The organism is Pseudomonas sp. KCJK9016, assembly GCF_046231795.1.
Taxonomy (GTDB): domain Bacteria; phylum Pseudomonadota; class Gammaproteobacteria; order Pseudomonadales; family Pseudomonadaceae; genus Aquipseudomonas; species Aquipseudomonas bananamidigenes.
Window position 1 is genome coordinate 57,255 of sequence record NZ_JBJJMM010000010.1, and the last position, 165,317, is coordinate 222,571.

The window sequence follows — 165,317 nt, forward strand, 5'->3', positions numbered from 1 at the left end:
GGTGATTCGCAAGGTGTGACCCTGACCGGCATCGAGAAGGTCATCGGTTCGGCGTTCAGCGATACCTTCACGACTGAGGCATCGTTGTATGCCACCTATGAAGGCGGCGCTGGAGATGACGTCTATTACGTCAATGGCGGTGGTGTGACCATCATCGAACAGGCTGGCGGCGGCAACGACGAGGTGCGGGTCAGCTGGAAGGATCACACCCTGGCGGCCAATATCGAGCGTCTGACATACGTCGGTACCGGCTCGTTTACCGGCACCGGCAACGATAGCGATAACATCATCACGGGCGGTGCAGGCAACGACATCCTCAAGGGCGGTGGTGGCGCCGATCAGTTCTTCGGTGGCGCAGGCATGGACACCGTGTCCTATGACGACAGCACCGTAGGTGTGACGCTCAATCTGAAGACCGGGATCAATAGCGGAATCGCTGCGGGCGACGTATACAACAGCATCGAAGCGATTACCGGCTCGAAGTACAACGATACGTTCTTTGCTGACAGCCGTGTGTTTGCCTTTGACGGTGGCGCAGGGTTCGACACGGTCGATTACTCGGCGTCAGCCGAAGCCGTCAATGTCGAGATTCGTCCGGGCACCAGCCCGGCGGGTGTCGGTGGTGATGCGCAGGGCGATACCCTGACCAACATTGAAAAGGTTGTCGGTTCGGCCTTCAACGACACCTTCACTGCAGCGGCTATCAGCTACGCGACCTTCGAGGGCGGCGCCGGTGATGACATCTACTATGTCAATGGTGGCGGCGTAACGATCATCGAACAGGAAGGTGGCGGCAACGACGAGATTCGCGTCAGCTGGAACACCCACACGATGGCCGCGAACGTCGAGCGCATGACCTACACCGGGACGGCTGCGTTCACCGGTTATGGCAACGCCAGCGACAACATCATCACGGGTGGCATCGGCAATGACGTGCTGTATGGCGGTGGCGGTGCCGATCAGTTCATCGGCGGTGCGGGCATGGACACAGTGTCCTATGACGACAGCACAACGGGCGTCAGCATCAACCTGAAAACCGGTGTCAACACCGGGATTGCGACGGGTGACACCTACAACAGCATCGAGGCAATGACCGGCTCGAAATACAACGATGTCTTCGTTGGCAGCTCTGCGGCGCTCGCCTTCAACGGCGGTCTCGGCCTGGACATGGTCAGCTATGAGTCATCGGACAGCGCCGTCACCATCGACCTGAAAACCAACGCCAACGCCGGCGATGCAGCGGGCGATACCTTCGCCGGGATCGAGATCTTCCAGGGCACTCGTTTCGCTGACACGTTCCTGGGTTCCACCGCCAACGACAACTTTGTGGGTGGAGCCGGTGCCGACGTGTTCGACGGTCGTGAAGGCATTGACACGGTCTGGTACGCCAACAACGCCACCGCCGTGAATATCAACCTGCAGACCGGTGTCAGCCAGGGTGGCGATGCCGAAGGCGATGTCTTCATCAATATCGAGAGTCTGATCGGGACAAACTTCAATGACACGTTGATCGGCAATGCTGCCGCCAATGGTCTGGAGGGCGGTCTGGGCAACGACGTCATTTATGGCGGGGATGGCAACGATGTCATCTATGGCAGCCTGTACACCCCGCTCGGACCGTTCGCCGTGAATGTTGCAGCGGGTGGGCCGCAGGCTGACCTGCTGTATGGCGGCAACGGCGACGACATCATCGTTGGCGCACCCGATGACCGGGGCACCCAGGCCTTTGGTGAAGCCGGCAATGACACCATTACCGTGGCATATGGCATGGCCGACGGTGGTGAGGGCAACGATCTGCTGACCGGGATTGGCGCCGGATACTCGCTGTTCGGTGGAGCGGGTGCCGACAAACTGGTTCTGCAGGGTGGTCCGGGTTCGGCGTTCGGCGGCGAGGATAATGACACCTACACCGTCAATACCTCGAAACTGGTCACCATTCAGGACACTGGCACCAGTTCCGGTGACAAGTTGATCCTGTCGAACATCAGCGCTCAGCAACTGCTGCTTGACCGGGTCGGCAATGACCTGTTCCTGCATCAGTACAGCGTCTTCGAAGGCCAGACTCCGGAAGACGGCGTGCGGCTGAAGGACTGGTTCGCCGGCTCCAACACAATTGAATATATCCAGACGTCTGACGGCAAGTTCATCAACCTGCCAACCGGCAATGACGGGTTCGCCATGTTCGGTTGATAGCAGGACAGACGCCTCCCTGATGGTTTGGTGGGGGGATCGATGATCGAGAACAGGCGACCCCGGGTCGCCTGTTTTTGTTTCATTTCCAAGACGCGTATGGACTGCGGTTTTGCATCCACCGGGGCTGTTGATGACAGATTGGTCCTGCAGGGTGGTGGCATGGCATTCGGCGGGGGCAGTGATGCATTTGCCCTGATTGGCTGGTGCTCCTCAGACACTATGGTCGGCAATGGAAACAGATGAGTCCGGCAACGGCTCATCTATTGTTTACGCCCGCACAATCCGCCGACGCAACGCCTGCGGAGCTGGCGCGTTTCCTGCAAGTCCCCCCTCAAATCGCCATAAAACGAGCGCTTGCGGTCATTGCACCTGCGCCCGGACCGGCAGAAAGGTTTAGCCAGACGGCCGCAAAGCTTGGAAAGCCGCGCGCAGCCCTGTGACGAACGAGAGGGGAGACCATGAAGGCAGTTATTTTGGCGGGTGGCCTGGGCACGCGCATCAGTGAAGAGTCGCACCTCAAGCCGAAGCCGATGATCGAGATCGGTGGCAAGCCAATTCTCTGGCACATCATGAAACAGTATTCCGCCCACGGAATTCACGATTTCGTGATCTGCCTCGGCTACAAGGGCTACGCGATCAAGGACTTCTTCGCCAACTACTTCCTGCACACCTCCGACGTGACCTTCGACATGCGTGAAAACCGCATGGATGTTCACCAGAACTACAGCGAACCATGGCGCGTGACGCTGGTGGACACGGGTGAGGAAACCATGACTGGCGGCCGTCTGCGCCGGGTGTCGCGCTATGTGGAAGACGAAAAAGCGTTCTGCTTCACCTACGGCGACGGCGTTTCGGATCTGAATATCAGTGCGCTGGTCGACTTTCATCTGACTCACGGCAAACTGGCTACAGTGACTGCAGTGCAGCCGCCGGGCCGCTATGGTGCTCTGGATCGCGACGGTGACCGGGTACTCGGGTTCACCGAAAAACCGCGGGGTGACGGTGGCTGGATCAACGGTGGTTTCTTCGTGCTGTCACCGAAAGTCCTGCCGCTGATCGAAGGTGATTCGACCTCGTGGGAATCCGGCCCGCTGGACGGTCTGGCCGAGCGCGGTGAGCTGTTGGCCTACCAGCACGAAGGTTTCTGGCAGCCAATGGACACTCTGCGTGACAAGAATCATCTCGAAGCGCTGTGGCAGAGCGGGGAGGCCCCATGGAAGCAATGGGCCTGAGTCCTGAATTCTGGCGCGGCAAGCGGGTTCTGGTCACCGGACACACCGGTTTCAAGGGCAGCTGGCTGACCCTGTGGCTGCAAAGCCTCGGCGCGCAAGTCAGCGGTTTTTCCCTGGATCCTTCGACCGAGCCGAGCCTGTTCGAACTGGCGCGGGTGCACGAAGGCATCAACGATCAGCGCGGCGATCTGCGTGACCTCGGCGCCTTGCTCGAGATCATCGCCGACACCGAGCCGGAGATCGTCCTGCACCTGGCGGCCCAGCCGCTGGTGCGCGAAGGCTATCGCGATCCGCTCGGCACTTATTCCAGCAACGTCATGGGCACCCTCAACCTGCTCGAAGCGATTCGTCAGGTCGGTTGCGTGCGCGCCTGTGTGCTGGTGACCACCGACAAGGTCTACGCCAACAAAGAGTGGCTGTGGCCGTACCGCGAAGACGAAGCCCTCGGTGGCCACGACCCTTACAGCAGCAGCAAGGCGTGCTGCGAGTTGCTGGCGCAGTCTTATGCGGCATCCTTTTTTCCGGCGGACAAGTACGCTGAACACGGCCTGGCGCTGGCCACCGCTCGCGCCGGCAACGTGCTGGGCGGCGGCGATTTCGCCCCTGAACGGCTGATTCCCGATGTACTGAAAGCCTGGTCCGCAGACGAGCCGGTGACCCTGCGCTACCCGCAAGCCGTTCGCCCGTGGCAGCACGCGCTGGAGCCGCTGGCCGGCTATTTGCAACTGGCCGCCGGCCTCTATGAAGATGGCCCGGAATACGCCGGGGCGTGGAACTTCGGCCCGGGCGAAGCGGACATGTGCAGCGTCGGCGAAGTGGTCGAACTGCTTGCCAACCGCTGGCCACAGGCCCGTGGTCTGCGCATCGAACCGAGCGAACTGCACGAAGCCGGCCTGCTGCGCCTGGACAGCAGCCGCGCCCGTCAGGTGCTGGGCTGGCAACCGCGCTGGACGTTGCAGCAATGCCTGACCCAGACCCTCGACTGGCATCTGGCGTGGCAGAACGGTGACGACATGCGCACCGTGACCCTCGGTCAATTGAACCTGTACCGGGGCGCGCTGTGAGTGAATTTTCCTTGCAAGCCTTGCCGCTGGCCGGGCTGTTCAATGTGCGGCACAAGCGCTTCGAAGATCAGCGCGGGCACTTCGCCCGGCTGTTCTGCGAGGGCAGCCTGAAGGCGTTTGGCAGTGAATTTCACATCCGCCAGATCAACCACTCCTGCACCCGCGAGAAGGGCAGCGTGCGCGGTCTGCATTACCAGAACGCCAACGCGCCGGAAGCCAAGCTGATCACCTGCCTGCGCGGTGAAGTGTGGGACGTGGCGGTGGACCTGCGCCCGGATTCCAAAACCTTTCTGCACTGGCACGCCGAGCACCTGAAGGCCGGCGACGGTCGCAGCCTGTTGATCCCGGCCGGCTTCGCCCACGGTTTCCAGACCCTCACCGACGACGCCGAACTGCTTTACCTGCACAGCGCCGATTATGCGCCGGAGCACGAGGGCGGATTGTCGGTAAACGATCCACGACTGGCCATCGCCTGGCCGTTGCCTGTCAATAATTTGTCAGCGCGTGATTCCAGCCATCCCGCGCTCGATCAACACTTTGCTGGAGTGCGTCTATGAACTGCCGTGGGTGCGCCGCACCGCTGAGCCTGCCGCTGATCGACCTCGGCACCTCGCCACCGTCCAACGCCTACGTGCATGCCGATCGGCTGGAGCAGGCCGAGCAATGGGTGCCGCTGAAGGTCGCCGTGTGCCAGCAATGCTGGCTGGTGCAGACCGAGGATTACACCTCTGCCGACAGCCTGTTCGACGCGGAATACGCCTACTTCAGCTCGTTCTCCAGCACCTGGCTGGCCCACGCCGAGCGTTATGTGGCCGAGATGACCGAGCGCTTCGGCCTGACCGCTGACAGCCGGGTTGTCGAGGTCGCCGCCAACGACGGCTACCTGCTGCAATACGTGGCCGCTCGCGGCATCCCGTGTCTGGGCGTGGAACCGACCCGCAGTACCGCGCAGGCGGCACGGGAAAAAGGCCTGGAAATTCGTGAGCTGTTCTTCGGCCGCGACACCGCCGCACAGCTGAAAAGCGAAGGCTGGTCCGCCGACCTGATGGCCGCCAACAACGTGCTGGCCCATGTGCCGGACATCAATGACTTCCTCGGTGGTTTCGCCACGCTGCTCAAGCCGACCGGCGTCGCCACTTTCGAATTCCCGCAATTGCTGACGCTGATGGCCGGCGCGCAGTTCGACACGCTGTACCACGAACACTATTCCTACCTGTCCCTGACCGCCGTGCAGACCCTGTGCGAGCGCAATGGTCTGGAGGTATTCGACGTCAGCCAGTTGACCACCCACGGCGGATCGCTGCGGGTGTTCGTCCAGCGCAAGGATGGCGAACGTCGTCAGGTGCAGCCAGCGGTGCAACAGCAGTTGCAGGCCGAATTCGATGCCGGCGTGAAAACCGCCGGGTACTACGCGACGCTGGCGCCGGCCGCCGAACGCATCAAGCATGACCTGCTGCGCTTCCTGTTGCAGGCCAAGGCCGATGGCAAGCGCGTAGTCGGTTACGGCGCTGCCGCCAAGGGCAATACCTTGCTCAACTACGCCGGGGTCAAACCGGACCTGCTGGCCTGGGTCGCCGATGCCAACCCGCACAAGCAGGGCAAATGTCTGCCGGGCAGTCGGATCCCGATCGTGGCGCCCGAGCGCATTGCGCAAGAGCGGCCTGACTACATCCTGGTTCTGCCGTGGAATCTGCTGAGCGAAGTGACGCAGCAGTTGTCGTCGGCCAAAGCATGGGGCGCACGCTTTGTCGTCGCCGTTCCGGAGTTGATCATTCAATGAGCAGAATTCACTACACCAAACCGAGTGTCGGCGAACTCGAAGCGCAATATGCCCTGGACGCCGTGCAGAACGGCTGGGGCGCGCGTTGCTACGAATACCTGACCCGTTTCGAGCACGGTTTCGCCGAGCATCTGGGGTCGACCTACGCGATCGCTACTTCCAGTTGCACCGGCGCCCTGCACATGGGCATGGCGGCACTGGGTGTCGGTGCCGGCGATGAAGTGATCCTGGCCAATACCAACTGGATCGCTTCGGCGGCACCGATCACCTACTTGGGTGCGACCCCGGTCTTTGTCGATGTTCTTGCCGATAGCTGGTGCCTGGATCCACAACAGGTCAGAAACGCGATCAGCCCGCGCACCAAAGCCATTCTGGCGGTTCACCTCTACGGCAATCTTTGCGACATGGATGCCTTGCTGGCTATCGGCAAGGAGTTCGGCATTCCGGTGATCGAGGACGCGGCCGAAGCCATCGGTTCGCAATGGCGTGGCAAGGCAGCGGGCTCGATGGGGGCGTTCGGCGCTTTTTCGTTCCATGGCACCAAGACCATGACCACCGGTGAAGGCGGGATGTTCGTCACCTCGGACAAGGCCTTGTATGAGCGCGTGCTGACCCTGTCCAATCATGGCCGTGTAGCGGGTTGCACCAAGCAGTTCTGGCCGGAATTCGTCGGTTTCAAATACAAGATGAGCAACCTGCAGGCGGCGGTCGGCTGCGCGCAGGTCGAGCGGATCGAAGAGTTGATTGCGCGCAAGAGGGCGATCTTTGCCAACTATGCGCAGGCGCTGGAAGGCGTGCCGGGCGTGTCGCTCAATCCCGAGCCGGCCCACGGGCGCAATGGCTACTGGATGCCAACCGTGGTGTTCGATGCCGATACCGGTATCCATCGCGAGCAACTGATCGCGGCGTTCCAGGCCGCCGACATCGATGCCCGAGTGTTTTTCTGGCCGCTGTCGACGCTGCCGATGTTCAGCGAATACGTGGTCGACACTCCGCTGTCTTTCGCATTGCCTGAACGCGCCTTCAACTTGCCGAGTTATCACGAAATGACTGATGCCGATCAGCACCGTGTGGTGCAAGTGGTGCTCGACTTGCTGGCCAGCAGGAACGCGCCGTGAAGATGTACCTGCTGGGGGCCGCCAACCCGGAAGCGGTGCGCATGCTGCATGCCGTCAAGCGCAGTACGCCGAATGTCGAATTCGCTTTTCTGGACAACGATCCACGCAAGCACGGCACGCTGTTTTATGGCGTGCCGGTCGTCGGTGGTTCGGAGCGGGTCGCCGAACTCAATGGTCCGGACGTACGTTTCGTCAACCTGATCACTGGCAGTACCCGACTGCGTTACGAGACAACCTGCCAACTGGTCGATGCCGGTGCCCGACTGGGCCAGTTCATTCATCCCGGCATCGACTTGAGCATGATTCGCATGGGGCTGGGCAGTTATCTGCAGGAAGGCGTGCTTTTGCAGGCCGAAGTCGAACTTGGCGACAACACCAGCATCAGCGCCGGCAGCGTGGTGGGACATGAAGGACGGATCGGGCATTCGGTGTTCATGGCGCCCGGAGTGTGTATCGCCGGTTGCGTGGAGATCGGCGACGGTACGTTCATCGGCACCAACGCGACGATCCTGCCGCGCTTGCGTATCGGCCGCTGGGTCATGATCGGTGCCGGTGCGGTAGTGACCAGGGATGTTCCCGATTTTTCGGTCGTGGTGGGTAATCCCGCCAGGATCATCAAGACCAACACAGTGCCTTACCCCGACGCCAGGGTGTTCAGGTAAGCCGTTTCCCGAATTTTTGGAGAGTTGCAATGAATCCGCACGAGCAGTTTCGCGAAGAAGTGAAAGCCAATATCGAAGGCCTGCAGAAAGACAAGGCACTGCAAACCGAGTCGCTGGACTGGGTCGGCACTACCGCAAAACACAAGTACACCTACAACTTCAGCTGGATGGGGCGGCCGATCATTCAGTTCCCGCAGGACATGGTCGCGATGCAGGAAATCATCTGGAACCTGCGTCCGGACGTGATCGTTGAAACCGGTATCGCCCACGGCGGTTCGCTGGTGTTCTACGCGTCGATCCTTGAACTGATCGGTCATGGTGAAGTATTGGGCGTCGACATCGACATTCGCCAGCACAACCGTGAAGCCATCGAGGCGCATCCTATGTTCAAACGCATCAGCATGATCCAGGGTTCAAGCATCGATCAGGCGATCGTCGACCAGGTACGCGAGCGCGTGCAGGGCAAGAAGGTGCTGGTGGTGCTGGATTCAAACCATACCCACGAGCATGTCCTCGAGGAGTTGCGCCTCTATGCACCGCTGGTGTCGGTGGGCAGCTACTGCGTGGTCATGGATACCGTGGTTGAAGACATGCCGGAAGACGCCTTTCCGGATCGTCCGTGGGGCAAGGGTGACAACCCGAAAACCGCCGTGTGGGCCTACCTGGAAGAGAGTCGCGATTTCGAGATCGACCAGGCCATTCACAGCAAGCTGCTGATCACAGTCGCGCCGGATGGATATCTGCGCCGCGTACGTTAATCGACAAACAACGTAGAGTTTTCGGCGACTCGCCGCTTGTGGGGAAAATATGCAAGGCAAGAACAGTTCTGAACACGGTGTGGCACTCAACCAACAGTTGACCGTTGTGCTGATCTCTCACGAACGTCCGGCGTTTTTGCGCAGGGCCGTGCGTTTCTACAGCACGCTGCCGTGCCGGATCTTGGTGCTGGACTCATCCGCCGAGGCATTGCCAGGTGTGGCCGGGCAATTTGCCAACGTGGATTATCAGCACCTGCCGCAGTTTGGCTATTGGGGCATTCGCGCCAAGCTGGCCTACGGTGTTCAGCAGTTGCAGACGCCGTACATGGTGTTCGCCGCAGACGATGACTTCCTGGTGCACGATGCCTTGCATGAAGCCGTTGCCTTCATGCATGCCAACCCCGACTACAGCCTGTGCCACGGCTACAGCATGATGTACCTGACGCTGGCCAACGGCGTCAGCTACTACCGGCGTGACAAGAAAGTCTGCGAAGACTACGCGTCCGATCATGCCCAGGATCGTCTGTTGGATTACATGTCGCAGTACCTCCCGCCGTTCTATGCCGTGCAGCGCACGCAGGTGCTGCGCGACTGGTATGACGCGATGCCGGAAGACACGATCTTCCAGTGGCAGGAAGTCGGTCACACCTACTACATGCTGGCGAGGGGCAAGGCACGCATTCTGCCGATCCCTTATGTCGTGCGTGAAATCAACTATCAGCACTCCGATCACAACACCGAAATCTTCCACTCATTGGCGTACACGGACGCCAAGTCGGTGTCCGAGCGCGAAGCCTTCGCCACTTTCCTTGCCAGCCTGCCTACCCAGGTCGAGCATCGGGACCCGCAGCAGGGCAAACAGTTTGTCCTGGAGAGTTTCGAAGCTCTGGCCGACAGCCTGCGTACCGGCCGGGCATTGACCGCCGAGCTGATTATCGAGTCGGCCTGGACGGATATCGAAGCCGGCCCGCAGCGTCGTTTCGGGCCGCGTCAGTACGTTGAAATGCCGTTCTACAACCAGGCGTTTTTCGATCAACTGACCCAGTTCGAGTTTCTGCTGCACGCCATGCCGGCCGGGCGCATTCAGTTGCAGGGGCTGGAGGGCATCTGGGCCCGTCAGGAGAACCTGATGCAAGCCCGCAACAACGACACCCCGGAGAGCGTGCTGGATCGTCTGTGGCAAGCTCACGACAGCAACGTGTTCAACCGCACCGTGATCAAACGCCTGATCGCTCAACTGCAATTGCTGGGCGAGGATGAGGACGCCAAAAAACTGAGCGACTGGATCGCTCGACTCGAAGCGGTTTCCCTGGAAGGCAATCAGGCTGCATTCAGCAAGATGCGCACCGGCCGCTTGCTCAAATGGCTCGATGCCCGTCAGCCCGACAGCGAGCAGGGTCAAGCGATTGCCCGTCACCTGGCAGCGAACGGCGGCGGCCCGCAGTTCGGCATTTTCCTGCTCGACCTGGACAACGACATCGACAAGTTGCAGGTCACCCTGGACAGCTTGCTCGAAGGTCACAGCAAAGCGTTCAGAGTGGTGGTGTTCACGACCGGTGAGCCACCGGCGGCAACCACCGCGCAGAACACGCTGCACTTTGTGCGGGTCACCCAGAGCAACTTCGTCGACAAGCTGAATCTGAGCGTGCGCCAATCGCCTTGCGACTGGTTGCTGTTGGCCGAGGCGGGCGACGAGTTCACGGCAGGCGGTCTGTTGCGTGCCGGGCTGGAGCTGATGTCCGCAGATGAATGCCGTGCGGTGGCCACCGACGAAATCCAGCGCACTGCCGAAGGCGCATTGATCGATGCCTTCCGTCCGGGCTTCAACCTTGACCTGTTGCAAAGCCTGCCGGCGCAGATGGCGCGGCACTGGCTGATCCGTCGTGACGTATTGATCGAGGCCGGAGGCTACCAGGCCGATTTCAGCAAGGCGCTGGAGTTCGATCTGCTGCTGCGCATCATTGAACAGGGCGGTCTCAATGGTTTGGCGCACCTCGATGAACCTTTGCTGATTTCCCGGGCAGTGGAACCGGAAGAAAACGCCGACGAGCGTCAGGCACTGCTGCGTCATCTGGGCAATCGCGGCTACAAGGCCAAGATCACCTCCGCGCAGCCGGGCACCTATCAGGTCGACTACCGTCACACCGAGCAACCGCTGGTATCGGTCATCCTGCCGGCCAGTGATGATCTGCCGTCCCTGCAACGTTGCCTGCAAGGTGTTTTGCTCAGAACGCGTTACACCCGTTATGAAGTGTTGATCGCGGCCAATCCGAACCTCTCGGCTGACGTCAATGACTGGCTGGGAACCCTGCGCAACGCCAAGGTCCGCGTGCTGCGCGCCGATCAGGTCCTGGGCGACGTGGCTCTGTGCAATGCTGCCAGCCAGGAGGCGCAGGGCGAGTTCCTGGTGCTGATGGCGGCCGATGGTGAAGTGGTCAACCCGAACTGGATCGAGCAGTTGCTCAATCATGCCCTGCGGCCGGAGGTCGGTATCGTCGGTGCGAAACTGGTCGACCGTGACGGCAAGATCTCCCAGGCGGGTCTGATTCTCGGCTTGAATGGCGGCGCAGGTTCTGCCTTTGTCGGTGAGAAACACGACGCCAACGGTTACATGCATCGCCTGGCGGTGGAGCAGAACTACTCGGCGGTATCGGGCGTCTGCCTGATGGTGCGCAAGGAACTGTTCGATGCGCTGGGTGGCCTGGATGAACAGGCATTCGCCGACGGTTACAGCGATGTCGATCTGTGCCTGAAGGCGGGCCAGGCCGGTTTCCTCACCGTCTGGACGCCGCTGGTCCAGGTGATTCATTCCGGTCAACAGGCGCAGTCGCCGCAAGCGCTTCAGGCATTGCGTGAAAAATGGTCTGGCGCGTTCGCGGGCGATTCGGCTTACAACGCCAACCTGAGCCTGACTGGCAAAGGTTTTGTCCTGGACGAAAGCGCTTCGCTGAACTGGGCGCAGTTGATCGCCTAAGTCGGCAGGGAACGGGACTCAAGACATGTTCAACGGCAAATCGATTTTCATCTCCGGTGGTACAGGCTCGTTCGGGCGCAAATTTATTGCGCGCCTGCTCGAGCAATACCAGCCCAAACGCGTGGTGGTGTTCTCCCGGGATGAGCTCAAACAGTACGAAATGCAGCAGACGTTCAACGCGCCGTGCATGCGTTACTTCCTCGGCGATGTGCGCGACGCCGAGCGTCTGCGCCAGGCCATGCGCGGCATCGATTACGTGGTGCATGCGGCGGCGTTGAAGCAGGTGCCGGCGGCGGAGTACAACCCCACCGAGTGCATCCGCACCAACGTCAATGGCGCGGAGAACATCATCGCCGCCGCCATCGACAACGGCGTGAAGAAAGTCGTCGCGCTGTCCACCGACAAGGCCGCGAGCCCGATCAACCTGTACGGCGCCACCAAGTTGCTGTCGGACAAATTGTTCGTCGCGGCCAACAACATTGCCGGTGAGCAACAGACGCGGTTTGCCGTGGTGCGCTACGGCAACGTGGCCGGCTCGCGTGGTTCGGTGGTGCCGTTCTTCAGCCAGCTGATCGCCGATGGCGCGAAAGAACTGCCGATCACCGACGAGCGCATGACCCGTTTCTGGATCACCCTTGATCACGGCGTGCAATTCGTCCTCGACAGTTTTGCGCGGATGCACGGCGGTGAAGTGTTCGTGCCGAAGATCCCGTCGATCCGCATTGTCGATCTGGCCCGAGGCATGGCCGGGCATCTGCCGCACAAGAACGTCGGCATCCGTCCGGGGGAAAAGCTGCACGAACTGATGGTGCCGCTGGACGATGCGCGGATGACTCTGGAGTTCGATGATCACTACACGATTCAGCCTTCGATCCGTTTCACCAGCGTCGATGTCGATTTTGCCGTCGACAGACTCGGCGAGCAGGGGCGACCGGTGGGCGAGCACTTTGAGTATCGCTCCGACACCAATCCGCATTTCCTCTCGGTCGGGCAGATCGCCGACCTGCACGCGAAGCTGTCGATATGATTCCGTATGGTCGGCAAAGCCTCGATCAGGCGGATATCGACGCGGTCGTCGAGGTGTTGCAGTCCGACTGGTTGACCCAGGGGCCGACCATCGAGCGCTTCGAACAGGCGATGGCCGAGCGTTGCCAGGCGGATTTCGCGGTCGCGGTGTGCAACGCCACCGCTGCGTTGCACATTGCCTGCCTGGCGGCGGGGCTCGGTCCGGGCGACCGTTTGTGGACCACGCCGAACACCTTTTTAGCGTCGGCCAACTGCGGCCGTTACTGCGGCGCCGACGTTGACTTCGTCGACATCGATCCGCTGACCTGGAACCTTGATGCCGAGGTTCTGGCTAGCAAGCTCGATGCTGCTGAAAGCGACGGCACGCTGCCCAAAGTGCTGGTGGCCGTGGCGTTCTCCGGGCAGAGCTGCGACATGCGGCGCATTGCCGAACTGGCCGAGCGCTACAACTTCACCGTGATCGAAGATGCCTCCCACGCGGTCGGCGCCAGTTATGCCGGGCGTCCTGTGGGCTGTGGCGAGTTTGCGGCGATGACGGTGTTCAGTTTCCACCCGGTGAAGATCGTCACCAGCGGCGAAGGCGGTATGGTGCTGACCAATCGCCCGGAGCTGGCCGAGCATCTGCAACGCCTGCGCAGCCACGGCATGACCCGCGATCCGCAGCAAATGACAGAACCCAGCCACGGCCCGTGGTACTACCAGCAGGTCGAGCTGGGCTTCAACTACCGGATCACCGATCTGCAGGCCGCGCTGGGTCTGTCACAGTTGAGCAAACTGGACGAATTCATCGCCCGTCGCCGCGAGTTGGCCGCACGTTATGACCGCCTCCTGGCGTACTTGCCGGTCACCCTGCCGGGGATCCAGCCGGACGCAGAATCGGCCTGGCATCTTTATGTGGTGCGCTTGCAGACCGAGCGCATCAGCCTCAGCCACCGTCAGGTGTTCGAAGGTTTGCGTGCGGCCGGGGTCGGTGTGAATCTGCATTACATTCCGGTGCATCTGCAGCCTTACTATCGTGAACAGGGTTTTGCCGAGGGAGACTTTCCCGAGGCCGAGCGTTATTACGCCGAAGCGATCAGCCTGCCGCTGTTTCCGCTGCTGAGTGATCAGCAGCAGGATTACGTGGTCGAGCAACTGCGTCGGTTGACTGAATGAGTGCCGCTGTCGCGGAGGATGGAAAACGGCAATGCGTGATCTGAGCGAACAGGAACACTTCTGGCAGGGCGAATTCGGCAATCAGTACGTCGAACGCAACATCGGACAACCGTTGGTAGCGTCCAATCTGGCGTTGTTCGCCAAGGCCCTGACACGGGCCGGGCGGATCGACAGCCTGCTGGAACTGGGCACCAACGCCGGCAACAACTTGCAGGCGTTGCGACAGCTGTTGCCGCACTGCGAACTGTCTGGCGTCGAGATCAACGCCAGCGCCTGCGCTCAGGCGCGCGCGCTGGATATCGCAACAATCTGGCACGGCTCGCTGTTCGATTTCCCCCGCGAACGAACCTTCGACCTGACCCTGAGCAAAGGCGTGCTGATCCATCTGGCGCCGGAGCTGTTGGCGACGGCGTATGCGCAGTTGTATGAGTTGAGCTCGCGCTACATCCTGATCGCCGAGTACTACAATCCCTCGCCGGTGGAAGTGTCCTATCGCGGCAACAGCGGCAAGCTGTTCAAGCGTGATTTCGCCGGGGAAATGCTCGATCGCTATCCGGATCTGCAACTGCTGGACTACGGTTTCGGTTATCACCGCGATCCGCAGTTTCCGGTGGACGACATCACCTGGTTCCTGCTGGAAAAACGTCCTTGAACAACGTCGCAATCATCCCGGCCCGCGGGGGCAGCAAACGCATCCCGCGCAAGAATCTCAAGCCGTTCGACGGTGTGCCGATGATTGTCCGTTCGATCCGCACAGCGCTGGATTCGGGGTTGTTCGAGCAAGTGGTGGTCAGCACCGACGACGAAGAGATCGCCGCGCTGGCGCAGGCTCACGGTGCTCACGTGCCGTTCATGCGTCCGGCGGAGCTGGCCGATGATTTCACCGGCACGGCGGCAGTGATCGTGCATGCCTTGCAGCAACTGCCGGCCTTCGATTACGCCTGCTGTGTGTACGCCACCGCGCCGTTGTTGCAGGCGCGGTTTCTGCGTCAGGGCTTTGAGTTGCTGGCGCAGCATCCGGACAAGTCCTTTGCTTTTTCGGTCACCGATTTCGGTTTTCCGGTGCAGCGTGCCTTGAGCCTTGACGGGCAGGGCGCGTTGATGGCGCTGTACCCCGAATTTCGCGATACCCGTTCGCAGGATCTGCCACCTGCCTTTCAGGATGCCGGCCAGTTCTATTGGGGCCGCAGCCAGGCGTGGCTGGGTGGCGAGATTCTGTATTCACCGGCCAGCCTGCCGGTGATCCTGCCCCGGTATCTGGTGCAGGACATCGACACCGCAGAAGACTGGAAACGCGCCGAATACCTTTACGCGGCACTCAAGGCTGGTGGAGAGCTGCAATGAGAGTGCTGATTCGCGCCGACGCCTCGCCGACCATCGGCAGTGGCCATATCGCCCGCTGTCTGACGCTGGCGCGAGTGCTGCGCACGCAGGGCAGCCATGTCGCGTTTGCCTGTCGCCGGTTGCCCGGTAATCGGCTGGAGGCGTTGCAGGCCGAGGGCTTCGAGACCTTTGCGCTGCCTGATCGCTATATCGACGAAGATCCACAGCAGGCCATCGAGTCGATGTTGCCGTGGCAGGCGGATATCGATGCACTGGCGACGCAGCTGGGCGGACAGCCCGCATTCGACTGGATCATCGCCGACCATTACGGCCTCGATCACCACTGGCAGACCGCTGCGCGCCGTTTCGGCTTGCGGATCGCCGCTGTGGATGATCTCGCGACCCGTCGCTACAGCGTGGATCTGCTGCTCAATCAGAATCTCTCCGGGCTCAGCGAAAACTATCAACCGCTGCTGCCGGCCGGTTGCCGGACCTTGCTTGGGCCGCGATTCGCCATGCTGCGCGAAGAGTTCAGTGGCCCGGCCATCAAGATCAAGCCCGTGGCGCAGCGGGTGCTGGTGAACTTCGGTGGTTTCGATGCCGCCCGGCAGACCCATCACGCGATGCTGGCGCTGGCGGATTTTTCCGGGCTGGAAGTGGACTTCGTCGCCGGTGCCGACAACCCGGCCTGGGCCGAGATGCAGGCACTGGCCGAGAATCGGCCGAACTGGCGGCTGCACAGTTTCGTCAGTGACTTTCATCGGCGCATGACCGAAGCCGACCTTTTCATCGGCGCCGGCGGTGGCACCAGTTGGGAGCGGGCAGCGCTGGGCCTGCCGACGATTTGCATCGCCGTGTCGAATAACCAGCAGAACAACGGCGAAGTCATGGCAGCGGCCGGTGCCCATGTCTTCATGGGCGCCCGCGAGCAGGTCAGCATCGCACAACTACGTGATGCCATCGGGTTTGTCGTCGACAATTTCTACCTGCGCCAAAGCCTGGCCGAGCGCTCGCGCCAATTGGTCGACGGACGCGGTGCGCTGCGGGTGGCGGCGGCATTGGCCGGCGCAGTACTCAGGCTGCGCAAGGCAACGCCGGACGATGCGCAGTTGCTGTTCGACGGGCGCAATGCCGAGGCGGTACGTCGCTGGTCTCTGGAGAGTGGCGTGATCGGGTGGTCGCAGCATCTGAACTGGCTCGACGCGAGTTTGCGCAATCCTCAACGCTTGCTGTTGATCGCCGAGGCCGATGACGGCCCGGTCGGGGTATTGCGCTACGATCTGCGCGGCTTCGACGCTGAAGTTTCGCTGTATGTGCTGGAGGGGCGTTTCGGTCTCGGCTGGGGCAGGGCGCTGCTGGCGCGGGGCGAGGCGTTCGTCACTGCACACTGGCCGCAGCTGACTGCGATCACCGCGCAGGTCTTGCCGGCCAATCAGGCCTCGCTCAATGTATTTCGTGACGCAGGCTTCACCCAAAATGCCTGCGCGTTCACCAGGGAATTGAAGGAACCCCGCTCATGAACAGTTTCAGGATTGGCGACCGCCTTGTCGGTGCCGATGCACCACCGTTCATCATTGCCGAAATGAGCGGCAACCATAACCAGTCGCTGGACGTCGCCCTGCAGATTGTCGAAGCGGCGGCCAGGTCCGGTGCCCACGCCTTGAAGCTGCAAACCTACACCGCCGACACCATGACTCTGGATCTTTCGGAAGGTGAATTTTTCATCAAGGATCCGCACAGCCTGTGGGCCGGAACGTCGCTTTACGATCTCTACGAAAAGGCCCACACCCCGTGGGAATGGCACGCGCCGATCTTCGCCCGGGCCAAGGAATTGGGCATGCTCGCGTTTTCGACGCCGTTCGATGACAGCGCCGTGGACTTTCTTGAAAGCCTCGATGTCCCGGCCTACAAGATCGCCAGTTTCGAAAACACCGATCTGCCGCTGATTCGTCGTGTCGCGGCCACCGGCAAACCGCTGATCATTTCCACCGGCATGGCCAGCATCGCCGAACTCGACGAAACCGTGAACGCCGCCCGTGAGGCCGGGTGCAAGGATCTGGTGTTGCTCAAATGCACCAGCACCTACCCGGCGACGCCGCTCAACAGCAATGTGCGCACTATCCCGCATTTGCGTGAATTGTTCGGTTGTCAGGTCGGTCTGTCGGATCATTCGATGGGTGTCGGCGTGTCGGTAGCGGCCGTGGCACTGGGTGCGACGGTGGTGGAAAAACACTTTACCCTCGACCGCGCGGCGGGCGGCGTGGATGCCAGTTTCTCCCTGGAGCCTGCGGAGCTGGCCAGCCTGGTGGTCGAAACCGAGCGTGCCTGGCAGGCCATGGGCCAGGTGCATTACGGCGTGACCGAAGCCGAGCAGAAATCTCTGGTCTACCGCCGGTCCCTTTATGTCACGGCCGATATGGCGGCCGGAGAGCCTTTCACAGCGGCCAACCTGCGCGCCATTCGTCCCGGTCTCGGCCTGCCGCCCAAGCATGCCGATGCTGTCCTTGGCCGCCGCGCGCGGTCACCGATCAAGCGTGGTACGCCGCTGGACTGGTCGCTGGTCGAATAACCCGATCAGCACCGATTCGGCAAAATAGCGTGACCTGCGAGTCATAACGCGCATCTTCACTGTATTGTATTGACCGGGGAGATGGCGCCTGGCCCGTTATCGGTTTCAGTGACAGCCCTTTGCGCTCCCCGTGGCTGCCCGTTGTGGCGGCCGTTTTCTGTTTGTCGGCGCCCCTCGAATCCTTGCGAGCGGTGGTATTGGGCTGTTTTTTATTGGGAAGCCGTAATGATTGGCATAAAAAGCATTGCGAGCTACGTTCCTGTAGCCGGCGTGGACAATTACGCACAAGGTGCAAAATTCGAGAAGGATGAAGAATTCATCCTCGGCAAGATCGGTTCGGCCTTCCTGCCACGTAAAGACGCAGAACAGGAAACCTCCGATCTGTGCGTTGAAGCGGCCAATGCGCTGTTTGCCAGCAACCCTGAACTGAAACGTGAATCCATCGACGCGCTGATCGTCGTCACCCAGAACGGTGACGAAGAAGGCCTGCCGCACACCGCAGCCATCGTCCAGGACAAGCTGGGTCTGCCGACCCATGTCGCGGCGTTCGATATTTCCCTGGGCTGCTCCGGCTACGTTTATGGCATCTACGCGATCAAGGGTTTCATGGAAGCCGCCGGCTTGAAGAACGGTCTGCTGATCACCGCCGACCCGTATTCGAAAATCGTCGACCCGCAAGACCGCAACACCACGATGCTGTTCGGCGACGCTGCCACCGCAACCTGGATGGGCGAAGATCCGGTCTGGGCGCTGGGCAAAGCCAAGTTCGGCACTGACGGTTCCGGTGCACCGCATCTGAAAGTCACCGATGGTGTGTTCTTCATGAACGGTCGTCAGGTGTTCAACTTTGCCCTGTTGAAAGTCCCGGCGCACTTGCATGAATTGCTCGACGATTCCGGCCTCAGCGCCGATGACATCGATGCGTTCTGTATTCACCAGGGCAGTGCCGCGATCGTCGATGCCGTTGCGCGGCGTTTCGAAGGCGAGCCGGAGAAATTCATCAAGGACATGGTCGAGACCGGCAACACCGTGTCGTCGAGCATTCCGCTGCTGCTGGAAAAGCACGCGCTGGACTCGAGCTGGAACCGGGTGGCACTCAGCGGTTTCGGTGTGGGACTGTCGTGGGGCTCGGCGATTATCTATCGTCCTTGAATCCATCGAAAACGACAGATACAAAAATAGCGTTCCAGGGTTAACCTTGAACGCTATTTTTTTGCCTGAAGGGAGCGCGAGGCGCCATGAGCGAGTTTTTCCAGGGCAACGCTGAAGTCATCCAGAGGCGCTGGCCGGCGCTGTTCGCGCGATTGCAGAGCGAAGACAGTTCGGCAATCGAGGCCGGACTGACAGAAGGCCTGGGGACGACACTGAGCATCAACGGCATCCAGCTCACCAGCCGTCATGATCGCGTCCACGAAGCCCGGGTTCAGGCCGAGAGCCTGCCGACGGACAAGGCGCAACTGCATGTCTATGGCACCGGCCTCGGGGATCTGCCTTCCGTGCTGCTGGAGCGCAACGGGCTCGAGCGACTCTACGTGCACATCCTCAACGGCGCGCTGTTTGCTTTGGTGCTGCAACTGCTCGATCAACGTCAATGGCTGCAGGACACTCGAGTCGAACTGCTGTACGCCGGCGACCTGCCGGACATCTGTACGCCGTTCTTTGCCTTGCCCGCCGAAATGCTGCTGGCCGACGACTTCAACGCGAAGATTCGTGATCGGCTGGTCAGCGAAGTGCACCTGAGTTTCAACAATCGGGAGTTCGATCCGCAGTTGCCGTTCATTCAGCAGCGTTTGCGTGACTGTTTGCCCGTGCTGCTCGCCGACGATGATGTGGCGCAATTGTTCGGCACCTGCGCCGGACGGGACATCTATGTGATCGGTACCGGGCCGACCCTCGAGCAGCATTTCGAGCGTCTGGCTGCGATTCGCCAGAAAAGCGATCGTCCGCTGTTCATCTGTGTCGACACCGCCTATCGGCCGCTGCGCGAGCACGGCATCGTGCCGGATTTCGTGGTGAGCATCGACCAGCGCATCAGCTTTCGGCATCTGCCTTGCGAGGCGTCCGACGGCATTGCGCTGGTGTACTTGCCCATGAGCGATCCCGACGTTTTACGGGCATGGAAGGGCAAGCGCTACGGCGGTTATTCGCTCAGTCCGGTCTATGCGGCGCTGCGTGTGCAATATCCTCGGGCACTGCTGCATGTCGGCGGCAGTGTGATTCACCCGGCAGTGGATCTGGCGGTGAAGATGGGCGCTGCGCGGATCACCCTGTTCGGTGCCGACTTCGCGTTCCCGATGAACAAGACCCATGCCGGCTGGAATGATGGCGACCTGGGACCTTCGGTGAACCAGGCGCGGCACTGGGTGCTGGATGGCTTCGGCCGGCGCGTCAGTACGCAGCTCAATTTCCGCGGTTATCTGTGCGTGCTGGAGCGTTACATCGCCAGCCGGCCGCAGGTGGAGTTCTTCAACAGCAGTCGTTCGGGCGCCTTGATTGCCGGTACGCGTTTCAATCAGGAGTTTGTGCAATGAGCGCACTGCAAGGCTGTGTCGATGAATGCCGGCGTTGCGCCGTGCTGTTCCGGCTGGGGCGTGATGTGGAGGCGGCGCTGGACATGGTGGAGGTGTTTGAAGGAGTACAGCATTTGCTGGTGCCTGCAGCCGCGGATGCAAAGCAAGCCTGGACGCATTTGCTCACGCAGATGCTCGATTGCCAGGAACGCCAGGACTGGCTGGGTCTTGCCGATTTCATGGAGTACGAATTGATCCATCTGCTGGAAAGTTCTTCGGCATAAGGAATCACCGACAGCGCTGGCTCGCAGGTTTGCGCCGCGGACAGTTTTATGACGTCATTTTTTCGTGGGTAAAACGCGGCTAAGTCTTTGTTTTCTAGGGAGTGGCAGGGTGATGGCAAAAATTTTCAAAAAAGCCCTCAAGCAACCTGCAATCCCGACGATAACTATTACGAAGGTTCTCTAGGCCATACCCGGCGGTTGCCAGGGCCGGAAGCCGCAGTACCCAACCAACGAGGAATTCGTCATGGCTTTAACTGTAAACACCAACACCACGTCGCTGAACGTTCAGAAAAACCTGAACCGCGCTTCCGACGCTCTGTCGACTTCGATGCAGCGCCTGTCTTCCGGCCTGAAAATCAACAGCGCCAAAGACGACGCCGCTGGCCTGCAGATCGCTACCCGCATGTCTTCGCAGATCCGTGGTAACACCCAGGCCATCCAGAACGCCAACGACGGTATCTCCGTTGCCCAGACCGCTGAAGGCGCTCTGCAAGCTTCGACCGACATCCTGCAGCGTATGCGTGAACTGGCTGTTAAAGCACGTAACGGTACCAACGGCACTGCTGACCAGACCGCAACCAACGCTGAATTCGCTCAGATGTCTGACGAAATCACCCGTATCTCGGCTGCTACCAACCTGAACGGCAAAAACCTGCTGGACGGTTCGGCTGGTACTGTAACTCTGCAAGTTGGCGCCAACACTGGCTCCGCCAACCACATCGACCTGGTACTGAGCGGCAAGTTCGACGCCGTCAGCCTGTCGGTAGGTAGCGGTACTGTTGTTCTGACCGGTGCTACTTCGGCTGCCGCCGCTTCGAACATCGACAACGCGATCACCGCGATCGACGCTGCAATTGCGAACATCAACGCCACTCGCGCCGCTCTGGGTGCTTCGCAAAACCGTCTGACCAGCACCATCCAGAACTTGCAGAACATCACCGAGAACACCACTGCTGCACAAGGTCGCGTACAAGATACCGACTTCGCCGCAGAGACTGCGAACCTGACCAAGCAGCAAACCCTGCAACAGGCTTCGACCTCTGTTCTGGCTCAAGCCAACCAACTGCCTTCCGCTGTACTGAAGCTGCTTCAGTAATTTCGGAATGAGTTTTGGCGGGGGAGTGCGCTTGCGTGCTCTCTCGCCTTTTCACGTTAAGAGGTGATGGGCATGGACATGAGCGTAAAGCTTAACGTGTCTTATCCGGCTCCCAAGCAGGCCAGTCCGGTTGCCGACAAGCCGTCGGAGACCAAGCCTTCGACCGTTGAAACTGTTTCCGAGGCGAAAAAAAGCCAGGAGACGGATGAAAACAAGTTGAAGCTGGCGGTGCAGGAGATCGAGAAGTTTGTTCAATCGATCAAGCGCAACCTGGAGTTTTCGATCGATGAGCATTCTGGCAAGGTCATCGTCAAAGTGATCGCCAGCGAGACGGGTGAGGTCGTAAGACAGATTCCTTCCGCTGAGGCACTCAAGCTGGCAGACAGTCTCGCCAACGCAAGTCATGTGTTGTTCGACGCCAAGGTCTGATAGCTGGCATGAATAGTGTTTGAAGTTCTTTAGGCGCCCACAAGGGTCAAAAGACTGGCAACAACCCAAAGGGAGATGCACATGGCAAGTCCAATTTTACCGGGTACGGGCCTGGGTTCCGGCCTGGACATCGGTGCGATCGTTACTGCGCTGGTCAATGCCGACAAGTCGCCGAAGCAGACGCAGATCGATAACGCTACCAAAGCCAATACCCTGAAGATCTCCGGTATCGGTACGCTGAAGAGTGCGCTGACCGCATTCCAGACAGCGATGACCAACCTGGGCAGCAAAACCAATCCTGCGTTTGCCGGTTACACGGCGACTTCGGGTACTCCGACCGTGCTGGGTGTTTCTGCGGATAATACCGCGGTCTCGGGTACTTACAGTGTCGTTGTGAATAAACTGGCTACCGGTTCGAAAGTCGCCAGTGCATCCTTTGCCGGCGGTGCCGCCAGTGCCATTCCGAGTGGTACCCTGAAAATCAGTCAGAATGGCACTGATTACAATGTCACGATCCCTGCCAATGCTACGTTGCAGAGTACTCGGGATGCGATCAACTCGGCTCAGGCCGTCAACGGTATTTCTGCCAACATCGTGACCGACAGCTCGGGTGCCTCGCGCCTGGTGATCAGTTCGAGCAAGACGGGCGCTGGCTCCGACCTGACGGTCAGCGGCATCGCCGGTCTGGAAATCGACGGCACCCAGCCGATGGGCGCCAATCCTGCCGCTGGTGCTTCTGGCGCGGTGAATGGCCTTGCTCAGGATGCGTCGTTGACCATCGATGGTCTGGCGGTCACCAGTAAAAGCAACACGGTAACCGGCGCGATCAGTGGCCTGACGATGAACCTGGTAACGGTCAGCCCCGGCTCGCCGCCAACACCTGTGACAGTGTCTGTCGACGGTAACACCAAGGGCTTGCAGACGTCGGTTCAGGCGTTCGTCGATGCCTACAACACCCTGAAAAGCACCATCGACACGTTGTCCAAGGCGACCCCGGACGAAGATGGCAAACTGACCGTTCAGGCGGCGTTCACCGGTGACTCCCTGGCGCGCTCACTGGTTGCCGATATCCGCGGGCAACTGACGGCTGAAAGTGCTACTGCTGGTACTCCGATGGCCTATCTGTCGCAGCTGGGTGTCATGACTGACCGCAACACCGGTAATCTGACGTTCGACACGGCTACGTTCAACAAGGCCATGTCCACACCGGGCATGACCGGCAAAGTCCAGGACATGTTCACCGGCACCAACGACACCAATGGTCTACTGACCCGCATGAGCAAGGCGGTTGATCCTTACCTCAAGGCTTCCCCTGATGGCAAGAGCACCAGCGGTCTGCTTGATCAGCGTTTGACCATCCTGAACAACAACGCCAAGAACATCACCAGTCAGCAATTGGCGCTGGACCTGCGAGTCGCCAACCTGACCAAGACGTTGACCGCCAAGTACAACGCCATGGACTTGCTGGTAGGGCAGATGAAGGCCACGGCGAGCAACATCACGTCGTTCTTCGCCTCGCTCAACGCGCAGCAATCCGCGAAGTAACATGCAAGAGCGACAAAAACCCGGCTACGCTTTCGAGCGTGTGCCGGGTTTTTGTCTTGTGGTCTAAAGTTTTTCGGCTCGCAGGCGATACACTGGTCATACGAGTCATTGTGGCAAATGAGGTAGAACATGAATCCGATGTTAGCCCTTCGGCAGTACCAGAAAGTTGGCGCTCAAGCTCAGACTTCCGAAGCGAGCCCTCACCGTCTGGTGCAAATGCTGATGGAAGGTGGCCTGGATCGTATCGCTCAGGCCAAGGGCGCGATCGAGCGCAAGGACATTCCTGCCAAATGCACGGCGATCAGCAAGGCCATTGGCATTGTAAGTGGCCTGCGCGAAGGTCTGGATCTGGAGAACTCGGCCGATACGCTGGCCGATCTGGACGGGCTGTATATCTACATGATGAAGCGTCTTGCCGAGGCGAACATCAGCAGCGACCCGCGTATCCTGGACGAGGTCGCCGGCCTGCTGACCACGGTAAAGGAAGGCTGGGACGCTATCGCGCCTGTTCCCGCTCCTCAGTTTTAAGGAGATCACCATGAGTCTTGTATTGCAGCGAATCGAAGAAACCCGTGTGGCGCTGGTCGATGCCCTGGCCGAGCGTAACTGGGAGGCGATCGGTCAACTGGATCTTGATTGCCGTTCCTGCATGGAAGATGTCATGAGTGAGGCTTCTTTGGATGAAGTGGCGCTGCGTGACAATCTTGAGGAGTTGCTGCATGTGTACAAGCAGTTGCTCGAGGTTGCGATGGGAGAACGCCAGGCGATAGTCGACGAGATGTCGCAGATCACTCAGGCAAAAAACGCGGCGAAGGTTTACCATCTGTTTGGTTAATTAACCCTCAGTTAATCCAGACATGTGCGCCATAAATTTGACTGTGCACGGTTTTTTGACTTAACTAGTGGCTGTTTTCAGATTTCAGGCGTCTACAGGCACGAAGTGTCCTGCAAGCGTCTCGCTTGCCCCTCGTTTCGGGCATTGAGTTGACTAGGGAAGTTGCTATTGCATGTGGCGTGAAACCAAAATTCTGCTGATCGATGACGATAGCGTCCGCCGCCGCGACCTGGCGGTGATTTTAAATTTTCTTGGCGAAGAAAATTTACCCTGCGGAAGCCATGACTGGCAGCAGGCAGTCGGCTCTTTGTCGTCTAGTCGTGAGGTCATTTGCGTACTGATCGGGACGGTTAATGCTCCTGGTGCGCTTTTGGGCCTGTTAAAGACACTCTCGACCTGGGATGAGTTCCTTCCGGTTTTGCTGATGGGCGATAATTCTTCGGTGGACCTGCCCGAAGACCAGCGCCGTCGGGTGCTGTCGACGCTGGAAATGCCGCCGAGCTACAGCAAGTTGCTGGATTCCCTGCATCGTGCCCAGGTCTATCGCGAAATGTATGACCAGGCCCGTGAGCGCGGCCGTCATCGCGAACCCAACCTGTTCCGCAGTCTCGTCGGCACCAGTCGGGCGATCCAGCATGTGCGCCAGATGATGCAGCAGGTGGCCGACACCGACGCCAGTGTGTTGATCCTCGGCGAGTCCGGCACCGGCAAGGAAGTGGTTGCGCGAAACCTGCATTACCATTCCAAGCGTCGTGACGCGCCGTTCGTGCCGGTCAACTGTGGTGCGATTCCGGCGGAGCTGCTGGAGAGCGAGCTGTTCGGCCACGAGAAGGGTGCCTTCACCGGCGCGATCACCAGCCGTGCCGGCCGTTTCGAGCTGGCCAACGGCGGCACATTGTTCCTCGACGAAATCGGCGACATGCCGCTGCCGATGCAGGTCAAGCTGCTGCGCGTGCTGCAAGAGCGGACCTTTGAGCGCGTGGGTAGCAACAAGACCCAGAGCGTCGATGTGCGCATCATTGCCGCAACCCACAAGAATCTCGAAAGCATGATCGAGATCGGCACTTTCCGCGAAGACCTCTACTATCGCCTGAACGTGTTCCCGATCGAGATGGCGCCTTTGCGCGAGCGTGTCGAAGACATTCCGCTGCTGATGAACGAGCTGATTTCGCGGATGGAGCACGAGAAGCGCGGCTCCATCCGTTTCAATTCCGCCGCCATCATGTCCCTGTGCCGTCACGGCTGGCCGGGCAACGTCCGCGAGCTGGCCAACCTGGTGGAGCGCATGGCGATCATGCATCCATACGGGGTGATTGGTGTGGTCGAACTGCCGAAGAAGTTCCGCTACGTCGACGACGAAGACGAGCAAATGGTCGACAGTCTGCGCAGCGATCTGGAAGAGCGTGTGGCAATCAACGGTCATACGCCGGACTTCACCGCCAACGCCATGCTGCCGCCGGAAGGCCTGGATCTGAAGGACTACCTCGGTGGTCTGGAGCAGGGGCTGATCCAGCAGGCGCTGGATGATGCCAACGGTATCGTGGCTCGGGCTGCCGAGCGTCTGCGCATTCGACGCACCACGCTTGTGGAAAAGATGCGCAAGTACGGCATGAGCCGGCGTGAAGGTGATGAACAGGCGGATGATTGACGCCTGTTTTTCAACTGCTTCATTTATAAGCGGTTTTTTTTAGGCACGGGTATTGCTACGTCCCTCGCAACGTTCCGTTTCACTGACGGTCAGCCAAGCGAGAGAGCACAATGCCCCAAGCCTCCCAGATGTCTTCTGTTCCCGAATCCTCGGGGCCACTGCCGTCCGTAGAGCAGGCCAGTCGGCAGGGGCTTGAGCAGGCGTTTGCGCTGTTCAATCAGATGTCCAGTCAACTCACCGATTCCTACAGCATGCTTGAGGCTCGGGTCACCGAACTCAAGGGTGAGCTTGCCGTCGTCAGCGCTCAGCGCATGCAGGAGTTGGCGGAAAAGGAGCGGTTGGCCAACCGTTTGCAAAACCTCCTCGACCTGTTGCCGGGTGGTGTGATCGTCATCGACGGGCACGGGATCGTGTGCGAGGCCAATCCCGCCGCTGTCGAATTGCTCGGCTTGCCGCTCGAGGGCGAGCTGTGGCGTCATGTCATTACCCGCTGCTTCGCGCCTCGTGAAGATGACGGTCATGAAATCTCTCTTAAAAACGGTCGACGCCTGTCGATCGCCACCCGCTCGCTGGATGCCGAGCCGGGGCAGCTTGTGCTGCTCAACGACCTGACTGAAACCCGTCATTTGCAGGATCAGCTCGCTCGCCACGAACGTCTCTCATCGTTGGGGCGGATGGTTGCCTCCTTGGCCCATCAGATTCGCACGCCGCTTTCCGCTGCGCTGCTTTATGCCAGTCATTTGACTGAGCAAGCGCTGCCGGTCGCCACTCAGCAACGTTTTGCCGGGCGTCTCAAAGAGCGTTTGCATGAGCTGGAGCACCAGGTGCGCGACATGCTGGTTTTCGCTCGCGGCGAGCTGCCTTTGACCGATCGCCTCACGCCCAATGAGCTGATGCAGTCTTTGCAGGCTGCGGCGCTGGCTCATGTGCAGGATCTGCCAATTCGCTGGCAGTGCGACAGTCATGCGGGCGAGTTGCTGTGCAATCGTGACACGCTTGTCGGCGCACTGCTCAACCTGATCGAAAACGCCATTCAGGCCAGTGGCGGTGACGTGCGTCTGAAGGTGCATTGCTACACCCGTGGCAGCAGCCTGCGTCTGTGTGTGAGTGATAACGGCGGCGGCATCGAGCCGGCGGTACTGGCGCGGCTGGGCGAGCCATTTTTCACCACCAAGGTCACCGGCACTGGCCTGGGGCTGACCGTGGTCAAGGCTGTGGCCCGGGCGCATCAAGGAGAATTGCAGCTGCGTTCGCGAGTGGGGCGCGGCACGTGCGCGCAGGTCGTCCTGCCGATGTTTTCCGCTGTACAGGGAGCTGAGTGAAGGTCATGGGCATCAAGGTTCTGCTGGTCGAGGATGACCGTTCATTGCGCGAGGCGCTGGCCGATACGTTGCTGCTGGCGGGGCACGACTATCACGCTGTGGGTTCGGCCGAAGAGGCGTTGAAGGCTGTGGAGTGCGAGGCATTCAGCCTCGTGGTCAGCGACGTCAACATGCCGGGTATGGACGGTCACCAGTTGCTCGGCCTGTTGCGCGCCCGTCAGCCGCAACTGCCGGTGCTGCTGATGACTGCCCACGGCGCGGTCGAGCGAGCGGTGGACGCCATGCGTCAGGGTGCGGCGGACTATCTGGTCAAGCCTTTCGAGCCTAAAGCGCTGCTGGATCTGGTGGTGCGGCACGCCTTGGGCAATCTCGGTGCAGTCGACACGGAGGGGCCGGTAGCGGTCGAGCCGGCCAGTGTTCAGTTGCTGGATCTGGCCGCTCGGGTTGCCCGCAGTGATTCCACCGTGCTGATTTCCGGTGAGTCCGGCACCGGTAAAGAGGTGCTGGCGCGCTACATCCACCAGCAATCCCATCGTGCCGGTCAGCCGTTCATTGCGATCAACTGCGCGGCGATCCCTGACAACATGCTCGAAGCAACCCTGTTTGGCCATGAAAAGGGCTCCTTCACCGGCGCCATCGCGGCGCAGCCCGGCAAATTCGAGCAGGCGGACGGCGGCACCATTCTGCTCGATGAAATTTCTGAAATGCCTCTCGGCCTGCAGGCCAAGCTGCTGCGGGTATTGCAGGAGCGTGAAGTGGAGCGGGTTGGCGCGCGCAAGCCGATCACTCTCGACATTCGTGTCCTTGCCACCACCAACCGTGACCTGGCGGGCGAAGTGGCGGCGGGGCGGTTCCGGGAAGATCTTTACTATCGTCTGTCGGTATTTCCGCTGGCCTGGCGTCCGCTACGCGAACGGACTGCCGATATCCTGCCGCTGGCCGAGCGCCTTCTGACCAAATACGTCAATAAAATGAAGCATGCGATGGCGAGGTTCTCGCCCGAGGCGCAGACGTGCCTGATCGATTACCCATGGCCAGGCAACGTGCGTGAGCTGGATAACGCTATCCAGCGGGCCTTGATTCTCCAGCAGGGAGGCCTGATCCAGCCGCAGGATTTCTGTCTCTCCGGCCCTGCGCTGTTCGCTCCGTTGCCTGCGGCAGTGCCGGTGGCACCGGTCATTCGTGAGGTCGGGATCGAAGCGGATTCGGCAGGTGCCCTGGGCGACGACCTGCGTCGCCGCGAGTTCCAGATGATCATCGACACCCTGCGTACCGAGCGCGGCCGGCGCAAGGAAGCTGCCGAAAAGCTCGGCATCAGCCCGCGTACATTGCGCTACAAACTGGCACAGATGCGTGATGCCGGGATGGACGTCGAAGGTTATCTGTTTGCGACGTGACGGCCGTCGCAAACGTTTGAGAATGCATTTCTCCAAGCGGTGCCCGTGAGCTGGCACCGTTGTTGCTAACACCTGAGTACCCGCCGAGTGAGTGTCAAAAAATTGCGGGCCGCCCAAGAGAGTAGACCATGAGCCAAGGTATTGAATTTAATCGGTTGATGATGGACATGAAGGCCATGCAAATGGACGCCATGTCGAAGCCGAAATCGACTACCGCTGTCCCTGAAGTGGCAGGCAGCAGCTTTTCCGACATGCTCGGTCAGGCCATCAACAAAGTGAACGATACCCAGCAGGCCTCGAGCCAATTGGCCAATGCGTTCGAAATCGGCAAGAGCGGCGTCGATCTGACGGACGTGATGATTGCCTCGCAGAAGGCCAGTGTGTCGTTCCAGGCTCTGACCCAAGTGCGCAACAAGCTGGTTCAGGCGTACCAAGACATCATGCAGATGCCGGTTTAAGGACGAGATTGAGTCATGGCAGAAGCAGTCGCCGATAACGTTCCGGCCAAGGCCACCCCGATAGACGGCAAACCGCCGCTGTTCGGCCTGTCCTTCCTGGAAAACCTCTCCGAGATGACCATGCTGCGTCAGGTAGGCCTGTTGGTCGGGCTGGCCGCGAGCGTGGCGATTGGCTTTGCCGTGGTGCTGTGGTCGCAGCAGCCTGACTACCGGCCTCTGTACGGCAGTCTGGCCGGTATGGACGCCAAGCAGGTCATGGATACCCTGGCCTCCGCCGACATTCCCTACACCGTCGAACCGAATTCCGGCGCCTTGCTGGTCAAGGCCGATGACCTGTCCCGTGCGCGGCTCAAGCTCGCGGCCGCTGGTGTCACTCCCAGCGACGGCAACATCGGTTTCGAAATCCTCGACAAGGAACAGGGTCTGGGCACCAGCCAGTTCATGGAAGCGACTCGCTATCGTCGCGGCCTCGAAGGCGAACTGGCCCGCACCATTTCCAGCCTGAACAACGTCAAGGGCGCCCGCGTTCATCTGGCGATTCCGAAAAGTTCGGTATTCGTGCGTGACGAGCGCAAGCCAAGCGCTTCGGTTCTGGTCGAGTTGTACTCCGGTCGTTCGCTGGAGCCCGGCCAGGTCGTTGCCATCATCAACCTCGTGGCCACGTCCGTACCCGAGTTGAGCAAGTCGCAGATCACTGTCGTCGACCAGAAGGGTAACCTGTTGTCGGATCAGGCGGAAAACGCCGAAATGACCATGGCCGGCAAGCAGTTCGATTACAGCCGCCGCATGGAAAGCATGCTGACCCAGCGTGTGCACAATATTCTGCAACCGGTTCTGGGCAATGATCGCTACAAGGCTGAAGTGTCGGCCGACATCGATTTCAGTGCTGTTGAATCTACCGCCGAGCAGTTCAACCCGGATCAGCCGGCGCTGCGCAGCGAGCAGTCGGTCAATGAGCAGCGCACCGCCAGCAATGGCCCGCAAGGCGTACCGGGTGCCCTGAGCAACCAGCCGCCGTCGCCGGCTTCTGCACCGCAGACCACTGGTGGCGCCCAGGCTTCGACCGGCATGGTCCAGCCAGGCCAGCCGCTGGTTGACGCCAACGGTCAGCAGATCATGGACCCGGCCACCGGCCAGCCGATGCTCGCGCCGTATCCGGCGGACAAGCGTCAACAATCCACCAAGAACTTCGAACTCGACCGTTCCATCAGCCACACCAAGCAGCAGCAGGGTCGCCTGAATCGCCTGTCGGTGTCGGTAGTGGTGGACGATCAGGTCAAGATCAACCCGGCCAACGGTGAAACCACCCGTGCGCCATGGAGCGCCGACGAATTGGCGCGCTTCACCCGTCTGGTGCAGGACGCCGTCGGCTTCGATGCCAGCCGTGGCGACAGCGTCAGCGTGATCAATATGCCGTTCTCCGCCGAGCGCGGCGAAGTGATTGCCGACATTCCGTTCTACTCCCAGCCATGGTTCTGGGACATCGTCAAACAGGTACTGGGTGTGTTGTTCATCCTGGTGCTGGTGTTCGGCGTGCTGCGTCCGGTGCTCAACAACATTACCGGTGGCGGCAAAGGCAAGGAACTGGCCGGCCTGGGCAGTGACGTGGAACTGGGTGGCATGGGCGGTCTGGACGGTGAACTGTCCAATGATCGCGTCAGCCTTGGCGGCCCGACCAGCATTCTGCTGCCGAGCCCGAGCGAAGGCTATGACGCTCAGTTGAACGCAATCAAGAGTCTGGTGGCAGAAGACCCGGGTCGTGTGGCCCAGGTCGTGAAAGAGTGGATTAACGCAGATGAGTGATAACCGAGCCGCCGTCGCCAAACTGTCCCGGGTCGATAAAGCCGCGATCCTGCTACTGTCCCTGGGTTCGACCGATGCTGCACAAGTGCTGCGCCACATGGGCCCGAAAGAGGTTCAGCGGGTCGGTGTGGCCATGGCCCAGATGGGCAACGTCCACCGTGAGCAGGTCGAGCAGGTCATGAGCGAGTTCGTCGACATCGTTGGCGACCAGACCAGCCTGGGCGTCGGCTCCGACGACTACGTGCGCAAAATGCTCACCCAGGCCCTGGGCGAAGACAAGGCCAACGGCCTGATCGACCGCATCCTGCTGGGGGGCAATACCAGTGGCCTCGACAGCCTGAAATGGATGGAACCGCGCGCCGTAGCCGACGTGATCCGTTACGAACACCCGCAGATCCAGGCGATCGTGGTCGCGTACCTCGATCCGGATCAGGCCGGTGAAGTGCTGGGCAACTTCGACCACAAGGTGCGTCTGGACATCATCCTGCGCGTCTCGTCGTTGAACACCGTTCAGCCGGCTGCACTGAAAGAATTGAACCAGATCCTCGAGAAGCAGTTCTCCGGCAACTCGAATGCCTCGCGCACCACACTGGGTGGTATCAAGCGGGCGGCGGACATCATGAACTTCCTCGACAGCTCGATCGAAGGCCAGCTCATGGATTCGATCCGCGAAGTCGACGAAGACCTGTCCGGTCAGATCGAAGACCTCATGTTCGTGTTCAACAACCTGGCCGATGTCGACGACCGCGGTATCCAGGCGCTGCTGCGCGAAGTGTCCTCCGATGTGCTGGTGCTGGCCCTCAAGGGGTCGGACGAAAGCGTCAAGGAGAAGATTTTCAAGAACATGTCCAAGCGTGCTGCCGAACTGCTGCGCGACGACCTCGAGGCCAAGGGCCCGGTGCGCGTCAGCGACGTGGAAACGGCGCAGAAGGAAATCCTCACCATCGCCCGCCGTATGGCCGAAGCCGGAGAAATCGTGCTCGGTGGCAAGGGCGGCGAGGAAATGATCTGACGCCATGCTCAAGAACGACGACGAAGTGACGGACCTGATCCGTGCCCGGGACGTTCGTGGCTTCGATACCTGGGCCTTGCCCAGCTTCGATCCGCCGGCGCCTGAACCCGAGCCTGAACCGGAACCCGAACCGCCGGAGATGGAAGAAGTGCCGCTGGAGGAAGTCCAGCCACTGACCCTCGAAGAACTCGAAAGCATCCGTCAGGAGGCTTACAACGAGGGTTTTGCCATCGGTGAAAAGGAAGGTTTCCACAGCGCTACCCTCAAGGTGCGCCAGGAAGCCGAAGTGGTTCTGACGGCCAAGGTCAACAGCCTCGAGCAATTGATGGCGAACCTGTTCGAGCCCATCGCCGAGCAGGATACCCAGATCGAGAAGTCGCTGGTCGACCTGGTGCAGCACATCGCCCGTCAGGTCATCCAGCGCGAGCTGGCCATCGACTCGACGCAGATCGAGCACGTCATGCGCGACGCCCTCAAGTTGTTGCCGCTGGGCGTGGGCAATGTGAGGCTGTACGTCAATCCGCAGGATTTCGAGCAGGTCAAAGCGCTGCGCGAACGCCATGAGGAAACCTGGCGGATCGTCGAGGATGAATCGCTGTTGCCGGGCGGTTGCCGGGTCGAGACTGATCACAGCCGGATCGACGCCAGCATTGAAACCCGTGTCGGTCAGGTCATGGCCAAGCTGTTCGATCAGTTGCACGAACAGGCACTGCACCCGGCTGAACCGGATCTGAGCCTGGACTTGCCGGAAACACCGAAACCGGCCCCTGTCACTGACGAGCCGCTCGCGGACGCCCCCGATGCGCCTTGAACGCACCAGTTTCGCCAAGCGCCTGAGCACCTACGCCGAGGCCACTGAAATCGCCGGCGCGCCCATTCTTGAGGGGCGCCTGCTGCGCATGGTCGGCCTGACCCTCGAAGCCGAAGGTCTGCGCGCCGCCATGGGCACGCGCTGTATGGTGATCAATGACGACACCTACCATCCTTCTCAGGTTGAAGCCGAAGTCATGGGCTTCTCCGGCAGCAAGGTGTTCCTGATGCCGGTCGGCAGCGTTGCCGGTATTGCGCCGGGTGCCCGTGTGGTACCGCTGGCCGATACCGGTCGTCTGCCGATGGGCATGAGCATGCTCGGTCGCGTGCTGGATGGCGCCGGGCGGGCGCTGGACGGCAAGGGCGGCATGAAAGCCGAAGACTGGGTGCCGATGGATGGCCCGACCATCAACCCGCTCAACCGAGACCCGATCAGCGTTCCGCTGGATGTCGGTATCCGCTGCATCAACGGTTTGTTGACGGTTGGTCGCGGCCAGCGTCTGGGGCTGTTCGCCGGTACCGGTGTCGGTAAATCCGTCCTGCTGGGCATGATGACTCGCTTCACCGAGGCCGACATCATCGTCGTCGGTCTGATCGGTGAGCGGGGACGAGAAGTCAAAGAGTTCATCGAGCACATCCTCGGTGAAGAAGGCCTCAAGCGTTCCGTGGTGGTCGCATCACCGGCGGACGACGCGCCACTGATGCGTCTGCGCGCGGCAATGTACTGCACGCGCATCGCCGAGTATTTCCGCGACAAGGGCAAGAATGTCCTGTTGCTGATGGATTCCCTGACTCGTTTTGCCCAGGCCCAGCGGGAAATCGCCCTGGCCATTGGCGAACCGCCGGCCACCAAGGGTTATCCGCCATCCGTGTTCGCCAAACTGCCGAAACTGGTGGAGCGCGCCGGTAACGCGGAGAAGGGTGGGGGCTCGATCACAGCGTTTTATACCGTACTGTCCGAGGGCGATGACCAGCAGGATCCGATTGCCGACTCGGCGCGGGGCGTGCTCGACGGCCACATCGTGTTGTCCCGGCGTCTGGCCGAAGAAGGTCACTACCCGGCCATCGACATCGAAGCCTCGATCAGCCGGGTGATGCCGGCCGTGGTGCCGCCGGCTCATATGACCCGGGCACAGTTCTTCAAGCAGTTGTGGTCCCGTTATCAGCAGAGTCGCGACCTGATCAGCGTCGGCGCTTATGTTGCCGGTGGGGATCGCGAAACTGACCTTGCCATCAGTCTGCAACCGCAGCTGGTCAGATATCTGCGCCAGGGTCTGAACGAAAGCATCAGCCTGGGCGAAAGCGAGGCGTACCTCGAAACCATCCTCGCCCCTGCGACCGGCGGGTAACCGGCCATGGCCCTGAGCCGCGCCGCGCGTCTGGCACCGGTGGTGGAAATGGCCGAGAAGGCAGAGAAAACCGCCGTGCAGCGCCTCGGGTATTTCCAGGGGCAGGTGAAGGTGGCCGAGAGCAAGCTCGCCGACCTGCATGCCTTTCGTCTGGATTATTCCGAGCAATGGATCGTGCGCGGCAGCACCGGCGTGACCGGGCAGTGGCTGCTCGGGTTTCAGGGCTTTCTGACCCAGCTCGATACGGCGGTCGACCAGCAGCGACAAAGCCTGCAGTGGCACCAGAACAACCTGGACAAGGCCCGTGAGGCCTGGCAACAGGCGTTCGCCCGGGTCGAAGGCTTGCGCAAACTCGTACAACGTTACCGTGACGAAGCTCAACGGGCTGAAGACAAGCGCGAGCAAAAGCTGCTGGATGAACTGTCACAGCGCCTGCCGCGTCGCGACGTTTATTGACGGGCGGATCTCTGACATTTGCCGGCGTTTTCCCGCCTTGCTCATGGCCCCTGCAAGTGCTAAACCTTGTACACGTCCGTCAATGACAAGGAAGCCAGTACATGTCAGTCGTTACAGAAGTCTCTCCCGATGGCCAAAAACTGACGATCTCGATCAAGGGGCGATTCGATTTCGGTCGCCATCAGGAGTTTCGCGAGTCTTACGAGCGGCTCGACAGGAAACCCGATTCCATCGTGGTGGATCTGAAGGACGCCACTTACCTCGACAGCTCGGCCCTGGGCATGCTGCTTCTGTTGCGTGATCACGCTGGTGGCGACGAATCGGACGTGCGCGTGGTCAACAGCAATTCGGATGTGCGCAAGATCCTCGCCATTTCCAATTTCGACAAACTGTTCGACATCAGTTGACGGCCATGCAGCCGCAGGAGCCGCTGACGATCCTGATTGCCGAAGACAGTGCCGCTGACCGGCTGCTGTTGTCGACCATTGTCCGCCGTCAGGGGCATGCCGTTCTGACCGCCGCCAATGGCGCCGAAGCGGTCGAGGTATTTGCCGGCCAGCAGCCGCATCTGGTGCTGATGGACGCCATGATGCCGGTCATGGATGGCTTTGAAGCGGCGCGGCAGATCAAGGTGCTGGCGGGTGAAAACCTGGTACCGATCATCTTCCTCACGTCGCTGACCGAAAGCGAGGCCTTGGCGCGCTGTCTGGAGGCCGGTGGCGACGATTTTCTGGCGAAGCCTTACAACCAGGTGATCCTGTCCGCCAAAATCAAGGCGATGGACCGCTTGCGGCGTCTGCAGGCCACGGTTTTGCAGCAGCGTGACCTGATCGCTCGGCATCACGATTACCTGCTCAACGAGCAGCGGGTTGCCAAGGCCGTGTTCGACAAGGTCGCGCATTCCGGTTGCCTCAGTGCGCCAAACATTCGTTACCTGCAATCGCCGTACGCGTTGTTCAACGGCGATCTGTTGCTGGCGGCCTATACGCCTGCGGGCGACATGCACGTGTTGCTCGGGGATTTCACCGGCCACGGCCTGCCGGCGGCCGTGGGCGCCATGCCGCTGGCGGAAGTGTTCTATGGCATGACGGCCAAGGGTTATGGCCTGGCCGAGACCCTGCGGGAGATGAACGCCAAGCTCAAGCGTATTCTGCCGGTGGACATGTTCTGTTGTGCCACGCTGCTGTGCCTGAGCTTTCAGCGCCGCAGCGTGGAAATCTGGAACGGCGGCATGCCTGATGGTTATCTGCATCGCATCGCCACGGGGGAGCGGGTGCCGCTGGCGGCGCGGCATCTGCCGCTGGGAGTGCTGACTCCTCAGGCATTCGATGATCGCACCGAGGTCTTCTCGATGGCAGTGGGTGACCGCGTTTTTCTGCTGTCCGATGGTGTGATCGATACGTGCGATGCCAACGATCAGCTGTTTGGCGTCGAGCGCCTGCAGCGGGTGTTTGCCGACAATCGCCAGCCGGACCGCCTGTTCGCCGAAATCGAGCAGGCCTTGCAGGATTTTCGCGGCGAAGCCCGGGACGATGTGAGCATGCTCGAAGTCAGTCTGCTGGACGTGGCGCAAGTCAATCCACCGGCTCCGGTGTATTCCGACAGCGGTCAGTCCTGCCCGCTGGACTGGTCGGTGAGTTTCGAATTTCGCGGTGCCACGCTCAAACGCTTCAATCCGTTGCCGTATCTGTTGCAATTGCTGCTGGAGGTACACGGCCTGCGCAGCCAGAGCGGAGCGTTGTACAGCGTGCTGGCCGAGCTTTACTCCAATGCGCTGGAGCACGGCGTGCTCGGGCTGGATTCCAGCCTCAAGCGCGATGCCGCGGGGTTCGCGCGGTATTATGAACAGCGCAACAGGCGTCTGGATGCCTTGCAGGATGGTTATGTGCGCGTGCATCTGCAGGTCCGGCCGGAGGGCGAGGGTGGTTGTCTGGTCGTGCGGGTCGAAGACAGCGGCAAGGGGTTTGACGTGGCGCGGGTGATGGCGCGGCCGTTGGACGATGTCCGTCTGTCGGGGCGTGGTGTCAGTCTTGTCCGGCAATTGGGCAGAAACCCGAGCTGGTCCGACGACGGCCGCAGTGCTCGCGTGGAGTTTTTCTGGGAGGCTCTGGCATAATCCACGGATTCTTGATCAAGGAGTGAACAAGTGACTGATGTCTGTGTTGATCGCGACGTGCTGAGCGCGTTGCAAGAAGTCATGGAGAATGGCTATCCGGAATTGCTGGATACCTTCCTGGCCGATTCCGAGGCCCGCCTGCGCGAATTGCAGAAAACAGCAGATGCCGATGCGTTGTCGTCGGTGGCCCATAGTTTCAAGGGCAGCAGCAGCAACATGGGCGCGACTCGTCTGGCCGCGCTTTGTCAGGAACTGGAGCAGCACGCCAGAGACAAGAGCCCCTCCGAAATCCTCAAGCTGGTGGCTGAAATCCACGACGAATTCGCGGATGTGCGCCCCGTCTATGAAGCCGAGCGACAGCGCTCACCTGCCCATTGAGTCGTCCGTCCGGCGCTTTTGTCAGGTTCCGGACAAAACTGGCCCGGCACTTGCAGTCATCTCGTTCATCTGTACCTACGATCCCAGTGCAGCGGAGACCGTGCCATGCCTGCAACCCCTAACATTCTTCTTCAGGCCGCCGCCCAGGCCAAGGCGCAAACCGCCTCCGCCAAATCGTCTGCGGTGGCCGCAGGGCCCGGGGACAAGGCTTCCAGCTTCGCTCAGGTGTTCGCCGATCAAGGGCAGAACAAGCCTGCCGTGACGATCGACAACTCGCCCAAACCCGCACGTGACAAGGATGTTGGCAGCGTCGGCAACAAGGATGCCGGCAAGGATCAGTCTGCCGCCCCCGCGCCGACGGTTGCCGATAGCGGCAAAGCCTTGCCCGCCGACAACACGTCGTCGACGCCTGCGGATGACAAGGTCGCCGGCAGCGACGATACCTCGGACACCCCGGCCGCTCCGGTGGCTGATACCACCCCTGTGGTGGATCCGACGCTTGATCCGGCGCTGATGCAGGTCGTGCAACCGGTGGTCACGCCGCCGGTGGTGGCGGCCCCCGTGGTCGAGGCTCCGGTGAAGCCCGAGACCCCGGCTCCGGCGGTTGCGGCATTGCCGGCTGCGGCCACCGCTCCGGCTCCAGCCATTGACAGTGATTTCGATCCCGAGGCCGATCCGCTCGATGCGCTGCCGGTGCTGCGCATGGCGATGGAGCAGAGTGGTCACATTTCCGCTTCCAGCCAGTCGCAACCCAAGGCGGCGTCTGCCCAGGTCCAGGCCGATGGCGACCTGACTTCGGCGCAGACGTTTGCTGCCGGCATGGCCAGCATGCTGGATGTGCAGGCTGACAAGGACAGCACCAGCCAGGGCGGTGAAAAGGCCTTCAGTGGCCTGATCGATGAGGGTCTGAAAGACTTGAAGTCCGCCACCAGCGATACCCGCGTGGATGATTTCGCCAACCGTCTGGCGGCACTGACTCAGGCGGCCACTCCGAAAACCGCCAACGCCGTACCGGTGAACCAGCCGATCGCCATGCATCAGAACGGCTGGACCGAGGAAGTGGTCAACCGCGTCATGTACCTGTCGAGCAACAACCTGAAGGCTGCGGATATCCAGTTGCAGCCGGCCGAGCTGGGACGTCTTGATATTCGTGTGAACATGGTGCCGGACCAGCAGACCCAGGTGACGTTCATGAGCGCTCACCCGAGCGTGCGCGAAGCGCTCGACGGTCAGATGCATCGCCTGCGTGACATGTTCACCCAGCAGGGCATGGGCCAGGTCGATGTCAATGTTTCCGACCAGAACCGTGGCTGGCAGGGCCAGGGCCAGGGCCAGGAACAGGCGCAGCAGCAGACGGGGCGCACCAGTGCCGCTGGTGGTCGCCTGGACTCCTCGGAAGAAGAGTTGACGTCTGCGGCCGTGGCTGAAGCCGCGGCTCAAACCACCCAGGTGATCGGCTCCAGCGCCGTCGACTACTACGCCTGATACAACGCAACATCCCCTGTGGGAGCGAGCCTGCTCGCGAATGCGATTTAACATTCAACATTAATGTCGACTGTTATGACTCATTCGCGAGCAGGTTCGCTCCCACATTGGTTTGGGGCTCTCCCATACGCTCCGACACTTCTGGCATAACACTTGCTCTTGCCTTGCCGTGCGACTGTGAAAACCCGATTAGTGACGGATTATTGGCATGGCGAAGAGCGAAGCAGCAGCAGTAAAAGACCCCGCAACCAAAGGCAAACTCAAGATGATCATTGCGATCGTGCTGGGGTTGCTGCTGGCCATCGGCGCGTCTGTGGGGGCGACCTGGTTCTTTATGCACAGCGCCCAGAGCAAGCCTGCGGCTGCCGTGGAAACCGCTCCGGTCGGCAAGCAGCCGGCGATTTTCGAGCCGATGGCACCGGCCTTCGTGGCCAATTACAACCAGAACGGTCGTCAGCGCTACATGCAAGTGAGCATCACCATGCTGGCGCGCAACCAGGCCGATCTGGACGCGCTCAAAGTGCACATGCCGGTGATCCGCAACAACCTGGTGATGCTCTTCTCCGGTCAGGACTTCGCCACGCTGGCAACCCCGGTCGGCCAGGAGATGCTGCGCCAGAAAGCCACGGCCAGCGTCCAGGAAGTGGCGCAGAAAGAGCTGGGCAAAGTGGTGATCGAACAGTTGCTTTTCACTAATTTCGTATTGCAGTAGGAACACGACATGGCCGTGCAGGATCTGCTGTCCCAGGATGAAATCGACGCGCTGTTGCATGGTGTCGACGATGGTCTGGTACAGACCGATAACGCTGCCGAACCCGGCAGTGTCAAAAGCTACGACCTGACCAGCCAGGATCGCATCGTCCGTGGACGCATGCCGACTCTGGAGATGATCAACGAGCGTTTTGCCCGTTATACCCGCATCAGCATGTTCAACATGCTGCGCCGCTCGGCGGACGTTGCCGTCGGTGGCGTGCAGGTGATGAAGTTCGGCGAATACGTGCACTCGCTGTACGTGCCGACCAGTCTGAACCTGGTCAAGATCAAACCCCTGCGCGGCACCGCGCTGTTCATCCTGGACGCCAAGCTGGTGTTCAAACTGGTGGACAACTTCTTCGGCGGCGACGGCCGTCACGCCAAGATCGAAGGGCGTGAATTCACCCCGACCGAACTGCGTGTGGTACGCATGGTGCTGGAGCAGGCGTTCGTCGATCTGAAAGAAGCCTGGCAGGCGATCATGGAAGTCAACTTCGAGTACATCAACTCGGAAGTGAACCCTGCCATGGCCAACATCGTCGGCCCGAGCGAAGCGATCGTGGTTTCCACGTTCCACATCGAACTCGATGGCGGTGGCGGCGACCTGCACGTGACCATGCCGTACTCGATGATCGAGCCGGTGCGTGAAATGCTCGACGCCGGTTTCCAGTCGGACCTCGACGACCAGGACGAGCGCTGGGTCAACGCCCTGCGCCAGGACGTGCTGGATGTCGACGTGCCGATCGGCGCCACCGTGGCTCGCCGCCAGTTGAAACTGCGCGACATCCTGCACATGCAGCCGGGTGACGTGATCCCGGTCGAAATGCCGGAAGACATGATCATGCGCGCCAACGGCGTGCCGGCCTTCAAGGTCAAGATGGGCTCGCACAAAGGCAACCTCGCGTTGCAGGTCATCGAGCCGATCGAGCGCCGCTGAAGCGGCGCCACACCCCTTACGCCTTTAACTGAATTGTTGCCCGCCGAGGACAAATGATGAACGACGAAATGAACGCCCAGGACGATCAGGCACTGGCCGATGAGTGGGCTGCCGCCCTGGAAGAAACCGGTGAAGCCGGGCAGGCCGACATCGACGCGCTGCTCGCCGCCGACGCTGGCGTTTCGAGCTCCAACCGTCTGCCGATGGAAGAGTTCGGCAGTGTGCCGAAGAGCAACGAACCCGTGAGTCTGGACGGTCCGAATCTGGACGTGATCCTCGACATCCCGGTGTCGATCTCGATGGAAGTGGGCAGCACCGACATCAACATTCGTAACCTGTTGCAACTGAACCAGGGTTCGGTGATCGAGCTCGATCGTCTGGCCGGTGAGCCGCTGGATGTGCTGGTCAACGGCACCCTCATCGCTCACGGTGAAGTGGTGGTGGTCAACGAGAAGTTCGGCATCCGCCTGACCGACGTGATCAGCCCAAGCGAACGCATCAAGAAGCTGCGCTGAGTGAAAAAGGTTCTGTGCTCCTTGCTGGCCGCCGTGCTGGCGCTGCCATTGATGGTCATGGCCGCTGAACCTGCGGCGACAGCTGCGGTCGCTCCGGCTGCTCCGGCGGTAGCCCCGGCAGTCAACAGCGGCGTCGCCGGGCAATTGACGCAGTTGGTGTTCGGTCTGTTGCTGGTGGTGGGGCTGATCTTCTTCCTCGCCTGGCTGCTGCGTCGGGTGCAGAACGCGGGGCCGGCGGGCAAGGGGCAGGTGATCGAGCTGATCGGTTCCCGTGCGCTCGGTCCCCGTGACCGTCTGCTGCTGGTTCAGGTCGGCAACGAGCAGATCCTGCTGGGGCTAAGCCCGGGCACCATCACCGCGCTGCATGTGCTCAAGGAGCCGGTAGACGTCCCGGCTACATCCGAGAAAGCGACTCCGGAGTTTGCCCAGCATCTGTTGAAGATCCTGGGCAAGGATCAGAAGGATACGAAGTAATGGGCGCGTTGCGCATCGTCTTGACCCTGGCCTTGATGTTGGCCGCGCCACTGGCGTTCGCCGCCGATCCGTTGTCGATCCCGGCGGTCACTCTGGGCACCAACGCCAACGGTGCGCAGGAGTATTCGGTCAGCCTGCAGATCCTGCTGATCATGACGGCGCTGAGTTTCATCCCGGCCGCCGTCATTCTGATGACCAGCTTCACCCGGATCATCATCGTGTTCTCGATCCTGCGTCAGGCCCTCGGCCTGCAGCAGACACCGTCGAACCAGATCCTCACCGGCATGGCGCTGTTCCTGACCCTGTTCATCATGGCGCCGGTATTCGACCGGGTGAACAACGACGCCCTGCAGCCGTATCTGGCAGAGAAACTTACCGCGCAGCAAGCGGTGGAAAAGGCTCAGGTGCCGATCAAGGACTTCATGCTCGCGCAGACCCGCTCCAGCGATCTTGAGTTGTTCATGCGTCTGTCCAAGCGCACCGATATCGCGACACCGGATCAGGCGCCACTGACCATTCTGGTGCCGGCCTTCGTCACGTCCGAGCTGAAAACCGCGTTCCAGATCGGCTTCATGATCTTCATCCCGTTCCTGATCATCGACCTGGTCGTGGCCAGTGTGCTGATGGCGATGGGTATGATGATGCTCTCGCCGCTGATCATTTCCCTGCCGTTCAAGATCATGCTGTTCGTGCTGGTTGATGGATGGGCGTTGATCATCGGCACCCTGGCCAGCAGTTTCGGAGGTGTTTCGCCATGACCCCAGAAGTAGCGGTCGACATCTTTCGCGAGGCCTTGTGGCTGACCACGATGATGGTCGCGATCCTGGTGGTCCCGAGTCTTCTGGTGGGCCTGCTCGTATCGATGTTCCAGGCGGCGACGCAGATCAACGAACAGACCCTGAGCTTTCTGCCGCGTCTGCTGGTGATGCTGGTGACCCTGATCGTCGGCGGTCCGTGGATCATCCAGACCTTCATGGAATACATCATCCAGCTGTACAAAAACATTCCGCTGGTCATCGGCTAGGCCATGCAGTCGCTGCTTCAGTTGACCGACGCCCAGATCAGCACCTGGGTGGCGACGTTCATGCTGCCGCTGTTTCGCATCGGCTCCATGCTGATGGTGATGCCGGTTTTCGGCACCACGCTGGTCCCCAAACGCATCCGTCTGTACCTCGCCCTGGCGATCACCGTGGTGATTTCGCCTAACCTGCCGCCCATGCCAGCGGTCAGTCCTCTCGACCTCAGCGGACTGCTGATGATTGCCGAGCAGATTCTGGTCGGGGCGGTGCTCGGGTTCTCCCTGCAACTGTTCTTCCAGGCCTTCGTGATCGCGGGGCAGATCGTCGCGATTCAAATGGGCATGGGTTTCGCCTCGATGATCGACCCCACCAACGGCGTGTCGGTGGCGGTGATCGGGCAGTTCTTCACCATGCTGGTAACGCTGCTGTTCCTCGGCATGAACGGGCATCTGGTGGTGTTCGAAGTACTCACCGAGAGCTTTACCACGCTGCCGGTCGGTGCCGGTCTGATGACGGCGCACTACTGGGAGCTGGCCGGCAAGCTCGGCTGGGTGCTCGGCGCGGCATTGATGCTGGTGCTGCCGGCGGTCACCGCGCTGCTGGTGGTCAACATTGCGTTCGGTGTGATGACGCGCGCGGCGCCGCAACTGAACATCTTCTCCATCGGTTTCCCGCTGACCCTCGTGCTCGGCCTGTTCATTGTCTGGGTCGGTCTGGCGGACATTCTCAACCAGTATCAGCCGCTGGCCGTCGAGGCCCTGCAGTTGTTACGCGAACTGGCACAGGCGCGCTGAGTCATGGCAGAGAGCGAGAGCGGTCAGGACAAGACAGAAGACCCCACGGAGAAGCGCAAGAAGGACTCCCGGGAAAAAGGTGAGATTGCGCGCTCAAAGGAACTCAACACGCTGGCGATCATGCTGGCCGGCTCCGGAGCGCTGCTGATTTTTGGCGGCATGCTGGCGCAGGACCTGATGGAGCTGATGCGCGTGAATTTCACGCTGTCGCGGGAAGTCGTCATGGATCAGGGCGCCATGGGCCGGTTCCTGATGAGCTCCGGGCTGTCGGCGCTGCTGGCGATCCAGCCGATCATGATCACGTTGCTGCTGGCTGCGTTTCTGGGGCCGATCGCCCTCGGCGGCTGGTTGTTCGCGGCGGGTTCTCTGGCGCCCAAGTTCAGCCGGATGAACCCGTTGTCCGGTCTCAAGCGCATGTTCTCCGCGAAGTCGGTGATCGAGTTGCTCAAGGCATTGGCCAAATTCCTGATCATTCTGGCCGTGGCGCTGGTGGTGTTGTCCGGGGATGTCGACGACCTGTTGCGCATCGCCCATGAGCCGATGGACCGGGCCATCATTCACAGCCTGCAGGTGGTGGGCTGGAGCACCCTGTGGATGGCGTGCGGGTTGATCATCATCGCGGCCGTCGATGTTCCTGTGCAGATCTGGGAAAGCATCAAGAAGCTCAAGATGACCAAGCAGGAAGTGCGCGACGAGCACAAGGACCAGGAAGGCCGGCCGGAGGTCAAGCAGCGGATCCGTCAGGTGCAGCGCGAGATGTCGCAACGGCGGATGATGGCGGCGATCCCCGAGGCCGACGTGGTCATCACCAACCCGACCCACTACGCCGTGGCGCTCAAGTACGATTCGGAGAAAGGCGGGGCGCCGGTGCTGCTGGCCAAGGGGACCGACTTCCTGGCGCTGAAGATCCGCGAGATCGCCACCGCCAACGAAGTCATGCTCCTGGAGTCGCCGGCCCTGGCGCGTTCGATCTACTACTCCACCGAGCTGGAAGAAGAGATTCCCGGCGGCCTGTACCTGGCGGTCGCTCAGGTACTGGCTTACGTCTACCAGATCCGCCAGCACCGCGCGGGCAAGGGCAAGTTCCCGGAACCGCTCAAGGACGACCTGCCGATCCCGCCGGATCTGCGGCGCGATTCCTGACTCGGCAGCTCGTCTGAAAAACATCCATACCTGACAGTTCTGACAGTAGACGGCGATGGGCTATCGGCGCATTCATGGCGGCGGGAATGTTCCCTTTGGAGGTCTCGTCGTTAGCGCTCTCGGGCATGTGTCTGAAGCGTTCGAGATGCTCAGGACTGGTCAGGGGTGGTCATCATGGTAGAGCGTCTGTATAGAAAACTTTCGGGTATGAATCTCGAGTTTGTCTCGGGGCGATTGGAAGAGAATTCTTCTGAAAAGGCTATTGGCTATGTCGTAGTTTTTAGAATGAATCTTGATTTCCTGAATTTCAAAGTCATGGCCGATCAGTTCATACCCGGCTATCTGAATCATCCGGTAAACGCCATCCGCCCAGAACTGGACGGTACGGCCTACCACTATGCCTACAATTATTTCTTTGATTCGGCGGGGAAAATCACCAACAACCCGACATTGTTCAAAGTCTTCGCGCATCCAGAGTTCTACATGGATCAATGGTCTAGTGGAGGCTTGGAAAAACGTTACGCCAAGCCGCATTTCGAGGTCGTCGATGGACAACTGCAGATTACCGCGCGTACAGACTTTCGTTGGGGGGACGGTCGCGAGATCCGCATTGCTGATTTGCCGCTGATTTATTTCCAGTGGGCACTCAACCTGTTGGAGAGTGATGTTGAATTCCCCGAGTTCAAATCGCCGGAAACCAAAGTGGTATTGGGCTATGCCCACGAAGACTCGGTAGAGGTCGAGGGTGTGCAATTGTTACGTGGGACGTTGTACATGATCGGTGCGCAACTCGAGTTCGGCGAGATTCCGCCACAAAGGATACTCACAGCGCAGTGATGAGGGGCCGACTCGATAGGGAAATGAATAAAGCCGCCGCCGATTGAATTCGGTGGCGGTTTTTTTGCGAGCGGGCCCGCGAAAGCGTCAACCACCACGACGCATTTCTCAAGCCTTTACACAGAGGTCTGCGACGGCGTCAGTTCCAGATTATTCAGCACCCGATTCGCTGCCAGTTCCCCGAGCATGATCAGTTGCCCGATGCCCATCAATGTCCTGCGCTGCGAGGCGGGCATGAGGTGGGCGAAGTCATTGGCGATGGCTCTGGCGGAAGCGAGGGTTTCGCAGAGTTCGACCAGCAGCTCTTCGTTTTTGAAGTCTGCGGTGACGGCATACATTCTGCGGGTCTTGCGCGGTGGTGGCGTAGAGCCGGGTGGGCAGAAATAGTGATCGAGGGCGCGGTCGGCGGCTTCGTGAAGCTTTCTGGAGTCGAGGGATTCGTAGGGCGAGGCGGGGTCGGTTTCGGGTGGATTGGGTGTGGGTTTGATCATGGTGAAGCTCCTTTGGGGTGGAGCCGCCAGATTTAGTCGCTAAACAGGAAGGTGGCGGCTGTACGCAGGTTAGCGAACCGGTCAAAGGCACCCGGCAGACCACAAGGGTCTCCCGCATACAGCCACCATAACGAAATTGCAGACATACAGATCCGCAACGAAGCTTGGAACGCTGGTGCACCTTTAAATTGAGCCGAGTCGCTAAACCCGATCGCTGATTCGTCAGCGACCGATCCACAATAGAATCCGCCCCCAAGGCGCACAAGCCGGCGGATTCTGGCGTAGCGGTAGGCAATGGCGCAAGGATTCGTAGCCTCCGAGGCGTGTCTGAAGGTGTCTTTTAAACACCCGAGTTTAAAAGGCACTTTTTGCTGACTTCTTGCGAAAACGGCATCCGGTCAGCAGAAAAAATGACGCCCAAACCCCTCTGTTTCAATCATCGACAAAAGTTGGAAGGCTTCTTGCAGTAGCCGCCGTGCGCCCGCTCGGGGCGTCAAAAGTTTGCTTTAAAGGAACGGGGAAAACCGGTGGATCGCTCTCAGTTAATCAACAGTGCTCGCTCGAACATTGCCGAACTCAGTCGAGGCAATCTGGGTGTGCCGCTGTTGCTGCTGGTCATGCTGGCGATGATGATGCTGCCGGTGCCGCCGTTCCTGCTCGACGTGTTCTTCACCTTCAACATTGCCCTGTCGATCGTCGTGCTGCTGGTCTGCGTGTACGCCTTGCGGCCGCTGGATTTTGCGGTGTTCCCGACGATCCTGCTGGTGGCGACCTTGCTGCGGCTGGCGCTGAACGTGGCGTCGACCCGGGTGGTGATGCTCCACGGTCAGGACGGCCACGCCGCTGCCGGTAAGGTGATTCAGGCCTTCGGCGAGGTGGTGATCGGCGGTAACTACGTGGTCGGTATCGTGGTCTTCGCGATCTTGATGATCATCAACTTCGTCGTGGTGACCAAGGGTGCCGGGCGGATTTCCGAGGTGAGCGCGCGTTTCACCCTCGATGCGATGCCCGGCAAACAAATGGCCATCGACGCCGACCTCAACGCCGGCCTGATCGACCAGGCCCAGGCCAAGGCCCGTCGTCAGGAAGTGGCCCAGGAAGCAGAGTTCTACGGTTCGATGGACGGTGCCAGCAAGTTCGTCCGTGGTGACGCCATCGCCGGCCTGCTGATTCTGTTCATCAACCTCATCGGCGGTATGGCGGTCGGCATCTTCCAGCACAGCATGACCTTCGCCGACGCGGGCAAGGTTTACGCCTTGCTGACCATCGGTGACGGTTTAGTGGCGCAATTGCCATCACTGTTGTTATCTACAGCTGCAGCGATCATGGTGACCCGTGCCTCCGGTTCGGAAGACATGGGCAAACAGATCAATCGCCAGATGTTCGCCTCGCCGAAGGCCCTCGCGGTCGCCGCCGGCCTGATGGCAATCATGGGGCTGGTGCCGGGCATGCCGCATGTCTCGTTCCTGACCATGGCCGCCCTGGCCGCCGGTGGTGCTTACCTGTTCTGGAGAAAGCAGAACATGGCCAAGGTGCAGGCGCTGGAAGAGGTCAAGCGTCAGCAGGAGCTGCTGCCGTCGCCGGCCCGCGCCATGGAAACCAAGGAACTGGGCTGGGATGACGTGACGCCAATCGACATGATCGGCCTGGAAGTCGGCTATCGCCTGATTCCGCTGGTGGACCGCAACCAGGGCGGCCAGTTGCTGGCGCGGATCAAGGGCGTGCGCAAGAAGCTCTCCCAGGATCTGGGCTTCCTGATGCCGACCGTACACATTCGCGACAACCTCGATCTAGCACCGAGCGCCTATCGCCTGACCCTGATGGGCGTGATTCTGGCCGAGGCCGAGATCTACCCGGATCGCGAACTGGCGATCAACCCGGGGCAGGTCTACGGCACGCTCAACGGCATCACCGCCAAAGATCCGGCTTTCGGCCTGGAGGCGGTGTGGATCGAAGTCAGCCAGCGCGCCCAGGCGCAATCGCTCGGTTACACCGTGGTGGACGCCAGTACCGTAGTCGCCACCCACTTGAACCAGATTCTGTACAAGCACTCCAGCGAGCTGATTGGCCACGAGGAAGTGCAGCAACTCATGCAATTGCTGGCCAAGAGTTCGCCGAAACTGGCAGAGGAGTTGGTGCCGGGTGTGGTCACGTTGTCGCAGCTGTTGAAAGTGTTGCAGGCGCTGCTGGCCGAACACGTGCCCGTGCGCGACATCCGCAGCATTGCCGAAGCCATCGCCAACAATGCCGCCAAGAGTCAAGATACCGCCGCTTTGGTGGCCGCTGTGCGGGTTGGCGTATCCCGTGCCATCGTCCAAAGCATTGTAGGGACTGAGTCCGAGCTGCCAGTCATCACACTGGAGCCAAGGTTGGAACAAATATTGCTCAATAGTCTGCAGAAGGCAGGACAAGGCTCGGAAGAGGGCGTTCTGCTGGAGCCAAGCATGGCCGAGAAGCTGCAACGTTCGCTCATCGAAGCGGCGCAGCGTCAGGAAATGCAAGGTCAGCCGGTGATCCTGTTGGTAGCAGGCCCGGTTCGCGCGATGCTCTCGCGCTTTGGTCGCCTGGCAGTTCCCGGACTGCATGTGCTGGCCTACCAGGAAATTCCGGACAACAAGCAAGTGACCATCGTTGCGACAGTAGGGCCCAACGGCTGAGGTAGTGGTTTATGCAAGTTAAGCGTTTTTTCGCCGCCGATATGCGTCAGGCCATGAAGCTGGTTCGTGATGAGCTGGGCGCTGATGCCGCCATCATTGGCAACCGCCGCATTGCCGGCGGCGTCGAGCTGACGGCGGCGCTGGATTACAAACTGTCGGCGCTGGCGCCTCGGGTTCCGAACATGGAACTCGAAGACGAGCTGCGCAAGACTCAGTCGCGCATCGTCACTGCCCAGGCCGAGCTGAGCATGCGTGGTGAAGCCGACGGCAGCACCAATCGCCAGTTGTTCTCCGGTCTGCCATTGACCGCCGGCCTGCCGCTGACGGCTGCCGAGCCTCTGACAGAACCGACTTACGCCGCACCGGCCCGTCCAGCCCCGGCACCTGCGCCGGCTGCCGCTGGCGTCGATCCGCGTGCGCTGGATTCGATGCGTTTCGAACTCAACAGCCTGCGCGAGCTGATGGAAGTGCAACTCGGCACCCTGGCCTGGAATCAGCTGCAAGGCAGCCGTCCGGCCCAGGCCAATCTGTATCGTCGTCTGCAGCGCATCGGTCTGTCCGGCCCGTTGTCCCGCGACCTGCTGGCGCTGACCAGCGATATCGAAGAACCGCGTCAGGCTTGGCGCATGCTGCTCGCGCACCTGGCGCGTATGATCGTCACGCCGGAAGTCGAGCCGCTGGAAGAGGGCGGAATCATTGCCATGGTCGGCCCGGCCGGCATGGGCAAGACCACCACACTGGCCAAGCTGGCGGCGCGTTACGTGCTCAAGTACGGCGCGCAGAACATCGCGCTGGTGAGCATGGACAGTTTCCGCATCGGCGCTCAGGAGCAGTTGAAAACCCTGGGCCGGATCCTCAATGTGTCGGTGACCCACGTCGACCCGGGCCAGTCCCTGGTGCAGGCGCTGGATCCACTGCTGCGCAAACGCGTGGTGCTGATCGACACCGCCGGCCTGCAGGCCAGCGATCCGGCGTTGCGCATGCAGCTGGAAAGCCTGGCCGGTCGTGGCATTCGTTCAAAAAATTATCTGGTGCTGGCAACCACCAGCCAGAAACAGGTTCTAACCGCCGCTTATCACAGTTACAAGCGTTGCGGGCTCGCCGGGTGCATCCTGACTAAACTGGATGAAACGGCCAGCCTTGGCGAAGTGCTGAGTCTGGCAATCAGTCATGAACTGCCGGTCGCCTATCTGACCGACGGCCCGCGGATTCCGGATGACCTGCATCTGCCGCGCCGCCATCAACTGGTCAGCCGCGCCGTCAGCGTGCAAATGCAGGAAGAACCCAGCGAAGAAGCCATGGCTGACATGTTCGCTGATATCTACCACAGTCCGACCAAGCAGGTTGGCTGAGGTAATGAACAGTTTTTGTACCTACATAGATGGTCTGCCATGCATTGTTCCGGTTGTGAACGCGCAGCCAGTAATGTGGCCTCCGTCCATGCAAGACAAGGTAAAGAAATAACATGGGCAGCATGCATCCCGTACAGGTGATCGCGGTGACCGGCGGCAAGGGTGGCGTCGGCAAGACTAACGTGTCAGTGAACTTGTCCCTGGCGCTGGCAGAACTTGGCCGTCGGGTCATGCTGCTGGACGCCGACCTGGGTCTGGCGAACGTCGACGTTCTGCTGGGCCTCACGCCCAAACGTACCCTGGCCGATGTGATCGAGGGTCGCTGCGAGCTGCGCGACGTGCTCTTGCAGGGGCCCGGTGGCATCCGCATCGTGCCGGCCGCTTCCGGCACGCAAAGCATGGTTCACCTGAGCCCGGCCCAGCATGCCGGTCTGATCCAGGCATTCAGTGACATCGGCGACAATCTCGACGTACTCGTGATCGACACCGCTGCGGGTATTGGTGACTCGGTAGTCAGTTTCGTTCGCGCTGCGCAAGAAGTGTTGCTGGTGGTCTGCGACGAGCCGACTTCGATCACCGACGCCTACGCGCTGATCAAGCTGCTCAACCGCGATTACGGCATGAACCGCTTCCGCGTCCTGGCCAACATGGCCCAGAGCCCGCAGGAAGGTCGCAATCTGTTCGCCAAGTTGACCAAGGTCACGGATCGCTTTCTTGACGTGGCCTTACAATACGTCGGTGCGGTGCCTTACGACGAAAGCGTGCGCAAGGCGGTGCAGAAGCAGCGTGCGGTCTATGAAGCCTTCCCGCGTTCCAAGTGCGCACTGGCGTTCAAGGCAATCGCGCAAAAGGTCGATACCTGGCCGCTGCCCGCCAACCCGCGCGGCCATCTCGAATTTTTCGTCGAGCGCCTCGTGCAGCAAACGGCAGGACCTGTGCTATGACCGCCAGCGGTATGAATCTTTACAAGAAGTCGGCACGTGACGCGCAGTACGAACTGATCGAGCGTTACGCGCCATTGGTCAAGCGCATCGCCTATCACTTGCTGGCGCGCTTGCCGGCCAGTGTGCAGGTCGAGGACCTGATCCAGGCCGGGATGATCGGTCTGCTCGAAGTCTCGACCAAATACGACGCCAGCAAAGGCGCGAGTTTCGAAACGTACGCGGGCATTCGTATCCGCGGCGCGATGCTCGATGAAGTGCGCAAGGGGGACTGGGCACCTCGCTCGGTTCACCGCAATACCCGCATGGTCAGCGACGCGATCCGCTCGATTGAGGCTAAAACCGGCCGTGACGCTAAAGATCACGAGGTTGCGGCCGAACTCCAATTGAGTCTCGACGATTACTACGGGATTTTGAATGACACCCTGGGCAGCCGACTGTTCAGTTTCGACGACCTGTTGCAGGACGGCGAACATGAAGGGCTGCACGAGGATGGCGCCAGTGCTCATCTTGAGCCGTCGCGCGACCTGGAAGACGAGCGCTTCCAGGCGGCGCTGGCGGACGCGATTGCCAATTTGCCGGAGCGTGAGCGACTGGTGTTGGCGCTGTACTACGACGAAGAACTGAACCTCAAGGAAATCGGTGAAGTCCTTGGCGTCAGCGAATCGCGGGTCAGCCAGTTACACAGCCAGTGCGCGGCCCGTTTGCGGGGGCGTTTGGGGGAGTGGCGAGCGCGCTGAAGGCGGTGTGGGGACACTGCGAACGAGGCTGGTGCGGTGGTGAGCGGCACCGGTCTTGCTCTGTTGTGCTCCAGACAGTCATCGAGTGCTTTGCCGGATTGATTGAAATGGCGCGTCCAGGTGCTGGGCGCGTTTAAGACTGCTTGGAGGTCGAATTGAACAAAGACATGAAAATCCTCATCGTTGATGACTTCTCAACGATGCGGCGGATCATCAAGAACCTGTTGCGTGACCTCGGGTTCACCAACACCGTTGAAGCCGACGATGGCACCACCGCCATTCCGGTGCTCAACAGCGGCAGCATCGACTTTCTGGTGACCGACTGGAACATGCCCGGCATGACCGGTATCGACCTGCTGCGCCACGTGCGCGCCGATGAAAAGCTCAAGCACCTGCCCGTGCTGATGGTGACCGCTGAAGCCAAGCGCGAGCAGATCATTGAAGCCGCCCAGGCCGGCGTCAACGGCTACGTGGTCAAACCTTTCACGGCTCAGGCGCTGAAAGAAAAAATCGAGAAGATTTTCGAACGCATCGGCTGATGACGCGCGGGGGAGCTATGGAGCATAAAGAATCTTCACAGGGCGACTTCGAGTCGACGCTGAAAAAACACGCGGTCGAACTGGTCGAAAGCCTTGAAAAAGGCCGGTTCGGCGACGCTGTGCAACTGATCCATGAGCTCAATCAGACCCGTGACCGAGGCCTGTACCAGGAAGTCGGCAAGCTCACGCGCGAACTGCACAGTGCAATCGTCAACTTCCAGATCGACCCGCACATGCCGCAGGCCGAGGAGGTGTCGCAGATCACTGATGCGACCGAGCGCCTGGGCTATGTGGTCAAGCTGACTGAAGCCGCGGCCAACCGCACCATGGATCTGGTGGAAAGCGCCACGCCGGTGGTCAATGGCCTGGCTGACGAAGCCCAGGCGTTGAGTGCCGATTGGGGACGCTTCATGCGCCGTGAAGTCGGGGCTGAGGAGTTCCGCGAACTGGCACGCCGGGTCGACGGTTTTCTGGCGCGCAGCAGCACGGACAACCGTGCGGTGTCGAGCAGCCTTAACGACATTCTGCTGGCCCAGGATTATCAGGATCTCACAGGTCAAGTGATCAAGCGTGTGACCCAACTGGTCACCGAAGTCGAAAGCAATCTGCTCAAACTCGTGCTCATGGCCAGTCAGGTGGACCGCTTCGCGGGCATCGAACATGACCGTGCGGCGATGCTCGCTGAAAAAGATCCACAAAAACATCTCTCGCAGGGTGAAGGTCCGCAGATTCATGCCGATAAACGAGAAGACGTTGTGTCCGGTCAGGACGATGTGGACGATTTGCTATCCAGCCTTGGATTTTGAGTTTTTTTGGGTTTTTAGACCTGTAGGAGCACCCCATTAATGAGCTTCGGCGCCGATGAAGAGATCCTTCAGGATTTCCTGGTTGAGGCCGGCGAGATTCTTGAGCAACTGTCCGAACAACTGGTCGAGCTGGAAAGCCGCCCGGATGACGCAGATCTGCTCAACGCAATTTTTCGCGGTTTCCACACTGTAAAAGGGGGCGCCGGCTTCCTTCAGCTCAACGAGCTGGTGGAGTGCTGTCACATCGCCGAAAACGTGTTCGACATCCTGCGCAAGGGTGAGCGTCGCGTAGATGCAGAACTGATGGACGTGGTGCTCGAGGCGCTGGACTCGGTGAACAGCATGTTCGGCGAAGTCCGCGACCGCAGCCCGATCACCGCTGCAACCCCGGAACTGCTGGCCGCGCTGGCGCGCCTGGCCGAACCGCAATCGGCGGATGAGGTTGCTGCCTCGCCGGTAGCCGAAATGATCGAAGAGCTGGTCGTTGAAGGCGATTCTGGCGATTCGGGCGATATCACCGACAACGAATTCGAACAGTTGCTGGACTCGCTGAGCGCCGTCAAGGCCGAAGCCGAGGCCCCGGCGGCTGCCGCTGCGCCGGCTTCCGACGAAACCGCCAGCGATGAAATCACCGACGCTGAATTCGAGTCGCTGCTCGATCAGTTGCATGGCAAGGGCCAGTTCGCGGCCGACGCCGTGGCACCGGCTGCAGCCGCGCCGGCGGCCCCGGCAGCCGGCGATGACTCGGACATCACCGACGACGAATTCGAGGCCTTGCTCGATCAGCTGCACGGCAAGGGCAACTTTGCCGTCGATGCGCTGGAGTCGGCAATGGCATCGGTTCCCCCATCGACCGCGCCTGCAGCCGCTGCAGCGGGCAGCGATCTGATCACCGATCACGAGTTCGAATCACTGCTGGATGAGCTGCACGGCAAAGGCAAGTTCACCGACGTTGCCACCGGCGCGCCCGTGACTGCCGGCAACGCCGCCGCGGTGGCAGCGCCTGCTGCCAAGGCCCCGGCCGCTGCGGCGAACCCTGCCGCGAAAGCGCCGCAAAGCAAGCCCGAACCGAAAGCCGAAACACCGAAGCCGGCCGCCGCTGCCGCACCGGCTCCGGCCCGTGCTCCGGCGACACCGCCACCGGAAAAACCGGCGAGCGAAGCCGAAACCACCGTCCGCGTGGACACCGCGCGTCTCGACGAGATCATGAACATGGTCGGCGAGCTGGTGCTGGTGCGTAACCGTCTGGTGCGCCTGGGCCTGAACAGTGGCGACGAGGCCATGCAGAAGGCCGTGTCGAACCTCGATGTGGTCACCGCCGACTTGCAGACGTCGGTGATGAAGACCCGGATGCAGCCGATCAAGAAAGTCTTCGGTCGTTTCCCGCGTCTGGTTCGCGACCTTGCCCGTCAGCTCAAGAAAGAGATCAACCTGGAACTGGTGGGCGAAGAGACCGACCTCGACAAGAACCTCGTCGAGGCGCTGGCCGACCCGCTGGTCCACCTGGTGCGCAACGCGGTCGACCACGGCATCGAATCGCCGGAAGAGCGCGAAGCGTCGGGCAAGCCTCGCGGCGGCAAGGTCGTTCTGGCGGCCGAGCAGGAAGGCGACCACATCCTGCTGTCGATTTCCGACGACGGCAAAGGCATGGATCCGAACATCCTGCGCGCCATCGCCGTGAAGCGGGGTGTGATGGACAAGGATGCAGCCGACCGCCTGAGCGATACCGAGTGCTACAACCTGATCTTCGCCCCGGGCTTCTCGACCAAGACTGAGATCTCCGACGTGTCCGGTCGCGGTGTCGGCATGGACGTGGTGAAGACCAAGATTTCCCAGCTCAACGGTTCGATCAACATTTATTCGACCAAGGGTCAGGGCTCGAAAATCGTCATCAAGGTGCCGCTGACGCTGGCGATCATGCCGACCCTGATGGTCATGCTCGGCAACCAGGCGTTCGCGTTCCCGCTGGTGAACGTCAACGAAATCTTCCACCTCGACCTGTCGACCACCAACGTGGTGGACGGCCAGGAAGTGGTGATCGTGCGGGACAAGGCGTTGCCATTGTTCTACCTCAAACGCTGGCTGGTCAGCTCGGCCGCTCACGAAGAGCAGCGCGAAGGCCATGTGGTGATCCTTTCGGTGGGCACCCAGCGGATCGGTTTTGTTGTCGATCAACTGGTCGGTCAGGAAGAAGTGGTCATCAAGCCGTTGGGCAAGATGCTGCAGGGAACTCCGGGCATGTCCGGCGCCACCATTACCGGTGACGGCCGCATTGCGCTGATTCTCGATGTTCCAAGCATGCTCAAGCGTTACGCCGCACGGCGTATTTGAATCCGGGGCAGCGGGGCGCCCATGTCCCGCTGCACCTAATGGAGTGTTTATGGCAGTCAAAGTCCTGGTGGTGGACGATTCGGGTTTTTTCCGCCGCCGCGTCTCGGAAATTCTTTCAGCGGATCCGAGCATCCAGGTCGTCGGTACGGCGACCAACGGCAAAGAGGCGATCGATCAGGCCCTGGCCCTCAAGCCGGACGTGATCACCATGGACTACGAGATGCCGATGATGGATGGCATCACGGCGGTGCGGCATATCATGCAGCGCTGCCCGACTCCGGTGTTGATGTTCTCCTCGCTGACTCATGAAGGCGCCCGGGTCACCCTGGACGCGCTGGATGCCGGCGCGGTGGATTTCCTGCCGAAGAATTTCGAAGACATCTCCCGCAACCCGGAGAAGGTCAAGCAATTGCTGTGCGAGAAGGTTCACAGCATTTCGCGCAGCAATCGTCGTTTCAGTGCCTACAGTGCGCCGGCGCCTGCTGCCGCACCGACGCCAGCACCGGCGGCTCCTGCGCCGTCAAGCTTTGGCAGTCACAGCAGCGCTGCGGCCCGTCCGGCACCCGCGCCCGCACCGGCTCGCGCTCCGGCCGCCAGTGCTTCGTCGCCTGCACCGAAACGCAAAAACTACAAGCTCGTCGCGATTGGCACATCGACCGGCGGCCCGGTGGCCCTGCAACGGGTTCTGACCCAGTTGCCGGCCAACTTCCCGGCGCCGATCGTGCTGATCCAACACATGCCGGCGGCTTTCACCAAGGCGTTCGCCGAGCGTCTGGACAAGCTTTGCCGCATCAGCGTCAAGGAAGCCGAGGATGGCGACGTTCTGCGTCCGGGCCTGGCACTGCTGGCACCGGGTGGCAAACAGCTTATGGTCGATGGCCGTGGCGCGGTGAAGATCCTGCCGGGTGACGAGCGTCTGAATTACAAGCCTTGCGTGGACATCACGTTCGGCTCCGCAGCCAAATCCTACAGTGACAAAGTTCTGGCGGTTGTGCTGACCGGCATGGGCGCCGATGGCCGTGAAGGCGCGCGTCTGCTCAAACAGGGCGGCAGTACCGTCTGGGCCCAGGATGAAGCCAGCTGCGTGATTTATGGCATGCCGATGGCCATCGTCAAGGCTGACCTCGCGGATGCGGTGTACGGCCTGGACGATATCGGCAGGCACATCGTCGAGGCGTGTATCTGATGGATGTTCTGAGCCTTATCGGGATCATCATGGCGTTCGTCGCCATCATCGGCGGCAACTTCCTTGAAGGTGGTCACCTCGGCGCGCTGGCCAACGGCCCGGCGGCACTGATCGTGCTGGGCGGAACCATCGGTGCCGCCTTGCTGCAATCGCCGATGAGCGCGTTCAAGCGTGCCATGCAGATTCTGGCGTGGATCTTTTTCCCGCCCCGTGTCGATCTGGCCGGTGGTATCGATCGAGTGGTCAACTGGAGCCTCACCGCGCGCAAGGAAGGCCTGCTGGGCCTGGAAGGCGTGGCGGATGCCGAGCCGGATGCCTACTCGCGCAAGGGGCTGCAGCTGCTGGTCGACGGCGCCGAACCGGAAGCCATCCGCAGCATTCTTGAAGTGGATTTCTACACCCAGGAAGCCCGCGATGTCGAAGCGGCCAAGGTCTTCGAAAGCATGGGCGGCTACGCACCGACCATCGGTATCATCGGTGCGGTCATGGGCCTGATCCATGTGATGGGCAACCTGGCCGACCCATCGCAACTGGGCAACGGCATCGCCGTGGCATTCGTCGCCACCATCTACGGTGTGGCCAGTGCCAACCTGGTGTTGCTGCCGATCGCTGCGAAGCTCAAGTCAATCGCGTTGCGGCAGTCGCGTTATCGCGAAATGTTGTTGGAAGGCATTCTGTCGATCGCCGAAGGTGAAAACCCACGCTCCATCGAGTTGAAGCTGCAAGGCTTCATGGATTAAGGGAATAACCTCATGGCCCGTCGTCGCCAGCATGAAGAACACGTCAATCACGAGCGCTGGCTCGTGTCTTACGCAGACTTCATCACACTGTTGTTCGCTTTCTTCGTGGTGATGTACTCCATCTCGTCGATCAACGAAGGCAAGTACAAGATCATTTCCGAAGCGCTGATCGGGGTCTTCACCGACTCCGACCGCGCGCTCAAGCCGATCCCGATCGGTGAGGAGCGACCCAAGACCGTGACCCCGGCCAAGCCGCTGGTCAAGGACAGCGAGCAGGTCGATGCCGGCATCGCCGGGGCCAGCGATCCGTTGAAAAGCATCGCCGACGATATCAGCGCCGCGTTCGGCGACCTGATCGCGAGCAACCAGATGACCGTGCGCGGCAACGAGCTGTGGGTCGAGATCGAACTCAACTCCAGCCTGTTGTTCGGCAGCGGCGATGCCATGCCAAGCGACATCGCGTTCAACATCATCGACAAGGTCGCGGCGATCCTCAAACCGTTCGACAACCCGATCCACGTCGAAGGCTTCACCGACGATCAACCGATCCGCACCGCGCAGTACCCGACCAACTGGGAGCTGTCTTCGGCGCGTTCGGCGAGCATCGTGCGCATGCTGGCGATGCAGGGGGTCAACCCTGGCCGCATGGCCTCGGTGGGTTACGGCGAATTCCAGCCGGTGGCCAACAACGCCACCGCCGAAGGCCGGGCGAAGAACCGTCGCGTGGTGCTGGTGGTGTCGCGCAATCTCGATGTGCGCCGCAGCCTGACAGGCACCGGGACCGCCAATGCAACACCGGACGCCGCGTTGAAGCGTGCTGGCACACAAACTGCACCGACCCCGGTCAAGACGCCGGGACGCGAGAGTGCCGTCAATTCTCCGTCGCCCGCATTAATACGCTGAGCCATGTCTCGGCCGAGCATCTCGGCCGGGAGGAACGATCCGAATGAGAGTCTGGGCAGTCGCCAATCAAAAGGGTGGTGTTGGTAAAACCACTACTTCCATCGCTTTAGCCGGTTTGCTGGCGGAGGCGGGCAAGCGCGTGGTCGTGGTCGATCTCGATCCGCACGGCTCGATGACCAGCTATTTCGGTTACGACCCCGACAGCCTGGAACACAGCAACTACGACCTGTTCCTGCACAAGGGCGGTGTGCCGCAAGGCCTGCCGGGCCAGTTGCTGCTGTCCACCAGTGACGAACGTATTTCCCTGCTGCCGTCGAGCACCGCGCTGGCCACCCTCGAGCGCCAGTCGCCGGGACAAAGTGGCTTGGGCCTGGTGATCGCCAAGAGTCTGGCGCAACTGTGGCAGGACTTCGATTACGCGATCATCGACAGCCCGCCGTTGCTCGGCGTGCTGATGGTCAACGCCCTGGCCGCGAGCCAGCAACTGGTGATCCCGGTGCAGACCGAGCACCTCGCCGTCAAAGGCCTGGAGCGCATGGTCAATACCCTGGCGATGATCAACCGCTCGCGCAAACAGGCGTTGCCGTTCCACATCGTGCCGACCCTGTTCGATCGCCGCACCCAGGCATCGATGGGCACCTTGCGCGTGCTGCGTGACAAATTCCCCGACGAGATCTGGCAGGGTTACATCCCGGTCGATACCCGTCTGCGCGACGCCAGCCGTGCCGGCGTCACGCCTTCGCAATTCGACGGCAAGAGCCGTGGCGTGCTGGCTTACCGCGCGTTGCTCAAGCATCTGCTGGCGCAGCAGCTCGTTGCGCAGGTGGCCTGAGCATGAATCGGCCGATCAAACTGACTTCGCGTCCGCAACTGGCTGTGCAGTCCTATCTGGACAGCTTGCTGCAGGAAGTTGAGCAAGAGCTCCCGCAGGAAGTCGAGGCGCCGGTCGAGGTGGTTGAAAGCTCCGCGGTGCTGGATGAGTTCCAGGCGGCGGTGCTTGAAGAACAGGCCCGCGATGCGCAGCAAGCCGCCAGGCCTGCTGCGCCGGTTGCAGTGCCCGCCGCTGTGGTGGCCAAAGCGGCGGCACCTTTGATCAAGGAGCCCGAGCCGGTTCGCGTGGTGTCGACCCTCGCGCCCTTGCTGCAAACACAGCTTCTTCAGGCACAACCCGAACCGGCTCCCGTCGAACCGCCGCTGCAGCCAGTTGTTGCGCCGGTTGAACCCGTCGTTGAACAGGCATTGGTTGCACCGCTGGTCGAAGTGCATCTGCCGCCGAGCAATACACCGCCACCGGTGGACACCGACGGCCGTCCGGCCTGGGCTTCGGAAGCCTTCGAATGCCTGCTGTTCGATGTGGCCGGGTTGACCCTGGCGGTACCGCTGGTGTGCCTGGGCTCGATCTATTCGCTGGCCGGCCATGAGTTGACGCCGTTGTTCGGCCAGCCCGAGTGGTTTCTCGGCATCCTGCCGAGCCAGGCCGGCAACCTGAAGGTGCTGGACACCGCGCGCTGGGTCATGCCGGATCGCTATCGCGATGACTTCCGTCAAGGCCTGCAATACGTGATTTCGGTACAGGGTTACGAGTGGGGCCTGGCGGTGCATCAGGTCAGTCGCTCGCTGCGTCTGGATCCGAATGAAATCAAATGGAGAAGTCACCGGGGTCAGCGGCCATGGCTCGCGGGCACGGTGATCGAACACATGTGCGCCTTGCTCGATGTCTCCGCATTGGCCGAGCTGATCGCCAGCGGTGGGGCAAAGCACATGTCCGGCAGTAAGCCGACCCACAAAACGACATGACACTTACATAACAGACATGTCCGGCATTCCGTGCCGGAACACGAGACACACACCGCCATTGCGGTATTTCGAGGGGCTAGGGTATGAACGACAAGGCTACTGCGGCAAAGGGTTCCGAAGATCCGATCCTGCAATGGGTGACTTTCAAGCTGGACAACGAAACTTACGGCATCAACGTGATGCGCGTTCAGGAAGTCCTGCGCTACACCGAGATCGCTCCGGTTCCGGGTGCGCCAAGCTATGTGCTGGGCATCATCAACCTGCGCGGCAACGTGGTGACCGTGATCGACACCCGTCAGCGTTTCGGCCTGATGAGCGGCGAGATCAGCGACAACACCCGTATCGTCATCATCGAAGCCGACAAGCAAGTGGTCGGCATCATGGTCGACAGCGTGGCTGAAGTGGTTTACCTGCGTCAGTCGGAAATCGAGACCGCGCCGAACGTCGGTAACGAAGAGTCGGCCAAGTTCATCCAGGGCGTATGCAACAAGAACAACGAGTTGCTGATCCTGGTCGAGCTGGACAAGATGATGACTGAAGAAGAATGGTCGGAACTGGAGAACATCTGATTGATTCTCGAGGTAGCGGTCATTGTCCTGTTCCTGTTCTGGGCAGGCACGCTGGCGATGTTTCTGGCGTACATCAAGGCGCAGCGCCTGATCGCTGCGCAACAGGCCCAGGGCGATGCGCTGCGTGATCAGCGCATCAAGGACCTGGCCAAGCGTGTCGACGACTACCAGAACGGCAACGTGCGCATGGGCGAAGCCCTGCATGAGCTGCGCGCGGTGGTCGGTCCGATTCCGGACAAGATTTCTCAACTCGAACAGCGCGACCCGTCAAGCCTGTCATTCGCCCAGGCAGCGAAACTGGTGGGGATGGGCGCGAGTGTCGATGAGCTGACTCAGTCCTGCGGGTTGACCCAGGCTGAGGCGGAGTTGATGCGCAAGCTGCACAGAAGCAGTTAAAAGTTTCAAACGTCAGTAAAACCGAAAGATCACAGACCTCGACAGCTACTATTGGTGAACTTAACCGGTGTAGGTGTTCCAGAAGCCTGTGATCTTTTGTTTTTTGGGAAGCGAGTTTCACCTGACCTATTTGATACCTTGGCTGTTTTTTCGGTTTACCTTTCCTTCCTGATATCCACTGTCAGATCTGACAGTAGCGCCAATAGTCTCAAAGTGTTTGGATTGCAGTGTGTTTTGACTGCGCGCTCCATCAGTTTCAGAGTGAGGATGCGAAATGGATACTGATTCGAACAAAACAGCCGGGCCGATAGTGTCATTTGAAGCGGAAGATGAAACCTGGCCACTTTCACGTGTGAAAGGAACGATCAAAGATGATCGGGATGGCACTATTTATATGTTCACGGAGAGAACGTTTAGAGGGTGGTACTCAGGGCGACCACTTCTTGGCAAGCGTGTCATTTTTTTCGCAATACTCGGACCTTCGGGCCACATTGCGGATGATGTTGAGCTGGAGTGATAGTGAAGCTTGTGAGCCTCACATATGCCGGTTTTGATGAATTGCAAGAATCGGTAGGTTCTCGGAGACGAAGACGTCAATATCGGCTTTCAGTAATCGTCGCCGCGATCGGTGATGTCCTTCTCGACCATCCGTGCATCCGGATCATGTCCTTGCGGGAACTTGCCCTTGAGGTTCCAGGCGAACGCGATGATCTCGGCAATGGTCAGGTACAACTCTTGCGGGATGCTGTCGCCCAGCTCCATGCGCGCCAGCAACTTCACCAGTTCGGCGTTTTCGTAGATCGGTACTTCGCAGTCGCGGGCAATGCGCAGGATTTCTTCGGCCAGTTCGTCGTCGCCCTTGGCGGTCAGCGTCGGGGCTTGGCTGCCGTCGTATTTGAGGGCGATGGCCTGGCGTGGAACGGTGGAATCGTTCATGCGGTTTCGTCGACCCAGCGGTGTTCGAGACGGGTTTGATTGCCTTGCGGTGGCGTGCCGAGGTGGCAGTCGAGATCGCCGACATTGAGTCCGCGATCCAGCAGGCGCTGACGCAGGGCGGCCAGATTGGATTCGATCAGATCGGCGGTGTAGGGGCGCTCGACCCATAGCTGGCTCGACAGGCTGCCGCTGATCAGTTGCGCCTGAATCTGCATCGGCCCCAACGGTTCCATGTCGAATGCCAGGTCGACTCGCCACAACGGCTGCCTGGTTTCGCGCTCGCTGTCACGGCGTTCGTTCTGTTTTTCTTCCTGTGGTGCTTCTTCACGCTGGAACTTGACCTGCAACGGCACGATGTCCTGCAGGTTGCGCATCGGGATTTCCAGCTGCCAGGTGCTGAGCAGACGTCCGTCGTCGGTCATGCCGGTCTGTTCCAGGCTCGACAGTTGATGGCTTTGCAGGCGCGAGACTGCGGCGGCGGCCAGGCGCAGCAAGTGTTCCAGATCGCCTTCACCTTCCAGGCTCTGCAGCAGCCGGTCCGGCAGCGGGAAGCTGCCCGGCACCGGTTTGGCGCTGACCTGGCCGAGCATGCCAAGGGCATTGCGCACGAAGCTCGGCATCGCCTGGGCCAGGGTGTTGGCGGCGATGATGGCATTGAGATTGGTATTGCCGGGCAGGCCGGGGGTGAGCTGGGCAATCAGCTTGAGCAGGTCGCCTTTCATGTCCGGGGTCAGCGTCGGGTTTTGCCCGGCCAGCAATTTGGCTTCGAGAAAGGCACCGCTGTTGAGCAGCGCCTGGGCCAGGCCTTTGGGGGTGGTCAGTTGCTGGACGTCCGGCAGGTTGGCCAGCAGCCTGTCCACGGCCGCGCGCAGATCGCTGGAGGTCTGATTGTCGGCGGGCGGCAGGTTCTGGAGCATTTTCAGCAAGCCATCCAGAGAACCCTGGCGGCTTTGCTGGCTGACCAGTTGCTGACTGACCGCCAGTTGTTCCTGACGGTTGCTCAACGGCAGGAACTTCAGGGTCTGTGAGTCCTGCACCAGCGCCGACAGCAGAGTGCCGATGCGCAACGGTTGAGGGCTGTCGATGCTCAGGGTGTTGCCGCTCAACACTGTATTGAGCAGGCTGACCGTCGAGCGGAACACCGCCGGCTGTCCCGGCACCTGCGGCAAGGCCTGACTCGTCAGCACCTTGCCTTGCAGCAGCGTACCGACCGGCAATTGCGCGGTGTCGATGCGAGTGAGCGTGGCGACCGCGCTGGCGATGGCCTGTTGCACGGTAACTGCCAGATTGCCCGCAGACGGCTGGGTGACCGCCAGATTGGTGCCTTGAGGCAGCGGCAGGGGACTCGTCGCCTGCACGGTAGTCTGGCGGCCGCCGTCAAGGGTGACCTTGAGCAGCACCTGAAAGGCCTGGTCCGCCGGCTTCTGCGACAACACCTCGGCCCTGGCGCTCTGTCCGGCGGCAATCAGCCCGTCCATCGGCGTCAGCAGCTTGAGCAGCTCACCCACCTGCGGGCGAGCGGTCGCCGGGGTGGAGGGCGGGAGCGGGAGGATGTTCATTTCGCCTGTCATACGCGGACACAACCTGAGGAAAATGCACTCGGGAGAGCAGGGGACGCCATGTATAATGCCGCCCGTCCTTCCGTTCATTCAAAAAAACATAGCAATTGTTTGACGCAGCTCTCTGGATTGAGCCGTCATTGCATTTATGCTGCAACTCTTTAACGGCCGCCCCAGAGCCGACTTGAACCGTATAAGGCCCGTGAACCCTTGACCAGCCCTGTCCTGCAAACCATTGGCCTCGCTTGTGAGCGTGATCTCAGACTGCTCTTCGAGAATCTCGAATTGAGACTGGCCAGCGGCGATATGGTGCAGATCAGCGGTCCCAACGGCAGCGGCAAGACCAGTCTGCTTCGTTTGCTGGCCGGCCTGATGCAGCCGACCGACGGTCAGGTACTGCTCAACGGCCAGCCTCTGGCCGAGCAACGCAGCGAACTGGCGCGCAACCTGCTGTGGATCGGCCATGCCGCCGGCATCAAGGACTTGCTCACCCCGGAAGAAAACCTCGCCTGGCTCTGCGCCCTGCATCAACCCGCCGGACGCGACGCGATCTGGCAGGCGCTGGCGGCGGTCGGATTGCGCGGTTTCGAGGATGTTCCCTGCCATAGCCTGTCCGCCGGTCAGCAACGGCGCGTTGCACTGGCGCGGTTGTATCTGGACAGTCCGCCGCTGTGGATCCTCGATGAACCCTTCACCGCGCTGGACAAGCAGGGTGTGGCACAACTCGAAGAACACTTGGCCAATCATTGCGAGCAGGGCGGTCTGGTGGTGCTGACCACCCACCACACGCTGAGTCGGATGCCGGTCGGTTATCGCGACATCAATCTGGGAGACTGGGCAGTATGAGTGTGTTCGGCCTGCTGGTTGCCCGCGAGTCCCGACTGCTGTTCCGCCGCCCGGCGGAGCTGGCCAATCCGCTGATTTTCTTCGCCATCGTCATTGCGTTGTTCCCGCTGGCCGTCGGACCGGAAACTCAAGTATTGCAAAACTTGTCCCCGGGGTTAGTCTGGGTGGCGGCGCTTTTGTCGGTCCTGCTCTCGCTGGACGGGCTTTTCCGCAGTGATTTCGAAGACGGATCCCTTGAACAGTGGGTCCTTTCGCCGCACCCCTTGCCACTTCTGGTATTGGCAAAGGTGCTGGCACACTGGCTTTTTTCCGGGCTGGCACTGGTTTTGCTCTCGCCGTTACTGGCGTTGATGCTCGGGTTGCCGGCTGCTTGCCTGCCGGTATTGCTGCTTTCGTTATTGCTGGGAACACCGGTGCTGAGCTTGCTCGGCGCGGTGGGCGCGGCGCTGACGGTCGGTCTGAAACGCGGTGGCCTGTTACTGGCGCTGCTGATTCTGCCGTTGTACATCCCGGTGTTGATCCTTGGCAGTGGCGCCTTGCAGGCGGCATTGCAGGGCATGCCGGCGATTGGTTATCTGTTGTGGCTTGGCAGCCTGACCGCCCTGGCGATAACCCTGACACCTTTTGCAATAGCTGCTGGCCTGAAGATCAGCGTCGGCGAATAATGAGGTCTGGTTAAAATTTAACCAGTAAAGACCCTGAGACTGCTCACACCGATGAGCGGCACCCGTGATGGAAACAACATGAACTGGACCTGGTTTCACAAGCTCGGCTCGCCCAAGTGGTTCTATGGCATCAGCCGCAAGTTCCTGCCGTGGCTGAGCATTGCAGCGTTGCTGCTGATCGCCGTCGGCGTCGTCTGGGGCCTGGCCTTCGCACCGCCGGACTATCAGCAGGGCAACAGCTTTCGCATCATCTACATCCACGTTCCCGCCGCGATGCTCGCTCAGTCGATCTACGTGATGCTGGCGGTGTGCGGTGTGGTCGGGCTGGTGTGGAAGATGAAACTGGCCGACGTCGCCCTGCAATGCGCCGCACCGATCGGTGCCTGGATGACCGCCGTGGCGCTGGTCACCGGGGCGATCTGGGGCAAGCCGACCTGGGGTTCGTGGTGGGTCTGGGACGCACGCCTGACCTCGATGCTGATTCTGTTGTTCCTGTATTTCGGCGTGATCGCCCTGGGCAACGCCATCAGCAATCGCGACAGCGCCGCCAAGGCCTGCGCGGTGCTGGCCATTGTCGGCGTGATCAACATCCCGATCATCAAATACTCGGTGGAATGGTGGAACACCCTGCATCAGGGCGCGACTTTCACCCTGACCGAAAAACCGGCGATGCCCGCCGAGATGTGGCTGCCGTTGCTGCTGACGGTGCTGGGTTTCTACTGTTTCTTCGGTGCCGTGCTGTTGCTGCGCATGCGCCTTGAAGTGCTCAAGCGCGAGGCCCGTGCCAGCTGGGTAAAAGAAGAAGTGCAGAACAGCCTGGAGGCCGCTCGATGAGTTTCGCGTCATTCGGCGACTTCCTCGCCATGGGCCATCACGGCCTGTATGTCTGGTCGGCCTACGGCATCTGCCTGGCGGTGCTGGCCCTCAACGTGGCGGCGCCGATCCTGGCCCGCAAGCGGTATCTGCAACAAGAGGCGCGTCGTCTGCGCCGGGAGAACGGCAAGTGAATCCGTTGCGCAAAAAACGCTTGATCATCATTCTGGCGATTCTGGTCGGGGTCGGCGCTGCCGTCGGCCTGGCCCTGAGCGCCCTGCAGCAGAACATCAATCTGTTTTACACCCCGACCCAGATCGCCAATGGCGAAGCACCGCAGGACACCCGCATCCGGGCTGGCGGCATGGTCGAGAAGGGGTCGCTGCAACGCTCCCCGGATTCCCTGGACGTCAAATTCGTGGTCACTGACTTCAACAAGTCCGTGACCATCACCTACCGCGGCATCCTCCCGGACCTGTTCCGCGAAGGGCAGGGCATCGTCGCACTGGGCAAGCTCAACGCCGACGGCGTGGTGGTCGCCGATGAAGTGCTGGCCAAGCACGACGAGAAATACATGCCGCCGGAGGTGACCAAGGCCTTGAAGGACAGCGGTCAATCCGCGCCAACCCAAGCGAAGGAGGGTTGATCGATGACGTCCACCATTTTCATTCCCGAGCTCGGCCATCTGGCGATGATCCTGGCGCTGTGTTTCGCCCTTGTACAGTCCGTGGTGCCATTGCTCGGTGCCTGGCGCGGCGATCGCCTCTGGATGGGGCTGGCCCAGCCAGCCGCATGGGGCCAGTTTGCGTTTCTGTTGTTCGCCTTCGGCGTCCTGACCTACGCGTTCATGACCGACGATTTCTCCGTCGCTTACGTGGCGATGAACTCCAACAGCGCGCTGCCGTGGTATTACAAGTTCAGCGCGGTGTGGGGCGCCCACGAAGGTTCGCTGCTGCTGTGGGCGTTGATTCTCGGTGGCTGGACCTTCGCGGTGTCGGTGTTCTCCCGGCAGTTGCCGCAAGTCATGCTCGCTCGGGTGCTGGCGGTAATGGGCATGATCAGCAGCGGTTTTCTGCTGTTCCTGATCCTTACCTCCAACCCGTTTTCGCGGATCCTGCCGCAGATCCCGGCCGACGGTCGTGACCTCAACCCGTTGCTGCAAGACATCGGCCTGATCGTGCATCCGCCGATGCTGTACATGGGGTACGTCGGTTTCTCGGTAGCGTTCGCCTTCGCCATCGCCGCACTGCTCGGCGGTCGTCTGGATGCGGCATGGGCACGCTGGTCGCGTCCTTGGACCATCGTGGCCTGGGCGTTTCTCGGCATCGGCATCACTCTCGGTTCGTGGTGGGCCTACTACGAACTCGGCTGGGGCGGCTGGTGGTTCTGGGACCCGGTGGAAAACGCCTCGTTCATGCCTTGGCTGGTGGGCACTGCGCTGATCCACTCGCTGGCGGTCACTGAAAAACGCGGCGTGTTCAAGAGCTGGACAGTGTTGCTGGCGATTGCCGCGTTTTCCCTGAGCCTGCTCGGCACGTTCCTCGTGCGTTCCGGAGTACTGACGTCGGTGCATGCGTTTGCCTCCGATCCCGCGCGCGGTGTGTTCATCCTGATTTTCCTGCTGTTCGTGGTGGGTGGTTCGCTGACCCTCTTTGCCTTGCGCGCGCCGGTGGTCAAGAGCCAGGTCGGCTTCAACCTGTGGTCGCGGGAAACCCTGCTGCTGGGCAACAACCTGGTGCTGGTGGTGGCTGCTTCGATGATCCTGCTCGGCACCTTGTATCCGCTGATCCTCGATGCCATCAGCGGCGCCAAGCTCTCGGTCGGCCCGCCGTACTTCAACGCGTTGTTCATTCCGTTGATGGCCTTGCTGATGGTGGTGATGGCGGTCGGCGTGATCGTGCGCTGGAAAGACACCCCGGTGAAATGGCTGGCCAACATGTTGACCCCGGTGCTGCTGGGCAGCGTCGCTCTGGCGGTGGTTGCCGGTCTCGCCTACGGCGATTTCAACTGGGCGGTGATCGCAACCTTCCTGCTCGCGGCCTGGGTGTTGCTGGCCGGTGTGCGTGACATCTTCGACAAGACGCGCCACAAAGGCTTGATCAAGGGCCTGCCGACCCTGACCCGCAGCTATTGGGGCATGCATCTCGCCCACATCGGCATCGCCGTGTGTGCCCTGGGCGTGGTGTTGTCGAGCCAGAACAGCGCCGAGCGCGACCTGCGTCTGGCGCCGGGCGAGTCGATGGAACTGGCCGGCTATCAGTTCGTGTTCGAAGGCGCCAAACACTTCGAAGGCCCGAATTTCACTTCCGACAAAGGCACCATCCGGGTGATCCGTGATGGCCGCGAAGTCACTGTGCTGCACCCGGAAAAACGCCTGTACACCGTGCAGAGTTCGATGATGACCGAAGCCGGGATCGACGCCGGCTTCACCCGCGACCTCTATGTCGCGCTGGGTGAACCGCTGGGCGACGGAGCCTGGGCGGTGCGGGTACATGTGAAACCGTTCGTGCGCTGGATCTGGTTCGGCGGTCTGCTGACCGGCCTGGGCGGGATGCTGGCGGCGCTGGACCGGCGTTACCGGGTCAAGGTCAAAGCCAGGGTGCGTGAAGCGCTGGGCATGGAAGGAGCCGCTGCATGAGACGTTGGTTGATGCTGGTGCCACTGGCGATTTTCCTGCTGGTGGCGGTATTTCTTTATCGCGGTCTGTACCTGGATCCGGCGGAGCTGCCGTCGGCGATGATCGGCAAGCCGTTCCCGGAGTTTTCCCTGCCGGCGGTGCAGGGCGACAAGACCCTGACCAAGGCTGACATCCTCGGCAAACCGGCGCTGGTCAACGTCTGGGGTACCTGGTGCATTTCCTGCCGGGTCGAGCATCCGGTGTTGAACAAACTCGCCGAGCGCGGCGTGGTGATCTACGGCATCAACTACAAGGACACCAACGCCGATGCGTTGAAGTGGCTGGCCGAGTTCCACAATCCGTATCAACTGGACATCCGTGACGATGAAGGCTCCCTGGGGCTGAACCTCGGTGTCTACGGCGCGCCGGAAACCTTCTTCATCGATGCCAGGGGCATCATCCGCGACAAGTACGTCGGCGTGATCGACGAGCAGGTCTGGCGCGAAAAACTGGCGGCCAGGTATCAGGCACTGGTCGACGAGGCCAAGCCATGAAGCGTTTTATTGCTGCCATGGTACTGGGGCTGAGTCTGGCCGGTGTGGCCCACGCCGCCATCGACACGTACGAGTTTGCCAAAGAGGGCGATCGCGAGCGTTTCCGCGAGCTGACCAAGGAACTGCGCTGCCCCAAGTGCCAGAACCAGGACATCGCCGACTCCAACGCGCCGATTGCCGCCGACCTGCGCAAAGAGATTTTCCGCATGCTCGGCGAGGGCAAGGACAATCAGCAGATCATCGACTTCATGGTCGACCGCTACGGTGATTTCGTGCGCTACAAACCGGCGCTGAATGCCAGGACCGCTCTGCTGTGGTTCGGCCCGGCGGGATTGCTGCTCGGCGGTTTTGTCGTCATCGCCGTGATCGTCCGTCGCCGTCGCGGGCAACGCGCCGAGACTCCGCCATCGCTGTCTCCTGAAGAGCGTCAGCGCCTCGACCAACTGTTGGATAAAAACCAAGAATGATTGATTTCTGGCTTGCCGCAGGGCTGTTGCTTCTGGTCGCCCTGAGTTTTCTGCTGATCCCTGTATTGCGCGAACGCCGCGCCCAGCGTGAAGAGGATCGAACCGCCCTCAACGTCGCGTTGTATCAGGAGCGCGTCGCCGAACTGCAAGCGCAGCAGGCTGAAGGCGTGCTCGATGCTGCGCAAATGGACAGCGGCCGTGCCGAGGCAGCCCGTGAGTTGCTGGCCGACACCGAAGGCGTGGCGCCGGCGCGGGTTTCGAAACCGGGGAAACCGTTGCCGCTGTTCGCAGCTGTTCTGGTGCCGGTGCTGGGTCTCGGTTTGTACCTGCATTTCGGGGCGAGCGACAAGGTCGAACTGACCCGCGAATTCGCCCAGGCGCCGCAGTCGATGGAAGAAATGACCCAGCGGCTGGAGCGCGCCGTGGCCGCGCAACCGGATTCCGCCGAAGGCCTGTATTTTCTCGGTCGTACCTATATGGCTCAGGATCGTCCGGCGGATGCGGCGAAGATGTTCGAGCGCGCCGCCAACCTGGCCGGTCGTCAACCGGAACTGCTCGGCCAGTGGGCGCAGGCGCAGTACTTCGCCGATGGCAAGAAGTGGTCGGACAAGATCCAGGCCCTGACCGACGAAGCGCTGAAGGCTGATCCGAAAGAAGTCACCAGCCTCGGCCTGCTCGGTATCGCCGCGTTCGAAGGCGAGCGCTATCAGCAAGCCATCGACTACTGGAATCGTCTGCTGGAACAACTGCCAGCGAATGACAAATCCCGTGAAGCCCTGCAGGGCGGCATCGCGCGCGCCACCGAGAAGCTTGAAGCCAGCGGTGGCAAGGTAGCTCAGGCACCCGTCGCGAAAACCGCGCTGCTCAAAGTCAGCGTCGATCTGGCCAGCGAACTCAAGGGCAAGGTGCAACCGGGTGACAGCGTGTTCATCTTCGCCCGCGCCGTTTCCGGCCCTCCAGCACCGCTGGCGGCCAAGCGCCTGACCGTCGCTGACCTGCCCGTGACCGTCGAACTGGGCGATGCCGACGCGATGATGCCGCAGTTGAAACTGTCGAACTTTCCTGAAGTCCAACTGGTTGCGCGCGTCTCCCGTGCCGGTCAACCGACCGCCGGTGAGTGGGTAGGCCGCAGCGGGTCTCTGGCCAGCAGCACCACCGCGCCGCAAAAACTGACCATCGACAGCCCGGACAAATAACCGGAACCATCAGGAACGCACCGCCATGAATGCCATCGCCCGAATCACAGTCCTCACACTGGCCCTGGGCTTGAGCGCATGTGCGGTGCAACGGCCGGAACCCACGACCAGGTTGCCACCGATCCCGCCGTCACAGCCGAGTCCGACACCGTCCACCAGCCCGACGCCGGGCAAACCGGGCATTCCGGCCAAACCCTCGAAACCCGCACCGCGCACCTCCGCCAGCTTCGCCCCGCCACCGGGCGGCAACAGCCACTGGGATCAGAAACTGGGCGTGTACGTGCTGGATGACCAGCCCAACACCTTCTACCGCCAGCGCACCTACTACCGCTGGAATAACGGCTGGAGCCGCTCGATCAGCCCGAACGGGCCGTGGGAGGACACCAATATCCACGGCGTACCGGCGGGGTTGGGCAAGCAGTTCGGGGAGTAATGAAAAACGGCGATCTCTGGATCGCCGTTTTGCTGTGTAGCCTACAGAGTTTTCGCCAATAATCCCTGCACATACTCAACAAACGCCCGTGCCTTTGCGCTGGCCATCCTGCCCGTCGGAAACACCGCCCACAGCTCCTGCTTCGGCAAAACCCAATCGCTCATGACAGCCTTCACTGCGCCACTGGTCAGTTCCGGCGCAAACATCCATTCCGAACCCAGCCCCAGACCCTGATGGGCCAGCACCGCCTCACGCAAACCTTCGGCGGCGCTGACCCGCAGGCGGCCATTGACGCTCACCGACTGTTCTTCGCCGTTCTTGTTGAAGTGCCAGGTGGCACCTCCGCCACGGTGGTAGATGACGGCGCGGTGTCGACTCAGATCGGCAGGGCAGGCGGGCTCACCGTGACTGGCAAAGTACGCCGGAGTGCCAATGATGACGCGCCGGCATTCGGCGATCTTGCGCACGGTCAGGCCGGAGTCGCTGAGCGGGCCCAGGCGCAGGGCGACGTCGATGCCTTCTTCCACGAGGTTGATGTTCTGGTCGTCGAGCAACAGGTCGACATTGAGTTGCGGGTGCTGATCGAGAAACGGCCCGAGATGAGGCACCACATGCATCCGGCCAAAGGTCACGGCGGTACTGACCCGCAGATTGCCGCTCAGGCCGCCGGCCACGCCACGGGCAGCGTTGTCGGCCTCGTCGGCTTCTTCGAGCGCCCGCTTGGCCCGTTCGAAAAATGCCAGCCCGGCTTCGGTCGGCGTCAGGCCTCGGGTCGAACGCAACAGCAGGCGCACGCCGAGGCGGGTTTCGAGTTGCGCGATGGTTTTCGACACGGCGGGCTGGCCGATATCCAACCGCCGGGCGGCGGCGGAAAACGAGCCGGTTTCCACGACGTAGACGAAGGTTTCCATGGCGGCGAGGCGGTCCATCGGCGGTCCTTGAAATAGAGGGGAGCAAGCATGGCAGCCGAGTTTAATTGGGTCCGAGAACAGTGCACCAATCACATGCTGCAAAACAACCGAACGTCGTGCTGCGGATTTCTGTGCTTGAGTAAAGATAACTCTAGGGTTACTTTTGTTGAGCCGAAGCAAGGAGGCGGTTGGTGCAGAGCAGGTTATTGATCAAGGAGCTGGAGGAAGCAGGCTGGACGCTGGATCGGATTACCGGCAGTCATCACATCTTCACGCACCGTTACAACCCTTACACGATTCCCGTTCCTCACCCGAAGAAGGATTTGCCGGTCGGAACGGTCAAAAGCATCAGGAGGCGCGCCGGGTTGTACAACCCGCCCGCCAGTGACACAGGAGATTCGTAATGCAATACCCAATCTGCATCGAGTGGGGTGATGAAAACACCGCCATCGGAATTCAGATCCCCGATATTCCCGGCGCGGTAACGGCCGGTGATACGTTTGAAGACGCCTACAACGCAGCCGTCGAGATTGCCCACATCATGCTGCAGGAGATCGCAGCGGATGGGGATTCGATTCCGATGCCGACCTCAGCGGCGGCCCATCGCAACAACCCGGAATTTGCCGACATGGGCTGGGGCATGCTGGAGCTGGACATCTCGCCGTACATGGGCAAGACCGAGAAGGTGAACGTGACCTTGCCCGGTTATGTCATCCAGCGGATCGACCGCTATGTGCGAGAACACAATGTCAAAAGCCGTTCATCCTTTCTGGCGGATGCCGCCATGGAAAAACTGGTCCGGCATTGAGCGTCGGGCGCTGCCGGTCGCAGCGCCCCGCACCGCTCAGGCAGTCGCCATGACGGCTTTTTGCGAAGCACTCAAAAACCGCACCAGCGCCAGCAGCGGGAATGCACTGCCGACAATCACGATCCACAGCCAACCGCCATGCTCGTACACCGCACTGGCCACCGACGAGCCGAAGGCACCGCCGATGAAGATGCTGGTCATGTACAGCGCGTTGAGGCGGCCGCGGCTTTTGGCGTCGAGGGAGTAGACCGCGCGCTGGCCAAGCACCATGTTCATCTGCACGCAGAAGTCGAGCACCACGCCGGTCACGGCCAGGCCGATCACGCTGTAGGCCGGGTGGATGAAGGCGGGCAGAAAGCTCAGGCTGGCGAACAGCATGGCCAGCAGCGAGGCGACGCGGGTGTGGCCGGCGTCGGCCAGACGTCCACTGATCGGGGCGGCAATGGCACCGATGGCGCCGACCAGGGCGAAGATCGCGATTTCACTCTGGGACAGGCCATGGTTGCGCGCCAGTTCCAGCGGCACGGCGGTCCAGAACAGGCTGAAGGTGGCGAACATGCAGGCCTGGTAGAACGCCCGCTGACGCAGCACCGGTTGCTGGCGCAACAGCGTCCACAGCGAGCCGATCAACTGCCCGTAGGAGGCGCTGTGATCCGGCTGGCGCTTGGGTACGGTCAACATCAGCACCACGCTGATCGCTGCCATCAACGCCGCCGCGATCATGAACATCGCCCGCCAGCCGAGATGGTCGGCAACCACGCTTGATACCGGACGCGCCAAAAGAATCCCCAGCAGCAAACCACCCATGATCCCGCCGACCACCCGGCCACGGGATTCTTCCGGCGCCAGATGCGCCGCCAATGGAATCAGCACTTGCACCGACACCGAGCTGAATCCCACCAGCAGCGAAACCAGCAGAAACACATTGGGCTGATTGGTAAATGCCGCCCCCAGCAGGCTGGCAATCGCGACCACCGTGGTGATGATCATCAGACGTCGGTTTTCCAGCAGATCCGCCAGTGGCACCAGGAAGAACAGCCCCAGCGCATAACCGATCTGGGTCAGCGACACGATGAAACTGGCCATGGTGTCGGTCAGGCCGATGTCTGGCGCAATCAGGCCGATGATCGGCTGGGCGTAATAGATGTTGGCAACGATGGCGCCGCAGCAGAAAGCAAACAGCAGTACCATGCCTCGGGTCATTGCGTGAGTTGTGGCGGTCATAGGGTTTCTCGATCCGGCGAAAAGGAATGCGGTGAGGCTAAGGGACGAAGCGGGCGGGCGGTAGAAGCCCCGGATTGATATCAGTTATTCCGTTGCGGAATAGATGGCGTCGAACATCCGTCGTCCATCGGCGAACCTTGCGTCCTACCGAAGAAGGTCGATGATACATTCACTTACATTTTGTTCGATAGCGTGCTTATGTTGTCAGTGAATTTCCAACTGCGCACAACCGGAGGATTGCAATGTTTCGAGAGCTGCTTCGCCCCGTCACGACTCTTTTAATGATCGGCGTGCTCGGCGCCGGCAGTGTCTGCGCCGGCGAAGCCCCGGGGATGCGCATGGGCGTACGCGGCGAAATCACCGGGGTCGGCCCTGACTCGCTCAAGGTGCACGTCAACACGGGCGAAAACGTGGTTGTCCAGTTGACCCCGGACACCAAGCTCCGCGCCGTCACGCTGGCCAATATCGAAGACATCAAGCCCGGCAGCTACATCGGCTCGGCAGCCATTCCCCAGGAGGATGGCTCGCTGAAGGCGCTGGAGGTTCATGTCTTTCCGCCGGAGCTGGCCGGTAGCGGCGATGGCCATCGGCCGTTCGATCTGGCCAAGGGCAGCAGCATGACCAATGGCAGCGTCGGCGATCTGGTGGTGAGCAACGGCCGGGTGCTGACCGTCAACTACAAGGGCGGTCAGCAGAAGATCCTGGTGCCGGAGGACGTGCCGATCGTCAACCTGACGCCGGGGGATCGCAGCCTGCTCAAGGTGGGTGTGAAGATCGTCACCTTCGTGACCCAGAGTGCGGACGGCACGTTGACCGCGCAATCGATCTCGGCGGGCAAGGATGGTGTGAAACCACCGATGTAATGGCCCTCACCCTCTCCCCCAGGGAGAGGGGATTTTGCCCACAAAAAAAGGCGACCTCTTCAGGTCGCCTTTTTCATGTCAGCTCATGCCTTACTGGCCGTTGTAGATCTGGTCGAAGATCCCGCCGTCGTTGAAGTGGGTCTTCTGCACGCTGCGCCAGTCACCGAAGGTTTTCTCGACCGACAGGAAGTCGACTTTCGGGAAGCGGTCGGTGTACTTGGCCAGTACCGCCGGGTCACGCGGACGCAGGTAGTTGGCGGCGGCAATTTCCTGCCCTTCCGGCGACCACAGGTATTTCAGGTATTCCTCGGCGGCGGCGCGGGAGCCTTTCTTCTCGACGACTTTGTCGACCACCGACACCGGCGGCTCGGCTTCGGCGGAGACGCTCGGGTAGATGACTTCGAACTGATCGCGGCCGAATTCGCGGGCGATCATTTCCGCTTCGTTTTCGAAGGTCACCAGTACGTCGCCGATCTGGTTGGTCATGAACGTGGTGGTCGCGGCGCGGCCACCGGTATCGAGCACCGGCGCTTGCTTGAACAGCTTGCCGACGAAGTCTTTGGCCTTGTTCTCGTCACCGCCGTTTTTCAGCACGTAGCCCCAGGCCGACAGGTAGGTGTAGCGGCCGTTGCCCGAGGTTTTCGGGTTCGGCACGATCACTTGCACGCCGTCCTTGAGCAGGTCTGGCCAGTCTTTCAGGGCTTTCGGGTTGCCCTTGCGCACGATGAATACGGTGGCGGAGGTGAACGGTGCGCTGTTGTTCGGCAGACGGGTGACCCAATCCTTCGGCACCAGCTGACCGTTGTCGGCCAGGGCGTTGATGTCGGTGGCCATGTTCATGGTGATGACGTCGGCCGGCAGGCCGTCGATCACCGAGCGAGCCTGTTTGCTCGAACCGCCGAAAGACATCTGCACCGTGATGTTTTCCTTGTGTTCGGCCTGCCAGTGTTTCTGGAACGCAGTGTTGTAGTCCTTGTAGAAATCGCGCATCACGTCGTAGGACACGTTAAGCAGGGTCGGTGCGGCCTGAGCCATGCTGCCGAAGGCAAGACCTGCGGCGAGAAGTGAGGCGCCAAAGAGTTTTTTCACTGCGCATTCCTTGTTCTGTGGGGGTGTTTTTACAAAGGTGAGGCCATTTGCCAGCGACTATAGCGGGGCGCGCATAGTCGCTTAAAGATTAAAAAGAACTTTGCTTATTCCATTTTTTTGAACAACGCATTACCGCAACGGGCGCAGAAAGACGCGTCCTGTTCGTGGCTGTTTTTCTTGCACACCGGGCAGTCATGTTGCAGTTGCCCGCCGCGCATGGCGGTGGCCAGTTCGGCGGTGAAAATTCCGGTAGGCACGGCGATGATCGAATAACCGGTGATCATCACCAGCGACGAAATCACCTGGCCCAGCACGGTCCTGGGCACGATGTCGCCATAACCCACGGTGGTCAGGGTGACGATAGCCCAATAGATGCCTTTGGGAATGCTGGTGAAGCCGTGCTCCGGGCCTTCGACCACGTACATCAGCGTGCCGAACACGGTGACCAGGGTGCACACGCTGAGCAGGAACACGAGGATTTTCTGCTTGCTGCCACGCAGGGCATCGAGCAGGTAATGCGCCTGTTTCAGATACGGGCCGAGTTTGAGCACGCGGAAGATCCGCAGCATCCGGATCACCCGGATGATCAGCAGGTACTGGGCATCGCTGTAATACAGCGCGAGGATCCCGGGCACGATCGCCAGCAAGTCCACCAGCCCGTAGAAACTGAAGGCGTAGCGCAGCGGTTTGGGCGAACAGTACAGACGCAGCAAGTATTCGCCGAGAAAGATGACCGTGAAGCCCCACTCGATGTACGCCAGCATGTCGGCGTAGTTCTGGTGGATGTCATCGATGCTGTCGAGGATCACCGTCACCAGACTGGCGAGGATGATCAGCAGCAGGGTCTTGTCGAATCGACGTCCCGCGACCGTGTCAGTCTGGAAGATGACCACGTAAAGGCGATCACGCCACGTGTTGTTGCCGTTCATTCAAATCGCCCTGGCCATAAATCAGCGCAGCCTAGGTTGATTCTCCCCGTCAGCGCAAGGCGCCACGTTCATTTGCGGCTGACGCATCAGGCGAATGCCGCTACGCAGCAGCCAGCAGGCAAGGATGAAAGGCGCCGTGAGAGTCGCCAGGCCAAGAGCCGCGAACAGCGGCGTCACCAGCAGCGCCAGGCTGATGCCGAACAGCGGCAGCCAGGGTTGCTGGCGTTGGGCGCTGAAGGCGAGGGCCGCGAGTACCGCGTTGTAGCTACCCAGACCGAGCAACGCGACCTGACTGTCGTGGTGCAACAGGCTGGAACCCAGACCGAACGCCGAGGCCAGCAGCGCCCAGGCAAATGCCCGGCGATCGGCGATCAGCAGACCGGCGGCGATCAATGCACCGGCCAGCGTATGGTCTAGGAACATCACCTGACCGAAGCCCTTCAGGACGGTACCGAGCAGGTTCAGCGTGTTCGCTTCAAGCGCCGGAGCCGGCGTCGAGGGCTCGGCGAAACACAGGAATGCCCAGCCCAGCAACACGAACGGCGCGGTGTAGGCGGGCAGGTATTCGGTAAGACGTGCGCGTTTGAGCCATTGCTGCGTGATCATCGCGCTCAGGCCGCCGGCGGCCAGAATCAGCGGTGGCAGCATCGGCGACCAGGGGAAATACAGGCTCAGCAATAGACCGATCAGCACGCCGTTGTAGCTGAACAATCCGGCCTGACGATCAGCCTTGGCGTAGTTGCGGCGTTGCGCGGTGAGCAACCCGGCTACAGCGCCGAGCAGCGCGCCAGCGAACAGCACCGGCGCGGTAAATAAAATGGCCAAAAGGCACAGCAGGCCACACAAAGGGTGGCGCTGCAGGAAGATCTGACTGAAACCGTTGAGCAAGGCTTCGGCCCAGTCGGGGCAGTGGGTATTGAAATGGTTGGCAGGCATGGCAGTTCTAAAAGTCAGTGAAACCGAGTCACCTGCTTCGCCAGCAGGCTGGCTCCCACATTGAATCTTTGTTCAGTCATCGAGTTTGTGGTGCACACAAATCAACTGTGGGAGCGAGCCTGCTCGCGAAGAGGCCGGTGAGGCGCTAAATCAATGTTTCGATCCGCAGCGAATTAGTCGACCCCGGCTGACCAAACGGCACACCCGCGGTGATCAGCAACGTATCGCCACGCTCGGCCATTCCTTGAGCCTGAGCGATTTCCAGCGCGGTCGAGCACACTTCGTCCACCTGGCGCAGGCGATCATTGACCACCGAGTGAATACCCCACGCCACGCTCAAGCGGCGAGCGGTCTGCAGGTTCGGCGTCAGGTTGAGAATCGGCGCCTTCGGCCGTTCCCGCGATGCGCGCAGGCTCGATGCGCCGGACTCGCTGTAGTTGACCAGCACCGCCACCGGCAGCACGTTGCTGATGCGGCGAATCGCGCAGCTGATGGCATCGGACACGGTCGCTTCGGCTTTCGGCCGGCTGACGTCGAGCTGGGTCTGATAGTCCGGACCGTTTTCGACCTGGCGGATGATCTTGCTCATCATCTGCACGGCTTCCAGCGGGTATTCGCCGGACGCGGTTTCTGCCGACAGCATCACCGCATCGGCGCCTTCGGCCACGGCGTTGGCCACGTCGGTGACTTCGGCGCGGGTCGGGGCCGGGGAGAAGCGCATCGACTCAAGCATCTGCGTCGCTACCACCACCGGTTTGCCGAGCTGACGGCAGGTGGTGATGATGTTTTTCTGGATCTGCGGCACGCTTTCGGCCGGCACTTCTACGCCCAGGTCACCACGGGCCACCATGATCGCGTCGCTCAGCTCGGCGATTTCACGCAGTTGCTCGACGGCCGACGGCTTCTCGATTTTCGCCATCAGGAACGCCTTGTCACCGATCAGCTCGCGGGCCTCGATGATGTCTTGCGGGCGCTGTACGAACGACAGCGCGACCCAATCCACACCCAGTTCGAGACCGAAGCTCAGGTCGCGACGATCCTTGGTGGTCAGCGGGCTCAGGTCGAGCACGGCCTGCGGCACGTTCACGCCTTTGCGATCCGACAGTTCGCCACCGTTGAGCACGGTGGTGTCGATCGCGTCGCTGTATTTGGTGACGACCCGCAGACGCAGTTTGCCGTCATCGAGCAGCAGATCCATGCCGGCTTCCAGTGCCGCGATGATCTCCGGATGCGGCAGGTTCACCCGGCGTTCGTCGCCCGGTGTCGCGTCCAGATCGAGGCGAAAAGCCTGACCTCGATGCAGTTGCACCTTGCCGTCAGCGAACTTGCCGACCCGTAGTTTCGGCCCCTGCAAGTCCATCAGGATGCCGAGCGGATAGTTGAGCTGGCGCTCGACTTCGCGGATCCACTGATAGCGCTTGGCGTGGTCGGCGTGATCGCCGTGGCTGAAGTTGAGGCGGAAGATGTTGACCCCGGCCTCGACCAGCTCGCGGATGTCTTCGATGCCGTCGACGGCAGGCCCGAGGGTGGCGAGGATTTTGACCTTTTTGTCAGGCGTCATGATTTGGAACTCTCGAGGATCAGAATGGCGCGGAAGTCGTTGACGTTGGTGCGGGTCGGCTCGGTAACGATCAGCGCATCGAGCGCCGCGAAGTAGCCGTAGCCGTTGTTGTTGTCCAGCTCGTCGCTGGCGCTCAGGCCCAGGGCGGCGGCGCGTGAGTAGCTGTCCGGGGTCATGATCGCGCCGGCGTTGTCTTCCGAGCCGTCGATGCCGTCGGTGTCACCGGCCAGTGCATAGACGCCGGGCTGGCCCTTGAGGTTGTCGGTAAGGCTGAGGAGGAATTCGGCGTTGCGTCCGCCACGACCATTGCCGCGCACGGTCACCGTGGTTTCGCCGCCGGAGAGAATCACGCACGGTGCCGCCAGGGGCTGACCGTGATGAATGATCTGGCGCGCGATACCGGCGTGGACTTTCGCCACTTCCCGGGATTCGCCTTCCAGGTCGCCGAGGATCAGCGTGCTGAAACCGGCCTGACGGCATTTCACCGCTGCAGCATCCAGCGATTGTTGAGGGCGGGCGATCAACTGGAAGTGACTGCGGGCCAGGCTCGGGTCACCGGGTTTGACGGTTTCCGATTCCGGGCTTTGCAGCCAGGTGCGCACGGAAGCCGGAATTTCGATGCCGTAGCGCTTGATGATCGCCAGTGCTTCGGCGCTGGTGCTCGGGTCGGCCACGGTCGGGCCGGAGGCGATGACCGTGGCGAGGTCGCCCGGTACATCGGAAATTGCGTAGGTATAAACAGTTGCCGGCCAGCAGGCCTTGCCCAGGCGTCCGCCCTTGATCGCCGAGAGGTGCTTGCGTACGCAGTTCATCTCGCCGATGGTCGCGCCGGATTTGAGCAGGGCTTTGTTGATCGACTGTTTGTCGGCCAGGGTGATGCCTTCGGCCGGCAGCGCCAGCAGGGCAGAGCCGCCGCCGGACAGCAGGAAAATCACGCGGTCCTCTTCGGTCAGGTTGCTGACCAGTTCCAGTACGCGTTTGGCCACGGCCAGACCGGCAGCGTCCGGCACCGGATGCGCCGCTTCGACCACTTCGATTTTTTCGCACGGGGCGCCGTGACCGTAGCGGGTCACCACAAGGCCCGAGACTTCACCTTCCCAGCAGCGCTCGACCACTTGTGCCATGGCAGCGGCGGCCTTGCCGGCGCCGATGACGATCACGCGACCTGTGCGGTCGGCCGGCAGATGGGCTTCGAGGACCTGGTTCGGATGGGCCGCGTCGATGGCTGTGGCAAACAGCTCGCGCAGCAGTTGTTGCGGATCGACCGACATGGCGGGCTCCCGGAATTCTTGTTATTGGGGGATGCGTACCTTGTGGGAGCGAGCCGGCTCGCGAAGACGGTGTGTCAGTCAACAGATCCGTTGAATGTGAATCCGCTTTCGCGAGCAGGCTCGCTCCCACAGGTTTGATGCGGTTTGGCAGGGCTTACTGCTTGTCGCGAATCGAGAAATTGGCCATGTGTTCCAGGCCCTTGATCAGCGCCGAGTGGTCCCAGTTGCTGCCACCGATGGCCGCGCAGGTGCTGAACACTTGCTGGGCGTTGGCGGTGTTCGGCAGGTTGATGCTCAGCTCCTTGGCGCCTTGCAGGGCCAGGTTCAGGTCCTTCTGGTGCAGGCTGATGCGGAAGCCCGGATCGAAGGTGCCCTTGATCATGCGCTCGCCGTGCACTTCGAGGATCTTCGAGGAGGCGAAACCACCCATCAGCGCTTCACGCACCTTGGCCGGATCAGCACCGTTTTTCGAAGCAAACAGCAGGGCTTCGGCGACGGCCTGAATGTTCAACGCAACGATGATCTGGTTCGCCACCTTGGCGGTCTGACCGTCGCCATTGCCGCCGACCAGGGTGATGTTCTTGCCCATGGCCTGGAACAGCGGCAGCGCGCGTTCGAAGGCATCGGCATCGCCACCGACCATGATGCTCAGGGTCGCGGCCTTGGCGCCGACTTCACCCCCGGACACCGGGGCGTCGAGGTACTGCGCGCCTTTTTCGTTGATCTTCGCGGCGAACGCCTTGGTGGCGGTCGGCGAGATCGAGCTCATGTCGATCACCACCTTGCCTTTGCCGATACCGGCCGCAACACCGTCGGCGCGGAACAGCACGTCTTCGACCTGCGGGGTATCCGGCACCATGACGATGATGAATTCAGCTTCCTGGGCCACTTCTTTCGGGTTGGCCAGGGCGACGGCGCCAGCGGCGACCAGATCGGCAGGCGCGGCGTCGTGGTGCGCCGACAGGAACAGGCTGTGACCGGCTTTCTGCAGGTTCGAAGCCATTGGGTGGCCCATGATGCCGGTGCCGATAAATCCGATTTTAGCCATGAGAAATTCCTCTTGTTTTTGTCTTGCTCAAGCAAATGGGGGGTCAGATCGCGTTATGGGTCTTCAGCCAGCCGAGGCCCGCTTCAGTGGTGGTCAGCGGTTTGTATTCGCAGCCGACCCAACCCTGATAACCGATGCGATCGAGGTGTTCGAACAGGAAGCGGTAGTTGATCTCACCGGTGCCTGGTTCGTTGCGGCCCGGGTTGTCGGCCAGTTGCACATGGTTGATTTCGGCCAGGTGCGATTGCAGGGTGCGAGCCAGATCGCCTTCCATGATTTGCATGTGATAGATGTCGTATTGCAGGAACAGGTTGGCGCTGCCGACCTGTTCGCGAATCGACAGGGCCTGCGCCGTGTTGTTGAGGTAGAAACCCGGGATGTCGCGGGTGTTGATCGCTTCCATCACCAGTTTGATGCCGACGGCTTGCAGCTTTTCGGCGGCGTACTTGAGGTTGGCGACGAAGGTCTTTTCAACGGTGGCATCGTCCACGCCCTGCGGACGGATACCGGCCAGGCAGTTGACCTGGGTGTTGCCCAGTACCTGGGCGTAAGCGATGGCCAGATCGACACCGGCGCGGAACTCTTCGACCCGGTCCGGCAGGCACGCGATACCGCGCTCGCCCTTGGCCCAGTCACCGGCCGGTAGGTTGAACAGCACTTGGGTCAGACCGTTGGCGTCGAGCCTGGCCTTGATTTCGGCAGAGTTGAAATCGTACGGGAACAGGTACTCGACACCGCTGAAGCCTGCCTTGGCGGCGGCGTCGAAACGGGCAAGGAAATCCTGTTCGGTGAACAGCATGGACAGGTTGGCTGCGAAACGCGGCATGGTGGTCTCCCGTAAATCTTGTGAGGTTCCCCTTGTGGGAGCGGGCTTGTGTGGCGAGGGAGCTTGCTCCCGTTCGGCTGCGAAGCAGTCGCAAAGCTTTCGGGGACGCTTCGCACCCTGGCGGGAGCAAGCTCCCTCGCCACATGGCCCGCTCCCACAGGGAGAGCAATCAGCAGTTAATCGAGCAGCGAAATCGCCGTTGGCGCATCGTTACCGACCAGCGCCAGGTCTTCGAATTCGTTGACGGCGTTGATCTCGGTACCCATGGAGATGTTGGTCACACGCTCCAGAATGATTTCGACGATCACCGGCACCTTGAACTCTTCGATCAGCTCTTCGGCCTTGCGCAGGGCAGGGGCGATGTCGGCCGGTTCGAACACACGCAGCGCCTTGCAGCCCAGGCCTTCGGCGACGGCGATGTGGTCGACGCCATAACCGTTGAGTTCCGGCGCGTTCAGGTTATCGAAGGACAGCTGCACGCAGTAGTCCATTTCAAACCCGCGCTGGGCCTGGCGGATCAGACCCAGATACGAGTTGTTCACCACGACGTGGATGTACGGCAGATTGAACTGAGCGCCGACCGCCAGTTCTTCGATCATGAACTGGAAGTCATAGTCCCCCGACAGGGCCACGACTTTCCGGTCCGGATCGGCCTTCACCACGCCCAGCGCTGCCGGAATGGTCCAGCCCAACGGGCCGGCCTGGCCGCAGTTGATCCAGTGACGCGGCTTGTAGACGTGCAGGAACTGCGCGCCGGCAATCTGCGACAGACCGATGGTGCTGACGTAGCAGGTGTCCTTGCCGAACACCTGGTTCATTTCTTCGTAAACGCGCTGCGGCTTGACCGGCACGTTGTCGAAGTGGGTCTTGCGTTGCAGGCTGGACTTGCGCTGCTGGCAGTCTTTCAACCATGCGCTGCGATTTTTCAGTTTGCCGGCGGCTTGCCATTCACGGGCGACTTCGATGAACACGGTCAGCGCGGCAGCGGCGTCGGACACGATGCCCAGGTCCGGGGTGAACACGCGGCCGATCTGGGTGCCTTCGATGTCGACGTGAATGAACTTGCGGCCTTCGGTGTAGACATCGACCGAACCGGTGTGACGGTTGGCCCAGCGGTTACCGATGCCCAGTACCACGTCGGATTTCAGCAAGGTGGCGTTGCCGTAGCGGTGCGAAGTCTGCAGACCGACCATGCCGACCATCAGCGGGTGATCGTCCGGGATGGTGCCCCAGCCCATCAGAGTCGGGATGACCGGGATGCCGGTCAGCTCGGCGAACTCCACCAGCAGGTCACTGGCGTCGGCGTTGATGATGCCGCCACCGGCCACCAGCAATGGACGCTCGGCCTGATCGAGCAGTGCCAGGGCCTTTTCAACCTGCACGCGAGTGGCGCTCGGCTTGGCCAGCGGCAGCGGCTGGTAGGCGTCGATATCGAATTCGATTTCGGCCATCTGTACGTCGAACGGCAGGTCGATCAGCACCGGGCCCGGACGGCCGGAGCGCATTTCATAGAAGGCTTTCTGGAACGCGTAAGGTACCTGGCCCGGCTCCAGGACAGTGGTCGCCCACTTTGTCACCGGCTTGACGATGCTGGTGATGTCGACGGCCTGGAAGTCTTCCTTGTGCATACGGGCACGTGGCGCCTGGCCGGTGATGCAGAGAATCGGGATCGAGTCTGCGGAGGCGCTGTACAGACCGGTGACCATGTCGGTGCCGGCCGGGCCGGAGGTGCCGATGCACACGCCGATGTTACCGGCCTTGGTGCGGGTGTAGCCCTCGGCCATGTGCGAGGCGCCTTCAACGTGGCGAGCGAGGACGTGATCGATGCCACCGACTTTCTTCAGGGCGGAATACAGCGGGTTGATCGCAGCACCCGGAATGCCAAAAGCGGTATCGACCCCTTCACGGCGCATCACCAGAACGGCGGCTTCGATTGCTCTCATTTTGCTCATGGTTTTGTGCCTCTTTACGTTTTGTAATTGTATACAAGTGGCTTTGCGCAGAGTGTATTCACGGCGGACGGCGCAGGTCAATCCATTTTCTCAAGCGCCTGTTTCATTCGTCGGAAGCCGATTCTGCTGTGGCTTTTCGTCGCATGGGGCGCTTTTCGAGAATTATTGTATACAAAAAAATAATTCATTGTGTTCTATTTGTGGCATCGGGCTGCGGCACAAACGCGCAGTCCAACGGCTTTCCCAATAACAAAATGAGGACGGCACCATGAGCGCTTTAACCTTGAAAGTTGCAGTCAATCTGGTCAACGAAGCCATCAGCGCAGGACGGGCCATTTCCGCTGCGCCGCTGACCATCGCGGTACTGGACACCGGCGGCCACCTGATCACCTTGCAACGCGAAGACGGCGCCAGCCTGCTGCGCCCGAACATCGCCATCGGCAAAGCCTGGGGCGCCATCGCCCTGGGCAAGGGCTCACGCCTGTTGGCTCTGGACGCACAACAACGCCCGGCCTTCATCGCCGCACTCAACAGCATGGGGCAGGGCAGCGTCGTTCCGGCACCGGGCGGTGTGTTGATCCGAGATCAGGCGGGTAACGTGCTGGGAGCGATCGGCATCAGCGGCGATCTGTCGGATGTCGATGAGCAGGTGGCGATCAAGGCTGTAGAGGCCCTGGATCTGCGGGCGGATGCGGGGGTGGCGGCTTGATATTCGGCGTTTGAACTGACGTCATCGCGAGCACGCTTGCTCTCACTCTGGATTCAAAGATTGGACATAAAATGTCTGAACACCTCAAATCCCCTGTGGGAGCGAGCCTGCTCGCGAAGGCGGTCTCAAGTACACATTTTGCTAATAGCCTGTCTGACCTTCAGCCCTGCGCAAGACTAGTCTGTTCATGCACAGAACATGAAAAAGACAAAGGAATGTCGGATCTATCAGCTTCACATCGCCTGCGCATCGGCCGCTTCTCCGAACCTCATCGTATTTATCTGCTGACCACCAATACTGCACGCCGGGTACCGGTATTCAGCGACTTCATGCTTGGGCGGCTGGTTGTCAGCCAATTTCGAGCCGCACAGGAGGAGGGCTTTGCCAATTCACTGGCATGGGTTGTCATGCCTGACCATTTCCACTGGTTGATCGAGCTCAAAAGAGGATCTCTGGGGGAATTGATGCAACGAACCAAATCACTGAGCACCAAGGCAGTGAGCCGTGTCACCGGTCTCAAGGCTGGACTCTGGCAGCAGGGATATCATGACCGGGCACTGCGTAAAGAGGAGGATCTGGTGAAGTTGGCACGCTACGTCGTAGCCAATCCGTTGCGGGCTGGCCTGGTCGAAAAGCTGGGCGACTACCCATTGTGGGACGCGATATGGGTTTGAGCTGGAACCGTGTCGCCACCATTCGCGAGCAGGCTCGCTCCCACATTGAGTTTGTGGCGTCCACCAATTCCCTGCTCGCGATGCGGTCAGTTCGATCTGTCAGTCCGGCTCGCAGCCTTTGAGCACCAACCGAATGATGGTTTGCGCCGCGGCCTCATAGTCCGCTTCATCCAGCTTTTCCTTGCCGGTCACGGCGGAGATCTGCCAGTCGAAGTCGGCGTAGGTCTGGGTCGCGGCCCAGATGCTGAACATCAGATGGTTGGGGTCGATCGGGGCGATCTGGCCGCGGTCGATCCAGATCTGGATGCAATCGATGTTGTGTTTGGCCTGGCTGTTCAGTTGCTCGACCAGGTCGGCGCTCAGGTGCGGGGCGCCGTGCATGATCTCGCTGGCGAACACCTTCGAGGCAAACGGCAGGTCACGGGAGATGCGGATCTTGGAGCGGATGTAGCCGCTCAGCACTTCGCTCGGTACACCGTCCGGGTTGAACGGGGTCGAAGCCTGCAGGATCGGCACGATGATGCTTTCCAGCACCTCGCGGTAGAGGTTTTCCTTGGACTTGAAGTAGTAGTAGACGTTGGGCTTGGGCAATCCCGCCTTGGCGGCGATGTCGCTGGTTTTGGTCGCAGCGAAGCCCTTGTCGGCAAACTCTTCACTGGCGGCACGCAGGATCAGTTCTTTGTTGCGCTCGCGGATTGTGCTCATAAACCCGGTGGTTCCTTGCCTGTTCTGGCGGTTGCGCATGGTAGCACCGGCCTCGCGCGGCGCTCAACAATGCACCGTGCGGCCCGCAGTCACGGTATGCTGCGCTGCATTATTCACATAAGGAAACAAGGTTCATGGCAGGAAGCAGTTTGCTGGTGCTGATCGACGACATCGCCACCGTGCTGGACGATGTGGCGCTGATGAGCAAAATGGCCGCCAAAAAGACCGCCGGCGTGCTCGGCGATGACCTGGCGCTCAATGCCCAGCAAGTCTCTGGCGTACGCGCCGAGCGGGAAATTCCCGTGGTGTGGGCGGTGGCCAAGGGTTCGTTCGTCAACAAATTGATCCTGGTGCCGTCGGCGCTGGCGATCAGTGCCTTCGTGCCATGGCTGGTGACGCCGTTGTTGATGGTCGGCGGCGCCTATCTGTGCTTCGAGGGCTTCGAAAAACTCGCACACCCGTTACTGCACGGCAAGGACGAAGATCAGGCCGGGCATGCGCAACTGACCGAAGCGGTGGCCGATCCAGCGACCGATCTGGTGGCCTACGAGAAGGACAAGATCAAAGGCGCAATCCGCACCGACTTCATCCTCTCGGCGGAAATCATCGCCATCACCCTCGGCACCGTGGCCGAGGCTTCGCTGACCCAGCAAGTGATCGTCATGTCGGGCATTGCCGTGGTCATGACCGTGGGCGTTTATGGTCTGGTAGCCGGTATCGTCAAGCTCGACGACCTCGGCCTGTGGCTGACGCAGAAGCCCGGCGCTGCAGCTAAACGCATCGGCAACGCCATCCTGCGCGCCGCCCCCTACATGATGAAAGGCCTGTCGGTGATCGGCACGGCAGCCATGTTCCTGGTGGGCGGCGGGATCCTGACTCACGGTATTCCCGTGGTGCATCACTGGATCGAAAGCGTGGGTGCAGCAGCGGGTAGCGCAGGGTTTGCGGTACCGGTGTTGCTCAATGGCGTGGCGGGCGTTGTTGCGGGAGCGGTGGTGCTGGCTGTTGTCTCGGTCGTCGGCAAGCTCTGGAAAGCACTGAAGGGCTGATTTTCTACTCAATGAAAAAGGCCATTGGATCCCCATCCAATGGCCTTTTTTTGTGGCTGCCGGTTTTACTCGGCGATCTGCAGCTTGCGCGATTCGGTGTACACGTAGCGCACCTTCTCGTATTCGAACGGCGAGTTCATCTGACCGTAGCGGAAGTGGGTCTGATAACGCTTGTCGACGGCGCGCAGGGCCCAGATTTCCGGATGGTTTTCGCTGACTTTCGACACGTTCAGGTAGTTGATCGCCGATTCGGCGGTGTAGTCCACGGCCAGACCTGCGGTGTCGCGCAGGTTCGACGGGCCGAGGATCGGCAGCACGAAATAGGCACCGCCCGGTACACCGTAGAAGCCCAGGGTCTGGCCGAAGTCTTCGTTCTGGCGCGGCAGGCCCATGGCGGTGGCCGGGTCCCACAGGCCGGCAATGCCGATGGTGGTGTTGAGCAGCAGGCGCGCAGTGGTTTCCATCGAGCGCTTGCCCTTGAACTGCAACAGGCTGTTGACCAGATTCGGTACGTCGCCAAGGTTGTTGAAGAAGTTGCTCACGCCGGTACGCACGAAGCTCGGCGTGATGTAACGATAACCATCGACCACCGGCAGGAACACCCATTGGTCGAAGCGGTAGTTGAAGTGGTAGACCCGGCGGTTCCATGACTCCAGCGGGTCATACACGTTCAAGGCGTTGAGCGTCGAGCGCTCGAACTCGCGCTGGTCCAGACCCGGGTTGAACTTGAGTTTGGACAGGGGCTCCTTGAAGCCGTCACTGTCGACCACCACCGGTGCGTTGGCTTTGCTGTTGTCGGCCTGGGCCACGCCTGCACAGAGTAACGCTGCAAACAGCAGGAGATATTTAGCCACGGAAGAACTCCAGCATGGCGTCGCTGTTGACGCGGTAGTTAAGGTTGCCGCAATGGCCGCCCAGTGGGTAAACCGTCAGCCGATCGCCGAAGGTCTTGCGCAGGAAGCCGAGGTCGCCCGGGCCGAGGATCACGTCGTCGGCGTTGTGCATCACGGCGATTTTCGGGCTGTCGTGCAAGTAGTCCTTGAGGGCGTACAGGCTGACCTGATCGATCAGTTGCAACAGACTGCCGCCGTCGGTGCGGGCACGCCACATCGGGATCACCTGTTCGGTCAGGTAGCAGTCGAAGTCGCATTGCAGCGCACGCTTGAGGAACGGCGTGAGGCTGGTGCCTTCGGTGATCGGGAATTTCGGCGGAGTGATCAGGCCCCGACGGTTGATCAGGTCCGAGGTGAAGGCAATGTCCGCCGCCGAGAAGCGGAACGAGGTGCCGATCAGCATCGCCATCTGCTCGTTGCTCAGGTGCTGCTTTGACTGCTGGAAGTCATAGAGCAGCGCGTCGTTGAGGTCGATGTAGCCTTTCTGCTGGAAGTAACGGGTCAGCTTGGCCAGCACCAGTTCATAGAAGGTGGTGCTGTTGTTGATGCCCTTGACCTCGGTCTGCACCAGCTTGTCGAGGTTGGTGATCGAGGTGTACAGGTTGACCGGCGGATTGAGCAGCAGGACTTTCTTGAAGTTGAAGCTGCGGCGGGTTTCGTCCAGGTGGGCAACGAACGCTGCGTCCAGCGCACCGAGGCTGTAGCCGCTCAGGTAATAGTCGGTGACCGGCACTTTCGGGTTTTGCGCGCGCACGGCCTGCATCACCCGGTACATGTCTTCGGCGTCTTCCTTGGTCACGCCGGGGGTGGCGAAACGCGAGGCGGCGCTCATGAAGTCGAAACTGGTGGGGGAGGACAGCTGCACCACATGGTAGCCGGCCTTGTAGTAGAGCTTTTTCAGGTATTCGTTGAGGCTGCTGTCATAGCGCGCGCCGGTACCGGCAATCAGGAAGATCAGCGGGGCCGCCTTGTCCTGGGTGGCGATGCGGTAGGTGAGCTTTTTCACTGCCCAGAAATTGTCCGGCAGGATGAACTCGCGTTCCGGACGCAGGGTGATGCTGCGGTCGCTCTGATGGATGTCGTCGTCCGACGGCAACTCCGGACGCAGGTCCGGCGGCGTGGTGGCGATGGTCGCTTCGAACGGGTTGGTCAGGGGAAAGCCATAACTGGCGGCATCGATATCCACCGCCAGCGCGGACGCACTCAGAATAAGGCCGCCAAACAGGGCGGCGAAGCGCAAGGATCGGAGCATGAGTGAATCCCTTAAAGAAAGGTGCCGAATGAGGTTCGCAGGCTATGACCACTGGGTTTGCGCCAAAGTGCCGTGCCGCGGCACCCAACTGACGGAATTCGGGGTAATAGTAGCCGGACGATACACGTTGCACCGATCGAAAGACCAGTTAAGAGTTGTTAGTTCTTGCACATGGCGGGCAGGCGATTAAGCTGGCCGCCGATTTCATCGATTGGAGTGTTCCATGTCCCGCCGCTTGCCCGTGATTCTGCTGCTTGTTCTGTTGCCGTTATGGCTGGCCGCCAGTTACGGCGCGCGTTATGGCTTCATGGAAGACGCGCAGTGGGTGGGCATCTGTGTGGATGAGGCGAGTCGTTGGGAATGTTCGGTGCGTTCGAACCTGGGCCTGATGATTCATTTCCAGATACTCGGCTGGGCGGCGGTCGCGGCTGCAGTGATCGGTTTTGTCCTGCCCGGACGGGCAGGGTGGTGGCTGGCGGTGCTGGCGCTGGTGTTCGGGTTGCCGGCGCTGGCGTTGTACAACACCACGCTGGCGGTGTTTGCGGTGGTGATTGCGGGATTGCGACTGGTGCGGGAATCTCGCAGCGTCTGACAGTCAGTCATCGCGGGCAAGCCGGCTCCCACAGGTTCTGTGCCTGCACTGATCAAGTGTGGGAGCTGGCTTGCCAGCGAAGAGGCCGGTTCAGCCTCTGAAGATCAGCGGTTGCGAACCCGCAGGCAGCGCCACAACGCCGCCACCATCAGCAGGCTCACCAGTGCCCAGCCCCACGCCTGCTGGTTCTGCAATCCTTCACGGAACAGCTGCGGCGCAATACCCGCACCGATGATGAAGGTCAGCAAGGCGATTTCCCGACGCGGGACGTTCACCGGATGGCACAGATAGACCAGCGCCGGCAGGATGAACGCCATGCTCGCGAAGCTGCGATAGCGCGGGTCGAACACCATCTCCAGCATCATGATCGCGCCGGCAAAACCGGCGGCCGCTACCAGCCAGCCGGCCCGGCGTTCGAACAGGGCGAAGGCGCGTTCACGCCAGCCATGGCGGGCGCTCAAGGTCAGCGCGGCGTGGGCCAGGATCAGCAGATTCAGCGCAGTCAGCAAGCCGACCCACAGCCATTCGCTGGTGAACCGCGTGGTCACGCGCGCCAGATCGCCCCAGGCACCGATGGAGCAGGCGGCCAGCGCGCCGAGCAGCGGCAGGATCAGGGCGCTGCGGGTGGTACGCACGCGACCGGCCAGCAGCAGCGTGCCAAGGAAAATCAACCCGCCGACGCCCAGCCATTCTTTCCAGTACGGCACGTTGGTCACCGGCCCGGCGAGTACACCCTTGTCCTGGCGATCGGCATCGAACAGCCCCCAGTAACCGCCGACCGCACCTTCGCTACCGCGTTTCCATGGCTGATCGAAAGCTTCGATCAGGTTGTAATGCCAGCCTTGCTGTTCGGCCAGCGTGACAAAACCCCGAATGAACCTGGCTTCGTTGACCCGGCTTGGCAGCGCGGTCTCTCGCTGACGGCCTTCGCTTGGCCAGCCGGTTTCGCCAATCATCACGTCCTTGGGCGCGAATTTGTTGCCGAACACCTGGCGCACATCTGCCACGTGTTGCAGGGCAGTGTCGATGTTCGATGGATCGTCTTCCCAGTACGGCAGCAAATGAATGGTCAGGAAATCCACCGCCGGTGCGACTTCCGGATGCTTGAGCCAGAACTCCCAGACATCGGCATAGGTCACCGGCTGCCTGATGTGGCTTTTGACCTTGTTGATCAGCCTGGCCAGTTGCGCACCGGTCACTTCCTTGCGCAGCAAGGCTTCGTTGCCGACGATCACGGCGCTGACCACATCCGGGTTGGCGTTGGCCGAAGCGATCAGCAGGTCGACTTCTTTTTCAGTGTCCACCGGGTTGCTGTTGACCCAGGCGCCGATCATCAACTTCAAACCATGCTTGCGCGCCAGCTCCGGCAGGGCTTCGAGGCCGGCCATGGAATAGGTGCGGATGCATTCGAAGCGGGTGGCGAGCAGGGCAAGGTCGGCGTCCATGCGCTCCGGGCGCAACTTGAACGGCACGTCGAACGGCGACTGATCCTTGTCGAACGGCGTGTAGGACGCGCACTGCAACTTGTGGGTCGGGGTGGTGACATCCGGCAGGATCACCGGTTTGCCAAGGCCGTACCAGAAACCGCAAAGGGCGAACAGGCCGAGCAGGCAGGCGAACAGATAGGGAAAAAGGGGAAAGCGGGAAGTCGCGGACATGGTCAGGCCGAGTGGCTGCAAAGCGACGCATGTTACCTGCATTTATAGAGGGGTGGTGGTCCGGATGATTTTGACATGCAAAGTTCGAGCGGATTGTCTGGCGCCAAATATTCAGACGCAGTTAATGGCTTTCTGATGTCGTTTCTCGTTGCTTCGAGGTCGCTGGCAGAGCAGGTCGCCGACGGCGTCAGGTCGATGATCGAATCATCAGTACTCCGCTGATGTTCGAAAGAGTTTGCGGTCAGGCGTGATGGAGGCGCCGTGCACCATAACAATACGTTGACGATGCCCGGCATCCGTCGGGCGCAGCATTTCGGGGAAGTAACGATGAAGATGCGACGACTTTTAGGCGCAGGTGCCGCTCTGGTGCTTGCGATGAGTTCCACATTCGCCAGCGCTGAAAAACAGACCCTGAACATCGGTTACGTTGACGGCTGGTCCGACAGCGTGGCAACCACCCACGTGGCGGCCGAGGTAATCAAACAGAAACTCGGCTACGACGTGAAACTGCAGGCCGTCGCCACCGGGATCATGTGGCAGGGCGTTGCCACCGGTAAACTCGACGCCATGCTGTCGGCCTGGCTGCCGGTGACCCACGGCGAATACTGGGCGAAGAACAAGGATCTGGTCGTCGACTACGGCCCGAACTTCAAGGACGCGAAAATCGGCCTGATCGTGCCGGAGTACGTCAAAGCCAAATCCATCGAAGACCTGAAAACCGACGACAGCTTCAAGAAGCGTATCGTCGGCATCGACGCCGGTTCGGGTGTAATGCTCAAGACCGACCAGGCGATCAAGGACTACGACCTGACCGGCTATCAACTCAAGGCCAGTTCCGGCGCCGGCATGATCGCCGAGCTGACCCGTGCCGAGAAAAAGAACGAATCCATCGCCGTGACCGGCTGGGTGCCGCACTGGATGTTCGCCAAGTGGAAACTGCGCTTCCTTGAGGACCCGAAAGGCGTGTACGGCGCGGCTGAAACCGTGAACAGCATCGGCAGCAAGGAGCTGGACGCCAAGGCGCCGGAAGTGGCGAAGTTCCTGAAGAACTTCCAGTGGGCCTCCAAGGACGAAATCGGTCAGGTCATGCTGGCGATCCAGGACGGTGCCAAGCCTGAAGCCGCGGCCAAGGACTGGGTGGCCAAACACCCGGACCGCGTGGCTGAATGGACTAAGTAATCCTCAATCGGTTCTGTTCACCGCACACCCTGTGGGAGCGGGCTTGCTCGCGATGGCGTCCTGTCAGTCACCTGTGGAGTCGACTGGCAGATTGCATCGCGAGCAGGCTCGCTCCCACATTTATTTGTACAGTCCTGAAATTGGCAGAACGGTCATGGCGTTCTACTACTAAGGTCGTCTGGAAGCCGGCTCGCAGCCGCATACAGTGGATACGTTCCAAAAATAAAAATCTGTGCTGCGAGGATAAAAACAATGAACGACAGCATTTACCTCTCGATTCAGAACAGCCCGCGCTTCAAGGAGCTGGTGAAGAAAAGGGAAAGGTTCGCCTGGATACTCTCGGCGATCATGCTAGGGCTCTACTCCGGATTCATCCTGCTGATCGCGTACGGGCCGCAATTGCTCGGGACCCGAATCAGTGCCGGCTCATCGATTACCTGGGGCATTCCCATCGGTGTCGGGCTGATTGTCTCGGCATTCATTCTGACCGGTATCTACGTGCGCCGCGCCAATGGCGAATTCGACGACCTGAACAATGCGATTCTCAAGGAGGCTCAGCAATGATCCGGCGTCTACTGGCTCTATTGAGCATCGCAGCGTTCGCTCCAGCCTCCTGGGCCGCTGACGCCCTGACCGGCGAAGTCCACAAACAACCGCTCAACGTTTCCGCGATCGTCATGTTCGTGGTGTTCGTCGGCGCGACCCTGTGCATCACTTACTGGGCCTCCAAACGCAACAAGTCGGCCGCCGACTACTATGCGGCGGGCGGCAAGATCACCGGTTTCCAGAACGGCCTGGCGATTGCCGGTGACTACATGTCCGCGGCGTCCTTCCTGGGGATTTCCGCACTGGTGTTCACCTCCGGCTACGACGGCCTGATCTATTCGATCGGCTTCCTGGTGGGCTGGCCGATCATTCTGTTCCTGATCGCCGAGCGTCTGCGTAACCTGGGCAAATACACCTTTGCCGACGTGGCGTCGTACCGCCTCGGGCAAACCCAGATCCGCACGCTGTCGGCCTGCGGCTCGCTGGTGGTGGTGGCGTTCTACCTGATCGCGCAAATGGTCGGTGCCGGCAAGCTGATCCAGCTGCTGTTCGGCCTCGACTACCACGTTGCGGTGATTCTGGTCGGTATCCTGATGTGCCTTTACGTGCTGTTCGGCGGCATGCTGGCAACCACCTGGGTGCAGATCATCAAGGCGGTGCTGTTGCTGTCCGGTGCCTCGTTCATGGCGCTGATGGTGATGAAGCACGTCAACTTCGACTTCAACACCCTGTTCTCCGAATCGATCAAGGTTCACGCCAAGGGCGAAGCGATCATGAGCCCCGGCGGCCTGGTGAAAGACCCGATCTCGGCGTTCTCCCTCGGTCTGGCACTGATGTTCGGTACTGCCGGCCTGCCGCACATCCTGATGCGCTTCTTCACCGTGAGTGACGCGAAAGAAGCCCGCAAGAGCGTGCTGTACGCTACCGGTTTCATCGGTTACTTCTACATCCTGACCTTCATCATCGGTTTTGGCGCGATCCTGCTGGTCAGCACCAACCCGGCGTTCAAGGATGCTACGGGTGCGCTGCTCGGCGGCAACAACATGGCGGCGGTGCACCTGGCCAACGCCGTGGGCGGCAGCGTGTTCCTTGGCTTCATCTCGGCAGTGGCGTTCGCGACCATTCTGGCGGTAGTTGCCGGTCTGACCCTGGCCGGTGCTTCGGCGGTGTCTCACGACCTGTACGCCAGTGTGATCAAGAAGGGCAAGGCCAACGAGAAGGATGAAATCCGCGTTTCCAAGATCACCACGGTCACGCTGGGCATCCTGGCCATCGGCCTGGGCATCCTGTTCGAAAGTCAGAACATCGCGTTCATGGTCGGTCTGGCGTTCTCCATCGCGGCGAGCTGCAACTTCCCGGTCCTGCTGCTTTCGATGTACTGGAAGAAGCTGACCACCCGTGGCGCCATGATTGGCGGCTGGCTGGGGCTGGTGAGCGCGGTGGGGCTGATGATCCTCGGACCGACCATCTGGGTGCAGATCCTGCATCATGAGAAGGCGATTTTCCCTTACGAGTATCCGGCGCTGTTTTCGATGATCATTGCGTTCATCGGGATCTGGTTCTTCTCGATCACCGACAAGTCCGCTGAGGCCGAGAACGAGCGTGCGCTGTTCTTCCCGCAGTTTGTGCGTTCGCAGACTGGGTTGGGGGCTAGTGGGGCGGTTTCGCACTGAGGATTTGTAGGTTGAGTTGAATGGAAAATGCCCTGGTCGAGAGATTGGGGCGTTTTTTTGTGGGCGGTTATCGGACCTTCTTTGGGGTGGTTTTGGTTTGTGTGTATATCCGTTGCTGCGGTAACGGCTACTTAGGGTTCCGCCCTGACGGCGGGTCACTTTTTCGGCGTTTGGAAAAGTGAGTCGCTGTAAGAGCGAAACCGCCAGCGGCAGCACCCGAAGCAACGGATATGCCCCCAATAAAAAAAACCACAAAAACAAAAAAACGGCCCCCATTCTCATGGAAGCCGTTCCCGTTACAACTTAAGACGCTATCGCAAGACAGCTCTTATTTGCGGTCTTCCAGCTTGGTGATGTCACGCGACTCGTAGCCGGTGTACAGCTGACGCGGACGGCCAATCTTGTACGGGCTGGAGAGCATTTCCTTCCAGTGGGAGATCCAGCCGACAGTACGTGCCAGGGCGAAGATCACGGTGAACATGCTGGTCGGAATGCCGATCGCCTTGAGGATGATCCCCGAGTAGAAGTCGACGTTCGGGTACAGCGAGCGTTCGATGAAGTACGGGTCGGTCAGGGCGATCTCTTCCAGGCGCATGGCCAGTTCGAGTTGTGGATCGTTCTGGATGCCCAGTTCCTTCAGCACTTCGTCGCAGGTCTGCTTCATCACGGTCGCGCGTGGGTCGCGGTTCTTGTAGACGCGGTGACCGAAGCCCATCAGCTTGAACGGATCGTTCTTGTCCTTGGCCTTGGCGATGAACTTGTCGATATTCGAAACATCGCCGATTTCATCGAGCATGGTCAGCACGGCTTCGTTCGCACCGCCGTGGGCAGGACCCCACAGTGCGGCGATACCGGCGGCGATACAGGCGAACGGGTTGGCACCCGAGGAGCCCGCCAGACGCACGGTGGAGGTCGAAGCGTTCTGCTCGTGGTCGGCGTGGAGGATGAAGATCCGGTCCATGGCCTTGGCGAGTACCGGGCTGATCGGTTTGATCTCGCACGGGGTGTTGAACATCATGTGCAGGAAGTTTTCCGCGTACGACAGGTCGTTGCGCGGGTACATCATGGGTTGGCCCATGGAGTACTTGTAAACCATCGCAGCCAGGGTCGGCATCTTGGCAACCAGGCGGATCGCGGAAATTTCGCGATGCTGCGGGTTATTGATGTCGAGGGAGTCGTGGTAGAAGGCCGAGAGGGCGCCGACTACACCGCACATGACGGCCATCGGGTGGGCGTCGCGGCGGAAGCCGTTGAAAAAGGTTTTCAGCTGCTCGTGAACCATGGTGTGGTTCTTCACGGTGCCGACGAACTGGGCCTTTTGCTCTGCGGTCGGCAGCTCGCCGTTCAGCAGCAGGTAGCAGGTTTCCAGGTAGTCCGACTTTTCAGCCAGCTGTTCGATCGGGTAGCCACGGTGCAGCAGGATGCCGTTGTCGCCGTCGATATAGGTGATCTTCGATTCGCAGGAAGCGGTCGACATGAAACCGGGGTCGAAAGTGAAGCGGCCCGTGGCCGTCAGGCCCCGAACATCGATTACATCGGGACCAACGGTGCCGGTTAAAATGGGCAGCTCGACGGGGGCTGCGCCCTCGATGATCAACTGCGCTTTTTTGTCAGCCATGTGGCCTCCTATTTATGCTTGAAATCATCAGACAGACCCCCCACGCAGGGCCCGCACCACTATAGTGAGATAAATTTGAATGTCAATTTGCCTAAAGTCTTGCTCCAGAAGGCTTTAACCGCACTTTTTCCTCGAAATTGCCCGCCATTTACGCCTTTTAAGCAACTTGTGCAATCCGCTATTGGGGGTAGGCGAGTGCGTTGTCATTAGTAGCCTAACTGTCTATACTCGGCGACCGACCGCCAAGGGCTTTTGGGCTTGCTTTCATTGGGGGTCGCATCCCTGGGTGGTGGTTACCTGACCAGTGCACTCCCCAACAACTTTGCCCTGATTGTTAGGGGCTCTTCAGTGTGAAAAAAAAGCCGTGAAAAGCCAACGACCTGTAAACCTAGACCTAAGGACCATCAAACTCCCCATCACCGGCGTTACGTCGTTTCTTCACCGTGTTTCCGGCATCATCCTCTTCCTGGGCCTCGGCATCATGCTTTATGCATTGGGCAAATCCCTGGGTTCCGAGGAAGGTTATGTCGAGGTGAAGGCATGCTTGACCAGTCCGCTGGCCAAGTTCGTAGCATGGGGCCTTCTGTCCGCTCTTCTGTATCACCTGGTTGCCGGTGTGCGCCACTTGATCATGGACATGGGCATCGGTGAGACGCTGGAAGGCGGCCGCCTGGGCTCGAAATTGATCATCGCCGTTTCCGTGGTGCTGATCGTTCTGGCAGGAGTTTGGATATGGTAACCAGCGTTACGAATCTTTCGCGTTCGGGCCTCTATGACTGGATGGCACAGCGTGTGTCTGCGGTCGTTCTCGCGGCTTATTTCATTTTTCTGATCGGCTACCTCGCCGCGAACCCTGGCATTGGCTATGAGCAATGGCACGGTCTGTTCGCCCACAATGCGATGCGTATCTTCAGTCTGCTGGCTCTCGTTGCCCTGGGCGCTCACGCCTGGGTCGGCATGTGGACCATTGCGACCGACTACCTGACGCCTATGGCGCTGGGCAAGTCGGCGACTGCAGTACGTTTCCTTTTCCAGGCAGTATGCGGCGTCGCGATGTTCGCTTACTTCGTCTGGGGTGTGCAGATTCTCTGGGGTATCTGATTCATGGCTAACATTCCAACGATTTCTTTCGACGCCATCATCATTGGTGGCGGCGGTGCCGGCATGCGCGCAGCGCTGCAGCTGGCGCAGGGCGGTCACAAGACTGCCGTGATCACCAAGGTCTTCCCGACCCGTTCGCACACCGTATCCGCCCAGGGCGGCATCACCTGCGCCATCGCGTCGGCCGACCCGAACGATGACTGGCGCTGGCACATGTACGATACCGTCAAGGGTTCCGACTACATCGGTGATCAGGACGCTATCGAATACATGTGTCAGGAAGGCCCGGCTGCCGTTTTCGAGCTGGATCACATGGGTCTGCCGTTCTCGCGTACCGAAACCGGCCGTATCTACCAGCGTCCGTTCGGCGGTCAGTCCAAGGATTACGGTAAAGGCGGGCAGGCTGCCCGTACCTGCGCCGCTTCCGACCGTACCGGTCACGCGCTGCTGCACACCCTTTATCAGGGTAACCTGAAAGCCGGTACCACGTTTCTGAACGAGTACTACGCTGTCGATCTGGTGAAGAACGACGCAGGCGACTTCGTCGGTGTTATCGCCATCTGCATCGAAACCGGCGAAACCACTTACATCCGTTCGAAAGCCACCGTTCTGGCGACCGGCGGTGCAGGCCGTATCTATGCTTCTACCACCAACGCCCTGATCAACACCGGTGACGGTATCGGCATGGCCCTGCGTGCAGGCGTGCCGGTACAAGACATCGAAATGTGGCAGTTCCACCCGACCGGCATCGCCGGCGCCGGTGTACTGGTGACCGAAGGTTGCCGTGGTGAAGGTGGTTACCTGATCAACAAGCACGGCGAGCGTTTCATGGAGCGTTATGCTCCGAACGCCAAAGACCTGGCTGGTCGTGACGTGGTTGCCCGCTCGATGGTTAAAGAGATCATCGCTGGCAACGGTTGCGGTCCGAATGGCGACCACGTAATGCTGAAACTCGACCACCTGGGCGAGGAAGTGTTGCACAGCCGTCTGCCGGGCATCTGCGAACTGTCGAAGACTTTCGCTCACGTAGACCCGGTGGTCGCTCCGGTTCCGGTCGTTCCGACCTGCCACTACATGATGGGCGGCGTTGCCACCAACATTCATGGCCAGGCGATCACCCAGGACGCCGATGGCGTGGACAAGATCATTCCGGGTCTGTTCGCGGTTGGTGAAGTGGCTTGCGTGTCGGTTCACGGCGCCAACCGTCTGGGCGGCAACTCGCTGCTCGACCTGGTAGTGTTCGGCCGTGCTGCCGGTCTGCACCTGGAGAAGGCGCTGACTGACGGTATCGAATACGACGACGCTACCGAAGCCAACATCGAGGCTGCCCTGGCACGCCTGAGCGCGCTGAACAACCGTACCGACGGCGAAGATGTCGCTACCCTGCGTCGCGAGCTGCAAAGCTGCATGCAGAACTACTTCGGTGTATTCCGTACCGGCGAATACATGCAGAAGGGCATCGCTCAACTGGCTGAGCTGCGCAAGCGCATCGCCAACGTGAAGATCAACGATAAGTCGCAGGCGTTCAACACTGCACGTATCGAAGCGCTGGAGCTGCAAAACCTGCTGGAAGTGGCTGAGGCTACCGCCATCGCTGCCGAAGAACGTAAAGAGTCCCGCGGTGCTCACGCCCGTGAAGACTTCGAAGACCGTGACGACGAAAACTGGCTGTGCCACACCCTGTACTTCCCGGGTGAGAAACGTGTCGCCAAGCGTGCCGTGAACTTCTCGCCGAAGACTGTTCCGACTTTCGAACCTAAAGTCCGGACTTATTAAGGGTGACCGCCATGTTGAAAGTCAGTGTTTATCGTTACAACCCTGATCAGGACGCTGCGCCGTTCATGCAGGAATTCCAGGTCGATACCGGTGGTAAAGACCTGATGGTGCTGGACGTGCTGGCCCTGATCAAAGAGCAGGACGAAGGTTTCTCCTATCGTCGCTCCTGCCGTGAAGGCGTCTGCGGCTCCGACGGCATGAACATCAACGGCAAGAACGGCCTGGCGTGCATCACGCCGCTGTCCGCTGTCGTGAAAGGTAACAAGCTGGTCATTCGTCCTCTGCCAGGTTTGCCGGTTATCCGTGACCTGGTCGTCGATATGAGCATCTTCTACAAGCAATACGAGAAGGTTAAGCCATTCCTGCAGAACGACACGCCGGCTCCGGCCATCGAGCGTCTGCAGTCCCCTGAAGAGCGTGAGAAGCTCGATGGTCTGTATGAGTGCATCCTGTGCGCCTGCTGCTCGACCTCTTGCCCGTCCTTCTGGTGGAACCCGGACAAGTTCCTGGGCCCGGCTGCACTGCTGCAAGCGTACCGCTTCCTGGCAGACAGCCGCGACACCAAGACGTCCGAGCGCCTGGCGTCCCTCGATGACCCGTTCAGCGTCTTCCGCTGCCGGGGCATCATGAACTGCGTCAACGTATGTCCGAAAGGCCTGAACCCGACTAAGGCCATCGGTCACATCCGTAACATGCTGCTTTCGAGCGGCGTGTGATTCAGAAGCTGTATCTGCCGTTGTAAAAAGCGGCGCCGCTGCACCGTACAGGTCAAGGCGCGGGCTTCAACCCGCGCCCTGGCTATAACCAGAGCAACAGCCATAAGCTGCGGCTCTTATTTTGAAGAAATGAGACAAGCAGGGGCATCCGGGCTGGTACCCGGACTATCAGTGTGATCCTAAGTGGCTTGTTTTGGTCGCTGCATTCGGACTTCTGCAAGCTTGCTCGGTGTCGACACCGGTGGTGTTCCCCTAACCGAGGGTGACCAAGCATGCAAGAAAGCGTGATGCAGCGCATGTGGAACAGCGCCTACCTTTCCGGAGGTAACGCTGCCTATGTGGAAGAGCTTTATGAGCTCTACCTGCACGACCCTAACGCTGTGCCAGAAGAGTGGCGCAACTACTTCCAGAAGTTGCCTGCCGACGGCAACTCCTCCACCGATGTTTCGCACTCCACGATTCGCGATCATTTCGTGCTGCTGGCAAAGAACCAGCGCCGCGCCCAGCCGGTTTCCGCCGGCAGCGTGAGCACTGAGCACGAGAAGAAGCAAGTTGAAGTGCTGCGATTGATCCAGGCCTACCGTATGCGTGGCCACCAGGCAGCCCAGCTTGACCCGCTGGGACTGTGGCAGCGTCCTGCACCTGCAGACCTGTCGATCAATCATTACGGCTTGACCAATGCCGATCTTGATACGACCTTCCGTGCCGGCGACCTGTTCATCGGCAAAGAGGAAGCGAGCCTACGCGAAATTCACGAAGCGTTGCAGCAGACATATTGCCGCACCATCGGCGCCGAATTTACGCACATCACCGATTCCGAGCAGCGCCAGTGGTTCCAGCAGCGTCTGGAAAGCGTACGCGGTCGTCCGGAATACTCCGCCGACATCAAGAGCCACCTGCTCGAGCGCGTGACGGCCGGTGAAGGCCTGGAAAAATACCTGGGCACCAAATACCCGGGCACCAAGCGTTTCGGCCTGGAAGGCGGCGAAAGCCTGATTCCGATGCTCGACGAACTGATCCAGCGTTCCGGTTCCTACGGCACCAAGGAAGTCGTCATCGGCATGGCCCACCGTGGCCGTCTGAACGTACTGGTCAACACCTTCGGCAAGAACCCGCGCGAGCTGTTCGACGAGTTCGAAGGCAAGAAGAAGGTCGAGCTGGGTTCCGGTGACGTCAAGTACCACCAGGGCTTCTCGTCCAACGTGATGACCGCCGGCGGTGAAGTTCACCTGGCCATGGCGTTCAACCCGTCCCACCTGGAAATCGTTTCCCCGGTGGTTGAAGGTTCGGTTCGTGCCCGTCAGGACCGTCGCAACGACGCGACCGGCGAGAAAGTACTGCCGATCTCCATCCACGGTGACGCGGCATTCGCCGGTCAGGGCGTGGTGATGGAAACCTTCCAGATGTCGCAGACCCGCGGTTTCCGCACCGGCGGTACCGTGCACATCGTGATCAACAACCAGGTCGGTTTCACCATCAGCAACCCGCTGGACTCGCGCTCCACCGAGTACGCGACCGACGTTGCGAAGATGATCCAGGCGCCGATCCTCCATGTGAATGGCGATGATCCGGAAGCCGTACTGTTCGTGACCCAGCTGGCCATCGACTACCGCATGCAGTTCAAGCGTGACGTGGTGATCGACCTGGTCTGCTACCGTCGTCGCGGCCACAACGAGGCCGACGAGCCAAGCGGCACCCAGCCGCTGATGTATCAGCAGATCACCAAGCAGCGCACCACCCGTGAGCTGTACGCTGATCGCCTGACCCAGGCCGGTGTACTGGACGCAGAGCGTGTCCAGGCGAAAGTCGACGAATACCGCAATGCGCTGGACAATGGTCTGCACGTGGTGAAGTCGCTGGTCAAAGAGCCGAACAAAGAACTGTTCGTGGACTGGCGTCCGTATCTGGGCCACACCTGGACTGCGCGTCACGACACTCGCTTCGATCTGAAGACCCTGCAGGAACTGTCCGCCAAGCTGCTGGAAATTCCGGAAGGCTTCGTGGTTCAGCGCCAGGTCGCGAAGATCTATGAAGACCGCCAGAAGATGCAGGCCGGCGGCTTGCCGATCAACTGGGGTTATGCCGAAACCATGGCATACGCGACCCTGCAGTTCGAAGGTCACCCGATCCGCATGACCGGTCAGGACATCGGCCGCGGTACGTTCTCGCACCGTCACGCTGTTCTGCACAACCAGAAAGATGCGGGCACCTATGTGCCGTTGAAGCATCTGTTCGAGGGGCAGCCGCGTTTCGAACTGTACGACTCGTTCCTGTCGGAAGAGGCCGTGCTGGCGTTCGAATACGGTTACTCGACCACCACGCCGAACGCGCTGGTGATCTGGGAAGCCCAGTTCGGCGACTTCGCCAACGGTGCGCAGGTCGTGATCGACCAGTTCATCACCAGCGGCGAACACAAGTGGGGCCGTCTCTGCGGTCTGACCATGCTGCTGCCGCACGGTTACGAAGGTCAGGGCCCTGAGCACAGCTCGGCGCGTCTCGAGCGTTACCTGCAGCTGTGCGCCGAGCACAACATTCAGGTGTGCATGCCGACGACTCCGGCGCAGATCTACCACCTGCTGCGCCGTCAGGTGATCCGCCCGCTGCGCAAGCCGCTGGTAGTACTGACTCCGAAGTCGCTGCTGCGTCACAAACTGGCAATCTCGACGCTGGAAGATCTGGCCGAAGGTTCGTTCCAGACCGTTATCCCGGAAATCGATGCACTGGACCCGAAAAAGGTCGAGCGCGTTGTTCTGTGCAGCGGCAAGGTCTACTACGACCTGCTGGAAAAACGCCGTGCCGAAGGCCGCGAAGATATCGCCATCGTGCGTATCGAGCAGCTGTACCCGTTCCCTGAGGACGACTTGAAAGAAGTCCTGGCTCCTTACACCAACGCCAAAGCGGCTGTCTGGTGCCAGGAAGAGCCGATGAACCAGGGCGCCTGGTACTGCAGCCAGCACCACCTGCGTCGCAGCATCAGCAACCTCAACAAGTCTCTCGTACTCGAGTACGCGGGCCGTGAGGCTTCTGCTGCACCTGCATGTGGCTACGCATCGATGCACGCCGAGCAGCAGGAAAAACTGCTGCAAGACGCGTTTACCGTTTAACGCCTTCGCGCACCTGAAACCGAATTTAAGGAACCACAGACAATGGCTATCGAGATCAAAGCCCCCACTTTCCCGGAATCGGTTGCCGATGGCACCGTTGCCACCTGGCACAAGCAACCGGGCGACGCCGTCAAGCGTGACGAACTGATCGTCGACATCGAAACCGACAAGGTCGTCCTGGAAGTGTTGGCCACCGCTGACGGCGTACTGGGTGCAATCGTCAAGGGCGAGGGCGATACCGTCCTGTCCGACGAAGTCCTGGGCTCCATCGTTGAAGGCGGCGCTGCTGCCGCTGCTCCGGCTGCCGCTGCTGCTCCGGCCGCTGCTGCCGCTGCCCCGGCTGCTGCCGGCGCTGACGAAGATGCGATCGCTGCTCCGGCCGCTCGCAAGCTGGCCGAAGAAAACGGCATCAACCTGGCTTCCGTAAAAGGCACCGGCAAAGACGGCCGTGTGACCAAGGAAGACGTGGTTGCCGCTGTTGAAGCCAAAAAAGCCGCGCCGGCTGCCGCGCCTGCCAAAGCTGCTGCCCCGGCCGCTGCCGCTCCTGTGTTCGCTGCTGGCGACCGCATCGAGAAGCGCGTTCCGATGACCCGTGTTCGTGCCACCGTTGCCAAGCGTCTGGTAGAAGCCCAGTCGAACATGGCGATGCTGACCACTTTCAACGAAGTCGACATGACCGAAGTCATGGCCCTGCGTTCGAAGTACAAGGACCTGTTCGAGAAGTCCCACAACGGCGTACGCCTGGGCTTCATGTCGTTCTTCGTGAAAGCTGCCACCGAAGCGCTGAAACGCTTCCCGGCGGTCAACGCTTCGATCGACGGCAACGACATCGTTTACCACGGTTATGCCGACATCGGCGTTGCTGTTTCCAGCGACCGTGGCCTGGTGGTTCCGGTTCTGCGTAACGCCGAGCACATGAGCCTGGCTGAAATCGAAGGCGGCATCGCCACCTTCGGCAAAAAGGCCCGTGACGGCAAACTGTCGATGGACGAGATGACCGGCGGTACCTTCACCATCACCAACGGTGGTACCTTCGGTTCGATGATGTCGACCCCGATCGTCAACCCGCCGCAGGCAGCGATTCTGGGCATGCACAACATCATCCAGCGTCCGATGGCCATCAACGGTCAGGTCGTTATCCGTCCGATGATGTACCTGGCACTGTCCTACGATCACCGTCTGATCGATGGCAAAGAAGCTGTGACTTTCCTGGTGACCATCAAGAACCTGCTGGAAGATCCGGCTCGTCTGTTGCTGGATATCTGATAGAAGCAGTTGCGAGCTGCAAGCTTCAAGCTGCAAGTAAAGGCAGTTTGGCTTGTGGCTTGCGGCTTGAAGCTTTTCGCTAAAGAGGATTTTTTGAATGTCGCAGAAATTTGACGTAGTAGTGATCGGTGCCGGCCCTGGCGGCTACGTAGCTGCCATCAAGGCCGCGCAACTCGGTCTGAGCACTGCCTGCATCGAGAAGTACACCGATGCCGAAGGCAAGCAAGCCCTGGGTGGTACCTGCCTGAACGTAGGCTGCATTCCGTCCAAGGCGCTGCTGGACAGCTCCTGGAAATACAAGGAAGCCAAAGAAAGCTTCAACGTTCACGGCATCTCGACCGGCGAAGTCAAAATGGACGTCCCAGCGATGGTTGGCCGCAAGGCCGGCATCGTCAAGAACCTGACTGGCGGCGTTGCCACCCTGTTCAAGGCAAACGGCGTCACTTCGATCCAGGGCCACGGCAAACTGCTGGCCGGCAAGAAAGTCGAAGTCACCAAGCCGGACGGTTCGGTTGAAGTCATCGAAGCCGAAAACGTCATCCTGGCTCCAGGTTCGCGCCCGATCGACATTCCACCGGCTCCGGTTGATCAGAAAGTCATCGTCGATTCGACCGGTGCTCTGGAGTTCCAGGCCGTTCCTAAACGTCTGGGCGTGATCGGCGCTGGTGTGATCGGTCTGGAACTGGGTTCGGTATGGTCGCGTCTGGGTGCACAGGTGACTGTCCTGGAAGCCCTGGACACCTTCCTGATGGCAGCGGACACCGCTGTTTCCAAGGAAGCGCTGAAAACCCTGACCAAGCAGGGTCTGGACATCAAGCTGGGCGCCCGCGTAACCGGTTCCAAAGTGAACGGCGACGAAGTCGAAGTCAGCTACACCGATGCCAACGGCGAACAGAAAATCGTTTTCGACAAGCTGATCGTAGCCGTTGGTCGCCGTCCGGTGACCACTGATCTGCTGGCGGCCGACAGCGGCGTGACCCTGGACGAGCGCGGTTTCGTGCACGTTGACGATCACTGCGCGACCACCGTACCGGGCGTCTACGCCATCGGTGACGTGGTTCGCGGCATGATGCTGGCGCACAAGGCCTCGGAAGAGGGCATCATGGTTGTCGAGCGCATCAAGGGTCACAAGGCCCAGATGAACTATGACCTGATCCCTTCGGTTATTTATACTCACCCGGAAATCGCATGGGTCGGTAAAACCGAGCAGGCCTTGAAAGCTGAAGGCGTTGAAGTTAACGTCGGCACCTTCCCGTTCGCAGCATCCGGCCGTGCCATGGCCGCCAACGATACCGGTGGTTTCGTCAAGGTCATCGCCGATGCCAAGACTGACCGCGTATTGGGCGTGCACGTGATTGGCCCGAGTGCCGCAGAACTGGTTCAGCAGGGCGCGATCGGTATGGAATTCGGCACCAGCGCTGAAGATCTGGGCATGATGGTCTTCTCCCATCCGACCCTGTCCGAAGCCTTGCACGAAGCTGCTCTGGCCGTGAATGGCGGCGCCATCCACGTTGCCAACCGCAAGAAGCGTTAACACACAATAAGAAACCACGGCGGTACGGCCCGTCGTGAGCCTTGCGTGCAAGACTCACCGCGGAATGTCCGCTGGACGCAGTCTTGCGTAGCTGCACCGGGTGTCCGGAACGGCTGCGCAAGCAGCAGTCACAGGTGGCGCGGCACTCATCAAGAGCGCAGCGCCGAATGCGCAGTACCTAACGAAGACGGTAAAAAGCATGAATCTTCACGAGTATCAGGGTAAGCAGCTGTTCGCTGAATACGGCCTGCCAGTTTCCACTGGTTTCGCAGTAGACACCCCGGAAGCAGCAGCAGAAGCTTGCGACAAAATCGGCGGCAACGAGTGGGTTGTCAAAGCCCAGGTTCACGCCGGTGGTCGCGGTAAAGCGGGCGGCGTCAAGCTGGTTCGCAGCAAAGAAGACGCCAAAGCCTTCGCACAGCAGTGGCTGGGCAAGCGTCTGGTGACTTACCAGACTGACGCCAATGGCCAGCCAGTCACCAAGATCCTGGTTGAATCGTGCACTGATATCGCTAAAGAGCTGTACCTGGGCGCTGTCGTTGACCGTTCGAGCCGTCGCATCGTGTTCATGGCCTCCACCGAAGGTGGCGTGGACATCGAGAAAATCGCTCACGACACTCCAGAAAAAATTCTGAAAGCCACTATCGATCCACTGGTTGGCGCTCAGCCATTCCAGGGTCGCGAGCTGGCATTCCAGCTGGGTCTGGAAGGCAAGCAGGTTGCTCAGTTCGCCAAGATCTTCGTAGGTCTGGCCAAGCTGTTCAAGGATCACGACCTGGCCCTGCTGGAAGTGAACCCGCTGGTGATCAAGGCTGACGGCGATCTGCACTGCCTGGACGCCAAGATCAACATCGACGCCAACGCCATGTATCGTCAGCCTAAGCTGAAGACTTTCCACGATCCGTCCCAGGACGATCCGCGCGAAGCGCACGCTGCCAAGTTCGAACTGAACTACGTAGCACTGGAAGGCAACATCGGCTGCATGGTGAACGGTGCCGGCCTGGCCATGGGTACCATGGACATCGTCAACCTGCACGGCGGCAAGCCAGCCAACTTCCTCGACGTAGGTGGTGGTGCTACCAAAGAACGCGTTACCGAAGCTTTCAAGATCATTCTGTCCGACAGCAATGTCGCTGCAGTACTGGTCAACATCTTCGGCGGCATCGTTCGTTGCGACATGATTGCCGAAGGCATCATCGGTGCAGTGAAAGAAGTCGGCGTGAAAATCCCGGTTGTTGTTCGTCTTGAAGGCAACAACGCTGAACTGGGCGCTAAAGTACTGGCAGAAAGCGGTTTGAACATCATCGCTGCTACCAGCCTGACCGACGCTGCTCAACAAGTCGTTAAAGCTGCGGAGGGCAAGTAATGAGCGTCCTGATCAATAAAGACACCAAAGTCATCTGCCAGGGCTTCACCGGCGCGCAGGGTACTTTCCACTCCGAACAAGCCATTGCCTACGGCACCAAAATGGTTGGCGGCGTGACTCCGGGCAAGGGTGGCACCACTCACCTGAACCTGCCTGTGTTCAACACCGTGAAAGAAGCCGTAGCCGCCACTGGCGCCACCGCCAGCGTGATCTACGTTCCGGCTCCTTTCTGCAAGGACTCGATCCTGGAAGCAGCATTCGGCGGCATCAAGCTGATCGTCTGCATCACCGAAGGCATTCCTACCCTGGACATGCTGGACGCTAAGGTCAAGTGCGACGAGCTGGGTGTTACCCTGATCGGCCCTAACTGCCCAGGCGTGATCACTCCGGGCGAGTGCAAGATCGGCATCATGCCAGGTCACATCCACTTGCCAGGCAAGGTCGGTATCGTTTCCCGTTCCGGCACCCTGACCTATGAAGCCGTTAAGCAGACCACTGACGCCGGTTTTGGTCAGTCGACTTGCGTCGGCATCGGCGGTGACCCGATCCCGGGTTCGAACTTCATCGACATCCTGAAGCTGTTCCAGGAAGACCCGAAGACCGAAGCGATCGTAATGATCGGCGAGATCGGCGGTTCGGCTGAAGAAGAAGCGGCTGCCTACATCAAGGCCAACGTGACCAAGCCGGTTGTTTCCTACATCGCTGGTGTGACTGCTCCTCCGGGCAAGCGCATGGGCCATGCGGGTGCAATCATCTCCGGCGGTAAAGGCACTGCAGACGAGAAATTCGCTGCGCTGCAAGACGCAGGCGTGAAAACCGTGCGTTCGCTGGCAGACATCGGCAAGGCCCTGGCCGAGCTGACTGGCTGGGAAGTGAAGAAGTAAGCTTCGGCTGACTTTGTGCTCCAGCAACAAAGGCCACCTTCGGGTGGCCTTTGTCGTTTCCGGTCCTGGATTTGACGATGGTGATTTATAGGCACCTGTCCAATTACATGCAAAAACGCGACACAGACACGTCGCGTATCGGATAGTTCGCCCTCAAACAGTGCGTTTGTCAGACAAATTCGTTAGGCTAGCAGCCATTTTTGCGTCTGCCGCCCACAAGGCATGCAACGCGCTAAACGGGTCAGTCCCATACGGATTGACAGCATTTCCCTAACCCCACAGGGAAATCCCCCTCTAAATTCCGATTCAGTAGTGTGGTATTTCCTTAATGAAAGTTTTGAAAGGTCAGGACATCCTGGCACTTGGCTTTATGACATTCGCCCTGTTCGTCGGGGCCGGCAACATCATCTTCCCGCCTATCGTCGGTTTGCAGTCCGGACCCAACGTCTGGATGGCGGCGCTGGGCTTCCTGATCACGGCGGTCGGTCTGCCGGTGATCACCGTTGTCGCGCTGGCCAAGGTCGGCGGGGCGATGGATGCCCTGAGCACGCCGATCGGCAAGATTGCCGGTGGTGTGCTGGCAGCGGCGTGCTATCTGGCGGTCGGCCCCTTGTTCGCCACGCCGCGCACGGCGACCGTGTCCTTTGAAGTGGGCCTGGCGCCGCTGACCGGCGAGAGCCCGCTGGCATTGTTCCTCTACAGCACGGCGTACTTCCTGCTGGTGTTCTTCATTTCGCTGTATCCGGGCCGCCTGCTGGATACCGTAGGGCGTTTCCTCGCGCCGTTGAAGATCATCGCTCTGGCGGTGCTCGGTATCGCTGCCTTCGCGCTGCCGGCCGGTGATATCGGCGTCGCCACTCCGGAATACGTCGCGGCGCCGTTCTCTCAAGGCTTCATCAATGGTTACCTGACCATGGATACCCTGGGCGCCCTGGTGTTCGGTATCGTCATCGTCAACGCGATCCGTTCCCGTGGCGTTGAATCGCCGGCACTGATCACCCGTTACGCGATCATTGCCGGGCTGATTGCCGGCGTCGGTCTGGCGCTGGTGTACGTCAGCCTGTTCCGTCTGGGTTCCGGCAGCCATGAAGTCGCGGCTGGTGCTACCAACGGCGCGGCGGTGTTGCACGCTTATGTGCAACATACCTTCGGTTCCCTGGGCAGCGGTTTCCTCGCGGTGCTGATTTCCCTGGCTTGTCTGGTGACAGCGGTCGGCCTGACCTGTGCCTGTGCCGAGTACTTCAGCCGCGTAGTGCCGCTGTCCTACAAGACCCTGGTCGTCATCCTCGCGGCATTTTCGCTGCTGGTGTCCAACCTGGGCCTGACCAAGCTGATCGCCTTCTCGATTCCGGTACTGACCGCGATCTATCCGCCTTGCATCGTTCTGGTGGCCCTGAGCTTCTGTGCCGCGTTCTGGCATGAGCAGAGCCGCATCATGGGGCCGGTGATGTTGGTATCGTTCGTGTTCGGCACCATCGACGCCTTGAAGGGCGCCGGTCTGGCTGACTGGATGCCGTCGCAACTGTCCCATCTGCCGCTGAGCGAGCAGGGCCTAGCGTGGCTGGTGCCATGCGTGATGACGCTGGCGGTCGCAGTGGTTTGTGACCGCTTGCTGGGCAAGCGCGCCGAAGCCCTGGCCTGAGATGGCCGGCCCGCCACAAGCGGGCCCTGCGATTAGACAGAAATGCCCCGTATCAATCGATACGGGGCATTTTTTATGGGCGTCAGGCAGTGTCTTTTCCTTTCGGCTAACGTCGAAGGGATGCCGAAATCTTCAACACAGGGAATTGCATGTCGTTCATCCAAGCCAACCTGATCCACCTGCTTGCCGCGCTCTGGTTCGTCATCTGCTGGGGCGGTTATACCCGTTACGCCACCTGGAAGGGCCGTGACACGGCGTGCCTGGCCAGCGTGTTGCACCTTTACCGCGAAGACTGGATGCGTCGCATGCTGCTGCGTGACAACCGCATCGCCGATGCCAGCGTGATCGGCAACCTCGAACGCAACGCCTCGTTCTTCGCTTCCAGCACCCTGATCATCCTGGCCGGCATTCTGACTGTGCTCGGTGCCTCCGAACGTGCAGTGTCATTGCTGGCAGACATCCCGATGGTGCAACAGGCCTCTCAGGGAATGTCCGAGATCAAGTTGCTGTGCCTGGCGCTGGTATTCGTCTATGCCTTCTTCACCTTCAGCTGGTGCATGCGTCAGTACAACTTTGCGGCCGTTCTGGTGGGCTCGGCGCCGATGATCGGCGAGCGTCAGGTTTCCGAGCAGGAGCGCAGGGCGTTTGCTTCTCGGGCGGCGCGAGTCATTTCGATGGCGGCCAACCAGTTCAACTTCGGGCTGCGCTCCTATTACTTCGGTATGAGCATGCTGGCCTGGTTCGTCAGCCCGTGGCTGTTCATGCTGATGAGTGCGGGGGTGGTGCTGGTGTTGTATCGCCGCGAGTTTCATTCCGACGTGCTCGATGTAATGGTCTATACCCCTACAGAGGCGCCGTTGCCCGAGACGATCAAAGAGGCTGCTTGAATGAGTATTCCGTTCTGGTGTGTGTTTATCAGTGCGTTGTTGATTTACGTGGCGCGCATGCCGGTTGGCAAGGCCATGAAAGAGCAGGGTGGTTACAACAATCACCTGCCGCGTCAGCAACAGGCGCAACTCACCGGCTACGGCGCCCGGGCACTGGCGGCGCATCAGAACAGCATCGAAGCGTTCATTCTGTTTGCGGTGGGTGTGCTGATGGCGCAGACCACTCAGACAGTGGGTTGGCTGATCGATACCCTGGCGATCATCTTCGTGATCGCCCGAATTCTCTATTTGTGGTTTTACCTGGCGGACATCCCCGGACTGCGCAGTCTGGTGTGGCTGGTAGGCCTGGTGTGCTCGCTGTTGCTTATGGTCAGTCCGACTTTTAGAACCGCACTGCTCTAAGACGGCATTACCAAAAAATCACAGGCAAAAGAAAACCCGCACTTGGCGGGTTTTCTTTTTTGGGCTTCCAGAAGCGGCTTATTGCTTCTTGGCAGCTTCGTCCGCAGCGGCTGCGTTCGATTCGGCCTGATCTTTGGCGGCTTCGGCGTTTTCTTTCGCCGCTTCGTTCACTTTATCCTGTGCTTCATTCATTTTCTGCTGAGCTTGTTCAGCATGTTGGTTGGCATCTTGAGCTTTGTCCTCGGATTTTTTATCGCAGGCAGCGAGACCGAGGGAAGCGGTCAACATCAAGGCAATAGCTAAAGTCTTACGCATGGGGTGTTTCTCCTTATGGAAAATAACTACTGGCCTTAAGAACGCGACCCCCAAGATTAAGTTCCTCATTTCCATCAGATATATAAGTTTATTATCCAACGGAACTTTTGCCGTTCCGGTCACTACCGGAAAGAGCGATTCGGAAGAGTAATAATCACATGGCCGAAAACCCTGTTTTTGAGCGTGCAACCCGCTTTCTTTCGGCACTGCGCCATTGTCAGGTGTTAGGCCTGAAAGTGCACAGCGCCAACAGCGAAGGCCTGACGGTGATCTTGCCGTACAGCGCGCAAATCGTTGGCAACCCGCTGACCGGTGTGGTTCACGGCGGGGCGATCACGTCGCTGATGGACACCGCATGTGGCATGGCCACCTTGTGTGTTTTGCCCGAATTCGAAGTCTGCCCGACCCTGGATTTGCGCGTTGACTATATGCACGCGGCCGAACCGCACAAGGATGTGTATGGCTTCGCCCAGTGCTATCGCGTCACTACGGACGTGATCTTTGCCCGGGGTTTTGCCTACCAGGACGATCCCGGCCAGCCGATTGCTCATGTCGTCGGCACTTTCATGCGTATGGGCAAGGGCCTCAAGGGGACCAAAGGCTTTGCTGGTGCGATCAAGGGAGACAGCCCATGAGTGATGATTTCAAACGGCAACTGCAAGATGCGCACGAGAAGGGTGACTACGCGCCGTTGCTGAAGCTGATCCCCTATGCCGGCCTTATCGGCGTCGAGTGCTCGCGGGTCGGTGATGACTTGCTGTTCAAGCTGCCGGCGAACAAGGACAACATTGGTAACCCTTTATTGCCGGCCATTCATGGCGGGGTGATTGCCGGGTTCATGGAGCTGTCCGCCGCCCTGCACCTGCTGATTTTCACCGGCGCGCCCGGTGTGCCGAAGATCATCGACTTCTCCCTCGATTACCTGCGGGCCGGGCAGTTTCGCGATACCTGGGCCCGTTGCCAGGTCTGCCGTCAGGGGCGCCGGGTGGCCAACGTTGCGGTCACGGCATGGCAGAGCACCGAAGGCGAGCCGATTGCCACCGCTCGTGCCCACTTCAAGATCGACGAGCCCTTGAAATCCTCAACACAGTCCCCAACTCAATGAGCAACCCGTCGCAGACCATCAGGGTCGCGGCCAATGCCATCTGATTGGAGTTTGATGACCATGAGTGTGGAAACTCAAAAGGAAACCCTGGGCTTCCAGACCGAGGTGAAGCAACTGCTGCACCTCATGATCCATTCGCTGTATTCCAACAAGGAAATCTTCCTTCGCGAATTGATCTCGAACGCCTCTGACGCCGTCGACAAATTGCGCTTCGAAGCCCTGGCCAAGCCTGAGTTGCTCGAAGGTGGCGCTGAACTGAAAATCCGTGTGAGCTTCGACAAGGACGCCAAGACCGTCACCCTCGAAGACAACGGCATCGGCATGAACCGCGACGATGTGATCACCCACCTGGGGACCATCGCCAAATCCGGCACCGCCGATTTCATGAAAAACCTGACGGGCGACCAGAAGAAGGATTCGCACCTGATCGGTCAGTTTGGCGTGGGTTTCTATTCCGCTTTCATCGTTGCCGACCAGGTTGACGTGTACAGCCGTCGCGCCGGCACTGCTGCCAGCGAAGGCGTGCACTGGTCGTCGAAAGGCGAGGGCGAATTCGAAGTCGCCACCATCGACAAGCCAGAACGCGGTACCCGCATCGTCCTGCACCTGAAATCCGGTGAAGTCGAGTTCGCCGATGGCTGGCGTCTGCGCAACATCATCAAGAAGTACTCCGACCACATCGCGCTGCCGATCGAGCTGCCCAAAGAAGTGGCCGCTGCGGAGGGCGAAGACAAGCCAGCCGTTGAATGGGAAACCGTCAACCGCGCCAGCGCCCTGTGGACCCGTCCTCGCACCGAAGTGAAGGACGAGGAATACCAGGAGTTCTACAAGCACATCGCTCACGACTTCGAAAACCCGCTGTCGTGGAGCCACAACAAGGTCGAAGGCAAACTTGAGTACAGCTCGCTGCTGTACGTACCGGCCCGCGCACCGTTCGATCTGTACCAGCGTGAAGCACCGAAAGGCCTGAAGCTGTACGTGCAGCGCGTGTTTGTGATGGATCAGGCCGAGTCGTTCCTGCCGCTGTACCTGCGTTTCATCAAGGGCGTGGTCGATTCCAACGACCTGTCGCTGAATGTGTCGCGGGAAATTCTGCAGAAAGACCCGATCATCGACTCGATGAAGTCGGCGCTGACCAAGCGCGTGCTGGACATGCTGGAAAAACTGGCGAAGAACGAGCCTGAGCAATACAAGGGCTTCTGGAAAAACTTCGGTCAGGTCATGAAAGAAGGCCCGGCAGAAGATTTCGCCAACAAGGAAAAAATCGCCGGTCTGCTGCGTTTCGCATCGACCACCGAGGGCGACGGCGAGCAGATCGTCGGTCTGGCCGACTACCTGGCCCGCGCCAAGGAAGGTCAGGACAAGATCTACTACCTCACCGGCGAAACCTACGCGCAGGTCAAGAACAGCCCGCACCTGGAAGTCTTCCGCAAGAAAGGCATCGAAGTGCTGCTGCTGACTGACCGCATCGACGAGTGGCTGATGAGCTACCTGAGCGAATTCGACGGCAAGAACTTTGTCGACGTCGCCCGCGGTGACCTGGACCTGGGCAACCTGGACTCGGAAGAGGACAAGAAAGCCGCAGAGGAAGTCGCCAAGGCGAAGGAAGGTCTGGTCGAGCGCCTGAAAACCGCGCTGGGCGAGTCCGTTGCCGAAGTCCGCGTTTCCCATCGCCTGACCGATTCGCCAGCCATTCTGGCCATCGGCGAGCAGGACCTGGGTCTGCAAATGCGTCAGATCCTCGAGGCCAGCGGGCAGAAGGTGCCGGATTCGAAGCCGATCTTCGAATTCAACCCGACTCACCCGCTGATCGAGAAACTCGACAAAGAAGCAAGCGAAGATCGCTTCAGCGACCTGTCGCACATTCTCTTCGATCAAGCTGCACTGGCGGCTGGCGACAGCCTGAAAGACCCGGCTGCTTACGTGAGCCGTCTGAACAAGCTGCTGGTCGAGCTGTCAGCGTAATCAAGATGCAGAAAAACCCGCTTCGGCGGGTTTTTTCATTCTGGGATTCAATCCATCAGGAGTCAGAAATGAGCCAAGTCACTGTACGTTCCGTGGTCTATCAGATTGACGGCCAGCCTTATGAAGGTCGCCTGGCGTTCGACGCCGAACACAAAGGGGCGCGTCCGGGCCTGCTGATGGCACCGAACTGGATGGGGGTCAGCGCTGGCGCGGAAGAAATCGCCAGGTCCGTGGCGGCCAAGGGTTATGTCGTGCTGATCGCCGACGTGTACGGACAAGCGGTGCGTCCACAAAATGCCGATCAGGCGGGTGCGGCGATGATGCCGCTGAAGAATGACCGCGCGCTGCTGCGCAAGCGTATGCAGGCAGCCTTCGAACAGTTGCAGAAGCAGGGTGAAGCGACAGTCGATACCTCGAAACTGGCAGTGTTCGGTTTCTGCTTCGGCGGCTGCTGTGCGCTGGATCTGGCCCGTACCGGTGCGACGGTGAAGGCCGCTGTGTCGTTCCACGGCACGCTGGATTCGCCGAACCCGGCGGACGCGAAGAACATCAAGGGCTCGGTGCTGGTGCTGCACGGTGCTTCCGATCCTCTGGTGCCGAAAGAGCAACTGCCGGCATTCGAGGAGGAAATGAATGCGGCCGATGTGGACTGGCAGTTGCTGAGCTACGGCGGCGCGGTGCACTCGTTCACTGACCCGCACGCCAATGTTCCGGGCAAGATGATGTATGACGCGAAGACCGCCAAGCGCGCCTTCAAGGCTATGCATGATTTGCTGGAGGAAGTGTTCAAGGGCTGATTCAGTTGAAAGCACTCCCACGCCTGGCGTGGGAGTGCTCGTTTACGGCGGTGTCGGCTCGTTACGGGATTTCGGCAGTTCGATCCGCTCGATTTCCCCCGGCACTGTCGGCCAATCACCGGCCGCCCATTTGCGCCGGGCCTCATCGATGGCCGCTGGATCGCTCGCGACGAAATTCCAGTTGATTCGCCGTGGCCCATCCAGCGGCGCGCCGCCGAACAGCACGGCATGACTGTCGCTTTCTGCGAACAGGCTCATCTCTTCTCCAGCCGGTAACACCACCAGAGCGTGGGGTTCCACGTTTTCCCCATTCAACTGCACATCACCGCTCAGCACGTAGAGCGCTCTCTCCTCATGTTCGGTGGGGATCAGCAGGGTGGTTGCAGTCTGCATCTTCAGTTCGGCATAAAGCGTCGGAGAAAGCACTGGCACCGGCGATTCCAGACAAAAGCCTGACCCGGCGATCATGCGGATCTGCACGCCGAGGTTCTCGCTGACCGGCAATGACGATGCCGGGTGATGGCTGTAATGGCCAGGGCCCTGTTCGTGCTCCTTGGGCGAAGCGAGCCAGATTTGCAGCCCGTGCATTGTGAAGTCTTGTTCCCACAACGGTCCGGGTGTGCGCTCGACGTGAGCGATTGCCGTGCCCGCGGTCATCCAGCTGACATCGCCGGCGTTGACCACCTGATCCGAGCCGAGGCTGTCCTTGTGCTGGATCTGTCCTTCGAACAGATAGGTCAGCGTCGACAGACCGATGTGCGGATGCTGTCGGATGTTCATCCCTTTGCCTGCGGGATAAACCGTTTCAAGCATGTGATCGAAAAACACGAAAGGCCCGACGCTGCGACATTTGGCTGACGGCAGCGGGCGCAGGATCGGCTGCCCTTCGACGTCTTCGGCGCGCGGGCGGATGATCAGGGGGTGGGTGTCCATGGTGCGTTCCAGGCTGGGCGGGTGATGCGCGAAGCATAACCCGCCAAAGTCATCGTGGTGATTACTGGCTGTCGAAGCCTTGTGGAGCGTGAGTTTCGATGGTGACTTCGCTGGTGGTCATCAGCTTGTGAATCGGGCAGCGATCAGCAACCCGCAGCAATTCTTCGCGCTGGGCATCGGTGAGCACGCCTTTGAGCGTCAGGGTGACGTGCAGGGCGTATTTGCCTTTCTGTTCCTGACTGTTGTCGCGCTTGACCTCTACACCGACGCCTGTGAGCGGGATGTCTTTCTTCTTCGCGTACAGCTTCAGGGTCAGGGCCTTGCATGCGCCGAGGGCGGCGTCGAAATAATCGTGGGGTTCAGGTGCGGAGCCTTCGCCGCCCGCTGTGGTCGGGACATCGGTAAACAGTTCGTGCTCATCGATCTGCACGGTGTGACGGAAACCTTCGGCGGACACGGTATTGACAGTAACGGTCATGTGAACCTCGCAAACGGTAGGAAATGTCATTCGATCAAATAAGACCCTGCAGGTATAGAGCATTCCCGCAGGGGCGCGTTCCACTTTCTTGCCGGCGTTCGGCAGGGCGTCAGGTTATGCCGCAATGTCGAAGAATGCTTGTACCGGTGTGAGTTTCAGGGTTTTCGAATAACTTCCCGTTGATCGTGCTGCGAACGGCGCTCAAGTCCGGCAAACCATCGCTGAATCGTTAATGCCGAAGGTTCGAAGTATCAAGGCCTTTTGATATCACCTTTTCGTCTTACGCAAATTTTCGCCGGGCCGATACCTTCTAAAGCAGCCAGCTGCAGGGTCGATGCAGCGCTTTTGGAAGGAACCAGAGCAATGAGTATCCGCAGTCTCAATATTGCCCCCCGTGCCGGGCTGGGCTTCGGCCTGTTGGCGTTGATGGTGTTTGCCCTCGGGGCGTTCGCCCTGTTGCAGATGTCGAACATGCGGGCGCAGTCCGATGAGGTCGACAAGAACTGGCTGCCCAGCGTGATGGCCGTGGGCGAAATGAGTCAGGACATGCTGCGCCTGCGTGCGCTGACCATGCGTCTGTTGCTCAATCGCGATCCGCAGGCCCTGGATCAGAATGTCGCCAAGCTCAATGAGCTGCGCGGGGTGTTGAGCGAGGCGCAGCAACGCTACGACATCTTGATCGTGCTGCCCGAAGAGCGAACGTTGTTCGATCGCTTCAAGGTCGCCGAGCACAAGTACCTGGAACTGCAGGCGCAGGTAATGGCGTTGTCCGCCCAGGGGAAGGTGGAAGAAGCCGCGACCATTCTCAATTCTCAGATGAACCCGTTGGCCGATGAAATCGCTGTCACCCTTAAAGAGCTGGTGGAACTGAACAAACACAACGCCAACCTCGCCACCGAGGCGGCGCGACTGGTGTTCATCAATTCGCGGGTCTGGGTCGGGGTGATGATCGGCATCACGGCGCTGATTACCATCGGCCTGGCGTTGTTGCTGACCCGCAGTATCGTGGTGCCACTCTCGCAGTCGCTGGGGGTGGCCGAAGTGGTGGCCGGCGGCGATCTGACCGGTGATATCAGCGTCACCGGCAAGGATGAGCCGGCCCGTCTGCTGCATGCGTTGAAAAGCATGCAGCACAATTTGCGCGACACCATCCGGCAGATTTCGGAATCTTCCAGTCAGTTGGCCTCGGCCTCGGAAGAACTGAGCTGCGTCACCGAAGATGCCACGCGCGGATTGCATCAGCAGAGCCTGGAAATCGAGCAGGCTGCCACGGCGGTGAATCAGATGACTGCTGCTGTGGAAGAGGTCGCCAGCAATGCCGTGGCGACCTCGGAAGCATCACGGGAGTCGGACCGCATCGCCCAGCATGGCCGGGAGCAGGTGCAGCAGACCGTATCGTCCATCGAATTACTGGCGAATGACGTCACTGCCAACGCCGCGCAGGTGGAGGATCTGGCACAGAAGGTCTACAGCATCAGCAAAGTGCTGGAGGTGATCCGCTCGATTGCCGAGCAGACCAATCTTCTGGCGTTGAACGCTGCCATCGAGGCGGCCCGTGCGGGTGACGCCGGACGTGGCTTCGCGGTGGTGGCCGATGAAGTCCGCGCGCTGGCCCATCGCACCCAGCAATCTACCCAGGAAATCGAACAGATGATCGGCGGCATCCAGCAGGGCACCGATTCGGCGGTCAGTTCGATGCAGCAAAGCAATGTTCGCGCGCGCTCGACCCTTGAACTGGCAAAGGCCGCCGGCGTGGCGCTGGAGGAAATTGCCTCGGCGTTTACCTTGATCAACGAACGCAATCTGGTGATCGCCAGCGCTTCGGAAGAGCAGGCTGCCGTGGCGCGGGAGGTGGATCGTAATCTGATGAACATCCGCGATCTGGCGATGCAGACCTCTGCCGGGGCCAACCAGACCAGCGCCGCGAGTCAGGAGTTGTCGCGACTGGCGGTGGATCTGAACAACATGGTGGCGAAGTTCTCGGTCTGATCAGCTAACGACAGGCGAAAAAAAGCCCCGCGTTTGCGGGGCTTTTCAGTGGGTCAGCTGCCTTTGACCGTCTTGCCGTTGACCGTGCCGTCCTGGAGCATGATGTTGTACTCCTTGCCGTCGGTCTCGACCTGTTGCAGGCGAACCAGCAGGTAATCCCAGTCCTTGGCGAACCACATGACGGTGGTGCGCTTGCTTTGTGTCGGATCACGCACGCGCTCGACCTTCACGGCGTCGATCCTGCCGGCCTTGGTCTCGACCTTCTCGGTACCCAGGACGCGGAAGTCATAGGTATCGACGTCGCTGCCATCGACCACCTGGTAGCTCATGGTCTTCTTGCCGGAGGCGACGTCATGCTGCAGTGCCAGCTGGTAAGTGGATTTGTCGACCATGCCACGATTCAGCGGGACTTTGACCGCATCGCCACGGTCGGTGCCGGTGACGAGTTTGTTGTTCCAGTCGAAGTCCAGATCGGCTTTCTTCGCTTTACCCAGACCGCCGCGTTCAAAGTGGTAGGACTGAGGAAGCAGTGTGTCCTTGTCCAGGGTCAGGGTGCTTTCCTCGGACAGGCTGGCGATCATCATCGAGGCCTTGAAGCTGAGCTTCCAGACGCCGTTGGCTTCCTTGGTCAGGCTGCGTTCGGCGGTGCCGCTCATGGGCAACTGTTTCCAGTCGGCGGTGTAGCTGGCGGAGAACGGTTGAAGGTCTGCCGCCTGGGCGAAAGGCAGGGCGAGCAGAGCGCAAGCGAAGAGCAGGGCGCGACGCATAAAATCTCCTAGTTTCGAATCAAGTGACCGCTGGCCCCGAGTAACTGGCCATCCAGTAAAGCACCTTGTTCGCCGAGGGTAAGCCGTCCTTCGGCAAACCAGCGTACGGCCATCGGGTAGATCAGGTGTTCCTGAACGTGAACCCGTTGCGCCAGACTCTGCGGCGAATCGTGCAACTCTACCGGTATTACTGCCTGTACGACCAGTGGTCCGCCATCGAGTTCCTCGGTGACGAAGTGCACGGAGCAGCCGTGCTCGGCGTCGCCGGCCTCCAGCGCGCGCTGATGAGTGTGTAACCCTTTGTATTTGGGCAGCAGCGACGGATGGATGTTGAGCAGGCGACCCTGATAGTGCCGGACGAAGTCGGCGCTCAGAATGCGCATGAAACCGGCCAGTACCACGAGTTTCGGATTGAATTCGTCGATCAGTTCGATCAGGGCGGCATCGAAGGCCTCGCGACCTTCGAAACCCTTGTGATCCAGCGAGCGGGTAGCAATACCCGCATCACGGGCGCGCTGCAGGCCGTAGGCGTCGGCGCGGTTGGAAATCACCGCAGCGATGCGAACCGGGCTGTCGCCGGTCCGCGTGCTGTCGATCAGGGCCTGCAAGTTACTGCCGGTGCCGGACAGCAGCACCACGACATCACAGGTATTAGGCATCAGTGAGCCTTGAGGTTTTTCAGCTCGACCTGGGCCGCGCCTTCGGCGGCGACACCGATCTGGCCGATGACCCAAGGCTGTTCGCCGGCTTCGCGCAGGGTGTTCAGGGCAGTTTCAACGTGCTCCTGAGCCACGCAGATCACCATGCCCACGCCGCAGTTCAGTACGCGGTGCATTTCGGTCTCGTCGACGTTGCCTTTCTCCTGCAGCCAGTCGAAGACGGCCGGGCGGGTCCAGCTGGCCACGTCAACCACCGCTTGTGCGCCTTTTGGCAGGACGCGCGGGATGTTGTCCAGCAGGCCGCCACCGGTGATGTGGGCCATGGCCTTGACGGCGCCGGTGTCCTTGATCAGCTTGAGCAGCGGCTTCACGTAGATGCGGGTCGGGGCCATCAGCAGGTCGGTCAGCGGTTTGCCGTCGAGCTGGACGGTTTCGATGTCGGCGCCGGACACTTCGATGATCTTGCGGATCAGCGAGTAGCCGTTGGAGTGCGGGCCGGACGATGGCAGGGCGATCAGGGCGTCACCGGTGGCGACTTTGGAGCCGTCGATGATGTCGGCCTTTTCCACGACGCCGACGCAGAAACCGGCCAGGTCGTAGTCTTCGCCTTCGTACATGCCAGGCATTTCAGCGGTTTCGCCGCCGACCAGCGAGCAGCCAGCCAGTTCGCAGCCTGCCCCGATACCGGTGACGACGGTGGCGGCGACATCGACGTTCAGCTTGCCGGTGGCATAGTAGTCGAGGAAGAACAGCGGTTCGGCGCCGCACACCACCAGATCGTTGACGCACATCGCGACCAGATCCTGGCCGATGCTGTCGTGCTTGTTGAGGTTCAGCGCCAGGCGCAGCTTGGTGCCGACGCCGTCGGTGCCGGAAACCAGCACGGGCTGTTTGTAGCCGGCCGGGATTTCGCAGAGGGCGCCGAAACCGCCCAGGCCGCCCATGACTTCAGGGCGCGCAGTGCGCTTGGCGACGCTCTTGATGCGTTCGACCAATGCTTCACCGGCGTCGATGTCTACACCGGCGTCCTTGTAGCTCAGGGAGGGTTGCTTGCTCATGATCCAGGCCTTTAGGGGAGGGGATTCAGGGGTAACGACCGAGTTCAGCGGGAACACTGAAAGCGGCGAGGCGATTGCCTCACGCGAATTTCGGTGTGCCCGGCTGCTGCCGGTCTGCGAAGGCGCGCGATTTTATCAGGCTTGAGGGGCAGCGGCCATCCTCACGCCGACGGGCAGGGGCATATCGGCCGAAAAATTTTGCAATTGAAGCTGTGGACGACATCGCGGGTGCCTGTATAAGGAAGCGTCTATCGTTAGGGCTGTGCAAAAACTTGGCGCCTGCGTGTGAATGTTTTGCAACGGCCAGTGGTCACAGGCTTGCTCAACTCCGGTTCTTGCGGCCTGTTCCAGCCGCTCTTGTCGACGGGAATTCTCCATGCGTTTGTGTAAATTGCTGTTTGTGGGCTGCTTGTCTCTGGTCAGCCTGGCGAGCCAGGCGGAAAACCTCAAAGGTCTTTATCAGGTGCGCGAGCCGGTCAGCGGCCAGTCGCCGCAAGAGCGTGATCGCGCCACGCAGGCGGCGCTGGATACCCTGGTGCTGCGTCTGACGGGCGACCCGAAGGCGCCGCAGAATCCCGGTCTTGCGCCGATTCGCAAGGATCCGCAGCAAATCATCAGTCAGTTCGGCTTCGATGCCGGACCACCGGAAGTCTTGAAGGTCGACTTCGATCCGGGTACTACCGAGCAGGCGCTGCGCCGTGCCGGGTTGTCGCTGTGGGGTGCCAGCCGGCCGTCGATTCTGAGCTGGTGGCTGAACGATTCCACTGAAGGTTCGAGCCTGGTGGGGGATGGTCAGGCCAGTGCCGCGCCGCTGCGTCGAGCCGCCCAGCATCGCGGGTTGCCATTACGCCTGCCGCTGGCGGATTTGAGCGAGCAACTGGTGGCCACAGCGCCGACTCTGGAAGGCAATGATTCAGCGCCGTTGCATGCAGCTTCCGAACGCTATGGTGCGGATGCGCTGCTCGCCGTGCATGCCCGCGAAGAAGGCGGTCAGTGGCAGGCCAAGTGGCATTTGTGGCTGGGGGATCAAAAAGAAGCGGGAAGCGTACAGGGCGCCGATCAGGCTGCGGTTGCCGATGCGGTGATGCTGGCGGTGGCCGAACGCCTGGCGCCGCGTTTTGTTGCCAGGCCGGGAGCTTCGGGGCAGCAGACCCTGGAAGTACAGGGCATGAACCTGGAACATTACGCGACCTTGCTTCGGATGCTCGAGCCGTTTGGCGTACGTCTTGAAAGCGCCGATGCCGATCGTATCGTCTATAGGGTCAATGGCAGTGCCGATCAGTTGCGGGCGCAGTTGTCGTTGGCGAGGTTGCAGGAGTTGCCGGCCGAAACGACGGCTCCGGTGACGCCTCAGCCCGAGGTGGCGGGTGCCGCGCCTGCTGCGGCCCCGACCCCGACGTCGCCGTCGCTGCGGTTTCGCTGGTAAGTCTTTCTTATATATAAGCAATGGAGTGTTACATGGCCGATACGCGGCGTTGGTTCTGGCTCGGCGGGGTGCTCCTGCTTTGCGCGTTTGTCTGGTTGCTGCATCCGATCCTCATGCCGTTTCTGGTGGCGCTGTTGCTCGCATATCTGTTCGACCCGCTGGTGGATCGTCTGGAGCGCCTGGGCCTGTCACGTACCTGGGGCGTGATTGCGGTGTTTGCCTTGTTCACCTTGATTGTCACCGCGCTGTTGCTGGTGCTGGTGCCGATGCTCGCCAAGCAGTTGCTGCGTCTGTATGAGCTGGCGCCACAGATGCTCGACTGGCTGCAGCACACGGCATTGCCTTGGGCGCAGTCGAAGCTGGGGTTGTCGGAGGGGTTCTGGAAATTCGACAAGGTCAAGGCGGCGATCAGCGAACACATGGGGCAGACCACCGACATCGTCGGAGTGGTGCTGAGTCAGGCCACGGCTTCAAGTCTTGCGTTGATCGGCTGGCTGGCGAATCTGGTGCTGATTCCGGTGGTGAGCTTCTATTTGCTGCGTGACTGGGACGTGATGATGGCCAAGATCCGCAGCCTGTTGCCGCGTGATCGCGAGGAGCGCGTGGTGGCGCTGGCGGGCGAGTGTCACGAAGTGCTCGGCGCTTTCGTGCGCGGGCAGTTGCTGGTGATGTTGGCGTTAGGCGTGATCTACGCGGCGGGGCTGATGATTGTCGGTCTGGAGCTGGGCCTGTTGATTGGTCTGATCGCCGGACTGGCGGCCATCGTGCCTTATATGGGATTCGTGATCGGTATCGGCGCGGCGCTGATTGCCGGGTTGTTTCAGTTCGGTGGCGACCTGTACCCGATGCTCGGGATCGTGGCGGTGTTCATGGTCGGTCAGGCTCTTGAGGGGATGGTGCTGACACCGTTGCTGGTCGGCGATCGAATCGGTCTGCATCCGGTGGCGGTGATTTTCGCGATCCTGGCGGGTGGAGAACTGTTCGGTTTTACTGGTGTGTTGCTGGCGTTGCCGGTGGCGGCGGTGATCATGGTGCTGGTGCGTCACGTCCATGATCTGTACAAGGACTCCGATATGTATAGCGGAGTGGATGATCCGAAGCTGTAATGGGGTGGGGGCCGCCCGGTGGATCAGCGGGTTGGCCCGTCGCGTGCAGACGATGCCGGCGCGCAGGTGCCAAAGAAACCGTCGTGAAACAGTGTGTTAACGCAAACCTTTGATTTTGCTTGGAGTCTGTCGCATTGTGCGCTCCGCTTCACGGGTATAAACTTCGCACACTTTACACAGAGGCCACTAACGGTTCCTTGAGAACTGTTCAGTCAGCATGAAACCGATTCAGCTGCCCCTAGGTGTGCGTCTGCGTGACGACGCCACCTTCATCAATTACTACCCAGGCGCCAACGCCGCTGCACTCGGCTATGTCGAGCGCCTTTGCGAAGCCGACGCCGGCTGGACCGAAAGCCTGATCTATCTGTGGGGCAAGCACGGGGTAGGGCGTACGCATCTGTTGCAGGCCGCTTGCCTGCGTTTCGAACAGATGGGCGAACCGGCGGTATATCTGCCGCTGGCCGAATTGCTGGATCGCGGCATCGAAATTCTCGACAACCTCGAACAATACGAACTGGTCTGCCTGGATGACTTGCAGGTGATTGCCGGCAAGCCCGATTGGGAAGAGGCGATGTTCCATCTGTTCAATCGCCTGCGTGACAGCGGTCGGCGTTTGTTGATTGCTGCTTCTACCTCGCCTCGGGAGCTGCCGGTAAAACTGGCGGACCTGAAATCACGGCTGACCCTGGCGCTGATTTTCCAGATGCGTCCTCTCTCCGATGAAGACAAATTGCGCGCCCTTCAATTGCGCGCATCCCGTCGCGGTCTGCACCTGACCGATGAAGTGGGGCATTTTATTTTGACTCGCGGCACCCGCAGCATGAGCGCGCTTTTTGATTTGCTCGAGCAGCTCGATCAGGCCTCCTTGCAGGCTCAGCGCAAGCTGACCATTCCCTTCCTCAAAGAAACCCTGGGCTGGTAAAACCGGGGGGTTCAGCGGTTTTTGGCGGATTTCGGGCGCCAGAAAACCCGCTTTCCTGCGCACTGCGCAGGCCGCGTCTGGATTCAAACAGGCTTAAGCGCTTAGATGTAAACGAGAAACCGGGAAGTCACAAAAAGATCGATTGAATTTGCAAATGAGGCTGATAGCGGGCATAGTCTCGACTTCTTTACAACTAACAGCCACGGTCGTGCCCATGCTAAAGCGCTTCGCACCCCTCGTGCCTCTCGCACTCGTCACCCTGTTGTTCGGTTGCGCTGCTCATTCACCTGTCGATCAAGAGCAGCAACAACAGGTTAAAAATTCTGCTACCGCCCAGTCTTCCGTCATTTACCAGGAAGAGCTGGACACCGAAAAGGAACTGGCCGCCTTCAACGGCAAGAAGCCTTACCAGCTTCCGGTTCTGGCCGACAGTATTCTTGAGCGCGGCATGTCCCTGATCGGTACCCGTTACCGTTTCGGCGGCACCTCTGAAGCCGGGTTCGATTGCAGCGGGTTCATCGGCTACCTGTTCCGCGAAGAGGCCGGCATGAATCTGCCGCGTTCCACTCGCGAAATGATCAACGTGGATGCGCCTCTGGTAGCGCGCAGCAACCTCGAGCCAGGTGATTTGCTGTTCTTCGCCACCAATGGTCGTCGCGGTCGTGTCAGTCACGCGGGGATCTACCTGGGCGACAACCAGTTCATCCACTCCAGCAGTCGTCGCAGCGGCGGTGTCCGCATCGACAGTCTGGGTGACAGCTACTGGAGCAAGTCCTTCATCGAAGCCAAGCGCGCTTTGGCGAACGCTCCAACCGTGGTTACCGCTCGCAAGTAATCACGCCTTTGTCGCCACGTTCGTGGCGACAAGCGGTACCTCCGGGGCAATAGACATGAACTTTACAAGGTGAAGTTAAAGTCTTACTTGAAGTTTGCCGCGTAGCCGCTAGAATCCTGATCTATATTGATGGCAAACCGCCTGCGTCCCAACGCAGGCGGTTTTGTTTTCTGTCGAATCGGCAGTGAAAGCCGCAGCCAGATCAGGATGTTCTGCTTATGACGATGCCGGCCCGCCTCACCCTGATGTTCTTCGCAGCGCTGCTCAGCGCCTGCGCCAGCCGTACTCCGCCGCCAGCCCCCGTGGTTCGCGCGCCGATTGTGTTCGGATCCTCCCAGGCCTTTTCTCCGGCTGCCGAAGACGTGCTGTTCCGTGCGCTCGGGCTGGTGGGCACGCCTTATCGCTGGGGTGGCAACACACCCGATTCCGGTTTCGATTGCAGCGGTCTGATCGGTTTTGTGTACCGCGATGCCGCCGGCATCAGCCTGCCGCGTTCGACGCGCGAGATGATCGTCATGCAGGCGCCGAATGTCGGCAAGGAAGGGCTGCAGACCGGTGACCTGATCTTCTTTGCCACCAACGGCGGCTCTCAGGTCAGCCATGCGGGGATTTATGTAGGGGAAGGGCGCTTTGTTCATGCGCCGGCCACGGGGGGTACGGTGAAGCTGGACAGCCTGTCGAAAGCTTATTGGCAAAAAGCCTATCTGAGCGCCAAGCGCGTTTTGCAGCCGGAGCATCTGGCGCACAACCCGTAACGCTGCGAATCAAGAAAAACCGTGGGAGCCCATTGGCTCCCACGGTTTTTTTGTTTCAGGGCCGCGTTATTTAGCCGCTGAAACTCGCCACACCTTGTTCCCCACATCGTCCGCCACCAGCAATCCACCTTGCTGGTCGATCACCACGCCGACCGGGCGACCCATGGCGTTCTCGTCCTTGTCGAGAAAACCGCTCAGAACATCCACTGGCGTTCCGCTCGGCTTGCCGGCCACAAAGGGCACGAAGATCACCTTGTAACCACTGTGCGGCTTGCGGTTCCACGAACCGTGCTGGCCGATGAACGCACCTTCCTTGAATTGGGCCGGCAGCGTGTTGCCCTCGGCGAAGGACAGGCCCAGTGAGGCCGTGTGTGGGCCGACGGCGTAGTCCGGTGCAATGGCCTTGGCCACCAGGTCCAGGTTTTGCGGTTTCACGCGCACATCGACGTGCTGGCCGTAATAGCTGAAAGGCCAGCCATAGAAACCGCCGTCCTTGACCGAGGTGATGTAGTCCGGCACCAGATCACTGCCGATTTCGTCCCGTTCGTTGACGGCGGTCCACAGTGCGCCACTTTGCGGTTCCCAGGCCAGGCCATTGGGGTTGCGGAGGCCAGAGGCGAAGATCCGGTGATTGCCGCTGGCGCGATCCACTTCCCAGATTGCGGCGCGGCCTTCTTCCTGATCCAGGCCGTTTTCGCCGACGTTGCTGTTCGAGCCGACAGTGACGTAAAGCTTGCTGCCGTCCTTGCTGGCGATGACGTTCTTGGTCCAGTGGTGGTTGAGCGGGCCACCCGGCAGATCCACGATCTTGATCGGCTGGCTCTTGATTTCCGTTGCGCCGGGTTCGTAGTGAAAACGCAGCAAGCGGTCGGTGTCGGCGACGTACAGGTCATTGCCGACCAATGTCATCCCGAACGGCGAATTGAGGTTCTGCAGGAACACCGTACGCGTCTCGGCCACGCCGTCGTGATCGGCATCACGCAGCAGGGTGATGCGGTTCGGGCTCGGTACGCCGGCGCCGGCGCGGCCCATGACTTTCTTCATCACCCAGCCGCGAATGCCTTTGCTGTCCTCTGGTTTCGGCGGGGCATTGGTTTCGGCCACCAGTACGTCGCCATTGGGCAGCACGTAGAGCCAGCGCGGGTGATCAAGGTTCTCGGCAAATGCCGCTACCTGAGTGCCTGCCGCCGGTGTCGGTTTCGCGCCGGCCGGCCAGCCGATCGCCGGGGCGATGTTCACTGTCGGGATCAGGGTTTTGTTCGGTTCGGGCAGTTTGGGAGACGGGCCGGTGCCGTCCGAGACTTGCAGGCTGGAGGATTCGCCGCAGGCGCTGAGCCCGCCGGCGAGTGCGATGACGAAAAGGAGGTGGGGCTTGCGCATTGCTGATCTTCCCTATGAATGCATTCCTGATCATAGAGAAGTGCGCGAGCCCGATGGTTCAACTCCTCAGCCGCGAGCTTCCTTGAACAGCACGGCGATACCGGGGTGATAGTTGCCGGCCTCGCTGCGCAATTTGCGGTAGGCGTAGGGGAAATACCAGGCGACGGCGCAGGTGTGTTCCTTTTGCAGGTCGTCGACCATGTCCTGCAGTTCTTCCGGGCTGGCGCTGTGCTGGGCTTTCTGCGGAGCGACGAACAGGCAGCCGAGCTTGAGATCGCTGGCGTAGCTGATGCGCTTCGCGTCACTGGTGATATCGGCCAGCGCCTGGGTCAGGTGCAGGCTGTTGACCCGCGGCCAGCGCTGGGTCGCCTGGATGTAGGCGCGATCTTCGGCGCCGGCCAGGAACAGGTCGGCCCGGGCATTGCGTTCGCCTTCTTCATTCTGTTTGCGGGTGGCGGTGTCGCGCAGGGTCACCAGTTCGGCCATCCAGGCGGCGGCGGACAGCAGGCCGAGGTTGGCTTTCTCGTCGTGCCAGTAGGGTGTGTCGTTGTCGCCGCGCACGGCGTTGTAGCGGTCGATGCAGTCGAACCAGCGTTCCAGCACCGGGCGCAGGAATTCCAGCCGCGGATTGCTGATGATCATGCCTTGCATGGTGCTCTCCCTTGTTATTGTGATGTGCTCTCTGCAGTCAAAAAGCATGGCTCTTTGATATCACTGCTGACAGTGTGGCACAAGATTGGCGTCAGATAATTGATCGGCGGCAGTTATTTGCCGCGCGGCACCCTCTTCATTTGACGCTCCACCCCCAACCCTCTAACCTTCGCGGCTTGTTTCAGGTGCTCTGTGACCCCTGTCGACAGAGTGAAACAGGGAAGCCGGTGAGGATTGTCTTCACGCGAAGAACCATCACGATCCCGGCGCTGCCCCCGCAACGGTAAATGAGTGAAAGCTGCGTTCGATGCCACTGCTGCAAAGCGGGAAGGCGCGCAGCCAGGCGCGAGCCGCTCATGAGCCCGGAGACCGGCCTGATCCATCCAGCGGCATCACGGTGGGCGATGCCAGGCTTGTTGCCGTCTATTCTTGTGCCTGCCCGCCGTTATCCAGCCTCAACGGAGAGCTCCCCATGACTGATTCCCTCGAACGCGACGAGCGTCACCTGGCCCGCATGCAGCGCAAAAAAGCCGTGATCGACGAGCGCATTGCCAATTCGCCAGACGAATGCGGCCTGGTGCTGGTGCTGACCGGCAACGGCAAAGGCAAAAGCAGTTCGGCGTTCGGCATGCTTGCCCGCGCCATGGGCCACGGTATGCAGTGTGGCGTGGTGCAGTTCATCAAGGGCCGCAACAGCACCGGGGAAGAGCTGTTCTTCCGCCGCTTCCCCGAGCAGGTGCGCTTTCATGTGATGGGCGAAGGCTTCACCTGGGAAACCCAGGACCGCCAGCGCGACATCGCTGCCGCCGAGGCTGCCTGGGAGGTCTCCCGCGAGTTGCTGCGTGATCCGTCGATCGGTCTGGTGGTGCTCGATGAGCTGAACATCGCCCTCAAGCACGGTTACCTCGACCTGGATCGGGTGCTCAGCGACTTGCAGGCCCGCCCGCCGATGCAACACGTGATCGTCACCGGCCGCGCCGCCAAACCGGAAATGATCGAGATGGGCGACACCGTCACCGAAATGGGCATGATCAAGCACGCCTTCCAGGCCGGTATCAAAGCGCAGAAAGGCGTCGAACTTTGAATCAGCCTCGTCACTGTCCGGCGGTCCTGATCGCCGCGCCGGCCTCCGGCCAGGGCAAAACCACCGTCACCGCCGCGCTGGCCCGCCTGCACCGCAATCAGGGGCGCAGGGTTCGGGTGTTCAAGTGCGGTCCGGATTTTCTCGACCCGATGATCCTCGAGCGGGCCAGCGGTGCACCGGTCTATCAACTGGACATGTGGATGGTCGGCGAGCAGGAAAGCCGTCGCCTGTTGTGGGAAGCCGCCGCTGAGGCCGATCTGATCCTGATCGAAGGCGTGATGGGCTTGTTCGACGGCACACCCTCGAGCGCCGATCTGGCCCGGCATTTCGGTGTTCCTGTGCTCGGCGTGATCGACGGCACCGCCATGGCCCAGACGTTCGGTGCGCTGGCCCTGGGCCTGGCGCGCTATCAGCCGGACTTGCCGTTCGCCGGCGTGCTGGCCAATCGCGTCGGCACCGTGCGTCATGCGCAATTGCTCGAAGGCAGTCTCACCGAAGGTTTGCGCTGGTACGGCGCGCTGTCCCGGGAAACCGGGATCGAGTTGCCAAGCCGCCACCTCGGCCTTGTGCAGGCCAGCGAACTCAATGACCTCGATGTGCGCCTCGACGCCGCCGCCGAAGCGCTGGCCGGCACATGCGAGGTCGCGCTGCCGCCGGCCGTCGAATTCGCCGCGCCTGAAATCGTGAAGACCGAGAGACTGCTCGAAGGTGTGCGCATTGCTGTCGCCCGTGACGAAGCCTTCGCTTTCACTTATGGCGCCAGTCTCGATCTGTTGCGGGCGATGGGCGCGCAATTGAATTTCTTCTCGCCGATCCGCGACACGGCGTTGCCCGAGGCTGACAGTCTGTATTTGCCTGGCGGTTATCCGGAACTGCACCACGTTGCCTTGTCGCAAAACACCCGCATGCTTGAAGCCATCCGCGCGCATCATGTCGCCGGCAAGCCGCTGCTCGCCGAGTGTGGCGGCATGCTCTATCTGCTGGATGCGCTGACCGATGTCGAAGGCACCCGCGCCGAACTGGTCGGTTTGCTCAAGGGGGATGCGGTGATGCAAAAGCGCCTGGCGGCACTGGCGTTGCAGTCTGTCGAACTGCCGGAAGGCCTGCTGCGCGGCCACACCTATCACCATTCCCTGACCACCACGGAACTGACGCCCATCGCCCGAGGCCACAGCCCCAACGGTGGGCGCGGGGCGGAGGCGGTGTATCGCGAAGGAAGGATGACAGCTTCCTACGTGCACTTTTATTTCCCGTCGAATCCGTCGGCGATCGCTGCGCTGTTGGTGCCATGACCGACAACGCATTCACTGAGTCCGAGCGCGCAGCGGTCTACCGCGCCATCGCCGAACGCCGCGACATGCGCCACTTCATCGGCGGCACGGTCGAGCCCCGATTGCTGCGCCGATTGCTTGAGGCCGCGCATCAGGCACCGAGCGTCGGCCTGATGCAGCCGTGGCGCTTCATTCGCATCAGCGACCGCGCCTTGCGTGGTCAGATCCGCAATCTTGTAGAGGAAGAACGCGTGCGCACCGCCGAGGCCCTTGGCGAGCGCAGTGACGAGTTCATGAAACTCAAGGTCGAAGGCATCAATGACTGCGCCGAAGTGCTGGTTGCTGCGTTGATGGATGATCGCGAACGGCACATTTTCGGCCGCCGCACGCTGCCGGAAATGGACATGGCGTCGCTGTCCTGCGCGATCCAGAACCTGTGGCTGGCCGCTCGCGCCGAAGGCCTGGGCATGGGCTGGGTGTCGCTGTTCGAGCCGCAGGCCCTGGCCGATCTGTTGAAGCTGCCGGCAGGGGCCAAGCCGCTGGCGGTGCTTTGCCTGGGGCCGGTCGAGGCATTCTATCCGGCGCCGATGCTGGTACTCGACGGCTGGGCGCAGGAGCGTCCGCTCAGTGAGCTGCTGTATGAAAATATTTGGGGAGTGAATCAATGAGCGTGGCGTTGCTGAGTGTCGCCGCTGTTGCGCTGGATGCGCTGCTGGGTGAACCGAAACGTTGGCATCCGCTGGTGGCGTTCGGCAATTTCGCCGGGCGCATCGAGCAACGTTTCAACACCGGCGGGCGCGGCTGGCGCAGCCATGGGGTCACAGCGTGGGTGATCGCGGTCCTGCCGCTGACCCTGCTCGCCACGGCATTGTCCTGGGCACCGTATGTGGGCTGGATCGTCGAGATCGTCGCGCTGTATTGCGCCCTCGGCATGCGCAGCCTCGGTGAGCACGTCGAGCCGGTGGCCAAGGCCCTGCGCAGCGATGATCTGGAGGAGGCGCGCAAGCGCGTGGGTTTTCTCGTCAGCCGCCAAACCAGTGAACTGGACAGCACCGCCGTCGCCCGTGCTGCCACCGAGTCGGTGCTGGAAAACGGCAGCGATGCGGTGTTCGCCGCGATCTTCTGGTTTGTCGTGGCCGGTGCGCCGGGCGTGGTGCTCTATCGCCTGAGCAACACCCTCGACGCGATGTGGGGTTACCGCAATGAACGTTTCGAGCGTTTCGGCTGGGCCGCGGCAAAAATCGACGATGTCCTCAACTATATTCCTGCGCGTCTGGTGGCGTTGACCTACGCGCTGCTGGGCAAGACCCGACTCGCGCTGAAATGCTGGCGTAGCCAGGGCCCGACATGGGACAGCCCGAACGCCGGTCCGGTGATGGCTGCCGGCGCAGGTGCCTTGGGCGTCGAGCTGGGTGGCCCGGCGATCTATCACGGTGAGCTGCACGAGCGTCCGCAACTGGGCGAGGGCGCGCCGGCGGATGCCGATTCCATCGATCGCGGCTGGCAATTGGTTCAGCGCGGGGTATGGTTATGGCTGCTGATTCTCTGCGTGGGGGCTGAATTCTATGCTTGAGCACGGTGGCCGGCTGCGCAGGGCGGCGCGCGAATACGGCATCGCGGAAGAAGACTGGCTCGACCTGTCCACCGGACTGGCGCCGTGGCCGTTCCCGGTGCCGCAGATCCCGTTGCGGGCCTGGGCACGTCTGCCGGAAACCGATGACGGTCTGGAGCAGGCGGCGTGCGACTACTACGGTGCCGCGCAGGTGCTGCCGGTGGCCGGTTCGCAGATGGCCATTCAGTTGCTGCCGCGCCTGCGCAGGGCCGGCAAGGTCGGCGTGCTGTCGCCGTGTTATGCCGAACATGCCGAAGCCTGGCGGCGCAGCGGCTACATCGTTCGCGAAGTACTGGAGCAGGAAGTCGAGTTTTTCCTCGACAGCCTCGACGTGCTGGTGGTGGTCAACCCGAACAACCCTACGGGCCTGAGTCTGACCCCGGCGCGTCTGCTCGACTGGCACGCGCGGCTGGCCCAGCGCGGTGGCTGGCTGGTGGTCGATGAAGCGTTCATGGACAACACGCCGCAACTGAGTCTGGCGCCGCATACCCATCAGGTCGGGCTGATCGTGTTGCGTTCGTTCGGCAAGTTCTTCGGGCTGGCCGGTGTGCGGCTGGGGTTCGTGCTGGCCGAGCGCAAGTTGCTCAGGTTGCTGGCCGAGCAGGTGGGGCCCTGGGCTGTCAGCGGGCCGACCCGGGTGCTGGGACAGGCGTGCCTGCAAGACACTGAAGGTCATACACGTCAGCGGATCCGCAGCGACGAAGCCAGCGGGCGCTTGGCGGCGCTGCTCGAGCGCTATGGCTTCAAGCCCCAGGGCGGCTGCGCGCTGTTTCAGTGGCTGATCACCGAGCATGCTTACGCACTGTATGAATTCATGGCCCGGCGCGGCATCCTGCTGCGTCTCTTCACGCACAACAGCAGCCTGCGTTTCGGCCTGCCGGCCAATGCCGCCGATGAGGTGCGTCTTGAACAGGCCTTGCAAGCTTTCGCCGTGGACCGCTCGATGGAAAAGACACCCGCATGACCACTTTAATGGTGCAGGGCACCACCTCCGACGCCGGCAAAAGTACGCTGGTGACCGCGCTGTGCCGCTGGGCGACCCGTCAGGGCGTCGCCGTGGTGCCATTCAAACCGCAGAACATGGCGCTCAACAGCGCGGTGACTGCCGACGGCGGCGAGATCGGCCGGGCGCAAGCGGTGCAGGCGCAGGCCTGCGGTCTTGAACCGCACACCGACATGAACCCGGTACTGCTCAAGCCCAACAGCGACACCGGTGCTCAGGTCATCATCCACGGTCGCGCGGTCACCAGCATGAACGCCGTCGCCTATCACGACTACAAAGCCATCGCCATGCAGGCCGTGCTGGCTTCTCACGAGCGCTTGAGCGCTGCGTATCCGCTAGTGATGGTCGAGGGCGCGGGCTCGCCGGCAGAGATCAATCTGCGCGCCGGCGACATCGCCAATATGGGCTTCGCCGAAGCGGTGGACTGCCCGGTGCTGCTGATTGCCGACATCAACCGTGGCGGCGTGTTTGCCCATCTGGTGGGCACGCTGGAATTGCTGTCGCCGAGCGAGCAGGCGCGGGTGAAGGGCTTTGTCATCAACCGCTTTCGTGGCGACATCGCTTTGCTGCAACCGGGCCTCGACTGGCTGGAGCAGCGCACCGGCAAACCGGTGGTGGGTGTGTTGCCTTATGTGATGGATCTGCATCTGGAGGCCGAGGACGGTATTGACCAGCGTCAGACCGACAAGGCCGAGCAAGTCTTGAAAGTGGTGGTGCCGGTGCTGCCGCGCATCAGCAATCACACCGATTTCGATCCGCTGCGGCTGCATCCGCAAGTGGACCTGCAATTCATCGGCCCGGGGCAAGCGATTCCGCCAGCCGATCTGATCATCCTGCCAGGCTCGAAAAGCGTGCGCAGCGATCTGGCTTATCTGCGCGGCAATGGCTGGGAAACCGCCATCAGTCGGCATCTGCGCTATGGCGGCAAGCTGCTGGGGATTTGCGGTGGCCTGCAAATGCTCGGCGAGCAGGTGCATGATCCGCTGGGCCTGGAAGGCGCGCCGGGTTCCAGCGCAGGTTTCGGTCTGCTGGCATTTGAAACGCAGCTTGAAGCCGAGAAGCAGTTGCGCAATGTGCGCGGGCGCCTGGCGCTGGAGGATGCCGAGGTCAGCGGTTATGAAATTCATGCCGGTGTGACGACGGGGCCAGCGTTGGAAAATGCCGCTGTCCATCTGGATGACGGTCGCTGTGATGGAGCGCAAAGTCTCGACGGGCAGATTTTCGGTACCTACCTGCATGGCCTGTTCGAATCGCCGGCGGCCAGTGCGGCGCTGCTGCGCTGGGCCGGTTTGAGTGATGTGCAGGAGGTGGATTACCACGGCCTGCGCGAGCGCGATATCGAGCGGCTGGCGGATCTGGTGGAGAAGCACCTGGATACCGATTTGTTGCGTGAACTCTGTGGAATGTGATTTGCCCATGCCGTCCTCATCGCGAGCAGGCTCGCTCCCACTTTGAAATGCGTTCCACTGTGGGAGCGAGCCTGCTCGCGAAGACGGTCGTTGTAGCACCCGATATTTATAGGATGTATTCATGCTCCAACTGATCCTGGGTGGCGCCCGCTCCGGCAAAAGTCGCCTGGCCGAAAAGCTCGCCACTGACAGCGCACTGGCCGTGACGTATATAGCCACCAGCCAGCCGCTGGATGGTGAAATGAATGAGCGCGTCGCCCATCACCGCGCCCGTCGTCCGCTTGAATGGGCGCTGATCGAAGAACCGCTGGAACTGGCCCGGGTGCTGCGCGAAACCGCCCGCACCGAACGGTGCCTGCTGGTGGATTGCCTGACGCTGTGGCTGACCAATCTGCTGATGCTCGAAGACGCCGAACGTCTCGCTGCCGAACGCGAATCTCTGCTCGAATGCCTGGCGTCGCTGCCGGGCGAAATCATTTTTGTCAGCAACGAGACCGGAATGGGTGTCGTGCCGCTGGGCGAATTGACTCGCCGCTACGTCGATGAAGCCGGTTGGCTGCATCAAGCTCTGGCCGAGCGTTGTCAGCGAGTCGTCCTGACCGTCGCCGGCCTGCCCCTGACTCTTAAAGGACCTGCGTTATGACCCAAGCCTGGTGGTTGAACCCGTGCAAACCGGTGGATACGGACGCCGTTGAAAACGCGGCGGCGCGTCAGCAGCAATTGACCAAGCCTGCCGGCTCTCTCGGGCAGCTCGAATCGGTGGCGGTGCAACTGGCCGGCCTGCAGGGCCGGATCAAGCCGACACTCGATCAGGTCTGGATCGCGATTTTTGCTGGCGACCACGGTGTTGTCGCCGAAGGGGTTTCGGCGTTTCCGCAGGAAGTCACCGGGCAGATGCTGCTGAACTTTGTCAGCGGCGGCGCGGCGATCAGCGTGCTGGCGCGGCAATTGGGTGCGCAGCTGGAAGTGGTGGATCTCGGCACCGTGACTCCGTCGCTGAACCTGCCGGGCGTGCGTCACTTGAATATTGGCCGGGGCACGGCGAATTTCGCCAAGGGGCCGGCAATGACTCCGGCTCAGGGCGAACTCGCTTTGCAGGCCGGTCGCGACAGTGTGTTGCGCGCGAAGGCAGCCGGCGCGCAATTGTTCATCGGCGGTGAAATGGGCATCGGCAACACCACGGCCGCCAGTGCGCTGGCCTGTGCGCTGCTCGATTGCCCGGTAACCCATCTGACCGGTCCCGGCACCGGGCTGAATGCCGAAGGCGTCAGCCACAAGGCGCAGGTGATCGAGCGGGCGCTGGTGTTGCACGCTTCGCAACGTGAGGATGTGTTGCAGACTCTGTGCAATCTCGGCGGCTTTGAGATTGCGGCTCTGGTCGGTGCGTATCTGGCGTGCGCTCAGGAAGGTGTAGCGGTGTTGGTGGACGGTTTCATCTGCACCGTCGCGGCGCTGGTGGCCGTTCGGCTGAATCCGGCCTGTCGTCAATGGCTGCTTTTTGGTCATCGCGGTGCCGAGCCGGGTCATCGCCATGTGCTGGAAACCCTTGGCGCTGAGCCGCTGTTGGAACTGGGCCTGCGTCTGGGCGAGGGCAGCGGTGCTGCGCTGGCGGTGCCGTTGCTGCGTCTGGCCTGTGATCTGCACGGGCAGATGGCGACCTTCGCCGAAGCCGCGGTGGCGGATCGCCCGGCATGACCTTGCGTCTGGACCTGCTGCGCCACGGTGAAACCGAACTCGGCGGTGGCCTGCGCGGCAGCCTCGACGATGCCCTGACCGAACAGGGTTGGGCACAGATGCGCGAGGCGGTGATCGGGCAGGGGCCCTGGCATCGGCTGGTCAGTTCGTCGTTGCAGCGGTGCGCGCGTTTCGCCGAAGAACTTGGCAGGCAATTGAGTTTGCCGGTCTCGCAAGACAAGGACCTGCAAGAGCTGCATTTCGGTAGCTGGGAAGGGCAGAGCGCAGCGGCGCTGATGGAGACCGATGCCGAAGCGCTCGGGCTGTTCTGGGCTGATCCGTATGGGTTCACCCCGCCTCGGGGCGAGCCGGTTGTCGAGTTCTCGGCGCGGGTGCTGGCGGCCATCACACGCTTGCATGCGGCGCATGCGGGAGAGCGACTGTTGCTGATCAGTCATGGCGGCGTCATGCGCCTGTTGCTGGCCCGCGCCCGTGGCTTGCCCCGCGAGCAGTTACTCAATGTCGAAGTCGCTCATGGCGCGCTGTTTTCACTGGTTGTCGAGGCCGATGGTTCGCTCAAGGAAGTGTGTTGACATGCTGCCCCTGTGGATCGCCCTGCAGTTTCTCAGCAGCCTGCCGATTCGTCTGCCGGGCATGCCGGCGCCTGAAGAACTCGGGCGTTCGCTGCTGTTTTATCCGCTGGTGGGCTTGCTGTTCGGTGTGATTCTCTGGGCGCTGAACTTCGCTCTGGCCGGTGCGCCCTTGCTGTTGCATGCCGCGTTGCTGTTGACGGTGTGGGTGCTGCTCAGCGGCGCCCTGCACCTGGACGGTTTGGCGGACAGTGCCGATGCGTGGCTCGGCGGCTTCGGTGATCGTGAGCGAACCCTGACGATCATGAAGGATCCGCGCAGCGGGCCGATCGCAGTGGTGACGCTGGTGCTGGTCCTGCTGCTCAAGTTCGCGGCATTGCTGGCGTTGATCGAAAAACAGCAAGGCATGGCGCTGATCATCGTGCCGCTGCTGGGGCGGGCGGCGCTGCTCGGGTTGTTTCTCACCACGACCTATGTGCGGGCCGGCGGGTTGGGGCAGGCGCTGGCCGATCATTTGCCGCGCAAGGCAGGCTGGTGGGTGCTGCTGGGCAGTGCGCTGGCGTGTGTGCTGATCGCCGGTTTCAAGGCTGTCGTAGCGCTGTCGCTGGCGGTCGTCGTATTCATCTGGTTGCGGAATCTGACGGTGCGGCGGCTGGGTGGAACCACGGGGGATACGGCGGGAGCGTTACTGGAATTGCTGGAGATGGCCGTGCTCGTCGGGCTGGCTTTGTGTTGATCTGTAACTTGATTTAACAGACTCGCGGGTATATACACGCATCATGCTTCCTTCTCAGTGTTTGTGCACCAACCTGCGTCGCGCCGCCCGTGGCGTCAGCAGGCATTACGACGGCGCTCTCGACGGCTTCGGGATCAACGTTGCCCAGTATTCTCTGCTGTGCAATCTGCAGCGTCTGGATCAACCGAGCATTTCCGAACTGGCTGAAGCCATGGGGCTGGATCGCAGCACCCTGGGGCGCAATCTGCGGGTGCTGGAAGGCGAAGGGCTGGTGGCGCTGGCCGAAGGCGAAGACATGCGCAACCGTATCGTCCGGCTTACCGAAACCGGTGTACAACGCCTGGCTGCAGCCCTGCCGGCCTGGGAAGCGGCGCAACAGCGGTTGATCGACCGACTGGGTGCCGAGAAGCGTGAAACCTTGCTGCGGCTATTGGATGAACTGGCCTGAGGGCCGGTTTTTTCCGACTTTAAGCGGGTATATACCCGCGACTGGAGAATAACAATGAGTTCGATGTGGCGTACGTGCGGTTGGGTATTGCTGGGGAGTGCGCTGATTCTGGCGTTGTCATTGGGCGTGCGGCACGGCTTCGGCCTGTTCCTGTCACCGATGAGCGCCCAGTTCGGTTGGGGGCGAGAGGTGTTCGCCTTTGCCATCGCGTTGCAGAACCTGATCTGGGGCCTGGCGCAACCTTTCACCGGTGCGCTGGCCGACCGCTTCGGCGCGGCGAAAGTGGTGCTGATCGGTGGTGTGCTCTACGCCTTGGGCCTGGTGTTCATGGGCCTGTCGGAAACGGCGTTGGGCCTGTCCCTGAGCGCTGGTTTGCTGATCGGTATCGGCCTGTCCGGCACTTCCTTCTCGGTGATTCTGGGCGTGGTCGGCCGTGCTGTGCCGCCGGAAAAACGCAGCATGGGCATGGGCATCGCAAGTGCTGCCGGTTCTTTCGGCCAATTCGCGATGCTGCCGGGCACCCTCGGGCTGATCGGCTGGCTGGGCTGGTCGGCGGCGTTGCTGGCGCTGGGCCTGCTGGTGGCGCTGATCGTGCCGCTGGTGAGCATGCTCAAGGACAAGCCGCTGCCGGTGCACGGGCATGAACAAACCCTGTCCGAAGCCCTGCGTGAAGCCTGCTCGCATTCCGGGTTCTGGCTGCTGGCGTTCGGTTTCTTCGTCTGCGGATTCCAGGTGGTGTTTATCGGCGTGCACCTGCCGGCGTATCTGGTCGATCAGCATCTGCCGGCCACCGTTGGCACCACGGTGCTGGCGTTGATCGGGCTGTTCAACATCTTCGGCACCTATACCGCCGGCTGGCTCGGCGGGCGCATGTCCAAGCCACGTCTTTTGACTGGCCTGTATCTGCTGCGGGCGGTGGTGATCGTGCTATTCCTCTGGCTGCCGGTGACGACGACCACGGCGTATCTGTTCGGCATGGCGATGGGTTTCCTGTGGCTGTCGACCGTGCCGTTGACCAACGGTACGGTGGCGACCTTGTTTGGCGTGCGAAATCTGTCCATGCTCGGCGGGATCGTGTTCCTGTTCCATCAGCTCGGCTCGTTCCTCGGCGGCTGGCTGGGCGGGGTGGTGTATGACCGGACCGGGAGTTATGACTTGATCTGGCAAGTGGCGATTCTCTTGAGCCTGTTGGCGGCCGCGCTGAACTGGCCGGTGCGCGAGCGTCCGGTCGAACGTCTGCAGGCCCGTGCGAGCGCGGCATGAAAAGAGTCTGGCCACGAATCGCCATCACCGCACTCGGCGCTGTCTTGCTGGCGCTGGTGTGGTGGGGCTGGCATCAGGGTGGCCTGGCGCTGATGCAGTTGGGCATGGGCGCTTGCGTGTAGGCTTGGAGGGCGAGTAACGTCGGGTTCTGACGATTGCTCAAGGAGGCCCGACATGCTCAAGCGCTGGTGTGCTGTTCCCGCGTTGCTGATGGCGTTGACCGGACTGGCTCGGGCCGCGGACTGTCCGGAACTGCTGCAAGGCTCGTTGCCCAAATTGCGGGCCAAGGAATCCATCGACCTGTGCCAGCGCTACGCCGACAAGCCGTTGGTGGTGATCAACACCGCCAGCTTCTGTGGCTTCGCTCCGCAGTTCGAGGGCCTTGAAGCGCTCAACCAGCGCTACAAGGCGCAAGGGCTGGAAATGCTCGGCGTGCCCTCCAATGACTTCAAGCAAGAGTCCAGGGACAGCGCCGAGACCGCCAAGGTCTGCTACGCCAACTACGGCGTGACCTTCACCATGACCGAGCCGCAGAAAGTTCGTGGTGACGATGCCACCCATCTGTTCCAGGTGCTCGCCGCGCAAAGCAGCGCGCCGAAATGGAATTTCTACAAATATGTGGTCGATCGCCAGGGCAAGGTAATAGCCAATTTCTCCAGCCTGACCAAACCGGATGATCCGGAGTTTCTTGCGGCCATTGAGAAAGCCATTGCGTCTAAACCGCTGAAACCCTGATCGATGCCCACCAAAAAGCCCCGCCTCTGCAAAGAGAGCGGGGCTTTTTGGTGGGCGAGGGCTCAGAGGGTAAAGCGCTCAGCCTCGTCGTGCAGCATCAGAAGCGGTAGGTCGCGCCTACACCGAAACCGTTTGCCGAGTTTTCATACTTGGCATCGTAGGTCTGGCCACGATTGTTTTCGTTGCGGACTTTGACCGATTCTTCCTGCAGGTACGAGTAGGCGACGTCGATGGTCAGGTCTTCGGTCGGGCTCCAGCCGGCGCCGATGCTGAAGATGGTCCGGTCACCGGTAGGAATGCGCGGCGAACGGTCGACGTTGTTGGTCGGTGCCTGGTCGAAAGTCAGACCGGTACGCAGTACCCATTCCTTGTTCAGCTGATACGAAGTACCGATGGCGTAAGCCCAGCTGTCATGCCAGTTCTGATCTTCGGTGATCTCGCCGAACTGACCGGCCAGCAGCGGCTGGACACCGGAGTTCTTTACGGTGATCTTTTCCAGCTGGCTCCAGCGGGTCCAGGTGGTACCGGCGTAGACGTTCCAGCGATCGTTGATCTCTTGGGTGACCGAGAAGTCCACGGATTCTGGTGTGGTGATCTTCAGCGAAGCGTCGTACTTCTGGCTGGCGCCCAGGCCGACGGCGGCCAGTGCGCCGTAGTTGACCTTGGTGTTGCCTTCGAGCTTGTAGTCGACCTTGGAGTGGTAGGTCAGGCCCAGGCGCGTAGTGTTGGTCGCTTGAACCAGCACACCGACGTTGTAGCCCAGCGCGGTGTCGTCACCCTTGATCTTGACCTTGCCGTCCGGCAGGGCCTGAGTGATCGACAGGTTGGACTCCAGCGAACCATCGATACGGTTGATGGTCGGACCGAAACCGACCGAAACCACATCGTTGAACTTGTAGCTGACGGTTGGCTGGAAGGTGATGACCTGGACTTTGGACTTGCTGCCGAAGTAACGGCCGGCAAAGCCTTTTTCATAGTCGGTAATCAGGCCGAAGGGTACATACACACCCAGGCCGAATGCCCAATGCTCGTCGATCGGCTTGACGTAGTAGCCCATAGGTACGGAGGTGAAGGGCACCATGTCGCCTTTGTTGCTGCCGCCGTTAGGGCTGGAGCTGGCGTGGCTGATATCGGTCTTGGCATCGAGGAATGCAACACCACCGGTGACTTGTTCGCGTGTCAGGCGCGACATGCCGGCAGGGTTGCCGTATACAGTGCTTGCGTCGTCGGCAGAAGAAGAACGCCCGGCGTAACCAATCCCCATACCCCTGATGCTGTGTTCGTTGATGGCAAAGCCAGCGGCGAAAATCTGCGTGGATGCCAGGGAAACGGCGAGGCTGATGGTGGTTTTGAGCATTACTTTTTTCATTATTAGAACTCCTGGTGATCACCGGGGCGAAAATTACCAACATTTTCGTTCCAGCGCTATAGTCCGTATTGCTTGAGTTAGAGCGGTTTTGTAGGACAATCCGACCAGATTCGCGACCTGTTGGGCGATCTTCCGGAACTGGTCGGTCAGCAGGCGACCTGATTCAGCGGTGAAACACAGGTTTGCCAGGCACAGGTGAAGTCGCGCAGGCGACCTTGGGGCTGGAAGGTCTGACGCCAGATGCGCGCCATCGCGAGCAGGTCGTCGGAAGCGGGAAGGGTGGGGCTCTGTTCTTCCACCAGCAGCCAGGCGATGGCGGTGGCGTAACGCAGATTGACGGTCAATTCGAGGTGCGGGCTGCTGAGAAACGCATGTTGGCTGGCAAGGCCGCGAACCAGGCTGGCGCGCTCCGGATCCAGCGCCAGGTAATGGTCCCAGAGTGCCTGATGGCGTTGCTCGGCAATTCGGTACAGACCGTGACCGCGGCGGTCGTGCAGGGCGGAACCCAGGGCGGACTGGCTGGCGGCAATGCCCAGCAGCAGGGATTCGGCGGTGGCGCAGTGACGTCCCAGATAGATCAGTGTCGGACGGATCACATAGCGGCACAGTTCGCTGGCAGCGATACCCATAAAACCCTCGGTTCTTGTTATTGGGCGGCGAGGCCTGAAGGGGAGCTTGGCAGCTGTGAATCGAATCAGGCCCGCCGAAAGCGGATCAAGCCGCTTGAGTTGAAGTGTAGTGTCATATTCACGACGTAAAGGCCTGTTTTTAAAATATTACCGGCGGCCAGTTATAGCCCTTATACCGGTTGGTGCTTAACAGTGAGCGATAAAAAGAGAAACATCGGGCAATAAAAAGCCCCGCATTTTCGGCGGGGCTTTTGCTTTTTGCAGCCATTTCGGCCTCTCAGGCAATCAATGCCTGGCGAGTGCGGTCGATCACGGCCTGCAGCGGTTCAGCGCTGGAGTACTGATCCGGATACAGGCGCTCGCTGTGGCGGGCGATCCCGTGTTCATTGACCACGGTGAAGCTGAAGCAGCCCTTGCGAGCGGCCATGATCAGGCAGTTCATTGGAGCAAAAGCGTTGGTCAGGGTGCGAATGGCATCCTCGGTGTGGATTTGAGTAGACATAGTTATCAGGTGTTCCTACAAATGACACGGATAAGAACCGTGCAACGTTAAAACGTTCCAGTAACGCAGACCACCATGGGTCGAACGAAGAACCTGACTGGAACAAGGCAGCCAGATTGAAGCGCTGAAAAAGTTGGCGCGCTTGGGCTGGCAGGTAGGTACTTAGGAGGACAGGCAACACATCGAGGGCAGAGGTTCCGGGCCCGGGGTGAAGATCCTGATCAATTTGCAGGTTGGTTCGGTCAGAGTAACGAGTCCTTGCAACATCCTTTGATTCGTTCAAAGGCTGTGTCGTCGCAAGTGTTACCTGGAAACCATCGAGAGGTCGGGCCCGCTTCATCGGTGGAGGCCTCTCGACGAGAAGGCTGACCGCGGGTTTGTTCGACCGGAATTGACTTTCAGCTTGGTACTAACGGCGCGGATGGTAACGGAGCATATCGAAAAAGGCAAACCTGAATTTCAGAGTGAGCGCAAGCCATTTTCTTCAGGCGCTGGCGTTGCTCCGAATTGGTTCACTCTTTTACCGTTGGTCGACTCGCAGGATTGGCGAGGCAGGCGCGTCGCAGCGGCCATTCCTGCGCACGGATATTTAAACGACCCGAAAAAGCGCATCGATATAACCGCGTATCAGGTACTTGTGCACATTAGTTGCGCGGACGGTAACGCCACTGTCACATCATTCCTGACCTTGGTGACTGCCCGTATCGAAAGTTTAAGTCAATGAAAAACATCGCTTTTTTTTACTGGTGAAAAAATCGTCAGTTTGACTGCGAGCCCCATTCCACAAGGCTTTGCGACGTATCGGGAGGGGTTGTCCACTGAGTTATCCACAGCTTCTGTGGATTGTCCCTGGCGCTTGCTCTAGGACGGGCGTGCCGGGTTTTTTTCGACTTTACCTGTGCGAAAAAGAGAGTAGAGTGGCGCGCCTTCCGATTTGTCCCACAGTGCTTTATGAAGTTTCGCTCAGCTCCAGAATCTGTTACTTCCCGACCCCTGCCTGTTACTGCTCCCAAGCGATTTTCCGTACGCGTGGCCGAATGGCTGCTCGACAGCCCGCGCCTGAGCGACAGCCGGAACGCCAAACATCTTGCCGGTCGCCTGCTCAAGCAACCGGCCCGGGAGGGTGTGGTTGTGGCGCAAAGCCGCCTCGGTCAGTTGATGTGCCGTGAGTGCGGCAACGCCCGGGATCGCCGGATCGGTCAGGATCTGCTGCGTCAGGCTGCCCGTGCGGGTGACCGGCGTGCGCAGCAGGAACTCGGCCTGATCGAAGACTGAGCTGTCCAAGACCTGACGCCTTGGTTAACCTTCAGGCTTTATCGGATCGGCGGAGATGACTATGGCGATGGACTTGACCAGCATCTTGCTCGGGTTGGCAGGCGCGGCCTTGCCGCTGCTGGCACTGGCCTGGCAACTGCAACGCCGGGCCGGTCAGGGCGAATCGCAAGTCGCGTTGCTCGAAGAGCGACTGGCCATGGCGCAAATGGCACAGGACGGCCTCAACGCCCAGCTCGAAGCCTGTCGTGATGAAATCGCCGACCTCGGCCAGGCCAACGCCGCGAAACAGGCGGATCTTGCCGCCGTGCGCCGTGAGGTGGAGCTGTTGCAGATCGAGCGCGACGACGCCCGCGACGCGGCCCACGCCTGGAACCTCGAACGCGCCAACAAGGACGCCGAGCTGCGCCGTCTGGACGCGCGGGCGGCTTCGCTGACCGCCGAACTGCGTGAGCAGCAGGAAAGCCACCAACAGCGCCTGGATGACCTGCAAGGTTCCCGCGACGAATTGCGCGCCCAGTTTGCCGAACTGGCAGGCAAAATCTTCGACGAGCGTGAACAGCGCTTTGCCGAAACCAGCCAGCAGCGACTCGGGCAATTGCTCGATCCGTTGAAAGAACGTATCCAGTCTTTCGAAAAGCGCGTCGAGGAAAGTTATCAGGCTGAAGCCCGTGAGCGCTTCTCGCTGGCGAAGGAGCTGGAGCGACTGCAACAACTGAACCTGCGCCTGAGCGATGAAGCGACCAACCTGACCCGTGCCCTCAAAGGGCAGAAAACCCAGGGCAACTGGGGCGAACTGATTCTTGAACGGGTGCTGGAGCATGCCGGGCTGGAGAAAGGCCGCGAGTACCAGACCCAGGTCAATCTCAAAGGTCCGGACGGCGAGCGCTTCCAGCCGGACGTGATCATTTATTTGCCGGGCGACAAGCAGGTGGTGGTCGACTCCAAGGTCAGTCTCACGGCGTATCAGCAGTATGTCGCGGCCGACGACGATGCCATCGGCCAGATCGCCATGAAACAGCACGTGCTGTCGCTGCGCAGTCACGTCAAAGGTCTGGCCGGCAAGGACTACAAGCGTCTGGAAGGGCTGCACAGCCTCGATTTCGTCTTGCTGTTCGTGCCCATCGAAGCGGCGTTTTCTGCGGCGCTGCAGGCCGAACCGACGCTGTTCCAGGAAGCTTTCGACCGCAACATCGTGATTGTCAGCCCGACCACGCTGCTCGCCACTTTGCGGGTCATCGACAGTCTGTGGAAGCAGGAGCGCCAGAGTCAGAACGCCCGGGAAATCGCCGAGCGGGCCGGATGGCTGTACGACAAGTTCGTGCTGTTCATTCAGGATCTGGACGAAGTCGGCAATCGTCTGCAGCAACTGGACAAAGCCTACAGCGCAGCGCGAAACAAGCTGACAGAAGGGCGCGGCAATCTGGTCAGTCGCAGCGAGCAGCTCAAAATGCTCGGCGCACGAGCGAGCAAGAGCCTGCCGACGGATCTGCTGGAGCGCGCAATGACCGATGCCGACGGCCTGGTCGAACTGCCTGAATAAACCGCCTTTCTAAAGTGGCAGATAGCGACTCAGCAACGCCCGCAGCGCGGCCGGTTTCACCGGTTTGGCCAGATAATCCAGCCCTGCGGCGTGTACCAGCGCGACGGTTTCCGGGTGCCCGTCGGCGCTGATGACCACGCCGGGCACCGGCTCACCCAGGCGTGTGCGCAACCAGGCCATCAGGTCAGTGCCGGTTTCGCCGTGATCGAGGTGAAAATCCACCAGCGCCAGTTGCGGCCGCACGCCGTCGTCGAGCAGTGCCGCGCATTCCTCGCGGTTGCGCGCCGTCCACACCTGACAACCCCAGCGCGTGAGCAAGCTGTTCATGCCGATCAGAATGCTGTCTTCGTTGTCGATGCAGAGCACCTTTGCGCCGCTGTGCAGTTTGCCGTTGAGTTCGATCGTCGCACCTGGCTGTGCTGCCTGCATCCGCGCCAGCGGCACCCGCACACTGAACACACTGCCGCGTCCCGGCCATGAACGTACGCGCAGAGTGTGCCCGAGCACTCGGCACAAGCCGTCGGCGATTGCCAGGCCCAGTCCCAGACCTTTTTCGGCGCGGGTCTGATGACTGTCGAGGCGTTTGAATTCTTCGAAAATCACTTGCTGCTTGTCTTCCGGAATCCCTGGCCCGCGATCCCATACTTCCAGGCAAATCTCGCCCTGACGCCGACGCACGCCCAGCAGAACCGGGCCTTTGGCGTAGCGGAAGGCGTTGGTCAGGAAGTTCTGCAGGATCCGTCGCAGCAACTTGATGTCGCTGTCGATGCGCAAGTGACTGCCGCGCACCCGGAAAGTCAGGCCCTGTTCCTGGGCCAGCGCCGTGAATTCCGCCCCCAAAGTGTCGAACAACTCATTGACCGCGAACGGCTTGCGATCCGGGTTGATCTTGCCGTTTTCCAGGCGGGAAATGTCCAGCAGGTCGCTGATCAGGTCTTCGGCCGAGCGCAGTGAACTGTCCAGATGCTGTACCAGTTTCTGCGCTTCGCCGCTCAGCCCGTCTTCTTGATGGGAGAGGGCTGCGGAGAACAGCCGCGCGGCATTCAGCGGTTGCATCAAATCATGGCTGACAGCGGCCAGGAAGCGGGTTTTCGACTGGTTCGCCGCCTCGGCATTACCCTTGGCTTCGGTCAGCGCGACGTTGAGTTGCGACAGCTCCTGAGTCCGTTCGCTGACCCGTTGCTCCAGCCCTTCGTTGGCCTCGGTCAGTGCCTGTTCGGCTTCGCGGAACGCGGTGATGTCAGTGAAACTCATGACGAAACCGCCGCCGGGCATCGGGTTGCCGATCAGCTCGATCACCCGGCCGTTGGGGAACAGTCGCTCGGAGGTATGGGCGCGGCCCTGACGCATCCAGTGCAGGCGCCGGGCGACGTGGACTTCCGCCTCGCCGGGGCCGCACAAGCCGCGCTCGGCGTTGTAGCGAATGATGTCGGCAATGGGCCGGCCGACGCTGATCAAGCCGTCCGGATAATTGAACAACTCCAGATACCGGCGGTTCCAGGCCACCAGTTTCAGTGACTGGTCGACCACGCTGATGCCCTGGGTGATGTTCTCGATGGCGCCTTGCAGCAGGGCACGGTTGAACTGCAGCACTTCAGAGGCTTCGTCGGCGATCCGGACGACGTCCTCCAGCTGCATTTCCCGACCTTCGATCGCGGCTTTTACGACAGCTCGCGTCGAAGAGGCGCCGAGAACACCGGCCAGCAACCGTTCGGTGTGAGCGATCCATTCACCGTCGGCGTTCTGATTCGGGTTGAAGCCTTTGCCCTGACGGTAGGCGAAGCGGATGAAGCTCTGTCGCGCGCGTTCTTCACCGACAAACCGTGCCGCCAGTTGCAGCAGATCATCGATCTGCACCGCCAGCATCGAACGCGCACTGGGCCGCGCGCTGATTTCCTGACCGATGAAACGGCCCGCCTGCCAGTGTTCCGATACTCGCGTGCGCGACAGCACCGAGACCCAGGCGAACAGGGTGAAATTGCCGGCCAGTGACAACACCACGCCTTGGGTCAATGGGCTGATCGGCAGGTTCAGCGGATTGCTGTGCAACCAGGCCAGGCCGGGGAACGTGTCCAGTGACCAGCCGAGGCTGCGGGCGGCAATCGGCAGAATCAGCGTGTAGAACCAGAGAAAAGTGCCGGCGGCGAGGCCGGCGAACACACCGCGACGGTTGGCCTGTTTCCAGTACAGCGCGCCGAGCATGGCCGGTGCCAGCTGGGTCACGGCGGCGAAGGCGATCTGGCCGATGGTCGCCAGGCTCGCGGTGGAGCCCAGCAAGCGATAGCTGACATAAGCCAGCAACAGAATGACCACGATGCTGACCCGGCGCACCGAGAGCATCCACTGACGAAACACTTCGAACGGCCGCTCGGCATTATTGCGGCGCAACAGCCACGGCAGCAGCATGTCGTTGGACACCATGGTCGACAGCGCCACGCTCGCTACGATCACCATACCGGTGGCCGCCGAGGCGCCACCAATGAAGGCCAGCATCGCCAGCGCCGGGTGAGCCTGGGCCAGCGGCAGGCTGATGACGAAGGAGTCCGGGATGACGGAGCTGGGCAGCATCATCTGACCGGCCAGCGCGATCGGGACGACAAACAACGCCGCCAACGCGAGGTAAGCCGGAAACACCCACTTGGCCAGACGCAGATCCTGCGGGTCGATGTTTTCCACCACGGTGACGTGAAACTGCCGGGGCAGGCAGATGATCGCCATCATCGCCACGCCGGTCTGCACCACCATCGAGGGCCAGTTGATGGTTTCTTTCCAGTATTCCTCGAGGCGCGGGGCGAGCATCGCCTGATTGAACAGGTCGTCGAAGCCGTCAAACAGGCCGAAGGTGACGAAGGCACCGACGGCAAGGAATGCGAAGAGTTTCACCAGCGACTCGAAGGCAATCGCCAGCACCATGCCCCGGTGGTGCTCGGTGGCGTCGAGGTTGCGCGTACCGAAAACGATGGTGAACAGCGCCAGCACCAGCGACACGATCAGTGCCGTGTCCTGGGCGCGGGTGCCCATGGCATCTGCACCGGCACCGATCAACAGGTTTACACCCAGGACGATACCTTTGAGTTGCAAGGCGATATAAGGCAGGACGCCGACCAGGCAGATCAGCGCGACGACCACCGCCAGCGTTTGGGATTTGCCGTAGCGGGCGGCGATGAAGTCGGCGATGGAGGTGATGTTCTCCTGCTTGCTGATCATCACCATTTTCTGCAGGACCCACGGCGCGCCCAGCAACAGCAGGATCGGCCCCAGGTAGATCGGCAGGAATGACCACAGCTGTTCGGCCGCCTGACCGACCGCACCAAAGAACGTCCAGCTGGTGCAGTAGACCGCCAGCGACAGGCTGTACACCCAGGCACGCATACGCGGCGGCAACGGCGCGCTGCGGCGGTCGCCATAGAAGGCGATGGCGAACATGATGGCCATATAGGCCAGGGCGACGGCGGCGATCAGCCCGGTGGACAACGACATGGAGCACTCCCGACAAAATACGACCGGACTTGCGCCCGGTCAGACAGTCTCGCATGCGCGCGACGGTTAGTCAGTGTCGACCAAGGTCGCGGCGTGGCGGGGTGTCGCAGGCGCAGAACCGGACGGTTCTGCGCTGTCAGTCCTGATGCAGGGCGATGTCGATCAGTCGGTGCAGTTCTTCGACCTCCAGGGGGGCCGCCGCAAACAGGATCCGGAACACTACCGGAGCCACCACGCTGTTGATCAACCGGTCGACGCTGGGTGCCGTTTCGTCGGGATAGCGATCGATGATGGTCTGCAACTGCGCCCCGATGATTGCCACGCAATATCCCGGTGTGGCGCTCGCCTGTACGTCACGCATCATGTTGCGTCCCGGCTCGGAGCTCATTTCATCAAGATATTGTTCGGCCCAGGCCCGGATGTCGCTGCGCAGGCTGCCGGTTTGCGCGGGTTCGCTGTCCGGGCGCATGCGGGCGAGGGCAACGTCCGCCAGCAAGGTCGCCAGATCACCCCAGCGACGGTAAATGGTGGACGGGGTAACACCCGCCCGCGCCGCGATTTGCGGCACCGTGACGGTCGAACGCTCCTGTTCCTGCAGAAGTGCGCGGACTGCCGAATGAATCGACTCTTGTACCCGTGCGCTGCGGCCTCCGGGGCGTAAACCTTCTTTAATAGCCATGGGGCAGACCTTAACACAAAGAATTTGCTTTAAGCGCAAGCCGGGCGCACACTCCGCAAAAGCAAAAAAATAGCTTTTAAAGGAGTGCGCCCATGACCCGCCTTGCTTCCAACCGTTCCAGCCTGTGGTTTCTGGCGATTACCTTACTCAGTTTTCTCGCCGCTTCCACAGCGCCGACGCCTTTGTATCACCTGTATCAGGATCACCTGCATTTTTCCGCGGCGGTACTGACCCTGATTTTCGGCGTTTACGCACTGAGTCTGCTGGCCGCGCTGCTGACAGTCGGTTCCCTGTCGGACCACCTGGGACGCAAACCGGTGATTTTCACCGCGGTTGTCCTGAATGCCTTGGCGATGTTGCTGTTCATCCATGCCGACAGTGTCGGCTGGCTGATCGGGGCTCGGGTACTGCAAGGGTTTGCCACTGGCATGGCCACTGCCGTGTTGAGCGCTACGCTGCTGGACACTGACCGTCAACAGGGGCCGCTGATCAACAGCGTGGCGCCGTTGCTCGGCATGGCGCTGGGGTCAATGGGCTGCGGTTTGCTGGCGGAGTTTGCCCCTGCGCCATTGCAATCGACCTTTTGGGTATTGCTCGCGTTGTTCGTGGCTCAGGGCATCTATGTCTGGCGCTTGCCGGAAAGTGTCTCGCCGCAGGCCGGAGCGTGGGCCTCGCTGCGGCCGACCTTGCACGTACCGGTTCAGGCGCGCTCGACCCTGTGGCGAGTGCTGCCGTTGAACACCGCGACCTGGGCCCTCGGCGGCTTTTATGCCTCGCTGGCGCCATCGCTGGTGCGTACGGCGACCGGTTCCACTTCCAATCTGATCGGCGGTGCGACCGTGGCGGCCCTGACCGTGACCGGTGCGCTGATGATTTTCACCCTGCGCAATCGTCCTGCTTCGAGAGCCCTGCAGCTCGGCGCAAGCCTGTTGCCGGCGGGTGTCGTATTGATGCTGCTGGGCGTGCACAGCGCCAGTCTGTCGTTGTTTTTCTTCGGTACGCTGGTTGCCGGTTGTGGATTCGGCTCTGGATTTCTCGGAGCGGTGCGCAGCCTGGTGCCGCTGGCACTGCCCCATGAGCGGGCCGGGTTGATGTCGGCATTTTATGTGCTGAGCTATCTGGCGTTCTGCCTGCCCGCATTGTTGGCAGGGCACTTCACCCACAGCCTGGGCCTGCTGGCGACCACCGATGTGTATGGTGCGGTGCTGATCGTGCTGGCGGTCGGCGCGCTGCTGATGAGTTTTCGTGCGCAAGCGGCCAGGACTTGCAGCGCGCCATAGACCTGCGGATTCGGTTAGCCTTGGTCGGCCCATTTCTCTCACGGACCGAATCATGAAGATAATCCGCAGCAAATCCTTCACTGCCGAGCGTGCCTGGGGCGCGCTCGACATCGCCAACATGAACGGCATCACCACACGTCTGCACTGGACCGATCAGCCGTACAAATGGCATGTCAATGACGGCGAGGAGGTGTTTGTGGTACTCGATGGTCAGGTGCTCATGCACTACCGCGAAGGGGGCGAAGAAAAGCAGGTGCAACTCGATGTCGGAGACATCTTCTACGCGTCCGTCGGTACCGAACATGTTGCTCACCCGCAAGGCGTCGCGCGGATTCTGGTGATCGAAACCGAAGGTAGCGTTTGACTGCATATCTATTCTATGGATAACAGTTAGAGAAATTACCCGTTATATAGATATTCGATTCGGTTCTACCATGGGCTCAACCTCACCTGAGGACAGGAGTTCATGATGATTTGCCCCAACAGTGCCAAACCCGGCATCAAGCCTTTCACCCAGCTTCAGCACCCACGCGAAGTCATCCGTCAATTCACGCCGAACTGGTTCGCCGCGACCATGGGTACCGGCGTGCTGGCGTTGGCGCTGGCGCAACTGCCCATCGCCATCCCGGGGCTGCGCGCCGTTGCCGAAGGTCTGTGGATGTTCAACATTTTGTTGTTCGCGCTGTTTACCGCTGCCTACGCTGCGCGCTGGATGCTGTTTTTCGACGAGGCGCGGCGGATTTTCGGCCATTCCACGGTTTCGATGTTCTTCGGCACCATTCCCATGGGCCTGGCGACCATCATCAACGGTTTTCTGCTGTTCGGCCTACCGCGCTGGGGCGAAGGTGTGATTCATCTGGCCGAAGTGCTGTGGTGGCTGGATGTGGCGATGTCTCTGGCTTGCGGGGTGCTGATTCCCTACATGATGTTTACCCGTCAGGAGCACAGCATCGATCAGATGACCGCCGTCTGGCTGTTGCCGGTGGTGGCGGCGGAAGTGGCGGCGGCCAGCGGCGGACTGCTCGCGCCGCACCTGGCTGACGCGCACTCGCATTTGGTGGTGCTGACGACCAGTTACGTGCTCTGGGCGTTTTCCTTACCCGTGGCGTTCAGCATTCTGACCATCCTGCTGTTGCGCATGGCGCTGCACAAATTGCCTCATGAAAGCATGGCCGCTTCCAGCTGGCTTGCTTTGGGGCCTATCGGTACCGGTGCCCTGGGGATGTTGCTGCTGGGCGGCGATGCGCCGACGATCTTCGCGGCCAACGGCCTGCCCGGCATGGGTGAAATTGCCTCGGGTCTGGGCCTGGTGGCCGGGATCACGCTCTGGGGCTTCGGTCTGTGGTGGATGTTGATGGCGCTGCTGATCACCGTGCGCTACCTGCGTGACGGCATCCCGTTCAACCTCGGCTGGTGGGGATTTACCTTCCCGTTGGGCGTGTATTCGCTGGCGACCCTGAAACTGGGCAGCATTTTGAACCTGACGTTTTTCAGCGTGGCCGGCTGTGTGCTGGTGACGATGTTGGCAGCGATGTGGCTGATCGTCGGCAAGCGCACCCTGCAAGGCGCCTGGCGTGGCGAGCTGTTCGTCTCACCGTGCATTGCAGGTTTGAAGAAATAACCTGAAAAGTTTAGGTAAGGTGTGGCCTGGATCGCGGATCGACATTCCAATAAGCGTATCCAGGCCACTCGCTACCCAACATCAGGGACACACGGAAGATGAGTCACCCCTCACAGTTCAACCTGCTGCGTACCCGGCGCTTCCTGCCGTTCTTCATCACTCAGTCGCTGGGCGCGTTCAACGACAACGTGTTCAAGCAGTCGCTGATCCTCGCCATTCTCTACCGGCTGACCATCGAAGGTGACCGCTCGATCTGGGTCAATCTGTGTGCGCTGCTGTTCATTCTGCCGTTTTTCCTGTTCTCGGCGCTGGCCGGGCAGTTCGGGGAAAAATTCGCCAAGGATGCGCTGATCCGTCTGATCAAACTTGCAGAAATCGCCATCATGGCTGTGGGATCCGTGGGCTTTTTGTTCGATCACCTGTCGCTGATGCTGGTGGCACTGTTCGCCATGGGCACGCACTCGGCGTTGTTCGGTCCGGTGAAGTACTCGATCCTGCCGCAAGCATTGCATGAGGATGAACTGGTCGGCGGCAACGGTCTTGTGGAAATGGGCACGTTCCTGGCGATCCTGGCCGGCACCATCGGCGCCGGGATCATCATGTCTTCGTCACACTATGCGCCGCTGGTGTCCTGCGCGATTGTCGGCATCGCAGTACTGGGTTACCTCGCCAGCCGCAGCATTCCCCGGGCGGCGGCCGCTTCGCCGGAAATGCGCCTGAACTGGAATATTTTCAGCCAGTCCTGGGCCACGCTGAAACTCGGGCTGGGCCAGACGCCGGCGGTGTCGCGCTCGATTGTCGGCAACTCGTGGTTCTGGTTTGTCGGAGCGATCTATCTGACGCAGATTCCGGCTTATGCCAAGGAATGGATGCACGGCGACGAAACCGTGGTCACCCTGATCCTCACCGTGTTTTCGGTCGGCATTGCCGTGGGTTCGATGCTTTGCGAGAAGCTGTCCGGGCGCAAGGTCGAAATCGGTCTGGTGCCGTTCGGCTCATTCGGCCTGACGGTTTTCGGATTGCTGCTGTGGTGGCATTCCGGCGGAATTCCGGAGAGCGCCGTTGGCCACAGCTGGACTGAAATTCTGGGCTTTGGCCACGCCTGGGCCGTGCTGGTCGATATCCTTGGCCTGGGCATCTTTGGCGGTTTTTACATCGTGCCGCTGTATGCGCTGATCCAGTCGCGCACTCCCGAGAACGAGCGGGCGCGGGTAATTGCGGCCAACAACATTCTCAACGCGCTGTTCATGGTGATTTCGGCCATCGTCTCCATCGTGTTGCTGAGCATGGTCAAACTGTCGATTCCGCAATTGTTCCTGGTGGTGTCGTTGCTCAACATCGGCGTCAACGCCTACATCTTCAAGATCGTTCCCGAGTTCAGCATGCGCTTCATGATCTGGCTGCTCAGCCATTCCATGTACCGCGTCGAGCATCGCAACCTTGAAGCGATTCCCGATGAGGGCGCGGCGTTGCTGGTGTGCAACCACGTATCGTTCGTCGATGCCTTGTTGATTAGCGGCGCGGTGCGTCGGCCGATTCGCTTTGTCATGTACTACAAGATCTACAACCTGCCGGTTCTGAACTTCATCTTCCGCACGGCGGGGGCCATTCCGATTGCCGGACGCCAGGAAGACATCCAGGTCTACGAAAAAGCCTTCACCCGTATCGCCCGGTATCTGAAGGACGGTGAACTGGTGTGCATCTTCCCCGAAGGCAAGTTGACCGCCGACGGCGAGATCAACGAGTTCAAGGGCGGGCTGACGCGGATTCTCGAGGAGACACCGGTGCCGGTGATTCCGCTGGCGTTGCAGGGTTTATGGGGGAGCTTCTTCAGCCGCGATCCGAATAAGGGGTTGTTTCACCGCTTGTGGTCGCGAGTGACGCTGGTGGCGGGTTCGCCGGTCGCCGTTGAAGCGGCGCAACCTGCGGAGTTACAAGCGTTGGTCGGGGAGTTGCGCGGGACTGTCAGGTAGTAGTTTAGAAAGCCGCCATCCCCGAAGGATGGCGGCAACGGCTCAGGCGCTGACCTTGAGCCCGATCAATCCGGTGATGATCAGTGCAACGCTGGCCAGCCGAATCAATGCCATCGACTCACCGAACAGAATGATCCCGGCAATCACTGTGCCCACGGCACCGACGCCAGTCCAGATCGCGTAAGCCGTGCCCAGCGGCAGTTCCTTCATCGCCAGACCCAACAGACCAAGGCTGACCGCCATGGCGGCAACGGTGAGAACGGTCGGAAGTGGACGGCTGAAGCCATCGGTGTATTTCAGGCCGACGGCCCAGCCGACTTCGAACAGACCGGCGAAAAACAGAATGATCCAGGACATGAAAGACCTCCATCGATTGACGGGGCCGTCCCCGGATTGAAACTCGATTGAGCCGCAGGGTCGTCCCCGCGTGGCGCACATGGTACCTAAAAATGTGCGCCGGAGACCCGGTCAGTCTGCAGGCTGCCGAGCCAGAGCCTCACGATCTTCCTTCTCGCTCATGCGTCGGAACCAGGTCGAAAGCAGCGCCCCGGAAATGTTGTGCCACACACTGAACAGCGCGCTCGGCACCGCCGCCAAAGGCGAAAAGTGCGCACTGGCGAGCGCGGCCCCCAGTCCCGAATTCTGCATGCCGACTTCCAGTGCCAGAGACTTGCGCTGAGCCAGAGGCAAACCGAACAGGCGTCCGGTGAAGTAGCCCAGCAAGTAGCCAAAGCTGTTGTGCAGCATCACCACAGCCATGATCAGCAGTCCGGATTCGGCGATTTTCGCCTGACTGGCAGCAACCACGGCGGCGACGATGATCACGATGCTGACCACGGACACCAGCGGCAAAACCTCCACCGCGTGACGAACCCTGTCACCGAGCAAGCGTTGCGCGACGACGCCGAGCACAATTGGCAGCAGCACCACTTGCAGAATCGACCAGAACAATTCCATGAACGAAACCGGCAGCCAGGCCGAGGCCAGCAGCCAGATCAGCGCCGGTGTCAGCAACGGGGCGAGGAGGGTGGTAACGGCGGCGATGGCCACCGACAGCGCCAGATCGCCCCGGGCCAGCCAGGTCATGACGTTTGAGGAAGTGCCGCTCGGGCAGCAACCGACCAGGATCACCCCGACGGCGATTTCCGGCGGCAGGTGAAAGACCTGGCACAGCAACCATGCCATGCCCGGCATGATCACGAAATGTGCGACCACGCCCAGGGCCACACGCCATGGATGGCGGGCAACGGCGGCGAAATCGTCGAGTTTGAGGGTCAGGCCCATGCCGAACATCACCAGCCCGAGCAGTGGCACGATCGCGCCTTTGAGGTCGAGGAACCACGCCGGTTGCAGAAACGCGACCACGGCGAAAATCAGAACCCAGTAAGCGAAGGTGTTGCCGACAAAACGACTCAGTGCAGCCAGTGCGCGCATGGTCTGTTCCTTATTATGTGAAAACGCCACCGAAGCGGTGGCGTTTGAAGATAACTCAAAGACTGCGCAGAGGCTTAGATCCCCTGCGGCGTCTCTTCACCGCCCAGTGCTTCAACCAGCGCCGGCAGGAAATCACCGAAGGTCAGCATCATCAGGGTGAAGCTGGCATCCAGTTGGCCGAGGGCTTCGTCGCCGCCGTCCTGTTCCGCCTGATCCTGCAGCAGGTCTTCGAACTTCAGGCGTTTGACGGTCATCTTGTCGTCGAGCATGAACGACAGTTTGTCCTGCCAGGCCAGCGACAGTTGAGTCACCACTTTGCCAGTGCTCAGGTGCAGCTGGATTTCTTCGCTGGTCAGGTCCTGACGCTTGCAACGCACGATGCCACCATCTTCGTGAGTGTCGCGCAGTTCGCACTCGTCCAGTACGAAGAAGTCCGGAGCGGCTTGCTGGGTGGTGACCCATTCGGTCATCACGGCGGTCGGCGCGGTTTTCACGGTCAGCGGACGAACCGGCAGGGTGCCGATCACTTCGCGCAGTGTGGAGAGCAGGTCTTCGGCGCGTTTCGGGCTGGCCGAGTTGACCAGGATCAGGCCCTGTTTCGGCGCGATGGCAGCGAAAGTCGACGAGCGACGAATAAAGGCGCGCGGCAGGAACGCCTGGATGATTTCATCCTTGATCTGATCGCGTTCCTTCTTATAGACCTTGCGCATCTGCTCGGCTTCGATCTCTTCGACTTTCTCCTTCACCGCGTCACGCACGACGCTGCCCGGCAGGATGCGTTCTTCCTTGCGGGCCGCGACCAAGAGGAAGTCACCGCTGACGTGCACCAATGGCGCATCTTCGCCCTTGCCGAACGGAGCGACGAAACCGTAGGTGGTCAACTCCTGGCTTGCACATGGACGCGCCAGTTTGGTGGCCAGTGCAGTTTCCAGCGCCTCGGCATCGACAGGCAGGTCTTGGGTCAGGCGATAGATAAGCAGGTTCTTGAACCACATGGGGTGAGTCTCTCCTTTATACAAAGGGGGGCATTATTGTCTTCGCCGCCCCATAGGCCAACCCTTCTCTAAGCCTTTGGAAGGCCTGAGAAAATTATTTAAAAAAGTGCTTGCCAGAGGTTGGGTCGCTCCGTAGAATGCGCGCCACACCGAAGCGAAGGGTGATTAGCTCAGCTGGGAGAGCGTCTGCCTTACAAGCAGAATGTCGGCGGTTCGATCCCGTCATCACCCACCATTCGTTTCAAGTGTTTAGCGCAGCGGTAGTTCAGTCGGTTAGAATACCGGCCTGTCACGCCGGGGGTCGCGGGTTCGAGTCCCGTCCGCTGCGCCATATTCGGTCACCTGGAACACTGAACGCCAGGTCACCACGGAAGAACCCGCCAAGGCGGGTTTTTTTCTGCCTCGAGTTGTACAGGCGGAATGTGTCGTTTCACCGGTTTTCGGATTTATTTGAAAAAATTTCAATTAAATCAACACTTTACGAAAACTTGTGGCATAATACGTCCCGTAACGAAGCGAAGGGTGATTAGCTCAGCTGGGAGAGCGTCTGCCTTACAAGCAGAATGTCGGCGGTTCGATCCCGTCATCACCCACCATTCGTTTCAAGCGTTTCGCGCAGCGGTAGTTCAGTCGGTTAGAATACCGGCCTGTCACGCCGGGGGTCGCGGGTTCGAGTCCCGTCCGCTGCGCCATATTCGGTAACTTGGAACACTGAACGCCAGGTCACCACGGAAAGCCCGCCAAGTGCGGGCTTTTTGCTGTCTGGCGATTGGCTTTTTGCTCGTCCGGGCATGAAAAAAGCGACCTGCGGGTCGCTTTTTTCGTTTCTGCGGTTTGTTACTGGCTGGCGTTGCGGCTGTGCCGGTAATCACTCACCGCTTCATACACCGCCTTGCGCAGGCGGTTGATTCCACCAATCGGGCGATGAGCCTCGATACCGAACCAGGGATTGAACGACAGGTTGTCGCATTGCAGGTTCAGCGCCGGTGTGTCGAAGTCCTGCGGGGGCAGGGTGATTCTGGCTACGGTCTGGAACGGACTGTCCTGTTCACGCCACTCAATGCTGGTGTCTTCGATCGGCATGTACTTGTTCGCGTCCTGACGCTGGATCTGCAACACAAAACACGCGGGTACCCGATCCGTGGACAGCTGCTGATTCAGCGCACTGCGCAGGAAATTCGGCAGATCCTGGTTTTGCTTCGGCAGCGTGTAGGTCGGGCAGTTGTCCGGATCCGGCATAACCCGAAATTTTGCATTGGCCTCACCGAACTTGTAGGGCGATACCGAGAAGTAGGTCGTACGCGTCGGGCTCTCTGGCGGTGGCGAAAGCGTTGCCAGCGCAATGAACAAATGTCTGATCTGCCAGTTTCGCGGATCCCAGCCCGGAAAGAATGCCATGACCTTCTTGCCGTCAGCCTGCGCCGCCACATTCTGACGATATTCAGCGACATCGCTGACAAAGAAATTCGGATGGCTGAACATCACGAAATCCTGCTCATGCAGGCCCTGACGGTCACCCAGCAACTGTTTGCCCGGCACATCGAGCAATTTGATCGCCATGCCCCGGGCATCGCGGATGCTGTCGAACTGCGGGTAGGCATTGCCGTTGGACAGACGCATTGTCGCCTGCCAGATCTTGCCCGGCTCGCTGAAAACGCCGCGCCGCAGATCCTGAGCCAGATCCGGCAGCACTTGCACGTCCGCCCTCACACAACCGTGGGCTTTGGCATGGGCGTCGCGCAGAAAACGCGTGCTTTCCCGGTGCTGATCGACAATTCGCACAGCGGTCTGGATCACGTCCTGCGTCATGGCCGCTTCGCCTTCCGGAATCTGCTCCAATGCCGATACCGGTCCCCGGTGCTGCCAGGCAAACCAGGCAGCCGCCAAAGCCCAGCCAATCAGGCCGGCCACCAACAAAAACAGCAGGGTTTTACCCAGCAACCGACCCAGCCACAACCAGAACCGAGCCAGCAGCGATGGCTTCTTGAACGAATTGAAGATCATGGCAGTTGTGCCTCCAGCGGGCCGCCCAGCACTTTCAGATATTCCAGCAGCGCCCAGCGCTCCTCAGGCTGCAACAATCGTCCGATGACCCCGTTACCACGCTCGCCGGCGCGGAATTCATGGCCACTGTTGTGGTTGCCGGTGATGCGCGTGTCGAATAGGAAAGCGTTGGTAAAGGCTTCGGTGCGATAACCCAGATGCCGAGGGTCGTATTCCAGAGTGCCTTTATAGAACGTGGTGGAGCGTTCATCCTGCGGCGACAGCAGTTGATACAGACTTGGCACCGAGCCGTTGTGCAGGAAGGGCGGGGTGGCCCACACACCGGCGAGCGGACGCGCCTTGTAGGCGACTTTTTCGCGGACGCCGATTGGCAGGCCGAATCCGTCGAGTTTTGGTTTTTCCTGCGCTGTGACGCCCGCTTCACGATAAGCGCGGTTTTCAACGAATGCTGTGACGTAAGCCAGGCCCTTGGCCACGGATAACTGGCTGAGATCGAGCGGTTCTTTGGGCGTGGGATGCAGTTTCACGTCCATTTTCTCCAGCTCTGTCGGATTCCATTGCAGCGCTGTCAGGTCGAAACGGTGATTGGCGATGTTGTTGGCTGCGTTCGGATCGGTGCCGATGACATCGACGGGTAGCATGGTCAGGTGCTTGACCCAGCGTTCGCCTTCTTGCGTAACTCGCGGAACATGGCAACCGGCGCAGTTTTCGGTAAACAGTGCGCGCCCTTTGGCGGCCAGTGGTTTATCGACTGCACCAAGCACCTCTTCCGGCCAGGCGGGCGGCTGGAGTGTTTGCAGGGTTTCTTCGATCTTGTGCAGATCGCGCACGCGTACGCTTGACGCATAACGTTCATCACCCTGCAGCGGCTGGCCATTGGCATCGAAGAAATTCAGGGTGGCGCCAACCCCCAGCGCCTCGCCGATATTGCGAGCCATCGGTTGCTGCGCCGAACCGTTCCACTGGACCCAGTCGAACGTCCACATGTCCCATAATTGCGGGTAATCCACCGGGGCATTGGCCACACGGTAATTGTTTGGGGAAATCGCGTCTCCGAAGGTTGCATTGGCGATACGTCCGAAGGCATCGGTGCGCCCGGGGCCTTCCTCGGTGGGATAGAGTCCGCGATGAGTGTCGTTCCATGCCACCTTGAGGAAGGTGTTCAGTGAGCTTTTGAAGTCTTTGCGCAGTTGTTCGTGGCGCGCGTCATAGTCGTTGCCCAATACGTTTCGGGCGAAGCGTTCGAATTTCCAGGGGTTGTAGTAAGTAGAAGCCAGACTGGCGACCAATGCCTGACCGAAACTGCCTCCACGCAATGTAGGAACGCTGGAAGGCAGCACATGTTGAGCCGAGCCCCCATCAATGCGCACGGCCTGACCCTTAAAGTGCAATTCGCCGGTGTGACAGGCCGCGCAAGTGATGTCCAGATAGTGTTCGGTGCTGCCCGGGTTCTGATGTCGGGTAAAGCCCACCGGCAGATTCCCGGGGTTGTCCGATGTCGCTTTCTGCTGCGGGTCGATCAGGAAGCCGAAGCGCGCAAGATAGTCGGGGGACGCGAAGCGTTGCTGCGAAAAAGGTAGTTCCAGGGCCTGAAACCATTCATAACGCAGGCCTTTGACCTGAGTGCCTTGCGGCGTGAAGTAATAGGTCTGACGCTGTTGGTCGCTCCATTGCTGGAGGTAATGCACCTGTTTTACAGGCGCGGGGAAAGGCAACTTCGGATTGGCGACATAGTAGAGAACCACCGCCAGGAGCAGTCCCAGCAGTATCGCAATCAGCGTCAGCACACGGAATAAGAAGCGCAAGATGAACATCCTTGTCGAGTTTTTGCGCTGTTTATGCCTGAGCCGGCCATGTGGGGCAAGTGGCCATTACTGCAGGTGTTGTGGGAAGTGTCATCGGTTACTGTCGGCTCAAGATGACAGAAGCTTCATCCTGCCTTTGCCAAAATGCTTTTTAATCCCTGAACTTATCGGAAGATTCCTGCTCTCATGCCGGTAGCCATTGGTCGTGGCGGCCTGATAAGCTCGCGGCTTTACTCGATTGCCCTTTCGGCGCATGAACAAGGAAATAGCATGAAACAGCATCGGTTGGCGGCGGCGGTTGCCCTGGTTAGCCTGGTACTCGCGGGTTGTGACTCGCAGACCAGCGTGGAGCTGAAAACCCCGGCGCAAAAAGCTTCCTACGGTATCGGCCTGAACATGGGCAAGAGCCTTGCTCAGGAAGGCATGGATGATCTGGACTCCAAAGCGGTAGCCCAGGGCATCGAAGATGCCGTCGGCAAGAAAGAACAGAAGCTGAAAGATGAAGAGCTGGTCGAAGCCTTCGCCGCACTGCAAAAGCGTGCCGAAGAGCGTATGGCCAAGATGAGCGAAGAGTCGGCAGCCGCCGGCAAGAAATTCCTCGAAGAAAACGGCAAGAAAGCCGGCGTGATCACCACCGCTTCCGGCCTGCAGTACGAAGTGGTCAAGAAAGCCGACGGCCCGCAGCCCAAGCCTACCGACGTAGTGACCGTTCACTACACTGGTAAGCTGACCAACGGCACCGTATTCGACAGCTCCGTCGAGCGCGGCAGCCCGATCGATCTGCCGGTCAGCGGTGTGATTCCGGGATGGGTCGAAGGTCTGCAACTGATGCACGTTGGCGAGAAGTACAAACTGTACATCCCTAGCGACCTGGCTTACGGCGCTCAATCGCCAAGCCCGGCCATCCCGGCAAACTCGGTTCTGGTCTTCGACCTTGAACTGTTGGGCATCAAAGACCCGGCCAAAGAAGACGCCGCTGCCAAGTAATTGGCCCAGGTTTCTCCGACAACGCCTCGCTAATGCGGGGCGTTGTTGCATCTGGTCGACGCCCGGCGTAAACAGAGCGAACCGACAGGCACCCTGACAGTCCTAGATTGTGTAGCTGCCCGCGCTAGACGCCCTGAGCCGCCAAGTCAATGAAATATTGGGCTTTTTTATGTGAGTAAAAAACGCCCGATCTGAGCGCAGCCCTTGTGGAGCGGGGCTCTCAGCGTTGAAATGCAGCTCTGTTCACAAGGTTATCCACAATTTGTGTGGATAACATTTCAACGGGAGAAATAGATGAAAGCTCCATGGAATTTCGCCCGGTTCCTGCCGCTGGCCGGTCGACTCCTGGCCCGAGGCCGTTTGCCGACGCTGTTGTTCGCCGTGGCCAGCAAAGGCGCTGCCCAAGGCAATCGGCTTGGCAAATTGAAAGAGGACCTGCGTCTGCTTCAGGCGTTATGTCTGGCGTACTGGCGTGGTGAGTATCGTGCGATCAGTCCCAAAGCCATTGTTTCGGTGGTGGCGGGGTTGATGTATTTCCTTAGCCCGGTGGATGCGATTCCGGATTTCATTCCTGTTTTCGGCATGCTCGATGACATTGCCGTCCTCGCCTGGCTGATGAAAACCCTCGACGACGAGCTCAGTGCTTTCCGTTTGTGGCGTCAGCGGCAGACACCGGAAAAGCTCAGGGTTGTCGAGCGTTTGCCCGACACACCCGAGCAACTTCAGCTTCAGGGCCCGAAAAAGTCCTGAATCGCGACAGCCTCTTATACAGATAGATACCCCCCCGCGACCTTGGCCGCTGTTAGGATTACACTTCTAGGGAAATGTGCCGACTCGCTAAGTGTTGTTGTCCTACGGGGTAGTCATGGATATTCAGATCATTGCACGCGATGGCGAGCCCGAGTATGCGGTTCTGCCATGGGCTCAGTATCAGGCTCTACTGAAAGCGGCGGGCATCAACGAAGCACCGTCGCAAGCGGCTCCAGCGCCGCTTGCGGCCACACCGGACCCGATTCTTCCAGGTCTGGATCAGTTACGCAGTTTGCGCGAAGGGAAGGGCATCGCCATCGAGGCGCTGGCCCGCACGGTAGGCATCAGCCCGTCTTACCTGGCCATGATCGAAAGCGGAGAGCGTCTGCCCGACGCTGCGATTCGCCGCAGCCTGGCCTGGGAGTTGACGGTGCCAGGGTGGAGGGAACAATCGTGAGCGTACGCATCAGTCGTCAACATTGGGACGGATTGCTGGGGGAGCTGGACCAGGCGCGCAGGCAGCGCCATCTTCTGACTTATCGGGCCTTGCTCGAACGTCTGCAACTGCCCACACCGGCGATGCAGACCCTGACTGCGGCGCTGGAGCATCTCGCCGCGCTGGATGCGAAAGCCGAGCAGCCTTTGCGCAGTTCGCTGGTGATCAGCCAGGGCGCCAGTCGCCTGCCACGCACCGGTTTCTTTGAATGTGTCGAACGCCTGGGGCGTTTTTCCGGGCCGTCCGATGGTGTTGCCGCCGCTTCCTGGCATGCCTCGGAAGTGGTACGGGTGTTTGAGTACGAGTACCCGGAATCGGCGGAGGCCTGAGTGTTTTTACGACTCAAGGCGCGGGCTGGTTATTGGCTGGCCCGCAGGCTGTTTCACTGGTCGTGGTTTGTCCGTCAGCCCCGAGGCTGGCGCTGGCTCGAAGGACAGTTTGCGCGTATGGCCAACCTGGGCGATGTCGGCGCGCAAAGCTTTTACGGGCACATCCTGACATTTCGTGGAGTCGGGCTCGGGGCGCGTGAGGAGGGCATCCGGTTGCTGCGCCTGGCGGCGCTGGCGGGGGATGGCAAAGCGGCGTATCAGGTCGGTGTCATCAGTCTGGCGGGTACACCTCGTAAAGCGCCTGATCCTTTGGAAGCAGCTCGCTGGTGGACCATGGCCGCCAAGGCCGGGCATCCGTTGGCCGAGTTGAAGTTGAAAGAGCTGGCCGCCGGGGCATCTTCTCGGTAAGCCATGTGTTCCGTGAGCGGGGCGTGAGGGAGACCTCCCGCCCCGTTTTTGCGTCTGCCATTCGACAAAAATCAATTACAGACTTCTCCTACAGTCGTCGCCTACTCGCCTGACTTCTTTTCTGATTGATCCCCCGCAAAGTCCTTCGCCTGATTTCTGCGCGAGGGAACGCCTATGTTCGACCCGGTTTTTCATTTCGTCTTGTGCATGGAAATGCGCTGATGGAAGCCATCTCCCGCATCGAGCAAGCACTCGACAGCTTTCCCCGCACCCTCGATCTCTATCGCGAACAGCTCAGGCACTGGTTCAGCCGCTCGACCGACAGCATCAGCCATGCGGCCGATCTGCCGTCGTTGATGGGCATGGAGCGGATCATACGCTTCGGCGAACACACCACGGCGGTCGCCCTTGAAGACAAACGTTTCTCTTCGGCTGTCGTGCAATGCTCGAAAAGCGGGCCGATGGAGATCGAGAGCAAGTTCGAGTCGGTGTATGACATTCCCTTGGGCGACATCGTTGTCGATGTGGTCGAGGTGGAGGGGGAAGGTCAAGTCCGTCACGCTCGATGCTCAGGGCAAGGGGCTGTTCACCGGCGAGGCGGGCAAGTTCTACCGGGTGGTGGTGCACGGCGCGGCCAGCGAGAAGCAGATCGATGCACTTTTCGAGTCCTACGATGGCCTGACCCGACAGCTGGATGGCTGGTTGCGCAGCGAGTGGCAGGGCTTCAGGTCGCAGTGGTCACAGTCGGTGGCGACGGCGGCGGGTAATGGCCTGCTGGCCGGGAGCTGGGCGGCGATCGAGGGCGTATGGGACAGCATCGGGTTGCTGTCGGAGATTCTCAAGGATCCCCTCGCGTTTGCTGATCGGCTGGGCGACAGCGCGACGGCGCTGGCCGGGTTCGCGGAGTCGATGCCGGAGAAAATGGAGCAGCTCCAACTGCTCGTCAGTGACGAGGCAGTGCTCTGTCTGTTGCTGCGCACGGCCAGCCTGTGGCTCGAAATGTTGCCACCCAGCGAGATCGCAGGGAAAACCGCCGAAGCGGTATCGATGGTCGTGGTGCAATTGCTGATCGATGTATTGATCGGCGTTGTATTGACCTTCGTCGGCGCCGGGACAGGAATTGCGTATCTGACCTTGCGCCTGGTCGATCACGGCGCTCAGCTGTTGTCGGCGGTGACGCGTCTGGTGAAGGCGTTGTTCGGCATTGTCGGTGCCGTCATCGACTACGTGAACCAATACAAGTCTGTTGCTGCGCGAAGCATCGCGGCCGGGGTGAAGAAGGGCCGCATGCAATTGCGTTGGGATGCCCGGCGCAACGCTTCACTGAAAAAAGACGAGCGCCACGACGACACGCCTGA

163 protein-coding genes, 4 tRNA genes, 1 pseudogene and 1 riboswitch (1 of these 169 only partly in view) are annotated in these 165,317 nt (G+C 60.5%); of the genes and pseudogenes, 132 read left to right on the top strand and 36 right to left on the bottom strand.

The window, feature by feature from the left end; genetic code table 11:
* The 45 genes from ACK6BI_RS11905 to ACK6BI_RS12125 all read left to right on the top strand — a co-directional run.
* Window positions 1–2,190, top strand: the 3' portion of a protein-coding gene (locus ACK6BI_RS11905; RefSeq protein WP_409317210.1) for a beta strand repeat-containing protein. It extends 1,458 nt beyond the left edge of the window; only the last 2,190 of its 3,648 coding nucleotides appear in the window; its start codon lies off the left edge, out of view; its stop codon occupies window positions 2,188–2,190.
* A gap of 461 nt (window positions 2,191–2,651) precedes the next feature.
* The gene (rfbF, locus tag ACK6BI_RS11910; protein WP_409317211.1) at window positions 2,652–3,425 is read left to right on the top strand and encodes a glucose-1-phosphate cytidylyltransferase; all 774 of its coding nucleotides are present in this window, start codon (window positions 2,652–2,654) and stop codon (window positions 3,423–3,425) included.
* A complete protein-coding gene (gene rfbG, locus ACK6BI_RS11915) occupies window positions 3,407–4,489 on the top strand; it encodes a CDP-glucose 4,6-dehydratase (RefSeq protein WP_260522677.1) in 1,083 nt (360 codons plus the stop codon). The genes rfbF and rfbG overlap by 19 nt, the downstream gene beginning before the upstream one ends.
* Window positions 4,486–5,046 (top strand): dTDP-4-dehydrorhamnose 3,5-epimerase, encoded by a 561-nt coding sequence (rfbC, locus tag ACK6BI_RS11920; protein WP_409317212.1) that lies wholly within the window; start codon window positions 4,486–4,488, stop codon window positions 5,044–5,046. The genes rfbG and rfbC overlap by 4 nt, the downstream gene beginning before the upstream one ends.
* Window positions 5,043–6,269 (top strand): methyltransferase domain-containing protein, encoded by a 1,227-nt coding sequence (locus ACK6BI_RS11925; protein ID WP_409317213.1) that lies wholly within the window; start codon window positions 5,043–5,045, stop codon window positions 6,267–6,269. The genes rfbC and ACK6BI_RS11925 overlap by 4 nt, the downstream gene beginning before the upstream one ends.
* On the top strand, window positions 6,266–7,387 hold the full coding sequence (locus ACK6BI_RS11930) for a DegT/DnrJ/EryC1/StrS family aminotransferase (protein ID WP_409317214.1): 1,122 nt from the start codon (window positions 6,266–6,268) through the stop codon (window positions 7,385–7,387). The genes ACK6BI_RS11925 and ACK6BI_RS11930 overlap by 4 nt, the downstream gene beginning before the upstream one ends.
* The gene (locus ACK6BI_RS11935) at window positions 7,384–8,049 is read left to right on the top strand and encodes an acetyltransferase (protein ID WP_409317215.1); all 666 of its coding nucleotides are present in this window, start codon (window positions 7,384–7,386) and stop codon (window positions 8,047–8,049) included. Before ACK6BI_RS11930 ends, ACK6BI_RS11935 begins: the two co-directional genes overlap by 4 nt.
* A gap of 29 nt (window positions 8,050–8,078) precedes the next feature.
* Window positions 8,079–8,807: a cephalosporin hydroxylase family protein gene (locus tag ACK6BI_RS11940; protein WP_409317216.1), complete on the top strand. Its 729-nt coding sequence runs from the start codon at window positions 8,079–8,081 to the stop codon at window positions 8,805–8,807.
* A gap of 49 nt (window positions 8,808–8,856) precedes the next feature.
* Complete coding sequence (locus tag ACK6BI_RS11945) at window positions 8,857–11,781, top strand: TIGR00180 family glycosyltransferase (protein WP_409317217.1); 2,925 nt, start codon at window positions 8,857–8,859, stop codon at window positions 11,779–11,781.
* A 25-nt stretch (window positions 11,782–11,806) separates the two neighbouring features.
* Window positions 11,807–12,808, top strand: coding sequence for a UDP-N-acetylglucosamine 4,6-dehydratase (inverting) (gene pseB, locus ACK6BI_RS11950; protein WP_260522683.1), 1,002 nt, complete (start codon window positions 11,807–11,809; stop codon window positions 12,806–12,808).
* Window positions 12,805–13,962, top strand: a complete 1,158-nt coding sequence (pseC, locus tag ACK6BI_RS11955) for a UDP-4-amino-4,6-dideoxy-N-acetyl-beta-L-altrosamine transaminase (protein ID WP_409317218.1) — start codon at window positions 12,805–12,807, stop codon at window positions 13,960–13,962. The genes pseB and pseC overlap by 4 nt, the downstream gene beginning before the upstream one ends.
* A 31-nt stretch (window positions 13,963–13,993) precedes the next feature.
* Window positions 13,994–14,614, top strand: coding sequence for a pseudaminic acid biosynthesis-associated methylase (locus tag ACK6BI_RS11960; RefSeq protein WP_409317219.1), 621 nt, complete (start codon window positions 13,994–13,996; stop codon window positions 14,612–14,614).
* A complete protein-coding gene (pseF, locus tag ACK6BI_RS11965; RefSeq protein WP_409317220.1) occupies window positions 14,611–15,306 on the top strand; it encodes a pseudaminic acid cytidylyltransferase in 696 nt (231 codons plus the stop codon). Before ACK6BI_RS11960 ends, pseF begins: the two co-directional genes overlap by 4 nt.
* Window positions 15,303–16,805, top strand: coding sequence for a UDP-2,4-diacetamido-2,4,6-trideoxy-beta-L-altropyranose hydrolase (gene pseG / locus ACK6BI_RS11970; RefSeq protein ID WP_409317221.1), 1,503 nt, complete (start codon window positions 15,303–15,305; stop codon window positions 16,803–16,805). Before pseF ends, pseG begins: the two co-directional genes overlap by 4 nt.
* Window positions 16,802–17,854, top strand: coding sequence for a pseudaminic acid synthase (gene pseI / locus ACK6BI_RS11975; RefSeq protein WP_409317222.1), 1,053 nt, complete (start codon window positions 16,802–16,804; stop codon window positions 17,852–17,854). Before pseG ends, pseI begins: the two co-directional genes overlap by 4 nt.
* Window positions 17,855–18,079: 225 nt before the next feature.
* Window positions 18,080–19,006 (top strand): ketoacyl-ACP synthase III, encoded by a 927-nt coding sequence (locus ACK6BI_RS11980; RefSeq protein WP_409317223.1) that lies wholly within the window; start codon window positions 18,080–18,082, stop codon window positions 19,004–19,006.
* Between the two features lie 86 nt (window positions 19,007–19,092).
* Window positions 19,093–20,385 carry a motility associated factor glycosyltransferase family protein gene (locus ACK6BI_RS11985; protein WP_409317224.1) on the top strand — a complete coding sequence of 431 codons (1,293 nt, stop codon included), beginning with the start codon at window positions 19,093–19,095 and terminating at the stop codon, window positions 20,383–20,385.
* A complete protein-coding gene (locus ACK6BI_RS11990; RefSeq protein ID WP_409317225.1) occupies window positions 20,382–20,648 on the top strand; it encodes a hypothetical protein in 267 nt (88 codons plus the stop codon). The genes ACK6BI_RS11985 and ACK6BI_RS11990 overlap by 4 nt, the downstream gene beginning before the upstream one ends.
* Before the next feature lie 244 nt (window positions 20,649–20,892).
* A complete protein-coding gene (locus ACK6BI_RS11995) occupies window positions 20,893–21,744 on the top strand; it encodes a flagellin domain-containing protein (protein WP_064594348.1) in 852 nt (283 codons plus the stop codon).
* Window positions 21,745–21,816: 72 nt separating this feature from the next.
* On the top strand, window positions 21,817–22,173 hold the full coding sequence (locus ACK6BI_RS12000; RefSeq protein WP_065260779.1) for a flagellar protein FlaG: 357 nt from the start codon (window positions 21,817–21,819) through the stop codon (window positions 22,171–22,173).
* Between the two features lie 81 nt (window positions 22,174–22,254).
* Complete coding sequence (fliD, locus tag ACK6BI_RS12005) at window positions 22,255–23,718, top strand: flagellar filament capping protein FliD (protein WP_409317226.1); 1,464 nt, start codon at window positions 22,255–22,257, stop codon at window positions 23,716–23,718.
* 129 nt (window positions 23,719–23,847) lie between these two features.
* Window positions 23,848–24,246 (top strand): flagellar export chaperone FliS, encoded by a 399-nt coding sequence (gene fliS / locus ACK6BI_RS12010; protein ID WP_409317227.1) that lies wholly within the window; start codon window positions 23,848–23,850, stop codon window positions 24,244–24,246.
* Between the two features lie 10 nt (window positions 24,247–24,256).
* A complete protein-coding gene (locus ACK6BI_RS12015) occupies window positions 24,257–24,553 on the top strand; it encodes a flagellar assembly protein FliT (protein WP_065260776.1) in 297 nt (98 codons plus the stop codon).
* Between the two features lie 172 nt (window positions 24,554–24,725).
* Window positions 24,726–26,201 (top strand): sigma-54 dependent transcriptional regulator, encoded by a 1,476-nt coding sequence (locus ACK6BI_RS12020; RefSeq protein WP_003222863.1) that lies wholly within the window; start codon window positions 24,726–24,728, stop codon window positions 26,199–26,201.
* A gap of 128 nt (window positions 26,202–26,329) precedes the next feature.
* Window positions 26,330–27,523, top strand: a complete 1,194-nt coding sequence (locus ACK6BI_RS12025; protein WP_409317314.1) for a sensor histidine kinase — start codon at window positions 26,330–26,332, stop codon at window positions 27,521–27,523.
* A 5-nt stretch (window positions 27,524–27,528) separates the two neighbouring features.
* On the top strand, window positions 27,529–28,920 hold the full coding sequence (locus ACK6BI_RS12030; RefSeq protein ID WP_409317228.1) for a sigma-54-dependent transcriptional regulator: 1,392 nt from the start codon (window positions 27,529–27,531) through the stop codon (window positions 28,918–28,920).
* A gap of 128 nt (window positions 28,921–29,048) precedes the next feature.
* The gene (gene fliE / locus ACK6BI_RS12035; protein WP_409317229.1) at window positions 29,049–29,378 is read left to right on the top strand and encodes a flagellar hook-basal body complex protein FliE; all 330 of its coding nucleotides are present in this window, start codon (window positions 29,049–29,051) and stop codon (window positions 29,376–29,378) included.
* Window positions 29,379–29,393: 15 nt separating this feature from the next.
* Window positions 29,394–31,181, top strand: coding sequence for a flagellar basal-body MS-ring/collar protein FliF (fliF, locus tag ACK6BI_RS12040; protein ID WP_260522696.1), 1,788 nt, complete (start codon window positions 29,394–29,396; stop codon window positions 31,179–31,181).
* Window positions 31,174–32,193 (top strand): flagellar motor switch protein FliG, encoded by a 1,020-nt coding sequence (fliG, locus tag ACK6BI_RS12045; protein WP_065260773.1) that lies wholly within the window; start codon window positions 31,174–31,176, stop codon window positions 32,191–32,193. The genes fliF and fliG overlap by 8 nt, the downstream gene beginning before the upstream one ends.
* A gap of 4 nt (window positions 32,194–32,197) precedes the next feature.
* Complete coding sequence (gene fliH / locus ACK6BI_RS12050) at window positions 32,198–33,004, top strand: flagellar assembly protein FliH (protein WP_409317230.1); 807 nt, start codon at window positions 32,198–32,200, stop codon at window positions 33,002–33,004.
* On the top strand, window positions 32,994–34,352 hold the full coding sequence (gene fliI, locus ACK6BI_RS12055) for a flagellar protein export ATPase FliI (protein ID WP_065260771.1): 1,359 nt from the start codon (window positions 32,994–32,996) through the stop codon (window positions 34,350–34,352). Before fliH ends, fliI begins: the two co-directional genes overlap by 11 nt.
* A gap of 6 nt (window positions 34,353–34,358) precedes the next feature.
* Window positions 34,359–34,808 (top strand): flagellar export protein FliJ, encoded by a 450-nt coding sequence (gene fliJ / locus ACK6BI_RS12060; RefSeq protein ID WP_065260770.1) that lies wholly within the window; start codon window positions 34,359–34,361, stop codon window positions 34,806–34,808.
* Between the two features lie 101 nt (window positions 34,809–34,909).
* Window positions 34,910–35,215 (top strand): STAS domain-containing protein, encoded by a 306-nt coding sequence (locus tag ACK6BI_RS12065; RefSeq protein WP_409317231.1) that lies wholly within the window; start codon window positions 34,910–34,912, stop codon window positions 35,213–35,215.
* A 5-nt stretch (window positions 35,216–35,220) separates the two neighbouring features.
* A complete protein-coding gene (locus ACK6BI_RS12070; RefSeq protein ID WP_409317232.1) occupies window positions 35,221–36,924 on the top strand; it encodes a SpoIIE family protein phosphatase in 1,704 nt (567 codons plus the stop codon).
* A 30-nt stretch (window positions 36,925–36,954) separates the two neighbouring features.
* Window positions 36,955–37,302 (top strand): Hpt domain-containing protein, encoded by a 348-nt coding sequence (locus ACK6BI_RS12075; protein ID WP_409317233.1) that lies wholly within the window; start codon window positions 36,955–36,957, stop codon window positions 37,300–37,302.
* A gap of 105 nt (window positions 37,303–37,407) precedes the next feature.
* The gene (locus tag ACK6BI_RS12080) at window positions 37,408–38,787 is read left to right on the top strand and encodes a flagellar hook-length control protein FliK (RefSeq protein WP_409317234.1); all 1,380 of its coding nucleotides are present in this window, start codon (window positions 37,408–37,410) and stop codon (window positions 38,785–38,787) included.
* Window positions 38,788–38,995: 208 nt separating this feature from the next.
* Complete coding sequence (gene fliL / locus ACK6BI_RS12085) at window positions 38,996–39,499, top strand: flagellar basal body-associated protein FliL (RefSeq protein WP_065260765.1); 504 nt, start codon at window positions 38,996–38,998, stop codon at window positions 39,497–39,499.
* A gap of 9 nt (window positions 39,500–39,508) precedes the next feature.
* The gene (gene fliM / locus ACK6BI_RS12090) at window positions 39,509–40,477 is read left to right on the top strand and encodes a flagellar motor switch protein FliM (RefSeq protein ID WP_003222890.1); all 969 of its coding nucleotides are present in this window, start codon (window positions 39,509–39,511) and stop codon (window positions 40,475–40,477) included.
* A 56-nt stretch (window positions 40,478–40,533) separates the two neighbouring features.
* Window positions 40,534–40,992, top strand: a complete 459-nt coding sequence (gene fliN / locus ACK6BI_RS12095; protein WP_085710472.1) for a flagellar motor switch protein FliN — start codon at window positions 40,534–40,536, stop codon at window positions 40,990–40,992.
* A 51-nt stretch (window positions 40,993–41,043) separates the two neighbouring features.
* Window positions 41,044–41,466 (top strand): flagellar biosynthetic protein FliO, encoded by a 423-nt coding sequence (gene fliO, locus ACK6BI_RS12100; protein WP_409317315.1) that lies wholly within the window; start codon window positions 41,044–41,046, stop codon window positions 41,464–41,466.
* On the top strand, window positions 41,466–42,224 hold the full coding sequence (gene fliP, locus ACK6BI_RS12105) for a flagellar type III secretion system pore protein FliP (protein WP_085710474.1): 759 nt from the start codon (window positions 41,466–41,468) through the stop codon (window positions 42,222–42,224). The genes fliO and fliP overlap by 1 nt, the downstream gene beginning before the upstream one ends.
* Window positions 42,221–42,490, top strand: coding sequence for a flagellar biosynthesis protein FliQ (gene fliQ, locus ACK6BI_RS12110; RefSeq protein ID WP_085710476.1), 270 nt, complete (start codon window positions 42,221–42,223; stop codon window positions 42,488–42,490). The genes fliP and fliQ overlap by 4 nt, the downstream gene beginning before the upstream one ends.
* A gap of 3 nt (window positions 42,491–42,493) precedes the next feature.
* On the top strand, window positions 42,494–43,279 hold the full coding sequence (fliR, locus tag ACK6BI_RS12115; RefSeq protein ID WP_065260761.1) for a flagellar biosynthetic protein FliR: 786 nt from the start codon (window positions 42,494–42,496) through the stop codon (window positions 43,277–43,279).
* Window positions 43,280–43,282: 3 nt separating this feature from the next.
* Entirely contained in the window at window positions 43,283–44,422 is a 1,140-nt protein-coding gene (gene flhB / locus ACK6BI_RS12120; protein WP_409317235.1) for a flagellar biosynthesis protein FlhB, read from the top strand.
* A 174-nt stretch (window positions 44,423–44,596) separates the two neighbouring features.
* Window positions 44,597–45,259, top strand: a complete 663-nt coding sequence (locus ACK6BI_RS12125; RefSeq protein ID WP_409317236.1) for a hypothetical protein — start codon at window positions 44,597–44,599, stop codon at window positions 45,257–45,259.
* 116 nt (window positions 45,260–45,375) lie between these two features.
* On the opposite strand, the gene ACK6BI_RS12130 is transcribed toward ACK6BI_RS12125, so the two are convergent.
* On the bottom strand, window positions 45,376–45,750 hold the full coding sequence (locus ACK6BI_RS12130; RefSeq protein ID WP_409317237.1) for a DUF6124 family protein: 375 nt from the start codon (window positions 45,748–45,750) through the stop codon (window positions 45,376–45,378).
* Window positions 45,751–46,277: 527 nt separating this feature from the next.
* On the opposite strand from ACK6BI_RS12130, the gene flhA reads away from it, so the two are divergent.
* The 15 genes from flhA to ACK6BI_RS12205 all read left to right on the top strand — a co-directional run bounded on the left by flhA (window position 46,278) and on the right by ACK6BI_RS12205 (window position 61,224).
* Window positions 46,278–48,407: a flagellar biosynthesis protein FlhA gene (gene flhA / locus ACK6BI_RS12135; RefSeq protein WP_409317238.1), complete on the top strand. Its 2,130-nt coding sequence runs from the start codon at window positions 46,278–46,280 to the stop codon at window positions 48,405–48,407.
* A gap of 11 nt (window positions 48,408–48,418) precedes the next feature.
* Complete coding sequence (flhF, locus tag ACK6BI_RS12140) at window positions 48,419–49,759, top strand: flagellar biosynthesis protein FlhF (RefSeq protein ID WP_409317239.1); 1,341 nt, start codon at window positions 48,419–48,421, stop codon at window positions 49,757–49,759.
* A 113-nt stretch (window positions 49,760–49,872) separates the two neighbouring features.
* Entirely contained in the window at window positions 49,873–50,703 is an 831-nt protein-coding gene (fleN, locus tag ACK6BI_RS12145; RefSeq protein WP_003222917.1) for a flagellar synthesis regulator FleN, read from the top strand.
* Window positions 50,700–51,440, top strand: a complete 741-nt coding sequence (fliA, locus tag ACK6BI_RS12150) for an RNA polymerase sigma factor FliA (RefSeq protein ID WP_007951959.1) — start codon at window positions 50,700–50,702, stop codon at window positions 51,438–51,440. The genes fleN and fliA overlap by 4 nt, the downstream gene beginning before the upstream one ends.
* Window positions 51,441–51,607: 167 nt before the next feature.
* Complete coding sequence (locus ACK6BI_RS12155; RefSeq protein ID WP_003183998.1) at window positions 51,608–51,979, top strand: chemotaxis response regulator CheY; 372 nt, start codon at window positions 51,608–51,610, stop codon at window positions 51,977–51,979.
* Window positions 51,980–51,996: 17 nt separating this feature from the next.
* On the top strand, window positions 51,997–52,785 hold the full coding sequence (locus tag ACK6BI_RS12160) for a protein phosphatase CheZ (protein WP_065260756.1): 789 nt from the start codon (window positions 51,997–51,999) through the stop codon (window positions 52,783–52,785).
* A gap of 39 nt (window positions 52,786–52,824) precedes the next feature.
* Window positions 52,825–55,116: a chemotaxis protein CheA gene (locus tag ACK6BI_RS12165; RefSeq protein ID WP_409317240.1), complete on the top strand. Its 2,292-nt coding sequence runs from the start codon at window positions 52,825–52,827 to the stop codon at window positions 55,114–55,116.
* Window positions 55,117–55,165: 49 nt separating this feature from the next.
* Complete coding sequence (locus ACK6BI_RS12170) at window positions 55,166–56,302, top strand: chemotaxis response regulator protein-glutamate methylesterase (protein WP_409317241.1); 1,137 nt, start codon at window positions 55,166–55,168, stop codon at window positions 56,300–56,302.
* Window positions 56,302–57,042, top strand: a complete 741-nt coding sequence (locus ACK6BI_RS12175; RefSeq protein WP_260522706.1) for a flagellar motor protein — start codon at window positions 56,302–56,304, stop codon at window positions 57,040–57,042. Before ACK6BI_RS12170 ends, ACK6BI_RS12175 begins: the two co-directional genes overlap by 1 nt.
* A 12-nt stretch (window positions 57,043–57,054) precedes the next feature.
* Window positions 57,055–57,945: a flagellar motor protein MotD gene (motD, locus tag ACK6BI_RS12180; protein ID WP_065260752.1), complete on the top strand. Its 891-nt coding sequence runs from the start codon at window positions 57,055–57,057 to the stop codon at window positions 57,943–57,945.
* 43 nt (window positions 57,946–57,988) lie between these two features.
* Window positions 57,989–58,777, top strand: a complete 789-nt coding sequence (locus ACK6BI_RS12185; protein ID WP_409317242.1) for a ParA family protein — start codon at window positions 57,989–57,991, stop codon at window positions 58,775–58,777.
* 2 nt (window positions 58,778–58,779) lie between these two features.
* Window positions 58,780–59,742 carry a CheW domain-containing protein gene (locus tag ACK6BI_RS12190; RefSeq protein ID WP_409317243.1) on the top strand — a complete coding sequence of 321 codons (963 nt, stop codon included), beginning with the start codon at window positions 58,780–58,782 and terminating at the stop codon, window positions 59,740–59,742.
* Window positions 59,743–59,825: 83 nt separating this feature from the next.
* A complete protein-coding gene (locus ACK6BI_RS12195; protein ID WP_065260749.1) occupies window positions 59,826–60,311 on the top strand; it encodes a chemotaxis protein CheW in 486 nt (161 codons plus the stop codon).
* The gene (locus ACK6BI_RS12200; protein ID WP_260522708.1) at window positions 60,312–60,707 is read left to right on the top strand and encodes a DUF2802 domain-containing protein; all 396 of its coding nucleotides are present in this window, start codon (window positions 60,312–60,314) and stop codon (window positions 60,705–60,707) included.
* Window positions 60,708–60,981: 274 nt separating this feature from the next.
* Window positions 60,982–61,224: a hypothetical protein gene (locus tag ACK6BI_RS12205; RefSeq protein WP_409317244.1), complete on the top strand. Its 243-nt coding sequence runs from the start codon at window positions 60,982–60,984 to the stop codon at window positions 61,222–61,224.
* Window positions 61,225–61,313: 89 nt separating this feature from the next.
* Here ACK6BI_RS12205 and ACK6BI_RS12210 read toward each other — a convergent pair whose 3' ends face one another.
* The gene (locus ACK6BI_RS12210) at window positions 61,314–61,643 is read right to left on the bottom strand and encodes an EscU/YscU/HrcU family type III secretion system export apparatus switch protein (protein ID WP_409317245.1); all 330 of its coding nucleotides are present in this window, start codon (window positions 61,641–61,643) and stop codon (window positions 61,314–61,316) included.
* Window positions 61,640–63,214 (bottom strand): flagellar hook-length control protein FliK, encoded by a 1,575-nt coding sequence (locus ACK6BI_RS12215; protein WP_409317246.1) that lies wholly within the window; start codon window positions 63,212–63,214, stop codon window positions 61,640–61,642. The genes ACK6BI_RS12210 and ACK6BI_RS12215 overlap by 4 nt, the downstream gene beginning before the upstream one ends.
* A 198-nt stretch (window positions 63,215–63,412) precedes the next feature.
* Here ACK6BI_RS12215 and ccmA point away from each other — a divergent pair, with 198 nt between their 5' ends.
* The 10 genes from ccmA to ACK6BI_RS12265 all read left to right on the top strand — a co-directional run bounded on the left by ccmA (window position 63,413) and on the right by ACK6BI_RS12265 (window position 70,793).
* Window positions 63,413–64,048 carry a cytochrome c biogenesis heme-transporting ATPase CcmA gene (gene ccmA / locus ACK6BI_RS12220; protein WP_409317247.1) on the top strand — a complete coding sequence of 212 codons (636 nt, stop codon included), beginning with the start codon at window positions 63,413–63,415 and terminating at the stop codon, window positions 64,046–64,048.
* The gene (gene ccmB, locus ACK6BI_RS12225; RefSeq protein WP_007959235.1) at window positions 64,045–64,713 is read left to right on the top strand and encodes a heme exporter protein CcmB; all 669 of its coding nucleotides are present in this window, start codon (window positions 64,045–64,047) and stop codon (window positions 64,711–64,713) included. Before ccmA ends, ccmB begins: the two co-directional genes overlap by 4 nt.
* Window positions 64,714–64,791: 78 nt before the next feature.
* Window positions 64,792–65,547, top strand: coding sequence for a heme ABC transporter permease (locus ACK6BI_RS12230; RefSeq protein ID WP_409317248.1), 756 nt, complete (start codon window positions 64,792–64,794; stop codon window positions 65,545–65,547).
* On the top strand, window positions 65,544–65,720 hold the full coding sequence (gene ccmD / locus ACK6BI_RS12235; protein ID WP_008055370.1) for a heme exporter protein CcmD: 177 nt from the start codon (window positions 65,544–65,546) through the stop codon (window positions 65,718–65,720). The genes ACK6BI_RS12230 and ccmD overlap by 4 nt, the downstream gene beginning before the upstream one ends.
* Window positions 65,717–66,172: a cytochrome c maturation protein CcmE gene (gene ccmE / locus ACK6BI_RS12240; protein WP_065261104.1), complete on the top strand. Its 456-nt coding sequence runs from the start codon at window positions 65,717–65,719 to the stop codon at window positions 66,170–66,172. The genes ccmD and ccmE overlap by 4 nt, the downstream gene beginning before the upstream one ends.
* Window positions 66,173–66,175: 3 nt before the next feature.
* Complete coding sequence (locus ACK6BI_RS12245) at window positions 66,176–68,164, top strand: heme lyase CcmF/NrfE family subunit (RefSeq protein WP_409317249.1); 1,989 nt, start codon at window positions 66,176–66,178, stop codon at window positions 68,162–68,164.
* Window positions 68,161–68,697 (top strand): DsbE family thiol:disulfide interchange protein, encoded by a 537-nt coding sequence (locus ACK6BI_RS12250; protein ID WP_409317250.1) that lies wholly within the window; start codon window positions 68,161–68,163, stop codon window positions 68,695–68,697. Before ACK6BI_RS12245 ends, ACK6BI_RS12250 begins: the two co-directional genes overlap by 4 nt.
* A complete protein-coding gene (locus tag ACK6BI_RS12255; RefSeq protein WP_409317251.1) occupies window positions 68,694–69,164 on the top strand; it encodes a cytochrome c-type biogenesis protein in 471 nt (156 codons plus the stop codon). Before ACK6BI_RS12250 ends, ACK6BI_RS12255 begins: the two co-directional genes overlap by 4 nt.
* Window positions 69,161–70,360 (top strand): c-type cytochrome biogenesis protein CcmI, encoded by a 1,200-nt coding sequence (gene ccmI, locus ACK6BI_RS12260; protein WP_409317252.1) that lies wholly within the window; start codon window positions 69,161–69,163, stop codon window positions 70,358–70,360. The genes ACK6BI_RS12255 and ccmI overlap by 4 nt, the downstream gene beginning before the upstream one ends.
* Before the next feature lie 25 nt (window positions 70,361–70,385).
* Complete coding sequence (locus tag ACK6BI_RS12265) at window positions 70,386–70,793, top strand: hypothetical protein (protein ID WP_085710507.1); 408 nt, start codon at window positions 70,386–70,388, stop codon at window positions 70,791–70,793.
* Window positions 70,794–70,834: 41 nt separating this feature from the next.
* Here ACK6BI_RS12265 and ACK6BI_RS12270 read toward each other — a convergent pair whose 3' ends face one another.
* The gene (locus tag ACK6BI_RS12270; protein WP_409317253.1) at window positions 70,835–71,722 is read right to left on the bottom strand and encodes a LysR family transcriptional regulator; all 888 of its coding nucleotides are present in this window, start codon (window positions 71,720–71,722) and stop codon (window positions 70,835–70,837) included.
* Window positions 71,723–71,895: 173 nt separating this feature from the next.
* On the opposite strand from ACK6BI_RS12270, the gene ACK6BI_RS12275 reads away from it, so the two are divergent.
* Both ACK6BI_RS12275 and ACK6BI_RS12280 read left to right on the top strand, forming a co-directional pair.
* Entirely contained in the window at window positions 71,896–72,108 is a 213-nt protein-coding gene (locus ACK6BI_RS12275) for a type II toxin-antitoxin system HicA family toxin (RefSeq protein ID WP_065261097.1), read from the top strand.
* Window positions 72,108–72,512 (top strand): type II toxin-antitoxin system HicB family antitoxin, encoded by a 405-nt coding sequence (locus ACK6BI_RS12280; protein WP_085699412.1) that lies wholly within the window; start codon window positions 72,108–72,110, stop codon window positions 72,510–72,512. Before ACK6BI_RS12275 ends, ACK6BI_RS12280 begins: the two co-directional genes overlap by 1 nt.
* 36 nt (window positions 72,513–72,548) lie before the next feature.
* Here the strand turns inward: ACK6BI_RS12280 and ACK6BI_RS12285 are convergent, their stop codons facing one another.
* The gene (locus tag ACK6BI_RS12285; protein ID WP_409317254.1) at window positions 72,549–73,736 is read right to left on the bottom strand and encodes an MFS transporter; all 1,188 of its coding nucleotides are present in this window, start codon (window positions 73,734–73,736) and stop codon (window positions 72,549–72,551) included.
* A gap of 242 nt (window positions 73,737–73,978) precedes the next feature.
* Here ACK6BI_RS12285 and ACK6BI_RS12290 point away from each other — a divergent pair, with 242 nt between their 5' ends.
* Window positions 73,979–74,599, top strand: a complete 621-nt coding sequence (locus tag ACK6BI_RS12290) for a DUF5666 domain-containing protein (RefSeq protein ID WP_409317255.1) — start codon at window positions 73,979–73,981, stop codon at window positions 74,597–74,599.
* 90 nt (window positions 74,600–74,689) lie between these two features.
* Here the strand turns inward: ACK6BI_RS12290 and ACK6BI_RS12295 are convergent, their stop codons facing one another.
* The 8 genes from ACK6BI_RS12295 to gcl all read right to left on the bottom strand — a co-directional run bounded on the left by ACK6BI_RS12295 (window position 74,690) and on the right by gcl (window position 84,211).
* Entirely contained in the window at window positions 74,690–75,688 is a 999-nt protein-coding gene (locus tag ACK6BI_RS12295; RefSeq protein ID WP_409317256.1) for a sulfate ABC transporter substrate-binding protein, read from the bottom strand.
* 104 nt (window positions 75,689–75,792) lie between these two features.
* The gene (locus ACK6BI_RS12300; protein ID WP_409317257.1) at window positions 75,793–76,617 is read right to left on the bottom strand and encodes an ion transporter; all 825 of its coding nucleotides are present in this window, start codon (window positions 76,615–76,617) and stop codon (window positions 75,793–75,795) included.
* A gap of 21 nt (window positions 76,618–76,638) precedes the next feature.
* Complete coding sequence (locus ACK6BI_RS12305; protein ID WP_409317258.1) at window positions 76,639–77,553, bottom strand: urea transporter; 915 nt, start codon at window positions 77,551–77,553, stop codon at window positions 76,639–76,641.
* Window positions 77,554–77,698: 145 nt separating this feature from the next.
* Window positions 77,699–79,114 carry a pyruvate kinase gene (gene pyk, locus ACK6BI_RS12310; protein WP_409317259.1) on the bottom strand — a complete coding sequence of 472 codons (1,416 nt, stop codon included), beginning with the start codon at window positions 79,112–79,114 and terminating at the stop codon, window positions 77,699–77,701.
* Window positions 79,111–80,385, bottom strand: a complete 1,275-nt coding sequence (locus ACK6BI_RS12315) for a glycerate kinase (protein WP_409317260.1) — start codon at window positions 80,383–80,385, stop codon at window positions 79,111–79,113. The genes pyk and ACK6BI_RS12315 overlap by 4 nt, the downstream gene beginning before the upstream one ends.
* Before the next feature lie 154 nt (window positions 80,386–80,539).
* Window positions 80,540–81,433, bottom strand: coding sequence for a 2-hydroxy-3-oxopropionate reductase (locus ACK6BI_RS12320; RefSeq protein WP_409317261.1), 894 nt, complete (start codon window positions 81,431–81,433; stop codon window positions 80,540–80,542).
* Between the two features lie 43 nt (window positions 81,434–81,476).
* Entirely contained in the window at window positions 81,477–82,259 is a 783-nt protein-coding gene (gene hyi, locus ACK6BI_RS12325) for a hydroxypyruvate isomerase (protein ID WP_409317262.1), read from the bottom strand.
* Between the two features lie 176 nt (window positions 82,260–82,435).
* Window positions 82,436–84,211, bottom strand: a complete 1,776-nt coding sequence (gene gcl, locus ACK6BI_RS12330; RefSeq protein ID WP_409317263.1) for a glyoxylate carboligase — start codon at window positions 84,209–84,211, stop codon at window positions 82,436–82,438.
* Between the two features lie 268 nt (window positions 84,212–84,479).
* On the opposite strand from gcl, the gene ACK6BI_RS12335 reads away from it, so the two are divergent.
* Both ACK6BI_RS12335 and ACK6BI_RS12340 read left to right on the top strand, forming a co-directional pair.
* Window positions 84,480–84,920 (top strand): heme-binding protein, encoded by a 441-nt coding sequence (locus ACK6BI_RS12335; protein ID WP_065261085.1) that lies wholly within the window; start codon window positions 84,480–84,482, stop codon window positions 84,918–84,920.
* Between the two features lie 215 nt (window positions 84,921–85,135).
* The gene (locus tag ACK6BI_RS12340) at window positions 85,136–85,594 is read left to right on the top strand and encodes an REP-associated tyrosine transposase (protein ID WP_409317316.1); all 459 of its coding nucleotides are present in this window, start codon (window positions 85,136–85,138) and stop codon (window positions 85,592–85,594) included.
* Between the two features lie 99 nt (window positions 85,595–85,693).
* Here ACK6BI_RS12340 and ACK6BI_RS12345 read toward each other — a convergent pair whose 3' ends face one another.
* Entirely contained in the window at window positions 85,694–86,299 is a 606-nt protein-coding gene (locus tag ACK6BI_RS12345) for a TetR/AcrR family transcriptional regulator (RefSeq protein ID WP_409317264.1), read from the bottom strand.
* Window positions 86,300–86,433: 134 nt separating this feature from the next.
* On the opposite strand from ACK6BI_RS12345, the gene ACK6BI_RS12350 reads away from it, so the two are divergent.
* Complete coding sequence (locus ACK6BI_RS12350) at window positions 86,434–87,348, top strand: DUF808 domain-containing protein (protein ID WP_409317265.1); 915 nt, start codon at window positions 86,434–86,436, stop codon at window positions 87,346–87,348.
* A gap of 65 nt (window positions 87,349–87,413) precedes the next feature.
* Here the strand turns inward: ACK6BI_RS12350 and ACK6BI_RS12355 are convergent, their stop codons facing one another.
* Window positions 87,414–88,202, bottom strand: a complete 789-nt coding sequence (locus ACK6BI_RS12355) for a VacJ family lipoprotein (protein WP_065261081.1) — start codon at window positions 88,200–88,202, stop codon at window positions 87,414–87,416.
* Entirely contained in the window at window positions 88,195–89,493 is a 1,299-nt protein-coding gene (locus ACK6BI_RS12360) for a serine/threonine protein kinase (RefSeq protein WP_065261080.1), read from the bottom strand. The genes ACK6BI_RS12355 and ACK6BI_RS12360 overlap by 8 nt, the downstream gene beginning before the upstream one ends.
* A 223-nt stretch (window positions 89,494–89,716) precedes the next feature.
* Here ACK6BI_RS12360 and ACK6BI_RS12365 point away from each other — a divergent pair, with 223 nt between their 5' ends.
* Window positions 89,717–90,085 (top strand): hypothetical protein, encoded by a 369-nt coding sequence (locus tag ACK6BI_RS12365; RefSeq protein ID WP_409317266.1) that lies wholly within the window; start codon window positions 89,717–89,719, stop codon window positions 90,083–90,085.
* Between the two features lie 104 nt (window positions 90,086–90,189).
* Here the strand turns inward: ACK6BI_RS12365 and ACK6BI_RS12370 are convergent, their stop codons facing one another.
* Window positions 90,190–91,785, bottom strand: a complete 1,596-nt coding sequence (locus ACK6BI_RS12370; RefSeq protein ID WP_409317267.1) for a beta (1-6) glucans synthase — start codon at window positions 91,783–91,785, stop codon at window positions 90,190–90,192.
* A gap of 285 nt (window positions 91,786–92,070) precedes the next feature.
* On the opposite strand from ACK6BI_RS12370, the gene ACK6BI_RS12375 reads away from it, so the two are divergent.
* From ACK6BI_RS12375 to ACK6BI_RS12385, 3 genes are all read left to right on the top strand, one after another.
* Complete coding sequence (locus ACK6BI_RS12375; protein WP_409317317.1) at window positions 92,071–92,922, top strand: glycine betaine ABC transporter substrate-binding protein; 852 nt, start codon at window positions 92,071–92,073, stop codon at window positions 92,920–92,922.
* Between the two features lie 252 nt (window positions 92,923–93,174).
* Window positions 93,175–93,486 carry a DUF485 domain-containing protein gene (locus ACK6BI_RS12380; protein ID WP_409317268.1) on the top strand — a complete coding sequence of 104 codons (312 nt, stop codon included), beginning with the start codon at window positions 93,175–93,177 and terminating at the stop codon, window positions 93,484–93,486.
* Window positions 93,483–95,141, top strand: coding sequence for a cation acetate symporter (locus ACK6BI_RS12385; protein ID WP_409317269.1), 1,659 nt, complete (start codon window positions 93,483–93,485; stop codon window positions 95,139–95,141). Before ACK6BI_RS12380 ends, ACK6BI_RS12385 begins: the two co-directional genes overlap by 4 nt.
* A 328-nt stretch (window positions 95,142–95,469) precedes the next feature.
* Here the strand turns inward: ACK6BI_RS12385 and gltA are convergent, their stop codons facing one another.
* Window positions 95,470–96,759: a citrate synthase gene (gene gltA, locus ACK6BI_RS12390; RefSeq protein WP_007959044.1), complete on the bottom strand. Its 1,290-nt coding sequence runs from the start codon at window positions 96,757–96,759 to the stop codon at window positions 95,470–95,472.
* Window positions 96,760–97,123: 364 nt separating this feature from the next.
* Between gltA and sdhC the strand changes: the two genes are divergently transcribed.
* The 12 genes from sdhC (at window position 97,124) to ACK6BI_RS12450 (ending at window position 111,437) form a co-directional block, all read left to right on the top strand.
* A complete protein-coding gene (gene sdhC, locus ACK6BI_RS12395; protein WP_011333113.1) occupies window positions 97,124–97,498 on the top strand; it encodes a succinate dehydrogenase, cytochrome b556 subunit in 375 nt (124 codons plus the stop codon).
* Complete coding sequence (gene sdhD, locus ACK6BI_RS12400) at window positions 97,492–97,860, top strand: succinate dehydrogenase, hydrophobic membrane anchor protein (RefSeq protein ID WP_055137329.1); 369 nt, start codon at window positions 97,492–97,494, stop codon at window positions 97,858–97,860. The genes sdhC and sdhD overlap by 7 nt, the downstream gene beginning before the upstream one ends.
* Window positions 97,861–97,863: 3 nt before the next feature.
* Complete coding sequence (gene sdhA, locus ACK6BI_RS12405) at window positions 97,864–99,636, top strand: succinate dehydrogenase flavoprotein subunit (protein WP_260522741.1); 1,773 nt, start codon at window positions 97,864–97,866, stop codon at window positions 99,634–99,636.
* Window positions 99,637–99,647: 11 nt separating this feature from the next.
* The gene (locus tag ACK6BI_RS12410; RefSeq protein ID WP_065260469.1) at window positions 99,648–100,352 is read left to right on the top strand and encodes a succinate dehydrogenase iron-sulfur subunit; all 705 of its coding nucleotides are present in this window, start codon (window positions 99,648–99,650) and stop codon (window positions 100,350–100,352) included.
* 272 nt (window positions 100,353–100,624) lie between these two features.
* Complete coding sequence (locus ACK6BI_RS12415) at window positions 100,625–103,456, top strand: 2-oxoglutarate dehydrogenase E1 component (protein WP_065260466.1); 2,832 nt, start codon at window positions 100,625–100,627, stop codon at window positions 103,454–103,456.
* 42 nt (window positions 103,457–103,498) lie between these two features.
* A complete protein-coding gene (gene odhB / locus ACK6BI_RS12420; protein WP_065260465.1) occupies window positions 103,499–104,722 on the top strand; it encodes a 2-oxoglutarate dehydrogenase complex dihydrolipoyllysine-residue succinyltransferase in 1,224 nt (407 codons plus the stop codon).
* Window positions 104,723–104,819: 97 nt separating this feature from the next.
* Window positions 104,820–106,256, top strand: a complete 1,437-nt coding sequence (lpdA, locus tag ACK6BI_RS12425) for a dihydrolipoyl dehydrogenase (protein ID WP_065260464.1) — start codon at window positions 104,820–104,822, stop codon at window positions 106,254–106,256.
* A gap of 199 nt (window positions 106,257–106,455) precedes the next feature.
* Window positions 106,456–107,622 carry an ADP-forming succinate--CoA ligase subunit beta gene (gene sucC, locus ACK6BI_RS12430; RefSeq protein ID WP_007959029.1) on the top strand — a complete coding sequence of 389 codons (1,167 nt, stop codon included), beginning with the start codon at window positions 106,456–106,458 and terminating at the stop codon, window positions 107,620–107,622.
* Complete coding sequence (gene sucD / locus ACK6BI_RS12435; protein ID WP_065260463.1) at window positions 107,622–108,506, top strand: succinate--CoA ligase subunit alpha; 885 nt, start codon at window positions 107,622–107,624, stop codon at window positions 108,504–108,506. Before sucC ends, sucD begins: the two co-directional genes overlap by 1 nt.
* Window positions 108,507–108,834: 328 nt before the next feature.
* Complete coding sequence (gene brnQ, locus ACK6BI_RS12440) at window positions 108,835–110,148, top strand: branched-chain amino acid transport system II carrier protein (protein WP_409317270.1); 1,314 nt, start codon at window positions 108,835–108,837, stop codon at window positions 110,146–110,148.
* 149 nt (window positions 110,149–110,297) lie between these two features.
* The gene (locus ACK6BI_RS12445) at window positions 110,298–111,035 is read left to right on the top strand and encodes a DUF599 domain-containing protein (protein ID WP_260522744.1); all 738 of its coding nucleotides are present in this window, start codon (window positions 110,298–110,300) and stop codon (window positions 111,033–111,035) included.
* Window positions 111,036–111,437, top strand: coding sequence for an MAPEG family protein (locus ACK6BI_RS12450; RefSeq protein WP_409317271.1), 402 nt, complete (start codon window positions 111,036–111,038; stop codon window positions 111,435–111,437).
* Between the two features lie 78 nt (window positions 111,438–111,515).
* Here the strand turns inward: ACK6BI_RS12450 and ACK6BI_RS12455 are convergent, their stop codons facing one another.
* On the bottom strand, window positions 111,516–111,752 hold the full coding sequence (locus ACK6BI_RS12455; protein ID WP_065260459.1) for a hypothetical protein: 237 nt from the start codon (window positions 111,750–111,752) through the stop codon (window positions 111,516–111,518).
* 158 nt (window positions 111,753–111,910) lie between these two features.
* Here ACK6BI_RS12455 and ACK6BI_RS12460 point away from each other — a divergent pair, with 158 nt between their 5' ends.
* From ACK6BI_RS12460 to ACK6BI_RS12475, 4 genes are all read left to right on the top strand, one after another.
* Window positions 111,911–112,387, top strand: coding sequence for a PaaI family thioesterase (locus ACK6BI_RS12460; RefSeq protein WP_409317272.1), 477 nt, complete (start codon window positions 111,911–111,913; stop codon window positions 112,385–112,387).
* Entirely contained in the window at window positions 112,384–112,857 is a 474-nt protein-coding gene (locus tag ACK6BI_RS12465) for a PaaI family thioesterase (protein WP_409317273.1), read from the top strand. The genes ACK6BI_RS12460 and ACK6BI_RS12465 overlap by 4 nt, the downstream gene beginning before the upstream one ends.
* A gap of 60 nt (window positions 112,858–112,917) precedes the next feature.
* On the top strand, window positions 112,918–114,822 hold the full coding sequence (gene htpG / locus ACK6BI_RS12470) for a molecular chaperone HtpG (protein ID WP_409317274.1): 1,905 nt from the start codon (window positions 112,918–112,920) through the stop codon (window positions 114,820–114,822).
* A gap of 68 nt (window positions 114,823–114,890) precedes the next feature.
* Window positions 114,891–115,619: a dienelactone hydrolase family protein gene (locus tag ACK6BI_RS12475; RefSeq protein WP_409317275.1), complete on the top strand. Its 729-nt coding sequence runs from the start codon at window positions 114,891–114,893 to the stop codon at window positions 115,617–115,619.
* Window positions 115,620–115,661: 42 nt separating this feature from the next.
* Here ACK6BI_RS12475 and ACK6BI_RS12480 read toward each other — a convergent pair whose 3' ends face one another.
* Both ACK6BI_RS12480 and ACK6BI_RS12485 read right to left on the bottom strand, forming a co-directional pair.
* On the bottom strand, window positions 115,662–116,552 hold the full coding sequence (locus ACK6BI_RS12480; protein ID WP_409317276.1) for a pirin family protein: 891 nt from the start codon (window positions 116,550–116,552) through the stop codon (window positions 115,662–115,664).
* Window positions 116,553–116,613: 61 nt separating this feature from the next.
* On the bottom strand, window positions 116,614–117,030 hold the full coding sequence (locus tag ACK6BI_RS12485; protein WP_065260454.1) for an OsmC family protein: 417 nt from the start codon (window positions 117,028–117,030) through the stop codon (window positions 116,614–116,616).
* A gap of 363 nt (window positions 117,031–117,393) precedes the next feature.
* On the opposite strand from ACK6BI_RS12485, the gene ACK6BI_RS12490 reads away from it, so the two are divergent.
* Window positions 117,394–119,019 (top strand): methyl-accepting chemotaxis protein, encoded by a 1,626-nt coding sequence (locus tag ACK6BI_RS12490; RefSeq protein WP_409317277.1) that lies wholly within the window; start codon window positions 117,394–117,396, stop codon window positions 119,017–119,019.
* 53 nt (window positions 119,020–119,072) lie between these two features.
* Here ACK6BI_RS12490 and ACK6BI_RS12495 read toward each other — a convergent pair whose 3' ends face one another.
* The 3 genes from ACK6BI_RS12495 to purM are packed head-to-tail and all read right to left on the bottom strand — an operon-like array spanning window position 119,073 to window position 121,503.
* On the bottom strand, window positions 119,073–119,786 hold the full coding sequence (locus ACK6BI_RS12495) for a DUF3108 domain-containing protein (protein WP_065260453.1): 714 nt from the start codon (window positions 119,784–119,786) through the stop codon (window positions 119,073–119,075).
* A gap of 8 nt (window positions 119,787–119,794) precedes the next feature.
* Entirely contained in the window at window positions 119,795–120,445 is a 651-nt protein-coding gene (purN, locus tag ACK6BI_RS12500) for a phosphoribosylglycinamide formyltransferase (RefSeq protein WP_065260452.1), read from the bottom strand.
* The gene (purM, locus tag ACK6BI_RS12505) at window positions 120,445–121,503 is read right to left on the bottom strand and encodes a phosphoribosylformylglycinamidine cyclo-ligase (RefSeq protein ID WP_409317278.1); all 1,059 of its coding nucleotides are present in this window, start codon (window positions 121,501–121,503) and stop codon (window positions 120,445–120,447) included. The genes purN and purM overlap by 1 nt, the downstream gene beginning before the upstream one ends.
* Before the next feature lie 376 nt (window positions 121,504–121,879).
* Here purM and ACK6BI_RS12510 point away from each other — a divergent pair, with 376 nt between their 5' ends.
* The 5 genes from ACK6BI_RS12510 (at window position 121,880) to ACK6BI_RS12530 (ending at window position 126,547) form a co-directional block, all read left to right on the top strand.
* Complete coding sequence (locus ACK6BI_RS12510; protein ID WP_409317279.1) at window positions 121,880–122,929, top strand: DUF2066 domain-containing protein; 1,050 nt, start codon at window positions 121,880–121,882, stop codon at window positions 122,927–122,929.
* A gap of 32 nt (window positions 122,930–122,961) precedes the next feature.
* A complete protein-coding gene (locus ACK6BI_RS12515; RefSeq protein ID WP_409317280.1) occupies window positions 122,962–124,035 on the top strand; it encodes an AI-2E family transporter in 1,074 nt (357 codons plus the stop codon).
* A 217-nt stretch (window positions 124,036–124,252) separates the two neighbouring features.
* Window positions 124,253–124,957 carry a DnaA regulatory inactivator Hda gene (hda, locus tag ACK6BI_RS12520; protein WP_065260448.1) on the top strand — a complete coding sequence of 235 codons (705 nt, stop codon included), beginning with the start codon at window positions 124,253–124,255 and terminating at the stop codon, window positions 124,955–124,957.
* A gap of 214 nt (window positions 124,958–125,171) precedes the next feature.
* Complete coding sequence (locus tag ACK6BI_RS12525; protein WP_409317281.1) at window positions 125,172–125,792, top strand: C40 family peptidase; 621 nt, start codon at window positions 125,172–125,174, stop codon at window positions 125,790–125,792.
* 218 nt (window positions 125,793–126,010) lie between these two features.
* The gene (locus ACK6BI_RS12530; RefSeq protein ID WP_260522755.1) at window positions 126,011–126,547 is read left to right on the top strand and encodes a C40 family peptidase; all 537 of its coding nucleotides are present in this window, start codon (window positions 126,011–126,013) and stop codon (window positions 126,545–126,547) included.
* A gap of 66 nt (window positions 126,548–126,613) precedes the next feature.
* Here ACK6BI_RS12530 and ACK6BI_RS12535 read toward each other — a convergent pair whose 3' ends face one another.
* Together ACK6BI_RS12535 and ACK6BI_RS12540 are read right to left on the bottom strand one after the other, a co-directional pair.
* Window positions 126,614–127,927 (bottom strand): PQQ-dependent sugar dehydrogenase, encoded by a 1,314-nt coding sequence (locus tag ACK6BI_RS12535; protein ID WP_409317282.1) that lies wholly within the window; start codon window positions 127,925–127,927, stop codon window positions 126,614–126,616.
* Between the two features lie 66 nt (window positions 127,928–127,993).
* On the bottom strand, window positions 127,994–128,578 hold the full coding sequence (locus ACK6BI_RS12540; protein ID WP_065260444.1) for a hypothetical protein: 585 nt from the start codon (window positions 128,576–128,578) through the stop codon (window positions 127,994–127,996).
* A gap of 166 nt (window positions 128,579–128,744) precedes the next feature.
* Window positions 128,745–128,971, top strand: a riboswitch (cobalamin riboswitch).
* Window positions 128,972–129,050: 79 nt separating this feature from the next.
* On the opposite strand from ACK6BI_RS12540, the gene cobO reads away from it, so the two are divergent.
* The 14 genes from cobO to ACK6BI_RS12610 all read left to right on the top strand — a co-directional run bounded on the left by cobO (window position 129,051) and on the right by ACK6BI_RS12610 (window position 140,403).
* Complete coding sequence (gene cobO / locus ACK6BI_RS12545; RefSeq protein ID WP_409317283.1) at window positions 129,051–129,662, top strand: cob(I)yrinic acid a,c-diamide adenosyltransferase; 612 nt, start codon at window positions 129,051–129,053, stop codon at window positions 129,660–129,662.
* Window positions 129,659–130,954 carry a cobyrinate a,c-diamide synthase gene (locus ACK6BI_RS12550; RefSeq protein WP_409317284.1) on the top strand — a complete coding sequence of 432 codons (1,296 nt, stop codon included), beginning with the start codon at window positions 129,659–129,661 and terminating at the stop codon, window positions 130,952–130,954. Before cobO ends, ACK6BI_RS12550 begins: the two co-directional genes overlap by 4 nt.
* Window positions 130,951–131,601: a 5,6-dimethylbenzimidazole synthase gene (gene bluB / locus ACK6BI_RS12555; protein WP_409317285.1), complete on the top strand. Its 651-nt coding sequence runs from the start codon at window positions 130,951–130,953 to the stop codon at window positions 131,599–131,601. Before ACK6BI_RS12550 ends, bluB begins: the two co-directional genes overlap by 4 nt.
* Window positions 131,598–132,506: an adenosylcobinamide-phosphate synthase CbiB gene (gene cbiB, locus ACK6BI_RS12560; RefSeq protein WP_409317286.1), complete on the top strand. Its 909-nt coding sequence runs from the start codon at window positions 131,598–131,600 to the stop codon at window positions 132,504–132,506. The genes bluB and cbiB overlap by 4 nt, the downstream gene beginning before the upstream one ends.
* Window positions 132,499–133,509 (top strand): threonine-phosphate decarboxylase CobD, encoded by a 1,011-nt coding sequence (cobD, locus tag ACK6BI_RS12565; protein ID WP_409317287.1) that lies wholly within the window; start codon window positions 132,499–132,501, stop codon window positions 133,507–133,509. Before cbiB ends, cobD begins: the two co-directional genes overlap by 8 nt.
* Window positions 133,506–134,957 carry a cobyric acid synthase gene (locus ACK6BI_RS12570; RefSeq protein ID WP_409317288.1) on the top strand — a complete coding sequence of 484 codons (1,452 nt, stop codon included), beginning with the start codon at window positions 133,506–133,508 and terminating at the stop codon, window positions 134,955–134,957. Before cobD ends, ACK6BI_RS12570 begins: the two co-directional genes overlap by 4 nt.
* Window positions 134,958–135,078: 121 nt before the next feature.
* On the top strand, window positions 135,079–135,600 hold the full coding sequence (gene cobU, locus ACK6BI_RS12575; RefSeq protein WP_409317289.1) for a bifunctional adenosylcobinamide kinase/adenosylcobinamide-phosphate guanylyltransferase: 522 nt from the start codon (window positions 135,079–135,081) through the stop codon (window positions 135,598–135,600).
* A complete protein-coding gene (gene cobT / locus ACK6BI_RS12580) occupies window positions 135,597–136,652 on the top strand; it encodes a nicotinate-nucleotide--dimethylbenzimidazole phosphoribosyltransferase (RefSeq protein ID WP_409317290.1) in 1,056 nt (351 codons plus the stop codon). Before cobU ends, cobT begins: the two co-directional genes overlap by 4 nt.
* Window positions 136,649–137,224: an alpha-ribazole phosphatase family protein gene (cobC, locus tag ACK6BI_RS12585; RefSeq protein WP_409317291.1), complete on the top strand. Its 576-nt coding sequence runs from the start codon at window positions 136,649–136,651 to the stop codon at window positions 137,222–137,224. The genes cobT and cobC overlap by 4 nt, the downstream gene beginning before the upstream one ends.
* Before the next feature lies 1 nt (window position 137,225).
* Entirely contained in the window at window positions 137,226–137,957 is a 732-nt protein-coding gene (locus ACK6BI_RS12590) for an adenosylcobinamide-GDP ribazoletransferase (RefSeq protein ID WP_409317292.1), read from the top strand.
* 43 nt (window positions 137,958–138,000) lie between these two features.
* On the top strand, window positions 138,001–138,405 hold the full coding sequence (locus tag ACK6BI_RS12595) for a MarR family winged helix-turn-helix transcriptional regulator (protein ID WP_065260433.1): 405 nt from the start codon (window positions 138,001–138,003) through the stop codon (window positions 138,403–138,405).
* 54 nt (window positions 138,406–138,459) lie between these two features.
* Complete coding sequence (locus ACK6BI_RS12600) at window positions 138,460–139,668, top strand: MFS transporter (protein WP_409317293.1); 1,209 nt, start codon at window positions 138,460–138,462, stop codon at window positions 139,666–139,668.
* The gene (locus ACK6BI_RS12605; protein ID WP_409317294.1) at window positions 139,665–139,790 is read left to right on the top strand and encodes a hypothetical protein; all 126 of its coding nucleotides are present in this window, start codon (window positions 139,665–139,667) and stop codon (window positions 139,788–139,790) included. The genes ACK6BI_RS12600 and ACK6BI_RS12605 overlap by 4 nt, the downstream gene beginning before the upstream one ends.
* A gap of 52 nt (window positions 139,791–139,842) precedes the next feature.
* A complete protein-coding gene (locus tag ACK6BI_RS12610; RefSeq protein ID WP_409317295.1) occupies window positions 139,843–140,403 on the top strand; it encodes a glutathione peroxidase in 561 nt (186 codons plus the stop codon).
* Between the two features lie 97 nt (window positions 140,404–140,500).
* Here the strand turns inward: ACK6BI_RS12610 and ACK6BI_RS12615 are convergent, their stop codons facing one another.
* From ACK6BI_RS12615 to ACK6BI_RS12625, 3 genes are all read right to left on the bottom strand, one after another.
* Window positions 140,501–141,772, bottom strand: a complete 1,272-nt coding sequence (locus ACK6BI_RS12615) for an OmpP1/FadL family transporter (RefSeq protein WP_409317296.1) — start codon at window positions 141,770–141,772, stop codon at window positions 140,501–140,503.
* Between the two features lie 146 nt (window positions 141,773–141,918).
* Complete coding sequence (locus ACK6BI_RS12620; RefSeq protein WP_409317297.1) at window positions 141,919–142,401, bottom strand: hypothetical protein; 483 nt, start codon at window positions 142,399–142,401, stop codon at window positions 141,919–141,921.
* Between the two features lie 277 nt (window positions 142,402–142,678).
* Window positions 142,679–142,903, bottom strand: coding sequence for a hypothetical protein (locus ACK6BI_RS12625; RefSeq protein ID WP_409317298.1), 225 nt, complete (start codon window positions 142,901–142,903; stop codon window positions 142,679–142,681).
* A 951-nt stretch (window positions 142,904–143,854) separates the two neighbouring features.
* Between ACK6BI_RS12625 and ACK6BI_RS12630 the strand changes: the two genes are divergently transcribed.
* Both ACK6BI_RS12630 and rmuC read left to right on the top strand, forming a co-directional pair.
* Window positions 143,855–144,178 (top strand): sel1 repeat family protein, encoded by a 324-nt coding sequence (locus tag ACK6BI_RS12630; protein ID WP_409317299.1) that lies wholly within the window; start codon window positions 143,855–143,857, stop codon window positions 144,176–144,178.
* A gap of 175 nt (window positions 144,179–144,353) precedes the next feature.
* Window positions 144,354–145,718: a DNA recombination protein RmuC gene (rmuC, locus tag ACK6BI_RS12635; RefSeq protein WP_409317318.1), complete on the top strand. Its 1,365-nt coding sequence runs from the start codon at window positions 144,354–144,356 to the stop codon at window positions 145,716–145,718.
* Between the two features lie 9 nt (window positions 145,719–145,727).
* Here rmuC and ACK6BI_RS12640 read toward each other — a convergent pair whose 3' ends face one another.
* Window positions 145,728–149,198 carry a NahK/ErcS family hybrid sensor histidine kinase/response regulator gene (locus tag ACK6BI_RS12640; protein ID WP_409317300.1) on the bottom strand — a complete coding sequence of 1,157 codons (3,471 nt, stop codon included), beginning with the start codon at window positions 149,196–149,198 and terminating at the stop codon, window positions 145,728–145,730.
* A 136-nt stretch (window positions 149,199–149,334) separates the two neighbouring features.
* A complete protein-coding gene (locus ACK6BI_RS12645; protein WP_409317301.1) occupies window positions 149,335–149,877 on the bottom strand; it encodes a TetR/AcrR family transcriptional regulator in 543 nt (180 codons plus the stop codon).
* 92 nt (window positions 149,878–149,969) lie between these two features.
* Here ACK6BI_RS12645 and ACK6BI_RS12650 point away from each other — a divergent pair, with 92 nt between their 5' ends.
* The 4 genes from ACK6BI_RS12650 (at window position 149,970) to ACK6BI_RS12665 (ending at window position 154,751) form a co-directional block, all read left to right on the top strand.
* Window positions 149,970–151,157, top strand: a complete 1,188-nt coding sequence (locus ACK6BI_RS12650; RefSeq protein ID WP_409317302.1) for an MFS transporter — start codon at window positions 149,970–149,972, stop codon at window positions 151,155–151,157.
* Between the two features lie 52 nt (window positions 151,158–151,209).
* Window positions 151,210–151,521, top strand: coding sequence for a cupin domain-containing protein (locus ACK6BI_RS12655; protein WP_409317303.1), 312 nt, complete (start codon window positions 151,210–151,212; stop codon window positions 151,519–151,521).
* Between the two features lie 105 nt (window positions 151,522–151,626).
* On the top strand, window positions 151,627–152,778 hold the full coding sequence (locus ACK6BI_RS12660) for a TDT family transporter (RefSeq protein ID WP_409317319.1): 1,152 nt from the start codon (window positions 151,627–151,629) through the stop codon (window positions 152,776–152,778).
* Between the two features lie 98 nt (window positions 152,779–152,876).
* The gene (locus tag ACK6BI_RS12665) at window positions 152,877–154,751 is read left to right on the top strand and encodes an MFS transporter (RefSeq protein WP_409317304.1); all 1,875 of its coding nucleotides are present in this window, start codon (window positions 152,877–152,879) and stop codon (window positions 154,749–154,751) included.
* Window positions 154,752–154,793: 42 nt separating this feature from the next.
* Here ACK6BI_RS12665 and sugE read toward each other — a convergent pair whose 3' ends face one another.
* The 3 genes from sugE to rdgC form a co-directional block, all read right to left on the bottom strand.
* On the bottom strand, window positions 154,794–155,108 hold the full coding sequence (sugE, locus tag ACK6BI_RS12670; RefSeq protein ID WP_085732315.1) for a quaternary ammonium compound efflux SMR transporter SugE: 315 nt from the start codon (window positions 155,106–155,108) through the stop codon (window positions 154,794–154,796).
* Between the two features lie 111 nt (window positions 155,109–155,219).
* Window positions 155,220–156,185, bottom strand: coding sequence for a bile acid:sodium symporter family protein (locus ACK6BI_RS12675; protein WP_409317305.1), 966 nt, complete (start codon window positions 156,183–156,185; stop codon window positions 155,220–155,222).
* Between the two features lie 74 nt (window positions 156,186–156,259).
* Window positions 156,260–157,180, bottom strand: a complete 921-nt coding sequence (gene rdgC / locus ACK6BI_RS12680) for a recombination-associated protein RdgC (RefSeq protein ID WP_409317306.1) — start codon at window positions 157,178–157,180, stop codon at window positions 156,260–156,262.
* 159 nt (window positions 157,181–157,339) lie between these two features.
* Here rdgC and ACK6BI_RS12685 point away from each other — a divergent pair.
* From ACK6BI_RS12685 to ACK6BI_RS12700, 4 genes are all read left to right on the top strand, one after another.
* A tRNA-Val gene (locus ACK6BI_RS12685) sits at window positions 157,340–157,415 on the top strand.
* A 19-nt stretch (window positions 157,416–157,434) separates the two neighbouring features.
* A tRNA-Asp gene (locus ACK6BI_RS12690) sits at window positions 157,435–157,511 on the top strand.
* Between the two features lie 189 nt (window positions 157,512–157,700).
* Window positions 157,701–157,776 (top strand) — tRNA-Val (locus ACK6BI_RS12695).
* A 19-nt stretch (window positions 157,777–157,795) separates the two neighbouring features.
* Window positions 157,796–157,872, top strand: a tRNA-Asp gene (locus ACK6BI_RS12700).
* Window positions 157,873–158,017: 145 nt separating this feature from the next.
* On the opposite strand, the gene ACK6BI_RS12705 is transcribed toward ACK6BI_RS12700, so the two are convergent.
* Window positions 158,018–159,184, bottom strand: coding sequence for a catalase family protein (locus ACK6BI_RS12705; RefSeq protein ID WP_409317307.1), 1,167 nt, complete (start codon window positions 159,182–159,184; stop codon window positions 158,018–158,020).
* Complete coding sequence (locus ACK6BI_RS12710; protein WP_409317308.1) at window positions 159,181–160,989, bottom strand: di-heme-cytochrome C peroxidase; 1,809 nt, start codon at window positions 160,987–160,989, stop codon at window positions 159,181–159,183. Before ACK6BI_RS12710 ends, ACK6BI_RS12705 begins: the two co-directional genes overlap by 4 nt.
* 270 nt (window positions 160,990–161,259) lie before the next feature.
* On the opposite strand from ACK6BI_RS12710, the gene ACK6BI_RS12715 reads away from it, so the two are divergent.
* The 6 genes and pseudogenes from ACK6BI_RS12715 to ACK6BI_RS12740 all read left to right on the top strand — a co-directional run.
* Window positions 161,260–161,976, top strand: a complete 717-nt coding sequence (locus tag ACK6BI_RS12715; RefSeq protein WP_260522784.1) for an FKBP-type peptidyl-prolyl cis-trans isomerase — start codon at window positions 161,260–161,262, stop codon at window positions 161,974–161,976.
* Window positions 161,977–162,270: 294 nt separating this feature from the next.
* On the top strand, window positions 162,271–162,726 hold the full coding sequence (locus tag ACK6BI_RS12720; RefSeq protein ID WP_409317309.1) for a YkvA family protein: 456 nt from the start codon (window positions 162,271–162,273) through the stop codon (window positions 162,724–162,726).
* A gap of 115 nt (window positions 162,727–162,841) precedes the next feature.
* Complete coding sequence (locus ACK6BI_RS12725; protein ID WP_409317310.1) at window positions 162,842–163,183, top strand: multiprotein-bridging factor 1 family protein; 342 nt, start codon at window positions 162,842–162,844, stop codon at window positions 163,181–163,183.
* Window positions 163,180–163,551: a hypothetical protein gene (locus tag ACK6BI_RS12730; RefSeq protein ID WP_003223109.1), complete on the top strand. Its 372-nt coding sequence runs from the start codon at window positions 163,180–163,182 to the stop codon at window positions 163,549–163,551. The genes ACK6BI_RS12725 and ACK6BI_RS12730 overlap by 4 nt, the downstream gene beginning before the upstream one ends.
* Window positions 163,552–163,959, top strand: coding sequence for a sel1 repeat family protein (locus ACK6BI_RS12735; RefSeq protein WP_409317311.1), 408 nt, complete (start codon window positions 163,552–163,554; stop codon window positions 163,957–163,959).
* A gap of 221 nt (window positions 163,960–164,180) precedes the next feature.
* Window positions 164,181–165,317: pseudogene (locus ACK6BI_RS12740) on the top strand (type IV secretion protein Rhs); the annotation flags it as partial.

Bases quoted from the DNA above. Each gene is read 5' to 3' on its own strand.
- ACK6BI_RS12160 (WP_065260756.1), top strand. From the start codon at position 51,997: ATGGAGCATAAAGAATCTTCACAGGGCGACTTCGAGTCGACGCTGAAA.
- gltA (WP_007959044.1), bottom strand. From the start codon at position 96,759: ATGGCTGACAAAAAAGCGCAGTTGATCATCGAGGGCGCAGCCCCCGTC.
- ACK6BI_RS12340 (WP_409317316.1), top strand. From the start codon at position 85,136: ATGTCGGATCTATCAGCTTCACATCGCCTGCGCATCGGCCGCTTCTCC.
- ccmI (WP_409317252.1), top strand. From the start codon at position 69,161: ATGATTGATTTCTGGCTTGCCGCAGGGCTGTTGCTTCTGGTCGCCCTG.
- fliI (WP_065260771.1), top strand. From the start codon at position 32,994: ATGCGCCTTGAACGCACCAGTTTCGCCAAGCGCCTGAGCACCTACGCC.
- fliD (WP_409317226.1), top strand. From the start codon at position 22,255: ATGGCAAGTCCAATTTTACCGGGTACGGGCCTGGGTTCCGGCCTGGAC.
- fliA (WP_007951959.1), top strand. From the start codon at position 50,700: ATGACCGCCAGCGGTATGAATCTTTACAAGAAGTCGGCACGTGACGCG.
- pseC (WP_409317218.1), top strand. From the start codon at position 12,805: ATGATTCCGTATGGTCGGCAAAGCCTCGATCAGGCGGATATCGACGCG.
- ACK6BI_RS12155 (WP_003183998.1), top strand. From the start codon at position 51,608: ATGAAAATCCTCATCGTTGATGACTTCTCAACGATGCGGCGGATCATC.
- sugE (WP_085732315.1), bottom strand. From the start codon at position 155,108: ATGTCCTGGATCATTCTGTTTTTCGCCGGTCTGTTCGAAGTCGGCTGG.
- lpdA (WP_065260464.1), top strand. From the start codon at position 104,820: ATGTCGCAGAAATTTGACGTAGTAGTGATCGGTGCCGGCCCTGGCGGC.
- ACK6BI_RS12315 (WP_409317260.1), bottom strand. From the start codon at position 80,385: ATGTCGGTCGATCCGCAACAACTGCTGCGCGAGCTGTTTGCCACAGCC.
- ACK6BI_RS12230 (WP_409317248.1), top strand. From the start codon at position 64,792: ATGAACTGGACCTGGTTTCACAAGCTCGGCTCGCCCAAGTGGTTCTAT.
- ACK6BI_RS12290 (WP_409317255.1), top strand. From the start codon at position 73,979: ATGTTTCGAGAGCTGCTTCGCCCCGTCACGACTCTTTTAATGATCGGC.
- ACK6BI_RS12675 (WP_409317305.1), bottom strand. From the start codon at position 156,185: ATGCGCGCACTGGCTGCACTGAGTCGTTTTGTCGGCAACACCTTCGCT.
- ACK6BI_RS12525 (WP_409317281.1), top strand. From the start codon at position 125,172: ATGCTAAAGCGCTTCGCACCCCTCGTGCCTCTCGCACTCGTCACCCTG.
- odhB (WP_065260465.1), top strand. From the start codon at position 103,499: ATGGCTATCGAGATCAAAGCCCCCACTTTCCCGGAATCGGTTGCCGAT.
- ACK6BI_RS12190 (WP_409317243.1), top strand. From the start codon at position 58,780: ATGAATCGGCCGATCAAACTGACTTCGCGTCCGCAACTGGCTGTGCAG.
- ACK6BI_RS12455 (WP_065260459.1), bottom strand. From the start codon at position 111,752: ATGCGTAAGACTTTAGCTATTGCCTTGATGTTGACCGCTTCCCTCGGT.
- fliO (WP_409317315.1), top strand. From the start codon at position 41,044: ATGGTCATGGCCGCTGAACCTGCGGCGACAGCTGCGGTCGCTCCGGCT.
- fliJ (WP_065260770.1), top strand. From the start codon at position 34,359: ATGGCCCTGAGCCGCGCCGCGCGTCTGGCACCGGTGGTGGAAATGGCC.
- ACK6BI_RS12335 (WP_065261085.1), top strand. From the start codon at position 84,480: ATGAGCGCTTTAACCTTGAAAGTTGCAGTCAATCTGGTCAACGAAGCC.
- pseI (WP_409317222.1), top strand. From the start codon at position 16,802: ATGAACAGTTTCAGGATTGGCGACCGCCTTGTCGGTGCCGATGCACCA.
- ACK6BI_RS12490 (WP_409317277.1), top strand. From the start codon at position 117,394: ATGAGTATCCGCAGTCTCAATATTGCCCCCCGTGCCGGGCTGGGCTTC.
- ACK6BI_RS12590 (WP_409317292.1), top strand. From the start codon at position 137,226: ATGCTGCCCCTGTGGATCGCCCTGCAGTTTCTCAGCAGCCTGCCGATT.
- ACK6BI_RS12000 (WP_065260779.1), top strand. From the start codon at position 21,817: ATGGACATGAGCGTAAAGCTTAACGTGTCTTATCCGGCTCCCAAGCAG.
- ACK6BI_RS12320 (WP_409317261.1), bottom strand. From the start codon at position 81,433: ATGGCTAAAATCGGATTTATCGGCACCGGCATCATGGGCCACCCAATG.
- motD (WP_065260752.1), top strand. From the start codon at position 57,055: ATGGCCCGTCGTCGCCAGCATGAAGAACACGTCAATCACGAGCGCTGG.
- ACK6BI_RS12280 (WP_085699412.1), top strand. From the start codon at position 72,108: ATGCAATACCCAATCTGCATCGAGTGGGGTGATGAAAACACCGCCATC.
- ACK6BI_RS12480 (WP_409317276.1), bottom strand. From the start codon at position 116,552: ATGGACACCCACCCCCTGATCATCCGCCCGCGCGCCGAAGACGTCGAA.
- ACK6BI_RS12650 (WP_409317302.1), top strand. From the start codon at position 149,970: ATGACCCGCCTTGCTTCCAACCGTTCCAGCCTGTGGTTTCTGGCGATT.
- ACK6BI_RS12030 (WP_409317228.1), top strand. From the start codon at position 27,529: ATGGGCATCAAGGTTCTGCTGGTCGAGGATGACCGTTCATTGCGCGAG.
- ACK6BI_RS12130 (WP_409317237.1), bottom strand. From the start codon at position 45,750: ATGATCAAACCCACACCCAATCCACCCGAAACCGACCCCGCCTCGCCC.
- ACK6BI_RS12610 (WP_409317295.1), top strand. From the start codon at position 139,843: ATGCTCAAGCGCTGGTGTGCTGTTCCCGCGTTGCTGATGGCGTTGACC.
- ACK6BI_RS12620 (WP_409317297.1), bottom strand. From the start codon at position 142,401: ATGGGTATCGCTGCCAGCGAACTGTGCCGCTATGTGATCCGTCCGACA.
- ACK6BI_RS12270 (WP_409317253.1), bottom strand. From the start codon at position 71,722: ATGGACCGCCTCGCCGCCATGGAAACCTTCGTCTACGTCGTGGAAACC.
- ACK6BI_RS12265 (WP_085710507.1), top strand. From the start codon at position 70,386: ATGAATGCCATCGCCCGAATCACAGTCCTCACACTGGCCCTGGGCTTG.
- ACK6BI_RS12205 (WP_409317244.1), top strand. From the start codon at position 60,982: ATGGATACTGATTCGAACAAAACAGCCGGGCCGATAGTGTCATTTGAA.
- ACK6BI_RS12720 (WP_409317309.1), top strand. From the start codon at position 162,271: ATGAAAGCTCCATGGAATTTCGCCCGGTTCCTGCCGCTGGCCGGTCGA.
- fliL (WP_065260765.1), top strand. From the start codon at position 38,996: ATGGCGAAGAGCGAAGCAGCAGCAGTAAAAGACCCCGCAACCAAAGGC.
- ACK6BI_RS12375 (WP_409317317.1), top strand. From the start codon at position 92,071: ATGAAGATGCGACGACTTTTAGGCGCAGGTGCCGCTCTGGTGCTTGCG.
- ccmD (WP_008055370.1), top strand. From the start codon at position 65,544: ATGAGTTTCGCGTCATTCGGCGACTTCCTCGCCATGGGCCATCACGGC.
- ACK6BI_RS12705 (WP_409317307.1), bottom strand. From the start codon at position 159,184: ATGATCTTCAATTCGTTCAAGAAGCCATCGCTGCTGGCTCGGTTCTGG.
- ACK6BI_RS11930 (WP_409317214.1), top strand. From the start codon at position 6,266: ATGAGCAGAATTCACTACACCAAACCGAGTGTCGGCGAACTCGAAGCG.
- ACK6BI_RS12600 (WP_409317293.1), top strand. From the start codon at position 138,460: ATGAGTTCGATGTGGCGTACGTGCGGTTGGGTATTGCTGGGGAGTGCG.
- sucC (WP_007959029.1), top strand. From the start codon at position 106,456: ATGAATCTTCACGAGTATCAGGGTAAGCAGCTGTTCGCTGAATACGGC.
- ACK6BI_RS12080 (WP_409317234.1), top strand. From the start codon at position 37,408: ATGCCTGCAACCCCTAACATTCTTCTTCAGGCCGCCGCCCAGGCCAAG.
- ACK6BI_RS11960 (WP_409317219.1), top strand. From the start codon at position 13,994: ATGCGTGATCTGAGCGAACAGGAACACTTCTGGCAGGGCGAATTCGGC.
- ACK6BI_RS12485 (WP_065260454.1), bottom strand. From the start codon at position 117,030: ATGACCGTTACTGTCAATACCGTGTCCGCCGAAGGTTTCCGTCACACC.
- ACK6BI_RS12495 (WP_065260453.1), bottom strand. From the start codon at position 119,786: ATGCGTCGCGCCCTGCTCTTCGCTTGCGCTCTGCTCGCCCTGCCTTTC.
- cobT (WP_409317290.1), top strand. From the start codon at position 135,597: ATGACCCAAGCCTGGTGGTTGAACCCGTGCAAACCGGTGGATACGGAC.
- hda (WP_065260448.1), top strand. From the start codon at position 124,253: ATGAAACCGATTCAGCTGCCCCTAGGTGTGCGTCTGCGTGACGACGCC.
- fliR (WP_065260761.1), top strand. From the start codon at position 42,494: ATGCAGTCGCTGCTTCAGTTGACCGACGCCCAGATCAGCACCTGGGTG.
- ACK6BI_RS12015 (WP_065260776.1), top strand. From the start codon at position 24,257: ATGAGTCTTGTATTGCAGCGAATCGAAGAAACCCGTGTGGCGCTGGTC.
- purM (WP_409317278.1), bottom strand. From the start codon at position 121,503: ATGAGCAAGCAACCCTCCCTGAGCTACAAGGACGCCGGTGTAGACATC.
- ACK6BI_RS12445 (WP_260522744.1), top strand. From the start codon at position 110,298: ATGTCGTTCATCCAAGCCAACCTGATCCACCTGCTTGCCGCGCTCTGG.
- ACK6BI_RS12175 (WP_260522706.1), top strand. From the start codon at position 56,302: ATGGATGTTCTGAGCCTTATCGGGATCATCATGGCGTTCGTCGCCATC.
- ACK6BI_RS12410 (WP_065260469.1), top strand. From the start codon at position 99,648: ATGTTGAAAGTCAGTGTTTATCGTTACAACCCTGATCAGGACGCTGCG.
- flhF (WP_409317239.1), top strand. From the start codon at position 48,419: ATGCAAGTTAAGCGTTTTTTCGCCGCCGATATGCGTCAGGCCATGAAG.
- ACK6BI_RS12625 (WP_409317298.1), bottom strand. From the start codon at position 142,903: ATGTCTACTCAAATCCACACCGAGGATGCCATTCGCACCCTGACCAAC.
- ACK6BI_RS12345 (WP_409317264.1), bottom strand. From the start codon at position 86,299: ATGAGCACAATCCGCGAGCGCAACAAAGAACTGATCCTGCGTGCCGCC.
- rfbG (WP_260522677.1), top strand. From the start codon at position 3,407: ATGGAAGCAATGGGCCTGAGTCCTGAATTCTGGCGCGGCAAGCGGGTT.
- gcl (WP_409317263.1), bottom strand. From the start codon at position 84,211: ATGAGCAAAATGAGAGCAATCGAAGCCGCCGTTCTGGTGATGCGCCGT.
- ACK6BI_RS12665 (WP_409317304.1), top strand. From the start codon at position 152,877: ATGAGTCACCCCTCACAGTTCAACCTGCTGCGTACCCGGCGCTTCCTG.
- ACK6BI_RS12415 (WP_065260466.1), top strand. From the start codon at position 100,625: ATGCAAGAAAGCGTGATGCAGCGCATGTGGAACAGCGCCTACCTTTCC.
- ACK6BI_RS12510 (WP_409317279.1), top strand. From the start codon at position 121,880: ATGCGTTTGTGTAAATTGCTGTTTGTGGGCTGCTTGTCTCTGGTCAGC.
- ACK6BI_RS12535 (WP_409317282.1), bottom strand. From the start codon at position 127,927: ATGCGCAAGCCCCACCTCCTTTTCGTCATCGCACTCGCCGGCGGGCTC.
- ACK6BI_RS12715 (WP_260522784.1), top strand. From the start codon at position 161,260: ATGAAACAGCATCGGTTGGCGGCGGCGGTTGCCCTGGTTAGCCTGGTA.
- ACK6BI_RS12655 (WP_409317303.1), top strand. From the start codon at position 151,210: ATGAAGATAATCCGCAGCAAATCCTTCACTGCCGAGCGTGCCTGGGGC.
- ACK6BI_RS12210 (WP_409317245.1), bottom strand. From the start codon at position 61,643: ATGAACGATTCCACCGTTCCACGCCAGGCCATCGCCCTCAAATACGAC.
- ACK6BI_RS11985 (WP_409317224.1), top strand. From the start codon at position 19,093: ATGAGCGAGTTTTTCCAGGGCAACGCTGAAGTCATCCAGAGGCGCTGG.
- ACK6BI_RS12350 (WP_409317265.1), top strand. From the start codon at position 86,434: ATGGCAGGAAGCAGTTTGCTGGTGCTGATCGACGACATCGCCACCGTG.
- ACK6BI_RS12385 (WP_409317269.1), top strand. From the start codon at position 93,483: ATGATCCGGCGTCTACTGGCTCTATTGAGCATCGCAGCGTTCGCTCCA.
- ACK6BI_RS12020 (WP_003222863.1), top strand. From the start codon at position 24,726: ATGTGGCGTGAAACCAAAATTCTGCTGATCGATGACGATAGCGTCCGC.
- ACK6BI_RS11995 (WP_064594348.1), top strand. From the start codon at position 20,893: ATGGCTTTAACTGTAAACACCAACACCACGTCGCTGAACGTTCAGAAA.
- ACK6BI_RS12255 (WP_409317251.1), top strand. From the start codon at position 68,694: ATGAAGCGTTTTATTGCTGCCATGGTACTGGGGCTGAGTCTGGCCGGT.
- ACK6BI_RS12025 (WP_409317314.1), top strand. From the start codon at position 26,330: ATGTCTTCTGTTCCCGAATCCTCGGGGCCACTGCCGTCCGTAGAGCAG.
- ACK6BI_RS12515 (WP_409317280.1), top strand. From the start codon at position 122,962: ATGGCCGATACGCGGCGTTGGTTCTGGCTCGGCGGGGTGCTCCTGCTT.
- brnQ (WP_409317270.1), top strand. From the start codon at position 108,835: ATGAAAGTTTTGAAAGGTCAGGACATCCTGGCACTTGGCTTTATGACA.
- ACK6BI_RS12640 (WP_409317300.1), bottom strand. From the start codon at position 149,198: ATGTCGTTGTCCACCGGGCTGATCGCCGCCGTCGCCCTGGCCTATATG.
- cobC (WP_409317291.1), top strand. From the start codon at position 136,649: ATGACCTTGCGTCTGGACCTGCTGCGCCACGGTGAAACCGAACTCGGC.
- htpG (WP_409317274.1), top strand. From the start codon at position 112,918: ATGAGTGTGGAAACTCAAAAGGAAACCCTGGGCTTCCAGACCGAGGTG.
- cbiB (WP_409317286.1), top strand. From the start codon at position 131,598: ATGAGCGTGGCGTTGCTGAGTGTCGCCGCTGTTGCGCTGGATGCGCTG.
- sucD (WP_065260463.1), top strand. From the start codon at position 107,622: ATGAGCGTCCTGATCAATAAAGACACCAAAGTCATCTGCCAGGGCTTC.
- ACK6BI_RS12305 (WP_409317258.1), bottom strand. From the start codon at position 77,553: ATGCCTGCCAACCATTTCAATACCCACTGCCCCGACTGGGCCGAAGCC.
- ACK6BI_RS12660 (WP_409317319.1), top strand. From the start codon at position 151,627: ATGATTTGCCCCAACAGTGCCAAACCCGGCATCAAGCCTTTCACCCAG.
- ACK6BI_RS12300 (WP_409317257.1), bottom strand. From the start codon at position 76,617: ATGAACGGCAACAACACGTGGCGTGATCGCCTTTACGTGGTCATCTTC.
- ACK6BI_RS12465 (WP_409317273.1), top strand. From the start codon at position 112,384: ATGAGTGATGATTTCAAACGGCAACTGCAAGATGCGCACGAGAAGGGT.
- ACK6BI_RS12195 (WP_065260749.1), top strand. From the start codon at position 59,826: ATGAACGACAAGGCTACTGCGGCAAAGGGTTCCGAAGATCCGATCCTG.
- ACK6BI_RS12250 (WP_409317250.1), top strand. From the start codon at position 68,161: ATGAGACGTTGGTTGATGCTGGTGCCACTGGCGATTTTCCTGCTGGTG.
- sdhA (WP_260522741.1), top strand. From the start codon at position 97,864: ATGGCTAACATTCCAACGATTTCTTTCGACGCCATCATCATTGGTGGC.
- ACK6BI_RS12645 (WP_409317301.1), bottom strand. From the start codon at position 149,877: ATGGCTATTAAAGAAGGTTTACGCCCCGGAGGCCGCAGCGCACGGGTA.
- ACK6BI_RS12615 (WP_409317296.1), bottom strand. From the start codon at position 141,772: ATGAAAAAAGTAATGCTCAAAACCACCATCAGCCTCGCCGTTTCCCTG.
- ccmB (WP_007959235.1), top strand. From the start codon at position 64,045: ATGAGTGTGTTCGGCCTGCTGGTTGCCCGCGAGTCCCGACTGCTGTTC.
- fliE (WP_409317229.1), top strand. From the start codon at position 29,049: ATGAGCCAAGGTATTGAATTTAATCGGTTGATGATGGACATGAAGGCC.
- sdhD (WP_055137329.1), top strand. From the start codon at position 97,492: ATGGTAACCAGCGTTACGAATCTTTCGCGTTCGGGCCTCTATGACTGG.
- ACK6BI_RS12460 (WP_409317272.1), top strand. From the start codon at position 111,911: ATGGCCGAAAACCCTGTTTTTGAGCGTGCAACCCGCTTTCTTTCGGCA.
- ACK6BI_RS11945 (WP_409317217.1), top strand. From the start codon at position 8,857: ATGCAAGGCAAGAACAGTTCTGAACACGGTGTGGCACTCAACCAACAG.
- ACK6BI_RS12245 (WP_409317249.1), top strand. From the start codon at position 66,176: ATGACGTCCACCATTTTCATTCCCGAGCTCGGCCATCTGGCGATGATC.
- cobD (WP_409317287.1), top strand. From the start codon at position 132,499: ATGCTTGAGCACGGTGGCCGGCTGCGCAGGGCGGCGCGCGAATACGGC.
- fliN (WP_085710472.1), top strand. From the start codon at position 40,534: ATGAACGACGAAATGAACGCCCAGGACGATCAGGCACTGGCCGATGAG.
- ACK6BI_RS12570 (WP_409317288.1), top strand. From the start codon at position 133,506: ATGACCACTTTAATGGTGCAGGGCACCACCTCCGACGCCGGCAAAAGT.
- ACK6BI_RS12475 (WP_409317275.1), top strand. From the start codon at position 114,891: ATGAGCCAAGTCACTGTACGTTCCGTGGTCTATCAGATTGACGGCCAG.
- ACK6BI_RS12070 (WP_409317232.1), top strand. From the start codon at position 35,221: ATGCAGCCGCAGGAGCCGCTGACGATCCTGATTGCCGAAGACAGTGCC.
- fliG (WP_065260773.1), top strand. From the start codon at position 31,174: ATGAGTGATAACCGAGCCGCCGTCGCCAAACTGTCCCGGGTCGATAAA.
- ACK6BI_RS12370 (WP_409317267.1), bottom strand. From the start codon at position 91,785: ATGCAGGTAACATGCGTCGCTTTGCAGCCACTCGGCCTGACCATGTCC.
- ACK6BI_RS12380 (WP_409317268.1), top strand. From the start codon at position 93,175: ATGAACGACAGCATTTACCTCTCGATTCAGAACAGCCCGCGCTTCAAG.
- fliP (WP_085710474.1), top strand. From the start codon at position 41,466: ATGGGCGCGTTGCGCATCGTCTTGACCCTGGCCTTGATGTTGGCCGCG.
- cobU (WP_409317289.1), top strand. From the start codon at position 135,079: ATGCTCCAACTGATCCTGGGTGGCGCCCGCTCCGGCAAAAGTCGCCTG.
- bluB (WP_409317285.1), top strand. From the start codon at position 130,951: ATGACCGACAACGCATTCACTGAGTCCGAGCGCGCAGCGGTCTACCGC.
- ACK6BI_RS11940 (WP_409317216.1), top strand. From the start codon at position 8,079: ATGAATCCGCACGAGCAGTTTCGCGAAGAAGTGAAAGCCAATATCGAA.
- pyk (WP_409317259.1), bottom strand. From the start codon at position 79,114: ATGACGCCTGACAAAAAGGTCAAAATCCTCGCCACCCTCGGGCCTGCC.
- hyi (WP_409317262.1), bottom strand. From the start codon at position 82,259: ATGCCGCGTTTCGCAGCCAACCTGTCCATGCTGTTCACCGAACAGGAT.
- ACK6BI_RS12450 (WP_409317271.1), top strand. From the start codon at position 111,036: ATGAGTATTCCGTTCTGGTGTGTGTTTATCAGTGCGTTGTTGATTTAC.
- ACK6BI_RS11990 (WP_409317225.1), top strand. From the start codon at position 20,382: ATGAGCGCACTGCAAGGCTGTGTCGATGAATGCCGGCGTTGCGCCGTG.
- ACK6BI_RS12605 (WP_409317294.1), top strand. From the start codon at position 139,665: ATGAAAAGAGTCTGGCCACGAATCGCCATCACCGCACTCGGCGCTGTC.
- ACK6BI_RS12540 (WP_065260444.1), bottom strand. From the start codon at position 128,578: ATGCAAGGCATGATCATCAGCAATCCGCGGCTGGAATTCCTGCGCCCG.
- ACK6BI_RS11925 (WP_409317213.1), top strand. From the start codon at position 5,043: ATGAACTGCCGTGGGTGCGCCGCACCGCTGAGCCTGCCGCTGATCGAC.
- ACK6BI_RS12065 (WP_409317231.1), top strand. From the start codon at position 34,910: ATGTCAGTCGTTACAGAAGTCTCTCCCGATGGCCAAAAACTGACGATC.
- ACK6BI_RS12630 (WP_409317299.1), top strand. From the start codon at position 143,855: ATGAAGTTTCGCTCAGCTCCAGAATCTGTTACTTCCCGACCCCTGCCT.
- ACK6BI_RS12365 (WP_409317266.1), top strand. From the start codon at position 89,717: ATGTCCCGCCGCTTGCCCGTGATTCTGCTGCTTGTTCTGTTGCCGTTA.
- fliM (WP_003222890.1), top strand. From the start codon at position 39,509: ATGGCCGTGCAGGATCTGCTGTCCCAGGATGAAATCGACGCGCTGTTG.
- ACK6BI_RS12530 (WP_260522755.1), top strand. From the start codon at position 126,011: ATGACGATGCCGGCCCGCCTCACCCTGATGTTCTTCGCAGCGCTGCTC.
- ACK6BI_RS12595 (WP_065260433.1), top strand. From the start codon at position 138,001: ATGCTTCCTTCTCAGTGTTTGTGCACCAACCTGCGTCGCGCCGCCCGT.
- ACK6BI_RS12170 (WP_409317241.1), top strand. From the start codon at position 55,166: ATGGCAGTCAAAGTCCTGGTGGTGGACGATTCGGGTTTTTTCCGCCGC.
- fliF (WP_260522696.1), top strand. From the start codon at position 29,394: ATGGCAGAAGCAGTCGCCGATAACGTTCCGGCCAAGGCCACCCCGATA.
- pseG (WP_409317221.1), top strand. From the start codon at position 15,303: ATGAGAGTGCTGATTCGCGCCGACGCCTCGCCGACCATCGGCAGTGGC.
- rdgC (WP_409317306.1), bottom strand. From the start codon at position 157,180: ATGTGGTTCAAGAACCTGCTTATCTATCGCCTGACCCAAGACCTGCCT.
- ACK6BI_RS12165 (WP_409317240.1), top strand. From the start codon at position 52,825: ATGAGCTTCGGCGCCGATGAAGAGATCCTTCAGGATTTCCTGGTTGAG.
- fliH (WP_409317230.1), top strand. From the start codon at position 32,198: ATGCTCAAGAACGACGACGAAGTGACGGACCTGATCCGTGCCCGGGAC.
- fleN (WP_003222917.1), top strand. From the start codon at position 49,873: ATGGGCAGCATGCATCCCGTACAGGTGATCGCGGTGACCGGCGGCAAG.
- ACK6BI_RS12125 (WP_409317236.1), top strand. From the start codon at position 44,597: ATGGTAGAGCGTCTGTATAGAAAACTTTCGGGTATGAATCTCGAGTTT.
- ACK6BI_RS12215 (WP_409317246.1), bottom strand. From the start codon at position 63,214: ATGACAGGCGAAATGAACATCCTCCCGCTCCCGCCCTCCACCCCGGCG.
- ACK6BI_RS12285 (WP_409317254.1), bottom strand. From the start codon at position 73,736: ATGACCGCCACAACTCACGCAATGACCCGAGGCATGGTACTGCTGTTT.
- rfbF (WP_409317211.1), top strand. From the start codon at position 2,652: ATGAAGGCAGTTATTTTGGCGGGTGGCCTGGGCACGCGCATCAGTGAA.
- purN (WP_065260452.1), bottom strand. From the start codon at position 120,445: ATGCCTAATACCTGTGATGTCGTGGTGCTGCTGTCCGGCACCGGCAGT.
- ACK6BI_RS12360 (WP_065261080.1), bottom strand. From the start codon at position 89,493: ATGCTCCGATCCTTGCGCTTCGCCGCCCTGTTTGGCGGCCTTATTCTG.
- pseB (WP_260522683.1), top strand. From the start codon at position 11,807: ATGTTCAACGGCAAATCGATTTTCATCTCCGGTGGTACAGGCTCGTTC.
- cobO (WP_409317283.1), top strand. From the start codon at position 129,051: ATGACTGATTCCCTCGAACGCGACGAGCGTCACCTGGCCCGCATGCAG.
- fliQ (WP_085710476.1), top strand. From the start codon at position 42,221: ATGACCCCAGAAGTAGCGGTCGACATCTTTCGCGAGGCCTTGTGGCTG.
- ACK6BI_RS11980 (WP_409317223.1), top strand. From the start codon at position 18,080: ATGATTGGCATAAAAAGCATTGCGAGCTACGTTCCTGTAGCCGGCGTG.
- ACK6BI_RS12185 (WP_409317242.1), top strand. From the start codon at position 57,989: ATGAGAGTCTGGGCAGTCGCCAATCAAAAGGGTGGTGTTGGTAAAACC.
- fliS (WP_409317227.1), top strand. From the start codon at position 23,848: ATGAATCCGATGTTAGCCCTTCGGCAGTACCAGAAAGTTGGCGCTCAA.
- flhB (WP_409317235.1), top strand. From the start codon at position 43,283: ATGGCAGAGAGCGAGAGCGGTCAGGACAAGACAGAAGACCCCACGGAG.
- ACK6BI_RS12725 (WP_409317310.1), top strand. From the start codon at position 162,842: ATGGATATTCAGATCATTGCACGCGATGGCGAGCCCGAGTATGCGGTT.